The sequence below is a fragment of the Glutamicibacter sp. MOO4 genome (assembly GCF_056934395.1).
On the sequence record NZ_CM167800.1, the window covers coordinates 2,870,157 to 3,100,842 of the forward strand.

Annotated in this window: 216 protein-coding genes, 4 tRNA genes, 6 rRNA genes, 1 pseudogene and 3 riboswitches (2 of these 230 only partly in view); of the genes and pseudogenes, 124 read left to right on the plus strand and 103 right to left on the minus strand. The window is 55.8% G+C overall.

Features of this window, described 5'->3' with window-relative positions; genetic code table 11:
• Positions 1–312, minus strand: the start of a protein-coding gene (locus AC1Z3F_RS13390; RefSeq protein ID WP_483566023.1) for a sugar porter family MFS transporter. 1,164 nt of this gene lie to the left of the window's left edge; only the first 312 of its 1,476 coding nucleotides appear in the window; its start codon is at positions 310–312; the stop codon falls past the left edge of the window.
• 514 nt (positions 313–826) lie between these two features.
• Between AC1Z3F_RS13390 and AC1Z3F_RS13395 the strand changes: the two genes are divergently transcribed.
• Positions 827–1,711, plus strand: coding sequence for a sugar phosphate isomerase/epimerase family protein (locus AC1Z3F_RS13395; RefSeq protein ID WP_483566024.1), 885 nt, complete (start codon positions 827–829; stop codon positions 1,709–1,711).
• A 28-nt stretch (positions 1,712–1,739) separates the two neighbouring features.
• Positions 1,740–2,741, plus strand: coding sequence for a Gfo/Idh/MocA family protein (locus AC1Z3F_RS13400; RefSeq protein ID WP_483566025.1), 1,002 nt, complete (start codon positions 1,740–1,742; stop codon positions 2,739–2,741).
• A gap of 64 nt (positions 2,742–2,805) precedes the next feature.
• Here the strand turns inward: AC1Z3F_RS13400 and AC1Z3F_RS13405 are convergent, their stop codons facing one another.
• The 5 genes from AC1Z3F_RS13405 to AC1Z3F_RS13425 form a co-directional block, all read right to left on the minus strand.
• Positions 2,806–3,702: an ATP-binding cassette domain-containing protein gene (locus AC1Z3F_RS13405; RefSeq protein WP_483566026.1), complete on the minus strand. Its 897-nt coding sequence runs from the start codon at positions 3,700–3,702 to the stop codon at positions 2,806–2,808.
• A gap of 15 nt (positions 3,703–3,717) precedes the next feature.
• Complete coding sequence (locus tag AC1Z3F_RS13410) at positions 3,718–4,782, minus strand: ABC transporter permease (protein ID WP_483566027.1); 1,065 nt, start codon at positions 4,780–4,782, stop codon at positions 3,718–3,720.
• 75 nt (positions 4,783–4,857) lie between these two features.
• Entirely contained in the window at positions 4,858–5,853 is a 996-nt protein-coding gene (locus tag AC1Z3F_RS13415; protein WP_262199005.1) for a sugar ABC transporter substrate-binding protein, read from the minus strand.
• Between the two features lie 220 nt (positions 5,854–6,073).
• The gene (locus AC1Z3F_RS13420) at positions 6,074–7,078 is read right to left on the minus strand and encodes a LacI family DNA-binding transcriptional regulator (RefSeq protein WP_483566028.1); all 1,005 of its coding nucleotides are present in this window, start codon (positions 7,076–7,078) and stop codon (positions 6,074–6,076) included.
• A gap of 20 nt (positions 7,079–7,098) precedes the next feature.
• On the minus strand, positions 7,099–8,292 hold the full coding sequence (locus AC1Z3F_RS13425) for a Gfo/Idh/MocA family protein (RefSeq protein ID WP_483566029.1): 1,194 nt from the start codon (positions 8,290–8,292) through the stop codon (positions 7,099–7,101).
• A 374-nt stretch (positions 8,293–8,666) separates the two neighbouring features.
• Here AC1Z3F_RS13425 and AC1Z3F_RS13430 point away from each other — a divergent pair, with 374 nt between their 5' ends.
• Entirely contained in the window at positions 8,667–9,407 is a 741-nt protein-coding gene (locus AC1Z3F_RS13430; protein ID WP_483566030.1) for a GntR family transcriptional regulator, read from the plus strand.
• A gap of 31 nt (positions 9,408–9,438) precedes the next feature.
• Positions 9,439–10,341, plus strand: a complete 903-nt coding sequence (iolB, locus tag AC1Z3F_RS13435; protein WP_483566031.1) for a 5-deoxy-glucuronate isomerase — start codon at positions 9,439–9,441, stop codon at positions 10,339–10,341.
• A 67-nt stretch (positions 10,342–10,408) separates the two neighbouring features.
• On the opposite strand, the gene AC1Z3F_RS13440 is transcribed toward iolB, so the two are convergent.
• Both AC1Z3F_RS13440 and AC1Z3F_RS13445 read right to left on the minus strand, forming a co-directional pair.
• Complete coding sequence (locus AC1Z3F_RS13440; RefSeq protein ID WP_483566032.1) at positions 10,409–11,200, minus strand: TIM barrel protein; 792 nt, start codon at positions 11,198–11,200, stop codon at positions 10,409–10,411.
• Positions 11,197–12,288, minus strand: coding sequence for a Gfo/Idh/MocA family oxidoreductase (locus tag AC1Z3F_RS13445; RefSeq protein WP_483566033.1), 1,092 nt, complete (start codon positions 12,286–12,288; stop codon positions 11,197–11,199). Before AC1Z3F_RS13445 ends, AC1Z3F_RS13440 begins: the two co-directional genes overlap by 4 nt.
• A 96-nt stretch (positions 12,289–12,384) precedes the next feature.
• On the opposite strand from AC1Z3F_RS13445, the gene AC1Z3F_RS13450 reads away from it, so the two are divergent.
• Positions 12,385–13,386, plus strand: coding sequence for a LacI family DNA-binding transcriptional regulator (locus AC1Z3F_RS13450; RefSeq protein WP_483566034.1), 1,002 nt, complete (start codon positions 12,385–12,387; stop codon positions 13,384–13,386).
• A 78-nt stretch (positions 13,387–13,464) separates the two neighbouring features.
• Here the strand turns inward: AC1Z3F_RS13450 and AC1Z3F_RS13455 are convergent, their stop codons facing one another.
• The 8 genes from AC1Z3F_RS13455 to iolC form a co-directional block, all read right to left on the minus strand.
• Positions 13,465–14,997: a sugar porter family MFS transporter gene (locus AC1Z3F_RS13455; RefSeq protein ID WP_483566968.1), complete on the minus strand. Its 1,533-nt coding sequence runs from the start codon at positions 14,995–14,997 to the stop codon at positions 13,465–13,467.
• Between the two features lie 370 nt (positions 14,998–15,367).
• Entirely contained in the window at positions 15,368–16,252 is an 885-nt protein-coding gene (locus tag AC1Z3F_RS13460) for a sugar phosphate isomerase/epimerase family protein (RefSeq protein WP_483566035.1), read from the minus strand.
• A 7-nt stretch (positions 16,253–16,259) separates the two neighbouring features.
• Positions 16,260–17,273, minus strand: coding sequence for a Gfo/Idh/MocA family protein (locus AC1Z3F_RS13465; RefSeq protein ID WP_483566036.1), 1,014 nt, complete (start codon positions 17,271–17,273; stop codon positions 16,260–16,262).
• A 40-nt stretch (positions 17,274–17,313) separates the two neighbouring features.
• On the minus strand, positions 17,314–18,234 hold the full coding sequence (locus AC1Z3F_RS13470) for a sugar phosphate isomerase/epimerase family protein (RefSeq protein WP_483566037.1): 921 nt from the start codon (positions 18,232–18,234) through the stop codon (positions 17,314–17,316).
• A gap of 94 nt (positions 18,235–18,328) precedes the next feature.
• Positions 18,329–19,843: a CoA-acylating methylmalonate-semialdehyde dehydrogenase gene (locus AC1Z3F_RS13475; RefSeq protein WP_483566038.1), complete on the minus strand. Its 1,515-nt coding sequence runs from the start codon at positions 19,841–19,843 to the stop codon at positions 18,329–18,331.
• 41 nt (positions 19,844–19,884) lie between these two features.
• Positions 19,885–21,816 (minus strand): 3D-(3,5/4)-trihydroxycyclohexane-1,2-dione acylhydrolase (decyclizing), encoded by a 1,932-nt coding sequence (iolD, locus tag AC1Z3F_RS13480; protein WP_483566969.1) that lies wholly within the window; start codon positions 21,814–21,816, stop codon positions 19,885–19,887.
• Positions 21,817–21,830: 14 nt separating this feature from the next.
• Entirely contained in the window at positions 21,831–22,775 is a 945-nt protein-coding gene (locus AC1Z3F_RS13485; protein ID WP_483566039.1) for a Cgl0159 family (beta/alpha)8-fold protein, read from the minus strand.
• 2 nt (positions 22,776–22,777) lie between these two features.
• Positions 22,778–23,770 carry a 5-dehydro-2-deoxygluconokinase gene (iolC, locus tag AC1Z3F_RS13490; RefSeq protein ID WP_483566040.1) on the minus strand — a complete coding sequence of 331 codons (993 nt, stop codon included), beginning with the start codon at positions 23,768–23,770 and terminating at the stop codon, positions 22,778–22,780.
• 436 nt (positions 23,771–24,206) lie between these two features.
• Here iolC and AC1Z3F_RS13495 point away from each other — a divergent pair, with 436 nt between their 5' ends.
• The 3 genes from AC1Z3F_RS13495 (at position 24,207) to AC1Z3F_RS13505 (ending at position 27,503) form a co-directional block, all read left to right on the plus strand.
• Positions 24,207–25,214 (plus strand): LacI family DNA-binding transcriptional regulator, encoded by a 1,008-nt coding sequence (locus tag AC1Z3F_RS13495; protein ID WP_483566041.1) that lies wholly within the window; start codon positions 24,207–24,209, stop codon positions 25,212–25,214.
• Between the two features lie 103 nt (positions 25,215–25,317).
• Positions 25,318–26,490, plus strand: a complete 1,173-nt coding sequence (locus AC1Z3F_RS13500) for a Gfo/Idh/MocA family protein (protein WP_483566042.1) — start codon at positions 25,318–25,320, stop codon at positions 26,488–26,490.
• Positions 26,487–27,503: a sugar phosphate isomerase/epimerase family protein gene (locus AC1Z3F_RS13505; protein WP_483566043.1), complete on the plus strand. Its 1,017-nt coding sequence runs from the start codon at positions 26,487–26,489 to the stop codon at positions 27,501–27,503. The genes AC1Z3F_RS13500 and AC1Z3F_RS13505 overlap by 4 nt, the downstream gene beginning before the upstream one ends.
• Positions 27,504–27,570: 67 nt before the next feature.
• Here the strand turns inward: AC1Z3F_RS13505 and AC1Z3F_RS13510 are convergent, their stop codons facing one another.
• The 8 genes and pseudogenes from AC1Z3F_RS13510 to AC1Z3F_RS13545 all read right to left on the minus strand — a co-directional run bounded on the left by AC1Z3F_RS13510 (position 27,571) and on the right by AC1Z3F_RS13545 (position 35,066).
• The gene (locus AC1Z3F_RS13510; RefSeq protein ID WP_483566044.1) at positions 27,571–28,176 is read right to left on the minus strand and encodes a malonic semialdehyde reductase; all 606 of its coding nucleotides are present in this window, start codon (positions 28,174–28,176) and stop codon (positions 27,571–27,573) included.
• Positions 28,177–28,325: 149 nt separating this feature from the next.
• A complete protein-coding gene (locus AC1Z3F_RS13515; RefSeq protein ID WP_483566045.1) occupies positions 28,326–29,531 on the minus strand; it encodes an MFS transporter in 1,206 nt (401 codons plus the stop codon).
• Between the two features lie 72 nt (positions 29,532–29,603).
• The gene (locus AC1Z3F_RS13520) at positions 29,604–30,566 is read right to left on the minus strand and encodes an ROK family protein (protein ID WP_483566046.1); all 963 of its coding nucleotides are present in this window, start codon (positions 30,564–30,566) and stop codon (positions 29,604–29,606) included.
• 52 nt (positions 30,567–30,618) lie between these two features.
• Positions 30,619–30,777, minus strand: a pseudogene (locus AC1Z3F_RS13525) (substrate-binding domain-containing protein); the annotation flags it as partial.
• 224 nt (positions 30,778–31,001) lie between these two features.
• Positions 31,002–31,964, minus strand: a complete 963-nt coding sequence (gene galE, locus AC1Z3F_RS13530) for a UDP-glucose 4-epimerase GalE (protein ID WP_262198983.1) — start codon at positions 31,962–31,964, stop codon at positions 31,002–31,004.
• A complete protein-coding gene (gene galK, locus AC1Z3F_RS13535) occupies positions 31,961–33,157 on the minus strand; it encodes a galactokinase (RefSeq protein ID WP_483566047.1) in 1,197 nt (398 codons plus the stop codon). Before galK ends, galE begins: the two co-directional genes overlap by 4 nt.
• A complete protein-coding gene (galT, locus tag AC1Z3F_RS13540) occupies positions 33,154–34,284 on the minus strand; it encodes a galactose-1-phosphate uridylyltransferase (RefSeq protein WP_483566048.1) in 1,131 nt (376 codons plus the stop codon). Before galT ends, galK begins: the two co-directional genes overlap by 4 nt.
• Positions 34,284–35,066, minus strand: coding sequence for a DeoR/GlpR family DNA-binding transcription regulator (locus AC1Z3F_RS13545; RefSeq protein WP_483566049.1), 783 nt, complete (start codon positions 35,064–35,066; stop codon positions 34,284–34,286). The genes galT and AC1Z3F_RS13545 overlap by 1 nt, the downstream gene beginning before the upstream one ends.
• Before the next feature lie 171 nt (positions 35,067–35,237).
• Between AC1Z3F_RS13545 and AC1Z3F_RS13550 the strand changes: the two genes are divergently transcribed.
• The 4 genes from AC1Z3F_RS13550 to AC1Z3F_RS13565 are packed head-to-tail and all read left to right on the plus strand — an operon-like array spanning position 35,238 to position 40,750.
• Positions 35,238–37,505, plus strand: coding sequence for an alpha-galactosidase (locus AC1Z3F_RS13550; RefSeq protein ID WP_483566050.1), 2,268 nt, complete (start codon positions 35,238–35,240; stop codon positions 37,503–37,505).
• Positions 37,502–38,422: a carbohydrate ABC transporter permease gene (locus AC1Z3F_RS13555; protein WP_483566051.1), complete on the plus strand. Its 921-nt coding sequence runs from the start codon at positions 37,502–37,504 to the stop codon at positions 38,420–38,422. Before AC1Z3F_RS13550 ends, AC1Z3F_RS13555 begins: the two co-directional genes overlap by 4 nt.
• Positions 38,423–38,434: 12 nt before the next feature.
• The gene (locus AC1Z3F_RS13560; protein WP_131089579.1) at positions 38,435–39,373 is read left to right on the plus strand and encodes a carbohydrate ABC transporter permease; all 939 of its coding nucleotides are present in this window, start codon (positions 38,435–38,437) and stop codon (positions 39,371–39,373) included.
• A 9-nt stretch (positions 39,374–39,382) separates the two neighbouring features.
• Entirely contained in the window at positions 39,383–40,750 is a 1,368-nt protein-coding gene (locus AC1Z3F_RS13565) for an ABC transporter substrate-binding protein (protein WP_483566052.1), read from the plus strand.
• 85 nt (positions 40,751–40,835) lie between these two features.
• Here AC1Z3F_RS13565 and AC1Z3F_RS13570 read toward each other — a convergent pair whose 3' ends face one another.
• The 4 genes from AC1Z3F_RS13570 to uraD form a co-directional block, all read right to left on the minus strand.
• Positions 40,836–42,374 carry a nucleobase:cation symporter-2 family protein gene (locus tag AC1Z3F_RS13570; protein WP_483566053.1) on the minus strand — a complete coding sequence of 513 codons (1,539 nt, stop codon included), beginning with the start codon at positions 42,372–42,374 and terminating at the stop codon, positions 40,836–40,838.
• A gap of 75 nt (positions 42,375–42,449) precedes the next feature.
• Complete coding sequence (gene pucL / locus AC1Z3F_RS13575) at positions 42,450–43,373, minus strand: factor-independent urate hydroxylase (protein ID WP_483566054.1); 924 nt, start codon at positions 43,371–43,373, stop codon at positions 42,450–42,452.
• A gap of 4 nt (positions 43,374–43,377) precedes the next feature.
• Entirely contained in the window at positions 43,378–43,734 is a 357-nt protein-coding gene (gene uraH, locus AC1Z3F_RS13580; protein ID WP_483566055.1) for a hydroxyisourate hydrolase, read from the minus strand.
• Between the two features lie 26 nt (positions 43,735–43,760).
• A complete protein-coding gene (uraD, locus tag AC1Z3F_RS13585; RefSeq protein WP_483566056.1) occupies positions 43,761–44,255 on the minus strand; it encodes a 2-oxo-4-hydroxy-4-carboxy-5-ureidoimidazoline decarboxylase in 495 nt (164 codons plus the stop codon).
• Between the two features lie 320 nt (positions 44,256–44,575).
• Here uraD and AC1Z3F_RS13590 point away from each other — a divergent pair, with 320 nt between their 5' ends.
• A complete protein-coding gene (locus AC1Z3F_RS13590) occupies positions 44,576–44,770 on the plus strand; it encodes a hypothetical protein (protein WP_483566057.1) in 195 nt (64 codons plus the stop codon).
• Positions 44,771–44,835: 65 nt separating this feature from the next.
• Here AC1Z3F_RS13590 and AC1Z3F_RS13595 read toward each other — a convergent pair whose 3' ends face one another.
• Positions 44,836–45,489 carry a TetR/AcrR family transcriptional regulator gene (locus tag AC1Z3F_RS13595; protein WP_483566058.1) on the minus strand — a complete coding sequence of 218 codons (654 nt, stop codon included), beginning with the start codon at positions 45,487–45,489 and terminating at the stop codon, positions 44,836–44,838.
• Positions 45,490–45,657: 168 nt separating this feature from the next.
• On the opposite strand from AC1Z3F_RS13595, the gene AC1Z3F_RS13600 reads away from it, so the two are divergent.
• From AC1Z3F_RS13600 to AC1Z3F_RS13610, 3 genes are all read left to right on the plus strand, one after another.
• Positions 45,658–47,898 (plus strand): ABC transporter permease, encoded by a 2,241-nt coding sequence (locus AC1Z3F_RS13600; protein WP_483566059.1) that lies wholly within the window; start codon positions 45,658–45,660, stop codon positions 47,896–47,898.
• Between the two features lie 237 nt (positions 47,899–48,135).
• The gene (locus tag AC1Z3F_RS13605; protein WP_483566970.1) at positions 48,136–48,903 is read left to right on the plus strand and encodes an SDR family oxidoreductase; all 768 of its coding nucleotides are present in this window, start codon (positions 48,136–48,138) and stop codon (positions 48,901–48,903) included.
• A gap of 10 nt (positions 48,904–48,913) precedes the next feature.
• Complete coding sequence (locus AC1Z3F_RS13610; protein WP_483566060.1) at positions 48,914–49,306, plus strand: nuclear transport factor 2-like protein; 393 nt, start codon at positions 48,914–48,916, stop codon at positions 49,304–49,306.
• On the opposite strand, the gene AC1Z3F_RS13615 is transcribed toward AC1Z3F_RS13610, so the two are convergent.
• From AC1Z3F_RS13615 to AC1Z3F_RS13625, 3 genes are all read right to left on the minus strand, one after another.
• Complete coding sequence (locus AC1Z3F_RS13615; RefSeq protein WP_483566061.1) at positions 49,303–49,788, minus strand: SRPBCC family protein; 486 nt, start codon at positions 49,786–49,788, stop codon at positions 49,303–49,305. The genes AC1Z3F_RS13610 and AC1Z3F_RS13615 overlap by 4 nt on opposite strands.
• Positions 49,789–49,848: 60 nt before the next feature.
• Positions 49,849–50,109 carry a hypothetical protein gene (locus tag AC1Z3F_RS13620; RefSeq protein WP_483566062.1) on the minus strand — a complete coding sequence of 87 codons (261 nt, stop codon included), beginning with the start codon at positions 50,107–50,109 and terminating at the stop codon, positions 49,849–49,851.
• A gap of 86 nt (positions 50,110–50,195) precedes the next feature.
• Positions 50,196–50,765, minus strand: coding sequence for a MarR family winged helix-turn-helix transcriptional regulator (locus AC1Z3F_RS13625; protein WP_483566063.1), 570 nt, complete (start codon positions 50,763–50,765; stop codon positions 50,196–50,198).
• Here AC1Z3F_RS13625 and AC1Z3F_RS13630 point away from each other — a divergent pair.
• Both AC1Z3F_RS13630 and AC1Z3F_RS13635 read left to right on the plus strand, forming a co-directional pair.
• Positions 50,764–51,765, plus strand: coding sequence for a pirin family protein (locus tag AC1Z3F_RS13630; protein ID WP_483566064.1), 1,002 nt, complete (start codon positions 50,764–50,766; stop codon positions 51,763–51,765). The two genes, AC1Z3F_RS13625 and AC1Z3F_RS13630, sit on opposite strands and share 2 nt — an antisense overlap.
• 17 nt (positions 51,766–51,782) lie before the next feature.
• Positions 51,783–52,115: a GNAT family N-acetyltransferase gene (locus tag AC1Z3F_RS13635; RefSeq protein ID WP_483566065.1), complete on the plus strand. Its 333-nt coding sequence runs from the start codon at positions 51,783–51,785 to the stop codon at positions 52,113–52,115.
• On the opposite strand, the gene AC1Z3F_RS13640 is transcribed toward AC1Z3F_RS13635, so the two are convergent.
• A complete protein-coding gene (locus AC1Z3F_RS13640) occupies positions 52,112–53,497 on the minus strand; it encodes an MFS transporter (protein WP_483566066.1) in 1,386 nt (461 codons plus the stop codon). The genes AC1Z3F_RS13635 and AC1Z3F_RS13640 overlap by 4 nt on opposite strands.
• Before the next feature lie 218 nt (positions 53,498–53,715).
• Positions 53,716–54,003: a hypothetical protein gene (locus AC1Z3F_RS13645; RefSeq protein WP_483566067.1), complete on the minus strand. Its 288-nt coding sequence runs from the start codon at positions 54,001–54,003 to the stop codon at positions 53,716–53,718.
• Between AC1Z3F_RS13645 and AC1Z3F_RS13650 the strand changes: the two genes are divergently transcribed.
• Positions 54,002–54,223 (plus strand): hypothetical protein, encoded by a 222-nt coding sequence (locus AC1Z3F_RS13650; RefSeq protein ID WP_483566068.1) that lies wholly within the window; start codon positions 54,002–54,004, stop codon positions 54,221–54,223. The genes AC1Z3F_RS13645 and AC1Z3F_RS13650 overlap by 2 nt on opposite strands.
• Before the next feature lie 25 nt (positions 54,224–54,248).
• On the plus strand, positions 54,249–54,674 hold the full coding sequence (locus tag AC1Z3F_RS13655; protein WP_483566069.1) for a hypothetical protein: 426 nt from the start codon (positions 54,249–54,251) through the stop codon (positions 54,672–54,674).
• An 86-nt stretch (positions 54,675–54,760) separates the two neighbouring features.
• Here the strand turns inward: AC1Z3F_RS13655 and AC1Z3F_RS13660 are convergent, their stop codons facing one another.
• The 4 genes from AC1Z3F_RS13660 to AC1Z3F_RS13675 all read right to left on the minus strand — a co-directional run bounded on the left by AC1Z3F_RS13660 (position 54,761) and on the right by AC1Z3F_RS13675 (position 58,213).
• Positions 54,761–54,901, minus strand: coding sequence for a hypothetical protein (locus AC1Z3F_RS13660; protein WP_483566070.1), 141 nt, complete (start codon positions 54,899–54,901; stop codon positions 54,761–54,763).
• Positions 54,902–54,924: 23 nt separating this feature from the next.
• Positions 54,925–55,668 carry a ZIP family metal transporter gene (locus tag AC1Z3F_RS13665; RefSeq protein WP_483566071.1) on the minus strand — a complete coding sequence of 248 codons (744 nt, stop codon included), beginning with the start codon at positions 55,666–55,668 and terminating at the stop codon, positions 54,925–54,927.
• Positions 55,669–55,706: 38 nt separating this feature from the next.
• Positions 55,707–57,062, minus strand: a complete 1,356-nt coding sequence (gene dnaB / locus AC1Z3F_RS13670; protein ID WP_131089607.1) for a replicative DNA helicase — start codon at positions 57,060–57,062, stop codon at positions 55,707–55,709.
• Positions 57,063–57,712: 650 nt separating this feature from the next.
• Positions 57,713–58,213 carry a flavin reductase family protein gene (locus AC1Z3F_RS13675; protein WP_262198946.1) on the minus strand — a complete coding sequence of 167 codons (501 nt, stop codon included), beginning with the start codon at positions 58,211–58,213 and terminating at the stop codon, positions 57,713–57,715.
• A 96-nt stretch (positions 58,214–58,309) separates the two neighbouring features.
• Positions 58,310–58,427, minus strand: a riboswitch (SAM riboswitch).
• 342 nt (positions 58,428–58,769) lie between these two features.
• Here AC1Z3F_RS13675 and AC1Z3F_RS13680 point away from each other — a divergent pair.
• The 4 genes from AC1Z3F_RS13680 to AC1Z3F_RS13695 all read left to right on the plus strand — a co-directional run bounded on the left by AC1Z3F_RS13680 (position 58,770) and on the right by AC1Z3F_RS13695 (position 62,489).
• Complete coding sequence (locus tag AC1Z3F_RS13680; RefSeq protein ID WP_483566072.1) at positions 58,770–60,377, plus strand: AMP-binding protein; 1,608 nt, start codon at positions 58,770–58,772, stop codon at positions 60,375–60,377.
• Positions 60,378–60,394: 17 nt separating this feature from the next.
• On the plus strand, positions 60,395–60,811 hold the full coding sequence (locus AC1Z3F_RS13685) for a PaaI family thioesterase (RefSeq protein ID WP_483566073.1): 417 nt from the start codon (positions 60,395–60,397) through the stop codon (positions 60,809–60,811).
• 45 nt (positions 60,812–60,856) lie between these two features.
• Positions 60,857–61,441, plus strand: coding sequence for a dihydrofolate reductase family protein (locus tag AC1Z3F_RS13690; protein ID WP_483566074.1), 585 nt, complete (start codon positions 60,857–60,859; stop codon positions 61,439–61,441).
• 286 nt (positions 61,442–61,727) lie between these two features.
• Complete coding sequence (locus AC1Z3F_RS13695; RefSeq protein ID WP_483566075.1) at positions 61,728–62,489, plus strand: hypothetical protein; 762 nt, start codon at positions 61,728–61,730, stop codon at positions 62,487–62,489.
• Positions 62,490–62,492: 3 nt separating this feature from the next.
• On the opposite strand, the gene scpC is transcribed toward AC1Z3F_RS13695, so the two are convergent.
• Positions 62,493–64,010, minus strand: coding sequence for a succinyl-CoA:acetate CoA-transferase ScpC (gene scpC, locus AC1Z3F_RS13700; RefSeq protein WP_483566076.1), 1,518 nt, complete (start codon positions 64,008–64,010; stop codon positions 62,493–62,495).
• 327 nt (positions 64,011–64,337) lie between these two features.
• Here scpC and AC1Z3F_RS13705 point away from each other — a divergent pair, with 327 nt between their 5' ends.
• Positions 64,338–64,640 carry a PadR family transcriptional regulator gene (locus tag AC1Z3F_RS13705; RefSeq protein ID WP_131089613.1) on the plus strand — a complete coding sequence of 101 codons (303 nt, stop codon included), beginning with the start codon at positions 64,338–64,340 and terminating at the stop codon, positions 64,638–64,640.
• Between the two features lie 9 nt (positions 64,641–64,649).
• Positions 64,650–65,036 carry a hypothetical protein gene (locus tag AC1Z3F_RS13710; protein WP_483566077.1) on the plus strand — a complete coding sequence of 129 codons (387 nt, stop codon included), beginning with the start codon at positions 64,650–64,652 and terminating at the stop codon, positions 65,034–65,036.
• Positions 65,037–65,205: 169 nt separating this feature from the next.
• Here the strand turns inward: AC1Z3F_RS13710 and rplI are convergent, their stop codons facing one another.
• From rplI to AC1Z3F_RS13750, 8 genes are all read right to left on the minus strand, one after another.
• Positions 65,206–65,664: a 50S ribosomal protein L9 gene (gene rplI, locus AC1Z3F_RS13715; RefSeq protein ID WP_131089615.1), complete on the minus strand. Its 459-nt coding sequence runs from the start codon at positions 65,662–65,664 to the stop codon at positions 65,206–65,208.
• 20 nt (positions 65,665–65,684) lie between these two features.
• A complete protein-coding gene (gene rpsR, locus AC1Z3F_RS13720) occupies positions 65,685–65,924 on the minus strand; it encodes a 30S ribosomal protein S18 (protein ID WP_013350683.1) in 240 nt (79 codons plus the stop codon).
• A gap of 61 nt (positions 65,925–65,985) precedes the next feature.
• Positions 65,986–66,564: a single-stranded DNA-binding protein gene (locus AC1Z3F_RS13725; protein ID WP_483566078.1), complete on the minus strand. Its 579-nt coding sequence runs from the start codon at positions 66,562–66,564 to the stop codon at positions 65,986–65,988.
• 55 nt (positions 66,565–66,619) lie between these two features.
• Positions 66,620–66,916: a 30S ribosomal protein S6 gene (gene rpsF / locus AC1Z3F_RS13730; RefSeq protein WP_060703203.1), complete on the minus strand. Its 297-nt coding sequence runs from the start codon at positions 66,914–66,916 to the stop codon at positions 66,620–66,622.
• Positions 66,917–67,434: 518 nt separating this feature from the next.
• Positions 67,435–69,525 carry an acyltransferase family protein gene (locus tag AC1Z3F_RS13735; RefSeq protein WP_483566079.1) on the minus strand — a complete coding sequence of 697 codons (2,091 nt, stop codon included), beginning with the start codon at positions 69,523–69,525 and terminating at the stop codon, positions 67,435–67,437.
• Between the two features lie 77 nt (positions 69,526–69,602).
• A complete protein-coding gene (locus tag AC1Z3F_RS13740; RefSeq protein WP_444614573.1) occupies positions 69,603–70,094 on the minus strand; it encodes a helix-turn-helix domain-containing protein in 492 nt (163 codons plus the stop codon).
• A 192-nt stretch (positions 70,095–70,286) separates the two neighbouring features.
• Positions 70,287–70,835: an LURP-one-related/scramblase family protein gene (locus AC1Z3F_RS13745; RefSeq protein ID WP_483566080.1), complete on the minus strand. Its 549-nt coding sequence runs from the start codon at positions 70,833–70,835 to the stop codon at positions 70,287–70,289.
• 91 nt (positions 70,836–70,926) lie between these two features.
• Positions 70,927–72,207 (minus strand): M18 family aminopeptidase, encoded by a 1,281-nt coding sequence (locus AC1Z3F_RS13750; protein WP_131089626.1) that lies wholly within the window; start codon positions 72,205–72,207, stop codon positions 70,927–70,929.
• Positions 72,208–72,389: 182 nt separating this feature from the next.
• Between AC1Z3F_RS13750 and AC1Z3F_RS13755 the strand changes: the two genes are divergently transcribed.
• Positions 72,390–72,815 (plus strand): LapA family protein, encoded by a 426-nt coding sequence (locus AC1Z3F_RS13755; protein WP_444614575.1) that lies wholly within the window; start codon positions 72,390–72,392, stop codon positions 72,813–72,815.
• A gap of 60 nt (positions 72,816–72,875) precedes the next feature.
• Here the strand turns inward: AC1Z3F_RS13755 and AC1Z3F_RS13760 are convergent, their stop codons facing one another.
• From AC1Z3F_RS13760 to AC1Z3F_RS13785, 6 genes are all read right to left on the minus strand, one after another.
• Positions 72,876–73,619 (minus strand): response regulator, encoded by a 744-nt coding sequence (locus AC1Z3F_RS13760; protein ID WP_483566081.1) that lies wholly within the window; start codon positions 73,617–73,619, stop codon positions 72,876–72,878.
• Positions 73,577–74,872, minus strand: a complete 1,296-nt coding sequence (locus AC1Z3F_RS13765; protein WP_483566082.1) for a sensor histidine kinase — start codon at positions 74,870–74,872, stop codon at positions 73,577–73,579. The genes AC1Z3F_RS13760 and AC1Z3F_RS13765 overlap by 43 nt, the downstream gene beginning before the upstream one ends.
• 34 nt (positions 74,873–74,906) lie before the next feature.
• Positions 74,907–75,749, minus strand: coding sequence for an ABC transporter permease (locus AC1Z3F_RS13770; protein WP_483566083.1), 843 nt, complete (start codon positions 75,747–75,749; stop codon positions 74,907–74,909).
• 5 nt (positions 75,750–75,754) lie between these two features.
• A complete protein-coding gene (locus tag AC1Z3F_RS13775; protein ID WP_131089631.1) occupies positions 75,755–76,681 on the minus strand; it encodes an ABC transporter ATP-binding protein in 927 nt (308 codons plus the stop codon).
• Between the two features lie 133 nt (positions 76,682–76,814).
• Positions 76,815–78,248: a phytoene desaturase family protein gene (locus tag AC1Z3F_RS13780; protein WP_483566084.1), complete on the minus strand. Its 1,434-nt coding sequence runs from the start codon at positions 78,246–78,248 to the stop codon at positions 76,815–76,817.
• Positions 78,245–79,708 (minus strand): glycosyltransferase family 87 protein, encoded by a 1,464-nt coding sequence (locus AC1Z3F_RS13785; RefSeq protein WP_483566085.1) that lies wholly within the window; start codon positions 79,706–79,708, stop codon positions 78,245–78,247. The genes AC1Z3F_RS13780 and AC1Z3F_RS13785 overlap by 4 nt, the downstream gene beginning before the upstream one ends.
• A gap of 229 nt (positions 79,709–79,937) precedes the next feature.
• Here AC1Z3F_RS13785 and AC1Z3F_RS13790 point away from each other — a divergent pair, with 229 nt between their 5' ends.
• The 7 genes from AC1Z3F_RS13790 (at position 79,938) to AC1Z3F_RS13820 (ending at position 88,121) form a co-directional block, all read left to right on the plus strand.
• Positions 79,938–81,119, plus strand: a complete 1,182-nt coding sequence (locus tag AC1Z3F_RS13790) for a cytidylyltransferase domain-containing protein (protein ID WP_483566086.1) — start codon at positions 79,938–79,940, stop codon at positions 81,117–81,119.
• 11 nt (positions 81,120–81,130) lie between these two features.
• Positions 81,131–82,024 (plus strand): N-acetylneuraminate synthase family protein, encoded by an 894-nt coding sequence (locus tag AC1Z3F_RS13795; RefSeq protein ID WP_131089635.1) that lies wholly within the window; start codon positions 81,131–81,133, stop codon positions 82,022–82,024.
• Positions 82,025–82,135: 111 nt separating this feature from the next.
• Complete coding sequence (locus tag AC1Z3F_RS13800; RefSeq protein ID WP_483566087.1) at positions 82,136–83,134, plus strand: glycosyltransferase family 2 protein; 999 nt, start codon at positions 82,136–82,138, stop codon at positions 83,132–83,134.
• Complete coding sequence (locus tag AC1Z3F_RS13805; RefSeq protein WP_483566088.1) at positions 83,131–84,477, plus strand: polysialyltransferase family glycosyltransferase; 1,347 nt, start codon at positions 83,131–83,133, stop codon at positions 84,475–84,477. The genes AC1Z3F_RS13800 and AC1Z3F_RS13805 overlap by 4 nt, the downstream gene beginning before the upstream one ends.
• Positions 84,474–85,499 carry a hypothetical protein gene (locus AC1Z3F_RS13810; protein ID WP_131089638.1) on the plus strand — a complete coding sequence of 342 codons (1,026 nt, stop codon included), beginning with the start codon at positions 84,474–84,476 and terminating at the stop codon, positions 85,497–85,499. The genes AC1Z3F_RS13805 and AC1Z3F_RS13810 overlap by 4 nt, the downstream gene beginning before the upstream one ends.
• Positions 85,500–85,507: 8 nt before the next feature.
• Entirely contained in the window at positions 85,508–86,740 is a 1,233-nt protein-coding gene (locus tag AC1Z3F_RS13815; RefSeq protein ID WP_483566089.1) for a DUF6716 putative glycosyltransferase, read from the plus strand.
• A gap of 295 nt (positions 86,741–87,035) precedes the next feature.
• The gene (locus AC1Z3F_RS13820) at positions 87,036–88,121 is read left to right on the plus strand and encodes an inositol-3-phosphate synthase (RefSeq protein WP_483566090.1); all 1,086 of its coding nucleotides are present in this window, start codon (positions 87,036–87,038) and stop codon (positions 88,119–88,121) included.
• A gap of 139 nt (positions 88,122–88,260) precedes the next feature.
• Here the strand turns inward: AC1Z3F_RS13820 and AC1Z3F_RS13825 are convergent, their stop codons facing one another.
• Positions 88,261–88,383 (minus strand): hypothetical protein, encoded by a 123-nt coding sequence (locus tag AC1Z3F_RS13825; protein WP_262198890.1) that lies wholly within the window; start codon positions 88,381–88,383, stop codon positions 88,261–88,263.
• Between the two features lie 584 nt (positions 88,384–88,967).
• Positions 88,968–90,419, minus strand: coding sequence for a CCA tRNA nucleotidyltransferase (locus AC1Z3F_RS13830; protein WP_483566091.1), 1,452 nt, complete (start codon positions 90,417–90,419; stop codon positions 88,968–88,970).
• Between the two features lie 124 nt (positions 90,420–90,543).
• On the opposite strand from AC1Z3F_RS13830, the gene AC1Z3F_RS13835 reads away from it, so the two are divergent.
• The 5 genes from AC1Z3F_RS13835 (at position 90,544) to trxA (ending at position 96,118) form a co-directional block, all read left to right on the plus strand.
• Complete coding sequence (locus tag AC1Z3F_RS13835) at positions 90,544–91,083, plus strand: NUDIX domain-containing protein (protein WP_131089642.1); 540 nt, start codon at positions 90,544–90,546, stop codon at positions 91,081–91,083.
• Positions 91,067–92,827 (plus strand): murein biosynthesis integral membrane protein MurJ, encoded by a 1,761-nt coding sequence (murJ, locus tag AC1Z3F_RS13840; RefSeq protein ID WP_483566092.1) that lies wholly within the window; start codon positions 91,067–91,069, stop codon positions 92,825–92,827. Before AC1Z3F_RS13835 ends, murJ begins: the two co-directional genes overlap by 17 nt.
• A gap of 126 nt (positions 92,828–92,953) precedes the next feature.
• Positions 92,954–94,696: a hypothetical protein gene (locus tag AC1Z3F_RS13845; protein ID WP_483566093.1), complete on the plus strand. Its 1,743-nt coding sequence runs from the start codon at positions 92,954–92,956 to the stop codon at positions 94,694–94,696.
• A 100-nt stretch (positions 94,697–94,796) separates the two neighbouring features.
• Positions 94,797–95,765 (plus strand): thioredoxin-disulfide reductase, encoded by a 969-nt coding sequence (gene trxB, locus AC1Z3F_RS13850; protein ID WP_483566094.1) that lies wholly within the window; start codon positions 94,797–94,799, stop codon positions 95,763–95,765.
• 29 nt (positions 95,766–95,794) lie between these two features.
• Positions 95,795–96,118: a thioredoxin gene (gene trxA, locus AC1Z3F_RS13855; RefSeq protein WP_131089644.1), complete on the plus strand. Its 324-nt coding sequence runs from the start codon at positions 95,795–95,797 to the stop codon at positions 96,116–96,118.
• A gap of 3,495 nt (positions 96,119–99,613) precedes the next feature.
• Here the strand turns inward: trxA and AC1Z3F_RS13860 are convergent.
• The 8 genes from AC1Z3F_RS13860 to rpmH all read right to left on the minus strand — a co-directional run bounded on the left by AC1Z3F_RS13860 (position 99,614) and on the right by rpmH (position 105,232).
• Positions 99,614–100,813 carry a ParB/RepB/Spo0J family partition protein gene (locus AC1Z3F_RS13860; RefSeq protein ID WP_483566095.1) on the minus strand — a complete coding sequence of 400 codons (1,200 nt, stop codon included), beginning with the start codon at positions 100,811–100,813 and terminating at the stop codon, positions 99,614–99,616.
• Positions 100,814–101,007: 194 nt separating this feature from the next.
• A complete protein-coding gene (locus tag AC1Z3F_RS13865) occupies positions 101,008–101,931 on the minus strand; it encodes a ParA family protein (protein WP_278184788.1) in 924 nt (307 codons plus the stop codon).
• Positions 101,932–102,106: 175 nt separating this feature from the next.
• Positions 102,107–102,748 carry a 16S rRNA (guanine(527)-N(7))-methyltransferase RsmG gene (rsmG, locus tag AC1Z3F_RS13870; RefSeq protein ID WP_444614589.1) on the minus strand — a complete coding sequence of 214 codons (642 nt, stop codon included), beginning with the start codon at positions 102,746–102,748 and terminating at the stop codon, positions 102,107–102,109.
• Positions 102,749–102,794: 46 nt separating this feature from the next.
• Positions 102,795–103,322, minus strand: a complete 528-nt coding sequence (locus AC1Z3F_RS13875) for a Jag family protein (RefSeq protein WP_483566096.1) — start codon at positions 103,320–103,322, stop codon at positions 102,795–102,797.
• 2 nt (positions 103,323–103,324) lie between these two features.
• Positions 103,325–104,299: a membrane protein insertase YidC gene (gene yidC, locus AC1Z3F_RS13880; RefSeq protein ID WP_131089648.1), complete on the minus strand. Its 975-nt coding sequence runs from the start codon at positions 104,297–104,299 to the stop codon at positions 103,325–103,327.
• Positions 104,299–104,676 carry a membrane protein insertion efficiency factor YidD gene (gene yidD, locus AC1Z3F_RS13885; protein WP_131089649.1) on the minus strand — a complete coding sequence of 126 codons (378 nt, stop codon included), beginning with the start codon at positions 104,674–104,676 and terminating at the stop codon, positions 104,299–104,301. The genes yidC and yidD overlap by 1 nt, the downstream gene beginning before the upstream one ends.
• Positions 104,676–105,029 carry a ribonuclease P protein component gene (gene rnpA / locus AC1Z3F_RS13890; protein ID WP_483566097.1) on the minus strand — a complete coding sequence of 118 codons (354 nt, stop codon included), beginning with the start codon at positions 105,027–105,029 and terminating at the stop codon, positions 104,676–104,678. Before rnpA ends, yidD begins: the two co-directional genes overlap by 1 nt.
• Positions 105,030–105,094: 65 nt before the next feature.
• Entirely contained in the window at positions 105,095–105,232 is a 138-nt protein-coding gene (gene rpmH, locus AC1Z3F_RS13895; protein WP_075972541.1) for a 50S ribosomal protein L34, read from the minus strand.
• Positions 105,233–105,748: 516 nt separating this feature from the next.
• On the opposite strand from rpmH, the gene dnaA reads away from it, so the two are divergent.
• The 11 genes from dnaA (at position 105,749) to AC1Z3F_RS13950 (ending at position 116,758) form a co-directional block, all read left to right on the plus strand.
• Positions 105,749–107,185 carry a chromosomal replication initiator protein DnaA gene (dnaA, locus tag AC1Z3F_RS13900; protein WP_131089651.1) on the plus strand — a complete coding sequence of 479 codons (1,437 nt, stop codon included), beginning with the start codon at positions 105,749–105,751 and terminating at the stop codon, positions 107,183–107,185.
• Between the two features lie 468 nt (positions 107,186–107,653).
• On the plus strand, positions 107,654–108,781 hold the full coding sequence (gene dnaN / locus AC1Z3F_RS13905) for a DNA polymerase III subunit beta (RefSeq protein ID WP_131089652.1): 1,128 nt from the start codon (positions 107,654–107,656) through the stop codon (positions 108,779–108,781).
• A gap of 57 nt (positions 108,782–108,838) precedes the next feature.
• Complete coding sequence (recF, locus tag AC1Z3F_RS13910; protein ID WP_131089874.1) at positions 108,839–110,002, plus strand: DNA replication/repair protein RecF; 1,164 nt, start codon at positions 108,839–108,841, stop codon at positions 110,000–110,002.
• Positions 109,995–110,552 carry a DciA family protein gene (locus tag AC1Z3F_RS13915; RefSeq protein ID WP_131089653.1) on the plus strand — a complete coding sequence of 186 codons (558 nt, stop codon included), beginning with the start codon at positions 109,995–109,997 and terminating at the stop codon, positions 110,550–110,552. The genes recF and AC1Z3F_RS13915 overlap by 8 nt, the downstream gene beginning before the upstream one ends.
• 342 nt (positions 110,553–110,894) lie before the next feature.
• A complete protein-coding gene (gene gyrB / locus AC1Z3F_RS13920) occupies positions 110,895–112,898 on the plus strand; it encodes a DNA topoisomerase (ATP-hydrolyzing) subunit B (RefSeq protein WP_207306515.1) in 2,004 nt (667 codons plus the stop codon).
• Positions 112,899–112,954: 56 nt separating this feature from the next.
• Positions 112,955–115,582 carry a DNA gyrase subunit A gene (gyrA, locus tag AC1Z3F_RS13925; RefSeq protein WP_131089655.1) on the plus strand — a complete coding sequence of 876 codons (2,628 nt, stop codon included), beginning with the start codon at positions 112,955–112,957 and terminating at the stop codon, positions 115,580–115,582.
• Positions 115,579–116,166 carry a DUF3566 domain-containing protein gene (locus AC1Z3F_RS13930; RefSeq protein ID WP_483566098.1) on the plus strand — a complete coding sequence of 196 codons (588 nt, stop codon included), beginning with the start codon at positions 115,579–115,581 and terminating at the stop codon, positions 116,164–116,166. Before gyrA ends, AC1Z3F_RS13930 begins: the two co-directional genes overlap by 4 nt.
• Positions 116,167–116,286: 120 nt before the next feature.
• A tRNA-Ile gene (locus AC1Z3F_RS13935) sits at positions 116,287–116,360 on the plus strand.
• 31 nt (positions 116,361–116,391) lie between these two features.
• Complete coding sequence (locus AC1Z3F_RS13940) at positions 116,392–116,511, plus strand: DLW-39 family protein (RefSeq protein ID WP_396268250.1); 120 nt, start codon at positions 116,392–116,394, stop codon at positions 116,509–116,511.
• 7 nt (positions 116,512–116,518) lie between these two features.
• Positions 116,519–116,591, plus strand: a tRNA-Ala gene (locus tag AC1Z3F_RS13945).
• 94 nt (positions 116,592–116,685) lie between these two features.
• A tRNA-Ala gene (locus AC1Z3F_RS13950) sits at positions 116,686–116,758 on the plus strand.
• A gap of 70 nt (positions 116,759–116,828) precedes the next feature.
• Here AC1Z3F_RS13950 and AC1Z3F_RS13955 read toward each other — a convergent pair.
• On the minus strand, positions 116,829–118,028 hold the full coding sequence (locus tag AC1Z3F_RS13955; RefSeq protein WP_483566099.1) for a glycosyltransferase family 4 protein: 1,200 nt from the start codon (positions 118,026–118,028) through the stop codon (positions 116,829–116,831).
• Positions 118,029–118,081: 53 nt separating this feature from the next.
• On the opposite strand from AC1Z3F_RS13955, the gene AC1Z3F_RS13960 reads away from it, so the two are divergent.
• Positions 118,082–119,077 carry a bile acid:sodium symporter family protein gene (locus tag AC1Z3F_RS13960; RefSeq protein WP_483566100.1) on the plus strand — a complete coding sequence of 332 codons (996 nt, stop codon included), beginning with the start codon at positions 118,082–118,084 and terminating at the stop codon, positions 119,075–119,077.
• A gap of 107 nt (positions 119,078–119,184) precedes the next feature.
• Entirely contained in the window at positions 119,185–120,057 is an 873-nt protein-coding gene (locus tag AC1Z3F_RS13965) for a DMT family transporter (RefSeq protein WP_483566101.1), read from the plus strand.
• Between the two features lie 3 nt (positions 120,058–120,060).
• Here the strand turns inward: AC1Z3F_RS13965 and AC1Z3F_RS13970 are convergent, their stop codons facing one another.
• Positions 120,061–120,267 carry a hypothetical protein gene (locus AC1Z3F_RS13970; RefSeq protein WP_131089660.1) on the minus strand — a complete coding sequence of 69 codons (207 nt, stop codon included), beginning with the start codon at positions 120,265–120,267 and terminating at the stop codon, positions 120,061–120,063.
• Positions 120,268–120,438: 171 nt separating this feature from the next.
• On the opposite strand from AC1Z3F_RS13970, the gene AC1Z3F_RS13975 reads away from it, so the two are divergent.
• Both AC1Z3F_RS13975 and AC1Z3F_RS13980 read left to right on the plus strand, forming a co-directional pair.
• Complete coding sequence (locus AC1Z3F_RS13975) at positions 120,439–120,984, plus strand: peptidylprolyl isomerase (protein WP_131089661.1); 546 nt, start codon at positions 120,439–120,441, stop codon at positions 120,982–120,984.
• Positions 120,985–121,211: 227 nt separating this feature from the next.
• Positions 121,212–121,925: a rhomboid family intramembrane serine protease gene (locus tag AC1Z3F_RS13980; protein WP_483566102.1), complete on the plus strand. Its 714-nt coding sequence runs from the start codon at positions 121,212–121,214 to the stop codon at positions 121,923–121,925.
• A 492-nt stretch (positions 121,926–122,417) separates the two neighbouring features.
• Here AC1Z3F_RS13980 and AC1Z3F_RS13985 read toward each other — a convergent pair whose 3' ends face one another.
• Positions 122,418–123,035, minus strand: coding sequence for a LysE/ArgO family amino acid transporter (locus tag AC1Z3F_RS13985; protein WP_483566103.1), 618 nt, complete (start codon positions 123,033–123,035; stop codon positions 122,418–122,420).
• A gap of 70 nt (positions 123,036–123,105) precedes the next feature.
• On the opposite strand from AC1Z3F_RS13985, the gene AC1Z3F_RS13990 reads away from it, so the two are divergent.
• Both AC1Z3F_RS13990 and AC1Z3F_RS13995 read left to right on the plus strand, forming a co-directional pair.
• The gene (locus AC1Z3F_RS13990) at positions 123,106–123,990 is read left to right on the plus strand and encodes an ArgP/LysG family DNA-binding transcriptional regulator (protein WP_483566104.1); all 885 of its coding nucleotides are present in this window, start codon (positions 123,106–123,108) and stop codon (positions 123,988–123,990) included.
• 6 nt (positions 123,991–123,996) lie between these two features.
• Positions 123,997–124,061, plus strand: a riboswitch (guanidine-III (ykkC-III) riboswitch).
• 13 nt (positions 124,062–124,074) lie between these two features.
• Positions 124,075–124,392, plus strand: coding sequence for a DMT family transporter (locus AC1Z3F_RS13995; protein ID WP_483566105.1), 318 nt, complete (start codon positions 124,075–124,077; stop codon positions 124,390–124,392).
• Positions 124,393–124,446: 54 nt separating this feature from the next.
• Here the strand turns inward: AC1Z3F_RS13995 and AC1Z3F_RS14000 are convergent, their stop codons facing one another.
• The gene (locus AC1Z3F_RS14000) at positions 124,447–124,704 is read right to left on the minus strand and encodes a cell division protein CrgA (RefSeq protein ID WP_131089666.1); all 258 of its coding nucleotides are present in this window, start codon (positions 124,702–124,704) and stop codon (positions 124,447–124,449) included.
• Between the two features lie 220 nt (positions 124,705–124,924).
• Here AC1Z3F_RS14000 and AC1Z3F_RS14005 point away from each other — a divergent pair, with 220 nt between their 5' ends.
• Both AC1Z3F_RS14005 and AC1Z3F_RS14010 read left to right on the plus strand, forming a co-directional pair.
• On the plus strand, positions 124,925–125,740 hold the full coding sequence (locus AC1Z3F_RS14005) for a class E sortase (RefSeq protein ID WP_483566106.1): 816 nt from the start codon (positions 124,925–124,927) through the stop codon (positions 125,738–125,740).
• Between the two features lie 176 nt (positions 125,741–125,916).
• On the plus strand, positions 125,917–126,561 hold the full coding sequence (locus AC1Z3F_RS14010) for an anthranilate synthase component II (RefSeq protein ID WP_262198854.1): 645 nt from the start codon (positions 125,917–125,919) through the stop codon (positions 126,559–126,561).
• Between the two features lie 3 nt (positions 126,562–126,564).
• On the opposite strand, the gene pknB (AC1Z3F_RS14015) is transcribed toward AC1Z3F_RS14010, so the two are convergent.
• The 7 genes from pknB (AC1Z3F_RS14015) to AC1Z3F_RS14045 are packed head-to-tail and all read right to left on the minus strand — an operon-like array spanning position 126,565 to position 135,928.
• The gene (gene pknB, locus AC1Z3F_RS14015) at positions 126,565–128,535 is read right to left on the minus strand and encodes a Stk1 family PASTA domain-containing Ser/Thr kinase (RefSeq protein WP_483566107.1); all 1,971 of its coding nucleotides are present in this window, start codon (positions 128,533–128,535) and stop codon (positions 126,565–126,567) included.
• Positions 128,532–130,391, minus strand: coding sequence for a Stk1 family PASTA domain-containing Ser/Thr kinase (gene pknB, locus AC1Z3F_RS14020; protein ID WP_483566108.1), 1,860 nt, complete (start codon positions 130,389–130,391; stop codon positions 128,532–128,534). Before pknB (AC1Z3F_RS14020) ends, pknB (AC1Z3F_RS14015) begins: the two co-directional genes overlap by 4 nt.
• A complete protein-coding gene (locus tag AC1Z3F_RS14025) occupies positions 130,388–131,848 on the minus strand; it encodes a peptidoglycan D,D-transpeptidase FtsI family protein (protein ID WP_131089671.1) in 1,461 nt (486 codons plus the stop codon). The genes pknB (AC1Z3F_RS14020) and AC1Z3F_RS14025 overlap by 4 nt, the downstream gene beginning before the upstream one ends.
• Positions 131,845–133,242, minus strand: coding sequence for an FtsW/RodA/SpoVE family cell cycle protein (locus tag AC1Z3F_RS14030; RefSeq protein ID WP_131089672.1), 1,398 nt, complete (start codon positions 133,240–133,242; stop codon positions 131,845–131,847). The genes AC1Z3F_RS14025 and AC1Z3F_RS14030 overlap by 4 nt, the downstream gene beginning before the upstream one ends.
• Positions 133,239–134,636 carry a PP2C family protein-serine/threonine phosphatase gene (locus tag AC1Z3F_RS14035; RefSeq protein WP_483566109.1) on the minus strand — a complete coding sequence of 466 codons (1,398 nt, stop codon included), beginning with the start codon at positions 134,634–134,636 and terminating at the stop codon, positions 133,239–133,241. The genes AC1Z3F_RS14030 and AC1Z3F_RS14035 overlap by 4 nt, the downstream gene beginning before the upstream one ends.
• A gap of 3 nt (positions 134,637–134,639) precedes the next feature.
• Entirely contained in the window at positions 134,640–135,119 is a 480-nt protein-coding gene (locus tag AC1Z3F_RS14040; RefSeq protein WP_483566110.1) for an FHA domain-containing protein FhaB/FipA, read from the minus strand.
• The gene (locus AC1Z3F_RS14045) at positions 135,116–135,928 is read right to left on the minus strand and encodes an FHA domain-containing protein (RefSeq protein WP_131089675.1); all 813 of its coding nucleotides are present in this window, start codon (positions 135,926–135,928) and stop codon (positions 135,116–135,118) included. Before AC1Z3F_RS14045 ends, AC1Z3F_RS14040 begins: the two co-directional genes overlap by 4 nt.
• A 281-nt stretch (positions 135,929–136,209) precedes the next feature.
• Here AC1Z3F_RS14045 and AC1Z3F_RS14050 point away from each other — a divergent pair.
• Both AC1Z3F_RS14050 and AC1Z3F_RS14055 read left to right on the plus strand, forming a co-directional pair.
• Positions 136,210–136,293, plus strand: a tRNA-Leu gene (locus tag AC1Z3F_RS14050).
• A gap of 345 nt (positions 136,294–136,638) precedes the next feature.
• Positions 136,639–137,175 (plus strand): YdeI/OmpD-associated family protein, encoded by a 537-nt coding sequence (locus AC1Z3F_RS14055; protein ID WP_483566111.1) that lies wholly within the window; start codon positions 136,639–136,641, stop codon positions 137,173–137,175.
• Between the two features lie 11 nt (positions 137,176–137,186).
• Here AC1Z3F_RS14055 and AC1Z3F_RS14060 read toward each other — a convergent pair whose 3' ends face one another.
• Positions 137,187–138,236, minus strand: coding sequence for a LacI family DNA-binding transcriptional regulator (locus AC1Z3F_RS14060; protein WP_483566971.1), 1,050 nt, complete (start codon positions 138,234–138,236; stop codon positions 137,187–137,189).
• A 176-nt stretch (positions 138,237–138,412) separates the two neighbouring features.
• Here AC1Z3F_RS14060 and uriH point away from each other — a divergent pair, with 176 nt between their 5' ends.
• From uriH to AC1Z3F_RS14105, 9 genes are all read left to right on the plus strand, one after another.
• Positions 138,413–139,384, plus strand: a complete 972-nt coding sequence (gene uriH, locus AC1Z3F_RS14065; protein WP_483566112.1) for a uridine-preferring nucleoside hydrolase UriH — start codon at positions 138,413–138,415, stop codon at positions 139,382–139,384.
• An 87-nt stretch (positions 139,385–139,471) separates the two neighbouring features.
• A complete protein-coding gene (locus AC1Z3F_RS14070) occupies positions 139,472–140,170 on the plus strand; it encodes a dienelactone hydrolase family protein (protein WP_483566113.1) in 699 nt (232 codons plus the stop codon).
• Between the two features lie 57 nt (positions 140,171–140,227).
• A complete protein-coding gene (locus AC1Z3F_RS14075; protein ID WP_131089680.1) occupies positions 140,228–140,659 on the plus strand; it encodes a universal stress protein in 432 nt (143 codons plus the stop codon).
• 87 nt (positions 140,660–140,746) lie between these two features.
• Entirely contained in the window at positions 140,747–141,493 is a 747-nt protein-coding gene (locus AC1Z3F_RS14080) for a LysR family transcriptional regulator substrate-binding protein (RefSeq protein ID WP_483566114.1), read from the plus strand.
• Positions 141,494–141,525: 32 nt separating this feature from the next.
• On the plus strand, positions 141,526–142,314 hold the full coding sequence (locus tag AC1Z3F_RS14085; protein ID WP_444612421.1) for an enoyl-CoA hydratase/isomerase family protein: 789 nt from the start codon (positions 141,526–141,528) through the stop codon (positions 142,312–142,314).
• Between the two features lie 34 nt (positions 142,315–142,348).
• Entirely contained in the window at positions 142,349–142,984 is a 636-nt protein-coding gene (locus AC1Z3F_RS14090) for an alpha/beta hydrolase (protein WP_483566115.1), read from the plus strand.
• Positions 142,985–142,993: 9 nt separating this feature from the next.
• The gene (locus AC1Z3F_RS14095; RefSeq protein WP_483566116.1) at positions 142,994–143,893 is read left to right on the plus strand and encodes a carbohydrate kinase family protein; all 900 of its coding nucleotides are present in this window, start codon (positions 142,994–142,996) and stop codon (positions 143,891–143,893) included.
• 1 nt (position 143,894) lies between these two features.
• The gene (locus AC1Z3F_RS14100; RefSeq protein WP_483566117.1) at positions 143,895–144,689 is read left to right on the plus strand and encodes an HAD family hydrolase; all 795 of its coding nucleotides are present in this window, start codon (positions 143,895–143,897) and stop codon (positions 144,687–144,689) included.
• Positions 144,686–145,414, plus strand: a complete 729-nt coding sequence (locus AC1Z3F_RS14105; protein ID WP_483566118.1) for a glycerophosphodiester phosphodiesterase family protein — start codon at positions 144,686–144,688, stop codon at positions 145,412–145,414. Before AC1Z3F_RS14100 ends, AC1Z3F_RS14105 begins: the two co-directional genes overlap by 4 nt.
• A 10-nt stretch (positions 145,415–145,424) precedes the next feature.
• Here the strand turns inward: AC1Z3F_RS14105 and AC1Z3F_RS14110 are convergent, their stop codons facing one another.
• A complete protein-coding gene (locus AC1Z3F_RS14110; RefSeq protein WP_483566119.1) occupies positions 145,425–146,438 on the minus strand; it encodes a hypothetical protein in 1,014 nt (337 codons plus the stop codon).
• Between the two features lie 56 nt (positions 146,439–146,494).
• Here AC1Z3F_RS14110 and AC1Z3F_RS14115 point away from each other — a divergent pair, with 56 nt between their 5' ends.
• A complete protein-coding gene (locus tag AC1Z3F_RS14115; RefSeq protein ID WP_483566120.1) occupies positions 146,495–149,683 on the plus strand; it encodes an HAD-IA family hydrolase in 3,189 nt (1,062 codons plus the stop codon).
• 85 nt (positions 149,684–149,768) lie between these two features.
• Here AC1Z3F_RS14115 and AC1Z3F_RS14120 read toward each other — a convergent pair whose 3' ends face one another.
• From AC1Z3F_RS14120 to AC1Z3F_RS14150, 7 genes are all read right to left on the minus strand, one after another.
• Positions 149,769–151,175, minus strand: coding sequence for a sugar porter family MFS transporter (locus AC1Z3F_RS14120; RefSeq protein WP_483566121.1), 1,407 nt, complete (start codon positions 151,173–151,175; stop codon positions 149,769–149,771).
• Between the two features lie 221 nt (positions 151,176–151,396).
• A complete protein-coding gene (locus AC1Z3F_RS14125) occupies positions 151,397–152,674 on the minus strand; it encodes a uracil-xanthine permease family protein (protein WP_483566122.1) in 1,278 nt (425 codons plus the stop codon).
• 29 nt (positions 152,675–152,703) lie between these two features.
• A complete protein-coding gene (gene thiD / locus AC1Z3F_RS14130) occupies positions 152,704–154,131 on the minus strand; it encodes a bifunctional hydroxymethylpyrimidine kinase/phosphomethylpyrimidine kinase (RefSeq protein WP_483566123.1) in 1,428 nt (475 codons plus the stop codon).
• Positions 154,128–154,769: a thiamine phosphate synthase gene (gene thiE / locus AC1Z3F_RS14135; protein WP_483566124.1), complete on the minus strand. Its 642-nt coding sequence runs from the start codon at positions 154,767–154,769 to the stop codon at positions 154,128–154,130. The genes thiD and thiE overlap by 4 nt, the downstream gene beginning before the upstream one ends.
• Entirely contained in the window at positions 154,762–155,556 is a 795-nt protein-coding gene (gene thiM / locus AC1Z3F_RS14140; protein WP_483566125.1) for a hydroxyethylthiazole kinase, read from the minus strand. The genes thiE and thiM overlap by 8 nt, the downstream gene beginning before the upstream one ends.
• A riboswitch (TPP riboswitch) is annotated at positions 155,546–155,640 on the minus strand. (Overlaps the previous gene by 11 nt.)
• Before the next feature lie 37 nt (positions 155,641–155,677).
• A complete protein-coding gene (locus AC1Z3F_RS14145) occupies positions 155,678–156,043 on the minus strand; it encodes a GntR family transcriptional regulator (protein WP_131089701.1) in 366 nt (121 codons plus the stop codon).
• Positions 156,040–157,575, minus strand: a complete 1,536-nt coding sequence (locus AC1Z3F_RS14150) for a hypothetical protein (RefSeq protein WP_483566126.1) — start codon at positions 157,573–157,575, stop codon at positions 156,040–156,042. The genes AC1Z3F_RS14145 and AC1Z3F_RS14150 overlap by 4 nt, the downstream gene beginning before the upstream one ends.
• An 89-nt stretch (positions 157,576–157,664) precedes the next feature.
• Here AC1Z3F_RS14150 and AC1Z3F_RS14155 point away from each other — a divergent pair, with 89 nt between their 5' ends.
• The 5 genes from AC1Z3F_RS14155 (at position 157,665) to AC1Z3F_RS14175 (ending at position 162,272) form a co-directional block, all read left to right on the plus strand.
• Entirely contained in the window at positions 157,665–159,098 is a 1,434-nt protein-coding gene (locus tag AC1Z3F_RS14155) for an aldehyde dehydrogenase family protein (protein WP_483566127.1), read from the plus strand.
• Between the two features lie 80 nt (positions 159,099–159,178).
• Positions 159,179–160,627, plus strand: coding sequence for an amino acid permease (locus tag AC1Z3F_RS14160; RefSeq protein WP_131089704.1), 1,449 nt, complete (start codon positions 159,179–159,181; stop codon positions 160,625–160,627).
• Positions 160,628–160,793: 166 nt separating this feature from the next.
• Complete coding sequence (locus AC1Z3F_RS14165) at positions 160,794–161,468, plus strand: excisionase family DNA-binding protein (RefSeq protein WP_483566128.1); 675 nt, start codon at positions 160,794–160,796, stop codon at positions 161,466–161,468.
• Between the two features lie 343 nt (positions 161,469–161,811).
• Entirely contained in the window at positions 161,812–162,036 is a 225-nt protein-coding gene (locus tag AC1Z3F_RS14170) for a hypothetical protein (protein WP_483566129.1), read from the plus strand.
• A 47-nt stretch (positions 162,037–162,083) separates the two neighbouring features.
• Positions 162,084–162,272 (plus strand): hypothetical protein, encoded by a 189-nt coding sequence (locus AC1Z3F_RS14175; protein WP_483566130.1) that lies wholly within the window; start codon positions 162,084–162,086, stop codon positions 162,270–162,272.
• A gap of 139 nt (positions 162,273–162,411) precedes the next feature.
• Here AC1Z3F_RS14175 and pgm read toward each other — a convergent pair whose 3' ends face one another.
• Positions 162,412–164,007 (minus strand): phosphoglucomutase (alpha-D-glucose-1,6-bisphosphate-dependent), encoded by a 1,596-nt coding sequence (pgm, locus tag AC1Z3F_RS14180; RefSeq protein WP_483566131.1) that lies wholly within the window; start codon positions 164,005–164,007, stop codon positions 162,412–162,414.
• Positions 164,008–164,064: 57 nt separating this feature from the next.
• On the opposite strand from pgm, the gene AC1Z3F_RS14185 reads away from it, so the two are divergent.
• From AC1Z3F_RS14185 to AC1Z3F_RS14195, 3 genes are all read left to right on the plus strand, one after another.
• Entirely contained in the window at positions 164,065–164,400 is a 336-nt protein-coding gene (locus AC1Z3F_RS14185) for a DUF4190 domain-containing protein (protein ID WP_483566132.1), read from the plus strand.
• Positions 164,401–164,471: 71 nt separating this feature from the next.
• Positions 164,472–165,221 carry a hypothetical protein gene (locus AC1Z3F_RS14190; protein WP_483566133.1) on the plus strand — a complete coding sequence of 250 codons (750 nt, stop codon included), beginning with the start codon at positions 164,472–164,474 and terminating at the stop codon, positions 165,219–165,221.
• A gap of 4 nt (positions 165,222–165,225) precedes the next feature.
• Positions 165,226–165,435 carry a helix-turn-helix domain-containing protein gene (locus tag AC1Z3F_RS14195; protein WP_444612436.1) on the plus strand — a complete coding sequence of 70 codons (210 nt, stop codon included), beginning with the start codon at positions 165,226–165,228 and terminating at the stop codon, positions 165,433–165,435.
• 52 nt (positions 165,436–165,487) lie between these two features.
• On the opposite strand, the gene AC1Z3F_RS14200 is transcribed toward AC1Z3F_RS14195, so the two are convergent.
• Both AC1Z3F_RS14200 and AC1Z3F_RS14205 read right to left on the minus strand, forming a co-directional pair.
• Positions 165,488–166,945 (minus strand): peptide MFS transporter, encoded by a 1,458-nt coding sequence (locus AC1Z3F_RS14200; RefSeq protein WP_483566134.1) that lies wholly within the window; start codon positions 166,943–166,945, stop codon positions 165,488–165,490.
• Between the two features lie 52 nt (positions 166,946–166,997).
• Positions 166,998–168,344 carry an amidase gene (locus AC1Z3F_RS14205; protein WP_483566135.1) on the minus strand — a complete coding sequence of 449 codons (1,347 nt, stop codon included), beginning with the start codon at positions 168,342–168,344 and terminating at the stop codon, positions 166,998–167,000.
• Positions 168,345–168,411: 67 nt separating this feature from the next.
• On the opposite strand from AC1Z3F_RS14205, the gene AC1Z3F_RS14210 reads away from it, so the two are divergent.
• Both AC1Z3F_RS14210 and pheA read left to right on the plus strand, forming a co-directional pair.
• Positions 168,412–168,738 carry a rhodanese-like domain-containing protein gene (locus AC1Z3F_RS14210; RefSeq protein ID WP_131089711.1) on the plus strand — a complete coding sequence of 109 codons (327 nt, stop codon included), beginning with the start codon at positions 168,412–168,414 and terminating at the stop codon, positions 168,736–168,738.
• Positions 168,735–169,658, plus strand: coding sequence for a prephenate dehydratase (gene pheA / locus AC1Z3F_RS14215; protein WP_483566136.1), 924 nt, complete (start codon positions 168,735–168,737; stop codon positions 169,656–169,658). The genes AC1Z3F_RS14210 and pheA overlap by 4 nt, the downstream gene beginning before the upstream one ends.
• A gap of 70 nt (positions 169,659–169,728) precedes the next feature.
• Here pheA and AC1Z3F_RS14220 read toward each other — a convergent pair whose 3' ends face one another.
• Positions 169,729–170,775, minus strand: coding sequence for a diacylglycerol/lipid kinase family protein (locus tag AC1Z3F_RS14220; protein ID WP_483566137.1), 1,047 nt, complete (start codon positions 170,773–170,775; stop codon positions 169,729–169,731).
• Positions 170,776–170,813: 38 nt separating this feature from the next.
• Here AC1Z3F_RS14220 and serS point away from each other — a divergent pair, with 38 nt between their 5' ends.
• The 4 genes from serS (at position 170,814) to AC1Z3F_RS14240 (ending at position 173,556) form a co-directional block, all read left to right on the plus strand.
• Positions 170,814–172,091: a serine--tRNA ligase gene (gene serS / locus AC1Z3F_RS14225; RefSeq protein WP_131089714.1), complete on the plus strand. Its 1,278-nt coding sequence runs from the start codon at positions 170,814–170,816 to the stop codon at positions 172,089–172,091.
• 125 nt (positions 172,092–172,216) lie between these two features.
• The gene (locus AC1Z3F_RS14230) at positions 172,217–173,047 is read left to right on the plus strand and encodes an HAD family hydrolase (RefSeq protein ID WP_483566138.1); all 831 of its coding nucleotides are present in this window, start codon (positions 172,217–172,219) and stop codon (positions 173,045–173,047) included.
• Positions 173,048–173,055: 8 nt separating this feature from the next.
• Positions 173,056–173,259 (plus strand): hypothetical protein, encoded by a 204-nt coding sequence (locus AC1Z3F_RS14235; protein ID WP_483566139.1) that lies wholly within the window; start codon positions 173,056–173,058, stop codon positions 173,257–173,259.
• Between the two features lie 72 nt (positions 173,260–173,331).
• Positions 173,332–173,556 (plus strand): hypothetical protein, encoded by a 225-nt coding sequence (locus AC1Z3F_RS14240; protein WP_483566140.1) that lies wholly within the window; start codon positions 173,332–173,334, stop codon positions 173,554–173,556.
• On the opposite strand, the gene AC1Z3F_RS14245 is transcribed toward AC1Z3F_RS14240, so the two are convergent.
• Positions 173,540–174,142 (minus strand): hypothetical protein, encoded by a 603-nt coding sequence (locus tag AC1Z3F_RS14245; RefSeq protein ID WP_131089717.1) that lies wholly within the window; start codon positions 174,140–174,142, stop codon positions 173,540–173,542. The two genes, AC1Z3F_RS14240 and AC1Z3F_RS14245, sit on opposite strands and share 17 nt — an antisense overlap.
• Positions 174,143–174,610: 468 nt before the next feature.
• Here AC1Z3F_RS14245 and AC1Z3F_RS14250 point away from each other — a divergent pair, with 468 nt between their 5' ends.
• The gene (locus AC1Z3F_RS14250) at positions 174,611–175,177 is read left to right on the plus strand and encodes a hypothetical protein (protein WP_483566141.1); all 567 of its coding nucleotides are present in this window, start codon (positions 174,611–174,613) and stop codon (positions 175,175–175,177) included.
• 872 nt (positions 175,178–176,049) lie between these two features.
• On the opposite strand, the gene yczE is transcribed toward AC1Z3F_RS14250, so the two are convergent.
• A complete protein-coding gene (yczE, locus tag AC1Z3F_RS14255) occupies positions 176,050–176,703 on the minus strand; it encodes a membrane protein YczE (protein ID WP_483566142.1) in 654 nt (217 codons plus the stop codon).
• Between the two features lie 61 nt (positions 176,704–176,764).
• On the opposite strand from yczE, the gene yczR reads away from it, so the two are divergent.
• Positions 176,765–178,165 (plus strand): MocR-like transcription factor YczR, encoded by a 1,401-nt coding sequence (gene yczR, locus AC1Z3F_RS14260; RefSeq protein WP_483566143.1) that lies wholly within the window; start codon positions 176,765–176,767, stop codon positions 178,163–178,165.
• 78 nt (positions 178,166–178,243) lie between these two features.
• Here yczR and AC1Z3F_RS14265 read toward each other — a convergent pair whose 3' ends face one another.
• Both AC1Z3F_RS14265 and AC1Z3F_RS14270 read right to left on the minus strand, forming a co-directional pair.
• Complete coding sequence (locus AC1Z3F_RS14265; protein ID WP_131089720.1) at positions 178,244–178,453, minus strand: hypothetical protein; 210 nt, start codon at positions 178,451–178,453, stop codon at positions 178,244–178,246.
• 9 nt (positions 178,454–178,462) lie between these two features.
• Entirely contained in the window at positions 178,463–179,101 is a 639-nt protein-coding gene (locus tag AC1Z3F_RS14270; RefSeq protein ID WP_131089721.1) for a pyroglutamyl-peptidase I, read from the minus strand.
• 83 nt (positions 179,102–179,184) lie between these two features.
• Here AC1Z3F_RS14270 and AC1Z3F_RS14275 point away from each other — a divergent pair, with 83 nt between their 5' ends.
• Positions 179,185–180,393: a DNA recombination protein RmuC gene (locus AC1Z3F_RS14275; RefSeq protein ID WP_131089722.1), complete on the plus strand. Its 1,209-nt coding sequence runs from the start codon at positions 179,185–179,187 to the stop codon at positions 180,391–180,393.
• Between the two features lie 62 nt (positions 180,394–180,455).
• The gene (locus AC1Z3F_RS14280; protein WP_131089723.1) at positions 180,456–180,797 is read left to right on the plus strand and encodes a YciI family protein; all 342 of its coding nucleotides are present in this window, start codon (positions 180,456–180,458) and stop codon (positions 180,795–180,797) included.
• 51 nt (positions 180,798–180,848) lie between these two features.
• Here AC1Z3F_RS14280 and AC1Z3F_RS14285 read toward each other — a convergent pair whose 3' ends face one another.
• Positions 180,849–181,328: an inorganic diphosphatase gene (locus AC1Z3F_RS14285; RefSeq protein WP_131089724.1), complete on the minus strand. Its 480-nt coding sequence runs from the start codon at positions 181,326–181,328 to the stop codon at positions 180,849–180,851.
• 97 nt (positions 181,329–181,425) lie between these two features.
• On the opposite strand from AC1Z3F_RS14285, the gene dacB reads away from it, so the two are divergent.
• The 13 genes from dacB to panC all read left to right on the plus strand — a co-directional run bounded on the left by dacB (position 181,426) and on the right by panC (position 193,643).
• Positions 181,426–182,790 carry a D-alanyl-D-alanine carboxypeptidase/D-alanyl-D-alanine endopeptidase gene (gene dacB / locus AC1Z3F_RS14290; RefSeq protein WP_131089725.1) on the plus strand — a complete coding sequence of 455 codons (1,365 nt, stop codon included), beginning with the start codon at positions 181,426–181,428 and terminating at the stop codon, positions 182,788–182,790.
• A 17-nt stretch (positions 182,791–182,807) separates the two neighbouring features.
• Positions 182,808–183,728: a zinc-dependent metalloprotease gene (locus AC1Z3F_RS14295; protein ID WP_483566144.1), complete on the plus strand. Its 921-nt coding sequence runs from the start codon at positions 182,808–182,810 to the stop codon at positions 183,726–183,728.
• Positions 183,725–184,666 (plus strand): tRNA lysidine(34) synthetase TilS, encoded by a 942-nt coding sequence (gene tilS / locus AC1Z3F_RS14300; protein ID WP_242632529.1) that lies wholly within the window; start codon positions 183,725–183,727, stop codon positions 184,664–184,666. The genes AC1Z3F_RS14295 and tilS overlap by 4 nt, the downstream gene beginning before the upstream one ends.
• A gap of 49 nt (positions 184,667–184,715) precedes the next feature.
• Positions 184,716–185,267 (plus strand): hypoxanthine phosphoribosyltransferase, encoded by a 552-nt coding sequence (gene hpt / locus AC1Z3F_RS14305; protein ID WP_131089727.1) that lies wholly within the window; start codon positions 184,716–184,718, stop codon positions 185,265–185,267.
• A 107-nt stretch (positions 185,268–185,374) separates the two neighbouring features.
• Positions 185,375–187,300, plus strand: a complete 1,926-nt coding sequence (ftsH, locus tag AC1Z3F_RS14310; RefSeq protein WP_131089728.1) for an ATP-dependent zinc metalloprotease FtsH — start codon at positions 185,375–185,377, stop codon at positions 187,298–187,300.
• A gap of 9 nt (positions 187,301–187,309) precedes the next feature.
• Complete coding sequence (gene folE / locus AC1Z3F_RS14315) at positions 187,310–187,888, plus strand: GTP cyclohydrolase I FolE (RefSeq protein ID WP_131089729.1); 579 nt, start codon at positions 187,310–187,312, stop codon at positions 187,886–187,888.
• Between the two features lie 7 nt (positions 187,889–187,895).
• The gene (gene folP, locus AC1Z3F_RS14320) at positions 187,896–188,798 is read left to right on the plus strand and encodes a dihydropteroate synthase (RefSeq protein WP_483566145.1); all 903 of its coding nucleotides are present in this window, start codon (positions 187,896–187,898) and stop codon (positions 188,796–188,798) included.
• Positions 188,785–189,618, plus strand: coding sequence for a 2-amino-4-hydroxy-6-hydroxymethyldihydropteridine diphosphokinase (folK, locus tag AC1Z3F_RS14325; RefSeq protein ID WP_131089731.1), 834 nt, complete (start codon positions 188,785–188,787; stop codon positions 189,616–189,618). Before folP ends, folK begins: the two co-directional genes overlap by 14 nt.
• A complete protein-coding gene (locus AC1Z3F_RS14330; protein ID WP_131089732.1) occupies positions 189,615–190,076 on the plus strand; it encodes a DUF3180 domain-containing protein in 462 nt (153 codons plus the stop codon). The genes folK and AC1Z3F_RS14330 overlap by 4 nt, the downstream gene beginning before the upstream one ends.
• Positions 190,045–190,542 (plus strand): PH domain-containing protein, encoded by a 498-nt coding sequence (locus tag AC1Z3F_RS14335; RefSeq protein ID WP_131089733.1) that lies wholly within the window; start codon positions 190,045–190,047, stop codon positions 190,540–190,542. The genes AC1Z3F_RS14330 and AC1Z3F_RS14335 overlap by 32 nt, the downstream gene beginning before the upstream one ends.
• The gene (locus AC1Z3F_RS14340) at positions 190,539–191,897 is read left to right on the plus strand and encodes a PH domain-containing protein (RefSeq protein ID WP_131089734.1); all 1,359 of its coding nucleotides are present in this window, start codon (positions 190,539–190,541) and stop codon (positions 191,895–191,897) included. Before AC1Z3F_RS14335 ends, AC1Z3F_RS14340 begins: the two co-directional genes overlap by 4 nt.
• Before the next feature lie 2 nt (positions 191,898–191,899).
• On the plus strand, positions 191,900–192,766 hold the full coding sequence (locus tag AC1Z3F_RS14345; protein WP_131089735.1) for a Rossmann-like and DUF2520 domain-containing protein: 867 nt from the start codon (positions 191,900–191,902) through the stop codon (positions 192,764–192,766).
• 4 nt (positions 192,767–192,770) lie between these two features.
• Positions 192,771–193,643, plus strand: a complete 873-nt coding sequence (panC, locus tag AC1Z3F_RS14350; RefSeq protein ID WP_131089736.1) for a pantoate--beta-alanine ligase — start codon at positions 192,771–192,773, stop codon at positions 193,641–193,643.
• A gap of 18 nt (positions 193,644–193,661) precedes the next feature.
• Here the strand turns inward: panC and AC1Z3F_RS14355 are convergent, their stop codons facing one another.
• Together AC1Z3F_RS14355 and AC1Z3F_RS14360 are read right to left on the minus strand one after the other, a co-directional pair.
• Positions 193,662–194,408: an NAD(P)H-dependent flavin oxidoreductase gene (locus AC1Z3F_RS14355; protein ID WP_131089737.1), complete on the minus strand. Its 747-nt coding sequence runs from the start codon at positions 194,406–194,408 to the stop codon at positions 193,662–193,664.
• Positions 194,409–194,430: 22 nt separating this feature from the next.
• Entirely contained in the window at positions 194,431–194,562 is a 132-nt protein-coding gene (locus AC1Z3F_RS14360) for a hypothetical protein (protein WP_262198769.1), read from the minus strand.
• A gap of 469 nt (positions 194,563–195,031) precedes the next feature.
• Between AC1Z3F_RS14360 and AC1Z3F_RS14365 the strand changes: the two genes are divergently transcribed.
• From AC1Z3F_RS14365 to AC1Z3F_RS14390, 6 genes are all read left to right on the plus strand, one after another.
• Positions 195,032–196,557 (plus strand): 16S ribosomal RNA (locus tag AC1Z3F_RS14365).
• A 20-nt stretch (positions 196,558–196,577) separates the two neighbouring features.
• Positions 196,578–196,904, plus strand: coding sequence for a hypothetical protein (locus AC1Z3F_RS14370; RefSeq protein WP_262198064.1), 327 nt, complete (start codon positions 196,578–196,580; stop codon positions 196,902–196,904).
• Between the two features lie 329 nt (positions 196,905–197,233).
• A 23S ribosomal RNA gene (locus AC1Z3F_RS14375) occupies positions 197,234–200,369 on the plus strand.
• A gap of 165 nt (positions 200,370–200,534) precedes the next feature.
• Positions 200,535–200,651, plus strand: a 5S ribosomal RNA gene (rrf, locus tag AC1Z3F_RS14380).
• Together the 16S, 23S and 5S rRNA genes form the textbook arrangement of a ribosomal RNA operon.
• A 429-nt stretch (positions 200,652–201,080) precedes the next feature.
• Positions 201,081–201,281, plus strand: a complete 201-nt coding sequence (locus tag AC1Z3F_RS14385) for a helix-turn-helix transcriptional regulator (protein ID WP_131090756.1) — start codon at positions 201,081–201,083, stop codon at positions 201,279–201,281.
• Positions 201,278–202,474 carry a type II toxin-antitoxin system HipA family toxin gene (locus tag AC1Z3F_RS14390; RefSeq protein ID WP_131090755.1) on the plus strand — a complete coding sequence of 399 codons (1,197 nt, stop codon included), beginning with the start codon at positions 201,278–201,280 and terminating at the stop codon, positions 202,472–202,474. Before AC1Z3F_RS14385 ends, AC1Z3F_RS14390 begins: the two co-directional genes overlap by 4 nt.
• An 18-nt stretch (positions 202,475–202,492) precedes the next feature.
• Here AC1Z3F_RS14390 and AC1Z3F_RS14395 read toward each other — a convergent pair whose 3' ends face one another.
• Together AC1Z3F_RS14395 and AC1Z3F_RS14400 are read right to left on the minus strand one after the other, a co-directional pair.
• Positions 202,493–202,945: a MepB family protein gene (locus AC1Z3F_RS14395; protein WP_131090754.1), complete on the minus strand. Its 453-nt coding sequence runs from the start codon at positions 202,943–202,945 to the stop codon at positions 202,493–202,495.
• A gap of 444 nt (positions 202,946–203,389) precedes the next feature.
• Positions 203,390–203,815 (minus strand): hypothetical protein, encoded by a 426-nt coding sequence (locus tag AC1Z3F_RS14400; protein WP_483566146.1) that lies wholly within the window; start codon positions 203,813–203,815, stop codon positions 203,390–203,392.
• Positions 203,816–203,912: 97 nt separating this feature from the next.
• Between AC1Z3F_RS14400 and AC1Z3F_RS14405 the strand changes: the two genes are divergently transcribed.
• The 9 genes from AC1Z3F_RS14405 to AC1Z3F_RS14445 all read left to right on the plus strand — a co-directional run bounded on the left by AC1Z3F_RS14405 (position 203,913) and on the right by AC1Z3F_RS14445 (position 216,747).
• Positions 203,913–205,438: ribosomal RNA gene (locus tag AC1Z3F_RS14405) — 16S ribosomal RNA — on the plus strand.
• Positions 205,439–205,458: 20 nt separating this feature from the next.
• Positions 205,459–205,785, plus strand: coding sequence for a hypothetical protein (locus tag AC1Z3F_RS14410; RefSeq protein ID WP_262198064.1), 327 nt, complete (start codon positions 205,459–205,461; stop codon positions 205,783–205,785).
• 329 nt (positions 205,786–206,114) lie between these two features.
• Positions 206,115–209,250, plus strand: a 23S ribosomal RNA gene (locus AC1Z3F_RS14415).
• Positions 209,251–209,415: 165 nt separating this feature from the next.
• A 5S ribosomal RNA gene (gene rrf, locus AC1Z3F_RS14420) occupies positions 209,416–209,532 on the plus strand.
• Positions 209,533–209,710: 178 nt separating this feature from the next.
• The gene (locus tag AC1Z3F_RS14425; protein WP_131090748.1) at positions 209,711–211,684 is read left to right on the plus strand and encodes a M13 family metallopeptidase; all 1,974 of its coding nucleotides are present in this window, start codon (positions 209,711–209,713) and stop codon (positions 211,682–211,684) included.
• A 138-nt stretch (positions 211,685–211,822) separates the two neighbouring features.
• Positions 211,823–213,337 (plus strand): lysine--tRNA ligase, encoded by a 1,515-nt coding sequence (gene lysS, locus AC1Z3F_RS14430; protein ID WP_131090747.1) that lies wholly within the window; start codon positions 211,823–211,825, stop codon positions 213,335–213,337.
• A gap of 3 nt (positions 213,338–213,340) precedes the next feature.
• Positions 213,341–213,508, plus strand: coding sequence for a hypothetical protein (locus tag AC1Z3F_RS14435; RefSeq protein WP_165477405.1), 168 nt, complete (start codon positions 213,341–213,343; stop codon positions 213,506–213,508).
• 139 nt (positions 213,509–213,647) lie between these two features.
• A complete protein-coding gene (locus AC1Z3F_RS14440) occupies positions 213,648–213,968 on the plus strand; it encodes a histone-like nucleoid-structuring protein Lsr2 (RefSeq protein WP_131090746.1) in 321 nt (106 codons plus the stop codon).
• Positions 213,969–214,233: 265 nt separating this feature from the next.
• Positions 214,234–216,747: an ATP-dependent Clp protease ATP-binding subunit gene (locus AC1Z3F_RS14445; protein ID WP_131090745.1), complete on the plus strand. Its 2,514-nt coding sequence runs from the start codon at positions 214,234–214,236 to the stop codon at positions 216,745–216,747.
• A 76-nt stretch (positions 216,748–216,823) separates the two neighbouring features.
• Here the strand turns inward: AC1Z3F_RS14445 and AC1Z3F_RS14450 are convergent, their stop codons facing one another.
• Positions 216,824–218,050, minus strand: coding sequence for an MFS transporter (locus tag AC1Z3F_RS14450; protein ID WP_165477404.1), 1,227 nt, complete (start codon positions 218,048–218,050; stop codon positions 216,824–216,826).
• 128 nt (positions 218,051–218,178) lie between these two features.
• Between AC1Z3F_RS14450 and AC1Z3F_RS14455 the strand changes: the two genes are divergently transcribed.
• Positions 218,179–218,691 carry an amino-acid N-acetyltransferase gene (locus AC1Z3F_RS14455; RefSeq protein ID WP_131090744.1) on the plus strand — a complete coding sequence of 171 codons (513 nt, stop codon included), beginning with the start codon at positions 218,179–218,181 and terminating at the stop codon, positions 218,689–218,691.
• 3 nt (positions 218,692–218,694) lie between these two features.
• Here the strand turns inward: AC1Z3F_RS14455 and AC1Z3F_RS14460 are convergent, their stop codons facing one another.
• Together AC1Z3F_RS14460 and AC1Z3F_RS14465 are read right to left on the minus strand one after the other, a co-directional pair.
• The gene (locus tag AC1Z3F_RS14460; RefSeq protein ID WP_131090743.1) at positions 218,695–219,495 is read right to left on the minus strand and encodes a DUF1206 domain-containing protein; all 801 of its coding nucleotides are present in this window, start codon (positions 219,493–219,495) and stop codon (positions 218,695–218,697) included.
• Between the two features lie 13 nt (positions 219,496–219,508).
• Positions 219,509–220,444, minus strand: a complete 936-nt coding sequence (locus AC1Z3F_RS14465) for an HhH-GPD family protein (RefSeq protein ID WP_131090742.1) — start codon at positions 220,442–220,444, stop codon at positions 219,509–219,511.
• Positions 220,445–220,503: 59 nt separating this feature from the next.
• Between AC1Z3F_RS14465 and AC1Z3F_RS14470 the strand changes: the two genes are divergently transcribed.
• On the plus strand, positions 220,504–221,109 hold the full coding sequence (locus tag AC1Z3F_RS14470) for a hypothetical protein (protein ID WP_131090741.1): 606 nt from the start codon (positions 220,504–220,506) through the stop codon (positions 221,107–221,109).
• 4 nt (positions 221,110–221,113) lie between these two features.
• On the opposite strand, the gene disA is transcribed toward AC1Z3F_RS14470, so the two are convergent.
• From disA to AC1Z3F_RS14485, 3 genes are read right to left on the minus strand one after another with little or no spacing between them, the layout of a single operon-like run.
• On the minus strand, positions 221,114–222,187 hold the full coding sequence (disA, locus tag AC1Z3F_RS14475; RefSeq protein ID WP_483566147.1) for a DNA integrity scanning diadenylate cyclase DisA: 1,074 nt from the start codon (positions 222,185–222,187) through the stop codon (positions 221,114–221,116).
• Between the two features lie 34 nt (positions 222,188–222,221).
• On the minus strand, positions 222,222–223,616 hold the full coding sequence (gene radA / locus AC1Z3F_RS14480) for a DNA repair protein RadA (protein ID WP_483566148.1): 1,395 nt from the start codon (positions 223,614–223,616) through the stop codon (positions 222,222–222,224).
• A 35-nt stretch (positions 223,617–223,651) separates the two neighbouring features.
• The gene (locus tag AC1Z3F_RS14485) at positions 223,652–224,794 is read right to left on the minus strand and encodes an FUSC family protein (protein WP_131090738.1); all 1,143 of its coding nucleotides are present in this window, start codon (positions 224,792–224,794) and stop codon (positions 223,652–223,654) included.
• A 217-nt stretch (positions 224,795–225,011) separates the two neighbouring features.
• On the opposite strand from AC1Z3F_RS14485, the gene pstS reads away from it, so the two are divergent.
• The 6 genes from pstS (at position 225,012) to AC1Z3F_RS14515 (ending at position 230,014) form a co-directional block, all read left to right on the plus strand.
• Positions 225,012–226,127, plus strand: coding sequence for a phosphate ABC transporter substrate-binding protein PstS (gene pstS / locus AC1Z3F_RS14490; RefSeq protein WP_131090737.1), 1,116 nt, complete (start codon positions 225,012–225,014; stop codon positions 226,125–226,127).
• Positions 226,128–226,244: 117 nt separating this feature from the next.
• On the plus strand, positions 226,245–227,180 hold the full coding sequence (gene pstC, locus AC1Z3F_RS14495) for a phosphate ABC transporter permease subunit PstC (RefSeq protein ID WP_131090736.1): 936 nt from the start codon (positions 226,245–226,247) through the stop codon (positions 227,178–227,180).
• Positions 227,180–228,322 carry a phosphate ABC transporter permease PstA gene (pstA, locus tag AC1Z3F_RS14500; RefSeq protein WP_131090735.1) on the plus strand — a complete coding sequence of 381 codons (1,143 nt, stop codon included), beginning with the start codon at positions 227,180–227,182 and terminating at the stop codon, positions 228,320–228,322. Before pstC ends, pstA begins: the two co-directional genes overlap by 1 nt.
• 46 nt (positions 228,323–228,368) lie before the next feature.
• The gene (gene pstB / locus AC1Z3F_RS14505; protein ID WP_262198759.1) at positions 228,369–229,148 is read left to right on the plus strand and encodes a phosphate ABC transporter ATP-binding protein PstB; all 780 of its coding nucleotides are present in this window, start codon (positions 228,369–228,371) and stop codon (positions 229,146–229,148) included.
• A 204-nt stretch (positions 229,149–229,352) separates the two neighbouring features.
• Entirely contained in the window at positions 229,353–229,817 is a 465-nt protein-coding gene (locus tag AC1Z3F_RS14510) for a hypothetical protein (protein WP_131090733.1), read from the plus strand.
• Positions 229,817–230,014, plus strand: coding sequence for a helix-turn-helix transcriptional regulator (locus tag AC1Z3F_RS14515; RefSeq protein WP_131090732.1), 198 nt, complete (start codon positions 229,817–229,819; stop codon positions 230,012–230,014). Before AC1Z3F_RS14510 ends, AC1Z3F_RS14515 begins: the two co-directional genes overlap by 1 nt.
• Here the strand turns inward: AC1Z3F_RS14515 and AC1Z3F_RS14520 are convergent.
• A protein-coding gene (locus AC1Z3F_RS14520) for an inorganic phosphate transporter (RefSeq protein WP_444612472.1) crosses the window boundary here: on the minus strand, positions 230,011–230,686 show its 3' portion. Its footprint extends 353 nt past the window's final position; only the last 676 of its 1,029 coding nucleotides appear in the window; its start codon lies off the right edge, out of view; it ends in the stop codon at positions 230,011–230,013. The two genes, AC1Z3F_RS14515 and AC1Z3F_RS14520, sit on opposite strands and share 4 nt — an antisense overlap.

The window sequence follows — 230,686 nt, forward strand, 5'->3', positions numbered from 1 at the left end:
AATGAAGAACAAGATGGCCAGTGCGACGATGGTTTTGCGCCGGCCCCACGAATCAGCGATCTGACCCGAGATGAGCGCTCCGAGTGCGGCGGCGAAGACCAAAGAGCTAATCACAACGCCTACTTGCAGGAGGTTTAGGCCAAGCTCCGCGGCCATGGGACCTTCAGCACCGTTGGCAACGCCGGTGTCATAGCCAAAGAGCAGTCCACCAAAGCAAGCAACAATCGAGATGAGTCCCAAACGCTTGGAATGCGGGCCCTTAGTCAGCCGCGGCAGACTCGATTCGGCAGCAAGATTCTGCGCACTGGACATAAAACTCCTCCGGACGGCCCGGAGAAAAGCGTGGTCGGCCTGTGGCGTTCACTGGATCCTCTGCGATCCAGTCGTTTTCTCTCGGTGCAACAAGGGCGGGAAGGATTGACCTTTTTGTCTGAATACCCTGTTATGCAACATTCAGCATGTCCCTGATCTTCACCGACGGATGGTTTCCCCAGTCTCGCCCAACCCTAATAGTTTCATCGAACGCAGGCCCGTCCAAACTCACTGCCCCTGCCTTGATCACGCGGAGATCGAGATGACTAGATTTCACTGTGGCGAAACCGGAACAAAGATCTAACTGCTGCGCTCCTCGGGTGCGAATTCGTCCTTCAGATACCCGATCGCATGAATTATCTGTCACCGCGTGTATTCACTCAGTTCCAGCAAAAGATTGCTCATCAGTGTCTATCTTTCCAGTGGCATATGGACATAGAATTCTTTATGATCTTTGTACTGACAACTGTACATATGAACCTCAAGTAATCGCTGCCAAAGTCAAGGAGGACCCATGGCAAAACTGTCCATGAACGTCACCACAAGTTTTTATGGAAATGTGGCCACCGATATCGCCACAGCTAAGTCGGCAGGATTCGGTGGCATCGAATTACAGAGTCCAAAGCTCTACCGCTACCTCGACGCTGGCTACTCGGTACACACGCTTCCAGCCATGCTTGCCAGCCTTGAAGTAACCGGAATTGGCGCAGTCCTCGACCTCGAACGTCAGGGCACGGCACGGGAAGAAATGCTTCTGGAAGTCAGGCGCATGGCCGAAATCGCGACCGTGGTCGGAGCACCAATCCTTCAAATGTGTACCGGACCCGTGGACTGGAACGTGGTTAAGGATTTCAAGTCCGGAAGCCTCGCCGCCTCCGATGGGCGTTACCGCGGAACCCTTGGATTATCAGAATCGCAAGCACTTGATATCGCAGCCGATAACGTCTCGGCGGCAGCACTAATCGCCGCCGAGCACGGACTAGAGATCTACCTAGAACCTTTGGCATGGTCCAACATCAACCGATGCCGCCAAGCCCTAGAAATTATTGAACGGTCCGGTCAGGATAACGTCGGTATCGCCCTAGATACGTGGCACTTCTGGACCGTTGGTGACACCTTGGAAGAAGTCGCGGCCCTTCCCAAGGAAATCATCAAAGCTGTCCATATCTCCGACGGGTTAGACCTAGATCGCGAACGCGATGTCCCCACTCAAGATGTGCACCGCAATGTGGTGATCGGTGGCGGCGCCATTCCATTGCAGCAGTGGGTGGATGCGGTGAAGTCCACCGGCTACGACGGCTGGTGGGTCTCGGAAATGTTCTCGGATCGCGCCAATGAACACGACTTCCACAAGGTCGCCAGCACCATGCACAACCTGCTCGACATCATGATTTCCTAAGCACGAATATTCTAATAAGGAACCTGCAATGCAAAGATTTGCCCTTATCGGCGCCGGCTTCATCGGTTCGGTCCACGCGCAAAATCTGGCCTCAAACCCAGACGTTGACTTCAGATGGGTCTACGACCTTGATACCCAACGTGCCACGACACTGGCCAATCAACATGGGGCCGGTGTCGCCCAGTCTCTTGACCAGATTTTTGGCGATAACGAGCTTGATGCAGTATTCATTGCGTCGTCAACGGATTCCCATGCACAGAATCTTAAACTTGCCGCCGATGCCGGTTTGGCAGCGCTAGTAGAAAAGCCCATCGACCTGGATCTGGAGACAGCCAAATCCACGGTTGCTTACGTTGAACGTTCCGGCATCAAAGCCATGGTGAATTTCAATCGACGCTTTGACCGAGCCCACGCAGAACTCAAAGACTGTGTGAGCACGGGAAAGATTGGCGATATCTCGCTTCTTCAACTGACCTCCCGTGGACCGGCGTTGCCACCGGTGGACTACCTAAGAACCTCCGGTGGTCAGTTCCGTGATCAAGCGGTGCATTTTTACGATTTGGCTCGGTGGATCACCGGACAGGACCCCGTCCAGATTCACGCTTTTGGCTCCGCACTAACGGCCCCTGAAATTGCCGACTTCGGTGATGTTGATACTTCCATTAGTTCATTGCTCTTCGGTGACGGGGCACTGGCGCAAATCGATTGTGTGCGACATACCAACTACGGTTACGACGAACGAATCGAAGCACTAGGTTCAGAGGGAATGGTCGAATCTGAACGGCATCCTTCCGGCAATGTCACACTGTTTCAAGGCGAGAAAAGGCAAAGCCATGGCCTGCACAGCAACTGGTTCGACAGGGTTCAGCCAACCTATGCAGCGAGCTTGAGTGCCTTCGTTCAGGCACTCGAAGAAGACCTAGAAGTTCCCATCACCTTGCGTGAGGGGCTCAAATCTCAAGCCATCGCTCAGGCGGCAGTACGTTCTGTGGCCAGTGGGCGTAGCGAAGTGATTGACTACTCGCTCTAATCTCAACAACAGGTAAGGCCTGGGCTTCACGAGAGTGAAGCCCAGGCCTTACCTGTTGATTCTCTTAAGCTGTTGTCTGAGGTGTGGCGCCCGCCTCTGCCTCAGATAGCTCTTCATCGTGGCCACCAAGCTGTTCAAGCTCATGAGCCAGCTCGGCTAGTTCTGCGCCACCGGCCATCTGAGCGGTCAGCTCGCCGACGGTGATTTCCGACTTGGAGTAGTAACCGATAGAACGGCCACGCTTGAGCAGCAAGAACGAGTCGCCCACCGGGTAAGCGTGGTGCGGGTTGTGCGTAATGAAGATGACGCCCAATCCACGGTCGCGGGCCTGCAGGATGTAACGCAGCACCACGCCGGACTGCTTAACTCCAAGGGCTGCGGTTGGCTCATCAAGGATCAAGACCTTGGCACCGAAGTACACTGCACGGGCGATGGCTACACACTGTCGTTCACCACCGGAGAGTTGGCCGATAGGCTGCTCCACATCTCGCAGATCGATCCCCATGTCGGAGAGTTCTTGCTTGGTGATGTCCTTCATCTTCTGCACATCAAGCTTCTTGAAAGGGCCAACACCGGTGGTCAGTTCCGATCCGAGGAAGAAGTTACGCCAGATCGGCATGAGTGGAACCACGGCCAAATCTTGATACACGGCGGCGATACCGGCATCCAACGCAATGCGTGGACTCTTGAGCTTGATGGCCGAACCGTGCAGCATAAATTCACCTTCGTCGTGCTGGTGAAGCCCGGCGATGATTTTGATCAACGTGGACTTGCCGGCTCCGTTGTCGCCGAGCACGCAGGTGACCTTGCCTGGATCCACCACCATGTCCACATCACGCAGGGCGATGATGCTGCCATAGTGTTTACCGACGCCTTTGAAGGTCAGCAGGTTGTCACTTGTTTTGGGTTCGAGCTTTTCGAGGAGCTCTTCGGTCTTTTTGTTCTTTCGAGTCTTCATCATTTTGTCCTTGGCTTCCTACTTGCTGGATTCCGCGCGTTTTTTCACCACGATGTTTACAACCGTGGCCAGTAGCAGCATTAGACCCAGGAAGAACTTGAACCAGTCTGGGTTCCATTCGGCGTAGACGATGCCCTTGTTGGCCATGCCAAAGATGAAGGCACCAATGGCTCCACCGATGGCTGAACCGTAACCACCGGTCAGCAAGCAGCCGCCGATTACTGCGGCGATGATGTAAAGGAATTCGTTACCAATACCTTCACCGGACTGCACCGAGTCAAAGGCAAACAGGTTGTGCATGCCCAGCACCCAACCGCAGAATCCGACGGCCATGAACAGGCCAATCTTGGTGCGAACTACCGGAACACCGACAGCACAGGCCGCTTTTTCGTCGCCACCAATGGCGAAGATCCAGTTTCCAACCTTGGTGCGGAGCAAGATCCAGGAAGCGATAAGAACCATGGCCAACCAGATGAATACGGTGACCTTGACCTCGATGCCCCCGATATTCACGGATGAAGCAAACACTGCTTTAGCGCTTTGGAAGCCTTCCATATTCGCAATGGAAGGTGAGGAAACGGATCCTCCGACGGCGCGGGTAAGCCCGAGATTCAGTCCGGTGAGCATCAAGAAACTCGCCAGCGTCACAATGAACGAAGGCAACTTTGTCTTGATCAAGATAATTCCATTGATGAATCCGATGAGCATCGAAACCAGCAGCGCAACCACGATGCCAACCCAGACGTTGAGCCCGAAATACCAGGAGACCAACGAGGCGCTCAGTGCCGATGAAATCACGGCGACACCGGTAGACAGGTCAAATTCGCCACCGATCATCAGCAGTGACACACCAACGGCCATAATGCCGATGGTTGATGCACCGTAAAGGACCGTAGCTAGGGATGCCGGTGACAAGAACACCGGCGCGACGATAGCGAAGAAGATAAACAGTGCGACGGCTCCCACGAGGGCACCGATTTCTGGTCGGCCCAGAAGAATCGACAGGGTGCTCTTCTTGCCGACTCGCTCATCTGTCGTGGCAGATTTTTTCTTATGCGAAGGTGAAGCTGTTATTGATGACATGAGTTTTTCCTCCGTGTCCTAGCTACGCGTCGCGCTGCTAAAAGTTGCAGCGCGACGCGTAACGGCGGGACGTGGCTAGCGGACGCCTTCTTCGGCGAAACTGGTGATGTTTTCTGCCACGGCTTTATCGATGATGGCCGGACCGGTCAAAGTTGCTTTGCCGCCGCCGATGGTGAAACCGCCACGCTTGTTTTGCCAGAGGGAGTCAACTGCCATGTAGCCCTGCAACCATGGCTGCTGGTCTACCGTGAACAGCACGTTGCCCTTGGTGATTTCTCCTACCAACTGCGAATTCATGTCGAAGGAAGCTACTGCAACCTCAGAATTTGCCGTCGCCTTGGCCTTGAGCAGGGTCATCGTGATTGGAGCGCCCAATCCGATGATTGCATCAGCTTGCTTGTCAGCCTGCAGCTTGGCTGTGGTCGTGGACTCAACCTGAGTCATATCGGTGCCCTGTACGTAGAGCACTTCGGTGCCTGGAACGACTTTTTTCACACCGGCACAACGTGCCTCAAGACCAACGTGCCCTTGGTCCTGAATGACACAAATTGGCTTTTTGATGCCCTCCGCTTTGAGCTTTTCTCCGGCAGCTTCGCCGGCAAGCTTCTCATCCGAACCGAAGTGGGCAAATGCTCCCAACTCCTTGAATCGGTCTTCACCAGCGTTGAGGCTGACGATGGAGATTCCTGCGTCGGAGGCCCTTTTCAGCGCACCGGCCATGGCATCTGGTTTGGCTAGGGTGACGGCGATGCCGTCCACACCCTGATCGATTGCCTGCTCAATCAGCTGGGATTGACGTCCACCGTCAGGATCACCCAGGTACTGCAATTCAACATTGTCTTTGGCGGCAGCTTCTTCGGCGCCCTTGCGGATGATGTCCCAGAAGGTATCTCCTGGAGGTGCGTGGGTGATCACTGCGATTTTGATGCGATCGGTTGTTGCGACGGTCCCAGCGGCTGAATTGCTTTCAGGCTCTGGGGCTCGTCCACCCGAGGAAGAGCAGGCTGCAAGTCCAAGAACCGGAACGATAACTAGCGACACTGCGAGTTTGCGCCACATAGGCTTTCCCATATTCATTTTTCCCCTTCAGGAATCCACCGGCGCACCCCATACATCCCCGTGGGCGAGCCGTTTGTTCAAGAATTTCGTGATCCGAGTCACAAGATGTCTAAAGTCTGCGCGACGGAATCGAATCCGTCAAGACTTTGTAAAGACATAAGGATGTGATTACGAGATTGGACTCCACCAAACACCTCGGCTCAACACCGGAAAGGAAGCGATTTCGGCGTTGCTACTTCGAGGAAGATCGCACGATAAGTCGCGGAGAAATCATCAACTGACGTGAGAATTTTCCGTGTGGATTGCGCATTAACTGAAGCAAGAGACGGGCACTACTGCGGCCCATATCTTGAAAATCCGAGTCGACGCTAGTTAGTGAAATTCTTTTCAATGATGACAAAGAAATATTGTCATAGCCGGTCACCGCAGCAGCTACGCCGGCCTCATCCAAAGCCTGAATCGCACCAAAGGCACACAAATCATTGAAGCAAGCCAGCGCATCAGGCCGCGCACCAGAAGCCAGCATCTGCCGCACGGATTCGTATCCAGATTGAAGACTCGGGCCAGCTTCAACTACTTGCACGTGCTGACGCAGCCCATGCCGTTGCATGGCCCGATGATAGGCAGATTCGCGCAATGCCGCCACTGGACCAGCACCACCTGAAATATGGGTAATCTGCGCACAACCACGACTCACCAAGTGGTCTATCACCAAGCCAATCCCTTGCGCATCATCAACGGAGACCACTGCGGTATTCGCTTGCGGCTCGCGCCCACTACCAACAAATACCGCAGGTGTTTCACCGAGTACAGATTCAAAGCTCACCGCATCGTCAGCGGAACCCACAACGAGGATTCCGCTGACTCTCAAATCGCGTAGCGCTTGCAGTTCCGCCGGGCCAATGCCTTGTCCGTCATGAATGGCGGCGGCGCTGAACAACACATCAAACCCTGCGGCCTGCAACTGCTCGCGCACCACCTCAGCAACTTCGAGCACCCACGGGTTATGCAGTTCACCCAAGACCACACCAATGGCATGACGGTTTTCGGAGACCAAGGAACGGGCGGCCAAATTGGGTTGATAGCCGAGCTCACGAATTGAATCTTCAACCCTTGAGCGCCGTAGTGAACTGACCTTGCTCGGATCCGAGAGCACCAAGGATACGAGGGACTTAGAAACCCCTGCATGCTTGGCGACATCACGGATCGTTGGGCGAGAACTTGGCGTCTGCGACATGGCAGTTAGTATTACCCCTTCTAGCCCTGCACTGATTGGCCCATTTGTTGCCACTGGCCGGTGGACGCGGAAATTTCTGCAGCATCAACAAGGGCGGCCACGGCCACGGCATCAGCAATGGTGGAGTTAGTTTTCCCCCCTCCGCACACTGCTACAAGGAACTTCTTGGCTTCGATAATTTTCAGGTCATCAAAGCCCATGGCATTGCCCGGGCCAGGCTGGAACCGCGAATACTCTCCATGCTTTGGCGAACCAATCACCGTGGTGAACCCCTGCTCTTCATTGCCTCGACCAAGAACCACCTCAAGTTCATTCATGCGTTCAAAGTCCCATTTAACCGAGCCTTCAGTTCCATAGATTTCCAAACGATAACCGCACTGTGGGCCCACAGCTACACGGGAGGCTTCGATGGTTCCGATGGCGCGCTGCGCGAGGCCCCCTGGAGTAAACCGAACAAGTGCTGCAGCATAATCTTCGTTTTCCACCTCACCCATCTCACCGCCTTCAATCAGATCAAAGTGCGTTCCTTGACCCATCGACAGTTTTGGCCTGGAGGGAATCATGACATTGGTTGAGGCCGAAATGCTCTGGATGGAACCCACAACATGACTGCACAGGTCCGCCGCATGGCTAAATAGGTCGGCGAGCACGCCACTGCCGGCAAGCTCTCGGTTGAATCGCCAGGATAATGCCGCCCGCGGATCAGCTGCATAGCCAGCAAGGAAGCTTGCGCGAACGTTGGTGATTTCACCCAGCCGACCATCGCGCACCAATTCTCGAGCCCGTTCGATGGCAGGGGCATGACGGTAATTGAATCCAACGGAAGTTTCGACGCCGTTGCGGTCTACCGCTTCTTGAATAGACTGCGTTTCAGCCAGGCTTCGGCCGGCTGGTTTTTCGATCCAAAAATGCTTGCCTGCCTCGGCCGCGGCGATGGCCATCTGCGCATGCAGGAAGTTGGGTGCACAGATGGACACCACGTCTACCTCGGGATCGGCCAGTACCTCGTGATAATCCAACGTTCCTCGTTCAAAGCCAAGGGTGTCCACCGCGTAGTCCACCCGTGATTGCTCGGTATCCGCAGCAACGATCAACCGTGGTTTGATACCCAACTCCGGATATACATAGGGAACGGAACTGTACGCGCGAGCATGCAGCTTCCCCATCCATCCCACCGAAATCAGCCCAACTCCTATGGTGCGCTGTTCGTTCATGATCTTCTCCTCCATCTTTGGCGACGTGCTGTGACGACGTACGCCGAAATGTTCGTGGTGCCTCGACGGGCTTCCATTTTTGGACCGTTCCAAAAACCATATGTTCCCTTTTGATTCGCAGGCAACGATTTTTGAAAGATTTCTTGTCAGGACAATTGGACAAGCGAACGTTAATGTCCAAAATCCCTAGTCATAGACCACTTCTTGACCTAAGGATCTACGCTTGATTGGGAGGCAGGTGTTGGCACGGAAGCGGGCCAAAGCTTTAGATCACGCGGATTTTCACTCAAGGGATGCCCAAAGGCTCAACTTTCCTATATAGTTTGTCCTGTCAAAGCGACATATAACCACAAGGTCGCCGACAAGGAGCAATTGTGAGCACACCACTGAGCATCAAGATCGATCGATCTTCACCGATCCCCCTCTACCACCAGGTAGCGCAGGGCATCGAAGGCGCCATTCGCGATGGTTCTCTCGCCTCGGGCACTCGACTAGAAAACGAAATTGAGCTGGCCCAGCGATTGCGACTATCTCGCCCCACCATTCGCAAGGCCATGGATGACCTCGTCCAGTCCGGACTCTTGGTGCGCAAACGTGGCGTGGGAACACAGGTTGTCTCCAGCCAGATCCGTAGGCACCTTGAACTTTCGAGCTTGAATGATGACCTTCAGCGCGCCGGGAAGAAGCCTTCCACCACCCTGCTCAGCTTTGAACACATTCCGGCTCCGGAGCAGATCCAGGAATTGCTCTCCTTGCCCAAGGATGTTTCGGTCTATCACTTCACCCGTCTGCGTTCGGCCGGCGGGAGCCCACTGGCCTTGATGGAAAACTGGGTACGCGACGACATTGTTGAGCTTGACGAAAAGTCACTGCGCACCCACGGCCTCTACGAACTCTTGCGTGATGCGGGTGTTAATTTCCGACTCGCACAACAGCGCATCGGTGCAACTATTGCCGATGATATCCAAGCGAAAGCCTTGGATGCCGAGGCAGGATCAGCCCTAGTCACCATGCAGCGCACGGCTGTTGATGACACTGGTCGCAACGTTGAGACGGGGTCTCACGTCTACCGCGCTGACGCATACAGCTTTGAAATGACCTTGGTGCAACGCTAAGCACCTGACACCGCCGTCGAAAGGACTACGAATGACCGACTGGATCTACCCTGCAGGCTCTGCCACCGATGGAGAATGGAGCATCTCACTTGGTGCCCATGACTCCACCACGCGCGTTGACGGTTGGGCCCATACTGGGCTCAAGGTGACCGAGCTGGCTGTCGGTCAAACCATCCGGTTGGAGGCCGCGGGCGAAGAACGCATCGTGGTTCCACTCTCCGGTGAGTCATTCACGGTCAGCATTGACGGCGAGGATCATGTTCTTACCGGTCGCGCCTCGGTATTCGAGGGCCCCGCAGATGTGCTCTACACAGGCATTAATACGGCGTTGAGTATCAACGCACCGCAGGGTGGCCGCGTGGCCATCACCCTGGCCCCAGCCAAAGAGTCCTACCCAACACGTTTGATCAAGGCTGAGCAGACTCCGGTGGAACTGCGCGGAGCTGGCAATTGCTCCCGTCAGGTTCACAACTTCGGAACTCCAGCGGCCCTGGAAGCGGACCGATTCATTGTTTGTGAAGTTATCACCCCGGCCGGCAACTGGTCTTCCTACCCTCCACATAAGCATGATGAGGAAAAAGAGGGCGAGACTAGCCTCGAGGAGATCTACTACTTCGAGACTCAGCTAGCCCGAGATATGCCCGCCTCACAGGACACCGATCCCGTTGGATATGCCCGCGTTTACGCATCGGACGAACGTCCCATCGACGTTAATGCAGAGGTTCGCACCGGCGATGTGGTGTTGGTTCCCTATGGCTGGCACGGTCCGGCGATGGCGGCCCCTGGTTACGACCTCTACTACTTGAACGTTATGGCCGGGCCCGGACGAGTCCGAGACTGGCTCATCAGCGATGACCCACACCACGGCTGGATCCGTCAGACCTGGGACTCCCAGAGCATGGATCCACGCCTGCCCTTTGGCCCCACGGCGTAGTCCACAAAGACACACAGCAAAGCGGCGGTTACCGGTTGTCCCGGTAGCCGCCGCTTTGTTCTGACTATTAGCTGGTGTGCTGCACCAGTGGTTCAAAGGCTTGGGCGAAAGCCGCAAGAGCGCCTTGGGAATCCGCACTGGCATAGGCTTCCATGCCGATTGGGCCGGAATACCCTAGCTCGGCAAGGGCCTTGGCTACGGCTCGATAATTGATCTCCCCGGTGCCAGGCTCGCAGCGCCCTGGAACGTCGGCAACCTGGATCTCGCCAATATATGGGCTGGCCGCACGCACCAGTTCGATGAGGTTTCCCTCGCCAATTTGTGCATGGTAGAGATCAAGCATCATCTTGACGTTCGGGTGATCAACGGCCTTGACCAGTGCCAACGTGTCTTTAGCTCGCCCCAGCGGGATGCCGGGGTGATCAAGAATCGTATTTAGATTCTCCAGCATAAACGTCACGTTGTGCTCCGCACCCAGACATCCCAATTCTTCTAGGGTTTTCACTGCGGTCAACCACATGTCACCAGTAGTCCGGAACCGTGGGGTTGCTGCTTGGCCGTCAACGAGCTGGGCCGGGTGCACCACCAGACGATTGATGCCTAGTTGTTTGGCCGCGGGGATCAATTCTTTGGCGGTGCGTACTACTTCGTGCGCACTGCTTGCATCGCACAAGCTACCTTCGCTGTAGCCTGTCATGGAGCCGAAGCGAGCACCGGTGGCCGCTAGGGCTGAAAGGTCTTTATCTCGGATATCCCAGAGTTCAATTTCAAAGCCGGCTTCGTCTAGTTTTTTGACCCGCTCCAGCAGTGGTAGGTCCAGGAAGACCATTTCCGCGCAGACTGCTAGCTGTGCGCTCATGCGTTCACCGCAAGTCGAGTTGCTGACTCAAGCTTGACCGGTAGCCCGGTTTCGGAAGACTCCAGCGCGGCCAACGCTACACGCAGGGCCGCACGAGCATCGGTGCCCGTTGGCACAGCCAGGGCCGCATCGGCAGTGCCTTCGCGCAAGCCGCGGATCTTGCGGGTGAAGATCGACAGCTGATCACGGTAGGCCTGAGCGAAGAGTTCAATGTTCAGGCGCTCGGTCGGAGCGTGGGCACCTTGTGCGTCGAAGCTCGAAGCTGCCACCTGTACCGGATTGCCTGCCTGAACCATGCCCTTGGAGCCGAATACTTCTCCACGGACGTCATAGCCGTAGCTGGCCGAAAAGTTCGCTTCAGCCACAGCGATCGCACCGTTGGAGTAGCGCATGGTGACCACCGCGGTGTCCAACAATCCGGTGTCACGGTGCTCTGGTGCAACCAAGGCATCGGCCATGACATGGACTTCTACGACCTCGGCACCCGGGTTCAACCAGTTCAGGGTGTCAAAATCGTGGATCAACGTCTCGGTGAAAATCACGTGGGAGCGGATCTTTGCGGCATTAGGCAATCCCCCGGCCACTTCTGGGTCACGGGTCAGCGAACGCAAGAGCTGCGGGGTGCCAATAGCACCGGAATTAACCTGTTCTGCGGCGGCGGCAAAGTCCTGCGAGAAGCGTCGATTGAAGCCGATCTGCAGCAAGACGCCCGCGTCCTCGACGGCCTGCAGTGCGCTATCAAGGTCAGCCAATGCGTGGGCTGCTGGCTTCTCGCAGAAAATGTGTTTGCCAGCCGCAGCGGCCTGAGCGATCAGGGACGCATGGAAGCTTGAAGGTGCACCGATGACCACGGCATCCACGGTTTCGTCAGCAAAAACGTCGGCGATGTCTTCGGTGTAGTTGGTGCAGCCAAGTTCCGCGGCCAATTGTGCAGCGCGTCCTGGTGCAGGATCAGCAACAACATGCAGCTGTGCGTCGGGCAGGTACTGTGCCACGGTGCGGGCGTGGAATGCGCCGATCCAGCCGGTGCCAATGACGGCAATACGCAATGGCTGGGCAACGGTTTCTGGCAATGATTGGTAAGCCATGAAGATTCTCCTAGAACGTTCTAGATGTGGTGTTCAGAAAAATCATGGCACACTAGATAGCAGGTGTCTATAACGTTCTAGAAGAAAGTTTCACCAATGCCCTCAAACTCCGCATCACGGCCATCCAAACGCCCAACGCTTACGGATGTCGCCCGCGCTTCCGGCGTATCGGTTGCTTTGGCCTCGATTGTCATGCGGGACGCCGAAGGGGCTAGCGAAGAATCACGAGCCAAGGTCAAACAGGTAGCCGCAGACCTCGGGTACCGACCTGATTCACGCGCCCGATCGCTACGCAGCAGCCGGAGCAGAACGCTGGGATTGGCGCTCTCACTGGGCGAGCCCGTACACGCAGCACTAGCCGATGCCCTCTTTGCCTTGGCCGATCAAGCTGGCTTTGAAATTATCCTTGGAGCCACCGGTAAACATCGCGACGAGCGACGAGTTCTTAATACCCTGATCGACGCAGGTGTTGAGGCAGTGATTGGTATTTTCCCTGAATTACCTTCTGCTGAGTTGGCGCGCATATCCAAACAGCTTCCGGTGATCAGCCTGTTTCGCAAGGTCAGGGGAATCCCATCCATCAGCACGGACGAAGCTGCTGGTGTGAAGCAGTTAGTTGAGCACCTAGTGTCGCTGGGACATACTCACTTACTCCATTTAGACGGCGGACCCGCAGTTGCTGCCCAGCAGCGTCGCGAAGCTTTTGTAACCGCCGTGGCAAGTGCCAAGGTTCAAGGACAAGTTCTTTCAGCCGGCGCGGATGACGCCACAAGCTTTCAAGTGCTCCGCAAGTACTTAGAGACTACCGAGCCAAGTCAACGGGCCAGCGCGGTTCTGGCGTTTAATGACCGCGCCGCTCTTGGCGCGCGACAGGCTCTAGATAAATCGGGCATCAACGTTCCCCAGCAAATGAGTCTCGCCGGATATGACGATAGCGAGTTTGCCCGACTTGGCCATGCGGATCTAACAAGCGTCCGCCAAGACATCACGGCCTTGGCTGAAGCAGCCATTCAGGCAGCGCTCAACGCTCCGGGCAAATCCAGCACCCATGTTTCGCAACTGGTGGTTCGGGGTAGCACTGGAGCGAGTCAGTCTTAGCAGTACTCAAGCCCGCCACCTGTAACGAATTTTGGTGACGGGCTTGGTTTTAGTTATCTCGCAAAAGTCAGTTCAGGATTATCCGTCCGCCTGCGCTTTGACCAGATAAATAGCGCCTGTGGAGACATCCTCCTCCAGGTCTTCCAGCGAGCGTCCCCGGGTTTCGGGAACCTGAGTGGCTACGAAGATCAACGCTACGACGCCAATGCCAGCAAAGAGGAAGAATGAGCCGGTGATCCCGACCCCTGAAATCAAGGTAGGGAAGTAGAGGGCCAGGAAGCCGTTGGTAATCCAGACAAAGAACACCGAGATTCCAATACCCAGACCACGCATGTGTAGTGGGAAGACTTCAGCTAGCCAGACCCATACTGCGACGTTTAAGAAAGTCTGCATCGAGAGCACGAATGCCACTACAAGGATCATGATCACGATTGGCCTTGCGGGGTTTCCAACAGGAAGTAGCATTCCAGCAAACGCGACCAGCAGGTGACAGATGGTGGTGAGCGACAAACCGATCACAAAAGTCTTTCGGCGGTCGATCAGATCCATATTGCGTAGCGCAATCACGCCACCAATAACGGCTACCGCACCGAATGCGATGTTCGCCAAGACAGCCTGTTCTGCAGTCATGCCCGACTCTTCAAGCACGCGGGTGCCGTAGTACATGATCGAGTTGATACCAGTGAGCTGCTGGGCCATACCGACGCCGATGCCGATCAGCAGAATGCGTCGCAGCCATTTGTTTTCCATGATGGCTTTCCAGCCAACCTGCTTATTTTCCTTCTTTTCCCGCTCGGCGATAACTTCCACCTCGTGGACCTCGGCCAATGCACGTTCAGGTGAACGGACCGTTTTGAGAATGCGCAAGGCTTCAGCGTAACGACGCTTTTCAACCAACCAACGAGGTGATTCCGGCATGCGCAACATTCCGAAGAATAGTGCAACCGCTGGCACCGCGCACACCGCAAACATGATGCGCCAGATGCCATCCACATGCCCCAGGGTCACAGCGAGGATCGCGTTAACCACAAAGGCCGATAGCTGTCCGATGACGATGGCCAGCTCATTGCGGCCGGTGATCGAGCCACGGATTTCGTACGGGGCAAGTTCTGCTAAGTAAACCGGGACCACCGTTGAGGCACCGCCAACTGCCAGACCGAGCAAGATGCGGCCAGAAACCAACACCGCAAAGCCCAGTGGTGAGAACGTGCCATAGTCGGCGGACGCCGGCGATAAAACAACCAAGAGCGTTCCGCAGAGGAACATCCCTGCAAGCGCCATGATGACGCGGCGGCGTCCCACGGCATCGGCGATGCGACCGCAGGCCAGCGCACCAAGAGCGGCAGCGAAGACCAACGAGCTAATGACAATACCGACTTGGAAAAGGCTAAGCCCTAGCTCTGCTGCCATTGGGCCTTCGGCACCGTTGGCTACGCCGGTGTCGTAACCAAAAAGCAGTCCGCCGAAGCAGGCAACAATGGAAATCAAGCCGAGTCGTTTTGAATGTGGCCCCTTAGTCAGGGGCGGAAGACTCGGCGCGGTGGATGAAGCTTGCGCACTGGACATGAAAACTCCTTTGGTTTGCTCAAGCGAAGGATTAGCCGACCTAATCTCGGCCGTCGGATCATCGATGATCCAACCCCCTTCGCTCGCTCTGGCAAGGTGCTGCTTCGCATCATCTTGGTCCCTGCCATATAAACTGAAAGTGATGGGCTTCACAGCCCTTATGTAAGGACAATACGTCATCAGTGTTGGACGAGCAAGCTTTTACGCCTATTTGTCCTAACAAATACTCACTCGTAGCTGTTCCCATCTCCACCAGCGCTACTCATGCACTGAACAGACACTGGTCAACATTGAGTTGTGCAAGTGCCATTCACTCTTTGACACCGTTTCAGACGTCAGTTAAATGACATGAACCGAACCTGTTATAGGTTCGGTTCATGTCATGAGAGCACTTCTCTATACGTAAGACATCGCCTTATGAACGTGCCGACTGGGCGGCAGCGACTCGGGCACGCATCTGCTCCAGCTGGTACTTGGAGACTTCAATGGCGTTCTCGTTCTCAGCAAAAACGCTAGAGACCATGACGCTGTCCTCGCGGTCGGTAAACCCGTTGTCCACCAGGCCAGAGAAGAACTCATCCCAATTCACATCACCATCACCAATTTTCAGGTGCTGGTGCACACGCACCGCATTGCCCGGAGGATTGGTGATGTAGCGCAGACCGTGCGAGGCATGGTGATTCATCGTGTCAGCCACGTGAACCACACGAAGCCGGTCCCCCACCGTCTTCATGATCTCCAACGGCTCATCCTTCATATGGAAGGAATGCGAAGCCACATACACAAAGGACAGGTTCGGCGAATTGACCCCACGGATCACTCGCCAGGCAGCCAAGCCCTCTTCCACAAAGTCATCCGGATGCGGGTCAATGGCTACGTTGATACCTTCGCGCTCAAGGATCGGTACGATCTCCTCCATGGAACGATAGAACGCAGCCTCGGATTCTTCCGCACGTTCAGGACGTCCAGTGAACTCAGTGTTCATCTGATTCACACCCAAATCAACGGCAATCTGGATGGCACGCTTCCAATACCGCACCGCAGTTTGGCGCAGGTTCTCATCGGGCGAGGACCAGCGCAGCACCGGCAATACTGACGCAATCCCAACACCCGTGTTTTTGCATTCCACCGCTAACTTCGCCACTAAGTCATCATCCGCTTTTGGATGAGTGAAAAATGGAATGATATCCGCATGCGGGGTCAGCTGAATGTAGTCATAGCCTAGGTCCGCGGCCAGCTTCGGGAATTCCAGCACCGAGTGCGTGGAATGAAATGGAGTTGGGTCCAATGCATATTTCATGATGCCCCTAGTTGTAGAGATCCGGCTTGGAGTTCAGCTTAACTTCTACCTTCTGGCCTGAGCCTTGGGCTTCAACGCCTGCTTCGCAGCAGGCCGCAGTAGCGTAGCCATCCCATGCACTAGGACCGCCAAGCTCACCAACCAACGCAGCATCAACCCACGACTGAATCTCGGTGTCGTAGGCGGCACCAAAACGTTCTTCAAAGCCAGGGGTAATCTTTCCGCCCCACTGACCTGCGGTTCGGACATAAGGGCCAGCGTCATTGCCGATGGAGACAATGCCGTCTTCAAAGGACGCTTGTGTTGCTACCTCGTAGCCAAACTTTGCGTTGACGTAGATCTCCACGTCGGCCAATACCCCTGACGAGGTTTCGATCAACACATGCTGAGGATCATGCTGACCATTCGGGGCATTGCGGGTGGCCTTGCCCAAACGCACCTGCACCGAGGTGATTTCCTCGCCGGTGAAGAAGCGGATGGCGTCGAATTCGTGCACCACCGAGTCGTTGATCAGCATCTCGTTGGTGAAACCCTCAGGTGTGTTCGGGTTGCGGTGCTGGTGGTGCAGCACCAGCAGTTCGCCCAGGCCCTGGTTCTCGATCAGCTCGCGCAGCTGCTTGTACTCGGCGTCGAAGCGGCGCATGAAGCCCACCTGGATGCGCTGGCGGCCCAGCTTCGCCTCGGCCTCGACGATTTCCCACGAGGATGCAGCATCCGGGGTCAGCGGCTTTTCGCACAACACCGGGATATCCGCTTCCAGCACCTTCAGCAGTGCATCGTGGTGCAGGAAGCCCGGGGTGGCCAGCAGTACCGCGTTAACGTCGCCATCGGCGAGCGCAGCAGCCAAGTCGGTGTAGCCCTTGGCACCCGGGATGCCTTCAATGGCAGCATTCACACGGTCAGTGTCGATATCAACAACAGCGGCCACTTCAGCCCCTGAAATACGGTGGTGGATCCGCTGAATGTGGTCAGCGCCCATGCGTCCGGCTCCGACGACGGCAACGCGCAGGATTTCTGGCACGGTATGTCCTTTCAAAAGTTCTTTTTTAGGTGAAGATTGCTTAGACGTGACTACGGGAGCCGCAGCTCAGCAGGTAATCGCGGGTGCGCGTGGCAATAGGTAGTGGCACCGAGAAGTCAGCCACCGGGTACATGTCCTGCTCAACAATGCCGAAGATCGGACGGCCCAGCTTCTCAACTTCCTTCAAGACCTCGTTGAGATCAGGTAGTCCGGAAGGTGGCTCGCACATAACCCCGGCCAGGTTGGCAGCAGCCCAAGTCATGTCCTGCTCACGGACCGTAGCCAGAATGTCAGGGTTGATCTGCTTTAGGTGCAGGTAGCCGATGCGCTCCGGGAAGCGGCGGATCAGATCCACGCTGGAAGCTCCACCGTATTCGGCGTGACCGGTATCCAAGCACAGGTTGGTGAACTGCGGGTCGGTCAGTTCAAGGAACTTCTCGATATCCGGCTGACCACAAACGTGTGAGTCGGCGTGAGAGTGGAACTGCTGCTTCAGGCCGTACTCTTCAAACAGAATCTTGCCCAACCGGTCATGACCCTTAGCCAGAGCATCCCACGCGGCGGCGTCCAGAGTTCCAGACTCTAGTGCCTGCCCGGTGACGTCATCACGCCACATCGCCGGAATCACCACCATATGTTCACCGCCCACAGCGGCAGTCAGCTCTGCTACTTTACGGGCTGGCTCCCACGCTTCTTCCCAAGCCTTCGCGCTGCCGTCGATCCCGCGGTGAAAAGCGGTGAAAACGGTACCGGCGCAAACGTTGAGGTCGCGAGCGGCCAACTCGTCAGCGAGCTGAGAGGGGTCGGTGGGCAGGTACCCGTACGGGCCCAGTTCAATAGTTTTGTAACCAGCCTCGGCCACCTCATCAAGGAAGCGCTGCCAAGGGGTCTGCTTTGGATCATCGGCAAACCAGACTCCCCAGGAGTCCGGTGCAGTTCCGATGGTGATGTTTTGTGCCATGGGATAAACCAGAATCTTTCAATACTCAGTGCCGATGCCGACCGATTACTGGCCGGCATCGGCACGAAGGACAATTATTTTTGTGTGCGCAAACCTAGTTTGAAGGGAAGCTGTACGAGGCGGTGGACTGCTGTGTTGGTTCTGGCCAACGCTGCGTCACGGCCTTGCCTCGGGTGTAGAAACGCACACCATCTGGGCCGAAGATGTGGTGCTCACCGAACAGCGAATCCTTCCAGCCACCGAAGGAGTGCCAAGCCACTGGGACTGGCAATGGAATGTTCACGCCCACCATGCCCACCTGGATGCGTCGGGTGTAGGTGCGGGCGTGCGCTCCGGAGGAAGTGAAGATCGCGGTGCCGTTACCGTAAGGGTTGGCGTTGACTACTTCAATGGCTTCTTCCAAGCTATCCACGCGCAGAACTACCAGTACCGGGCCGAAGATTTCTTCGGTGTAGGCGCTCATTTCGCGGTTAACCTTGTCGATGATGGTTGGGCCAACAAAGAAGCCGTTTTCGTGGTCCTTGACCACCAGGTCGCGTCCGTCGATGACCAGTGCTGCACCGGCCTGCTCGGCCTCGCCGACGATCTTCTGCAGGCGTGACTTGGACGCCGGAGTGATGACCGGACCCATATCTGCCTTCTCATCAAGACCGTGGGAGACGTTAACTCCGCGGCCACGCTCAGCCAACTTATCGACCAAAGCATCTGCTCCCTCACCCACGGCGACAGCCACGGAGATGGCCATGCAGCGCTGACCGGCGGAACCGAATGCAGCGGCGTTGATGTGATCTGCTGCCAAATCCATGTCGGCATCTGGCATGACTACGGCGTGGTTCTTCGCGCCACCCAAAGCCTGTACTCGCTTGCCGTACTTGGTAGCGGTCTCGTGTACATACTTGGCGATCGGAGTGGACCCAACAAAGGAGATTCCATCGACCTCTGGGTGGGCTAGCAAACCATCTACGGTTTCCTTGCCGCCGTGCAGTACCTGGAAGACACCGTCGGGCAGGCCTGCCTGCTTGAACAGATCGGCAATCAGCATGGAAGCCGATGGGTCACGCTCGGATGGCTTCAGAATGAATGCGTTACCGGCGGCGATGGCTACCGGAGCCATCCACAATGGCACCATGACCGGGAAGTTGAATGGAGTAATACCGGCAACAACACCCAGTGGCTGGCGGAAGGAGAAGACATCAATTCCGCCGGCTACCTGATCCGAGTAGTCACCCTTCAGGGACTGGGAGATACCGCAGGCAAACTCCACTACTTCCAATCCGCGGCCGATCTCACCGGCGGCGTCGGAAAGAACCTTGCCGTGTTCGCTGGTGATGATGCGTGCCAGCTCATCGGTGTGCTCGCTGAGCAGCTGCTGGAAGCGGAACATGATCTTGGTGCGCTTGGCGATCGAAACTTCGCCCCAGCTATCTGCCGCAGTGCGAGCTGCCGCAACAACCTGCTCCAGGTCCTCGCTGCTAGCCAGGTGTAGCTGGCCGGTGATTTCACCGGTGGCTGGGTTGTAAACCGGCTGGGTCTGGGTGCCGGTTCCTGCCGATGGGACACCGTTGATGTAGTGCAAGATTTCTGCGACGTCAGTGGCGATAGTAGTCATTGCTTAGATCCTTTGGTCTTGAGGTTTAAGGTGTGTCTGCGCTAGCCCAGTAGGGGCTTTTGGCGAGATTTATTGTTGGTGTAGTTCTTGTAGGCCTCGGTGGTGCTTTCAAGTTCAGCAACTTCGCTGACCGGCACATCCCACCACGATTCACTCGATGGTGCATCGGCGTACAGGTCAGATTCGATGTGAATCAGGATCGGGCCCGAGCCTTCGGGTGCCGCCTTGGCCTTAGCGATGGCCGCAGACAGATCATCGATGGCATCCGGTCCAGGGGTAATCCTGATGACCTTGACGCCCAAAGATTCGGCGTTGGTCGCCAGATCGATAGGCAGGGTTTCGCCTTCATCAAAGCTGTGGCTGGCAGAATCCAAGGTGCGGTATTTGGTACCGAAACGCTGGGATCCCAAGGACTCAGAGAGTGCACCGATGGAGGCATAACCGTGGTTCTGAATGAGCACGGTGATGACCTTCAGGCCCTCGGCCACCGCGGTGACCAGCTCGGTGTGCATCATCAGGTAGGAACCGTCGCCCACCATGACCACCACGTCGCGGTTTTCTTGATCCCCGCGCTCGGTTTCGGCCTGCACTGCACGCTTAATTCCTAGCCCACCGGCAATTTCGTAGCCCATGCAGGAGAATCCGTACTCCACGTGGTAGCCGAACGGATCGCTCACTCGCCACATTTTGTGCAGGTCTCCGGGGAGGGAACCCGCAGCGCACACTACAACGTCGCGTGAATCCATGGCTTCGTTGACTGCACCAATGATCGCGTTCTGGCTGACCAAGGGGCTCAGTCGTTCGGCGAAGGCTTCATCAACGGTGGCATTCCAGCGCTGCTTTTCGCTGGCGGTCTGTACTTCCAAAGCACCCTCAACGCGGTATCCGCTCAGCGCTTCGCGCAGTGCGATCAGTGCCTTGCGAGCATCTGCCACGACTGGCAGAACGGTGCCGTGCTTGTAGGCATCAAGCGCGGCCACGTTGATGTTCACAAACTTCACGTCAGGGTTTTGGAAAGCGGTGCGGCTGGCGGTGGTGAAGTCTTCGTAGCGGGTGCCGATACCAATGATCAGATCCGCCTGTTCAGCCAATGCGTTAGCTGCGGTGGTTCCGGTGGAACCGATAGCACCCAGTGAGTACTTCGAATCCCATGGCAGCACACCGACTCCGGCCTGGGTATTGCCGACCGGGATACCGGTCGCTTCACAGAACGCGGCCAGTTCCTCGGTAGCAAAGGCATAGAGCACTCCGCCACCGGCAACAATCAGTGGGCGCTTGGCTGCACGGACCATCTTGGCTGCTTCGGCAATGTCCTGCGCCTCAGGCTCTGGGCGACGAATCTTCCACTCACGTTCAGCAAAAAATTCTTCCGGGAAGTCAAAAGCTTCGGCCTGCACATCTTGAGGCAACGAGATGGTCACCGCACCGGTTTCTGCCGGATCGGTGAGCACCCGCAGTCCGTGATGTAGGGCGCTGGCTAGCTGCTCGGGACGGGTGACACGGTCAAAGTACTTGGACAGCGGACGGAAAGCGTCATTAACGGTGATGTCATATCCGTGAGGCATTTCCAACTGCTGCAGAACCGGATCCGCGGCGCGGGTGGCAAAGGTATCGGAAGGAAGCAACAGCACCGGCAAACGGTTAGCCGTAGCTAGGGCGGCACCGGTGAGCAGGTTGGAGGAACCTGGGCCGATGGACGTGGATACCGCGTAGGTGGCACGGCGGCGGGTGTGCCGTGCGTAGGCAACAGCCTGGTGCGACTGTGCCTGCTCGTTACGGCCCTGGTAGTAAGGCATGAGGCTTGGATCCTTGGCCTGCCACTGCTTCAGTGCCTGGCCTACGCCGGCAACATTGCCGTGACCAAAAATGCCAAACATGCCAGGAATCAGCCGTTCGCGGTACTTAGTTCCGCCAATGGTATCCACCGTGTACTGGCGGCCGAGGAATTCCACCACTGCCTGTGCGACGGTCATTGTGCGTGTAGTCATCAAGCTTGCCCTTCTGCGTTTGCTGCAGTTGTGCTGTTGTTCAGTAGTGATGCGGCGGTGGCCACGGCGCCGGCTACGTCCCCGTCTTCGGGATAGAGCAGGGTTCGTCCCACGGTCAGTCCCTGCACCGAAGGTAGGGCTAGGGCCGTTTGCCACGAGGCGAAGATTTCGTCCGGTTGACCGGCTGGGTCCCCGCCAAGTAATACGGTAGGCAAGGTGGTAGCGGCCATAACGCGTTCCATTTCCTGGACCACCGGAATCTTCAGCCAGGTGTAGGCGCTGGATGCCCCGAGTCCGGAAGCAATGCCCATGGACTTGATCACGGCGTCTGGGCGAAGGTCGTTGACTACCTTGCCCTCCACCCGTTTGGAGATGAAAGGTTCCACCATGGCCACCAGCTGGTGCTCGGCCAAGTCGGAGATTGCGTCGGCCGTAGCTTGCAGCGTTTTTACGGTGTCCGGATCTTCGTAGCTGATCCGGGTGAGCATCTTGCCGCCATCAGCGCCCAGTGCGGCCAGCGCCGCAGCGCTGTGTCCGGTGAAGCGATCATCAATCTCGTTCACCAAGCCGGTCAGTCCGCCACGGTTCATTGATCCAAAGACCAATTTGCCCTCTAGTGCCCCAAGAAGCAGCAGGTCATCGAGGATATCTGGCGAAGCGAGCACACCGTCACAAGCCGGGTTCTGCAAGGCGATCTGCAGTCGGTCCAAGAGCTGGCGGCGGTCTGCCATGGCGGTGGCTCGTTTGCCCACCGAGAGGGCACCGCGGGCCGGGTGGTCGGCAGCGATAATAAAATTCTGTCGCCCCAGTACCGGGCCGGCGTGCTTCTGGCGTAGCTGTGCTGCCCGAAGAACTGATGCCGGATCTTCTAGTTGCTGGCGGGTGATGGATTCGTAGCGGCGTGGATCTTCAAGGTCCACGCTCAACTCGGGTGCCTGTTGCATGACTAGACCAGGTCTTTCTGGGAGGTGGGGACGGTGCGGCCACGCTCGGCCAGCAGTGCGTTAACTTCTTCTGGGTTAGGCATCGCATCGGAGCAGGCCACCTTGGAAGCCACAATGGCTCCGGCCGCGTTGGCGTAATCCAGTACCTGCTCTAGCGGCCATCCGGAGAGTAAACCGTGGCAGAAGGCTCCACCGAAGGAATCTCCCGCGCCCAGACCGTTGGCGGTCTGTACCGGAACCGGTGCGGAGACCACACGTTCGGTGCGGGTTTTAGCCATCACACCTTCTGGGCCGAGCTTGACGACGGCAATCTGCACACCGGCGTCCAGCAAGCGGTCCGCTTGTTCATCCGGGGTTCCTGCGCCAACGGCCACCGTGCATTCGGTGTCGTTGCCGATGGCTACGGTTGCTGAGGCCAAAGCCTGGGTGACCTGTTCACGGGCCTGTTCTACCGAATCCCAGAACATTGGGCGGTAGTCCAGATCCAAGATGGTGAACTGACCTTCGCCCAGGGATTCGACCGGCCGAGCTTCATAGGCTGCCAGCTGTGCGCTGCGTGATGGTTCACGGCTCAGACCGGTGACGGTGCTCCAGAAAATCTTGGAATTTTTGACCGATTCAAGGTCAATGTCGCTGGTATTGATGTTCCAGTCCGGAGCCATCGGGAAGCGACCGTAAAAGTACAGTGGGAAATCATCTGGTGGCAGGATTGCGCAGAAGGTCACCGGAGTCTGCAGGGTTTCATCGCGAGTTACCTGGGTGCGGTCCACGCCGTAGCGGTCCAGTTCACGTTCTAGAAAAGTACCAAAGTCGTCATCACCAATCTTGGTGACCACGCCGGCAGCACGTCCGTGCTGTGCAGCAGCTACCGCGACGTTAGTGGCGGAACCACCGAGGTACTTGCCGAAGGAGGTCACGTCGGCAAGACCGACACCGATGTCGTTCGGGTAAACATCAACACTGATGCGTCCGAGGGTCAGTACGTCGTAGTTCACGCGGATCGACGTCCTTTCGAGCTTGAAGTTCTATATGCCGGTGCTCCGTTTTTTCTCGATGTGAGGGGAAGCACAGTTATTACTTTGCATCAAAACCCTTTGGCCTGTCAAAGGTTTGTACTGACATATTTACAAGTTAACTTTGTCCCACTTTGACTTTCCCCGGATTTTCAAGGAAGTTAGCCGGTTTGGACGAAAAAAATTACGTGCAAGACAACCTAAGTCAGCATCGTCTTGTGTGCAGAAACCTCGATTCTCGACCCCGCCCAAGGCGTGCCGAAACCTCAAAACCAGCAATCTCACCCCTCAAGGTAGCGAGTCGCAATCAGCTACTTATGTGCCAAGATTTGCAAGAAGTAACTGTCAAGCGAAAACACACGCCCGGGCCTAACGCTAGGCTCTTAACGAGAAGACCAGTCAAAATCCAGGAGGCACCGTGGCAGCAGAACGCCAACGAGCGACCATCTATGACGTCGCCCAAGCCGCGGGCGTCTCCAAATCCTTAGTGTCTTTGGTACTTCGCAACTCGCCTAGCGTTTCGGCCCCGCGCCGTGAGGCGGTGCTTGCCGCGATCAAGGAATTAAATTACCGTCCCAGCCAAGCGGCTACCGCTCTGGCCGGTGGCACCAGCCAGACCGTTGGTGTGGTTATCGATGACTACACCAACCTGTGGTTTGTTGAATTGCTGCGCGGTTTGCAGGAGGGGCTAGGTAGCGCCGGCTTGCGTATTGCAGTCTCGGACCGCACGCTGAACGCGCACGTAGAATCCGATCCACTAGAAGGCTTCCTCAGCACACGGGTTGAGGCTTTGGTGCTCGCCACCGAACCCACGCCCGCCATGCGCTTCCCTTCGAACGTTCCGGTGGTGGTGGCCGGTAACCGCGAAACTCAGGTGCCCGGATCCGATGTCACCGCGAGCGATGACCAACTTGGTGCACGCCGCGCTATTGAGCACCTCATTTCGCTTGGGCACCAGCACATTGGTCACGTAGGTGGCGGTGGCGGCGCCTCAAGACTCAGGCGCGCTGGATACCTGGAGGCCATGCAAGCCGCCGGGCTCAACGCCCAGATGATCACCACGAGTCCACAAACCACCGAAGCCAGTGGTTATCAGGGCACTATTGAACTTCTAAACCAGGCTCCGGCCACAACCGCCATCTTGGCCGGCAACGATTCAATGGCCATGGGCGCCCTGGCTGCGGCTCGCGATCAGGGACTCTCGGTGCCCGAGGACTTGTCGGCGATTGGTTACGATAACTCGCCACTATCCGACACCCACCTTTTGCGATTGACCACGATGGATAGCCGCAACCGCGATCTTGGGCTTCGCGTAGCGCAGCAAGTGATCTCTCGACTGGCTGATCCGAAGCGCGAGGCGCAAAGGGTTTTACTGGAGCCCACGCTGATTGAGCGTGGCACCTGCGCCGCACCTCGAACCCACTAAATAATTCTTCTCAGCTAACCACTTGACCGCCGTCCGGATTCGCCTTTACACTTTTTTGGAGCGCTCCAAAATAATCCATGAACAACTTTCACAGGAGAATTCCGTGACTAAAACCATCGGCATTGCCGTCATTGGCGCCGGCATGGCCGGGCTGTCCCACATCGCTGGATACCGCACTGCACCAACCCTCTACAGCTCCGACTTACCACCACTTCGCTACGTTGCAGTAGCTGACGTGAACACCGAGCTCGCAGCCAAGGTCGCCAAGCGTTACGGCTACGAAAAGGCCCTCGGCTCCTGGCAAGAAGTAGCCGCAGATCCAGATATCGACGTGGTCTCAGTAGTTATTGCCAATCGTTTCCACCGTGAAGCAGTTGAGGGCCTACTGGCTGCCGGCAAGCACGTTTTGTGCGAAAAGCCGCTGGCTGACACCCTCGAAGAAGCCGAAGCAATGGCCCTCGCAGCCCGCAACGCTAACTCCGTGGCCCGCGTTGGCTTCACCTTCCGCCGCACCCCAGGCATCGCAACGATCCAAAACCTCATCGCCGATGGCACCCTGGGCAAGGTTCTACACTTCTCCGGCCGTTACTGGACCGACTACGGCCACAACCCACAGGCCCCCATGAGCTGGCGCTTTAAGGGCCAGCCAGGCTCGGGCGCACTGGCCGATGTGGGAAGCCACTTGGCCTACGTTGCCGAATTCTTGGCCGGAGAGATCCTCTCGGTCAGCGGCGGCCAGCTAAGCACCAGCATCACCGAACGCTTCCTGCCAGCCGGCGCCGTCACCGGCCACGATCTGGTGGAACTCAGCGAGACTTCCGAGCCAGTAGAAAACGACGACTACGCAGCATTCAACGTTCAGTTCGCCGGAGCCTCGGGCAGCTTGGAAGTTTCCCGCGTGGCAGCCGGTCACCCCAACACACTGAACTTCGAGGTCTTCTGCGAGAAGGGCGCCGCACGCTTCAGCCAGCTGCGTCCCGCAGAAATCGAAATCATGCTCACCGAGGGCCCATCGACAACCAACGGTTACCGCACGGTGAACCTCGGCTCGGAGCACGCCTACATCAGCGGCGGTCTACCAATGGACGCACCAGGTGTTGGCTTTGGTCAGAATGACGCCTTTGGCTACCAGGCTCGCGCCTTCCTCGACGAGGTCGCCGGACTAGAGAACGCACTTCCAACCAACGCATCATTCGACGAGGGTGTGCACAATATGCAGATCCTGCAGGCAGTTGTGCAGTCCGCTACTAACGACGGAAAGAAGGTTTCGCTGTGAAACTCGGTGTCTACAACGCAATCCTCCACAGCCGGCCGCTGACCGAAGCACTCAAGGTCATTGCCGACCAAGGGCTCACCGGAGTTGAGCTGAACACTGGCGGTTTCTTGCCACCAGTACACGTGCCAAATATCGATGAGATCTTAGAATCCGATGACGCTCGTGATGCTTTCCTCGCCCAATTTGAAGGCACCGGCGTGGAAATTTACGGACTGAATTGCAACGGCAACCCGCTGCATCCCAAGCGTGAAATTGGTGAAAAGCACGCCGAGGACATTCGCCGCTCCATCAAGTTGGCGGCTCGCTTAGGTCAGACTCGTGTGGTCACCATGTCCGGACTGCCCGCTGGAGAGCCCAATGGCACCAACCCAAACTGGGTAGTTAATGCCTGGAATTCGGCGGCCCTGGACCAGCTGGACTACCAATTCGGGATCGCTGCAGAATTTTGGAAAGAGATCGACGAGCTGGCTGTTGCCCACGGAGTGAAGGTCGCCCTGGAGCTCCACCCGCAGAACCTGGTCTTTAACCCTGCAAGCTTCCGCGAGCTACTTAAGCGCACTGGCACCAGCAACATCGGCATTGAACTAGATGCCTCACACCTGTTCTGGCAGCAGATGGATCCGGTGGCCGTTGTCCGTGACCTCGGCCAGTGGGTCTTCCACGCAGCGGCCAAGGATGTGCGCATCAACGCCAATGCCGCGGTTCAGGGCGTGCTGGATAACAGCTTCCGCAAGCTGGGCGAAGATGAGCCCCGCACCAACCTCGGTGGCGACGAGTGGGCTAACGAGTGGCCAAAGAACTCAGCCTGGGACTTTGTGGCCTTGGGCAAGGGACATGACACCGCGTTCTGGACCGAATTCCTGCGTGCTTTGCACGAGGTGGATCCTGAAATGATGGTGAACATCGAACACGAGGACACCGAACTCGGTGCCGTTGAGGGTCTAGAAGTAGCGGCCAAGGTACTGATCGAAGCTGACGCGGCCCTAGAAGCCTCGCTGACCAAAGCTTCTTAATAATCTTTTTTAGCGTGCAGAAGCCCGGAATTCACTTGGTGAATTCCGGGCTTCTTTGCGTCTGTACTTAGACGGTGCGAACTACGTTTTCGTAGCCAAAGCGAGCCTTTGGTGCACCGATTTCGTCTTCGGCTGGCTGACCAATGTTGACTACCAAGAAGCTCTTCTGGTCACCTTCTGGGAAGAAGGAAGCGTCGATAGCCGAGAAGTTAGCACCGGTCATTGGACCCACTGCGAAGCCAAGGCTACGTGCGGCCAGCAAGAAGTAGCCTGCCTGCAGGTGAGCGTTGTTGTTGCCGGTAGCGGCGGTGAAGTCAGCGTCTGCGTCGTACATGGCCTTAGGGGCGTTGTAGCCTGGCAGGAAGTTGTCCCACTGTTCGTGCCATGCGGTGTCGTAGCTGAGGATTGCTACCAGTGGAGCTGCCGCGGTCTTGGCCTGGTTACCGTGAGCCATAGCGTCAACCAAGGTGGCGCGTGCTTCAGCCGAACGTACGTAGGTCACGCGAAGTGGCTGGGAGTTGAAGGCGGTTGGGCCGAACTTTGCCAGTTCGTAGATCTCCTGCGCCTGAGCTTCGGTGACTTCACCGGTGAATGCGTTTGCGGTGCGGGCTTCGCCAAAGATGGCGTTGATGGTCGCTGAGTCGACCTGGTTTTCCTGGGATGCAACAGTCATGAGATGACCTTTCGGTTCGGCCCGCGCGCCGGGCATTGGGCCGGTACCGGACAGAGGATCTTGTCTACCGTGCACAACCAGCTGAGCTGATCACTCATTCCGCGAACTATTGTGTTTTGCAACACACCGCTAGGGCCTGGGTCCTACGATTAGGGTAAAACCGGCGTCCGTCCTGAACGAACTAAACGGCGGTGCACTAGCGCGCAGGCAATCGAGCACAGCGCGATAAACACACCGAAGTACGTCACCGCCATTGATTCGCCGCTGAGCTGACCAACCCAGCCAAGCACTAATGCGCCCAGCGCAGTCAGCGCATAACCGAGCACCCAGAAGGCTGAACTGGCGCTGGCTCGATGGCGCAATTCAATCCGCCGCAAAACAATCGATAACCCGACCGGGAACAATGCCCCGTGACTGAAGCCAGCAACCAAAAGGCCCAGCAGATAGATGCCAACACCAAGATGCCCATCGGCTCTCGGTGCCAGCGCGATGAGTACCGTGCCAACGGCCAGCCCAGCAAAACCGAGATGAACTTTCTGGGTCACCAGCTTCCCGCCAATTTTCTGGCCCGCCGTGGTGGCGACAAAAATCAACGAACCAATCAAACCCAATAACCGCAGGTCCGTAATGCCGAAGGCGCGGACCACCAGGATGGATGTCATTGCGGTGCAACCACCCATCACCGCGAAGCCCAGGGTCATCAATCCGCCCACACAGTAATCACGTAACGCGAAGCGAGGCACCAACGGAAGGGTGAGCTTCAGTCGGTTTGAGCGGTGCACCACGCTGTCGGGAATCACGCTTAAGGCAACGATGCATAACCCAGAAAGTACCGCATGAACGCTAAAGGCGATCATCGGAACTGCGGGGAAAAAGTAGGTCAAAAAGGCGGCCAGTGCCGGGCCACTGCCTAGCCCCACCATATTGGCGACGCTGGAAATACTGGCGCCTCGCGCCGAGCTAGAAACCAAGTCGGTCAGATACGCGGTAGCCGTCCCGGTCACCAATCCGGCACAGATTCCGGAGAGGATACGGGCAATAAAAAGCATGGGAACATCGGCGGCCGTGGCATAAAGAATCCCGCTGGCACCCGAGGCGAGCAGCCCAAAAATCATGACCGGTTTGCGGCCTATGGCATCGGATAATGAACCAAAGACACACAGTACGGCGAGCACGACAATGGCATAAATAGCAAAGAGTTGAGTTGAGGCAGCGGTGCTCAGACCGTATTCATCTTGAAGGGTTGGATACAGTGCGGTGGGCATGGTGGTGCCACACATGGCGACAGCATAGGTCACCAAGACCAAAGGTAGGGCCCAACCCCGAGCTCGGCTTGGCAAAACAGGCAAAATCACGCCAATACCTCGCTCTCAAGTTGCCTAACAACATGAGCCTAGATAAGACCTAATGTCCTGTCAATGTTTTCACTATTGTTGCTGATTAAACCGAGCTAGGTCAGCGGCGCCGATCAGGCCTGCTGCGGGGCCCAATTCGGCTTGTTTGATCTTTGCAAAGGGACGGTATCCCCTACCGGAAAGCGAACGGCGGTAGGTTTCTTCGGCCGTGGCGACCAGCTGCTTAGAGGCAGTGCCCAAGCCACCACCGATGACAATAGTTCCCGGATCCAACACGGAAGCTAGGTTGGAAATACCCAAACCAAGCCATTCACCCATATCCGTAATCAGGTCACTGCAGGCAGGATCACCTTCCGCCGCAAGACGCGTCACCGCGGCGCCGGTGACGGCCTCCGGGTTATCCCCCACCGCTTCGCGCAGGCGGAAAGCCACCGGCGACTTGCTGCGCACCAGCTCGGCCCCTTCGCGGCCCAGCGCGTTGCCTGAAGCGTACTGTTCCCAGCATCCTCGGTTACCGCAAGCGCAACGATGACCACCGGGAACTATCACCTGATGGCCAAATTCGCCGGCAATGCCAGACTTACCTCGGTGGATTTGACCGCCAAGGATCACCGCACCGCCGATGCCGGTTCCCAGCGTCAGGCAAACCATGTCGCTTTCGCCGCGGCCAGCACCAAAACGGTGCTCGGCCCAGCCAGCTGCATCGGCATCGTTAACGAGAGTGATCTCGTGGCCCACTAATTGCATCAGGCGGTCGCGCACTGGTTCGTTGCGCCACGACAGGTGCGGGCTAAAGAGTACGTTTTGTCCCTTGCGGTCCATCCATCCGGCAGCGCCGATGCCTACTGGCAACCCTTCGTTACCTTCGGAGAGCTCCCGAATGACCTCGGCCAGGGCACGCTCAATGCCGGCTACGTCATGGTTAGGGGTCTCACGATAGATCTGACCGGAGACAGTTCCTTCTTCATCCACGAGGGCTGCAAGAATTTTGGTGCCACCGATGTCTACGCCGATGGAAAGATTTGCTGGACTCACAATTTTCCAGCTTAGACCCTCTAGCGATATCCGGGGATCAAATGTGCTGTGCTCAACTGCTCACACGCACCGGCGCGGTGCTGGCGCGTTTGATGAATCGGGTTGGAACGATGGAGGTTCCCGGCTTCTGCTCGCCGGTGCGTAGCTGTTCCAAAATCGCTGCCACACTGCGCCGACCCACCTCGGCAAAGTCTTGATGAATGGTGGTGAGTGGAGGTGAGTAGGCGGGGGTATCTGCCTAGTCATCAAACCCGACCACACTCAGATCCTCGGTTCGGCAGAGGCTCCAGGCGCCAAGGGAATCTTGGACGGCCGGGAAGTTGCGGTATTTGAACTATCCCGCAATAACTAACTGCGGAACCACAAAGGTCATGCGAGGTGCCCCCTTTCGGGGGCACCTCGCATGACCACTTTAATCACCAGCTAGGTGATGATTTACGCTCGGGATTGTGAGGCCCGGTGGGCGCTCTGAACCATCTCTTCGAGGCTATGGCGCATCTGCCAGTCCAAGTCACGAGCGGCCAACTGTCCGTCAGCAACAATTCGCGCCGGATCGCCCGGGCGGCGTGCTTCTTCTATTGCGGTGAATTGAATACCGGTCACCTTGGCCACCGCGTTCATAATTTCTCGCACGGAAACACCGTCGCCAGAGCCCAGGTTGTAGACCGGCTCCAGTTTGGTGCCGGCTTCCAACTTCTTCGCAGCCTCAACGTGCGCCAACGCCAAATCGGCCACGTGCACGTAGTCGCGCACGCAGGTGCCGTCCGCGGTCTCGTAGTCGGTACCGAAGATCTTCGGTGTCTTGGATTCATTGAGAGCTTTGAATACCAGCGGGAACAAGTTGTGCGGGCTGGCGTCGTACAGCCCTTCGCTGCCCGAACCCACCACGTTGAAGTAACGCAGCGAGGTGTGCTTCAGCCCCGTCGCCACGGCCTGATCACGAATCAGCCATTCACCAATGAGCTTGCTTTGACCATAAGGAGATTCCGGGAAGGTTCCGGTGTCCTCGGTGACCAGCTCAACCGATGGGGTGCCATACACAGCCGCAGATGAAGAGAAAACGATATTCTGCACCCGCGCGTTTTCCATAGCCCGAAGTAGGTTGGCGGTGCCGGTGACGTTTTGTTCAAAAGTCAGCAACGGATTTTTTACCGATTCGCCCGCGTACTTGTAACCGGCCAAGTGGATCACGCCGGTGATGTCATGGCGCTTCATAATTTCGGTGAGCTTTTCGGTATCCAGCACATTGACCGAATAAAAAGGTAGCTCGTTGGCAACAAATCCGCGGACACCGCTGGACATGGAATCAACAATGACCGGGTTCATTGAAGCCTGCTCCAATGAACGCACTACATGCGATCCGATGTATCCAGCTCCGCCGGTAACTAACCAACTCATGCGCGGCCCGCTCCTTGATCTGCAACAACAGTGAAAATATTCGGGGCTTTAAAGCCGGCCTGGGCAAATACTTCCAGGACCGCTTGGCTAACCGCTTCGATCTGCTCCCGATGGATCAGTGCAATGGAACTTCCACCAAAACCGCCACCGGTCATCCGCGCACCAATTGCCCCGGCTGCTAGTGATGCTTCAACGGCAGTATCTAGCTCTTCGCAGGAAATCTCGTAGTCATCACGCATCGAAACGTGTGATTGGTACAAAAGCTTGCCAACGGCCTGCAGATCCCCGGCTTCCAGCGCCTGCACGGTGTCCAACACTCGCTGATTTTCGGTGACAATATGCTTTGCTCGTCGACGAACCAGCTCATCTTCAATGACCTGTAGCTCATCAACAGTTCCCACATCACGCAGTGAAGGGACCCGCAAGATCTCAGCTGCTTGTTCACAACTACGTCGACGTGCGGCATAACCACCATCTACATGTGAATGCTCCACACGGGTATCGATGACCAATACCACCGCGTCGTTCTGTGCCAGTGGCAACGGTACCGCGCGAGATTCCATGGATCGGCAATCGAGGAACAAGGCATTCTCAGCACGAGACATCAACGAAGCACTTTGGTCCATGATGCCGGTCGGAGCGCCAACAAATTCGTTTTCGGCCCGCTGCGTTAGTTGAGCCATCTGAGTGTGTGAAAGCCCCAGATCATACAGATCTTTCAGTGCCACGATGGTGCTGACTTCCAAAGCGTGTGAGGACGATAGCCCTGAACCCACTGGCACATCGGAATCCACCAGCAGTTCAAAGCCAGAGATCTCAACGTCGTCCAACTGGTTTAGTGCCCACACCACAGCGGTTGGATAGGCGGCCCAGCCAGAAACGGACTGAGGTGTCAGCCCATCAAGTGGCACGCTGGTGACCTTGGGATCTTCATCCGCACCGTAGGTTGACGCCAGGTTCAGTTCGTTCGCCGAGTGCTCAAACTGTGCCTTGCGGCGGATTGCTACCAACGCATTTTTATCAATGGCAAAAGGAAGCACGTAGCCCAGGTTGTAGTCGGTGTGCTCACCGATCAGATTTACCCGACCTGGCGCACGCCAGATACCTTCCGGGTGGCGTCCGTAAAGCTTCAAGAACTTCTGACGCAGGTTTTCGATTCGCCCTGCTGTTTCGTGGATTTCGCTGTTGCTCAAAGCGACACCTCTCGCAATCTTGCTGCCGTCTGTTCTGGCGTAATGTCATTGATAAATGCACCCATGGCGGCCTCAGAGCCGGCCAAGAACTTCAGCTTGTCCGCAGCACGTCGTGGGCTGGTCAGCTGTAGGTGCAATCGGGTGGCAGCCCGGTCTGCTTCGTTAATCGGTGCCTGGTGCCAGGCGGCAATGTACGGGGTAGGCGTGTCATAGAGACCATCAAAACGACGCAAGAGATCTCGATACATGATCGCTAGTTCGTCTTTTTCTTCCTTATTCAACGCCGCAAAGTCTGGAACATGGCGGTGCGGAACTAGATGCGCTTCCAACGGCCAGCGTGCTGCATAGGGAACAAACACAGTGAAGTGTTCCCCACGAGCAACAATTCGCGATCCATCCTCGATTTCAGATTCAAGGATCTGTCCCAGCAACGTCTTTTGCGTCTGTGCGTAGTATTCGCGTGCTTGTTCAGCGATCTTTTTTGCCGTCGGGGTCACGTAAGGATAAGCGTAAATCTGGCCATGTGGATGGTGCAGGGTTACGCCAATATCCTGGCCGCGATTTTCAAAGATGAAGACCTGTTCAATGCCTTCCATCGCTGAAAGCTCACGAGTTCGATGAGCCCAAGCATCCACCACGGTGCGTGCCCGATCATCGGTCAGCGAGCCAAAAGAACCGGCATGGTCGGAGGTGAATACAACCACTTCGCAACGCCCCACAGCGCTCAGTGGTTGTTCAGGCAACGATCCGTCAGCTGCAGGTGCTGGCACCTGGCCAAGAGCAGGGCCCAGGGATGGGAAGCGGTTTTCGAAGACCACTACATCAAATTCCTCGGCGGGAATCTCGCTGTGTCGCGCCCCGACGCTGGGGCACAGTGGGCACTGGTCCTTAGGAGGAAGGTAGGTGCGTGACTGGCGGTGAGCCGCCACGGCCACCCAGTCTCCGGTCAAACGGTCAAAACGTAGCCCTCCGGGCTCGCCGCGCGGATCTAGTTCACGGTTGTCGTTGATTTGTTGCGGGAGTGTGCTGCCGGGATCTGCAAAAAACACTGACTCGCGTCCGTCAGCTAAGCGATGACTTATCCAATGTTCAGCGAGCGTCTCGGACTCGATGTTTTTGACTACCATCAGGCTTTCTCCAGTCTCAGATCATGAATGTGCTCGGTAATGGCGTCCACATCCGCAGGGGATAAAGCGTCATCGGTGATGAGGGTGTCGATGGCAGCAAGTTCAGCAATACGGTAAAGACCTTTGGTCCCCCATTTGCTGTGATCAGCCAACAACACATTGCTGTTACTGCGTTCAAGGAAGAGTCGGTTGACTTCAACTTCCATCATGTTTGGTGTGCTCAGACCATCTTCAACACTGAAACCATGGACGCCCATGAAGCAGCGGTCCACGTGCAAGGAAGAAATTGCTGCGGTGGCAAGCGGGCCGACCAATGCATCCGAAACGGTTCTCATGCCGCCGGTGAGCAGTACGGTCTGACCTTCTACTGGAGCGTCTTGAAGAATGTCCGCGATCCTTGGCGAATTAGTCACCACGGTGATGCGCGGAATTTGGCGCAGCGCGCGGGCTAGGGCGAAGGTCGTGGTTCCGGAAGTCAGTGAGACTGACATTCCTGGTTCAACCAGTTTGGCCGCTGCCGAAGCGATGGCAGCTTTCTCCGGTAGTTGCAGCTGCGATTTGCTTTGGAACCCGGGTTCATCCGCTGATGAGTCCTGTTGTAATTCGGCGCCGCCGTGAACCTTATGAAGCTCTCCGTCCTTGACCAACTGGTTCAAGTCACGGCGAACTGTCATGTCGGATACGCCAAATTCAGCAGCGAGGTCCGCAACTTTTGCTGCGCCCGCGGCGCGCACGCGCTCAAGAATTTGTTGGCGACGACGGCCAGGCAGGCTCTCACTCACGGGGGCTCCATTCTTCCTCGCCGCACAGCGACGGTGTTGATTCTTCTTCATAATCTAAACACAAACATGTTTATTTCAACAGTCTTGTTGTTTGCTTATGTTCATTCTACTATGATCTAAAGCACACGACCTGACAACGTTGCCCGTATCGGCATTCAAAGAGGAACGCACATGATTCATCATGAAGAACAGCTAAACATTGACGCACAGTGCCTTGTTCACTTGAACAGCGGCGACGTGTCAGTGCTCATCGACCTTGGTGGGCAACAGCTACCTTCCATCGTCCACTGGGGCGCCACCTTAGGGAAGCTCACTTCCCAGCAGGCGATCACCCTGGCCACCGCCAACACCAACCACGTCACTTCCAACAACCAGGATCTGCCGGTACGCACCGACATCTTGGGATCCCCGCACGCTGGCTGGTCCGGACGCCCAGGACTAAGCGGAACCCGTGCAGGCAAAGACTGGTCACCGAAGTTCACGGTGACCTCCGCAGTTCTGCACAACACCGACGCCCAAGAGATCACCGTCAACGGTGAACTAACTAGCGCAGCGGCCGCCACACTTCAGATCCTCGCCGCCGACACCGAAAGCGACCTGGAGCTTGGTGTAGACCTCGAACTCACCGCACAGGGTGTGTTCCGAGCTCGCGGAACACTGCGTAATACCGCAGCCACCGCTTACCAGGTTCACGAGTTTGGCCTGCTACTGCCACTGCCAAGCAACGCCAGCCAGATCCTCGACTTTGCAGGACACTGGGGCAAAGAACGCGTCCCACAGCGCCGCGAACTGACCGTAGGTACTCACCTGCGCGAAAACCGTAAGGGCCGCACCGGTGCAGACGCTAGCTACGTGCTCAACGTTGGCGAACCCGGCTTCAACTTTGCCACCGGCGAACTCTGGGGCCTTCACCTCGGCTACTCGGGCAACCAGCGCGTCTGGGCCGAAAAACTCTACGACGGCAACCGTGCCTTGGGCGCCAGCGAACTGCTGATGCCCGGAGAAATTGAGCTGGGACAGGGCAAAACCGTAGACACCCCGTGGATCTACGGCGTCTACGGCAACGGTCTGGATGATCAGGCTCACCGTCTGCACAGCTGGTTGCGCGCCCGCCCCACTCACCCACAGCGCCCACGTCCGGTAACCCTGAATGTCTGGGAAGCGGTGTACTTCAACCACGACCTGGCCAAACTTAAATTGCTGGCTGATCGCGCCGCCGACCTTGGTGTTGAACGCTATGTGCTTGATGATGGCTGGTTCGGCTCGCGCCGCGATGACACGTCAGGTCTGGGCGACTGGACCGTATCACCAGAGGTTTGGCCACAGGGCCTGAATCCGTTGATTGATCACGTTACTTCCCTGGGCATGGAATTTGGTCTGTGGTTTGAACCTGAAATGGTCAACGTTGATTCCGAGGTTGCCCGCGCGCATCCGGAGTGGATCATGGCTCCAAGTCAGCGACTGCCTATTGAAAGCCGCCATCAGCAGGTGTTGAACCTGGCCATTGATGGGGCCTACGAACACGTCCGTGATCAGATGCTTGCGGTACTCGAAGCCCACAGCATCGCCTACATCAAGTGGGATCACAACCGTGACCTGCTTGAAGCCGGCAACCAGCTGACCGGTAAAGCATCGGTGCATGCGCAGACTCAGGCGGCCTACCGCCTGATGGCTGAGCTCAAGGAACGATTCCCAGAATTGGAAATCGAATCTTGCTCCTCCGGTGGAGCCCGTGTTGATCTGGGCGTACTGGAACACACCGACCGTGTTTGGGCTTCGGATGATATTGACCCATTTGAGCGCCAGCAGATGCACCGTTGGACCCAGCAGCTGATCCCAGCTGAACTCATGGGTTCACACGTTGCCTCCGGCGCTTCGCACACCACCCACCGCAATCACTCCTTGCACTACCGCGCAGGTACTGCGTTCTGGGGACATATGGGCATCGAGTGGGACCTGACCGAAGCCGATCCAGAGGACATGAAGGAACTTCGTGCCTGGATCGAATCCCACAAGGAACACCGCGAGCTACTACACACCGGTCGCATGGTGCGCGTGGACCAGTTCGATTCTTCTTTGGACATCCACGGAGTGGTAAGCCAAGACGGCACCGAGGCACTTTTCGCCGTGGTCAGTCTGGCACTAGCGGACACCGACCCTATCGGAAAGTTCAGATTTGCTGGACTAGATAACTCGCTGGATTACCAGATCCGCGATGTCACCCCTGGGTTCCCGGCGAGCGCCGAGTACCAGTCTCGCCATCCACAATCGACTCACCGTGAACTGAATATGCGTTTGCCCGCATGGTGGCCCGTTGCTGAGCCAGTCACCCTCAGTGGCGCTGGACTGCAAAAAGCAGGAGTCTTCAGTCCTTGGCTCAACCCCGAATCGCTGCGCATCTTGCACCTGCGCGCAACCAGCACTAAGGAAACCAAATGAGTTCCGCAGCCCCCTACCGCTCGCTGAGCCAGGCCAAACGAAGCCGTCGCTCACGCCAAGACCTTCGTCTGGCAATCATCTTCTTAACTCCGGCGGCCATTGGTTTTTTGGTTTTCCTCGTCTGGCCAACCCTGCGCGGTATCTGGTTGAGCTTCACCTCGTACAACTTGCTCACTCCGGCTGAGTTTGTCGGGTTCGCTAACTACGAGCGCATGTTTGGTGATCCGGTATTTTGGCAGTCCATGAAGGTCACCATTGAGTACGTGGTGATAAACATTGGACTGCAGACTGCGGTAGCGCTGATCATTGCGTTGCTGATGCACCGACTGACCCAGTCCACGCTATTGCGTGGAATCGTGCTGATGCCTTACCTGGTCTCCAACGTGGTTACGGCCATCGTATTCCTGTGGATCTTGGATGTTCAGTTTGGTGTGGCCAACCAAATCCTTGAGTGGATTGGTGTGGAGAAGATCGGTTTCCTTTCGAGTGAAACGTGGGCTATTCCCACCATCGCGCTGATCAACGTGTGGCGTCACGTCGGTTACACGGCACTACTGATTTTTGCTGGTTTGCAGATGCTGCCCAACGATGTTTTTGAAGCAGCCAAACTAGATGGCGCGGGCGAATTCCGTTCCTTCTTCTCCATCACCATGCCGCTACTGCGTCCGATTCTTGCCCTCGTGTTGATCATGACGGTCATCGGTTCCTTCCAGGTCTTTGACACGGTCGCGGTGACCACCGGCGGTGGACCAGCCAACGCCACCAACGTTCTGCAGCTCTACATCTACGACGTAGCTTTTGGCCGCTTCCAGTTCGGTTACGCCTCAGCAATGTCAGTAGCGCTGCTAGTGGTACTGGGCATCATCACCTTCATCCAATTCCGTTTGACCCGTGCCGGGTCTAGCGACATGAACTAACGGCGGTCCACCATGACAACTACAGCAGCTCATCGGGCAACAAAGACCACGGCACCGGAACCTATCAAGGTTGGCCGACGTGTATCCCCAGGACGCATCGTGGCCTGGGTGGTAATGATTCTGGTTATTATCGTTACCTTGTTCCCGTTCTACTGGATGCTCCGCACGGCACTGTCCACCAACCAGGGCCTGCAAGCCAACCCGGCTTCGTGGCTACCACCAGAATTCACTTTTGGTGCATTTGAACGTGTTTTGGGGCTGCAGAGCACCGAACAGGCCATCGCTGAAGGCGGTTCGGGTACGCAGCTAGACTTCTGGCGTTACCTGCTCAACTCGGTGTTTGTTTCTACCCTGATCACCGTTTGCCAGCTAACTTTCTCAGCCATGGCAGCCTTCGCGTTTTCGCGTTTGACCTGGCCGGGACGAGACAAGGTATTTGCAATCTTCATCGGTGGACTGATGGTCCCTTCGATTTTCACCCTGTTGCCAAACTTCGTCTTGATCAAGCAGCTCGGTTTGATCGATAACCTGGTGGGCATTGCCTTGCCTACGATGTTCATGACGCCCTTTGCGGTATTTTTCTTCCGCCAGTTCTTCTTGAACGTGCCTAAGGAAATCGAAGAAGCGGCATTGATTGATGGGGTGTCCAAGGTAGGAATCTTCTTCCGCATTGTGCTTCCAATGTCCAGCTCACCGTTGGCCACCTTGGGAATCCTGACCTACATCACCTCGTGGAACGACTACTTCTGGCCGTTGATGGTTTCCTACACTGACTCCTCGCGAGTGCTCACCGTGGCTTTGGGTGTCTTCCGTTCCCAGTCCCCTCAATCGGGAACTGACTGGGCTGGGCTCATGGCAGCAACACTCATTGCAGCGTTGCCCATGATTCTGCTCTTCGGTGTCTTCGCCAAGCGCATCGTAAACTCCATCGGCTTCAGCGGCATCAAATAGGAGAACCCAATGAAATCCACTGAACTTCGCTCCTCACAGCGCGCCCGGAGAATCACCGCCGTACTCGCTACCACTGCACTGGCTTTAACTGGTTGTGCAGGCAACGGTGAAAACGCTCAGTCCTCCAACACCATCGATTACTGGATGTGGGACACCAGCCAGCTTCCGGCATACCAGAAATGCGCCAGCGGCTTTGAAAAAGACAATCCAGAGCTGAAGGTGAACATCACCCAGTACGGTTGGGACGACTACTGGAGCAAGCTCACCGCAAGCTTCATTGCCGGCACCGGGCCAGATGTTTTCACCAACCACGTATCGCAATACCCACAGTTCGTTTCGCTAGATGTTCTGGCACCACTGGATGATTTCAAAGACATCCAGGGTGTAGATCAAGATGCGTTCCAAGACGGGCTCAAAGATTTGTGGACCGGTGAAGATGGCAAACAGTACGGAATGCCTAAGGACTGGGACACCATCGCGGTGTACTACAACCAGAAAATCTTCGAGGACGCAGGGGTTAAACCCGAAGAGGTTTCCAACTCGCAGTGGGCCCCAACCGACGGCGGTAGTTTCGAAAAGGTCGTCGCTCACCTGACGGTTGATGCCAACGGAATCCGTGGCGATGAACCTGGGTTCGACAAGAACAAGGTCAAAATTTATGGCCTAGGACTGTCCAACGCCGGTGGCGATAACGCGGGTCAAAGCCAGTGGGCAGGCTACGCTGCTTCCAACGGCTGGCAGGCCACCAACCAGCCGCTGTGGGGAACCCACTACAACTACGATGATCCCAAAGTTCATGAAACTTTGGACTGGTACTTTGGACTCACCGACAAGGGCTTCATGCCACATTACGGTCAGTTCAACTCCGCCGATGGTGTCATCGGTCAGGTCACTTCCGGTTCAGTCGCCATGGTGACAGATGGAGCCTGGATGAACGCGTCCTACGCAGCCAGCGAAAGCAAGATTGGTGCAACGCGTTTGCCAAAGGGTCCGGATGGAACCAGCAAGTCCGCCATTAACGGACTGGCCGACTCGGTAGTCAAGAGCAGTGACAACCCTGAAGCGTCCGCGCGTTGGGTTGCTTACCTGGCCAGCGAGAAGTGCCAAAGCGTGGTCGCCAAGGCGGGCGTGGTCTTCCCAGCACGTCGTGACGCCACGGATATCACTTCAAAGATCTACGCGGAAAAGGGTCTGGATCCGGAAGCTTTCACCGGTCCAGTGAAGGAAGGCAATACGTTCTACCTTCCGGTCACTGACCACGGAGCCGACGTCACCTCGTTGATCATTCCAGCATTGGAAGATCTATGGGCCAACCGCAAGCCGGCGTCCACCTTGGATAAAACCAATGACGCCATAAATAACGTGTTCACCAACTAGCCACGTTTACCTTGCACATAGATGTAGCCGACAGCCTTAGGCTGTCGGCTATATCTATTTTCAGCGGTGCACTGATTTCCCGTTTTTAGTGCCCTGAACCAGCTTGGTTCAGCTTGGGAAGTGGCATCTGGATTTCTCCGGTTTGAATCTTTTGATAATCGTCCGGAGTGACCACAGGAATTTCGTACCCTTCCTTATCAATCAGCTTTCCGTCTTCAAAATGGTCTCCGTCAATCAGACCGCAAACTTCGTCTTGTTTGACCATGCGAGGAGGGGCCGCCGAGAAGACCGAAGCGTTCTTGGTATTGCCGAAAGTGAATTCATTGAACAGCAGATTGAGCAACACGGCCATGATGGCCGCGGAGGAAATGCCGGAGTGGAAGATCGTCTCAAACCAGGTGGGGAAACCTGAGTAAAAATCGGTCTTGACGATCGGGATGCAGCCAAAGGCGATCGATGTGGCCACGATAACCAAGTTCATGCCGTCGTACTTGACCTTAGAGAGCGTACGAATTCCGGATGCCGCCACGGTGCCAAAGAGTACGATTCCCGCACCACCCAAGACCGGGGTTGGAATGGCTGCAACAACGCGTCCTAGGACAGGAAGCAGGCCAAGCACCATCAAGATGCCGCCGCCTGTAGCCACAACAAAGCGGCTGGTAATTCCCGTGATGGCCACCAGGCCAACGTTTTGCGCAAACGCCGACTGGGTGAAGGTATTAAATATCGGGGCAATCGCGGAGGAGGCCATATCGGCACGCAGTCCATTGGCGATTCGCTTTGAATCAACCTTTGTCCCAGCAATTTCACCTACAGCAAGAACGTCAGCCGTAGTCTCCGTGAGGATCACCAGCACCACGATGGTCATGGAGATAATGCCGCCAATTTCAAATACCGGCATTCCGAAAGCGAAGGGACGAGGGAAAGCAAAGAAAGCGCCCTGGCCTACCTTGGAAAAATCGGTCATGCCAAGCAAAGCGGCAACCACGGTTCCAATCACGATGGCCAGCAGAATCGACATGCGTGAGATCGCAGCGTTGCCCACCTTGGAGAGCAGCAGTACTACCAGAAGCGTGATGGCGGCCAAGCCAATATTGCCAAGCGATCCGTAGTTTTCGGCCTTTGCGTCTCCGCCCATGGCCCAGTTAGCGGCAACCGGGGTGAGCGAGATTCCGATCATCGTGATGACTACGCCGGTGACAACCGGCGGGAAGAAACGGATAATTCGCGCGAAAAATGGGGCAACCAACAACCCAATTAGTGCTGCGACAAGAACTGCGCCGAAGGCTGCTGGCAGTCCCCCGCCACCGTTCACAATGGCCACCAAGGTAGCCACCGAGGCGAACGAGGTGCCTTGCACCAAAGGTAACTGAGCTCCGAAGAATGGAATGCCGATGGTTTGCAGCAAGGTGGCGATGCCACCAACAAACAGACAGCAAGCGACGAGCAAGCCGATATCTTCTGGTGAGACTCCAGCTGCGTTGCCGATGATCAGTGGCGGAGCAATAATTCCTCCGTACATGGTCAAGACATGCTGTAAGCCGTAGGCCAGACTTTTCCCAACCGAAAGTTTTGTGTCCTCGGGTCTTATGGCTTTGATAGATTCATCAGGTGTAGCGCTCAAGGCTGACCTCCTACGTCAGTTGCTGCCAAGGGTGTGCCAGTGTGTCCGCACCGGCACACCCTCAACGCTGTTCGTTTAGATAAAAGCCGGGATATTGGCCCAGATTGGGTGATTAGCCTCGGTGTCTTCACGGGTAATGGTCGCTTCGATCAGACCGTAGGGACGATCCGCCGCGAAGAAGACCTCGTTGGGGTTGTCCTGTCCGAAGACGTCCAAGTCCACGAGGAAGTGGTGCTTGTTGGGCAAGGACATCTTGATTTCGGCAATTTCAGGATGCGCTTCAAGAACGGCCTGTCCCATCTGGAACATCGTTTGCTGCAATGCGTAGGAGTGAGTCTGCGCAAACTGGGTCAGCAACAGGTTACGCACCGAGGCATAAAGAGAATCAAAGTCGATTCCCTCAGCGATAGCCTGATCGGTGTAACGCCAGCGAGCGGTCACATCGGTAGCCAGGATGCGGTCGGTGGTTTCCTTCAGAGTTGTGTACTTGTCCCGTGGGAAACCGTGGAATTCGCTGCCGGTGGACTTGAGTACCGTGAGATCTTCAAGACCAGAGACGATGGACTTTTTGCCTTGAGCATCAATTTCCAGCACTGCGGTGCGGACCTCGGACTTGTTCTGCGAGAAGGCATGGTCGTGATCGTTGATGCGGTCCCAAGAGAACTGCTGTGCTGCCCAGCGACCGCCGGTGAGCCATTCAAATTCACCGGTGAAGTGTTCGCCCAACTTCACCAAGAATTCCTCTACGGCGCCCACGCCATTGCGGGCTAGTCCGTAGACAGTGTTTTTCTGCGTGTCGGTGGCGACAACTCGTGAATTGTCTCCGTCTTGGTGTGCTGCGCTGAAGTCGCCGTGTAGCTGGCTGGTGACGTTTAAATCCTGGATCTGGTGGCGTTCGGTGTCGCGGGTGATTTTGACCAGGCGTACTTCGGCCTTGCCGTACTGGTTGGATCCGAGCACGATCTTGGTCTGGGTTGGGGCGGTGGTTTCGGTAGTCATTTCTCTAACTCCCTCGGTATGTGGAATAGGCAAACGGGCTGATAAGAAGGGGTACGTGGTAGTGCTCATCGACGTTGTTTACGAAAAAATCGATGCTTACCGCGGGGAAGAAGCTTTCCGTTCCCTGCTTCCCGAAGTAGTCGCCGGTTTCAAAAGAAATCCGGTAGCGACCGGCTTCAACCTTTGTCGGTCCGAGATTCTTGATACGGCCATCCGCATCGGTCAATCCCGTTCCGATTTCTTGCCAGCCGGATGCCGTTTTGGCTTCCAGCGTGGCCTTAACACCGGAGGCAGGCCTCCCGGTCCCGGTGTTGAGTATGTGGGTGGTGATGTGGCTGCGTTCTGCACTGTCATCTGCCATGGTCATCTCCTAGTCGTTGGAGGGAATTAGTTGGTAATGAGGTCTTTGAGCCGAAGGACGGCTATTTCGCGCAATTGTCGGGCAAATTCGGCAGCTTCTGTTTTTTCATCGTTGCTCAGCCGGCGTTCGCACTCGGCCAGGATCTCTTCGGTGCTGCGTCCTGCTGCACGGATGAGGAAAACGCGGTCAAAACGCTGTTCATAGTTTTGGTTGGCCGCTTTCAGGCGCGAGGTGGCATCACCATCTAGGCTCAGTGAAGCCTGCTCGCCACGAGACATCTCGGCTTCCTTGCTTTGACCCTGCGCCCGTTCGCCGATGCGCGGGTGCTGCGCCAGGGCAGTATCAAGTTCTTGGGGATCAAAAGGAGCAATGCCATCTAGGGCATAGGAAGTCAGTTCGTCCCTGTTTGCAAAAGGACGGGCAGCAATCAGCTCATGGATCCAACGGTCCACATCAACGCAGGGCCGTAAAAGAGTTTCGGCTTGGGCTGCGGATAGTTCGTTGAACGCGTCGAGGTGCATTGGGTGATCAGCTCATTTCATCGGTCGACATTCCACGGACCTTGGCTGAACACCCTTACCACCGAAAAAACTGCTTTCGGCTTCGACTCGATGCTGGTTTCGTGGAACCTTGTGGCTCAACTGTAAGCCAACTCACGCAGTGCGCGTCAAGGGAATGCACCAGAAATTTACATGACTGTATTTGTTAAATACTTTTCACAGGACGGCCAAAACTACTGACTCGTAGCTCTTGCCAAGGACCCAGAGTGGCTCACATACTGGTTTCACTAGATAAAAGATAATTTTCACAATACGAAAATTTGAGAGCGAGGGAGAGTCTCATGACCACCATCGACCCGACAAAAAATAATTTTCAGACGCGGGAAAATGATTCATCTGGCAGCACGGATGCTATGCGGACCGGATTGTTTCAGCCGATCGAAGGTCTGGACCCAGACATCGCGCGACAGCCAAAGATCTCCCAAACCACACCCTCTGCATGGACCAAGCTCTTTGGTGCAAACACAGAGCACTAAGGGTCACGGCGAGCGCCAAAGCGCAGCCCACGGAACCCTGGTTCCGCCGAGGCCTCGTCAGGAAATTAGCGTCGCGTAAAGTCCATGAAGTCTGCCGGCGAGGTGCTTGGTGCCGCCATCATTCCCACCACGGAATCGACCAAGAAGTAGCCCACCGATTCCCAGGTGCCGATCGCTTCACCCTCGTTGACCGAGCCTTCATATTCGGCGCAGAGTCCCAACAGCATTGGGCCTAGGATCTTGGCGCGGGCGCTGATAACAATCTCAGGAATGCCCTCTAATTCTTCGGGCAGCTGCCTCTTCACGTCACTTCCCCGGAGGTCCTCATCAACCAAGCCGGCCAGCATTTCGCGCAGGTCCGGGCGAAACAACGCCTGAAATAGGAATTTTGCTCGCCATGAGGGTTTAGGCAGTGCATCAAAAGAAAAGACCAGCGGAAGCGTGTACAGCGTGACTAATTCACGCAGATTCATCGTTGACGCATCCGAGCTCAACGGCAATTCAGTGCGGATGGCCCGAACGTCATCCATCGCACGGCCAACCATCGCAGCTAAGAGATCGTCTCGACTCCCAAAGTGATACTTGATGGCCGAGTGGTTCGCCGTGCCGGCATGTTCGGTGATTTTGCGGTTAGAAACCGCATCGATTCCGTGCAACGCAAAAAGCTCTTCTGCCGCATCTAGCAGTACTTCTCGCGCCTTGTCGCTATGTCGACTCACGGAATATTTCCCTTCAAAGCTGGTACGTCCAGTGATCTTAATGGTGATCTATGGCGCTTCCAATGTCATTTTTACGCCACGTGGCGTAAAGTCGTTGATGTACTTCATCTAAAGCCAGTTGTTCCACCAAAGCAACTCGGACTGTCTAGACTTCAGGAGCCAGAGCAATTGAGCACTGCACCCACCGATCCACACAGCACGCCGCCTTCTCGGCGCAAAGCAAAACTGGAACCACACGAAACCTCTGAACAAGAGATCGCCGCCAAGCGGGCCAAGGCTGAAAAGATCGGGCGGACAGTTGCCGTCTTCATCATGCCATTGATGATCGTGGGCATGATGATTTGGGGCTACCTAGGTGCCATGCACCATCAAGAAGCCAAGAACATGCCTGTTGCAATCACCGCATCAAGTTCAACAGCCGCAGAGAAATTTGCTGAGTCACTTAAAGAGACTGACGGCGATGCGGTGGACATCAAGATTCTCGACACCGCATTAGAAGCGCGAACACAGGTCACAGACCGTGAGGTCACGGCAGCCGTGGTGCTCGATGATCAATCCGCTACGCTGTACACGGCCAGCAGTGCAGGTGTTTCCAGCTCCTCGGCAATCACCGCAATGCTCACCCCGGCTCTTGTCGAAGAGGGTTTCACGGTCAACAGCCAAGACCTTGCACCACTTCCTGAAAATGACTCCATGGGTATGGGCGCCATGCTCCTGTCCACAGCAATGATCACTGCCGGGTACATGCCATGGTCTTTGGCTTTCTCCAACTCTCCGGAATTGCTCAAACGCCGCCGCGCACTGCCACTGTTGGCCGGCTGGTCACTTCTGCTCTCAGGTTTGGGCATCTTGATTGGCGGACCAATTTTAGGCGTCGTTCCAGCAGCAAGCATCGTCCCGGTCTGGGGCACGCTGGCCTTGGGCGTCTTTGCCGTCGGTTCCTCGCAGGTTCTTCTGACCCGCATCTTTGGTGCTATGGCCGTAATCCCAGGCATGTTCCTGTTCATGGTGCTCGGTCAGCCGGCCTCCAATATGGGCATGTCCGTATATACGTTGCCCAAAATCTTCCCGTTCTTGCACCAGTTCCTACCGATGCCTGCTCTGGGTGAGGCCATGCGATCGGTACTGTACTTTGATGGCAACGGGGCCGCGAAATATCTGTTGATTCTCATCGCTGGCGCGGTGGCAGCTATCTCGCTGACCACACTGATCGACTTCCTGAGGACTCGCAAAGGCAAGAGCGCTACCCCTACCCAGATTAATGTCGCCTCCCTTCACGGGGGACCTCGCCCGCAGAACCGGGCATGGCGCTACATCGCTCTGGGCGCAGTACCTTTCACCATGATCGCCATCATGCTTTCGGCAATGCTGGGCGCCATGCAGGAACCAACTCCACGCCACATGCCAGTAGCCCTGGTCGGTTCCACAACACAACAGGCACAGCAGATGGCCGATTCCTTGAATGAATCCATGGAGGGAAAGTTCGACTTCACCATCGTGGATGATGCAGCTGAGGCCAAATCCATGGTTGAGTCTCAGGACCTCACCGGCGCCTTTATTCTGCCAAGTCAGGATGATCCGCAGGCAACCATCTATACCGCGCAGGCCTCAGGCAATGCCGCCTCGCAGGTAGTAGTCCAGGTCTTCACCCAGATCGGTCAGTCCCAAGATATGGCCGTGGATCATCAGGAGCTCGCTCCGCTTCCGGAGCACGACAACATGGGCACCGTGGCCATGTATCTGGGCATGGGATGGGTGATGGCAGGCTTCATGGTCATCATGGTTGGCTCCACCGCTGCACCGCATACACGTCCGCTACCAAAACTCATCCCACTGCTGGCCGTGTACTCAGCCTTCATGTCTGTCGTGGTGTATCTGATTGCCGGACCGTTCACCAACTCGGTTGATGGACACTTCTGGAAGTTGTTCAGCGTCGGCATGCTCGCCATCTTTGCCGTGGCGATGCTAACTACGGTATTCAACCGTCTGATCGGAATGCTCTGTCTGCTGCCAACAATGCTGATCGTGATGTTCCTCGGCGTGCCAGCGTCCAACGGCGCACTGTCGATCTATATGGAACCTCGCATGTTCAACATCCTGCATGACATCCTTCCGATGCCAGCGGCCGTTGAATCTATTCGATCAATTCTGTACTTCGATGCAGAAGGCCTCGGTGCACATTTGATCACCCTGGCCATCTGGGCCCTGGTGTGCCTGGCGCTGACCTTGGTGATCGACCAGCTTAAGGTCGTGCAAACAACCAGCCACCCCATCCCTGAAGAGGAACTAGCGGCCCTTCAGGGACGGGCGTTGGAAGCGAAGGCAACGCAGGCTGCGCAGAGCGCGGATCAAATTGATGCCGAAGCCCAGCACCTGATCGATGATCAGAAAGAGACGGTTACGGTGTAGCCGTACCAACGATTCAAAACACCGCGGGGCCGTTGACAATCGGCCCCGCGGTGTCCTTTTTTGAAATTAGCTGCGCCAGCACCGAGTGCTTGAGGTCCAGTATCTTCCTGCGTCTTCACCGCAAGGTCGCCAAAGTTTGAGCACACACGCCGGTTCCTCAACTGGGCATTACGGCTAGGTCTTCCTAGGATGGGAGCACGCACGCTCATCACCATTGATGGAACCAGGCAAGGAGAAATGATGGCGCAGTCACCTCACTCAAACGGGCAGGGTCGCACGATCGTGATCACTGGAGCAGGTTCAGGCATTGGCCGCGCCACCGCACGACTGCTCTTATCCCAAGGCTGGAATGTTGCCCTTGCCGGGCGCACCAAGGCCACCTTGGAAGAAACAGCACAGTCCCAGCCCTCGGCCTTGATCCATCCCACCGACGTCACCGATCCGAGTGCGGTGGACAAGCTTTTTGCCGCGACCCATCAACGCTTTGGATCAGTAGACGTGCTGTTTAATAACGCGGGGGTGTTTGGGCCAGCGGTATCCATTGACGAATTGACCCCAGAACAGTGGGATCAGGTATGCCAGATCAATCTCACCGGTGCCATCAACGCGGCCCGTAGCGCCTTCGCACATTTTAAAGCGCACGCCGGTGGCCGCATCATCAATAATGGGTCCATTTCCGCTCAGGTTCCACGCGTCAATTCGGTGGCCTATACGGTGACCAAACACGGGATCGCCGGGCTGACCAAGTCGCTAGAACTAGATGGACGCCCCTACCGGATCCGCGCCACACAAATCGATATTGGTAATACCGCCAGTGACTTACTTGATGATTTTGGTGCCAACGATGGTGCCCTGCAACCCAGTGGACAGCGAATTGTAGAGCCGTCCTTCCCTTTGGAAGAAGCCGCCGAGGCCATTGCCTACATTGCCGGAATTCCTTTGGGAACTTCTATCAATCAGTTCACGATTACCGCCGGTGGCATGCCGTATATCGGACGAGGCTAGGCGAACCCCCATGCGCGTAGAGATTCCAACAACCTGTGGCAATGTACCGCGCCACCAGATCACCACCGAAGTGCTCAGCGCGGTTTACCGCAAGGATTTGTCTGTCCTTGAGCAATGGTGTTCGAAGGACATCCAGTGGGATATCGCGGGCAGACCCTCCATGCACGGTCTGGAAGCAGTCCGGCAGTGGATTCTCGCAGGCCCAACGACCGACACTCTGCAATTTTTCAGTGTGTTGACCCACGGTTCAGAGGCAAGCGCAGATGGACAGAGCTGTAGCAACCAGCAGTCAGTGACCCATTTCAGCCACGTCATCAAGTTCGCTTCTGCTGGTAAGGCCGCAAAAATCACCGCGGTCCGCAGCTATTTTGTTGAACAGCCAGGAGGTGAACGCGAGGTTTAGAAGTACTCTGCCAGTAGCGCTTCAAGCTTACCGAGGGCCGAATTCCAAGCCTTGGTGCTTGTTTCCACGACTTCATAGGGTATCGGCCCCTGGGTCAGGGAAAGCATGGTCTGGCCGGCGAACTCTTTGAACTCAATGCGTGTTTCGATGATCAGGTCCAAGGTCATTTCATGTGGACCATCGGCACTGACCAGACATTCATATTCATCAAAGGTCGTCAGTACTGCCTTGAGTGGAACCTTTGAGTCCGGGTTGTCGACCTGCACCATTTCCAGTTCATGACGACCGCCAACTTTGGCTTCAAAAATGACAGAATCTTCATTGACTGCCCAGCCGTAAGGACCCCACCATTGAGCGATGATTTCGGGTTCTACAAAAGCTGCCCAGACGGCAGTTTTCGGTGCAGAAAACTGTCGGGCGATAACCAGTTCAGTCAACGATTCCATGTACTCAATGGTATCGCTAGTGTTGCGCTCGTTCATGCCCACGGGGGCTCAAATCCTACCTACAGCACGTGGCATTGATCATGAGCTCTGAACCAACTACTGCTGGGGCCGACGGCGTGATTCCAGACGGCTGACCGTGTACAGCGTCTGCTCATCGGGCTGGGTTCCGGCAGCGTCATGCGCAGCCTTAACTCTCATGGCTCGATCCCACTTGATGCGCTCGCGAGGGCTGGCTTCTATGCGGCGTTCCGCCGGGCCAAAGATGCTCAAACCCAAGTACTTCAAGCGCCAGAGAACGCGGTAACCGATACTCAAGCCAGTGGTATCGGCGATGATAGGCAACGGAGATTCATCCATGCTCTTAGTCCTCTGCAGTATCCGTGGGATTTAGTTCTTCTTTTCCAAGCATACTGCATTAGTTGGTGCACCAACTAAATTCGTGGCTACGCTTTTGGAGCGCTACCGCCAGCAACTATCAGGCGGTCCAGGATGCCCCTCAACTCAAGAACATCTTTCTCGGACAACTGGAGTCGAGACATCATTTCTAGCGGAACTTTCAGTGCCTCTTTACGCAAATCAGCGCCTTTTTTGGTGGGCTGGATGATGACCGACCGTTCATCCTGCGGATTTTTAGTCTTGTCTACCAACCCGGCAGCTTCCAAGCGCTTGACCAGAGGGGAAAGAGTACCCGGATCTAGGTGCAACTGATCGCTCAGTTCGCGGGCGCTGAGTGCTCCAGAATCCCACAGTGCCAGCATCACCAGGTACTGAGGGTGGGTCAGGCCCAACGGATCCAACACTGGCTTATAGGCAGAGATCACCGAGCGAGAAGCGACCGCCAAACCGAAGCACACCTGCTTTTCCAGCTTGAGAAGATCATCTTCCGGAAGAATAGCGCTGTCCACGTTGTTGCAAACTCCTTGAATGGGGGCAATACCGGTGATTCGATCGTACCGCCCGGAGCGCGGGTTGCTTGTGGCCAAAGCCCCTCGCAGTGAATAACCTTGGCTCATGAGCAACCTCGATCAAAGCCCAGAAGAAATCGACTGCAGCAACGCCCTATCCCCTGCTGAAGTTGAAATCTTGACACCTCGCGAAGTCCCTCTGGGTGGGCCTCGGGCAATGACCGTCTTCCGCACCCTGCCGCAAAAACAGCGTAGCCTCATCGGAGCCTGGTGCTTTCTGGACCACTACGGTCCAGATGATGTCCAAGTTACCGGTGGAATGAACGTACCTCGCCATCCGCACACCGGACTTCAAACAGTCTCGTGGTTGTTCACCGGTGAAATCAACCATCTAGATTCAGCTGGTTTTAAGGCAACGGTACGTCCCGGAGAACTCAACCTGATGACCGCCGGGCGCGGCATCAGCCACTCCGAAATTCTCACCGAGGACACCGCCACCCTGCACGGTACTCAGTTATGGGTTGCCTTGCCGGAACAGGCCAGGAACATGGACCCTACTTTTGAGAACTACCGGCCTGAGCCATTGCTCGGTCAAGGCTGGAGCCTGTCAGTCTTCCTGGGCAGCTACGAAATTTCCGGACAGCACTCGGCCTCCCCGGTAACAACTCACACCGAGCTGGGCGGCGCCGAACTACGTTTGGAGCCGAACGCCGAAATCGAGGTTCTGGTCCCGGAGCATTTTGAGCACGGAATTCTTTTAGACTCGGGTTCCTTGCAGGTCAACGGGCACCCATTGGCCCCGCGTGACCTCGGCTTTGTCCGGGCCGGTTGTAAAACCTTGCGCCTGGTTTCAGGCGATGAACCGGTATTAGCCTTGCTCATCGGCGGGGAGCCGTTGAATGAAGACATCTTGATGTGGTGGAACTTCGTGGGACGCACCCACGAGGAAGTCCTCGCATTCCGTGCTCAGTGGCAAGCAGAAATTGGCGCAGAACCAGCAGACACCTCAGAGGACCGCTTTGGCCCCTTCCCGCCGAATACTCCAGCAGCACTACCGGCCCCAGCCCTACCTACCGTTCGCCTGCGCCCGCGGGTAAACCCTGCCTAAATCAAAGGACACCACCCATGAGTGAGATCAAACCAGTATTCCTGCCCGAGCGTCGCCGCTTCGCCCTGGATGATGACGGCAAGCTGATCGGCGAGGCGCACTACCGCGACTTTGAAGGATCCGACGGCGTTGAGCGAATCTTCTTCCACACCACCGTGGATGAAGAATACGGTGGACAGGGACTAGCTAGCGTGATGGTGAAATACGCCTTGGAGAACACCATTGCCAGTGGCGCTAAGATCGTAGCGGTCTGCCCCTACGTCAAGGCTTATGTGGCCAAGCACAGCGACTACGACGCGCATCTGGTTGAGCCTACAAAAGCCCACCTGGAAATTTTGCCGCGCGATTAGTAGTCAACCGCGGTGGCGGTCCCCTTGGTGCGCCCAGAAATAATGATCAAGATCAGGATCAGCAGCAAACTAAAGCTGAAGACCGAGATGAATCCCGTGCCGATAGCTGCCATCGCAAAGATCACGCCGCCAATCGCCGTGGCACCGGCATTGCCAAGGGAGTCTGCCACGGACATCGCCGAGGAGTTAAACCCTTGCTCGTCCTTGGCTGACAGTGCCAACATATTGACGTTTTGCCGCGGAAAAATCATCCCCATACCAAAACCTCCCACGGCCCAACCGCACACCAACACGATTACCGGCGGGTGGAAGATTGCGGTGGCCAGGGCGGTGGCTATGGCCACAGCGCCCGCCACTGCCCCGAGGGTAATGCAGGTTGAGGCTTGGATCCTCTCCCCCAGCTTGCCTTGCAACCACGAACCTACCGACCAGAACAAAGCCGAAGCCGTCAAAATCAGCCCCGCTTTATCCGGGGCAAGCTGGTAGTCCTGACGCAACAGGTAGGGAAGATAGACCTCCACACCAAAGAAGGCACCGGTGACAAAGATCCGGGTCATGATGGTGGCTGGCAAACCGCGCCGCAAGGTGAAGGTACCGACGGGCAACAACGGGCGAATCGCCACAAGTGCCACCACCAGAGCCAACGCCAATCCGGCCAGTGACCAGCTACTGCGCGAATTTCCTAACAGGTTCATGGAGATCACCGCCAGACCGGTGAGACCTGCCAAACCAAGGCGCTTCATCGAGATCGGGCCAAGCTCTTCGTTACGTACGGATCCCAGGGTTCTGAGCACGGGAATGATCCCGCAGAAAGCTACAACCACCAAAACGGCGACACCAGAAAAGACCCAGCGCCAGCCCAGATGCACCGCCATCAGACCGGCCAGCCACGGACCAATCATCGCCGGCAGCACCCAAGCGGTAGCAAACAACGCAAAGATCTTAGAGTGCAAGTGTCCGGGATAGGCGCGTGCAATCAGCACGTAAATGGCGACGGTAATGGCGCCACCACCAATGCCCTGCAGGATGCGACCTGCAATAAGCACCTGCATGTTCGCCGCCGAACCGCAGACTACCAAGCCCACACAGAAGATCGCGACACTGAACAGCAGGGGAAACTTTGGTCCCCAGCGGTCGGTAATCTCGCCAGCTGCGACCATGCCCAGCATGCCACTGGCAATCGGAGCGGCAAAAGCCAACGCAAAATAGCGTTGCCCGTGCAGTAGTTCGCTGACCAACGGCATGACGGTGGTAACCGCCATAGATTCAAAGGCAACAAGGAACACCAAAATAAACATGCCAACGGTGGTGGCAAGATACTGCGGTGCGTAGATCGATTCTGTAGTGGGCCCAGACAGGCGGGGACTACGGTTTGAAGGCATAGTCCAATCTTGCCAGCTTGTGGTTAGCCACCTAGCACGTGCAAGGCGAAGGCGGAGAGGAAACCGCCAGTAACCAACAACCCGGTGTAGTCATGCTCAACGGAATAGGCTTCAGGGATCATCGTGTCGGCAGGCATCCTACAAAAGTAGTATTTACAGTGGGTAGAGATAGATAATAAAGTCATTTGTGCCCGCACTTTCATTACTCAAGGATGGATTTATATGTTCAATTCAAAAGTTCTTCGCATCTCCGCAGCCGTATCAGTCTCTTCAGCGTTGGTACTGACTCCATTAGCAGCAAATGCATCCCCCTCGGCTCCGTCCACCAAGGCAGTGGGAGTAATCCAGAACGTTTCAAGCACTTCAATATCACTGACAGCAAGTGACTGGAAAGAAATTGCAAAGCGCGCTTCCGTTGCCTCCGATGCGACTTCGGCACGAATCGCAAACTCTATGGCAGCACAACAATCAGGGCCAATCAGTGTCGCCAAGCCAGCAAACATCATGACTTCGCTCGCCAAAAAAGCATTACTCGTTACACTTCGATACAGCGCCGATAAGCTGCCCAAAGCTATGCGCCCTTACGCGAAAAAAATTGCCAACTTTCTCGAAGATCTCGAAAACTGGCAAGAAGGACCCATCATCACCGGCCTTATGGCACTCGGCATCCCTTACGACGTAGCAGCAGCGACCGCGACTTGGGTTGTCATCTTTGCAGGGGTATAAGCAGGCCCAATAACGTTAGGTACCAATGAACACACTGAAGACGTCAGAAAAATTGGGATTCGGGCTTTATTTATCGCTCGTAACCCTTATAGCTGGCCTGCCCGTACTAGTTGGGTTTTTCATACCGCTGTGGTTCCCTCAACTAGGTGCGCCTAAACATGGCATACTTCTCTGGTCGCCACTGCTGACCATAGTTTTTGTCTTGGTCATTCTGGTTCTAGGCGAAATATCCGATCGAATCGTACTCAAAGTATTTAGTAGCGCAAGCAAAGTCGCGACCCAAGCGTTACAAACGCTTCTGTCGTTTGTCGTCCTGCTCGGCTGCTACCGGATGGTAATGACCGAATATCAGGCGGCGATGATAGCCTCCGTCACCGCAACCCTGGGATACCTACTCCTGTCACCGCTGATCAACAAAATGGCAGACAAAGCCCCTAGGACTGATTCTTGAAACAGCTCCAGCTGTATTTCTATAAATCCGAACATGCGCCCAAACTTGGGACTGATGCAGGTTTCGAAGAGTCACAGCGTAACAGGTTAGCCAACGCTAACCGCCATAGATTCAAAGGCAACAAGGAACACCAGAATAAACATGCCGATGGTGGTGGCAAGATACTGCGGTGCGTAGATCGATTCTGTAGTGGGCCCAGGCAGGCGGGGACTACGGTTTGAAGGCATAGTCCAATCTTGCCAGCTTGTTGTTAGCCACCTAGCACGTGCAAGGCAAAAGCCGAGAGGAAACCGGCGGTAACCAACAACCCGGTGTAGTCATGCTCAACGGAATAGGCTTCAGGGATCATCGAGTCGGCAATCATGGTCAGGATGCCACCTGCGGCCACTGCTGTAGCGAAAGCCAGAGCCTGCCCAGGCATGGATTGCATAACAAGTGCGCCAAAGAAGGCAGCCAGCCCACAAGAAATTGCGATGGATCCCCATAGCGCGGCAATCGTTTTGCCTTGGCGGCCGGCGTCCTTCATTTGAGCTGTGCTGGCCAGACCTTCGGGAACATTCGAGATGAAGATGGCGATAAGCATGGCTGGGTTGATGCTCGCACTGGTAACCACAGTCAGGCCCAAGGCCACCGACTCCGGGATACCGTCAATCAGTGCACCAACCGCCAGGGCGGTGCCTGAAGATTCACCTTGGCTGCCATTGCCTGACTTCGCTTGACGCTTTTTCGTTCGCCAATCCAGTAGTCGATTGGCTAAGAAATATAGTCCGGCACCTACCAGCACGCCAGCGATGGTAGCTAGCAGGCCACCGGTTTCGAAGGCTTCTAACACCAACTCAAAACTCAGCGCACTGACCAATACTCCGGCGCCGAAAGCCATGATCGCGCAGACCCAAACTTTTGGGATCTTGAACCACCAGGCCGCACCGGAACCCAGCAAGAGTGCCGAGCCGGCCACCGTACCCCACAGCAGAGCCTGCAAAGAAGCAATCATGGAACTCACTATAGCCAGCAAATCGAATCTGGCTGGGACTAGCCCTCTGAGGACATGTTATTAAAGCGCGAGTAGTGACCCTGGAAGGCTACGGTGATGGTCTTAGTTGGACCCGCACGGTGCTTAGCGATGATCACGTCAGCTTCACCCGGACGGTTTTCCTTGTCGTAAACATCATCACGATGCAGCAAGATAACCATGTCGGCGTCCTGCTCAATCGAGCCCGATTCACGAAGATCGGAAATCATTGGCTTCTTGTCGGTTCGTTGCTCGGAACCACGGTTCAGCTGAGACAGTGCAATCAGCGGAACGTCGAGTTCTTTGGCCAGCAACTTCAGGTTACGCGAGAACTCCGAGACTTCCTGCTGACGGGATTCAACGCGCTTGCCCGAGCTCATCAGCTGCAGGTAGTCAAGAACAATCATGCGCAGCTCGTTGCGCTGCTTGAGTCGACGGCACTTGGCGCGGATTTCCATCATGGACATATTCGGCGAATCATCGATGAATAGTGGAGCTTCGTTCAAGCGACCCATGGTGGTTGCAATCTTGGTCCACTGCGAGTCTTCCACCGAACCCTTACGCAGGTCCTGAAGCTGGATGGAGGCTTCTGCCGAAAGCAGGCGCATCGCGATCTCGTTGCGACCCATTTCCAAGGAGAAGAAGACGGTAGCCATATTGTTCTTGATCGCTGCAGAGCGTGCGAAGTCCAGTGCGAAGGTCGACTTACCGACGGCGGGACGAGCAGCGATAATGATCATCTGACCACCCTTGAGACCCTGGGTCAGCTCATCAAATTCGTAGAAACCGGTAGGTACGCCGGTGATGCCGTCGCCCGCGTTGGCTGCGTTTTCGATTTCGTCAACGGTGCCTTCGATGATGTCCGAAAGCCGTACGTAGTCTTCACTGCTGCGGTTTTCGGCAACCTTGTAGACCTCGGCCTGAGCTTCGTTGACGATGGCATCAACTTCACCGTCTGGCGAGTAACCCATCTGAACAATGCGGGTACCTGCGTCCACCAAACGACGAAGTACCGCGCGCTCTCGTACGATTTCTGCGTAGTATCCAGCATTCGCAGCCGTTGGGACTTGCTGGATGAGGTTGTGCAGATATGCGGCGCCACCAATACGTGAGATCTCTCCACGTTTGGTCAGTAAGTCAGCAACGGTCACCGCATCGGCTGGTTCTCCTCGACCATAAAGATCGATGATTGCTTCGTAAATGGATTCGTGAGCGGGACGATAGAAATCGGTGCCACGCAGCGCTTCAACTACGTCTGCAATGGCGTCCTTGGAGAGCATCATGCCACCGAGCACGGACATTTCCGCCTCGATGTCCTGTGGCGGCTTGCGCCCCGCGTCGGATTCCCGTGCCTCGTAAACCGGCTCAGCACTCATTACAGCCACTTCCATCCCTATTGAACCGCTGGGAAAAACTTCCTTGCCAGATGGCAACGCTCCATCATGTCAGTCGATACCGACAACTGAAAAGCGTCTGTGGATATTTCTGTCCCAAAGTCAACACTAAGACCGTTATTTGCTCACGTAAACCTCGTTATCCACAGCGCCTGTGCATAACATGGCCTGACTTGTGGACTGCCCTGTTCACTAACTGGGGAGAACCCTGTGGATTAATAACTATTACCATTCGGTAATATGTTTTGACTTGGGTGTTTGCGTTTACACAGCTGTGGACAGAAAGATATTTTGTTGAAGGTTGCGGCACCCTTCGCAGAGTTATCAACAGCCAAAAGCACCCGGAATTCGGGGTTATTAGCGATATGCACAGAGTTCTACACACATCACCCACAGGCGTGTGGATAACCCTGTGGATAGTGAGATTCTCCTAAAACCCTTAGTCACCGTAGGTTAAGCGGTTAACTTGACCCTCAAAAACGACGTCGTCCACATTTCTTTGCCCCCAAGACATCTTTTGTCCCCGTGGATAACTCACCACATCATCAAAATGCTGCCGTCACGCAAAAACGCTCCGGGTGGAACACCATGTGTTCCTTCCGGAGCGTTTGAGCAACTAGCTAGCTGAAGTATTAGACGAGTTCAGGAACTGGGATTGAATGAAATCGTGAATCATGGAAGATCTGTGGCGAATGTTCGGAGGCGTGGTGCCCATGCACCTCCAAGAAGACGACCCAGTGATCACCAGCTTCAACTTCGTTGTAGATGGAAGTCTCCAGCCACAATGTGGATTCTTCGATAAACAGCGCACCCTGATCAGTGACGGCAGTGTCTACACCGCGGAAGCGGTCGCCGGTCTTTGAGGCGAGCTGCGCACATACTCCCCCATTGCGGTCGCTAAGCACTGAGACGCCAATATGGCCAGCTTCGCGTAATTTGGGCCAGGTGTTAGAAGTTTTCTGTACTGCAAACATCACCAGCGCAGGTTCCAACGAAACACCAACGGTGAACGACGAAGCGATAATTCCGGTTTTTACACCGTCAATCTCGGCGCAAAGAGCTGCGATGCCTGAGGGGTGCTGAGCGAAAACCTTGCGGAGCGTCAGCGGGTCAAGTTCACGATTCAATGACATGGCTCGATTCCTTCTGGTCTTGCCCACGGCGCTGAAGAGACCCGAGCAAACGGTTCGGCGTCCCCGAATCCACTACTCACTGATCATTCACGCAGTGCGCGGTACTTGTTTCAACACCATTTAGCGCGAAACCGAATCCTCACCTGGAGCACCCCACTACCGTAGAGAGGGTTGCCGATCAGCAAGCCAGGGCTTATAGCTGATGCTCTTGATTCTGTTTAAAACGATATGGGTCATGACGAAGTATCGTCAAACAAATCACTTCGTAAATCGCAATATTCAATGATTCATTCGACGCATAGGCCTATATCGAGGTGTCTGGCAGTCAATTATTCAGAAGATGTGTGATCTATAACGCAATCCGCTTATCGGTGACATCCTGCCCAGCTCGGTCACCAAGGCCGCTTCAACGCTTTTCTGGGGCCGCCCACCGTAATGAAACCGGGTTTCTTTCTCTGGTGTTCAGGTTCATGCCACGATAAAAGATGCAGTGTTATGGGTCACACCATTCATTGCCTGCCGCCGTTGCCAGAGATGATGATTGAAGGATACCTCCATGGTAGAAATTCAGGCCAACCATTCAGAACTAACTCCGTTGCGTTTCCTTGAACGCTCGGCTGAGGCCTACCCCAGCAAAACCGCCATCATTCATGGGACTCGTAGTTATACCTACAAAGAATTTGAAACTCGGGTGCACCGTTTTGCTCAAGTACTAGCCGAGCGCATCGAACCCGGTGACCGAGTAGCGGTCTTGGCACCAAACACTCCTGAGATGCTGATGGCTCACTACGCCGTGCCACTAGCCGGAGGTGTACTCATCGCTTTGAACACGCGACTCTCGGCCCACGAGCTGCAGTACATCATCGATCATTCGGGAGCGAAGCTCCTCCTGGCCGATACCGAATTACTGGAGAACACCAAAACCCTGCGACGCGAAAACCCCAGCCTGCAGGCACTGATTGAGATCACCGACGATCAGTTCACCTCCCCACGCCCGAACGTGGAAGTTGATGGCACGTTGGAGCAATTGCTGACTACCGCCAGCGATGAGAAACTGCCCTATGCGATCGCGGACGAGCGCTCTGCCATCGCCTTGAACTACACCTCGGGGACCACGGGAAAGCCCAAGGGTGTGCTCTACTCGCACCGCGGCAGCTACCTGAACTCTCTGGGTGAAGCGCATCATCAAGGCCTTAGCTCAGCGACCCGATACCTCTGGACGCTACCGATGTTTCACTGTAACGGCTGGTGTACACCCTGGGCAGTGACTGCAGTTGGCGGCACCCATCTATGCCTGCGTGGAGTGCGTGAAGATGCAGTGTGGGATGCCATCGAAAACCTGGGAACTACCCACCTGTGCGGCGCGCCGACTGTTTGCTCGATCATCGCCGACTCGACTCGGGCGCACCAACTTCAGGCTCCGCTGCGCATCACCACCGCTGGAGCTCCACCGTCCCCGGCCATCATTTCCAAGTTGCAGAAACTGGGCATCGAAGTCGTTCACGTCTATGGGCTGACCGAAGTGTATGGCCCCTACACAGTCTGCGAATACCAAGAAGAATGGGATCAGCTGGAACCGACCGACTGCGCGGCCAAGCTAGCCCGCCAAGGCGTCGGGATGATCACCGCGGAGTCGGCACGCATTGTGGATGAGAACATGTTCGACGTTCCTGCCGATGCCCAGACCATGGGCGAAATCGTCTTGCGCGGCAATAACGTCATGATCGGCTATTACCGGGACGAAGAAGCTACCGCACAGGCCTTTGCCGGCGGATGGTTCCACACCGGCGACTTAGGCGTCATGCATCCCGACGGCTACATTCAGGTGCGCGACAGGGCCAAAGACATCATCATTTCCGGTGGCGAAAACATCTCAACCATTGAAGTGGAACAAGCTTTGGCTTCCCACCCCGAGGTACTGGATCTGGCCGTCGTTGGCATCGCCGATGAGAAGTGGGGCGAACGTCCCGTGGCCTACGTGATCCGGGCCAGCGACTCCACCTTGAGCGCGCAAGATCTGATCAGTTTCGCCAAGCAGAAACTTGCTGGCTACAAAGTTCCGCGCACCATCATTTTCCCGCAGGATTTGCCGCGTACTTCAACGGGTAAAGTGCAAAAGAACGTACTACGAGCCCAAGCGCTTGAACAGCTTAATAAGAACTAAATGTTTTGGAGTCAGCTATGAGTTCCACCAACCAACCAATCCCCGATAAGACCAGCCGGTTCACCGAAAGTGTCGGTCTCGTCTTTGATGAAATTTCAGCCACACTTGTCCGTGGGCACGCGGAGCTGAACGAAGACCACCACACACCTTGGGGAGTGGTCCACGGAGGCATTTACGCCACCATGGTTGAAAGCGCTGGCAGCGTGGGAGCCAGCTACGCGGTGGCCGAACGCCAGCAGTTTGCCGTAGGTGTTCATAACGCCACCGACTTCCTCCGCCCCTCCACCGGAGCACATGTGCAGGTCGAGGCCAAGGCCCTGTTCCAAAGCAAAACTCAGCAGCTCTGGGACGTTGTTATTACCGATACGGCTACGGGCAAAGTACTTTCGCGCGGACAATTGCGCACCCAGAACGTAGATTTGCCCAAATCTTGAGCGTAATCTGATGGCATCTAGCGGATCAGCCTCGGGAGGCTCATTATGAGTGCCACCTATACCTTTGATGTGTTCAGTAGTCTTGATGGTTTCGGCAGTGCCGGTGGCGACTGGGGAGGATACTGGGGCAAACAAGGACCGGAGTTACTTGCTCGACGCCTTGAGCTCTACGGCCAGGAGTGCCACATGGTTTTTGGGGCGAATACTTTTCGTTTGTTCTCCCAGTTTTGGCAGGAGATTGAACAGAATCCTGAAGTTGAAGATCCTTGGGGCGTTGCCATGTATGAGCAACCCGCCACGGTCATCTCCACAACGCTTAGCGACCCACTGAAGTGGCCACAGGCCACCTTGGAGCGGGCCGATGCCGTGGAGGTGGTCAGGCAATTAAAGGCCACCTCAGCGTTGCCCCTGCGATCTCACGGTAGCTTGGCGATGAACCGGTCCCTGCTCGCCGCCGGTCTGGTGGACTTTATTCAAATAACCATTTTCCCGGTACTCACCGGAGCCCACGGAGACTCCCCTGTGCTGGATGTCGGCGAAGACTACGATCTAGAACTCATTGATTCGCGACTTTTAGATGGCAGTATCCAAGAATTGACCTATCGGCCAACTCAACACGTAACTCTCTGAGCTTTTCAGAGCTCTAGGTAATAACCATTCATTCTGCATGTTTGAATATTTGAAGGTGAGACTGACATTGAGAGTGCATCAAAGATTCCCAACAGTTATCGCGGTCATTGCAGCCTTGTCGCTGACGGGCTGCTCGGCTTCTGAATCAACGGCCCAGAGTTCCACATCATCCCTGACGACTTCTTCGTCCGCCTCAGCCTCTGCCTCTTCACCCCGTTCATCCCCCTCACCCACAGCGCTCAAAGACCTCACACCAAATATGGTTCTGGGCGCCAGCATTCCGTCAATGTGTGAGTTTCCTGCCGGCAAATTGGTCGGCGGTGTCCTGAAGGAAGAGCACTCCGAATATCCCAACGCCACCCCACCATCGCTCGTTTCTGAAAAGTTAGTGGTGGCAGGTGACCTGACCGGTGATGGTGTTAAAGAACTGGCAGCGACCTTTTACTGCGACAAGGGTGGTGTTGCTTGGCCTACCCATATCCAGCTGTTCCAAAACACGGCCAAGGGCATCGTCCCGCTGGGCCAACCCTTCCAAATGGGTGACGTTAATGGTGGCGCTCGCACTCTACCGAGCTCACTAAAATACGCCAACGGTCAGCTGGTGGTGATCGATCAAGCTCTGCTACCGATGGAAGCCGCAGCAGCTGCCTCAGGGAAAATCAAAGCAACACTGAAATGGAACGGTATGAAGTTAGCGGCCAGTTCAATTCAGGATCTAGCTGTTCCGCAAAATGGCACGTTGAAGACTGCAACGGTCAACGGGACGTGGTGTCTGCTGGACGGCAAGGGAAAGTCCACAACAAAAGACTGTCTGACTATCGACTATCCAAATGTCACCAGTAAAGGCGAAGACCCGCAGACCCTATCCTTCTCAACAAATAATGGCTTCACGGTGCTGAGCTACTTTGATGCACCGCTAGGCATGATCTATTCATCAGGAGTCAAGATCCAGGATCCGGCCAATCCTTCGGTGACTACGTCGCAGCTACAGAAGGATCGACTGTACAACAATCAAACCCAAGAGGTCTTTGTCCGTCAGGGAAAGTAAGACCTAGCTGGCCGGGCGCATGTCACCGGTTTCTTGGAACCGTTGGTGCCAGCTCAAAGCCTCCCCCAACAGGTGCGGGGTGTGCTTGCCGTAGCTGTCCTTGCGGGCACGATCGAAGTAGTCCTGCAGCATTGGGCGGTAGTCCGGGTGGGCGCAGTTATCGATGACTACCTGAGCGCGCTGTTTCGGAGACAGTCCACGAAGGTCAGCCAAGCCCTGTTCGGTAATCAGGATCGTGGTGTCGTGCTCGGTGTGGTCCACGTGCGAGGCAAAAGGAACGATGCCCGAGATCTTGCCACCCTTGGCTGTAGATGGTGACATGAACACCGACAGGTAACCGTTACGGGCAAAGTCGCCCGAGCCGCCGATACCGTTCATCACGTGCGAACCGAGCACGTTGGTGGAGTTCACGTTGCCGTAGATATCGGCTTCGATCATGCCATTAAGCGCAATGCAGCCCAGTCGGCGGATGATTTCCGGGTGGTTTGAAATCTCCTGGGCGCGCAGCAAGATGCGCTCGCGGTAGTGCTCAACATTCTTGTTGAACTCCTCTATGCCGTCAGCCGAGAGCGAGAAACTGGTAGCGGAGGCAAACTCAATGGTGCCATCCTTGATCAGCTGGAGCATTCCGTCCTGAATCACCTCGGTGTAGGCGGTCAGACCCCTGTAGCCACCACGGGCCAGGCCGGCGAGCACCGCGTTGGCGATGTTTCCGACGCCGGACTGCAAAGGCAGCAGCTTCTCGGACAGGCGCCCTTTGCGGATTTCCGAATCAAGGAAAGTCAGTAAGTGATCGGCGATCTTCTCGCTGGTTTCATCTACCGGAGCAAAAGGGCTCAAGCGGTCCGGGGCGTCGGTGTGGACGACGGCCATAATCTTATTTACATCCACGTTCATGTACTTCTGGCCGATGCGGTCGCGCACGGTGCTCAGGTTAATGGGTTTGCGGTGCGGTGGCAGCGCAGTTCCGTAGTAGATGTCGTGCATGCCGTCCATGGCTGCGGACTGCTGGGAGTTGACCTCGATGATGACTTTGTCAGCCATCTCTAGCCAGGTCTTGTTGTTACCCACCGAGCTGGAAGGGATCAGATCACCGTCGGCGGTGATGCCAACTACTTCCACGATGGCCACGTCGATTTTTCCGTAAAAACCGAACCAGGTGTGCTGGGCGACGTGGGACAAGTGGATGTCCATGTACTCCATATTGCCGTCGTTGATACGGCGGCGCAGCTCTGGGTCAGACATATAAGGAAGGCGCAGATTCATGCCTTCGGCCTTGGCAAGCACACCGTCCAACTCTGGTGCGGTTGAGGCACCGGTGAGTACGTTGATTTTGAAGTCTTTGCCTTCAGCGTGCTGGCGTTCCATCTGCGCTGCCAGTGCACCTGGCACGGCCTTCGGGTATCCCGCACCGGTGAAGCCACTCATGGCGACGGTCATGCCTGGCATGATGAATGTTGCCGCTTGCTCGGCGCTCATCAAAAGATCAGCAAAGGCCCGGTGTTGAATACGTTCGTGCAAAATTACCCCTTCGAAACATCTTTGTGACGTAGGTCTATAACCCGCATCTCACCGGATTACCTTAGCTGTTCTCGCCTGTCACTGAGACCACGTCCGGGCGTTCAGAGCGGTAGATGGCGCTTTTCTCGATGAGTTGCGCGCTATTTGCGGTGGCCGGTCAACGTCTTGCGCACTGTGGTCGACTAGCTCAACTGGTAGTCGGTCTGGCCGCAGAGCTCTTCGGTCCACGCAGTTGAACCAAGGAATGGCACTGCAATCAGTGCTGATCAGCGAAGATCATCCTGAAGGAGTATAGAAATGAACCTATGTAGAATTCATACTTAGCTCATGGAACAAAACAAACTACTTCAACAGATAAAGCGTTCCATGCTTCCGGCTGTTCTTCTGAGCCAGCTGGCCGAGGAACCCGTTCACGGATATTCCATGCTGAACAAACTCGAAGAACTCGGGGTATCAGGCGTCAAGAGTGGAACTCTTTACCCACTACTTCGATCGATGGAAGAGTCCGGGGACATCATCTCCGACTGGCAAATTGCTGACCGCGGGCCAGCACGCAAGATCTTCAAAATCACCGACCAGGGCCACCAGACTCTGACTTCCCTCAATAGCTGGTTGCGACAGTTCACCTAGGAGACCTTCATGGAAAGCACCCTCAAGACCTACATCGATGAGCTGCGCTACAGCCTTTCACTACGCAACGTGGACGCCACCACCATCCGCGACATAGCCAGAGAAGTAGAATCCGAAGCCACTAGCTACGAAGATGCAGTCGCCAGCTTCGGAGCGCCCGATCACTATGCAACGTCGTTTCCCTCCACCGCATCCCCAAAAAGCCATTACGCATTCATCGTGGTCGGCCTGCTCTTGGCCGTCCTTTGGGCTGTACTGGCGATCGTTTTCCGGAACCGTGAGGCGAATGTCTTTTCCGGTTGGGCCATCACTTGGCTACCAGCCGTCGGATTGATCGCGGCCGGAATTATTATCGACTTCTCCCGATCATTACTCCGCTCGCGGGCCAGCCGGTAAGTCCAGCAACTGCGTGGAGAGCTCGGAGCTCGCGCATGGGCGACATTTGCCTAGACTGAACTACTTCGCAGAGCAAACACGCCAGAACACTGTATTAAACGCCAACAGGTGGCGTACATTCCCTAAGGAATGCACGCCACCTGTTGATCAGAAGGTGAGTCTAAAAGACTTACTTCTTTGCGGCAGCAACAACCTGCAGACGCAGGTTTGCAACAACGTCAGCGTGAACGCGAACGGTTGCGGTGTAGTTGCCAGTCGACTTGATGTGGTCGTTGACCTCGATGTTGCGCTTGTCGATCTTACCCAGACCGGCAGCCTCAACGGCGTCAGCGATATCGGTGGTCTTGACGGTGCCGAATAGGCGTCCGTTAGAACCAGCCTTGATGGTGATCTTAACCGGCTGGGACTTCAGCTTAGCTGCAATTGCCTGAGCATCCTCAAGGTTTGCAACGGCGCGAGCAGCACGTGCAGCCTTGATCGACTCCACCTGCTTTTCACCGCCCTGGGTCCAGACGATTGCGAAACCGCGTGGCAGAAGGTAGTTACGGGCGTAGCCGTTCTTTACCTCAACAATATCGCCAGCAGCACCGAGACCGGATACTTCGTGAGTCAAAATGATCTTTGCCATGATGTTATATCCCCTCTTCCTTAGCCGCGGCCTGCGCCGGAGTAAGGTAGCAAGGCTACTTCACGTGCGTTCTTGATTGCCTGTGCGATCTTGCGCTGTTCCTGAACGGAAACGCCGGTCACTCGACGAGCGCGGATCTTTCCACGGTCAGAGATGAACTTGCGCAGCAATGCGGTGTCCTTGTAGTCGATGACGGTGATGTCAGCGGCCTTCAATGGATTGGACTTTGGTTTGGGCTTACGGATTTCAGCCTTAGCCATCGTGGAGCTCCTTAGGTTTGGAGCCCGCAGAGTGATCTGCGGGATGGTGAATAAATAATTTTTAGAAAGGTGGTTCGTCTGCGCCTGGGTTGCCCCAGCCGCCACCATTGTTTCCGCCGGTGCTCCATGGGTCAGCGGCTGGAGCGTTCCAGCCACCACCCTGTTGCGGCTGCTGCTGACGCGGCTGCTGCGCTGGGGCACCTTGCTGTGGTGCGTTGGAGAATCCTCCACCGCCACCATTGGCATTGCCGAAGCCACCGTTGCCACCGCCGGAGCGCTGGGTACGGGTAACCTTGGCGGACGCAAAACGGAGCGATGGGCCGATTTCATCGACTTCAAGCTCCATTACGGTGCGACGTTCGCCTTCCTTGGTGTCGTAAGAACGTGAACGCAAACGACCCTGAGCCACGACTCGCATGCCCTTGGTCAGCGTTTCAGCAACGTTCTCTGCAGCCTCACGCCAAACCGATGCACGCAAGAACAGGGCTTCCCCGTCCTTCCATTCATTGGACTGGCGGTCAAAGGTGCGAGGAGTCGAAGCGATCGTAAAGTTCGCTACGGCTGAGCCGGACGGCGTGAAACGCAGCTCCGGATCGGCGGTCAGGTTTCCGATAACGGTAATAACAGTCTCGCCTGCCATTGACTCTCCTTAAAAAGATTGAACGTTATTTCTTACGACTGAAGGTTTGGCGTAATTAAACGCGAGCCTCTTCCGGGCGGGTGACCTTGTGGCGCAGGATCAGTTCGTTGATCTTAAGCTGACGCTCAAGCTCAGCCGAAGCTGCTGGTTCTGCGGTGTAGTTCACCACTACGTAGGTGGCTTCTGCCTTCTTCTTGATCTCGTAAGACATCTTGCGACGTCCCCAGACATCAACCTTTTCGATAGTGCCACCGTTGGAGCGGACAACCTCGAGGTACTTCTCGATGGTTGGCTCTACGGTGCGGTCATCGACCTCTGGATCAATGAGGACCATAAGTTCATAAGCACGCATGTGAACCCACCTCCTTTGGGCTAAACGGTCGCGGTATTTCCGCAACAGGAGGTTCTTGCGTTATCTGAGCACCAGACACCCAACATTCGGGCATGCGGTTGCACAGACTTATCTAGTTTAGCCCAGAGTTGCTCTGAGCTGTAGTCATGGTGGTGCACATCATGACAAGGCTGGCTTTCTCCGGGTTTTAGCTTTGCTCCTTGAACGCCAAACCAATTTTGAAAGTAGCTGCGCATGGACTGTATGCGGGTTCCGTCAAAATTCAGAATGCAGATAGTTCTCGTCGGAGGATCGAGCATGAGACTGCGTCTCACGGTCAACTGCGCGACTCAATGTCTCGATTAGCACTACTCAGATACCCATTATTCAATTCAAGAGCCGGGTGCGATGCTAGTTTTCATTCATCCGGCTCCGAGATTCGACTATTGCTTCACCTGCACCTCTCCAAATTGCCCAGCAGAGATCCGTCATTTCCTTGCCCTAGATTCTGCCGGGAACCAGAATCAACACATTCGGGACTAGTGCGAGTCGATGGCTTGTTGCAGTCGTTGCCCAAACACCGGCACCAGTGTGCTCATGTAGGTGTCGCTGATGTGGTGCTTATCCCGATAGATCAGGACGTTGCCAACCACCGCTGGGCAGGTGCCGTTCACGCAGAACTGGTCGCTGAAGTCCAAGACTTTCACTCGCGGTTCCAGTTTGGCAGCGGCCTTGGTGGCATCGCCCTTTTCGTAGGCGCCCGTTTGCGGGAACGAGCAGGCTTGCGGGTTGTTAACGTTTTGCTCCACGCAGTCTCTGGCGTAGGAATCTTTCGGAGGCCGCGGAGTATCAACGATTGCGTAAACCGGCTTTCCGGCGTCTTCGAGTTCACCCCAGGCGGCAGCTAAACCCTTTGCTGGATCAGAAACAAAGGTGGACCCACCCCAGCTTGAGGTCACTACCGCGTCGATGTCGTTCCGCTTGGTCAGCGCATCCATACTCTGCTCAAAGGTCTCTTGGCAGTTAATGCTTCCGTCTTGATCGGCTTTGCGTTGAGCAGCGTTAAAGGGACAAGAGTTCTTCAGGTAAGTGACTACTTTCCACCCCTTACTCAGTGCGTAGTCGTTCAGCGCTTCGAACCAGTGAGCCGCGTGCGAGTCTCCCACCAACGCCACGGTGAAGGTCCCGTCCTTGCTCCCGAACTCGCATTCTTTGATCTGCGTCGACTGTGGATTCTGCACACAACTACCGATGTCAGGCAGGTCATTGGCGGCTTCCGCGGGAACCGGGACTACTTGGTGCTCATCGGTGATAAAGGCAGGAGCACCGTGCGACAGGGATGCTGCGCCAAAACCCTCGGGAGGTTTCTCGGCCAGTGCTGCCGCCACGCGCGACTCCTGTTGAACCATGCGTTCTTGAGCCAGGCCAGGAAGTAGTGCCACCGAAGCGGCCACAGCAACCATGGCCACCCCAGCGACCAATGACCGTCTCGGAGAAACTGCCAAGAAGCGAAGTCGGCGCATCGGAGTTTCCACGATTTTTAGGCTCCCCCATGCCAAGATCAGGGACCCAGCCAACAGCGCAAGGGATTGCAAGGGTTTTGGTTTGCCACCGGAGAGTTCGGTGTAAAAAACGATCAGTGGCCAGTGCCAGAGATAAAGCGAATACGAGGCGAGACCAACCCACTGCACCGGCGCCCAATTCACGAGCTGGTGCAAAGAACCTGGGCCACGGGTACTGCCGGCGGCAATGATTACCGCACAGCCCAGCACTGGCACGGCTGCTGCAATGCCGGGGAAGACCGTTGCGCCGTCATAACTAAAGGCGGCGATACCGATGGCCATCAGCGATAGTAGTACCGCCAGATTCCGTGTGGACCAAGCGGTGACCCATCGTGGCAGACGAAGGGCATCTTTGGCATGTGCTTGCGCACCCAACGCCAGCAACCCGCCAATGGCCAACTCCCAGATTCGGGTGGTGGTCACGAAGTACCCGGCGGCGTCCCCCGAGTATCCGGCGTACACAGAATACCCCAGAGATAAGAGTGCCACTGCGCCAAAGACCATCCACAGCCATCTGCGGCGAGTGGCAAAATGATCCGAATGTGATCCGGGAACGTTGGGCTTAACCAGCCAGCACACCGCCAAGATTAACAATGGCCAGAACAGATAGAACTGTTCTTCAACTCCAAGGGACCAGAAGTGTTGCAGCGGTCCTGCCGCTTGCTCGGCGGCCAGATAATCAACGGAATCAGCGGCCAGCACCCAGTTCTGCACGGAGAAGGCAGAGGCCAACGCCTGGGTACCCAGCGTGCCCCACTGAGTCTTCGGCAGGATCATGATCCCGGCCGCCACGACGACGAGAATCACCAGCATGGCTGCGGGCAGGATGCGTCGAGCTCTACCGGCAAAAAACGCGGACAGTTTCACTCGTCCGCTACGTTCGGCTTCGCGCAGCAGGTGGGAGGTAATCAGAAAACCAGAAATGACAAAGAAGATGTCTACGCCGATATAGCCGCCCGGGACCACATTGGGCTCCAGATGGTAGGCAACCACTAGCAGGACTGCCAGCGCACGGAGTGCTTGGATTTCTGGTCTGAAATTTTTGACCTGCACGGAATTCGAACTCATATTGTTCGATCTGACCAGTTCGGGATGAACAGCAGGTAATCAAACGGTATCCGCGGAGAAAACTGCTGATGGGAAGCTTAGCTATCTTCGTCCCTGCTGGGCACGGACAGTGGATATTTGGCATCCAATTTGGGGTCAAGGCTCAACCGCATCAAAGCGTCAAGAAGTACCTTGCCAGCGCCCCAGTAGATAGGAATGATCAGCCAGACGTACCAGCCGACTCCTCCCGCTGTGCCGAGGATGACGGTTCCAAAGGTAACCAAAAGACCTACGCCACGGAAGATCATCATGATCCCCTGTGTGATTGAGTCTCGCCGTTCCTGTTCGATACGAGTTCTGGATTCAAGCCCTTCAACAGCTTGGGAGAAATTGGGGGTTTGAACGCTTTGGAATAGTTCACCAACTTGGACGTCCAAGGCCCTAGCTACGAGCGAGATGGACTCCAAGCTGGCATCATTGCCGGCTTCAAGTCGTTGAATAGTTCTGACAGTAATTCCGCTCTCTTTGGCCAGTCGTTCTTGAGTCCAGCCCTTGGTGCGGCGTAGTTCTGCAATCCGTGATTCATTCATGGCATAAAGCTATCGATGATGAGCGCGAAAGCACCACGACATTGTCACGACAGTCGCCCGACTGTTTCCCGACAGAGCACGACAGGTCAATAAACAGGCTACTGACCTGTTCTGATGGAATATTCCAAAAAGGGAATACTTTTGTTTTTACCTGTCGCAGGTTATCTCGGCGGAACGACTTCACCGTGGAGATCAATTGCGCTGTTGCTTTTCTCGAATAAGGTCCAAGGCCAGGACAGAACCGATAATTGCTTGGCGATGTTGTGAGCTTAACTCGCTGGCCAAGTGCAAGGCATACGTCGATTTACCCATCAGCGCGTTGCCCATACCCGACCATTGACGAGTAACAGTGCCAAGTACGCCCTGGGAGTTGGTGATCTGGAAATCAAAATCCCAAATGCTGCCCAATAGATCCAGTTCTTCGCCAAGCATTGAAATGGTGACGCGCGTTTTGAAGAACGTAATCCGCTTGACCAAGCTCGCCAGCGGAGCGTCATTTCCATCAAAGATTTCAAAACGGTCGCGACCCATGGTCATCGTGTCCTTGACCTTAATAACCGGTCGCTGTGGTCCGTCAAAGACCGTCAGCTCACGCGCACCAGCAAACATCCGCCCCAGCGTACTTCCGCCGGTCTCGACATGAGCCACCTGCATGCCAGCGGCGTCAAGGATCGCAAAATCATTTTTCGAGAAGTTTCGGGTCTGTTGAAAAATGAGCATATCTTGGGCAAATATCGTCATGCTGATGATTATGCCATTGTGAATCTTCGGCCGATACCCTGCCGGGAAAGCTCAAGGCCAGCATTGCTGCTGGCCTTGAGCTTGATCGGGATTATGCTCCGAAGAACTGACGAGTCACCTTGGATAGGTACCAAGGATCATCCACGCCACACATTTCGCGGGCCGAATGCATGGACAGCAGGGCGACACCTACATCGAGGGTGCGGATACCCAGACGTGTGGCAGTCAGCGGACCGATGGTCGAGCCACAAGGAACGCGGTTGTTGGACACAAACTCTTGGTAAGGAACTCCGGCCGCCTCACACCAGTTAGCGAAGGCCGCAGCGCCTACCGCATCGGTGGCGTAACGCTGGTTAGCGTTGATCTTCAACAACGGCCCGGCATTAACCTGCGGGCGGTTAACCGGGTCGTGGCGCTCCGAATAGTTCGGGTGCACCGCGTGGCCTGCATCAGCAGAGAGGCACACCGAATTGGCTAGCGCACGCGCTTGGTCTTCCACCCCTGCACCCAGCGAAGCCTGGATTCGGTTGATCAGTTCTTCAAGGAAAGGACCGCACGCACCGGAGCGTGAGCTGGAGCCCAACTCTTCGTGGTCAAAGGCGGCCATCATGGCAATGTGCTTACCCGACGGCTTCCTCGAATGATCGGTCAGCGCGATGATTCCGGCATGCACCGAAGTGAGGTTATCCAATCGGCCACTGGCGAAGAAGTTCTTGCCTTGGCCAAATACCTCACCACGTTGCGCTGGTGCGGTAAGGATGTCATAGCCAGCTACCTGAGCTGGATCCACGCCAGCCGATTCGGCCAGGACGGCAAGAATATCTGCATCAGCCAGATCCCCGGCTCCGAAGATGGGGTTGGTGTGGGTCTGCTTATCTAGGGTCAAGCCCTCGTTGACCTGGCGATCAAGGTGGATCGCCAGCTGTGGGATGCGCAGGATCGGTTCAGTCTGAGCCAAGTGTTCCGTGCCGTCCTTAAGCACCAGACGGCCGGCAAGGATGAGTTCACGGTCCAGCCAAGAGTTCAGTAGCGGTCCTCCGTAGACCTCTACGCCTGCCTGCCACCAGCCGTTAGATCCGGTGGTCGGCTTGGGCTTGAGTTTAAAGCCTGGTGAGTCGGTGTGTGCACCGAGGATATGGAATCCGCTGGTAGCCGTGGCCGATTCAGGTTGCACCCACGCGATGATCGCACCATCACGAACCACATAGTAAGAACCTGGTCCTAGATTCCACGCATCAGCTTCGTTCAGGCCGGTGAACCCGACAGCGTCTAGCCGCTTCGCGGCCGTTGCTGCCGCGTGGTAGCTGGAGGGTGAAGTTGCGACGTATTCGGCTAGGTCTGCAATGTGGGCCATTGCTGCGGCTTGTGCCATAGCTGGTTACTCACTTCTTTCTGTCATCGTCTTACTGAAATCCAGGATGCGGTTCCCGTCTGAATTCTCGGGTTGCTCTCCAGCTTAGTAGCCCACTGCGTAATTACTAATGGCTCAGCTCCGGCCAGCCCGGTGACGAACCAGCCGGACACCTTGATCTGATGCTTGACTTGGAGCCTTGCGTGGGCAAAGCTGAAGGCAGACTTGAAGACTACGAAAGCGAGATCATCATGGCTACATCTGATCAAACTCCGGACCCGGAGCGTTTCCCTGTGGAGCCCGTGGCCGAACCGGGCACGGCGAGGCCAAGCAACTCCCAGCGGGAAGTGCCACCGGCTAAGGAAAAGCTTCCGGCAACCAAGCTGGGTCGTATTTGGACCGCCACGGTCTTAGGCATCATTGTGCTGATCTTGCTGATTATTTTTATCGCGCAAAATCAAGATCAGGTCACCCTGCGGTACTTCGCCTACGAGGGACAAGTAAACCTCGGTCTGGCGCTGTTCATCGCGTCGATCGGCGGAGCCCTAGTCGTGGCTATCGCCGGGGTTGCCCGCGTTATTCAATTACGCGCCACCGCACGCAAGCAACGCAAAACTAGCAAACGCTAAAAACGCGGATGGCCGCCAAACGTAGGTTCTACGTTTGGCGGCCTTTTTTTGCGTTCAGAATCAGTAGTCCAGTCCCTGAGAAGGAATCACTAGACCCGTTTCGTAGGCATACACCACAGCCTGAACACGGTCTCGCAAATGCAGTTTGGTCAAAATTCGGCGGACGTGAGTTTTTACCGTAGCTTCTGAAAGGAAGAAGCGGTGAGCGATTTCCGCATTTGATAGTCCTTCGGCTAGCGCTCGGAGCACTTCTTGTTCGCGCGGAGTCAGATCATCAAGCAACGGATCTCGAGGTATTTCTTGCTTCTGACCAGCAGCAGACTTACCGCCGTTGCGCACATAGGTTTCTAGCAGTCGAGCGGTCACCCGCGGGGCAACCACCGCGTCGCCCGAGGCTACCAAACGCACAGCTTGCACTAGTTCTTCAGGGGCTACATCTTTGAGCAGGAATGCACTGGCGCCGGCCTGCAGTCCGGCGAATGCGTATTCGTCCAGGTCAAAGGTTGTAAGAATAATGATCTTGGTTTCCGGATGCGCCTTGGCAATGCGTTCGGTCGCTTCGAGACCGTCCATCTTTGGCATGCGTACGTCCATGAGCACCACGTCAGGTTTCAGCACGGCCGTCTGCGTCAGGGCATCTAACCCATCTGCGGCTTCGCCAACAATGACAATGTCATCCTCGCCTTCGAGAATCAGTCGGAATCCCATACGTAACAGCGGCTGGTCATCGACCAGCAAGACTTTAATTTTTTCGTCCACGTCTAATCCTTCGCCGTCTTCTGCTTCTCGTTGTTCACGCTGCATTCGGGCAGCTTCAGTACCGCTTTAACTATCCAGCCGCCACTGGCTACCGGCCCAGCTTCTACGGTGCCGTCAAAGAGCGCTGCGCGCTCACGCATGCCGCGCAACCCTCGGCCACTACCAACGCTAGGAACTCTGGTGGCGTCTCCGTTGTCCATGACTTCCAGTCTTAGTTCATCACGCCGTCGTTCCAAACGTACTTGCACATCACTGACATTACGGGCATAGCGCAATGAGTTTGTCAGAGACTCTTGGATCATCCGGAAGACCGTGAGCTGGAAAGTGGTGTCTTCTGGCAGTGCTCCCCCGGTTTGGGTAAACGTAATGGGAAGCCCCGCTGTTCTAAAGCCCTCCAAGAGCTGCTCGACATTTCCGCCGGTAGGTTGTGGCTCCAGCTCACCGGTTTCGTTTTGACGTAGTACCCCAAGCATGCGACGCATATCTGCCAGTGCGGCTCGTCCGGTGCCCGAGAGCTCATTGAGCACTTCGTCGGCGCGGGTTTGATCCCGTTTAGCCACGACGCGGGCACCTTCGGATAGGGCAATCATCACCGAGAGTGAGTGGGCCACTACATCGTGCATTTCTCGGGCAATGCGGTTTCGTTCTTGAACCTGGGCCAAGGTGGAAACCTGCCGTGCCCAGTGATTTAGTTCTGCTTCATGGATTCGTGCATTGCGCACAATCAAGCCAAGTACGGCTGCGGAGATATAGAAGCCGATGATGAAACTTCCGGCAACGCCAATGAGAATCCGGCTGAACGTGGTCTCATCAATTCCATCGCTTTGATCCAAATCCATGTCGGTCATTTCCGGGAAGCCCATCAATACCATCAGGACCGTTTGAAAACTGGCGGCAAGAATAGCCAACGGAATGGTGCGTTTGGCCGAGTAGCTCGTGGCGACCGTGTACAGGGCAATCATCATGCCCACGCCGCCCAGTCCGCCTTGCGGACCGGCGATAACCAGGGCAACACATTCAAAGACGAAGACCAAGATAATCACGGTCATCGGCGCTTTTCGCCGATAGAGCAGTGCGGCGCCTACGGCCAGAGTGACCACCAAAAAACCGGTCGCGTTGGTGTCCGGCATTGCTGCCATAATCAGGACGCTAGGCAGCGTGATCAACAAATAGATGACGACGACGCCAACAACCACCAAGCGGGGATGGGTGCGCAGGTAGAGGCGCAACCGTCCCATTCGCTTGGCGGTCAGTGCATCAAAGGAAGCGACAGTTTCCTGCAGCGTCTGTTGGGTCATGATTCCAGTGTAGTTTTCTCTCAGTAACCGCTGATTACTTGATATCTCGCTTGGCAAGCAAGACCGCGCCTAGAGCCAACGGAACAATGATCCATCCGGCAACGCCTAAGAGTTGTTGCCACAGTTCTAGATCGCTTGGCGCGCTCAGCGGTGTAGCCAGAGACAAGCCCAGCTGATCTGGCAGGAATGCCGATACGTTTGGTAGCCAGTCCACATATGAGCCAAAGATGGCGGTGATGATCGGCAGGACAAAGAACACTGCGGCCAGAACCGTGATGCCGCCGGCGGAGCTACGGAGCAAAACGCCAAGCGCCAAACCGATCAGGGCGGCCATGATCACGGCCAAGGTGCCGTACCAGAGCACCGATTGGAAGGAAGAGCTGCCAAATTCCAAGGTCAGGTTGTAGTTTTCAGCGACCGGTTTGGCGATGATGAACGCCAACAGGGTGGAGACTAGCTGCGTGAGACCGGTGAGCACAACGGTGAAGATGATCTTTGCTGTCATCACCCGGAGTCGTTGCGGGCTGGCCAAGAAGGTGCTGACAGCGGACCCCGTGGTGAATTCTCCGCTGAAGAGCAGTACGCCGAGCACTCCGAGAATCAACTGGTTGAAGACCAGTCCGGAGCCCAGCGTTTCGCTGGCAAAGCCCGGCTGGGACATAGTTCCCATGCCTTCCATCTGGCTTGGATCGCTCATGTCTTGAAGCAAAGATCCGATAGCCCAGGTGGCGATGACGGCAATGCCTACATAGAGCACAATGGAAAGGGCAATCAAGATCCCGGTGGATTTCAGCGAGAACATGCGGATAGCTTCGCTGCGCAGGACTCCAGCCAGAGTTACTTTGCCGCGTAGCGGGGTTTGAATCTGAGTTGTCATGGCTATTACTTCCCGCCGCTGTTCTCGGCAACAATGTTCGAGTGGTATTCCACGGCGTCTCGGGTCAATTCCATGTAGGCATCTTCCAAAGTGCGCTGCAGCGGGCGTAGCTCGCTAAGGGCCACACCAGTTTCTAAAGCGCGGCGTCCGATAACTTCAGAATCTGGTCCGGTGACTTCCAGAGTCTGTGCGTCAATCCGGCGAAGTTGCACACCTTGGCTGCTCAGGGCGTTCATCAGCACTTCGATATCGCTCGATTTCACGATGGTCTGAGCAAGGCCGTTATCAATGAATTCACTAATCGGCGCATCAGCCATGATGCGTCCTCGACCAATAACGATCAAATGATCAGCTGTTTGCGCCATTTCGCTCATCAGGTGAGAGGAGATGAAGACGGTTTTGCCGGCGGCGGCCTGCTGTCGGGCTAGGTTTCGCACCCAGGCAACACCTTCGGGGTCCAGTCCGTTCACTGGTTCATCCAGGATCAAGACCTGCGGGTCACCTAGCAGTGCGGTTGCAATGCCAAGACGTTGCCCCATGCCCAAAGAGAAGCCGCCGATCTTCTTGCGGCGAACCCCAGTTAGTCCGGTCAATTCCAAGACTTCGCTGACACGGGAGCTGGGTAGTCCGGCCGTGGCGGCGATCGAACGCAAGTGCGAGGAAGGAGTCAGCGATTTATGTACGGACTTTGCCTCTAGCAGCGTGCCAACCTCGGTGATTGGATGTTTTGATTTTTTGAAGTCCCGGTTATTAACCAGCACCTGGCCTTGGGTAGGCGCGGCCAGTCCCACGATCATTCGCATGGTGGTGGACTTGCCGGCTCCGTTGGGGCCGAGGAAACCGGTGACTTGTCCGGGTTGGACGGTGAATGACACCTGATCTACTACGGTCTTGGAACCGTAGGTCTTCGTCAACTGCTGTGCCTGGATCATTTAACCAGCCTACGAAAAATACAGTTGCATTGAACCGCTCAGAGTGCTGATCTTTGTCTCCCTCCAAAGGGTTAGACCGCAGCCTGATAGCCAACAGGGCATGCACCAGATGGTGCATGCTCTTCTCTAGGTTTTACTTTGCTGACTTCCAGTTTTTGATACCAAACTCGCGCTTGAGCATGGCTTTGGCCCCAAGGAATCCGCCCATGCCGTGGACCGATGGTCCTGGAGGGGCTGCGGAGGAGATCAGATACAGTCCATTGGATTGTAGGTACCACGGGTCCAGCGAAATTCGTGGGCGTTTAATACTGCCCAGGAGATCCATGATGCCGCCAGAGAGATCTCCACCGATCAGTGCTGGATTCTGCTTTTCAAGCTCTTGCGCGTTGACCACGTGTTTTTCGAGGATGGTGTCAGAGAACCCGGGGGCCGCCCGCTGGATCATCGTTTCAATCGCTTTACTCATATCGGCGCGTGAGTTCAGCGGAACGTGGCAATAAGCCCAGATAACGTGCTGGCCGGCAGGGGCACGCGAGTCATCAAAGAGTGATGGTTGGGCCACGATGGTAAACGGCTTTTGCGAGCCAGCGCGTGCCGCGGCACGCTCTGCTCTGCCGACCTGAGCTGCGTTTCCCCCGAGATGCACGGTGCCTGCCGTTGCCAGTGTCGGGTCGCTCCACGGCACGGGCTCGGAGAGCACAAAGTGCACCAAGCAACTACCCGGCGAGCGCCGGGTGGCGATCATAGCGCTAGAGAGTTGATCCGAAAGATGACCTGCGCTGAGCTTGGCTGCTTCTTCGGCCGAGGTATCAAAAAGAATATTCTGCGCTGCCAGATCATCAATATGGTTCACACGCACACCGGTGTGAATTTGCGCGCCATGAGCCGTGGCTTCGGCAGCTAACGCATCACTGATGGCTTGGGAGCCGCCTCGTGGAATGGGCCAACCCTTGGCGTGCGCGGTAGCAGCTAGGAACAATCCAGCTCCGGCATTAGCTGGACCTCGTGATCCACCGGCAACGTGGGCAGCGCATCCGGCATACAAGGCGGCAGCCCGTTCGTACTTGCTGGACAGCAAGTTCTTAAACGCCATCCCGCCCAGCGAGCTAAGCGCAAAGGTCGCCAGTACCGATGGGTGAGAAGGGACTTTGAGCAGCGGGTTCAGCAGGGTATCGCTGAGCGAGTCGATCTGCTCAACTAACGGGGCAATTAGCTTTTGATAGTACTTCCCGTCCTCGCCGCCCAGTTCTTGCACCGTGCGGTCCAAGTCCTTGTAGGCATAGGCTGTGCCCTGATCAAGCACATGGGCGAAGGAGAGCTCCGGGACAATGAAGTCCACCTTGCCGTGGACACCCAATTCACGCATGGCCTGAGATTGAAGCGCCATCGGATGCACGGCGCTACCCAAATCAAACTTTGCTTCAGAGCCATCCAGACTCTGGGTTCTGGCAGCACCACCAATAGTTTCATTAGCTTCGTACACCTGAACGTTCAGTCCAGCCCGAGCCGCCACAGCGGCGGCCGCCAGCCCGTTAGGACCAGCACCGATTACGGCAACGTCAATCACTGTTGGCTCCCTGCAAATTTTTTAGCTTTCTTTTCCCCTGGCAACAATCCGCGCAGGGTAAATCGGTCTCGTGCACCAGCGAACTCTCCGGCCAACGGATCCAATTGGCCGACGGCCCGGATTGGATCTCGTCGTGGGTCCAGAATTGAGCGGGCCACCAAATACATCAGGTATGCGAGCATGAGCATATGCGCGGCCACAAGGAAGACGTACCCGGTTTCCGGGAAGGTCTTGATGGGATCTTCCGCGGAGAACGAGTCCAGATAGTTCCAAAGCCCGTAGAAGTGCGCTATTTCCACCAGCATCCAGATCACAAATTCTCTCCAGCGTGGCAAGGCCAGAACGAACAACGGGATCAGCCACACGATGAACTGCGGTGAGTAAACCTTGTTGACCATAACAAAAGAAGCAATGATCAAAAACGCCATGGAACCTAGCCGTGGAGTCTGTTTAGCCAACAGCCCCAGCAGCGCCACCCCTACGCAGCACAGGAAGAAGAGGATCAGCCCGTAGCGCGAAATCTGGTCCGCTTCAAAGATTGGAAGACCAGGGTTTTTGCCTGCCACTACATTCCAGGCGTGCCAGAAGCTAGAGAAACCCGCACCTCGTTCTGAGGAGAAGTTGAAGAAGTGCATAAACGAGTCGGGGAAGGCCAACGCATAGGGAAGGTTCACCAGTACCCACGTGGCAGCTGCAGTACCGGCGGTGATCCAGAATGTTTTGAATTTTCCGGTGCGGATGGCTAGAACCAGTAGTGCTCCGAGGATAAAGAATGGGTAGATCTTCATCGCCGCGCCCAGCCCGATTAGGACGCCGGCAAGTACCGTGTGCTTACGCGCAAAGGCGAGCATTCCTCCGGCTAGCAGGGCTACAGCCCACATATCCCAGTTGATGCTTCCGGCCAGGATGATACCCGGGGCAATGGCGATCATGGCCGCATCCCATGGTCGGCGTCCGGTCATGCGAACCGTGCAAATCACGGTGACCATCCACAAGATCGCGACCAGCAAGAGATTGATGTCGAAGTACATCAATGAGCGGTTAGCCACCGAGTGGGGAACAATCGAAGCCACGGCGGAAGCCACCGCGCTCATTAGAACCGGGTATTCAAATTCGGCACCGGAACTAAAAGGTGCCCAAGGATTATCGGCAAAGCCGCGAGCACCAAATAGTGGCACCCAGTCGCTGTAGCAGGCATAAACGTAGGGATTATTGCCACCCCAACCGCTGACTCGGCAGGGGTTCTTGGCCAGCAGCATCAGCAATGCTCCCACGGTGGTCATCAAAATGATGACTCTTTCCACGCTGAAGAACCCTGGATCTACTCGTCCGGGATCACTGCGCCGTCCTAAGGGACCACCGATGAGTGCGGTGAATTGGCGAAGGAAACCGTCGGCCCGTGATGGCACGGTGATACGCAGAGGTCCACGCTTGGGTGGTGACTGGTTAGGCTCGTGCATACTCTCCAGCCTAAATGCTTTGTCCTTGCTCACAGCTTTGAACACCAAAGTTTCATCCCAATACCTAGTGACGACGATGTTCGAAGCGGCAAAAACTCAGTCATAAGATTCACGTAAACCGCTTGCTGACCTCACATTCAGCAAATTTGCAGGTGATTACACCGTGACTTCACCCCTCGTTTACCTAAATACTCCCGGCTAGTTAACTAAGGCCCATAGCGTCGTATTTGTGAACGAAACCAATCAGCCAAGTGCCATGGCGATCATCCCCGCACGGGGAGGGTCCAAGGGCATCCGGCTCAAAAACCTGCGTGAGATCGGCGGCAAGTCGCTGCTCGGTCGAGCCATTGAATCAGCAAAGGCTGCGGCGACTGTCAGCGACGTCGTGGTCAGCACGGATCATGAACAGATCAAAGCCGAAGCACTTCGTTACGGGGCGCGAGTTGTTGACCGACCGGCAGATATCGCCGGGGATACGGCCAGCAGTGAGTCAGTCCTGGAACATGTCTTGGCAAACACCAACACGTTGCCAGCGGTGACCCTGTTCATTCAGTGCACCAGCCCGTTTATCGACCCAGCAGATCTCGACGCGGCCATCACCACGGTGACCTCCGGGCGCGCTGAGGTCAGCTTCGCAGCAGTGTCCGACCACGGATTCCACTGGGGACTTGATGAGCAGGGCGAGGCGGTGGCTATCGGGCACGAAAAGCTGCACCGCCCACGCCGCCAGGACCGCGAACCGCGCTTCCATGAAACCGGAGCGTTCTACGCCATGGAAACCGCAGGTTTCTTAGCTGCCGGACACCGGTTCTTCGGCCGGGTTCGAGTCCATGAGGTTCCCGCCGAACACGGTATCGACATTGATACCGAGGCAGACCTCAAGCTCGCCGAACTCACCGTCACCGATGCGCCAGCACCGATCGAAGTTGACGCTGTCATCACCGATTTTGATGGTGTGCACACCGCGGATACCGCTTATGTGGATGAACACGGCACCGAATCCGTTCGTGTTTCACGCTCCGATGGAATGGGAGTGGCTCGGCTTCGGGCCGCAGGAGTGAAGTTCCTGATCCTCTCCAAGGAGGCCAACCCGGTGGTTGCCGCCCGTGCAGCCAAACTAAAAGTTGAAGTGGCCCACGGTATCGAGAACAAAGCCGAATACCTGGCCCAGTGGTTGGCCGATGAATCGATCAACCCGGCACGAGTGGCCTATGTCGGCAACGACATCAACGACCTCGGCGCCATGAAACTTGTTGGCTGGCCCATTTCCGTGGCTGACGCCAACAACCAAGTGCACCAAGCTGCACGCCACCGCCTGACCCGCAAGGGCGGCTATGGGGCGGTGCGAGAACTAGCAGAGCTAGTGATCGCGGCACGCTCCACCACAAATTTCCCAAGTTTCACCCAATGAAAGGCAAGTCAATGACCTCCGTGACCACCGATATCAAGCCAGTAGCCATCGGCGAATCCCAGCTCGGCGCAGGCCAGCAGGTCTACGTCATCGGCGAAATCGGCATCAACCACAATGGTGACATCGAGATCGCCAAGCAGCTGATTGATGTTTCGGCTGAGGCCGGCGCCAACGCAGTGAAGTTCCAAAAGCGCACCCCGGAAATCTCCACCCCCACCGATATGCGTGACAAGATCCGCTCCACCCCATGGGGCGATATGACCTACCTGGACTACCGCTACCGCGTTGAGTTTGATGCAGCTCAGTACAAGGAGCTCATCTCCTACGCAGCTTCCAAGGGTCTACACGCTTTTGCTTCCCCATGGGACGTTCCTTCGGTTGAATTCATGGAAGAGCAGGGTGCAGTCACCCACAAGGTAGCTTCGGCATCGGTCACCGACATCGAGCTGCTCAAGGCACTGGCAGAAACCGGCAAGCCAATCATTCTCTCCACTGGCATGTCCACCATCGAGCAGATCGACAAGGCCGTTGAGACCTTGGGTACTTCCAACCTGGTCATGATGCACGCCACCAGCACCTACCCACTGCCTCCAGAAGAGGCTAACCTGCGCATGATCGAAACCCTGCGCGATCGCTACCAGGTTCCAGTGGGCTACTCGGGCCATGAGCGCGGCCTGCAGATCTCGCTGGCAGCTGTGGCACTGGGCGCTGTGACCGTGGAGCGTCACATCACACTGGACCGCACCATGTGGGGTTCGGATCAGGCTTCCTCGCTGGAGCCAAAGGGCTTCGAGTCGCTGATCCGCGACATCCGCATCCTCGAGCAGGCCATGGGTGACGGCGTGAAGAAGGTCTTCCCAGGCGAGTTGGCTCCACTGAGCCGCCTGCGCCGCGTCGACGCATAATCTCAGTTCTCCCCGTGACTTCTCGGCGGCCGAACCTTCCCGGTCCGGCCGCCGAGTGTCATTAGTTTTCACTTCATCACTTAGCACCAACCAAAGGAAGCCAGTCCCGCCATGACGAGCCCGATCCCTGGCCGCATATCCGTGGTCATCCCGGCCTACAACCAGGAGGCGTACATCTGCGACGCGCTGGCTTCCCTTTCACGCCAACAGCTGGGCCGTTGGGAGATGGAAGTGCTCGTGGTTGACGATGCTTCCACCGACGCCACCGCCGCCTTAGTCCAGTCGTACCTGGACTCAGTCCCCGGGCTTAAGCTGATCACGTTGGAAGAAAACGTCGGAGTTTCAGCTGCCAGAAATATCGCGTTGGAACAGGTCACTGGCGAGTTTTACACTTTCTTGGATCCAGATGATTGGTATGGCCCGCAGCATCTGGCTACCCTTGCGGACACCTTGAGCAACTTGCACGTTGATTTTGTACGCTGCGACCACGTCCGCGTCAGTGGCACCACCCGCGTGATTTTCCGTGCTCCTCAAGCCTTGCGTGGCATCGTGCTAAATCCTGCTGATGACATTGAGCCAATCGATTCACCGTCCATGGTGGACTACCCCTACTCATGGGCCGGGATGTACCGCACCGAGCTCATGCGCAGCATCGGCTGCTTCTACTTTGATGAGCAGCTGCAATCTGCCGAGGATCGTCCATGGATCTGGAAGCTGCACCTAGATACCTCACGCTATGCAGTTATCTCCTCCCCCAGCGTCTTCTACCGACGCGGACTACCTAGTTCCCTCAGCCAGGTTTTTGACGAGCGCCAGTTAGGTTTCCTCGAGGCCTATAAACAAGTGCTCGCTGCCGTACGAGAACACCCAGATTCCGCCCGCCATCTTCCCAAGGCTTTGCGGCAGTTCTTCGCCATCGTGTGCCACCACGAGAAGCGTTCCAAGAACTATCCACCGCAGGTACGACTGACCATCAAGCAGCAGCTGCGAGAAATCTTCAGCGACATCGACGTCACCGTTGCCCACCAAGTAGTACTCGAAATGGATGTTGCCCGGCGCCGGCATATCCTTTCCTACCTCCAGCCAGGGAAGATCGGGGTCAGCAAGTGATCGCACTGATTGAAGCCAGCAGCTACTTCCAGCTCGCTTCTTTGGCCGCGATGGCCGATGCAGGACTGCTTCCAGAAGCAGATGAGTACGTTTTAGTTTTGGTTAATGGCTCACAGGTTCCAGAACTAACCACCGCGTTAGATCAGGTTCCAGGCTTTGAAAAACTTGCCTCGCGTTTTGATCGGGTGGTGGACTTCGCTGCACTGCTGGCCCCGCGCCGCCCTTTTCAGTTCAACCCGCGTGAAGACGAATTACACATTTTTGAGCGCCTGCTGCGCCAAGCGTGGAACCTCGGTGACGGACCACTGACCTTGGTTTTGGAATCGATTCAGGTCAACCCTGCCCGCGCCCTGGCTCGCATCTTCTTTGATGCACAATTATGGGTTCACTCGGACGGGCTCATGTCCTATGGTCCAACCCGTTCCAGGTTGGCTATGCCGTTGCGTCAACGTTTGATGGGAACAATCCATGTGGATCTAGTTCCCGGTTTGGAACCGCACCTGCTCGCCGAGCTCGAGCCGGCACGCAAAGAACTTCATACCGAGCAGTTGGCTCAAGTTTTCACCGAACTCGCTACCGATGCTCATTTTGATTTGCCTGCATCCTCGGCGCTGATCCTCGGACAGTACCTCGGATCCCTTGGATTGATGGATTCCGAAGAAGAGTTTGATCTTCACGTCCAGATGCTCCAAGTTGCCATAGACCGTGGGCTGAGTACCGTCTTGTTTAAGGCGCACCCTTCAGCCAGTGCCACCTCGGCTGCGCGGTTGGCTACTGTCGGCGCTGAATTGGGATTAGATTTCCGAGTGTTGAACACAGATCATCTGGCAGAAACGGTGATCACTGCGGTGCGACCGAAGGTTGTTATCTCTTGCTTCTCCACCGGCCTGGCCACGGCCAGATACATTCTTGATACCGAGGTCCATGCCGTGGGCACCGGCATGATGCTCCAGGCGCTGGCTCCCTATGAGAATTCGAACCGTATTCCACTCTCGATCATTCATGCCCTGTTTGTTCAGGGCCTGCCAGCTCCTACACACAGCGAAACTGATGACCAACTTTCGGCATTGCTGACAGCCGTGGCGTACTGCATGCAGCCTAATCAGTTACCTGAATTGCGTGAGGCCGCTGAAGAGTTCCTGGCCGCCAACTACCTTGATTTCTCTGAACACTTCAAGCGCCGTCGCATCACCAAGTTGGATCTGCCACCACGCTTCGTTCATCTGGCCCCTGCGCGACGTACCTTGCCGTCTAAGGTTCGTTCAGCCTCGCGTCGAGTCTTGCGTAAAGGGTCAAAGAGACTTGATAAATTGTCCAGATCCCTGGGCCGACTGGCAAAATGACCCTCACCATGATGAAACTGACCCAGCATGATACTCACGAAGTTCCACGGCCTCGCTTTGGCACGGCACACGTGTGGGTTGAATCCCCCTTGCAGTTACTCTCTGCCGTAGAAACTCACGCGGCAGGGCTCCTTGGTACGAACATTAGGGTCGTCCCACGTTTGGGCATGCCTCTGGAGGCAACCACCGAAGCGTTGCTGGCTCGTGCACCGGATGGTGTTCACTTTGAACCGGCCGCACGCAAACCACCTCATCCTAAAAGCTCTTCGGACCGTTATGTGACCGGAGATGCCTATTCGGGAAAGGTGCAGCGCAGTTTGCTGGCCGGAGTTAAAGCCAAAGAAATCATCATCATCGATGACGGGCTAGCAACCTTGGCACTGATCAAGCAGCTCATTAGCGATACTCCGGTGCCCTTGGTCCGCGCTCGAGCCAAGAATTCGGCAGCACGAGTTGCCATGGGTCTTGCTACCTGGCATCGGTTGCGCCAGCTGGCACGTGAAGAGCGACTGTTGATCGTCTCGGCGCTTTTTGTTGATCCTCCGACTCGTCAGAAGATGACCGCGTTGGGAATCAAGTTCGCTCAACACAAGTTTGAGTGGCTCGCTACTCAGCCGGTGGCCGAAAGTTTCACCGAACCAACCCTTTTGATCGGTTCAGCCATGGTTGCCGATCAGTTGATTCACGAACAGCCCTACCTGCAGTGGGTTGAACAGATCGCTTCGGAAGGTCCGGTGGCCTATTTCCCGCACCGACGTGAGACCCCACAGTTGCTGGAAAAGATTGCCAAGATTGATCAAGTAGTACTCAAGGAACATACGGTGCCCATTGAAATGCGCCTTCGTGTGCTGCGTCCCGGCCAGGAAATCCGGGCGCTTCCTTCCACGGTCATCCCTTCACTGCGATTGCTGCTGGGATCTGATGCGCGATTCCTTTACCCGCAGGCGGTTCCTGAACATTGGTGGACCGACGATACAGAACTTGAACTTCGTGAACACCTATCCAGTTCGTTGAAGGTGTGAAGACACTAATGAAACCCTCTATTCTTGCTATTGCCGACTCAGATTCATATCTGAAAATGGCAACAAGTTTTTTGCACCGTCTAGGCCCTGAATGGGACCGGAAAATCTATTTGGCACGCACCCCGGTCATGCCAACTGCGCAGCAAATCGCGGCAGCCTTCGAAGGAACCGATTTAGATCCAGCTGCGCTCGAGGTCATTCAGCTTTCTCAGCTCAACGCCGATACGGTGGCGCAAAACCTTGTTTTTGCCTCGGCAACTGGCCCTGTTGTCGCTGAAATTTACTCACGGATACTACGTACCGAACCAATTGACGGACGTTGCACCGCACTAATTTCTGCTCTGCCTGGTGTCGCCTACCCTGCGACTCGTAAGGGCTGGAATTACCGTCGCGCCGGCGATGCGTTTATTTGTCATTCTCATGCCGAAGCTCGCGATTTTTCCTATATGACCGAGCTAAGCGAGGGGCATCAGCCAACCATCATGGTCAGCAAGCTGCCGTTCTTGCACTCCATTGGTTTCCCTCCGGTCCAGGAGCACCAGTTCAGTCGTCTGGTGTTTGCACCTCAGGCCAAGGTTCCAGAGACTGAACAGCAGCGTGAATCCATCTTGTTAGCGTTGGAAAAGGCTAGCCAGATGAATCCGGGCCTCGAGGTTTTAATCAAGCTTCGTGCCAAGGCGGGTGAACCGCAGACGCATATGGAGGCCTATCCCTATGACAGTCTGTTCGATAACCTCAAAGCTCAAAAGCTGATCAGTTCAGAATCACGGATTCGCTTTGATGCGGGATCAATGAGCGAAGCCCTGGTTCCGGGCAGTGCATTGGTCACCGTGTCATCTACTGCCGCTTTAGAGTCCATTGATCGAGGTTTACCCACGATGGTGCTCTCTGATTTTGGCGTCAGTACTCAGATGATCAATACCGTATTTACTGCCTCGGGAATCATCGGGAATTTGAATGACGTTGTTTCCTTGAATTTCGGTGAACCCAGCAAAGCTTGGTTGAGGGAAAACTACTTCCACCGCATGGATCGCAGCTTCATTCAGTCCCTCGAGGTGTTGGCTCAGCGGGCGAACGAGGGCAAGCTACGCACTGACCATGAGATGTTGGCCTTTATTCGCCGACAGCCTCTGCGTCATCGCCTGCGCACGTCTTTGCCATCTCCGGTGGTCAAGGTGTTACTGAAGGTTCGTCGTAGCTACCAACGCTCACGTGGTAGCAACACTAGAACTATGTCATGAGTGTATGCTAAATTGGTACTGACATACATTTTGGCCTGACTTCCAGCTAGGAGACACGAGTAAAAGTCTTTTTACTTCTGTACAAAATGGCCGTCCTTGTTAACTCAGCTTCGACCATCAACCGTTGACCGTAGTCGCCAGGGTCCGCCCTCCTCAGCATTAGATTTGTAATGTCTTGGCTGGTTGGGAATGTTCTGGTCTTCATAAGGCTTAATAGCTTCAAGGGCAATCTCCAGCATGTGCTTTTGATGCGCCCTAAAGTCCGAAGGTCTTACACATTTTCAAAGGAGCCCATGTGTCAGCAAACTCGATCCGTGTTGCCATCATTGGAGTAGGCAACTGCGCCACTTCACTTATCCAAGGTGTTGAGTACTACCGAAATGCGGACCCAGCGGTCAGCGTTCCAGGTCTTATGCATGTGCAGTTCGGCCAGTACCACGTTGGTGACGTTCAGTTCGTTGCTGCCTTTGACGTTGATGCCAAGAAGGTCGGCCTCGATCTCGCAGAAGCAATTCTGGCCAGCGAAAACAACACCATCAAAATCGCTGATGTTCCTACGACCGGGGTTACGGTGCAGCGCGGTCACACCCTTGATGGGCTAGGCAAGTACTACCGCGAGACCATCGAAGAGTCTGCTGCGCAGCCGGTAGATATCGTTGCGCAGCTAAAGGAAAACAAGGTGGACGTCCTAGTCTGCTACCTTCCCGTTGGATCTGAGCAGGCCGCCAAGTACTACGCTCAGTGCGCGATTGATGCCGGCGTTGCTTTTGTTAATGCCTTGCCAGTGTTCATCGCTGGCACTCCCGAGTGGGCTGCGAAATTCACCGAAGCGGGCGTCCCAATTGTTGGCGACGATATCAAGAGCCAGATCGGTGCGACTATCACCCACCGTGTGATGGCCAAGTTGTTTGAAGACCGAGGCGTAGTGCTCGACCGCACCTACCAACTGAACGTTGGCGGCAACATGGATTTCAAGAACATGCTCGAGCGCGACCGTTTGGAATCAAAGAAGATCTCCAAAACTCAGGCAGTCACCTCAAATACTTCGGCTCAACTGGCCACTGACGATGTTCACATCGGCCCGAGCGACTACGTTGCTTGGTTAGATGACCGGAAGTGGGCTTTTGTTCGCCTCGAGGGACGCAATTTCGGAGATGCTCCAGTGAATTTGGAGTACAAGCTAGAAGTTTGGGACTCACCAAACTCTGCAGGTGTCATCATCGATGCGGTACGCGCAGCCAAGATCGCCCTCGATCGCGGCATCGGTGGCCCAATTTTGTCTGCATCGAGCTACTTCATGAAGTCGCCACCCGAGCAGTACGACGATGAAACAGCACGCAACAAAGTCGAGGCCTTCATCCGCGGCGACGTGGAACGCTAGTTCTCACTACCAAAACACCCTTAGATGCGGAGAAGCCCGCCGGCTTGCAGGCCGGCGGGCCTCTGAGCATTAATATGCGAGTTCATTATGGGGTACCTCTGATTCGACGGACGGACAACGGTAATGGCGTTGTCGCGGATCAACGAATACGTAGGTACATCTCTACGGGCACATGGTTTTTCAGTTCACGCTCACGCATGCGACGGTTAAATTCTGTGCTGTCGAGGTTTTTCAACTTGCGACTGGCTTGTCGATTTTTCATTTGTTTTCCCTCCCTTCGTTAACTTTCGAAGGGTTGGGAAGATCTTGTCGCGTCGTGGAGATTGCGCGAGCCTTGAGGCTTTCGGGTCCTGCGAAGATAAGTTCCGAGGTGCGAACAGCCTGTTGAGCGGATGAGGAAAACAGGAGGCTAGACATGAAAAAAGTTCCTAAGGTGGGAGTCGATTACTGACTTTCAACCTCAGGAACTTGGGTGGGGATCACCGTGTTCTAGGAATCCACTGTTCCGGAGGTTGGAGAGAAAAGGCCGTGATTGCCGGTAGACATAAAGTCACCGTCAATTCGCCATGTGCGATGAGTTGAAATATCCAGATTGATATTCATCTTTTCTCCACCTCCTAAGATCTATTTGTTGGCCAGCCGCGAATCACCACGGGGCCTGCTAATAAGTTTCATCGATCCGCAAGTCTCATTGAGACTTCCCAATCACAGTATTCAGCATACATTGATTGCACAGGCTCCGCCACTAATTAGGTCAAAAAGTTTAAGAACTTTTTTCGAGCATGAAAAAGCACCCGGCCCCTTGAGGGTGCCGGATGCTCATTCTGTCTCTGTGCTTGTCAGCAGTTACTCTTCGGTAATTGCTTCCTGCGCTTCAGGCTGCTCGCTCCACCAAGCTCGTAGCTGCTCAATGGCAGCATCTTCACCCAGCGGACCTTCATCCAAACGAAGCTCGAGCAAGAACTTGTAGGCACGACCAACTACCGGCCCAGGCTTGATGCCCAAGATGCCCATAATCTGCTGCCCGTCCAAGTCTGGACGGATCGACTGCAGCTCTTCCTGCTCAGCAATCTGCGCAATGCGTGCCTCGAGATCATCGTAGGCAAAGGCCAGTCGATCCGACTTCTTGCGATTGCGCGTGGTGACATCCGAACGGGTCAGGCGGTGCAGGTACTCAAGCAAGTCACCGGCATCGGTAACGTAGCGGCGCACCGCAGAGTCAGACCAGCCTGCTTCGCCGTAACCATAAAACCGCATGTGCAGCTCAACGAGCCGAGCCACAGCTTTGGTGGTTTCCTTATCAAAACGCAGGGCCCGCATGCGCGCCTTGACCATCTTGGAGCCAACCATGTCGTGATGGCGGAAAGACACCGCGCCGTTAGGTTCAAACTTGCGTGTGGCCGGCTTGCCAATGTCATGCATCAACGCTGCAAAGCGCAGAACAAAGTTGGGTCCAGGCACTGGGCCATCTTGATCCGTTTCCATCGAGACGGCCTGCTCGAGCACAGTCAATGAGTGCTGGTAGACATCCTTGTGCCGATGGTGCTCATCAATTTCTAGGCGCAGTGCTGAAACTTCAGGCAGTACTCTGTCAGCCAACCCGGTCTCAACCAGCAGGTTGATGCCCGCCCGAGGATCTGTTCCCTTGATCAGCTTCACCAATTCGTCACGCACACGCTCCGCGGAAATGATCTCAATACGTTCGGTCATCTCGCTCATGGCCTGACGAACCTCGGCGCTGACTTCAATCTGCAGCTGCGAAGCAAAACGCGCTGCACGCATCATGCGCAATGGATCATCCGAGAAGGAAATATCCGGAGCACCTGGAGTCCTGATCGACTGATCTCTCAACGAGGACACCCCATCAAAGGGGTCCACCAGTTCAAGATCTGGCAATCGAAGTGCCATCGAGTTCATGGTGAAGTCACGGCGGAACAGGTCATCGTGCAGGTTATCGCCAAAGGCAACAATTGGCTTACGCGATTGGCTGTCGTACGCATCTGCCCTATAGGTGGTGACTTCCAAAGTATGCTCGCCCTTTTTGAAGGCGATAGTGCCGAACTCTCGACCCACATCCCAGATATTGTCGGCCCAACCGGAGATCACCTTAATGGTTTCTTCCGGGCGCGCGCTGGTGGTGAAGTCTAGGTCCGGGGATACTCGACCCAAGTAGAGATCTCGGACCGGTCCACCCACCAGAGACAACTCATGGCCCGCCGCCACAAAACGGTCGGCCAAGTCGAAAATAACCGAGGGCAGGATTTGACGTAATACGTCAGGTGAGGGAAGTGCATGCATAGTTACTTAAGCGTGCCAGAAATCTGGGCAAAATGCTTGAAAATGCGCTGAAATTGCTTGCGATATAACTTACTTGTCCACGTCGATAAAGCGAACGAGGCCACTTTCTCGATAGAGTGGATCCATGAACCGACCGATCCCGTCTGCCCCAAAGCGCACCCCATTGACTGCGTCAATGGCTCGTGCGCAGGCAACTGGCGGTCATACAAGCTTGCCAACGGTGGAAGAAGTCTCTTCCGGCGGCATTGTGATCGACTTCAACGCACCCAAACTCCCCGTCGCAATTATCGCCCGGTATAACCGTGGCGGACGGCTGGAATGGTGCCTGCCCAAGGGTCACCCCGAGGGAATAGAAAACAATGAGGAAGCGGCTATCCGCGAAATCGAGGAAGAGACCGGCATCGCCGGAAAGATCCTTGCCCCGTTGGGTTCGGTCGATTACTGGTTCACCGTGACCAATTACCGGGTGCACAAAACTGTGCACCATTTCCTGCTGGAAGCTACTGGCGGACAACTAACGATCGAGAACGACCCCGATCACGAAGCCGTCGATGTTGCCTGGGTACCTCTTGATGCCCTAGGCAAACGCCTGTCCTTCCCTAATGAACGCCGGATCGCTGATCTGGCACGCGAGGTTCTTACAAAGCATGTCTCAGGTTCCTAATTCTTCTGCGGGCTCCGATCAGCAGCCAATGACCGGGGCCATGGACTTAGTCGCCGAACCTCCCCAGCAGCTGCATACCCAGCAGGGACGCTCACGCTCTAAGATCTACGCCCTGATGGCCTCGGGAACCATGGTTTCGCGTCTGTTGGGCTTTGCTCGCACCGCGTTGCTGGCGATGGCTATTGGTTCGGTCACCTCGGTGGCCGATATTTTCGAAAAAGCCAACGTCATCCCGACGATCATCTACATGTTGCTCGCCGGTGGCGTCTTCAACGTGGTGCTGATCCCGCAGCTGATCAAGGCGTCCAAAGCTAAAGACCGAGGTGCTGCGTACACCTCAAAGCTTTTGACCTTGGTTGTGGTGGTGATGGGGCTGCTCACCCTGGTCCTGACCATCTGCGCTAAACCGTTGATCATCGCGCTGACCAACAACTGGACCGACCCGATGATCATGCTGGGCACCGCGTTTGCCTATTGGTCTCTTCCACAGATCTTCTTCTACGGGCTCTACGCGGTACTAGGCCAGGTACTCAACGCCAACGGGCGATTTGCCGCCTTTATGTGGGCCCCGGCGGTCAACAACATCATTCAGCTACTAGTCATTGGCGCCTTCATCCTGACCTTCGGCGCCTACTCTTCGGGCGATCCGATGCAGGACTGGAGCGCGGTCAAAACCATGTGGCTTGCCGGTGGCTCCACCCTAGGCATTGTGTTGCAGTCCTTGGTGCTCTTCTGGCCACTGAAGAAGGTCGGCATTAAGCTGAGCTTTGACTTTGGCTGGCGCGGCATGGGCCTGCGCCACGTGGGCAAGCTGGCCATCTGGACCTTGGGCGCCATGGTCATCGGCAACCTCTCCTCGTTGCTGTACTCCAAGATCGTCTCTGGTGCCACCGCAGCTCGTGCCTCCATGGCTCCCGAACAGGCCGCCTCGGTGGCCGGTGAGTACGCGCTGAATACCTCGCAGCTGATCACCGTTTTGCCACACTCGCTGTTCGCGCTGACCGTGGCCACCGTGCTGTTTAACGACTTCGCAAGAGCCTTCACCGAAAAGCGCTACGCCGATGTTGGCCAGCTACTGAACCGCGGCATGCGCTCTACCGCCATCCCAATCGTCTTCTGCACCATCGTGTTTATCGTGCTTGCCGGTCCGCTGGGTCGACTGTTTGCTGGCTCCTCGGAGAACGCCGCGCAAGCCGCCGGAGCACTGGGCCAGTTGTTGGTTCTCACAGCCTTGGGCCTGCCATTTAAGTCCCTGCAGTTCTTCATGCTGCGCGTGTTCTACGCCGAAGAAGATACCCGCACCCCGATGCTGATCCAGTCCGCCACCGCGGCGGTTGGCCTAATCTTGGCCTTCACCGCAGCAGCCGTGATTGACCCAATGCACATCGCTGCGGCCATTGCCTTCATCTACGGCCTGACCAACGTGCTCTCCTGCATCGGCACCCACTTCCTGGTTAAGCGCCGCTACGGAAACTACGGTGTGCAGTCGGTGATCGATACCTATGTTCGCATCGGTTGGATGGCTACGCTCTCCGGCGCAGTGGGCTGCTTGGTGCTGTGGCTACTGGGTGGATTCAGCTTCGGATTTGCCTACTCCTCGCTGATCAACGCCATAATTTCGATCATTGCGGTGGCCGGAACCATGGGTGTTGTCTACATCGGATTACTCCACAAAACCAAGGTGCCGGAGCTTGATGGCTTCCTCGGTCCAATCCTTCGAAGAATCCCAGGATTCAAGCGCTAAAAAACCTTGGAAACTTGCCAGTGATTCTGCGCAAGATTGGCACCAAATCGGCCCCGCTGACAGGTAACATGACAGGTGGTGGTCTGAGTACTGCTACCGAAGAACAATCAACCCTTGGAGATGCACGTGGCGCAGCCAATCGATGTCGGCTCTGTCCTCAGCGGCCGTTACCAGGTCACTGAGACCGTCCTTTCATCAGCTGAAGGTGACTTGGTACTTGCAGGCATTGACCAAGTACTTAATCGCTCCGTCAGCATCATGGTGGCTTCGGCCGAGAACTCCTCTCAGCTGGCCGCTAGTGCCCGCGAAATTGCGATGGGTGAACGCGCCTCCAACGTCCAGGTACTGGACCTTGGCATCACCGACACCAACCAGAGCTACCTCGTGGCCAATGTGGCACGCTCTTCGGACCTGTTGGACCTAGTTCTCGAGTCCGACGACGCACCCTACGTTGAACCGTTCTTCACCGACACCTTGGGCACTGAGATCTTCGGCGTGACCCGTCAGTCCGCCCCAGAGTCTTACGAGGACGACAACCAGTACGAGGTCGAGCCTGCTGAACAAAACAAGTTCGGCACCGCCTTCTCCAGCGGTTTTGCCGGTCTGAAGAACCGCTTCGGCAAGAAAAACCAAGACCAGGCCAATGGCCAGCAGTCGGACCAGACCGCTCCTAACGAGCAGGTTCCGGCTACCACTGCCCACCCTGTGGCTTCCACCGAGCCACCGACCACCGAGGGTCAGCCAGCGGTTACCCGTCTTGATGATCAGGACGACGAGCCAAACGTCACCGCCACCGCAGCCTTAGCTGCCGCCGCCCAGTCAAAGGGTGATACCCCAGCGGCTGCAAAGCCAGCTGACGCAAAGTCGGATTCGACTCAGTCTGATTCGCCCAAGTCCGAGTCCGCCAAATCAGATTCCACCAAGCCTAAGGCCGCTGCTGGCGCCGCCGCCGGAACCGCAGCAGGTGCCGCTGCAGCAAAGCCAGCTCAGCAGCCAGTTCAGAAGCCAGCTGCGGATAACAAGCCTGTTGAGGACGAGCAGAAGCCCGCCAAGAAGAAGGGTGCCGGTGTAGCCGGAGCCGCAGCAGGTGCCGCGGGCGCTGTTGCTGCTGGTGCAGCCGCTGTTGCAGCCAAGGCATCAACTTTCCCAGCCGCCGCCAAAAACGTTGTCATCCCAAACCAGGCTGCGGCCACCGGGCAAGAAGATGATGAGTCGACGTCCAAGGGCACTCGCATTGTGGTTGGCGCGGTTCTGCTGATCATCTTGATCCTTGCCGTGGTCTTCGCCTTCAACTTCCTTGGTGGCGATAAGGAAACTACTGCCGATACCACCAACGAGCCTCAGCAGTCCGCTGCTCCTTCCGAGTCGGCCAAGCCGAAGGAATCCTCCGAGCCGGCCTTGCCAAAGCCTGTAATTTCGGATATTTCACGACTGGTTCCTGGTAACCAGCAGTTGAATGCTGAAACCGATGGCAAGCTGGCCAACATGGTCGACGGCAACGCCTCGAGCACCTATGACACCTTTACCTACACCACCAGCAACTTCGGTGGCTTCGCCTCGAATATGGTCTTCATCCTCGAGCTCAAGGACAAGGCGGCCATCTCCGAGGTGAACTTGGAAGGTTTGAATGGCACCGGCGGTGACTACGAGATCCTCGTTGGTGATTCCGATGATCTGGGCAATGCTAAGTCTGTAGCCAAGGGCTCATTCTCCGGCCCATCGGTCTCCGTGGCCGTGAAGGACGGGGATAAGGATTCCATGAAAGGCTCCTACGTCTTCCTCGATGTCACCGACCTGCCTCGTAAGGCATCGGGCAGCAACTCATCGCGACCATACGGTCTGCAAATCGGTGAATTCTCCGCCAAGTAACAGTAGCGGAATTTTTTAGCAAAGCCATACGTTGAGGTGGATAGTGAGGTAAAGCCTCGCTATCCACCTCGCAATTTTAGGACGAAAGGGTTCTATCCCCGTGACTTCAGCACAGAACGACGAAATCCGCGACGTAATCATCGTCGGCTCCGGCCCGTCGGGTTATACAGCTGCGATTTACACCGCCCGTGCGAACCTTAAACCTCTGGTTATCGCAGGTTCGGTTACAGCTGGTGGCGAACTGATGAACACCACCGAGGTGGAGAACTTCCCAGGTTTCCCAGAGGGCATCATGGGCCCGGACTTGATGGACAACCTGCAGAAGCAGGCTGAGCGCTTTGGCGCTGAGATCTTGTTCGACGACGTTACCGAAATGGACCTGAAAGGCGACATCAAGACCTTGTCGCTGGCTGATGGCACCACCTACCGTGCACATGCCGTCATCGTCTCCACCGGCTCCGCATACCGCGAGCTGGGCCTAGAAGACGAGAAGCGCCTCTCCGGCCACGGCGTCTCCTGGTGCGCTACCTGCGACGGTTTCTTCTTCCGCGAGCAGAATATCGCCGTCATCGGCGGTGGCGACTCAGCCATGGAAGAGGCACTGTTCCTGACCAAGTTTGCTGCCAAGGTCACCGTTGTACACCGCCGCAGCGAGCTGCGCGCATCCAAGATCATGGCAGATCGCGCCCTGGCCCACGAGAAGATTGACTTCGTTTGGGACTCAGCGGTTGTCGGCATCAACGGCGAGGATAAGGTTCAGAGCATCGCACTGAAGAACCTCGTCAACGGCGCCGAGAGCACCCTGGACGTCACCGGTATCTTTGTTGCCATTGGCAATGACCCACGCGTTGATCTCGTCAAGGATCAGCTCGAGCTGACTTCCGAGGGCACCATCGCCGTCGAAGGACGTACTTCGAAGACTTCACTGCCAGGCGTATTTGCTGCAGGCGACGTCATCGATTCCACTTACCGCCAGGCAATCACCGCAGCCGGTTCCGGCTGCGCCGCTGCACAGGACGTGGAGCACTACCTGGCCAACATCACCACCGAAACCGTAGCTACCGTCTAAGTAGATTTCTCAGAAAGGGGTTGTCTCTCATGAGCAACGCAAAAGCAGTAACTGAAGCAACCTTCCAGAGCGAAGTTCTGGATTCCGAAAAGCCAGTCATCGTCGATTTCTGGGCAGAGTGGTGCGGTCCTTGCCGCCAGCTTGGTCCAGTACTGGATCAGATTGCTGAAGAGCACGCTGAAAAGGTAGACGTTGTAAAGATCAACGTTGACGAGAACCAGGGCATCGCCGCTAAGTACGGCATCACCAGCATCCCTGCTGTTTACGTTTTCAAGGGTGGCGAGCACGTAGCTACCTCGATCGGTGCTAAGCCAAAGGCTGTCATCGAAAAGGACTTTGCAGAGTACCTGTAAGTCACTAGCTTTACCAGAAGGGGGATCGGCCATCGGCCGGTCCCCCTTTTCTCGTCTCAGCATGTTTTCAGACCTTAGCTGGGGTTAGGATGAACTAGGTGCCTCTCCTGAGAGCTATTTGGAGCACGAGATGCAGTATGAAAGTTATTTGCTTTGTTTTTCTAGTTACTCTAACTTGAAACTACAATTCTGACCTCGCCGGGCTCAGGAAAGTGGTTCGTTCAAAGCGTCTGCCGGTGGTTGCCAAAAAATGCATCCTCTACGATCGAAAATGGTATTTGCATTTCTCTCAAGTCAGCCAGAGCGACCCTTCTAACTGCAGTAGATTCCCTCGGGAGGAAAACTAGCTCCTCGTTCCACGGTGTAAGTCTGCTTTGTAGATCCCATCAATTTTCATTTTCACGACTCTGTCAGATCAACGCGTTAGACCTATGTGTAGTTGTCGATTAAAACGTCGGTATTTTTGCTCTCCGAGTTCCGCACAGAAATGTTTTGAACCGAGATGGAATCTTGAGCTTCGAGCCACCGATGCTGACAACGACAACTCCTCCCCTGAACGCACAAGCTGGCAAAGACACATCCTCGATACGATCTTCGTGCCCTCGACGTCTAGCTTCACCCCGCTGTCCCGGTTGCTGTCCGAGACCCTCACGGAACATACGAACAGACTCAACTGAACAAATCTTTTCAAATTTCCCATAGGCACTATCTAGTCCAAGTTTCAGTTCAACCAACCTGGTGGCGAGGAGATCATCGCGCTCATAGGAGCTCTTCCTCAAAGCTGGACGTAGTCTCTACACCCCACATGAAACTCAGCTGGTCTTCACTAGATCTTGGAGAGCCATACGTCAGCCAGCTGCTCGCTCTCCCCCAGAGTTCGTGAGCTTTCCTTCGACGCTCGGTGTACGTCGTCTAGCGCCGCGAGTTCAGCTTCCTGATGCGTTCTGCCGACAAGACTTGCACTAATCGCGGTTCCAATTGCCTAGAGCATGCGCTCGATAGGTCCATAACTTGTTCCTGTAGCCAACCCCTAACCTTCTTGGATCGCTGGACAGCCTAGAATCGGCTTCTGGAGGCCGTATGGGCCTCAAACGTGGAACCGCGGAGCCTCTCACGAGAGAGGAGGGTCTGGAGGCTCCTGAGGGGGCCGTAGAGCGCCTAAGGGGTGCTCAGTTGTCCTAGAGAGTTCTGCTAAGCATTCAGGCGCTTGAAACACGCGTGTTCGACGCTTTTGTTCGCATGAAACTAGACCAATGGTATCCAGTCCTTACGAGCTGGAACTCTTGTCCCAGTCATGCTGTACAGCAGAAGTTATCGGCCCATGAACCACGCAAGTCCCTCTGGGCCCGCCCGATCATGGTCGCCCGATCCAGGGTTACTCCGGCATAAGATGCTGCCACTCCTGATGGCTCAATGCATGAAGTCAGGACCAACGCTTAGGTCACAACGTTGAGCACACGGCATGCGTCGATTTCGATCTGCCAGACCGTCACTCAGCGTGGGCTCGGAATAGCGTGCATCCGCCAAATACTCGCATATCCCTATGTGCTATGCCGTCTCTTTTGGACACGCTTCCCGCTCTCATTCTTCGACACCATATAGCCCCTCGGCCTCATTTGAATGGCCAACTAAACTTCACTCGGCTTCCCCAGAACAATGTGAGCACTATGTTGTCTTGGATGGATACCAATCTCGGGGCGACCTAAACTGCATTCTAGGATTTCTGAAGATCTTTGCCACCAGTCCGCTTGGATGTTTCACGTGAAACGTACGGCAATCCGTCGCTGGAAGTGCCTGCACAGTTACGCATTATTCATCACTGTTTCACGTGAAACATCGATGCAGTTCGTCGTGCCCATCCATTACCTGAACTGCTCAGCTTGGATGGAATCTACTCGGTGCGCTCCCCTCTGTCCACAGTCCTGCCGTTCATTGCTATGCAAACGAACTGGCGGCAAAGGATGGATCGTGTTTCAACAACGAACCCGCAGCGCCCATGATGCTCAGCTTTACAGTACGAGACACAGATACTGATCGGCACTAATACATAATCATCGAACAGGAAACCTCGGAGCCCCCAATAATGATTGAAGGAAAGACCTGAACTACCCCATCGCCCCCGCAGGTCTCAGAAAGACCTAGGAAAGCCATCCGAACACGGATGTTTCACGTGAAACGTCAGAACCTGGACCGAACTACGTGTCCGCAGTCGGGGGCACGCCCACGGAGAGATCATTCAAGCCTGAACCCTGACACAGGCACGAAGTCACTGCGTAGATCAAGGACCACTCCCCTTCGGTGTACTGATTCAGTTTCGTAAACCTATCGTGCTTCCAGCTGAAGCTCATCAGCTGCTTGAAAAACCCGTCAGTATTCGTCGCGGAGGTCGAGAGCTCACACTTTTGGTGCGTCTTGGTGAATCTACAGACCAGCAACTCAGCGCAGGCGATCCTGATCAGAAACCCGTGGCTAGTCGAAACTGATTGCTTCAATTCCGACTCGCCGCAACTGTCGATCCGCGAATCATGTCAGATACACCTATCCCCTATCCGTCTCAGTGATCGCATTTCATGTTTGAAGCATCACCGCTCCCATATCTGATGACGCGCTAGACACTGAGAACCTCCGTGCAGAAGCCAAAACGATCTCTAACCTAATGAATCCTGATCATCGTGTATTGCAATCTCAGAGAGGTGGAACAGTTATGTAGTTCCTTGGAGACTTGTGACAGCGAATCAGGAACCACGTTTTTAGAAGATAGCCACGCTACTTCAGTTGAAGCCCGTGGTTCTATTCCTCGCGACAGACAATCTTTCCTACCCCAGGGGCACTCCCCCTACGGTGTTGTTGCAGTCCGAGCGAAAGAATATCTCCACGCATGCATGGGCCAGATAGCTACACAGAGTCGGCCAGCAAGATCATTAGTGGTTTGCGTTGCAGCATGCGACGTTGTAGCTACACCCTCGCAGTTCAACGCCGACTCATCTGAATCTGACATCTCCACCGTGATTCCTTCAGGGACCTCTTCATCTCAATAGTGGCGCTACATCTTGGAGACAAATTTGCGGCTGACGGACTGGATCCTTCTGTCGTTCCTAGACTCGCTCTAAGCCCGGATCCCCTGCAACCGAACTTTCGCCGATTGCGGTCGCATAAATCTGTAGTCCTGCGTCGTCAAACGTTGAAATCGTAATGTTTCACGTGAAACTTCACGGCTAATCACCCTATCAATCGTCTGTCCCCTCGATCGCAGGACTGGAGAGGCCTGTACCCCAGGTCTGTGCATTCGTCAGCCCCGTCAGGTACCACTGGTAGGACTGAATAGGATTTCCTTCGGCTCGGTCGATTCCACCAGTTATCGATGCCCTTGGAGTCTGTGGATTACTGAGGACAAGAACATCCGTCCGTCGTTCTCTCCATGATGTATCACGTGAAACGCGTCGTTAAATGCAAAAGGCGCATGTTTCACGTGAAACATGCGCCTTTTCTGCTAAATTATTGCTTCATCTCAGGGTCAATGACCTGCATGATGCGGTTGAGGTCATCGACGGAGGCGAATTCAATACTGACCTTACCCTTGCGCGAGCCAAGTTGGATCTTCACATTCGTGTCCAGGCGGTCCGCAAGCGACGTAGCGAGGAAGTCTAGGCGTTCGTTACGCTGAGTCTCCTTGGTCTTCTTTGCAGCCTTCTTAGGCTTGTCGTCACTGAGCGCTACCGCTTCTTCCGTAGCTCGTACGGAAAGGCCTTCGTTGATGATTCGCTGGGCTAGTTGCTCAATAGCTTCGTTGTTCGAAAGCCCAAGTAATGCCCTCGCGTGTCCAGCGGAGAGTACTCCCGCTGCCACCCGGCGCTGAACCAGTGGAGGCAGCTTCATGAGACGAATAGTATTGGAGATCTGCGAACGCGAACGTCCAATACGATCTGAAAGTACTTCTTGAGTACAGTCGAATTCTTCTAATAGTTGCTGATATGCAGCCGCTTCTTCAAGAGGATTCAGCTGCGAACGATGCAGGTTTTCAAGCAATGCGTCGCGAAGAAGATCATTATCTTGTGTGTCGCGGATGATTGCTGGGATGGTTTCCAGGCCGGCCGCCTGCGTCGCGCGCCAACGGCGTTCACCCATGACAAGCTCATACGGTGCGTCATCAGCTTCGCGTGAGGGACGAACAACGATGGGCTGAAGAAGTCCAATTTCGCGGATGGAATGGATGAGTTCATCCATGTGTTCCTGGTCGAAATTGGTTCTTGGCTGCTTACGGTTAGGATGAATCTGCGTTACATCAAGTTCCGCAAATTTAGCGCCCGGCACCTCAACAAGATCGGACGTCTCATCGGTTGTCACCGAAGGTGCTTCGATCTTTGGTGCAGTCTTTTTAGCTGGCTTTTCAGCTTCGGTGGGTTCAACCACTGGCTTGGCGGACAACGAGGTATTCAACCCTGGCATCGTCGCGCGTGGTCGCTTCGTAGTCTTGCTTGCAGCTGGCGCAGCAGACTTTGGTGCCGAGGACTTGCGACCCGGTTCAAAGAACATGTCTACAGGACGTGCTGCCTTACTTTTTGCGGAATCAGCTTTAGTCTCAGTCGAAGATGTTTCACGTGAAACATCGACTTTCTCCTCGGCAATCTCCGTGACAGGCGAGCTCGAGATAAGAGCACCTAGTCCCCTACCCAATCCACGCTTCTTCTCTGCCATGTTAATTGCACGCCCTTTCGTCCGAACATTCAGCCCGAGACTAGTTTACTGTTTTTAAACTTTCATACGGGGATGCGCGCGCAAAAGCCTAGCTCCAGTGTTGACTTCGCTTCAAACCGCTTAAAGTGAACACGAAAAACAAACAAAAAAATACGTAAATATCGATCTATTTACGTGGAACGGCTTGAGGCAGACTAAGCGCCGCGCTCGGCCATCTCTTGGGCTGCTTCCTTGTACGAAAGTGCGCCAGTTGAGTTGGGATCGTACGTAATGACGGTCTGCTGGTAACTAGGTGCCTCGGAGATACGAACGGACCGAGGAATTACTGCTTCAAGAACCTGCTCAGGGAAATGCTCGCGAACTTCATTAGCAACCTGCGCGGCCAACTTGGTACGACCGTCATACATGGTCAAAAGAATCGTGGAGACGGTCAGCTTGGAGTTCAAGTGCTTCTGAATCATCTCAATGTTCTTCAGCAACTGGCTCAGTCCTTCCAATGCGTAGTACTCACACTGGATAGGAATCAAAACTTCGCGTGCAGCAACAAAAGCGTTGACGGTCAGAAGGCCCAGGCTAGGTGGGCAGTCAATGAACACGTAGTCGAGTCGTGGGAGACCCTCTCGCTGACGCGTACGTGCGTAGTCATCTAAGGCTCGCTGTAGGCGCTGCTCGCGCGCCACGAGGGATACAAGCTCGATTTCAGCACCAGCGAGGTGGATCGTCGCAGGAGCTACCTGCAAGCTAGGAAGCTCTGGGCAGGTTGCAACAACGTCAGCCAACGGAAGATCATTGATAAGCACATCGTAGATGCTGTCGACCTCGGCATGGTGCTCAATTCCGAGAGCGGTTGAGGCGTTGCCCTGCGGATCAATGTCGATCACCAAAACGTTCATTCCGCCCTGCGCTAGAGCAGCAGCAAGGTTAACAGTGGTCGTCGTTTTACCGACCCCACCCTTTTGGTTTGAGATCGTGAAATAGCGGGTCTTATCAGGCGCTGGCACCGTGGTGGCCTCCAAAGCTTCGCGACGACGAAGTTCGCTAGCTATCTGTGTAGCCAGTGGCGAGGACGAGTCACTGAAGTCAAAAGCGCTGCTCGATGAGCTCTTAGTCTTGGACACAGGTAAAACTCCTCCTCGTGAATTGATGCAACCCATATTCAAGGCAACACCGACAATGTTTCACGTGAAACATTCAAAACAAGTTATTGGAATTGCTAAACAACTTCAGGCCTACAGCTCGCGCGAAATTTGCCGTTAGCGTCCCAAGAACTATTAAACAGACTATCGCGTTGGGCTAGCCAACCTTAATGCGAACCACCGTAGTTGGCTCTGCGAGGAATTCTCCACCGATGGTGAGGACTTCTGTTTCCTTGCCTCCGAGCTTGCGGATGGCCTTGGAAGCCTTGTCGATTTCTTCGGCGGCTGAGCGACCCTTGATAGCAATAAGTTGACCCTTGCCGTGGAGCAGGGGGATCGTCAGGCCAGCGAGGTTGGTCAGTGCGGAGACGGCACGTGCAGTGACATAGCTAGCGTTAACGGCATCAACCATCTGCTCAGCACGTCCACGCATAACCGTCACGTTATCCAAGCCAAGGTCATCGATGACTTCCGAAAGCCAGATGCAACGACGCTCTAGTGGCTCAATGAGAGTCAGCTTGAGGTCTGGGCGGGCAATGGCCAAGCAGAGGCCTGGAAGGCCCGCTCCGGAACCTACGTCAGCAACTTCGACGTCGCGCTCGATGACCGATTCAATCACGGCACAGTTGAGTACGTGACGGGACCACAGGCGCGGTACCTCACGAGGGCCAAGCAGTCCACGCTCAATGCCTGAGGTAGCCAGGTGCTGGACATAGCGCTTAGCTAAATCCAGGCGGTCGCCGAAGATCTTTTCAGCGGCCAGGGTCTCTTCTGCAGTAAGGCTGAGATCCTCAGTCATGGTCTTGGTCCTTTAGGTCGATCAGCACGCTTGCGCGCGATGTTGCTTAGTTGTCCAGTACCGAGATAACGATATGGCGTCGAGTTGATTCACCCTCGGATTCCGAGTGCAATCCTGCATCGGCAATCACGTCGTGCACGAGCTTACGCTCGTAGGCGCTCATTGGATCCAGGTGGACCTTTTCGCCGGTTGAACGAGCCGACTCGATGGCTTCTTCAGCCAACTTCTTCAGCTGCCCAGCACGGTCCGTACGGTACCCTGCAATGTCCAGGATCAAACGGGAACGCTCACCGGTAGCGGTAAGAACTGCCAGTCGGGTCAGTTCCTGCAGAGAGTCTAGGACCTCGCCCTTATCGCCAATAAGGCTATTGAGCGAGTCATCGTCCTCATCGGTGAGGATCGAAATGTAGGTACGTCCGCCACGGATTTCGATGTCGATGTTGCCATCAAGATCAGCAATATCCAGAAGTTCTTCAAGGTAGTCTGCAGCAACCTCACCCTCGTCGAGTGCGTCTTGTGGTGCCACGATTTGAGGTTCCACGGTTGGAGCGTCAATATTCTCAGTTGCAGTCATCGCTACTTCTTCTTCCGGCGGTTATTTCGCTTTGGCTGGTCACGCTGGCCCTTAGCCTGCTGGAGTGCTGCCTCTTCGGCGGCTGCAGCTGCGTCTTCCTTCTTAACACCTACTGGAGGCAAACCCTTAGTTGCGCGGCGAGCGTTAAGTTCACGCTCTGCCTGGGAGCCTGGAGTTGGGTTGTTACGGATAACCCAGTACTGCTGACCCAGGGTCCAAAGGTTGGTAGCGGTCCAGTAAATCAGAACACCAATTGGGAAGTTGATACCACCGATACCGAAGACCAACGGCAGGATGTACATCATCATCTTCTGCTGCTGCATGAACGGGCCTTCGAGGGCCTCCTTGCTCATGTTCTTGGTCATCAGCTGGCGCTGGGTGAAGAACTGCGATGCGATCATCGCAAGGATCATGATGACGGCGACAACAACAACGGCCCAGTTGGTATGACCCGAGTTGAAGGTTCCCAAGAAAGTTTCCGACAGCGGAGCACCAAAGATCTCGGCGCTATCAAAGCTACGGATGTTCTCAACAGAGAGGGCACCAACGGACTGGTGGTTCTCGCTGGCGTGCGAGGCATTGTTCAGTACGCGGAACAGTGCGAAGAAGAACGGCATCTGAATCAACAGAGGCAAGCAGGAAGACAGCGGGTTAGTCTTGTGCTTCTTGAACAGCTCTTGCTGCTCCTGAACCATAGCCTGACGCGACATCTGGTCGGTCTTGCCCTTGTATTTCGCCTGTAGCTTGCGAAGGTCAGGCTGCAAGGCCTGCATAGCGCGCTGCGATTTGATCTGCTTGACGAATACTGGAATCAGCAACGTACGGATCAGCAGCACAAGGAAGATGATCGAGAGGGTCCAGGTAACGCCTGAACCTTCGTTCATGCCAATCCGAGTGAACAGTTCGTGGAATGCCCACAAAACCCACGACACCGCATAAGTAAACGGAGTCAATATGGTGTCTAGAAAGTTGTTCATCAGTGGTCGAGCTCCTTGCGGCCGCTATCCGCGGCGTCTTCATCGTCGGGAATCACAGGATGATTCAGAACTATGATCCTCGGCAGTTTGCCTTCTGGCCAAATCCTTGGTCCCTCAGGAACATGATCGACGCCCCCGTGAGACCAGGGATTGCACCGAAGGATTCGCCAAGTGGTCAGTCCGGCACCTTTAACAACGCCGTGCTGAGTCACCGCTTCGAGCCCATAGGCAGAACAGCTAGGAAAGTATCGGCATACATCGCCATATAGTGGCGAGATGATTTTTCGGTAAATCTTTAGCAACCCGATGACGGTGTTGCGTGGAATATCAATGATGATCCACAGCAACCCAGTGCGGGGGGCAGAATCCTTACGCATCAGCGATCCTCGAGCTTCCCTAACGCAGCGGAAAATGATGCGTTGATCTGGGAACGAAGTTCATCCCAAGAAAGTTCCGAGGCGCCAGGAAGCGCACGTACGACAAAGTCAACATCGCCCTCTACGCGCCGAAGCTCGTGGGCGATTTCTCGCATTCGTCGTTTAGCGAGGTTCCTTTTAACGGCAATACCAACAGCCTTGGAAACTATGAATCCAAACCGGTCCCCCGCAAACTCTTCAGTTTCGCGGCGGCGTGCATATAGCACGACGTTCCGGCGTCCGCTTCGGACGCCGGAACGTACTGTGACTGTTAGGTCCTGCGCTAAGCGCAGTCGCTGATTCTTTGGCAACATGATGGTTCAACCAGCTCTTTAGTTGAGCTCGTTGAAATCATGAAGCCAACAGCTGAGTCGCAAATTTATGCTGAGAGTTCGGTGCGGCCCTTGCCACGACGTGCCGAAAGGATGGCACGACCTGCACGGGTACGCATACGAAGACGGAAACCGTGCTTCTTCGAACGACGACGGTTGTTTGGCTGAAAAGTCCGCTTGCTCACGGTGACACTCCAAGACGATCTAGATGATGCGTTCTTCCCGTTGACTATTTAGCAGTGAACAACAGGATGACGCTCGTAACTTATAAAAAGTGTGCGTATTTCGCGGGCTCTTCTAAAAAATGAGCAAGTCGCAAATGAAGCACACAGGACTGAATAACAATAGAAAAATGTTCGCCATAGGTCAAATTGGCGCGACAGTTCCACCAACTTCGCCCGGCAGGCGGTTAGCCTGTGAATAATCTACCCCAAACTTGTGGATTACTACTGTGCATAACGAAAGAAAGTTCACATTTAGCCACGAAACCGCAGGTCATCTCCAAGCTTAAAACGCTTATTCTCAAGGGAAAACCTCTTTTCCACAGTTTAGTGGCCAACTTTTTCCACCTAGCTGTGCATAACTGTGTGGATGGTGGATAGAATCAATGGAGACGTCGTCCAAAAAACGGCGTTTTCGAGCCTTGGAAACAAGATTCGTGTGACCAAGATTGCATTTTTATCGAGAGTGGGGCGCCCTTAGTGAGCAGCGACGAAACCAATAGCATTGGTAGCTCCTGGCGCCAGGTCATTCGCAAGATCGAGGACGACGATCGCGTCAAAGCCCGCTACCGTGCCTTCGTATCGTTGGCTAAGCCGCAAGGATTGATCGGAACTACGTTGCTAGTGGCAGTTCCCAATGACCTGACGCGAGACATCCTGCAGACTCAACTTCGTGAACCTCTAGATGAGGCCCTACGCGAAGTATTCCAAGACGATATCCGCTGTGCCGTCAGCGTTGATCTGTCTCTTTCGGACGAGTTGGAAGAAGAAATTCCAGAAACAACTGCTCCAGCTCCCGCGGCACCAGCCGTTACTGAGACCCCAGGTCCGCGGCCGCAGCCAGCACCACAGCCAACGCCCCCATCGAACTCGCAAGAATTCGGCCGGCTGAACCCCAAGTACATTTTTGACACCTTTGTCATTGGTTCCTCGAACCGCTTCGCCCACGCTGCAGCAGTGGCAGTAGCCGAAGCACCAGCCAAGGCTTATAACCCGCTATTCATCTATGGCGATTCCGGGCTAGGAAAAACTCACCTTCTGCACGCCATTGGCCACTACGCTCGTCACCTGTACAAAGGTATTCGCGTTCGCTACGTGAATTCAGAAGAGTTCACCAATGACTTCATCAACTCCATCCGTGATGACGAAGGCGCCAGCTTCAAGCAGACCTACCGCAACGTAGACATCCTGCTCATTGACGATATTCAGTTCTTGGCCAATAAGGACGCAACGCAGGAAGAGTTCTTCCATACGTTTAATGCGCTGCACAACCACAACAAGCAAGTTGTGATCACTTCTGATCTACCTCCCAAGCAGCTGCAAGGGTTCGAAGATCGTATGCGTTCACGCTTCGAGTGGGGCCTACTTACCGATATCCAGCCACCTGAGTTGGAAACTCGTATCGCGATTCTGCGTAAGAAGGCCGATGCTGAGAACCTTTCGGCTCCAGGAGACGTCATGGAGTACATCGCTTCACGCATCTCCACCAACATCCGTGAACTTGAGGGTGCGTTGATTCGAGTCACCGCTTTCGCTTCGCTCAATAACCAGTCCGTTGATCTGGCCTTGGCAGAAACCGTACTCAAGGACCTGATCAGCGAAGACGGTGCCCAAGAAATCACGCCGTCAACGATTATCAAGCAGACCGCCGAATACTTCGGGCTGTCTATTGATGAGCTCAACAGCAAGTCCCGAACCCGTACTTTGGTCACCGCCCGTCAGATCGCTATGTACCTTTTGCGTGAGCTTACTGACATGTCGCTGCCAAAAATTGGTGCCGAACTTGGTGGACGCGACCACACCACCGTGATTCACGCGGATCGTAAGATTCGTGAGCTCATGGCGGAACGTCGAGCCATCTTTAACCAAGTCACAGAGCTAACTAACCGCATTAAGCAGAGCCAGCGGGAGCATTAATCCCAAGAAATCACAGGTGTGGATAAAACTGTGGATGATCTGGTGACTACCTGCGGATAAACATAGGTACCCATGTGGACGTTAAAAATCGTGGAACTGAGTTTCAACAGGGTGCTGGAACTGAGTGTCAGTTTCAACCACAGATTGTTCACATGCACAATCGCCGTCATTTCACGGTGGATGGGGGTTGTCCACAGTATCCACAGGGGTTATTAACACTTCTCCTTTAAACACTTATTCATCCAAATAACGAGTCCACTCCTGAACCTCGAGCCAAACCTGTTCAAATCTTTTTCTCGCAGCTCTCATCAACAACCGAGACCGAGCGATGACTTTGCATCAACAAGACGTGGCAAGATTAAGATGGAGAGAACGTGCAACTACCTGCTCTATGCTTAAGAACTTGGCGAGGGAAAAACCTTCTTGGCCTGACTTAAGTTTCAAAGGGTTCCGAAAGGCGGATTTTTCGTGAAGTTCAGCGTTGAAAAGGATGTATTGGCAGACGCCGTATCCTGGACCGCTCGGTCCTTGGCACAACGCCCACCCTCACCAGTACTGGCTGGCATCTTGATCACTACCCATGACGGCTTAGTTCGCCTCGAGGGATTTGATTATGAGATTTCCTCACACATTGAGATCCCTGCGGACATCTCAGAGCAAGGCTCGATCCTGGTATCAGGCAAGCTCTTGGCTGAGATCACTCGTTCATTGCCAAACTCAACGGTGACTCTTGAAACCGATGGCACCAAGATCTCTTTGACTTGTGGTCGCTCACGCTTCCACCTGGCCACCATGCCAGTTGATGAATACCCAACGCTTCCAGAACTTCCAGCAATTGCCGGCACCATCGATGGTCAGGCTTTCTCTGCTGCTGTTTCTCAGGTCATCGTTGCTGCTTCGAAGGATGACACTCTCCCAGTGCTCACCGGCATCAAGGTTGAAATTGAAAACGACCTGATCACCTTCCTGGCAACTGACCGTTACCGTTTGGCACTGCGCGAACTGAATTGGACTCCAAACACTTCGGAGATTTCCACTTCGTTCTTGATCAAGGCCAAGACCTTGAGCGAAGTTGCTAAGACTCTTTCGGGTGCAGGCGAACTGAAGCTTGCAATCAGCGAAAACGGTGACATGGTTGGCTTCGAAAGCTCCAACCGTCGCACCACCTCGTTGTTGATTAATGGCGAGTACCCAAAGATTCGATCGCTGTTCCCAAGCGACACCCCGATCCATGCAACGGTTCGCACGAGCGAACTGATGGAAGCGGTACGTCGTGTATCGGTCGTTGCAGAACGAAATACCCCAGTTCGCATGGCCTTCACCGATGGACAGCTGACCTTGGATGCTGGTACCGGCGAAGACGCACAGGCTGAAGAAGCAATCGTTGCTTCCTTACGCGGCGAAGATATTGTTGTGGCGTTCAACCCAACCTTCCTGTCTGAAGGTTTGAACTCGTTCACCACTGACTTTGTTCGTTTCTCGTTCACCAGTGCTCCAAAGCCGGCGATGCTGACCGGTCAGAAGAAGCTGGACGAAGCTGATCAGGATCAGTACCGCTACCTTGTGATGCCAGTACGTTTGCCAAACTCGAACTAAACCCGCAAAGTGGCGGATGAACATTTCATCCGCCACCACGACGTTGTCAGGACTTCGGTGTATATTTCGCAGCTTTCCCTCACGAGCTTCCGCTCGTATGCGCAGGCTGACGTGCACCTAGCTCCTGGCATCAACGTTTTAATCGGCCCCAATGGGGTGGGCAAGACCAACATCGTTGAGTCCATTGGTTACCTAGCTAATTTGGCGTCTCATCGCGTCAGCAACGATGCTCCGTTGCTGAATTTTGGTGCAGAACGAGCTTTGATTCGCGGTACTTTGCACCGCGGAAGCCAAAAGACCACGCTCGAGGTGGAGATCACTAGCGGGAAACTGAACCGAGCAAGGATCAATCGAGCTAACCCGATACGTGCTCGAGAAATCTTGGGCATGGTGCGAACGGTGTTGTTCGCCCCTGAAGATTTGGCTTTGGTTAAGGGCGATCCATCAAATCGCCGCAAGTTCCTTGACGAACTACTCATTGCCTTGCGGCCGATAGAAGCCGGCACCAAAAATGACTACGAACGAATCGTCAAGCAGCGCAATGCATTGCTGAAATCCATTCGTGGAAAATCCAAACTCACCGCTTCGCAAGAGAACACCTTGCAAGCATGGGATCTGCAACTGGCCACCTGCGGGGCTCGACTCATCCGAGGCCGCCTTGATGTTCTTATGCTCATCAGGCCATATATGCAGGCTGCCTACGCGGATCTTGCTGATGGCGGCAAAGCGGCACAGGCGATCTACCGTTCCTCGTTGGAAGGCGAAACCGACGAGAACAGCCTTCCGGTGACGTCGTTGGAGGAGCTGAACCAAGAAGAGATCCAAGATCTTCTTCTTGGTGCCATCGAATCGAACCGCAGCCGTGAACTAGACCGCGGCATCTCGCTATTCGGCCCCCACCGTGATGACCTTGCGCTGATCCTAGGCCCAACTCCCGCCAAGGGCTACGCCTCCCACGGTGAAACCTGGTCCTTTGCCTTGGCTCTGCGTCTGGCAGCCTACAGAGTTTTTGGTGATGATGATCCTCGAGCGGGTTCGGGACCAATTTTGATTTTGGATGATGTCTTTGCCGAACTAGACACCACTCGTCGAGATCGGCTGGCTCATATTGTTGCCGGCGCAGAGCAAGTTTTGGTCACGGCGGCCGTAGTGGAAGATGTTCCCGAAGCACTGAAGGGACATTTCTTCCAGGTATCCCCTGGCCAGGTTGTCGATGCGTGAGCCTGAAGAGCGGGACGAACACCGCTTTGATCCAGAAATCGACTCAGCGAAGGCCTTGCTGAACCGAATGCGTAGGCTCGCGGAAGAGCGCGGCGAACGCCGCGTAGATGCAGCGCGAATGGAAAAAGTTCGCAAACGTCAGTCCGCCCGTCGCGGCTTCATGGACCAAAAGGGAACCTCCGAACCTGGAGTGGTGCGCGACCCTCGAGCTATTGGTGAAGTTGTCTCGCGGCTATCCAAGGCTCGCGGCTGGAACACCCAAGTTGCCGTGGGCTCGGTGCTGGGGCGCTGGGCTGACATCATTGGTGCGGAAAATGCAGAGCACTGTAAACCCGAATCTTTTGAAGATACGGTGGTGGTGATGCGTTGTGATACGACCGCACGTGCGGCACAGATGCGCCTAATGAGCCACGATATTCTGAAAAAATTTGATGCAGAGTTGGGCCCCGGAATTGTTACCGTGCTCAAGGTCTTAGGACCCAATGCTCCGTCGTGGCGTCACGGCATGCGTTCGGTCGCTGGACGCGGTCCAAGAGACACCTACGGATAAAAATAGCTGGCACGGCATATGGCGCGCTAACGCACCCGGAGGGTGGATCCCCCCTCACTTATGCTCCGCAACTGCCTCAGAAGGTCAATTGCTAGCTTTATGTGGCCGATTTAGGCCACAGAAGCACCGATTATTTTGCTCAGCGCGGTAGAATTAGAAGCAGTGAAATGATTTTGCTGTGGGTCAACCCCGCGGCGATGTCCCTCCAGACCATGATCACCCGAGACGCACTTTGCGGCGCAACGGTGATCGCGCGCTTAATTCGAGGAGTTCGTAGCACCCGTGTCTACTGAAAATGCTTCACCGCAGGATCCGGCAGAAAGCCAGGTTCCCGCGGAATCGATGACTTCCAAAGTCGAACATACCTATGGCGCCCAGGATATTACCGTCCTCGAAGGACTCGAAGCGGTACGTAAACGCCCGGGCATGTACATCGGTTCCACCGGCCCTCGCGGCCTACACCACTTGGTTTACGAAGTCGTGGACAACTCCGTCGATGAAGCCTTGGCTGGATACTGCGACACCATCAACGTCACCTTGCAAGCCGATGGTGGCGTGCGTTGTGTCGACAATGGTCGAGGCATCCCCGTGGATGTCCACCCCACCGAGGGCAAGCCTACCGTTGAGGTAGTTATGACCATCCTGCACGCCGGCGGCAAGTTCGGTGGCGGCGGTTACGCTGTTTCCGGTGGCCTGCACGGTGTGGGTATTTCCGTGGTTAACGCGCTATCGCGCAAGGTGGATACCGTCGTTCGCCGCCAGGGCAACGCATGGCGTATCGGCTTCAGCAATGGTGGTGTGACCACCAGCCCGCTGGAAAAGGGTGAAGAGACCGATAAGACCGGCACCACCCAGACTTTCTACCCGGATCCGGAAATCTTCGAGACCACCGAATTCGATTTTGAGACGCTGCGTGCTCGCTTCCAGCAGATGGCCTTCTTGAACAAGGGCCTGCGCATCACCTTGACCGATGAGCGCACCCCAGTCAACGCTGAACCAGAAGCCGAAGTCGCCGAAGAGATCGAAAACCAGGTAGTTAAGCCAAAAACTGTGGACTACCTCTACAAGGACGGCCTGCTGGACTACGTCAAGCACCTGAACGCCGCCAAAAAGGTAGAACTGGTTCACGACGAGGTCATCGCCTTCGAATCTGAAGACGCTGCTCGAGGCATCAGCCTGGAAATCGCGATGCAGTGGACCAACGCCTACGCCGAGTCCGTGCACACCTACGCGAACACCATCAACACCCATGAGGGTGGTACCCACGAAGAGGGCTTCCGCGCGGCGCTGACCGGTCTGCTGAATCGTTACGCCCGGGATAACAAGATCCTGCGCGAAAAGGATGACAACCTCACCGGTGAAGATGCCCGTGAAGGTTTGACCGCGGTGATTTCGGTGAAGCTTTCCGAACCACAGTTCGAAGGCCAGACCAAAACCAAGCTGGGCAACTCGATGGCCCGTGGCTTTGTCCAGGGTGTAGTCAACGAGGAACTTAGCGACTGGTTCGAGCGCAACCCCAACGTTGCCCGCGACATTATCCGCAAGGCACAGCTCGCTTCCCAGGCTCGCATGGCAGCCCGCAAAGCGCGCGATAATGCCCGACGTAAATCGCCGATGGAATCCTTCGGTATGCCGGGTAAGCTCTCGGACTGCTCCTCGAAGAATCCTTCCGAGTGCGAAGTGTTCATCGTGGAGGGTGACTCCGCAGGCGGCTCGGCCAAGCGCGGACGTGACCCACACACCCAGGCCATCCTGCCGTTGCGTGGCAAGATCCTGAACGTGGAGCGTGCTCGTCTGGACCGTGCGTTGGGCAATGCCGAAGTTCAGGCCATGATCACCGCTTTTGGTACCGGTATCGGCGAAGAGTTCGACATGGCCAAGCTGCGTTATCACAAGATTGTGCTGATGGCCGATGCTGACGTCGACGGCCAGCACATCACCACCTTGCTGCTGACCTTGATCTTCCGCTTTATGCGTCCGCTGATCGAGCACGGCTACGTTTACCTCGCTGCTCCCCCGCTGTACCGCATCAAGTGGTCCAATGCGCCGCACGACTACGTGTTCTCCGATAAGGAACGCGATGACGCACTGCTAGCTGGACAGACTTCCAACAAGCGCCTGCCAAAGGACAACGGAATCCAGCGCTACAAGGGTCTGGGCGAGATGGACTACTCGGAATTGTGGGACACCACCATGGATCCGGAATTCCGTACGCTGCGCCAGGTCACCATGGATGACGCCGCAGCCGCGGACGAGGTTTTCTCCGTGCTGATGGGCGAGGACGTTGAGTCCCGCCGTAACTTCATCCAGCAGAACGCCAAGGACGTGCGCTTCCTGGATATCTGATCGGCCTAGGCCAAGACGAAATCCACTGAAGACTTTTTGACTTATAAGGGAACACATTGAGCGACGAGCAAACCCCTGAGAATGAACCCATGGACGGCGAAGTCATCGAGCCAATCCATGAAGGCGGCCGGGTTGACCAGATCGACCTGCAGACCGAAATGCAGCGGTCCTACCTGGACTACGCCATGGCCGTTATTGTTGGCCGTGCCCTACCGGATGTGCGCGATGGCCTGAAGCCTGTGCACCGCCGTGTGCTGTACGCGATGTACGACGGTGGTTACCGTCCGGAGCGCGCCTACAACAAGTGCGCCCGCGTTGTCGGCGAAGTGATGGGTCAGTACCACCCGCACGGTGATACCGCGATTTACGATGCCCTGGTTCGCCTGATCCAGGACTGGGTTATGCGTTACCCACTGGCCCTGGGTCAGGGTAACTTCGGCTCCCCGGGTAACGATGGTGCTGCTGCCCAGCGTTACACGGAAACCAAAATGGCCCCACTGGCCATGGAAATGGTCCGCGACATCAACGAGAACACCGTTGATTTCCAGGACAACTACGACGGTAAGAACCAGGAACCTACGGTTCTTCCGGCCCGCTTCCCTAACCTGTTGGTGAACGGTTCCTCGGGCATCGCCGTGGGTATGGCGACCAACATTCCGCCACATAACCTGCGCGAAGTTGCCGAGGGTGTGCAGTGGTACCTGAAGAACCCGGAAGCTACTCGTGAAGAGCTGCTCGCCGAGCTGATGCTGCGCGTCAAGGGCCCGGACTTCCCATCCGGCGCGATGATCCTTGGCACCAAGGGCATCGCCGATGCTTACCGCACCGGCCGTGGTTCCATCACTATGCGCGCGGTAGTCAACGTGGAAGAAATCCAGGGTCGCACCTGCTTGGTAGTTACCGAACTGCCATATATGGCCAACCCGGATAACCTCGCGGTGAAGATCGCCGAGCTGGTGCGTGACGGCAAGATCGCCGGCATCGCCGACATGCGCGATGAAACCTCGGGCCGTACCGGCCAGCGCCTGGTCATCGTGCTCAAGCGCGACGCCGTGGCCAAGGTTGTGCTTAACAACCTGTACAAGCACACCGAGCTACAGACCAACTTCTCGGCCAATATGCTGGCCATCGTTGACGGGGTGCCACGCACCCTGCCACTGGATGGGTTCATCCGTCACTGGGTCACCCACCAGATCGAAGTCATCGTACGCCGCACCCAGTTCCGCCTGAAGAAGGCCGAAGAAGAGGCACACATTTTGCGTGGCCTGCTCAAGGCACTGGATGCTTTGGACGAGGTCATCGCGCTGATTCGCCGTTCGGCAACCACCGAGGCAGCGCGCGACGGACTGATGGAACTGCTGAGCATCGATGAGGATCAGGCTCGCGCCATCCTTGATATGCAGCTGCGCCGTCTGGCCGCCCTGGAACGCCAGAAGATTCAGGATCGTCACGCTGAACTCGAGCGCATGATCGCAGAATTCCAGGCCATCATCGCTTCGCCTGAACGTCAGCGAGAAATCGTCGCCGAAGAACTTGGCGAGATCGTGAACAAACACGGCGATGATCGTCGCACCAAGATCCTTATGGGCTACGACGGCGACATGAGCGTTGAAGACCTGATCCCTGAAGAGGAAATGGTCGTTACCATCACCCGCGGTGGGTACGTTAAGCGCACCCGCATTGACAACTACCGCTCGCAGGCTCGCGGCGGCAAGGGTATCAAGGGAGCTAACCTGCGTGGGGACGACGTGGTGGAGCACTTCTTCGTCACCTCAACCCACAACTGGTTGCTGTTCTTCACCAACCACGGCCGTGTCTACCGCACTAAGTGCTACGAACTGGCCGAGGCCGGTCGTGACGCCAAGGGTCAGCACGTGGCAAATGTCATGGCATTCCAGCCCGACGAGCACATCGCCCAGGTCTTGGATCTACGCACCTACCAGGATGCTGCCTACCTAATGTTGGCTACCCGCAATGGTTTGGTGAAGAAGACCCGTCTGGAAGACTACGACACCAACCGCACCGCCGGCGTGATCGCTATCAACCTGCGCGACGATGATGAGCTTGTCTCCGCACAGCTGGTCAGCGAATCCGATGATGTGATGCTGGTCTCGCGCAAGGGCCAGTCGGTCCGCTTCACCGCCACCGATACCGCACTGCGTCCAATGGGTCGTGCAACTTCTGGTGTGACCGGCATGAAGTTCCGTGAAGGTGATGAGTTGTTGGCCGCCGATGTGGTCCGCGAAGATTCCTTCGTCTTCACGGTGACCAACGAAGGCTACGCCAAGCGCACCGATGTTGCTGAATACCGCGTTCAATCCCGTGGTGGCTTGGGCATTAAGGTTGCCAAGCTGAACGAGGAACGCGGCGAATTGGTTGGTGCGTTGATCGTTGATGAAACCGACGAAGTTTTGGTTGTCATGAGCGGTGGCAAGGTAGTGCGCTCAGCCGCATCGCAGGTTCCTGCCAAGGGTCGAGACACCATGGGTGTGATCTTCGCAAAGCCGGACAAGAAGGACAGCATTATTGCGGTGGCCAAGAACTCCGAGACTCAGCTCGAAGAGAACTTGGAGGAAGATGCCGTAACGTTGGACGCAGAAAACACGATCGATCAGTCATCACCTGCGCCAGAAACCGAAACTGACGTACAGGACGATGACACCACTAACGGAGGTAACGCATGAGCACGCCCTCGACGCCACGCCGCAACGGCAGTGCCCCGAAGAGCGAAGCGCCGCGACCTGCCCAGGTAAAGCGTCCGGCCACTAGCAACACCGGTAGCCGCCCAGCGGCCAGCGGTTCCCGACCAGCAGGCGGCCAGAGCCGCCCAACAGGTCAACGGCCTACCGGTGGCCAGCAGCGCCCGGCTACCACCCAGGAGCGTCTGGTTCGCCCGGCGCCTCAGGCCAAGGTGCGTAAGGCACGCTTGCTGGTCTCCAAGGTTGAACCGTTCTCGGTTCTGAAGCTCGCGTTCTTGCTCGCGGTAGCTTTCGGTGTGATCACCGTAGTTGCTTCCGTAGGTATTTGGGCCCTGCTTGACCTGATGGGAACCTTCGATGCGTTCAACCAGCTGATCCGTGATGCGATTGCTCAGGGCAGCTTCGACCTACGACAGACCATGTCGCTGGGTCAGGTTGCTTCCTACGCAACGATTATCGCCGTGGTGAATGTTGTAGTTATTTCGGTGGTTTCCACCCTTGGAGCGGTGCTGTACAACATCGCTGCTTCATTGGTTGGCGGCATCGGAGTAACCCTCACCGACGACTAGAAACACCCCTAGTCGAGCCCGGGATTCATGCTGTGATGCATGACACCCGGGCTCGATTTGTAAGTTCTGGAAATCCCCGGTAGAGTTTTATTTCGTTCCAAAGGGAACAAACAAAAGCAAGGGCGTATAGCTCAGGCGGTTAGAGCGCTTCGCTGATAACGAAGAGGTCCCAAGTTCAAGTCTTGGTACGCCCACGGAAACCTTGCTAGAGAGAAAGAGGAAGTAATGAAAAAGTTCCTGGTTCTCGCAACGATTGCGACTGCTACGGTAGTCTTGGTCAAGAAAGTAAAGGCTTCTTCGGAAACAAAGGAAACCTGGCATCAGGTAGCCGATAAAGTTTCCTAAAGCTTTTGGGGCCTTAGCTCAGTTGGTAGAGCGTCTGCTTTGCAAGCAGAATGTCAGGAGTTCGATTCTCCTAGGCTCCACAAAAAAGACTGGCGGAAAGCATCAGCTTTCCGCTAATTCTTTTTGATTGATCCGCTTCGGATTGATCGGTGTGGAACACCAAAAACTGTATAAGGGGCCTTAGCTCAGTTGGTAGAGCGTCTGCTTTGCAAGCAGAATGTCAGGAGTTCGATTCTCCTAGGCTCCACAGTATTGAAGGACGGAAAGCATTCGCTTTCCGTCCTTCGCCATTTCCAAGGCAACCAAGCCGCAGAACATCAGCGGCTGATTCGGGCCATTCGGACAAATTGATAATGGTCGATCAGCTGTTCGCCAATGTTGAACCAGGAACGACCCTGAACGCTGGCTAACGCCGCACTGGCAAATGCCAAGCGTTTGGCATCATCGTAAACAAGGTCACTGACCCGGCTTCGCAACTCAGTAAGATTCCCCGGTTGATACAACCAGCCCGTGTGCGAGGAATCCACGAGGTCTAGCGGACCTCCACGGCCCACGGCCACCACCGGGACGCCACAGGCCATAGCTTCCTGAATGGTCTGGCAGAAGGTTTCAGAGGACCCGGGATGAACAAATACATCCATAGACGCCATGACCTCTGCCAATCGTTCACCCGAGAGGAAGCCGGTGAAGTGTGCGGTAGGCAGTAACGCCCGTAATTCGGCCTCTAACGGGCCAGAACCTACGATGACGAGCCTGGTGTTCTTCAGGTCAGCTAGGGCCTTTAGATCAGCTACCTGCTTCTCTGCGGCCAGACGCCCAACATATCCGATAATGACTTCCCCATTCGGCGCTACAGCTTGCCTGAAGTGCTCGCTGCGTCGTTGCGGGGTGAATTGGACGGTGTCGACTCCCCTGCCCGAAATCTTGAGCCTGTCGATCCCCAAGTTCTTGAGCTGTTGGAAAGAAAAGGTGCTGGGAACTAGCGATAGATCAGCAGCCGTGTGGATGGCTTGGACATGCTCCCACAGACGCTGGGTTAACCACGGCATCTTATAGCGGCTTGCATAGTTGGGAACCTCGGTTTGGTAGAGGGCCACCGTAGGTAGATTCAGTTCTTGAGCTGCACGTAGTGCTTGCCATCCCAAGATGAATGGGCTAGCCAGATGGACTACGTCCACGCGCTCACGAGCCAGGATCTTACGAAGCCGACCCACACTGGTAGTAGCCACCCTGACCTCAGGGTAGCTAGCCAGCGGCATTGAGGGCACGGTGTGGATACGGAAACCGCGGTAGTGCTTCGGCACCCCATGGCCCGTCAGTTCGCCGGTCAATGAGCCAGCTGGCGTGATGACCACTGCATCATGTCCGGTCAGAGCCAGATGATCCAGGGTCTTCAGAATAGAGTTGGTAACCCCGTTGAAGTGGGGCAGGAACGATTCAGCGACGATTGCGACCTTCACACTTTCAGGATGGCGATCCACGGTGACATCAAAGTAAATACGACTGGGGCAGTTCATTAACTTCTGTTGTTTATTGTTGGTTTTAGGCCATTGGTGGCAAGATACCGTAAGTGGTAAACGAAAATTCCGGCGACGTCGACGGCGCAGTTCAGAGCGAAAAGATCGACAAAGATTCGCGCATAGCGGTCCTTCTCTTTCCTGTATTGATTCTGCTGGGTGGACTGTGTGGCATGTTGCTCCCCCAAGCTTTTGTTGGCTTGGCTGGGTGGATCAATCCTTTATTGATGATCATCATGTTCTGCATGGGTTTGACGTTGACCTTGCCTGACTTCGCCTTGGTGGTGAAAAACCCGCTGCCAGTCCTTGGCGGTGTGGTTGCCCAGTTTGTCGTGATGCCGAGCGCAGGCTGGTTGGTGGCCACCGTTCTTCACCTAGATCCAGCACTGGCGGCGGGTCTCATCTTGGTTGGCTGCGCTCCGGGTGGAACAGCGTCAAACGTCGTTTCCTACCTGGCTCGAGGCAACGTTGCCTTGTCGGTAGCCATGACCTCTGTATCGACCTTGATTGCCCCTGCGCTAACTCCCCTGTTGGCTCTGTGGCTAGCTGGCCAGTACATGCCTGTGGACGCAGGATCGATGGCGCTCAGTGTTGTTCAGATTGTTCTGATTCCAGTGGTGCTCGGAATTGCGATCCGGATGGTCCTTAACCGATCGGTCACTAAGGTCACCGGAGTTCTGCCATGGATCTCAGTTCTCGCCATCACCGTTGTGGTGACAATTATTGTGGCCGGCAGCTCGCAAGCCATCATGAACGCGGGGCTGCTGGTACTAGTTGCCGTCATCTTGCACAACGGGTTGGGGCTCCTGTTGGGCTACGGAGCCGGCGTGCTGATGCGCGTTCCTGCCGATGCACGCCGAACGATGGCTATCGAAGTAGGAATGCAGAATTCAGGGCTGGCAGGTGGACTGGCGAAGCAATATTTCACCCCAGAAGCAGCCCTTCCGGCCGCTGTATTCTCCGTATGGCATAACTTGTCCGGAGCGATGATCGCTGCTTACTGGCGCCGCAAAAAGACCGTAAATACGGGGAATTTGGCCGACAAATAGGATATATTCCCATTGGGGAATATAGACTATCGATACGTAACCACGGGCAAAACACGTGATTTGTCCCAGCTGAAAACAGCTACAAGAAACGAAGGTGTTTTTAGCTCGTGACAATCCTGCTCGCCTTGGTCGGCATCCTCGGAGTTTCTGCCTCCGGACCCATAATTGCCGCATTTCCGGGTGTCCCGGTGCTGTCCATGGCCTTCTGGCGCAATGGTGCAGCAGCGGCAATTTTGAGTGTCCCTGCGTTGCGAAAAAACCCTCGGGTGTATCTGAGCATGACAGCTCGTGAATGGACGTTCACCGGTCTTGCGGGAACAGCACTGGCTCTTCACTTCGTCTGCTTTATGTACTCGATGCGACTAACTAGCGTGGCTGCCGGTACTGCCTTGGTCTGCATCCAAGGTGTGTGGATTGCTGTCTTCCAAGTAATGCGCAAGGTTCAGTATCGAACACAGGTTTTTGTCGGAATGGCGGTTGCCCTAGGTGGCGCGATTGTGATCACCGGGTTCGACATGAGCTTGGGTTCGCAGGTTCTGCTCGGTGACTTTTTGGCCTTAGCAGGTGGCGTCTCGGCGGCTGTTTACACCCTTGCAGGATCCGTCGCTCGACAAACAATGAGCACCGTGAGCTACACCTCGAGCTGTTACGCAATTACCGCACTGGCTCTATTGGTGCTCTGCTTTGCCACCGGCATGCCTGTGTGGGGTTTTGATGCTCATGGTTGGTGGGGCATTGTTCTGCTGACGGTTTGCGCGCAGATTCTTGGCCACACCGCAATGAACCATCTACTCAATGTATTGGGAGCCCTGACGGTTTCAATGCTGATCTTGCTCGAGATTCCAGGTGCTGCATTACTGGCAGCAATTTTCTTGGGGCAGGTTGTATCGCCGGCAACCTATGCCGGCCTAGTGGTGATACTCGTTGGGCTTGCCCTCGTCATACGAGGGCAAGCCCAACCAAAAGTGAAGCGTAGTTAGTTTTTATTTGTCATCTTCGATGATTTCGCGGATTTCTTCCACACTGGCTTCTCGTGAATCAATGGGCTGTTGTGGAAGGGCCGTTGTAGGTTCGTTTTCCCATGGATCTTCGATTGGTTTCGAGGCTTTCCATACGGCAACCAAAATGGCGACGACTCCGGCAATCAAGCCAACGGCTAGTACTTTTCCTACTTTGCTCTTCTTGCTCATGCATTGCTCCAGACTCAAAGTCGATCTCGGTCTCCGACAGTTCAAGACTATGCAGATACGGTCTTGCAAGCCAGTGTTAGCTGTGATGCCATCAGAGATTGTTCTAAATTTTCACTCAACGCGTACGTCAGTTTTTAGTGGGTCACGCCCTGATCATGGAACAATGTAGGCATGACCGCAAACGCAACTCATAAAGCCACGATTCACACTACCTTGGGCGATATCGTTGTCGATCTCTTCGGCAACCACGCACCTAAGACCGTAAAGAACTTCGTTGGCCTGTCGACCGGTGAGCAGGAGTGGGTACACCCAGAGTCCGGTGACACGAAGACCAACACCCCGCTGTACAGCGGAACCATCTTCCACCGCATCATTTCTGACTTCATGATTCAGGGTGGCGACCCACTGGGTCAGGGCTTCGGTGGCCCAGGCTACCAGTTTGATGATGAGATCCACCCAGAACTGAACTTCAACGAGCCTTACAAGCTGGCCATGGCTAATGCGGGTATCCGTATGGGCCGCGGAACCAACGGTTCGCAGTTCTTCATCACCACCGTGCCAACTACTTGGTTGCAGGGCAAGCACACCATCTTCGGTGAAGTTAATGACGCAGATTCACGCAAGATCGTTGACGCGCTGAACGCTGTTGCAACCGACGGCCGCGACAAGCCACTGGAAGACGTTGTTATCAACTCGGTCGATATCGAGACCCTGTAACAACCGACTCCAAAACCGCAGGCCCCGACGATCCACCATGTGGTGTTGTCGGGGCCTGAAGTTTAAGCACCCAACCCTATACAAGGCAGGTACCGATGTCCTACGGGCAAATTAACCCTCAGGGCCAAGCAGCTCCGACATGCTATCGACACCCGGACACGGTAGCTTACGTTTCTTGCAATCGGTGCGAACGCCCGATCTGTCCTCAATGCCAGGTCTCTGCCCCAGTGGGCGTGCAGTGTGTGGAATGTGTCGCGGAGGCCAGCAGGCGCCTGCCGCAACAGCAAACACAGTTTGGTGGGCGCTTACGCTCCGGTGCTCCGGTGATTACCTACGCCGTGATCGCACTGAACGTCCTTGTATACCTATTCCAGTGGATCATCCCGGGGCTGACCAATTCATTGGTCCTAGCGCCCGTGATCGCCGCTTATGAACCATGGCGTTTGATCACCAGCGCCTTCGCTCACTCCACCGGGTCAATCCTGCACCTGGCCATGAACATGTACGGCATCTACATCTTCGGCACATTGCTCGAGCCCCGACTAGGCAGGCTGCGTTTCGCTTGGCTTTATCTGCTCAGCGCCATCGGCGGATCCTTGGGCATCTTATTGCTCAGCGCTCCGATGAGCGCCACACTCGGTGCCTCGGGCGCATTGGCAGGCCTCTTCCTAGCAACCTTTGTTGTCTTCCGCTCTAACAAGCAAGCCTTGCGCCAGATGGGCATCATTCTGGTGCTCAACATCGTGCTTGGCTTCGTTGTTTCCGGAATTTCTTGGCAAGGACACTTGGGTGGCGCCGTAACCGGCATTATTGCTTCAGCATGTATCGTGCTGATTCCTAGAAGTAATCCACAGCGTTCGCGAATCCAGCTAGTACTGCTCAGCGCATTATCGATACTTCTGCTTGTCTCTGTGTACCTTGCAGCCCAGGGTGCAAAGTGACCGGAGCATAGTTCGAAAACCCCAGTATTCGTTATCCACACAGATTATCCACACTGTTAATAACTTACATCCGTGTAACTTCCGGAGCTTCGGAGATATTAACAGGCGTGGATACCTTTGTATTCAAGGATATTTCGAGGAAGCTAAGCAATACTCACAACCTTGTCCCCAGTTGTGGATAACTTTTTAACAACCCCTGTAGATAGCGCATATACGAACCAGTGAACTGTCAATAACTTGAGGTTCGAAAGTTTAACCGATTAGCGCGATCGGCTGTGAATAAGCTAAAATCGAGCGCTATCCACAGTCGAAATCCACAGTGTTAATAACTTACAAGCATGTCATTTGTTTAACGAAAAGTACACTTGACTAGTTAAAATGTGCATATCCACTTAAGAATCGACACGTTGTCCCCAGCTGTGGATAAGTTTGTGAACAGCTGTTGGTAAAAGTTGTGCACATTGCATGTGGATAACGTTGATAACTTGTGGATTAGTTGGCGAAAAGGGGCCAGATCAAGAAGGTTGCGAACAAAAGCATAAGGATGCCGATGATGAAGTCGAGGATCTGCCAGGCCTTGGGTTTTGCAAACAGTGGGGCGAGCAGTCGCGCTGCGTAGGCAAGAACAAAAAACCAGATGAAGCTCGCAGTGATGGCTCCGAACGCAAACCATGGAGCACCGTCGCCTTGGGCTACGGCAACCGATCCGAGTAGTAGAACCGTGTCGATATATACGTGGGGATTGAGCCAAGTTAGCGCCAGCGTAGTTCCGATTATTGACAGGGTCGTCACCGAACGAGTTGAATCGCTAATTTTCAGCGACTCGGGTTTGAACGACCGGCGGAAGGCGAACGCCGCATACGTTGCAAGGAATAGGAAGCCACCCAAGCGAGCGATGACCAGTAGCCAGGGGAGTCGCTCAACTAAGACGCCCATGCCGCTGACTCCAGCACAAATGAGGACGGCATCAGACAGGGCGCAGACTAGCGCGGTGGTGAAGACGTGCTCTTTTCTGATTCCTTGACGGAGCACGAAGGCGTTCTGGGCGCCGATTGCCACGATCAGCGATAGTCCAGTGGTCATGCCGAAGAAAAATGGTGCAGGAGTCATGAGAAAACCGTAAGAAAATCTACAGGCTAAGTCGAACTTAACTTTCTGCATCTAGATTAGAGTTCCTAATGTGAATATCGACGTTGAGCACCTCGAGACCCTGCTGGCTGTGGTGGATGCCGGAAGCTTTGATGATGCATCCATCGACTTAGGCGTTACGGCCTCTGCCGTCAGCCAGCGAATCAAGGCTTTGGAGAATCGAATCGGAGCGATCCTTGTAATCAGGAGCCGTCCGGTCATTCCTACCGAACAGGGATATAGGGTGCTCAGGTATGCGCGACAGATGGCTTTGCTCAGCGCGGAATTCACCCGGGAAATTTCTGCCGACGCACCCTTGAACGTAGCCATCGGAGTTAACGCTGATTCCTTGTCTACGTGGTTCTCGCCGGTATTTGAACAGTTGGCAGGCATCGAGAATCTGTCTGTTGAGATTCTGCGTACCGATGAAAACAGGGGATTGGAGCTACTTCGTAGCGGACGAGTCAGTGCCGTAGTCACTACGACTTCCCAAGCGCTTCAAGGATGCGTCAGTAAAAAGCTTGGAGCCATGAGATATCGCGCAGCTGCAGCACCACGCATCGTTGAACGGTATCTGTCCCGGGTGGATCCAGAATCCCTAGTGAAAACACCGATGGTAGTTTTTGATCGCGAAGATCCGTTGCAATACAGCATGGTCGCACGGCTTGCTGGCCAGGGCCGACGGCCCGAAGCCCAAGTGCACCACGTCCCTGACTCGCTGCGATACCTCAGTGCGGTTGAAGCAGGGATGGGCTGGGGGATGATCCCCGAACTACAACTCGCTGAAGCCAAGGGGCTGAAGGTACTTCACGAGGATTGGTTCGCCGATGTTCCGCTCTACCTGCAGCGATGGGCAGTGGATTCAGAACTGCTTAGCAAGCTCGATGGCATATTAGTCGCAGCCGCCCGCCAATTTGGACTGCATTTGATAGCCTGAGCTCGTTGCAGGCAATCAATGGCTGTACCCGGACGAGGGAGCCGTACCCGGAAATCGACAAGACGGCCAGAAAAGGATTCCGGCATGTATTGGGCCGTTCTTATTATTTCTGGTGTTTTCGAAGCTGTCTGGGCCATTGCTTTAGGCATGAGTGAAGGCTTGTCGAAACTTCTTCCAAGCATCGTCTTTTTTGCTGGCTTACTAGTTTCCATGGCTGGCCTTGCCTATGCCATGAAAGAGATTCCTGTCGGCACCGCCTACGCAATCTGGGTAGGTGTCGGAGCATCACTCGCGGTGATCTACTCAATGGCCACCGGACAAGAAGCGTTTTCGGTGCTCAAGATGGTATTCATCATTGGCCTGGTCGGATGCGTTATCGGACTCAAGGCCGTAAGCCACTAAAGAACTGATCGATTTAACGAACTACGCCGATCCCCATAGGGATCGGCGTAAGTGCTATTTCCAGCCTGTTGTCATAAAGAATCCGACCATCGCAATGCCGAATCCAACAACAATGTTCCATCCACCAATGTTGGGGATTGGGAACAGGGTCTGAGAAATGTAGTAGACGATGATCCACACCAGGCCAAGGAGCATCAAACCAAACATGACAGGTTTGTACCAACCTGGCATTGGCGCATCAATGGAGTGGGTGCGCTGGCGCTCGGTTTCGGCCTGTGTTTTGTTCTTGCGTCGTGGTTTTGACTCCGGCACTCGAATGCTCCCTCGGCTTCATCTGCTTAATGTAGTAAATGTGGGAGACGTTAGGTCTTCCCGGTAGGCTTGGGCACAAGGATGCTGAGAACTGCTTGTTGCATTCCTACGTAGCTTCCATACTAGCCGTAACCCATGAGAACTACCGGGTTTTGGCCTGTGAGGCCCCATGTAGATTGACATATCCTGATAAAGGAATTCCCAGAGGAGTCGCAGAGCAGTGAATCGAGTTGCCACAGCACAAGGCCGCCGCGCAGAGCGCCGCCCTCGGTCTGCGGGAAATGTCATCGTAGGATTCCTCGGTGAACTCTTCATTACTATAGGAATTTTGCTCATGCTCTATGTTGCGTGGGAACTGTGGTGGACAAATATTGATTCCGCGCAGGCTCAGAAAGAAGTAACTCAGGGACTCATCCAAGAATTTGGCGACGTGGTCATTCCGGATGAACCAGAGGATTCCTCAGAGAATTCGTCTGAACACTCTTCCGAGAAGGAAAAGGAAGAGACCAAGGACTACGGGCCGGCGCCGGTGACCGAAATAGCGCCAGGTAGCACTTTTGGAATCATGTATTTCCCACGTTTTGGTAGCCATGGATCTCATCACCCGGTGACCTCCGGAGTCGAAGACTACGTCATCGATAATCTGGGTATCGGCCATTACCCGTCGACCCAACAACCGGGGGAGAAAGGCAACTTTGCCGTTGCCGCGCACCGTCAAACTCACGGTCAGGTTTTCTGGGACATAGACGAGCTGCAAGAGGGCGACAAGATCTACCTGCAGACAGCAGAAGGCTATTACACCTATACCTGGTACGCCACGGAAGTGGTTGCTCCATCCAACGGCGACGTACTTCTGCCTACCCCGCACAAATGGGGAGTGGAGCCAACCAAGTCGATCTTGACGATGACTACCTGCCATCCGAAATATACGACGCAACAGCGAATGATTGCGTATTCGGAATTGACCGATTGGCAGCCCCTTGACGCTGGTCCACCCAAGGAAATCCGCGACATGGTTATCGAAGCAACGAGCTAGGAGGAACAAATGTACGCCTGGATTTTTCGGAACCTACCCGGTCCACTATGGCTTCGCATTTTTGAAGCATTGATTGTCATTGTCGCCATCGTGCTATTACTGATGGTGTACGTTTTTCCGTGGCTGAATCAATACATCAGCCCCTTTACCGATTCAACGATTGGCCAGAGTACCCCGTGAGCAGCACCAAGATCCTAGTGATCGATAATTACGACAGTTTTGTCTACACCCTCGTGGGCTATTTGCAGGAGCTTGGCGCGCAGACCACGGTGCATCGCAATGACGATCTCAGTGTGCAAGAAGCAATCGAATTAGCTTCTGAATACGACGGTGTACTGATCTCTCCAGGTCCCGGTGATCCAGCTGGTGCCGGGGTGAGCATCGATTTGATCAAGTGGTGCGGGCAGCAGAATAAGCCGATGTTGGGCGTCTGCCTTGGTCATCAGGCACTGGCCGAAGCCTACGGTGGAACGGTAACCCATGCCGAAGAACTGATGCATGGCAAGACCTCGCTCGTCCACCATGAGAACCACCCGGTCTTCAAGAATGTGGCCAACCCATTCACCGCTACCCGTTACCACTCGCTGGCTGCAGTACGCGAGAGCATCCCAGAAGAGCTGGAAATCATTGCACAGACCGCTGGGGGAGTCATCATGGCTCTGGCGCACCGCGAGGCGCCCTTATGGGGCCTGCAATACCACCCTGAGTCTGTTCTGACTGAGCAGGGCTACCAGATGCTTGGTAACTGGCTGGAATTCTTAGGACTGCAGGGAGCGGCCGAGAAGGCCTCCACCCTGAGCCCATTGTTCAGTGGCGAATAACCACTAGAACCTGTTGCCCTCACCGGGCTTCCCTGGTGAGGGTAACGGCTTGCCCTGCTTCGGACCTTTGGTCGACTTAGGTGACTCGCTAGGGGATTCACTTGCAGACTCGGACGGCGTTGCAGAAGGCGATTCAGTCGGATCCTCAGAAGGATCCGCACTGTCCGATTCAGAAGGTTCTTCGCTTTCGTCCGGGCTCGGAGTCTCGGATTCCGATGGGGTCGGCTCAGCTTCCGTCTCGGCCAGCTTTAGCTTGATCTCATCGCCTGGCGCAGCTTCCGATGAAGACGACGGATCTTGATCGAAAACTGTTCCTGCCTTGTAGTCGTTGTTTTCTACGTGATCAAATCGGGGTTTTAAGCCCACATCTTCGGCTGTAAGAGCTTCTGTGGCCTCGTCTTCTGTCATTCCAGTTACGTCAGGGACGTCGACTTTTCCGGTCGACAGAATCAGATCGACCTTTGAACCGGCCTTAACCTTAGAACCTAGCTCTGGATTGGTTTCAATAATCCGGTCAGTGTCCACGGTCGCTGAGTTCTCTCGGGTAATCTTTCCAACTTCCAGACCAGCCTCGCTCAGAGCGTCTCGAGCGGTGGCCTCAGACTGGTTGACCAGATTGTCGGGGATTTCGCGCTGTTCTGAACCCTTGGAAAGGTAAAGAGTAATCGTAGATTCCTTGGCTACCTCGGTACCCGACGTGGGGTCGGTACGAGTGGCCTTATTAGTATCTACATCTTCATCGAATTCGTGTTCAACTTTGACGTTGAAGGTGGCGTCACGCAACAAGCTGCTGGCATCATCTTCTGACATATTTTTTACGTCAGGGACTGCTACCGGAGCGTTTTTCTCTTGATCCGCCTGAATCGAACGGACAACCAAGAAACTGGCAACGGCTACCGCCAACAAAGCGATGAGCGAAAGCAAGATGATCAAAGCGCGGTTCGACTTGTGCCGTGTAGTTTGTACCGGCTCATGTTCGCTCGTGAATACCGGGTGCTCATTGGTCATCGGAGCCGACGCAGCAGCAAAACCAGCTTCGGTATTGTCGTGGATGCCATAAATAGGCAAAGTATATGGGGTTGCTTGAGCCTGATCTTCGTGGAATTCGATCCCGTGCAAGGCGTTTTCCAAGGCCGTTGCGAACGCATCAGCAGACTGGAAACGGTCAGCCCGATCTTTGGCAAGAACTTTGGCGACAATCGGATCATAGATGGGATCTAGATCCTGATTGACGTCGCTGGGTGCCGTAGCGATCTCACCAACGTGCTGGTACGCCACCGAAACCGGGGAGTCTCCGGTGAAGGGTGGGCGTCCGGTCATCAGTTCATAAAATAGGCAACCGGTCGAATAGATATCGGAGCGGAAATCTACCTGCTCGCCTCGAGCCTGTTCAGGGGAGAAGTACTGGGCGGTGCCCACTACTGCAGCAGTCTGGGTCATGGTGGCCGAATTATCGGTCGCACGTGCGATGCCGAAGTCCATGAGTTTGACGTGCCCGGCATCGCTGACCATGACGTTGGCCGGCTTAACATCGCGGTGCACCACATTGTTGGCGTGCGAATGGCCTAGGGCTTCAGCAACACCACGGGTGATGCGGACAGCAAACTCTGGCTGGATGCCACCTTGGGCAATAACCTGCTTGAGTGTTTTGCCGGTGACATATTCCATGACCATGAACGGCAAGCGTTCACGCTGCTGGTCTGTGGCAGGTAATTCGCCGGTGTCATATACGGCGACAATGTTTGGATGACCGAGCGCCGCGACTGCCTTGGCTTCACGACGGAAACGGTTGACCACCATAGGATTGCTGGCGGTATCAGGGCGCAAGACCTTAACGGCAACCTTGCGGGAGAGTACATGGTCCGTGGCGAGGTAGACATCCGCCATGCCACCACGACCAATGAGCGATTCGATCTCGTATCGTTCATTGATTAGTCGCGGCAGACCTGGCGGCAGTGCGTCAACTTCGCTCATGGCGCTTCGCTTTGAGCCGATTCACTCGGAGTTGCCGAAGCGGACGGGGTTGCAGATGGGGTCTCCGACGGGGTCGGAGTAGCCGAAGCAGTTTCCTTTGGACCACTGGATACATCCAAGGTCACGGTGGTTCCAGGCTCAGCTTGGCTGCCTGCGGCCTCACTCTGGCTCAGCACGGTGCCAGCCACTGAGGAATCGCTGCGTTCTTCACCCTTGGATACTGCCAATCCAGCGTTCTGAATCTGCGTCTGGGCAGCGGAGTAGCTCATGCCAACAACCGATGGCACTTCAACGGTTTCTGGAGCCTTGGCGTAGGTGACAGTAATAGTCTCGCCAACTGCTACGTTTCCGGTGGGGGTCAGCGAAATAACCTTGCGGGGATCAGTATCGGAAGATTCCTTGGCAACTGCGTTTACCTTCAGGCCTTGGCCTTCGAGCTGCGCGGTGACCTCGTCAATGTCCTTGCCAACCAGCGAGGAGGAAACCTGAACAGTTTCAGGGTCTTCAGATTCGCTTTCGCTTTCGCTAGGGCTTTCGCTTTCGCTTGGAGACTCAGAAGTTTCCGAAGCCTCGGTGCTCTCTTCGGAAGGCTCGGTAGTTTCTTCTGACGGTGAGGAAGACTCATCGGCCGACTCTGAAATTGATTCGGAGCTTTCCGTCGAGGAAGACGCGGCAGGGTCATTGTTGCTGCTCATGGCAGGGATTAGCCACGCCAAAAGACCGATGACTACAGCCAGAACAATAACTACGATCAGTGGGATCAACCAAGGACTGCGCTTTGATTCCTGCGGTGCAGGATCTTGAGCGTCAGCATCTTCGTCATCAAAACCGCTGGCACCCAGAGGTGCGGCCGCAGTGAGGCCACTGGCGGTACGCACAGGTTCAGCCACGGTAGGCATGGAGTTAGTCATCGTTGGTGCAGGGTCCGCGCGATTCATTGCGCGGGTAGCGTCAGCGTCCAGGTTCAAAGCCTGGGTGGCGTCCTCAGAAATGCCGGTGGCCAGCATGCCAGGAACCGCCATGGTGGCGGTGTTGGTATCGCCAGCGCGCAATGCGTCGGCAGCCTTGGCCAGCGAGGTGGCGCTCTTTGGACGATCCGATGGGTTCTTGGCCAACATCGACATGATCAGCTGACGAACCGGAGCAGGGATGGTTTCCGGCAATGCCGGGGGAGCATCATTGACCTGAGCCAGTGCGATGGCGATCTGCGATTCGCCGGTGAACGGACGACGCCCAGCCAGCAATTCGTAACCGATGACACCCAAGGCATAGATATCGGAGCTGCCGGTAGCGTTCTGTCCGGTGGCCTGCTCTGGAGCGAGGTACTGGGCGGTGCCCATCACCTGACCAGTGGCGGTCAACGGCACCTGGTCGGCCAGGCGTGCGATACCAAAGTCGGTAATCTTCACAACGCCAGAAGGCATGACCAAGATGTTGCCCGGCTTCACGTCGCGGTGTACTAGACCGTGCTCGTGAGCGGCAGCCAACGCGCGAGCGGTCTGCGCAATCAGTGAGAGGGTGCGATCTACCTCGAGCTTGCGTTCGCGCTCGATGATGGTGGACAGCGGCGGGCCAGGAACGAGTTCCATGACTAGGTATGCCGAGCCCTGCTCCTCGCCGTAGTCAAAGACGCCGGCGATGCCAGGGTGGTTCAGCAGTGCGGTGTGTCGGGCTTCAACACGGAAACGCGTCAGGAAGCTTTCGTTGTCGGTGTATTCCTCTTTGAGGATCTTGATCGCCACGAGGCGTCCAAGTACCTGGTCACGAGCTTTCCAAACTTCGCCCATGCCACCGATTGCAATGCGATCGGTGAGCTTGTAACGACCGCCCAAGGTGGTGCCGGTTATTGGCCTCACTTGTTGAACACCGCCTTTAACATCTTCTTCATGATTGCACCGGTCGTGTTGTGACCAGTGTCGTAATCTACGTCTTGCAAGGTGACCGTGATGGCGACCTGAGGATCATCTGCTGGAGCGAAACCGGTCATCCACGAGTTCACGTAGGCGACGCCATTTTCGGTTCGCAACTGAGCGGTACCGGTCTTGGCACGGAAGTCCACACCTTCAACAGCCGCATTCATGGCGGTACCGCGCGTGACGGGCCCTGCCATAAGCTCCTTGAGCTGCGAGGCAACTTCCTTGGAGGTGGCCGTGGAGAACTTCTCAGGCTTTGGTTCTTCGACGACTCGAAGATCCGGGGCAATGACCTTATCGATCATGTTTGGCTTCATGATCACACCATTATTGGCGATGGCCATGGCGGCCATGTTCATCTGCAGGGCGGTGACCTTGTTGCTGCCCTGACCGATGGCCATACGGGCCAATTCGGATTCGTCAGCATCTTGAGCAGGGAACTGGCTTGGCGTCACGCGCTGCGGAATGTTCAGTTGCTGGCCGAAGCCAAAGCGCTCTGCAACATCACCAAAGGCTTTATTACCTACGGTCTTACTGATCTCGTAGAACGGAGTGTTGCAACTCTGGGCAAAGATGAATGCCAACTTTGCGCGAGGCTCACGGGCACAAACACCTTCACCGAAGTTGTTCATCGACCTCGTTGAATTCTTGTATCGCACCGAAGTTGGGTTGTTGATCGAGGTGTCCAGATCGTACTTTCCGGACTCTAACGCAGCAACAGTACTCAAGATCTTGAAGGAGGAACCTGGATATTCCAAGTTGCTAATCGCAGGATTCAGGTAAGGGCTCAGGCCATCAATCTTGCTGACTTTCTTCAAGTTCTCGGCAGCTTTGCTAGTGGAGTGCACCGCAAGATCGTTGGTGTCATAGGTCGGCTTGGAAGCCATGGCCAGAATGTCGCCGGTTTTTGGATCGGTGACAATGACAGTTCCCCTCACGCCGTCAGGGATGGCGTTGAAAGCTGTCTTCTGCAGATCGCCGTCCAGAGTGAGCTCGACGGAAGCACCTTCGGTCTTCTTGCCGGTGAACATTGCCAGCAAACGATCGTAAAGCAGATCCGAGCTGCTGCCGGTGAGCCAATCGTTGAGCGAGGACTCCAGCTGGGTGGTGCCGTTAGCCAGCGAGTAGTAACCGGTGAGGTGTGCATACATCTCAGCATTGGTGTACTCACGCTGGTACTCAAACTGTCCGTCGTCGGTTGGGACCGACTCGGCAATTGGCTTGCCATCAACCAAAATGGCGCCACGGGGAAGATCAAATTCACGGAACAGCTGGCGCTTATTCAGCGCGTTGTCGGTGAGTTTGTCAGCATCGAAGAACTGGATGTAGCTCAGCCCGCCAAGGCAAACGATAAAGAGCATGGTCAGTGCGATCCATACTCGCTTAATAGCCTGATTCACTTGCTCTTCACCGCCTTAGTGATTGAAGTTTTAGGTTTTGTGGGCGTTGCAATTTCATCGGTGGGTCCTGAGACGCCTGAGGTTGGGCGTCGTGAATTGTGGGAAATCAAGAGCAGCAGCGCGATGATGATCCAGTTCGCCAGCAATGACGAACCACCTGCAGCCATAAATGGTGTGGCCAAACCGGTCAGTGGAATCAATCGGGTGACACCACCGATGATGACCACGGCCTGCAGTCCCAAGGTGAATGACAGGCCGGCCGCCAGTAGCTTGCCGAAGGTGTCACGCGAGCCCAAGGCTGCGCGCAAACCGCGGGAAACCAGCAGCATGTACAGCAGAACGATGGCAGTGACGCCGACCAGACCGATTTCTTCACCGAAGGAAGCGATGATCATGTCCGAGTTTGCTAGTGGAACCCGGTAAGGGGAACCAGCGCCAAGGCCGGTGCCAAAGAGTCCACCGTCGGCCATGCCGAACAGGCCTTCAACGATCTGCATGCTGCCACCAGTGGCTTGATAGATCGCTGGGTCAAAAGCATTAAGCCAAACATCAAGACGACGGGTTACGTGGCTCATGGTTAGCCCGGCGACTATACCGCCAACAGCGACCATCAGCAGGCCAATCAGTACCCAAGAAATACGTGCGGTAGCAACGTAGACCATGACGATAAACAGGCCGAAGAACAAGATGGCCGAACCCAGGTCACGCTGGACCACCAGCACGCCGATGGACAGCAACCAAGCGATCAACATTGGCGCCATATCGCGCAAACGTGGAAGCTGCAGTGGGCCAAATTTGTGGCCGGCCATCAGGATCAAGTCGCGGTTTGAGGACAAATATCCTGCGAAGAAGATCGACAGGGTAATTTTGGCCAATTCGCCAGGCTGCAGAGAGAAGCTGCCCATGCGGATCCAGATTCGCGCACCGTTGATGGTGACACCCAATCCAGGAATCAAAGGCAACAACAGCAACAGAATGGATACCAGCAACGCGATATAGGTAAAGCGGCGCAGAAGTCGGTGATCCTTCACGGCCCACAGAACGGCGGCCGCAATGACGATTGCAATAGCGGTCCAGAGCAGCTGTCGGGCCGACTGAGAAGTGCCTTTAGCCAAGTCAATGCGGTGAATCATGGCTAGGCCAAGAGAGTTCAAAGCAATGGTAATTGGAAGTATTACCGGATCAGCATATTTAGCAAAGATGCGTAGCAATACGTGAACAACCAAGGCCAGTGCAGCCATGATGCTCATCTGTACGTAGAAGTCGGAGTTGTCGACACCTTCGGTGGTACTACCGACCAAGTAGAAGGCCGCGGCGCCGACGCCGAGAGCCAGGATGAGCAGGACTAGCTCAAGATTGCGCCGTGGTACCGGGGCGGTCTGCACTTCGTTCACTGCATGATCTCCAGACAGTAGGCGGGCAACTTGGCTTGGTTGCTTGATGTTTCTGAACTTCCGGGGGCTTGCACCGGACAGTTTTGTTTGGCGGTGACCAACAGTTCTTGAATGATCATCTGCGCGTGCTCACGGTTATCAGCCGAAATATTGGCTTCAACTCGCTGGCGCGAATACTCAGGCAGAGATTCAACAGGAACCTGGGAGACGGTGTCGACTTCCGAAAGCGAAATCGGTCCGAGCTCTTGCGGAACACCCTTATAAATGGCGACCTTGTTATCCACGGTGCCAACAAAGTATTGGGTCTGCGTCCACATGTAACCCCAGACGACCAGGGCCACCGCGAGGAAAGCAGCCAGGGTCAGCAGGATCGGCATCATCCAACGGCGGTGAGCGGTTGGGCTCTCCAGCGGATCGAGCACCTGGCCTGCGGCTGGTGAACGGTGGGTGAGCAGCGCCGCGGCACGACGTTCACCGGTGTACTGGGTGACCACCGGAATCTGCCCGGTCTGCGTGGCCAACTGAGCCGCTCCCACCAGCAAGTGTGGGCGCTGTGAAATCTCGTGGCGAAGCAGTGATGCGCTAGCCTCAACATCGCCCTCAGCAGCAATAGCTAGCTGGGCGGTATCTGGCGCAGGCTCAAAGACGGCTGGTTCGCTGTGGTCCGTGGCGGTGTCTTCAATGACCTCAAACATCACAACGGTGACGTTGTCCGGTGCGCCATTCTTCAGGGTGATGGCGACCAGATCATTGACGGCTTCATCCATATTCGCGGTATTGCGAATGATCTGTTCAATCACCGGCAGTGACACCGCGTCGGTCAGACCGTCGGAGCAGAGCATCCAGCGTTCGCCGGGCTCAGCTTCGATTTGCTGAACATCAAGTTCTGGTGAGGCATCCGAGTCACCCAGAACGCGCAAAAGAACGTTCTTGTGGGGGTGGACCTCGGCCTCGGCCGGCTTGATCCGACCTTCGTCAACAAGTCGCTGCACAAAGGTGTGGTCGCGACTGATCTGCTCAAAAGTGCCGTGCTTCAGCCGGTAGGCTCGCGAGTCACCAATGTGGGCCATCTGCAAGGTGGTACCAGAAAGCAGCAATGAAGTGACCGTGGTTCCCATGCCCGAGAGTTTCGGATTGGAACCGACAAGTTCGTTCAAGACCAGATTGGCGGCCTGAATTTCATCAGGCAAGGCGTTTTGGGGATCTTCAATGTCTGAATGATCTAGGTGTACTAAATCTAGGACGGTAGATGCCGAGGCGACGTCGCCACCGACATGGCCGCCCATGCCATCAGCGAGTACCGCAAGGTATTCACCGACATAGGCGGAGTCATCGTTTTTCTTACGAATCCGCCCAACATCAGACTTTGCGGCAAATTTGAGTTTGAGGGCCATAGGCTAGGCCTTCAATTCCAAGACAGTCTTTCCAATGCGGATCCGCTGTCCTAGTTCTACTGCTTGGGCGCGTGAAAGCTGGGTTTCACCGACAAAAGTTCCGTTGGTGGAGCCCAGATCTTCAATAAACCAACGAGATCCCTGAGGGAAAAGTCGTGCGTGGCGACCAGAAGCGTAATCGTCATCCAAGACAACGGTGGCATCCTGAGCACGGCCGAACATGATCGGCTGACCATTTAGTGGGATGCTGTTGCCAGCCAGCGGACCTTCAACGATGGCCAAGGTGGTAGCCGGCTTACGTGCTGGCGCTTCCGTTTCAGCCAGCTCGGGGTGCTTCTTGAGCTGACGGGCGCTTGGCTTGCCGGTGCGATCTCGTTTTCCGACGGCCAAATCACGGCGCATCGATCCGACAACGCTCAAAACGAGCAGCCAGATGAGCACCAGAAAGCCTAGTCGGAACAGGCTTAGAACCAGATCGTTCACGCGCGACCTCCATTATTCGAGGTAATTAGTCGGAAGACGATTTTTGTCTGACCGATAGTAATGATCGAGCCATCAAAAATACGAGTTTCGGCTGAAATCTTCTTGCCGTCGACGTAGGTTCCGTTGGTGGAACCCAAATCAGTGACGACAAAGCTAGTCTTGCCCCGGGTTTCCACGCGGATGTGCTGGCGTGAAACTCCGGTGTCATCAACTGGGATGTCGGTGCTAGCCGAACGTCCCAGCACGATGGAGTGATGGTGTAGTGCATAACGCTGGCCGGCAACCTCGAGGATTGCCTGCTTCTGCGTAGGAACTTTGGGGATTTCTTCAATTGGGCGCACGGTTGGACGCGACTGCCCATTGGCGCTTGAAGAAGCTGAGGAAGACGGCTTGCCAATTGGCATCTTTACCGGAGCGGAAGCCGCTACATTGGAGCTGGATTCCTTGACGGATCCGCTGATTTCCATCTCACCAGGCTTAAAATCATCTTTGGAGACAAAGTGGATCATGATGTCACCGTGAACGGTGTAGTCCTGGACGGTTGCGTGTTCCGCGGTGACCTTAGCCATCTCGTTGACTACGGCACGTCCCCAGGTTTTTGCGGTCGAGAAGTCTTTGCTGCTCAACGAAATGACGAAGTCGTTCGGAGCAAGGCTGCGTCCTTCACTGATTGGAAGGATTCCGCGGTCCATTTCGTTACGCAGGGCGCTGGTCAGTTCAACTGGCTTCAGGTCTGCGGTGCTGGTTCCACGAAAGAAGCTTGTGACGACCTTCTCTAAGCCGCGTTCGACATTGTCGAGAAAGCCCATTATTCGTGCCCCTTCCTTGATGGTCCATTGCTTATCTAAGTGTCTCGCATTCAAGCTCAAAAGCAGTGAACACAGAACTTCATTATTGATCTTACTGTTTTCAGCTGTGGAAATGCCGAAAAATACATGAGTGATAGAAGTATGGACCGCTTAATGACGTAGTAGTCAGAGGCTAGACCGTGTGTCTCTGACCACAGCCAAAGGTTTCGATTAGGCGAACACAAAATCTGTGTGTAAGCTATTTCTTGTTGCAAAAGCACGTGGCAACAAAAATTACATATGCGCGAGTGGCGGAATTGGTAGACGCGCTGGCTTCAGGTGCCAGTGATCGCAAGGTCGTGGGGGTTCAAGTCCCCCCTCGCGCACATATGAAAATAACCTCTGACAATGAATGAAAGTTCATGTCAGGGGTTATTTTGTTTTCTACGGCGGCCGCCATTGGGCAGCCCGCACTTGCACACGGTCTCGGTGCAACACCAGATGATGAAGCCGTAACTCGTGACTAAACGCTGGCAGCGTTGAGCAAATGGGCAGCAACGTCTTTGTCCTTTACTACGCGCCCGGTCTGCGTGCTGTCCTAAATCACACTGCGCATGCACGAGAATGCCGTGACTATACGTAGTTACCGCGTGTTGAATTCGCACCTCGTTCGGCAGCGTGGATCCATTACTGCATTAGACTTCCTTTGAGAATTCGAAAGGCAGAACATTATGGCGGCGTCTAAAGAACCATTTGAAGTGCACGGAACGATTGACTCCATTAATGAACATCGGATCCTGCGCTTGGACCAAGAATCCAGCGACCTGCTCTCAAGCCGCGGCCAGGTGGCGGTTGATCTGCTCGGAGAGTTTGCGGGCCGCACGATCGTTATCGACCCCGATGGGCGACGTGGCCATTGGATTGATCTGGCGAACGAACACGCGCCGGACATTGATGCTGCGCTAGGGGAGCACGTTCACCTGGAGATGCAGCCAAGTTCGGTATGGCCTGAGACCGCAATTCCTGATGACTTGGCGCAGGCCTTGGATGAGGCTACCGATCTGGAATCGACCTGGACTAGTTTGACTCCGATGGCCCGCTGGGAGTGGGTCCGATGGGTTGGATCTACCAAGGCTCCAACAACTCGTCAACGCCGGGTAGAAGTGAGCATTTCCAAGCTGCGCGATGGAAAGCGTCGGCCTTGTTGCTTTGACCTGTCCTCGTGCACCAATCCGGAACTGGCAAAGAGCGGCAAGCTCATCGAATAGTGAGCCTTGAGCTAGCTTTGCTCTTCTGGTTGGGTTGAGCCGCGGACAATCAGGGAACTGGGGAGCATGCTTTGCAATGGCTCGGGGCTCTGGCCGTTGATCATACCCAGCAATTTGAGCGCGGCTTGTCGCCCACCCTCCTGCGCGTTGAGCTGCACCGAGGTAATGGCCGGATTAGATGTAGCGGAATACGGAAGGTCATCAAAACCTGCCACCGCCAGCTGCTGAGGAATATGGATGTTTAACGCACGGGTTGCATGAAGCACGCCAAAGGCGTGATTATCGGTGGCGCAGCCCAGTGCGGTGACGCCAGCTTTTTCCCATGCTTCCCAGTTCTCACTGAAGACCTGCGAGGCTGCGGTGACATCGATCTTCGAGCTGGCTACCGAGCCGGGTAAGACTTCAATGCCGTATTCAGCTGCGGCTGCCAAAAATGCTTCGCGACGTACGGAGAGGGTTTCGGTTCCGGTGCTTGCGTCCAAATAGGCGGCCTTGCGATGTCCCAGCGCGGCAAAATGAGCAACAACATCGCGGGCGCCTTGGGCCACGTCCATGTTCACCGCGGGGAATTGCTCGCTAATGCCCGGGGCGTCGAGGGCCACCATCGGTAGATTGCCGGAGATCTCATCAAGAAATTCTTGGCTAGGCGCGTGAACGAGCAAACCGGCAGGGCGCAGGCCCATGATCTTTCGGGTTTCACTGGCGCTGGGGGAGACGCCGGCATCGGTGACCGAGAGCATGAGTTGGTAGTCGTTGGCCAGTACCGAGCGAACGCCGGCAATCACCTTGGCGAAAAAGGGGTTGGAAATATCTGGGGCCACCATGATGACCAGAGAACTGACACCCTTGGCTAGTGAGCTGCCGATGCTATCAACAAAGTAGCCCAACTCGTGGATGGCTTCGCGCACACGCTGTTCATTAACTGCCGAGACCCGCCCGGCAGACTTTCCATTGGCAACCAGCGAGACCGTTGCAGTAGAAACGCCGGCATGCGATGCAACCATAGCCGCGGTGATGCGTCGCGGTTCGCGGGAATTGCCGGTCTTTTCGCCATAGGTCATGGCACCATCGTAGTCGCTTAGTTCCCCGAGCACTCCCATAGTTAAGCGCTTGACGTAAACGGGCTAACAGGAAAGAATTAGCTCGAGCGAACTTGTCTGCAACAAGTCTTCGTTCACAATCATCTCCCACCGCACACTGTAACCGGCCCCCTGCTGGTAGATATGAGGATGGCACCATGGCTCAGGACAGCATTACGCCCCGAAAGATCATTCTGGATTGCGATCCAGGCCATGATGACGCGGTAGCCATGATCCTTGCCCACGGCAGCCCAGCCATTGACCTATTGGCAGTAACCACCGTGGCTGGAAACCAGACCCTAGATAAGGTCACCGCCAACGCGCTGGCCGTGGGAACTATCGCAGGTATCACCGGGATTCCATTTGCCGCCGGTTGCTCCCGGCCGTTGGTGCGCGAAGTTGAAACCGCAGCCGACGTTCACGGTGACTCGGGCATGGACGGACCAGAACAGCCCGAATCCACCATCGAGTTGGACTCGCGCCATGCGGTAGATGTCATTATCGATCTGGTGATGAGTCACGAACCTGGAGAAATCACCCTAGTGCCCACCGGCGCACTGACCAATATCGCCTTAGCTGTACGCAAAGAACCACGCATCGTTTCTCGTGTTCGCGAAGTGGTGCTGATGGGCGGCGGCTACCACACCGGTAACTGGAGTGCGGTTGCAGAATTTAACATCAAGGTTGATCCGGAAGCGGCCCACATCGTCTTTAACGAGAAATGGCCGGTAGTGATGGTGGGCTTGGACCTGACCCATCAGGCGCTGGCCACTGCCGAGGTCGTGGCGAGCATTGAAAACATCGGCACCGCCCCGGCAAAGTTTGTCCGCGAACTGATGGACTTCTTCGCTCAGGCCTACCGTGATCACCAGGGCTTCGACGCTCCGCCGGTCCACGACCCCTGCGCCGTCGCCTATGTCATTGACCCGCGGATCGTGCGGACCGTCAAGGCACCGGTGAACGTGGAACTGCGCGGAGATCTGACCTTAGGTATGACCGTTACCGACTTCCGCGCCCCAGCCGATGAGAACTGCAATACTTCGGTTGCGGTAGATCTGGACCATGACGGATTCTGGAACCTGGTCACCGACGCATTGGTGCGCATCGGTGAGGCCACACCCGGAAAGTAGAACAACTTGGCTCTAATGTGGGGCAAGTCAATGCTATTTGGGGCAAGACCTGCATAAACTGGTGTCACACGAAGATCAGGAGGCGTAATGGCAGGAAAAACACCACACCAGAACGTGACGTTCCCATCCTCGGGTGCGCAAGCACACGGCTACCTCGCAGTACCTGTTTCAGGCAAGGGCCCAGGGGTCATTGTCATTCAGGAATGGTGGGGAATAACGGACCACATTCGCGACGTGGCAGACCGTCTGGCAGCGCTCGGCTTTGTTGCGCTGGCACCAGATCTTTACGGCGGATCAATCACCCATGACGGGGAAGAAGCCGGGCAAATGATGTCCGAACTTCCCGAAGACAAGGGTGCAAAGCTACTGGCCGGAGCGGTGGATTACCTGCTGGCCAGCGAACATGTCACCAGCAAGAAGCTTGGCGCTATCGGTTTCTGCATGGGTGGCGGCTTTGTTCTGCAGCTCGCCGCGCAGCAGGGAGAAAAAATTGCGGCCGCCGTCCCGTTCTACGGGGTAGGTCAAGGTGTGCCCAACGATTTCTCCGGCGTACGCGCCGCGATCCAGGGGCACTACGCCAACTTTGACGAAATGTACCCGCCAGAACAGGCGCGAGTTCAAGAAGAACAGATCCGTGAGCAGTCGGGCGCTCAGGTGAAGTACTTCTATTACGACGCCAAGCATGCTTTCCACAATGACGAAAACACCGCGGGAAACTACGACCCTGAGCAGGCAGTTATAGCTTGGGAACGCGCCGTCGGCTTTTTACAGGATAAAGTGGCCTAAAGGCCATAAAGTGTTATCCATCACTTAACAGCATCACTCACAATAAAGGAGCACAATATGTCAGAAACCATCATCGTAGGTGTCGACGGTTCGGAAACCGCTCAGCGCGCAGCACGTCGTGCTGCTGAATTGGCATTGAAGCTCGACGCCGAATTGGTGGTCATCACCGCCCACGCATCGGATAATACCGAAGTTGTTTCCATCGGCTCCGATACCTGGATCCTGGATGACGCAGAGCAGGCTCGCAAGCTCGCACAGCGTGTAGCTAACGACGTGAAGAACGCCGTTCCAGGCGTGAAGATCACCGCTGCTGCCGGTCACGGCAAGCCAGGCGACGTTCTGATCTCCGACGCTGAAGACCGCAAGGCTTCGATGATCGTTGTCGGTAACGTTGGCATGAAGGGTCTGGGCCGAGTGCTTGGTTCCGTTGCTTCCTCGGTTGCTCACTCCGCACCGTGCGACGTTTTGGTTGTAAAGACCGACAAGTAAGTCCACTTCTGGCCTACTTATCAGGCGGGTACCGATTCTTCGGTGCCCGCCTGCGGTATTTAACCCGCTACAGCGTAGGCTTAAGGGGTGCAAAAACTTCGAATCGCCTACGCCACCGGCGTCACCCCCGGCAAATGGATGGATCGCTTCCAGGAGCGCTACCCGGACATGGAACTTAAAGCCTGGCGCCAGGACGAAGGATCGATTCTTGACCTTTTGGCCAACGACGAGGCCGACGCGGTCTTCGTGCGCTACCGCGGCGAGTCACCTAAAGACGAAACCCGCCATGTGATCCCGCTGTATGAAGAACTCGAAGTGGTCTGTGCAGCTAAAGACCACGAGGTTGAATACTACGAGGAATCCATCCCTGCCAGTGTGGTGGAAGGCTTTGCACAGTTAGACCTCGCAGACTACCCAGAAGCCGTGGGTGGCATCCCCACCGCCATGGAAGTAGTGGCCTCCGGCGCCCAAGTTTTGCGCGTTCCGCAGAGCATCGCGCGACTCTTCGCCCGCAAGGACGTAGTCAGCTGCTTCATCGAAGACGGTTCCCCGACCCAGGTAGGCATCGCCTGGCCATCATCGGTGGAAGACACCGTACTCTTAGAAGAATTTATTGGGATTGTCCGCGGACGCCGCGCTAACTCCTCCCGCCAAGCCTCGGTGCGCAACGAAGAACAAAAAGCCAAGCGCATTAACGACAAGGCGAAGCTGGACGCCAAGGTCAAATCCCTGGCCGCTGCCAAACGGCAAAAGGAACTGGCCAAGAAGCAGGCGCGAAGCAATGGTGGCAAGCCGGGGCGCTCAGGCGGATCCAAGGGTTGCAAAAAACGCTAGGAACCTCTCGGGTGCATGGGTAGAGTGAAGTCATGAAGCAATTTGATACGCTCGCGCTGTCTGCGCGTGGCCCAGCACTGATCCTGACCATCGACCAGCCCAAATCGTTGAACGCACTGGCCCAAGAGGTGGTTAATGACCTCGAAGCCTTTGTTGACTGGTTTGAAACCACCGGTTTTGAATACCGTGGTGTGATCATCACCGGAGCTGGCGAGAAGTCCTTTGTTGCCGGCGCCAATATCGTGCAGATGAATGCGATGGACGCCCAGGGCGCCTTGGCGTACGGACGCCAAATGCACGCTGTCACCGAACGGCTAGAAGCCTTGCAGGTCCCGGTGATTGCAGCGGTCAACGGCTTTGCCTTAGGCGGCGGCTGCGAGTTAGCACTGGCCTGTGACTTCATTTACGCCTCCGAGAAGGCAAGCTTTGGCCAGCCAGAAGTCACCCTAGGTTTGGTGCCCGGCTTTGGTGGATCGGTACGCCTGCCACGTCGAGTTGGCAACGCGCTGGCCCGCGAACTAATCTTCACCGGCCGACGGATCAAGGCCGAGGAAGCGTTGCGCATCGGACTAGCTAACCGTGTTGTCCCGGCCGAGGAACTGATCGATCAGGCGGTGGCTACCATCGAGGAAATTGCCGCTGTCGCCCCCACCGCCGTAGCCAATGCCAAGTCCGCGTTGGTAACCATGGATGCACTGAACACTCATGACGCACTCGTGGTGGAAGGCGAATCCTTCCAGCGTGCCTTTGCTACCAATGACTCGGTTGAAGGCCGCTCAGCATTTGTGGAAAAGCGCTCGCCGAAATTCCCGGGCAACTAGTGTGATGCACTACGGGCCGCACCCGGATCAATACTTGCAGTTTTGCCAACCAGAGCACACCACGGCCCAGGGGGCGGTGATGATCATCCATGGTGGCTATTGGCGTGAAAAGTACCGTGCAGATCTAGGACTGCCACTGGCTCAAGACTTAGCGCAGCGCGGGATCCCCGCCTATAACTTGGAGTACCGGCGTGGTCCGGGCAGTGCGGCAAAGATGCTGGCCGATGCCAAGTTGGCACTGGGGCTGATTAAAGAGGAAGGGCCGATCACCGTGATCGGCCACTCCGCTGGAGCCCAGCTGGCTTGCGTATTGGCTGCGAGTGATCCTCGGGTGTCGCAGGTGATCAGTCAGGCAGGAGTGCTGGACCTAGAGTGGGCCCGCCGGCTAGAGCTCAGCGACGGGGCAGTGGATGAACTGTTGGCCGATGCACCTATGGCTATGTACAGTCCGGTGGAATTATGGCCAAGTACCGCCCGTGTCGTAATCTTTCATGGGCGAGACGATCAAGATGTTCCAGTGAAAATTGCTCGACGGGCTGCCGACAAAGCAGCGGCAGTGGGGCAGGAGTATCGCTTCGCACTGTTTGCCTCAGATCATTACACTTGGATTGATCCGCACAGTAGCCAATGGGCTGCCTGCGTGGCCGCCTTGTCACCCCTGCACTATTGAAGGAGCAGCATGAACCCGACCGTGATCGGTGAAGCACTGGTCGACGTCTTGGCCTCCGGCATTACCCCCGCCCAAGAATTTGTGGGCGGAAGCCCACTGAACGTCGCGGTATCACTGGCTCGTTTGGGTTATCCCGGAACGCTGATCTCCCGTTGGGGTGCTGACGATAAGGGCCGCAAGATCGAGGTCTATCTCGAAGAAAACAACGTGAAGTACATCGGTGGCGCCGATGACGAGGCCACCGTCATTGCCCACGGTATCTTGGACCCGGCCGGCGGTGCGGCGTTCGCGTTTAACGCTTACTGGCAGATGCCAACCATCGGCCCTGAGTTGCCTCAAGATGTTGAGCTGGTGCACACCGGTTCCATCGCCACCCTCTTTAGCCCAGAAGAGCTGTTGCCGTTGCTCTCGGCGGCCCGCACTCACGCGACCATCAGCTATGACCCGAACCTGCGCCCCTCGTTGGTGACCAACCATGCCCAGACCGTGGCCGAGGTGGAACGCTTTGTCGCGCAAGCAGACGTGGTGCGTGTTTCAGGCATCGATCTAAAGTGGATGTACCCGATGCGTTCGGTTAAGGAATCTGCGCGAGCCTGGCTAGACATGGGCCCGGCCATCGTTGTGTCCACCGCAGGATCACGTGGGTCTTGGGGCATCGTCCGGGCCGGAGATGCTGAATTTACCGCGGAACCTGTGGAAGTCACCGACACCGTGGGCGCTGGCGATACCTTCACCGCGACGTTGCTGTGCTGGCTTGCCGAGCACGGCATGATCGGTGCATCCAACCGCGAAAAACTGGCCAAACTGCAGATCAACGAACTCTCGCAGGCCCTAGAATTTGCGGCCAAAGCATCGGCGGTCACGGTGCAACGAGCTGGCGCTAACCCGCCACGACGCGAGGAGCTCTAGGGTGATCAAGCTGATCGCCTCGGACCTGGACGGGACTATCGTTTCCCCGGACGGGACCATTTCCGAGCGTACTCGACGCGCATTCTTAGACGCTCGAGAAGCCGGAATCCAGATCGTTTTTGTCACCGGCAGACCCTTTCGCTGGCTAAGTCCGATCATCCAAGCCTTTGGTGGCTTAGGCACGGTGATCTGTTCCAACGGCGCGGTGCTCTACGACTTAGAACAAGACGAAGTGATCTGGTCACGCACGCTCAGCGCTGCTTTGGCACGTAAAGCTGCAGAAATCATTTTGCAGGTGGACCCGGAAGCTAGCTTTGCCGCCGAAACCACCAAGGGCTTGCACCTCTCGGACGGTTTTGCCGAACCCCATCACCGACTTGATGACTGTGCGGAATTGGATCTAGCCTCGGATGAAATTGATCAAGAAGGCATCGTTAAGTTCCTAGCTCGCTCAAGAAAACTGACGATGGATGATTTTTATGCTGCGGTGCAGCCTGAATTACATCAACTAGTATCAATCACTCATTCGGCTTTTGACGTTTCCCTTTTAGAGATGGCCCACGTGGATATCAACAAAGCCAAGACGTTGAACGAGTATTGCCAACGCTTGGGTATCACCCCTGATGAGGTTATGGCGTTTGGGGATATGCCCAACGATATTCAGATGCTCGAATTTGCCCAACATGGCTACGCCATGGCTTCGGGGCACCCGACCACGTTGGCTTGTGCCCGCTACCAAGCACCATCCTTTGCCGAGGATGGCGTCGCCCAAATCATTGAGGGACTACTGAAATGACTTTCGCTTTTGCACATCGTGGTGTCCGCACCGGGGATGAAGAAAATACGCTCATCGCTTTCCAGCGTGCAGCTGCCTTGGGCGTGACCCATTTGGAATCAGACCTGCATGCCTCAGCCGATGGCACCGTGTTCCTGTTCCACGATGAGACCTTGGATCGGGTCACCAATGCCAGTGGAAAATTTGTTGAGCGCACCGACGCGGAATTGGCTGACGTCCTTGCTGGCGGTCAGCCGTTATGCACCTTGGACGAGGTGCTGGATGCTTTCCCCGAAGCTATCTTCAACCTTGATGTCAAAGATGATCGGGTCATTGGACCCCTGGCGGAACTGATTGAACGCCGTGGGGCGCACGAACAAATCGCGATTGCCGCATTCCAAAGTGCACGCACCCACGCGGTGCAACACCTGCTCTCAGCACCCATCAAGCGCTCGCCGGGACGCCGGGAAATCACAGTGATGTGGATCAGCGCCCATCTTTTGGGTTGGGTATCCAAAAAGCTGGTCAAGGGGTACTGGGCCGTTCAGATTCCATTTAAGCTACACGGACTGCCGGTGGCTACCAACCGCTTCATTAAGGCCATACAGCGCGCCGGATCTCAGGTGCACGTGTGGACCGTCAACGACGAGCCAACCATGAGGCTATTGGTTGAACGCGAAGTTGACGCGATCATTTCCGATGAAGCTGAGCTGCTGATGAAGGTTCTGGCGTCACAGAAGTCCTGAGGCCTCTGAACTAGGCAAGATCCAGCGTTGCCAAAACGGCTGGAGCGTTTTCGCGCAACTTTTCATCGTTGGCATCCAGCAGTAGGCGTAGCCAGGTCTCGTGCTGAGACAGCGGAGCAACGAGGCGCGCTGGATCGATCAGATCGTAAAGCTCATCGGCAGTGCCATAGGCGGCAAACTGATCCAGGTAGGCGAACAAGGCCTGCATGACCCGCTCATCACCCGTGTCACAATTCCACGCCTCCGTCATTGCTTCAAGCGCAGTCTTCAACGAGGAGAATGGGTGGGCCCAGTGCGCTGATGACAAATTCAAGATGCGACCGTGTTCCCCAGCTTCACCGGGAACTACTACCTGGGTCAGATCAAAGTTTCCGTGCTCAAGGCTCAGCGGTACCGGTCCCTCGTGGAGTGTGGCGCAGGCGCTGGTGAGCTGATCAATGTGTCCAGCCAAGCGATCCGCGTGGGCCCCATCAATGTGCAGTGGGTGCTCTACTGGCAACGAAACATGCATCATGAGCGCTTGTTCAAACTGCTCTGGCAAGAACTGCGGATCCACTACGGTCACACCGGAGTCAAAAAAATCGTCTTCGCGGCCCATGAGGGCTACTTGGAAGGAACCCAAGGAGGACAACGCCATCTCCCAGTGCTCCACCGAGTCACCCAGATCAGCCAGGCAGTGGCCAAAGTCGGGGCAGAGCATGTAGCCGGCGCTCCGGTCAACAGCTAGTGGCATCACCACACGGTCGGGCAAAAACTGGCCGGCCGATACGGTGATCGCTGGCTCAGCGGCCAGCCCGGGCGCGTTGGCGCTGAAAATCAGATCAGCGGCGTCGGTCTTCACCGAGGCCTGAATCTGGTGCAATTGGGCAGGCCAGAATTCCGGGGGAGCGGTGCGCTTAATCCCGTAGGACTCGCAGGCCGAATCGATCCATGCGGCGGTCGACTCACGCCAGGTATCGCTGTTGAACAAATCTATCCACTGTGCCACGTTCTTATCGTAGTATGTCGATGCAAACGCGTTCACTTGCTACCGTATGGACTACGGCTAGTAATTTGCTCCTCTTTCGAAGGATTTCGATCGTGAACGCTTATCGACCTGAGTACCGACACCGTGATTACAAAGCCGTCCTCTTTGATCTGGATGGTGTAATCACCCCGACGGCCTTGCTTCACCGCAAGGCGTGGCATGAACTTTTCACTGCCTTTTTTGACAAATTTCCGGGCGTGGCCAGCTACACCGACAAAGACTATTTCAGCTTGCTCGACGGACGCCCGCGCTATGACGCGGTCCAAGCCACCCTTGCTTCTCGCGGAATAGAACTGCCCTGGGGCACCGTGGATGATCCTGCGGGAGAAGATACCGTCTGCGCCTTGGGCAACATGAAAAACAACAAGTTCACCGAAGTGCTGGTGCGCGACGGTATCGAACCCTATGCAGGTTCCGTGGCCTTCTTACGCCAGGTGCTTGACGCCGGGCTAGATGTGGCCGTCGTGTCCTCTTCACGAAATGCCCGGATGGTGCTTACCGCCGCGGGCCTTGATGAGCACTTCCCGCTGGTGATGGGCGGACAAGAAGCCGCTGCCCGCTCGCTGGCCGGCAAACCAGCTCCGGATACTTTCTTGGCTGCCGCCGCTGATTTAGGCTGGCGTCCCGAAGAGTGCGTGGTCATTGAAGATGCCACCAGTGGTGTGGCCGCGGCACGCGCCGGAGGCTTTGGGGTCATCGGCGTAGCCCGTGAAGATAACGAAGAAGAGCTGCTCGCTGCCGGCGCGCACTTTGTGATTGAAGACCTCGCCGAGCTGGCTACCGAAGATTCGGCACAAGCCTGGGATACCGATTCCTGGTCGCTGCTACGCGATGAGCAGCGCGACTCCGATGGGGCTCAGGACACCGTTTTCTCCCTAGGCAACGGCTTCCTCGGTGCGCGCGCAGCCCAGCTGGGGCTGGGGGACCAATCCGGGGGCACGTTCATCAATGGACTGCATGAGGCATGGGAGATCCGGCACGCAGAAAGTGCCTTCGGCCTAGCCGAAACCGGGCAGACCATGATCAGCGCCCCGGACTTCAGGACTCTTCGCGTTTTTATTAACGATGAGGCCCTTGAAGTAGGGCGTACCGAAATGCTGAACGATGAGCTGCGCCTGGACTTCCGCGACGGCACCCTGTGCGCACGCACACTGTGGCGCACTGCAGAAGGTCACCGGGTGGCTGTGATGTCTCGCAGCATGATTTCCTTTACTGACAGGCACCTAGCCCTTCAGGATGTCCACGTACGCCTGCTTGATGCTCCAGCACGAGTACTGGTGCAGTCTTCGGTGATTGGTTATAGCTCCCAGCGGACCGTAGCCTCCCCTGAAGAGACCGATGCCTCCAAGGCTGGCGTGCCCGATCCGCGCAAGAGCGAGGAGGCTAGCGTCAACGCGCTACACCCGGCCGGACACTCGGTGCATGGCTCCAGGCTTGGAGTCTCATACCAGGTTCCTGGTTCCGGGATGTCGGTGGCGGCGGTCGTCGAGCACCAGGTGAGCACCACAGGCGGCGCAGAGCAAGAACTGCTCATCACCCGCAGCAGCGCCGACGAGCGTGCTGATGAGGTCATCAGCGCCCGTCTGGAAGCAGGACAAGGAATCCGCGTCTCGAAGTTTGCGGTGTACAACTGTTCGCGCCGCCACCCGGCACAAGAAATGTTGCTACGTTCGGATCGAGCCTTGGACCACCTGGTAGCCCAGGGCATGGACGAGCACCTACGCACCCAGCGTGCGTTTATGGCGGACTACTGGGAACGCAGTGATGTGCTGGTGGATTGTGATGACACCAGCATGCAGCGCAAGATCCGCTGGAACTTATTCCAGCTGGCGCAAGCTGCCGGGCGTGCTGACGGTTTGGGCATCAGCGCCAAGGGCGTGAGCGGTAACGGTTACTCCGGGCACTATTTCTGGGATACCGAAATCTATGTAATGCCGTTCTTGACCTACACCAACCAACAGTGGGCCCGTAATACACTGCGTGCCAGAGTTGCGATGATTCCGACCGCCACACGCAGAGCCAGCATCATGAACGAAGCCGGCCTGCTCTTCCCATGGCGCACCATCAATGGTGAAGAGGCCAGTGCCTACTATCCTGCGGGCACCGCGCAGTATCACATCAATGCGGACGTCGTATATTCACTGAATCGCTATTTGAGCGTGATGGAGGACGACGAGTTCCTGCTTGCCGGCGGCGCCGAGATTCTGGTCGGTACCGCTCGCATGTGGGCGTCCCTTGGTTTCTGGCGTGGCCAGGAAGGCAACGAACGATTCCACATCCACGGTGTGACCGGCCCGGATGAGTACACCGCGGTAGTTAATGACAACCTGTACACCAATGTCATGGCCCGCTTTAACCTTCGCCGCAGCGCCCAGCTGCTGACCGAGCTCTCCCAGCGACGTCCGGCACACTACGCCAAGCTCGCTGAACAATTGGGTCTAGAAGCGGACGAGATTAGCCTGTGGCTCAAGGCCGCGGATTGCATGCATATTCCATATTCGGAATCGGTAGGCATTCACCCGCAGGACGAGCACTTCCTAAACCGTGAAGTATGGGATCTGGAAAACACCGGCCCGGATAAGCGTCCACTACTGCTGCACTATCACCCGCTGGTGATCTATCGCTTCCAGGTGATCAAGCAGGCCGATGCGGTGCTGGCACTGTGGTTGCGTTCTAGTGATTTCACCGCCGAGCAGAAGCTTGCCGACTTTAATTACTATGATCCACTGACTACGGGTGACTCCACGCTCTCGGCCACGGTGCAGTCGATTCTGGCTGCCGAGGTGGGTTACCGAGAACTGTCGTGGGAGTACTTTGAGCATGCGCTGAATGTGGATCTGGAGAATCTGCACGGCAATACCGGAGACGGGGTGCACGTGGCCTCCACCGGTGGTGTGTGGTCCGCGCTGATTTATGGTTTTGCTGGACTTCGTGATGATGATGACCGGCTCTGCTTTGACCCGCGTCTGCCAGAAAGCTGGCGTTCAATCAGTTTCTCGCTGGCTTGGCACGGCATGCGCATTGCAGTGCGCTTGGAAAGCGAATCCATCGAGTTCACGCTAGATGGGGCCCATTCGCGTCCCATCTGGGTCCGCGGTCAGCAGATAGACCTGATTCCTGGCGAGTCGATCACCATTGCGCTCGCCGACCAAGGCCCGGTACGCCAGGGACGTCCGACCTTGGAAAAGGTACTGGAAGTCCAAAGCGAGGCCGGAGTCGACCTGCCGCGCAAGGCTTGGTAGCACCTGTCGTTAGGCAAAAAAATGTGGCTAGAACCCGGGCGGGTTCTAGCCACATTTTTTGTACTCAGCTTTGAGCGTTGTTGTTTTACAGCTTCATGTCTTCCAGGGTGCGTCCCTTGGTTTCCTTGACCATGAAGATCACGAAGATCAAGGAGAGCAAGGCAAAGACCGCGTAGATGCCGTAGGCCAGAGCCAGACCAGCATCGGCAAGTGCCGGGAAGGTGGTGGAAACGATGAAGTTGGCGATCCACTGTGCGGCAGCAGCCACACCCAGAGCCATTGCACGGATGGAGTTCGGGAAGATTTCCCCGAGCAATACCCATACGGCTGGACCCCAAGTGGCACCAAAGCCGACCACAAACAGGTTTGCCGAAACCAAGGCGATGATGCCCCAGCTACCTGGCAGGGACACTGCGCCGTCGATGGTGACCGACTGAGCGAAGGCAATAGCCATCATGCCCAATGACAGGGTCATGATTGCCGAACCAATAGTCAGCAACAGCTTGCGTCCTAGAACGTCGATCAGCAGCACTGCCACGACGGTGGCCACCACGTTGGTGATCGAGGTGATCAGCGAAATCGTGAATGAATCCGATTCGGCGAAGCCTACCGACTTCCACAGCGTAGTGGAGTAGTAGAAGATCACGTTGATACCAACAAACTGCTGGAAGACCGAGAGCAAGATGCCAACCCAAACCAGTGGGTGGAAGCCAAAGCGGCCCAGCAGGTCGCTGAACTTCTGGCGACGCTCCACGTGCACGGTGGAACGGATCTCTTCGATCTTCTTTTCGGTTTCTACCCCTGGGTTCATGCCCATGTCGCGGGTTAGAACCGCAGCGGCCTCAACCAAGCGTCCACGCTCAACAAGGTAGCGAGGGGATTCTGGAAGTCGCAGAGCCAGCGCACCGTAGATCACGGCTGGGACTACCAGCGAGAGGTACATCCAGCGCCAAGCAGCCAGACCGAACCAACCGGTAGCGTCTGCGGAGCCCATAACGAAGACCAGCAGGGCGCTGATCAGGAAGGCTACGAAGATGCCAAGCACGATGGCCATCTGCTGCATGGTGCCCAAGCGGCCACGGTGGGCTGCTGGGGAGATTTCGGCGATGTAGGCCGGAGCGATCACCGAAGCGAAGCCCACGCCGATACCGCCGACGATGCGCCATACGATGAGGTCAGCTGCGCTGAAGCAGAGGCCACAGCCGATGGCTGAAATGATTAAAAGGATGGAAGCAAAGACCATGGTGCGAACGCGGCCTACACGTTCGGAGACCACACCTGCAATCCATGCGCCTAGAGCTGCGCCGAGTAGGGCGCAGGAAACAGTGAAACCGATGGTTACCGCGTTGAGCCCGAATTCGTGCTCGACAGCGTCCACGGTGCCGTTAACGATTGATGAGTCATATCCAAAAACGAACCCACCTAGTGCCGCCCCAAGGGCGATGAAGATGAGTCGCGCGGAGAGTTTTCCGTCTGATGTTGTCGCAGTCACAATGAGCCATGCTATCTGATTTAGGCGGGGTCAAAATCCGTAATTTTCAGTTTTTGATGGGATAACCATCACATTTTGGAAGGAGTCCTTACATGTGCCACTCAGAATTGACCTCCCCTGCTCACCTCTCGTGCCTAACCAGTAGGGAGATTGCAAAGAAAAGCCGGCCGGTGTCACGAGCAAACTCGCAACACCGGCCGGCCGAAAAATATTTTAAACTCTCAGGATTCCTTCGAAGTGTCAGCGAGGTCATTGCCACGCAGCTTCGCCACCGTGCGCATCAAGTGGAAGACCACCAAGGTAGCGATGGAACCCAAGGCGATACCACCAAGCTGGAACTGTCCAAAGGCAATATCACTGGTTACGGCAATAGCGATGATCAGTCCGGCGCCGGCAGTCATCAGGTTGATCGGATTACCAAAGTCAACCTTCGCCTCGATCCAAAGGCGCGCGCCAACAATACCGATCATGCCGTACAACACGATGCCCAAGCCGCCGATAACTCCGACCGGAATGGTGCCCACTAGTGCGCCAAACTTCGGCAGGAAGGCCAACGCCATGGCCACAATGGCCGCTACCCAGTAGGCGGCGGTGGAGTATACGCGGGACGCTGCCATCACGCCGATGTTCTCGGCGTAGGTGGTGGTGGCAGAACCGCCACCGAGTCCGGCAACAACGCTGGCCGCACCATCAGCCATCAGCGCGCGACCATTGAACTTCGAGAGGTCTCGTCCGGTCATCACACCCACGGTGCGTACGTGCCCGATGTTCTCGGCAATCAGCACAAAAACAGCCGGCAGGAACATCAATGCGGTATCAAGATGGAAAGTTGGGGTCGTGAACTGAGGCAGACCAACCCAACTGGCTTCACCCACGGCACTGAAATCAACCTGGCCCTGGACCAATGCCAACAGGTAACCAAGAACCAAACCAACCAGAATCGACAGGCGTCCAAGTAGACCCTTGAAAGCCACGGTAGCCAGTACCGTGAAAATCACCGTCAAGAATGTAGTCAGCGGGAAATCGGTCATCGGTGCCAGCGTTGCACTGGCGAGGTTCAAGCCAATCAGCGCAACGATGGTGCCCATAACTACCGGTGGCATCAAAGCGTGGATCCATCCGGTACCGGTAGCCTGCACAATCAGGCCCACCACAAAGAGCAGCGCGCCAGTCATGACGATGCCGCCAAGGGCACCAGCCATGCTATGCGACTGGGTGGTGGAAATGACCGGAGCGATCATCGCGAAGGATGAACCAAGGTAGCTAGGTACCTTGTTCTTGGTCATCAGCAAGAAAATGATGGTGGCCAAGCCGGTAAACAGCAAGGTAGTGGTGACCGGGAAGCCGGTGAGAGTTGGCACCAGAATGCTGGAGCCAAACATCGCCAGGATGTGCTGGGCACCAATGGAAATGGTTTGTGGCCAGTGCAACCGTTCTTCCGGGGCGACAACTTCGCCCGGGTTGATGGTCTTTCCGTTGCCGTGAATGCTCCAGCTCATACAATCCTCCAGATCGTGGCCCGCGCGTTTCAGACCGTAGAAAATTCTACTCGGTTCTGTCGTGCCTGATCGAAGAAGGCCAACTCATGTTCTGAAGATCGCACAAATGCCACCCTCATCCGCTCACGCAGAGCACCATCAGCCTGCTTCCACGCCAAACGCACCATGTTGATGGCCTGCTCGGTAGCTAGATCGAATTCTTCCGATGCGTAGGTGCTCAACCACTTTTCATAAGGGTGTTGATCGTGATTGGCCGCGGCTAGGCGCCTACCAATGTCTTGATATAGCCAGTAGCAGGGCAGGATTGCGGCAATTAGTTCCCCGTAGCTTTGTTTGGACGCCGCCAGGTGGTTCACATAGTTCAGTGTGATCGCACTGGGGTTTGGGGTACCTTCAGCAAGGTAACTGCGATGCAGCTGCAATTCGCCTTCCAAGATTGCACTGGACGAGCTAGCCCAGAAGCGTTGTGCTTCGAGATCTGGCGCCAAGGCACTGGCCTCGGCCAATACCTGAGCGTAACGCTTAAGATACAGGGCATCTTGGGACAGGTAGTACTCAAAGTCTGCTGAGGCCAGTGTCCCATCAGATAACTGAGTAATGAATTCCAACCCATCAATGGATCCGCGCAGTCCATCAATTTGTTGCCACCACTCTTGCATGGGATCTGCGTCGCTGAAGAAGTCTACAAAGTGGTTCACCGGGCCATGCCCGCTACCCACAGTGAGTTGATCGGCTGCGCCGATAGCGCGCACCAGATAGGCCTTGGACTTCTCAAGAGCCTGGACCCAGTCACCGTCGGTGGCGTAGATAGTAGCCAAGGCGCTGGAGAGGGTGCAGCCGGTGCCGTGGGTGTTTTTGGTTTGGTGTCGGGGGCTGCTGAACTCGGCCAGCACTCCAGTGGACCCAACTAGCGCATCGGGGCAGAAGTCTCCAGCCAGGTGTCCGCCCTTGGCCAAAACCAGAACGTCGTGCTTGGCGGCCAGTCGCTGTGCCTGCTCTAGGACTTGTGGCCATTGTGTGGCCGCTGGCTCGCGTAGCAAGCTTGCTAGCTCAAGTAGGTTAGGGGTGATGACGCAGGCGCGGTCCAGCAGTGAATCGAGTGCCGACTCATCTTCTAGTAATCGGTCTCCGCTCGTGGCTACCATCACCGGGTCTAGAACTACCGGCGCATCTACGGTATCCAGCCAGCTACTGACCGCGCGGATTACTTCAGCATTGGCCAGCATGCCAATCTTGATGGCGTCAATCTGTATATCAGCGCTAATGGATTCCAACTGGGCTAAGACAAAGCCGGGATCAATGGCTTGTACTGCGCTGACCCCTTGGGTGTTCTGCGCGGTTAATGCCGTAATCACGCACATGCCATAACCACCGTTAGCGGCAATGGCTTTTAGATCCGCCTGAATGCCGGCGCCACCGGAAGGATCAGAGCCGGCAATTGAGAGAATATTATTCACTGTGCCACCGTCCACGCTGAAACTAGCTGCTCGCTGGCCGTTTGTGGATCCTCGGCATTACAGATGGCACGAACTACCGCTAGGCCCGACCCTCCGCCAGCGCGAATCGCAGCTGCGTCCTGAGCGGTAATGGCGCCGATGGCTACACACGGTAGTTCGGTCAAGGATGCTGCACGGATAAAACCGTCAAGACCCAACGGGGTTGGGTGATCCTTTTTGGTAGGAGTGGCACGCACTGCACCAACACCCAAGTAGTCGATGACCTCTGCTTCGAGATTTGCCTGTGCCAGTTGTTCATCGGTGGAAGCGCTCAAACCGATGATGCCTTCGCCGATAATCTCTCGTGCAAGTCGCACCGGAATGTCTTTTTGCCCGATATGGATACCGTTGACCGCAGCTCCGGCAGCGCGGGCAGCTAAGAAGACGTCAATCCGGTCATTGATCAATAGTTTGGCTTTGCCCTTGGTTAGTTGGGCTGCAGCGCAGGACAGTTCAAAGAATTCGCGGGCAGTCTCATCCTTGGCCCGCAGCTGAATCCATTCGATGCCGCCGGCCACTGCTCCTTGGATAACTTCCAGGGTGGTGCGTGGAGTGCAGCTGGCGGTGTTGGCTACTAGGTAGGCGCCGATATTATCCATGGTTCAGTTCCTCGTACTTCAAAGTCTGTAATTCTTCGGGTTCCGTGGCGGCCAGCGCATCAATGAATGCCACGGCAAAGCTTCCCGGGCCGGTGCTTGCGGCCAGTGCCTTTTCGGCGGCCAGGCCATAAAAACCGTGGGCGGCAATGGAGGCTTCAAAGGGGTCCTCGTGCACCGCGAGCATGCCAGCGTTAAAGGCACCTAGTGCGCATCCGCCACCGGTAATTCTGGTCAGTCCGATGCCGTTGGTGTGTACCAGTACGGTACGGGTAGCGTCGATGATCGCGTCGGCTTCGCCGGAGATAGCAACAACGCAGCCGTGTTCTTGTGCCAGTTCACGTCCTGCGTCGAGGGCCGCCTGCACGGTATCTGCTGCGTCAACACCTCGGCCGCTTGAATCCTTGCCCGCCAAGGCGAGGATTTCCGAAGCGTTTCCACGGATCAAGGTGGGGTGTTCTTGAACTATGCGCCGGGCGAAGTCGGTGCGTACCGACAGGGCGCCGACGGCCACAGGATCCAATACCCACGGGGTGCCTGCTGCGCTCGCCGAGAGTACCGATTCTTCCATGGCAACCATTTGCTCGGTGCTTGGAGTCCCTAGATTCACCAGCACTGCAGAAGCAAAAGCAGCAAACCCGCCAGCTTCGCCAGGCAGATTAGTCATAGCTGGTGAAGCGCCGGAAGCCAGTAGGACATTGGCGGTGAAATTGGTGACGACGGTATTCGTCAGGCAAAAAACTAAAGGGGAGTGTTGCCGGTATTTTTGGGCAACGGTAGGCAGAGTCATGCGACATCCCTCCGCTAGCGTGAACTAGATCAGGTTCGACGGGTTTCATCTCAGTCGGCTTCTCCGACACCCCGTGTCACTGATTTAGAGCGTACGCAGTAGCAATGCCTAGAACAAATTCTTAACGTTCACGTCGCGCCACTAACGCTTTAAGTGTCGCCGCATCGACATGTTGCGCTGCCGCTAGCTTCCAAAGGTGGTCTACCGCCGCCACCAGATCTTCATGCTCTTCGATGGGTGTAGCGCGTTCATTAACTATCGTTCCGGCCCTGCGTCTTGAAGAAATGAGCCCTTCGGCTTCCAGCTCCTTATAGGCACGAGCGACTGTTCCGGCCGCTACCCCAAGATCTGTGGCCAACGCCCTGACCGTGGGTAGCTTGCTACCCGCCACTAATTCGCCGAGGTTAATCAGCGACGCGATCTGCGAACGGATCTGCTCATAAGGAGCGGTAGCCGCCTCAAGATCTACCGTGATCTGGGTGCTCATGCGCGCACGCTCGTGGTCAGGCGCGCCTTCGGGCGATTGACCACTAGTAAGGCGGGGATGCAGAAGAGCCCAACGCCTATGGCTAGCACCGCTGGCTCATCGGAAGAGACCAAGCCCGGCAAGAGGAAAAACGCACTGCAGAGCACTCGTAAGGCTCGGAACTCCAAGATTTGCCGATACCAGATTTCCTGTTCGTCCGTGAGGTCCCAAGGGACTGCGCAACGTCGGATCCACCAGAAGTAACCGGCCGCGGCTACCAACATTCCCAGGATTATTGCCGAAGTGACCCATGGCGAGAGTAGCTGTTGTGCCCCTGAGCTCAGTGTTTGTGGGGTGTAAAGCAAGATGCTCCCGCTGACGATGAACAGCGCTGCAATCGTGTACACCCAAACCGGAAGATTTTGGCTCTTCGGTTCAGAAAGTGCCCCCAGCTTTGCTCGTGAATGTGCATAGAGCGCGAAGCCGGCAGAGATTACTAGGTACAGGACTACCGCCGCCGCTGACCATGGCAGCGCAAAGGAAGCGCCAACAGCACGGGCTCCGGCTTCACCGAATGGCTCTGGCGTTTGACCAACGAGTTCACTGGCCGCAAGCCAGATAATCAACGCGGCGATAATCAAGAACGTATTCGCAAAATAGGATACGGATAGCGTGTGGCTGCGCATCCGGGCGAAGGCGGTGCTACGCAGGCTATTGGCCTCCGGTGCGGCATGCTTTGGAGCCCAGACGAATAGCACGAAGCCCAAAGCCAAGACGGCAAACATGGACACGTTGTTCCACCCGGAACTCAGAACCGGATCGGCGTAGGTGATTGCGGCACCGATGATGTTGGTCATCAGCCAACCACAATTTCGTAGCAACCGGTTGAGCCAAATTGAGCGTAGTTCTTGGTTTTGGGTTGCGGAGATCCCGGCTAAGGGCCTGCGTTTGAGGATGATTGCACTGATCACGGCAGTGGCCAGTAAAACCGCGAAAATACACAGCGCAAACAGTGGAGCTACTTCAGCGCCTGAAATCCACCCGGATGTGCTGTCCCATGTTGGCGCAACTGCGTCTTCGAAGTCAGCCGCTGAGGATTCAGTACTTTTGCCTTCAGGGATGTGGCCGGCGACCCGGGATATCGGCCACAACATGCAACATGCAAAGATTGCCAGTGAGCCAACTAGGGCACCTAGCTTACGTGGAAAGGGTGTGGTCAACGTGCGTGGTTCCAAAGATGCGACGCGAACTGAGCGCAGTTCTCCAGGCCAAGTAAACAACCCGATGACGTAGACCAAAGTCAGCCAACCGGCGGCACTCAGTGCAATGATGACGCGCGTTGTCGGTGACTCTGATGGTGCTTGAATGGACCAAACCCGAGATAGGTCGCCAGAAGTCGAGGCAAAAAACGCAATCAGGGCACACCAGAATGAATGTGATTGAGCCCTGAGTAACGCTGAGGATCCGCGGCGTGCAGCTACTGAGCGTAACCATAGGTAGATTACTGATGACGCAATAGCTATCGATAAGGCGCTCGCCGAGATCTGATCCATAGGTTTTAATGTATCAAACACTTGATACATAATGAATCTCCCTGAGAATTAATCGGTAGAAAATCTGCCAAGTAACGTACGCTCAGATCATGGGTCTGTTTACTTCCACTCCGTTGCCAGAACCGGTCGGCGATTCCGCTCCTCCGGTGGACGAGCATCCTTCACGTATCGCTTCGGTACTAAGTCATCTGCGCCGTTCAGCTGATACTCGAATCACCCACCCGCGTCGCTTCCGAATCCAACAGCTACGCGCACTGGAGAAGATGCTTGAAGAGCATCTTGATGACTTCCTGCAGGCATTAAACGATGACTTGGGTAAGAGTGCCACCGAAGCCAAATTCGCTGAAGTTGATGTGGTGCGCGCAGAGATTGATTTTGCGCTGAGGCATCTGGCCGAATGGATGGACAGCACCACAGTCAAGGTGCCACTGGCGCTTCAGCCGGCCATGGCCAAGATCGAGCCACGCCCCCTGGGTGTTGTCTTGATCGTTGGTGCCTGGAACTACCCATTGCAACTTGTACTCGCACCCCTAGTGGCCGCCATTGCAGCAGGAAATGCGGCAGTTGTTAAACCCTCAGAGCTTGCTCCGGCCACTTCAGGTGCCCTAGCCAAATTCCTTCCGCTCTACCTCGACGAGCGAGTATTTGCTGTCATTGAGGGTGGAGTAGATACGGCTACGGAATTGCTGGCGGCACGCTGGGATCATATCTTCTACACCGGCGGTGAACGGGTTGCGAAGATCATCGCTATGGCAGCGGCGCAACATCTGACCCCAACCACTTTGGAACTGGGCGGCAAGTCCCCAGCAGTGGTGGATAATCACTCTCCGGCTACCGCCAAACGTTTGGCCTACGCCAAGTTCATGAACGCGGGGCAGACCTGCGTTGCTCCGGACTACATCCTCTGCATCGGTGATGCTTCCGCCCTGGTCGGTCGCCTTGGCCAAGCCATTAACAGTTTCTACGGCAAAGAGCCGTTAACTCATCCTGACTTCGGACGCATCGCTAGCTGTCAGCATTTTGACCGCTTGTTAGCGATGCTGGAGCAAGGTGAGGTGGTGTTCGGCGGCGAGTACGACGAAGAGACTCTACGCATCGCGCCGACCATAATGCGCAATGTGGATCTTGAAGCCACCGTGATGACCGAAGAAATCTTCGGTCCGATTCTTCCGGTGATTGAGGTGCAGAGCTTCGAGGAAGCGTTGGAGTTCATTGCCCGACGTCCTTCACCGCTGGCCGCCTATCTGATGAGCGAGAGCCCACGACTGCAGTCGATCTTCTCGGATCGAGTGCGTGCTGGCTCCATTGTGCACAACGCTCCACTGACCCAAATGGTCATTCCAACTTTGCCATTTGGCGGGGTGGGAGCCAGTGGCATGGGCTCCTATCACGGCAAGCACGGCTTTGACCGACTTTCGCAAATACGCCCGGAACTCAACAAAACCACGGTGGTGGATACACTGAGCGCAATTTATCCTCCGTATTCGTGGGCTAAGCGAAAGATTATTGATCGCTTACTGTAGCGCGGTTCATAGCTTTGAGACTGGTCAGAGTGCTTGGATGGAAAGGTTGGATTTTTTCTAAGCATCAGGAGATGTAACGCATGACTGAGCCCGCACCGTCCCAGGACGGCCTGAAGCGTGGCCTCAAAGCTCGCCACATGCAGATGATTGCTATCGGCGGCTCAATTGGTACCGGACTATTCGTCGCGTCCGGCGGCACCATCTCTGAGGCTGGTCCCGGCGGTGCGCTGGTAGCCTACGCACTGATTGGCATCATGGTGCTGCTGCTGATGCAGTCGCTTGGTGAGATGAGCGCGCGACTTCCGGTTGCAGGTTCATTCCAGACCTACGCCACGGTCTTCGTCAACCGACACTTCGGCTTCGCGATTGGCTGGAACTATTGGTTCAACTGGGCCATCACCGTCGCTGCTGAGCTAGTCGCCGCGGGCATCGTGATGTCCTACTGGTTCCCGGATGCCCCAGGGTGGATCTGGGCTGCTATCTTCCTGGTGTTGCTTACTGGACTCAACTCACTGTCGGCCAAGGCTTTCGGTGAAGGCGAGTACTGGCTTTCGGCCATCAAGGTCATCACCGTTATCGTCTTCCTGATTTGTGGCTTCGCCATGATCTTCGGCATCATCGGCGGAACCTCTCCTGGCTTCAGTAACTGGACCGACGGTGACGCCCCATTTGTTGGCGGTTGGCTCTCCATCGTCTCGGTATTCATGATCGCTGGATTCTCGTTCCAGGGTACTGAGCTAGTCGGTGTTGCTGCCGGTGAAGCAGAAAACCCTCAGCGCGATGTTCCTAAGGCCATCAAAACAATCTTCTGGCGCATCATGCTTTTCTACATCGGCGCCATCTTTGTTATCGGCATGCTGATCCCATACTTGGATCCGTCCCTGCTTTCTGCTGAAGCTTCGGATATCGCCACCTCGCCATTCACCTTGGTCTTTCAGCGAGCAGGCATCGCCTTTGCTGCAGCCTTGATGAACGCAGTGATCCTCTCGGCTATTCTTTCGGCCGGTAACTCGGGCCTATATGCTTCAGCGCGCATGCTTTACTCCATGGCCAAAGATGGCAAAGCGCCAAAGATCTTTGCTCGTCTGAACAAGCGTGGCGTTCCTGTACCGGCCATGCTTTTGACCGCCTCGGTAGGACTTTTCGGATTCCTGACGGCTATTATTGGTCAGGGCGAGGCGTACACCTGGCTACTAAACGTTTCGGGACTTTCCGGGTTTATCGCTTGGGTTGGTATTGCGGTGAGCCACTATCAATTCCGCAAGGCGTACCTGGCCAGCGGGCAGAGCTTGGCGGATCTTCCCTACAAGGCGCCACTGTTCCCCTTGGGTCCAATCCTCGCCTTTGTCATCCTGCTGGTTGTCATTGCCGGACAGAATTATCAGGCTGTTGTGGATGGCAACCTCTTGCAGATGGCATCAAGCTACGTCGGTCTGCCGATCTTCCTCCTGCTGTGGCTGGGCCACTGGCTAATTACCCGGAAGCAGCCAGCTGAGGTCATAGACCCTTGGACCGCAAAGCTGAACTAGCGTTTCCTTGAACCAGCCAAGCCGGCAGGACCCACGTTGACCGTGGGTCCTGCCGGCTTTGTTGTGTCCGGCCTCGCCGATCATGCGTGAGGAATCAACCGAAGAACTGCGCAATATACTGTTGTCACAATGGTTGGCTTGTCGGTACCATTGTGTCATGAACACCATGACTACTAGCGAAGCAGCGAAGCTTCTCGGGGTAAGTGCCGAGGCGGTTCGTAAGATGTTGAAAGTCGGTCGCCTGGAGCAAGTTGGTCTTGCGGGCCGCAATATTCTGATTGGTGCAGATTCGGTTAATCGGGTGCGTCGGGAAAGTAAGCGCGCAGGACGCCTCTGGACACAGCGAACGGCGTGGGCTGCACTAAGTTTGCTCTCCGGCGCCGAGGCTTCATGGATGTCAGCGAGCGAACTGTGGAGGTTGCGCAAGAAACTCGCAACTCTTTCGTCCGACGAAATCCAGCTGCTGGCAAGGAATCGAGCGGCCTCACGACGTTTTCGAGGCAGCGAGTCCGCCAAAGAAAAACTCTCGTATGCTTTGGCAGCCACCGGTGCCCGCTCGTTGAAAGATTCTGAATTGTCCAATGAATTCGGGTTAGCCTCGGGAGCAGATGCTTTGGAGGGCTACGCGAAGACGGGATTCATTGAAAAACATGCTCGCAAACTCGGATTGAGAGAAGACCCTTCTGGCGACATACTCATCCGAGAAGTAGATTTTGTTCAATCGTTGGCGAGTGGACGTGTGCCGATAGCGGCAATCGCTGTTGATCTAATGGATTCCTTGTCCACCCGCGAGCGGTCGGCAGGCCGAGCCAAACTGGATGAATTGCGCGATGCCGTTTAAGGATTCAGGGCGCCCGACAGTGAGCGTTACGATCCCACCTGAGGGATGGGGTGAGCCGTGGCCGCAATGCCTAGAATTGTCTCGAGCGCTGAATTCTTCGAAATGGACCTTAGTCGGAGGGCTAATGGTGCAACTTCACGCAGTGCTAGCAAACCTTCCCTTATTTCGTCCCACGACGGACATAGACGTAATCCTGCACGTGGAAACAGGCTCCGTATCAGGACCGGAAGTGACGCGAACATTAGATCAGTTGGGATACTCACTTCAGACCCCGCTGAATAATTCCTCTCCCGTTCACCGATTCATTCGACAACGTGAGGGGATGAATGAGTCGATAGATGTAATGATCGCAGACCACGGTGTTTCGAAGCCACCGTTGAAACTTGCGGGTCGTGATCCGTTTCAGATTCCGGCAGGTACGCAAGCGTTGAAACGTACCGTAAATTGCAACGTCGTAGATGCAACGGGTGAGGTCGTCACGACGTTGAGTATTCCGAGCGTTTTAGCTGCAGTTGTTCTCAAGGCAGCCGCCTATCGGAAGATTCTCGTGACCGGGAACGACACCTAGAGGACGCGGCACTGCTATCCACGTTACTAGGGGATCCGCTAACGCTAGTGAAACAACTTCAGGGATCGGACCGAGCTCGAATTATCTCGCTGCATAAACGGCTCTCGGACGGGCATCACCCAGCCTGGGCGCGGATTGCTGAGAAAGACCGTCTAGATGGCCAGTACGCTTTGGAGATCTTGGCTAGCAATCCCCAAGATTTCGATTTGGATGACAATTTGGGTCCAGCATTTTAGAGTTCACTGCTCAGATGGTGAAGCCGTACTACTGGCGTTGTCTCACCGTTCTTATGATCAAGCACCCCAAACTAGCAGTGGCCCAGTCGCATCGGAATTCTCCGCGACCGGGCCACCACTAGGGTAACTACTCTTTGGTTTACGCTAGAGCAGCGTCAACAATCACGCGAGCTTCTGCAAGCACTTGCTGCAGGTGATCTGCTGACTTAGTTGATTCTGCATAAATCTTGTAGATGTCTTCGGTGCCCGAGGGGCGTGCCGCGAACCATGCGTGCTCGCTGGAAACCTTCAGACCACCAATGGCAAAACCGGCAGCTTCGGTCACCTTGGCGGTGATCGCGTCGCCAGCCAATTCGGTGGCAGAGACCATCGACGGATCCAGCTTGGACAGCACGGCTTTCTGCGCGCGGGTAGCCGGGGCGTCAAAGCGGTCGTAGAAGCTTCCGCCGTGGCGTTCCACCAGCTGCGCGTGCAACTGGCTAGGGCTCTTGCCGGTGACGGCGCGCATCTCGCTAGCCAGCAAGGCGAGCATCAGCCCATCCTTGTCGGTGCTAAATGCCTTGCCCGAGAGATCCAAGAAGCTCGCGCCAGCGGACTCCTCACCACAGAAGGCCACCTTGCCTGAGGCTAGTGGTTCAACAAAGTACTTAAATCCAACCGGTACTTCGCGCAGGGTTCGACCATGGGAGGCCACTACCTTGTCGATGAGTACCGAGGAAACCAAGGTCTTGCCGATCTCGGCATCTGCTGGCCAGTTTTTGCGGTGGGTCAGTAGGTAGTCGATGGCTACGGCCAAGAAGTGGTTCGGGTTCATCAACCCTGCGTCCGGGGTGACGATGCCGTGACGGTCTGCGTCTGCGTCGTTGCCGGTGGCGATGTCGTACTTCTCGCGGTTGGCTACCAAGGAGGCCATGGCATGTGGCGACGAGCAGTCCATGCGGATCTTGCCATCTTTATCCAGGGTCATGAAGCTAAAGCGTGGGTCAACGCCTTCGTTGACTACTTCTAAGTTCAGGCCGTAACGGCGTCCAATTTCGCCCCAGTAGTGCACCGAAGCGCCACCGAGTGGGTCGGCACCGATGGAGATTCCTGAGTCTGCGATGACCTTAAAGTCGATGACCTCAGCCAGATCCGTGATGTACATTTCACGGAAGTCAAAAGGCTTCGCTGCCGCTTCGCCTCGCTTGATCTCGCCGCTGGCCAACAGCTCATTGGCGCGTGCAGCGATGGGTCCGGTGATTTCGGATTCTGCAGGACCGCCGTGAGGTGGGTTGTACTTGATGCCGCCGTCGTTGGGTGGGTTGTGCGATGGTGTGATGATCAGGCCATCGGACTGATCCTTACCCTTGGCGTTGTGTACGAGGATTGCGTGGCTGACAGCCGGGGTCGGGGTCAGACCAGCTTCGGCCAAAACCTCAACGTTGTTCCCAGCCAAGACCTCCAAGACGGTCTGGTAGGCAGGCTCAGAGAGCGCGTGGCTGTCCTTGCCCACGTACATTGGCCCGGTGATCCCTGCGCCCACACGGTAGTCCACAACAGCCTGCGTAATGGCTGCGATGTGTGCTTCGTTGAAGGTACCGTTCAGCGAGGTGCCGCGGTGACCTGAGGTACCGAAGATGACTGCCTGGTCAGGGTTATCGCTGGAAGGAACGATCGCGCTGTACGCGTCGAGTACGGCCGTCAGATCAATTAGGTCTGCTTCGATGGCCGGCTGTCCGGCGCGTTCGTGAGCCATGGGAGTCCCCTCATTCATTTGTGCAATTCGTATGGGTTCGTAGAACAATGGAAAACGATGAGCTATTACCCGTATCCACAGAATCCATACCAGGCCCCGCGTGAGTCCAGCGGTTTGTCCGTGGCCTCTTTGGTGCTGGGCATCCTTTCGATGCTTGGCTTCTGTACTCTCATCCTAGTTCCACTTGCCGGTGTCATCACCGGTCATCTGGGTTATCGTCGTGAACCCGCAAGTCGCGCACTGGCCCTTGCAGGGCTGATTTTGTCATGGATTGGGCTTGTTCTCGCGGTTTTGCTCTACGCATTGATCATCTGGGTCATCTGGTTTTCGGTGGATAGTTACAACACTATTAACCAGAACGCGGACTTTTCCCAACTGCTCGACTACGCGTAAGCCATTGCCTTAGCTGATTTCTTGCTCTACCCTATCGATATTCGTTGTTAACGACTATCGATAGGTTTCCGATGTTCCAGGTTGCTTCTCTTGTGGTCTTAATGTTGATTCTGCTGCTCGCAGCCCTGATCGTTTTGCTTGTTGTGCGTCGCGGCCCAACCCAGTCCGGCGCTACTCGAGTCACGCGCATCGTGGCCCTGTTGATGGCGATAATCCTCAGTGGTGTGGGCCTCTGGTCGATGATCCAGATTCTTGGCGGGGCAAACGTTCCGGTCAGTGTGCCGGTGCAACCTTACTGGCCCGAACATCCAAATATCACCGATGTAGAGCCGAAAGATTTTGCCACGGTTAATGCGCAGATCACCGAGGTCCAGATCTTCAGCGACGCGCTCTCGTGGCCAACTAAGATCCTGCTCGCCGCCGGCGTGCTGTTCCAAACCAGCGCCAGTGTCGCGGTGCTGTTAGGCGTTGCGGCATTATGCCGACGGGTCGCCTCGAATGAACCGTTCACGAAATCACTGCGCCGGTTGGGTTATCGAGTGGCGTTTGTTCTTGGTATTGCTAGCTTCCTAGGTCAGGTGCTCAACGGCATCGGCGCAAGCCGAGCCGGCGAGGAAACACTGCGGGTGGATGGCTTCTCCACCGACGGTATCTCCTCGGCATCGGCTCCTTGGCCGGAACCAACCTTTGCGTTGAACATCGAATTTTCCGAGATCTTTATGGCCCTAGTGATCTTGGTGGTTGTTGAACTGGTCGCCGTGGGTATCCGGCTGACCAACGAAAATAGGCAGCTTCAGCAAGATCACGAAGGACTGGTTTAGATCTATGCAGCTTAAGCACGTTCATTGTCGACTCGGTGAGATTTTGGCCGAGCAACAACTGACCCTTGTGCAGCTCAGCGAACTTGTTGACGTGTCGGCGGTTAACCTATCCATCCTTAAAAACGATCGTGCCAAGGCCATCAGGTTTTCCACCCTGATATCGATCTGTCAGGCACTGAACTGCGAAATTGGCGACCTGCTGGTTTTGCGTTAAACACTGCAGGCCTCCACCAAGGTGGAGGCCTGCAGTCAAAGGGAACGATGGGTTAGTGAATTGAACCCATCAGCTTCTTTAGCCCTGGGGTCGCAGCCATCATGGCTACACCCAAGACGACGGCCGTGCCGCCCATGGCGATAAAGTAAGGGATCTCGTTGCCCGGAGTGTAGTAACCGGCAAGCACACCCGAAAGGGTGGTGCCCAGCGAAACCGACAGGAAGAACAACGCGATCATCTGCGTGCCAAACGCGGCCGGAGCCAGCTTGGTAGCAATTGCCTGACCCACTGGCGAGAGCAAGAGCTCAGCAAAGGTGCACAGCAGCAAGATGCCAACCATGGCCAACAGTGGAGTTCTAGCGAAGGATTCCAGTGGGATGAAGCATAGGAAAGCAGCACCCACAATCACCAAAGCCAAGCCGAACTTGATGGCAGTGTGTGGCTGACGCTTACCCAGCTTGGTCCACAGCGCTGCAAAGATGCCAGCAAAAACGATGATGAAGACCGGGTTGATGGAAGTAACCCAGCTTGGTGGCATTTCCCAGCTACCCAAGTGACGGTCAAGCCGCTGATCCGAGTACGCAGCGATAAAGGTGAACTGCTGCTGGAACAGTGCCCAGAAGGCAGCCGAACCAATGTAGAACGGAATGAACGCCCAGACCTGCTTGCGTTCGGTCGGATTGACCTTGTTGCTACGCAGGATCAGTGCAAAGTAGACGGCCGAAGCCATGATAACCACGTAGGCGATGGTGCTCGCCAGGTTTTCTGGGGTGACAATCTTGGTCACGAATGCGGCAATGATCAGAACCAGTACGGCCGCAAAGATGACCACGTAGCGCTTGCGCTCGGAGGCAGGCAACGGGTTATTTGGGATGTTCCCGCCAGCAGGAAGCTTGTTGCGTCCGGCAGCGTAGATACCCAAGCCGATGGCCATGCCGATGGCGGCTGCGCCGAAACCGATGTGGAAACCGTAGGTCACCTGGAGCCAACCGGTCAGTAGTGGGCCAATCAGGCCACCGATGTTCACACCCATGTAGAACAGGGAGAAGCCAGCATCAATGCGTGGATCATCCTTGGCATAGAGTGAGCCAACCAGGGCCACGGCGTTGGCCTTTAGGCCGCCGGAACCGATAGCAACCAGAATCAGACCAATGATCAGGCCCACGTAACCGGGCAGCAGTGCCAAGGCAATGTGGCCGATCATGATGCCGATGGCCGAGAAGAACAACACACGCTCGGAACCGAAAAGACGGTCAGAGAGCCATGCGCCCAAGATGGTGGATAGGTAAACAGCGCCACCGTAGGCGCCGACCAGGGACAGGGCTAGGCCCTGATCCATTCCCAAGCCACCGTCGGTGACCTTGTAGTACATGTAGTAAGCCAGCAAGCCCTGCATGCCGTAGAAAGAGAATCGCTCCCACATTTCCACGCTGAATAGGCTTGCGAGCGCACCGGGGTGACCAAAGAAGGTCCTTCCGGTGTTAGAAGTGCTCGTTGTTGCAGTAGACATACGTAATATTTTTCGCTTTTGCCCACTCGAGTACCTACTTATATGTCAAAGCTCACAGCTGCATCTGGGCGGCCAGTGCCAGCAAAAGTCCTTCGTCAGAACGTGGAGAAATCAGCTGAATACTCATAGGTAACCCATCGGCGGTGGTGGTGACCGGAATGGTGATGGCAGCAACTGAGGCGACGTTCACCATGGAGGTGTACGGGGTGTACTGGCACTGCAACATATAATCGTGATCCGCATCGGCCTGTGTATAGCGCCCGATCAGCGGCGGAATGGTGGCCATGGCCGGGGTAGCAATCACGTCATAGGCTGACCACTGGCGCACAAAGTCTGCCGCGATCGCCTTGAGCCGGGAGCTGCCTTGTAAGTTCTGTTCCAGTGAGCGTGCTGCGGCCCGGCGACGGAAGTCCCGAGCCAATTCGCCCAGCATGGACTCGTTGTTGACCGGAACGTTTTTCAGCCCATTGGTCCACACCGTGGCAAAGGTTTCTGGGTAGTCCGAGGCGTAGTCCAACTGGGCTGGCTGGACTCGATGGCGTTCTCCAAGCAGTTTGAGCCCTTGCTCAAAGGCGGTGCGCGCTTCGGGCGACAGCGAGATGTTGTACACCGATTCAAAGGGCGAGTGGGTGCTGAAGCCGATGTTCAGCCCGTTCAGTCTCTGTGGGTAGCTACCTTGCAACAGCGGCAGATAGTGGTCCTTGCCGCGCATCGCGTCAAGCAATAGCGCAGCATCTAGTGCATCGTTGGCCAACGGCCCGGAGACTGCGAGCTTTGGAGCACCCAGCGGATCAACATAACCGTCCAACACATCCGAGGGAACTCGACCCAGCGACGGCTTGAGACCAATCAGTCCGCAGGCTGCGGCGGGAATACGTACCGAACCTCCACCATCGGAGCCTGCACCTACCGGAATCATCCCCGCAGCCACCGCAGCAGCTTGTCCGCCCGATGAACCGCCCGAGGAGCGTTGTGGATCAAATGGATTGCGCGAGGGGGCACCCACCAAATTTTCTGAATGGCTGCTCAACCCAAATTCGGGCACCTGCGTTTTGCCCAGAATGACTACACCTTCAGCACGCAGACGCTCAACTAGCGAATGATCTCTGCTGGCTACCGGGTGATCGATGGCCGCTGATCCATAAGTGGTGGGCATTCCCGCCACATCATTAAGATCCTTAAACGCGGTCGGCAAGCCGTGCAGGTGTCCCAACTCACCGCGCACCTGCGCCTCGTCGGCTGCCTTGGCCTGAGCCATGGCATCTTGTGCAACGTGTACAAAAGCGCCCAAGTCTTGTTGCTGTTCAATGCGATTGAGGTAGTGCTCGGTGAGCTCACGGCTTGAAAGCTCACCGCGGGCCAAGTCGTCACGCAATTTCAGGGCGCTGGAGGGAAACATGTCAGCTTTCGACGCAGGAAATGACTAGTCTTATAAGCAAACACCCTATGAGTGAGGAATGCTAGCCATGAGCGATTTTGAGACTGTTACCGTCAATGATGTCCCTAAGGATGCCTTCATCCTCGACGTTCGCGAAGACTTTGAGTGGGAAGCTGGCCACGCTACCGGCGCCACCCACGTTGTGCTGGGCACCCTGCCGGAGCGCGTTGGCGAATTGGACCCAGACGTAGACACCTACGTGATCTGCCGTACCGGTGGACGTTCCGCCCAGGCCGCAGCATGGCTGACCGGTATGGGGTACACCGCGTTTAATATCGCCGGTGGATCCGATGCATGGATCGAAGCTGGACTGCCAATGGAAGCGGAGAACGGTCAGGAGCCTACCGTCCGATGAAATACGCGTATCTGGGACCTGCCGGCACCTTCACCGAGTCGGCGCTGCTGCAGGTTCCCGGGGCACTTGATTCACAGCGACTCCCCGCTGCGAATGTCAATGTTGCCCTAGCCATGGTGCGAGATGGCAGTGCTGATGCTGCGATGGTGCCAATCGAAAATTCGGTTGAAGGTGGCGTCTCAGCCACACTGGACGCCATTGCTCAGGGCGAGGCATTGCAGATCATTGCCGAAGTCCTGGTGCCAATCAGCTTTGTGCTGGCCGTGCGCCCAGGCATCACGCAGCTGGATCAAATCCGCCTCATCTCCACCCATGGACATGCGTGGGCACAGTGCCGGTTATGGGCAGAAGCCAATATCCCCGGCGCGGCCTTCACCCCGGCCTCGTCTACCGCTGCGGCGGCCTTGGCCCTAGCAGACGACGAACCGCAGCACGATGCAGCGATCTGCAACCCGCTGGTGGCCCAAGAGCGGGGGCTGAATGTATTGGTGCGCGGGGTGGAAGATAATATTGGAGCGGTCACCCGCTTTATTTTGGTCACCCGCCCGGGAAAGATCCCCGCAGCGACCGGCGTGGATAAGTCCACGCTGATCTTGCCACTGACCGAAGACCGTCCCGGTGCGCTGATGGAAATCTTAGAACAGTTCACCGCACGCGGAGTGAACCTTTCCCGCATTGAATCGCGCCCCACCGGCAAGGGCATGGGGCAGTACTTCTTTTCCGTGGATATCCAGGGGCACGTTGGGGATGAACGAGTCGCCGCGGCCTTCTCTGGGCTTCACCGGTTATGTCCGGATATGCGCTTCCTCGGTTCCTACCCGGCGGCCTTAGGCACGCAACCCTTTGTGGACACGCACAATTCTGATGAGGCCTTTAGTCAGGCTCGCGCTTGGGTTCAGTCGCTGCGCGACCGGCTGTAAGCATCACGTCTTGCAAAAAATAAAGCGAAGGACCAATCAGTTCAGAACTGATTGGTCCTTTGCTTAACCCTTATGGGGTGCGCAGGCGCAGTGAACTAGGCGAAATGCTTACTTCCAGCTCGTTGACCTGGCCAGTAGGATCCCCATCGATCTGAGTATTCATTGGCTCAGCACAACGCAAGGCGATACCTGGCGTCTGGTAGAAGCTCATAACCGGGATCTTGTTCTTGGCGCGGAATGCGGTTTTGAGCAGGATCCACATCCAGCCGGCGGCCGAGCGCGGTGACAGAATCACGGCGTCCAAGACACCGTCATCAATCTTGGCGTCCGGTACAAAATCCAGCCCCTGCAGCTTGCCGCAGTTGGCAAAGAGCACCGAGCGAACCTTACGGTTCTGCCAGTTCTCATCACCATCAAGTTTGAAGTTGATCTTCTTGCGCTTCCCGGGCAGCTGGCGCAGGCCGGCTTCTGAGTAAGCTAGCCAACCAACTTTGGATTTCAGTTCTTCATTGGTGTCATCAAAAAGATCTGCGTCGGTGCCGACTCCGGCAATGACCAAGAATGCGTGGTCAGCTTGAGTGCCATCAAGCAGTTTCAGCTTCATGTGACCCACATCGATTCGGCGGGCCATCCCGCGCACTGCGGCCAAGGCTGCGGTGTGCAGGTCATCCAGTGGGATATCCACGTTGCGGGCCAATAGGTTACCGGTGCCTAGCGGAAGCACACCAAGCGTGGCTTCGGTGCCTTCAAGCACTTCTGCGACGGCTCGAATCGTTCCGTCACCGCCTGCGGCAATAATTGTGTCGCATTGCGCATCCAAGGCTTCGCGGGCCGCATCTTGGCCGGCGTTCTCCTTGGTAGTGTGCAGAACTAGGGGTGCTTCCACGCCGGCTTCGGCACAAACACGCTCCACAGTCTTCAGCGCTTCTTCAGCGCCTGACTTGGATGGATTGATGACAAGTGCCACCTTGCCGGGGCTGACTTGTTCGGCCGCAACGGGGTGATTAGTTGATGGCTTTCGGTAGTGCGAAAGCTTACGCACCGAGTACCAACTGGTTGCCGCGGCGGCAGCTGCAGCGGCCACGGCAGAGAAAACGATCACACGATTTGTCTGCATAGTCCTTTCATCGTACTCATGATTGCTACGCTTAACGTGTGATCGACCTGAAAATGCTCACCGAAAATCCGGATTTGTACCGTGCCTCGCAACGCGCGCGCGGTGCCGACGAGTCGTTAATTGACCAGCTTTTGTCAGCTGACACGGCACGTCGTGAAACCATTGCCACCTACGAACGCCTGCGTGCCGAGCAGAATGCGTTCTCTAAGAAGGTCGGCCAGGCCAAAGGCGAGGAGCGCTCTGCGCTGCTGGCCGAGGTCAAAGAGCTGGCCGCTTCGGTCAAGTCTGCTCAGGCTCAGTCTGATGAGGCATCTGCCAAGTGCACCGAACTGCAGCGACTGATCCCTAACCTGATCATCGACGGCATCCCTGCCGGCGGCGAAGACGACTTCACCGTCGTAAAGCATGTGGGTACCATCCGCGACTTCAAGGCTGAGGGCTTTGAACCGCTGGACCACCTGCAGATCGGCGAGAAGCTTGGCGCCATCGACATGGAACGTGGTGCCAAGGTATCTGGCTCGCGTTTCTACTTCCTCAAGGGCATCGGCGCCCGCCTGGAAATCGCGATGATGAACATGGCCCTTGACGTGGCGTTGGAGCGCGGCTTCACCCCGATGATCACCCCGACCTTGGTTCGTCCAGAAACCATGCAGGGCACCGGCTTCGACGTGGCCCACGACGACGAGATCTACAAGCTCGAGCGTGACAACATGTACCTGGTTGGCACCTCTGAGGTGGCCCTGGCCGGCTACCACTCGGACGAGATCCTAGATCTGTCCGAAGGCCCAATCCGCTACGCTGGCTGGTCCTCGTGCTACCGCCGTGAAGCTGGTTCGGCTGGCAAGGACACTCGCGGCATCATCCGAGTGCACCAGTTCAACAAGTTGGAGATGTTCACGTACACCAGCGTTGAGAACGCTGAAGCTGAGCACAAGAACCTGTTGGCTATGGAAGAAGAAATGCTTGGCCGCATGGAACTTCCTTACCGCGTGATCGATACCGCCGCCGGCGACCTCGGCATGAGCGCTGCCCGCAAGTTCGACTGTGAAGCTTGGGTTCCAACCCAGGACGCTTACCGCGAGCTGACCTCCACCTCAAATTGCACCACTTTCCAGGCCCGCCGCCTGAACATTCGCGAACGCGAAATCATTGACGGCAAGCCAGGCAAGACCCGTGCAGTAGCTACCCTGAACGGCACCTTGGCTACCACCCGCTGGATCGTAGCGATTCTGGAAAACCACCAGAACGCAGACGGTTCGGTCAACGTACCAAAGGCCCTGCAGCCTTACCTTGGTGGACTCGAAGTCCTCAAGTAAATCAAGGCTCAACTAGTTGCCGGTCATCCGCTCAGGGTGACCGGCAACTGCATTTAACCAGCTATTCAGGTTCCCCTGTGCCTTGGGTCATCGCGAAAATATGGTGGTGATGGTTAACTTGAGCTATGACAGTTATGACAAAGATCGGCAACGACGACCGACTAGATAAGCAGAAAATGATGATTTGCCTTGATGTGGACGGAACAATCGTCAACCATCAGGGACAGATGAGCCAGCGGGTACGCGAAGCAGCCCGAGCGGTAGTGGAGCAAGGCCATGAGGTGGTTATTTCCACCGGACGTTCCCTCGGGGCCGCGCTTCCAGTGATGGAAGAGCTCGGCATTGATCACGGCTACGTAGTGGTCAGCAATGGCGGAGTGCTGGCCAAGGTCAGCAACGGTGAGGTCGAAGTGATTCACCGTGAAGTCTTTGATCCTTCGGTGGCGCTCAAGGCCCTGTGGAAGCAGTTGCCCAAGGCCAAGTACGCGCTAGAAAATGAGCGCGGCGAATTTCTTTCCAACCAAACTTTTGGTGACGCCAGCTTTGGCGCCGAAACCAAGGTTGTAGATTTTGAAGAACTGCTGAGCCAAAAGGCAGTGCGCGTTGTTGTTTTCTCCACGGACAATACCGCCGAGGACTTTGGCAAGGCCGTTCAAGGGCTCGGACTTTCCGGGGTGACCTACTCGGTAGGTTGGACCGCTTGGCTTGATATCGCGGCCGACGGAACTACCAAGGCCAGTGGTTTGGAACGCCTGCGCGCGATCCTCAAGTTTGATTCGGCTGATTCCCTGGCCGTCGGTGATGGACGCAATGATATCGAGATGCTTCAGTGGGCTGGCCACGGTGTGGCCATGGGCCAAGCCCCGGATGAGGTCAAGGACGCAGCAGACGCGGTGACCGAAGGTGTGGATGAGGACGGTTTGGCGATCGTTCTCGAAAGATTGCTTCAGGACTAGCTCACCACGTGAAAAGCAATTTTGGCTTTGTCGCTTACGTGTTTTGGATGTGCATTGTCGGCCTGATATTTCTGGCCATGGGTTTTGGTGCACTCGGATACACAATTATTGGGGATCCAGATTCAGGGCAATATCAGCGCCCTGAGCGCGGATACGTTGTTTCGCATCCTTCGACCTGCCATGTAGGGCTGTCCGAGTATCTCGGCGGTTAGCCCAAATATACACGGGCGACGTCATGGGACCGCGAAGAGTCGGATTGCCCGGCTTATGAGATCAATGCTCAGGTGTACTTTGATCCAGCTATTAAAAACATGCCGGTGGCTACAACACCGGATGAGGAGCACGGTCGCGACGGATGCCTCAAGGTGATGACTGCCCTGATGGGCACTTTCTTCATTTTCGGAGCGTTTTATATCCCGATAAAACAAATCAAGTCTGAAGTGCGTCGGCTGCGCAAAAGGAAAGAGCGCGAACTAAAGCACGCGCAGGGTTCTACAGCTGGTCAGTGAATTCCAGCAGTCGGGCGATGGCTGCTCGGGCGCCGAGCTCGTCGTTATAGCCCGAACGCACAATCGCGGCGGACACCGCCTGCGGGGTAATACCAAGGATTTCCGCCACGGCTTTTTGTTGGCCACGAACTCCCGGGGTGAGTAGGTCCACCACCGACCATTCTGCTTCGGTACGGGTGCGGATCCATTGACCGAGCATGCGCAGCAGCCCTTCCAACTCGGCATCCATCTGCTCGCTGCCTGAGGAGACACAAATGGGTACCCGCTCGCCACGGTGACTGGCCGCTTCCAAAGCGCCCAGAGCACGACGTGCAGCCTTACCTTCAACCAAGTCCGCGTCGGTAGGCACTGGTTCATACAAGCTGCCGATGCCTAGCCCGATATTGCAGAAGTTCAGCCTCGTGACGCGCATTAGTGCATCCACTGCTGCTTCAGGATCTTTGGGCACACCGAACAAGAGTTGACCGCTCAGCGCGGTGAAGGATGCGTGGGTATCAACCTGCGCCAGCTGATGCCACAACTGCTCACTGGCATCGAGAACATCGGTGACCGAGCGGGGTCGGGGGCTGAGCGCAACGACAAACATATTTCCAGTATTGCCTGTGCCGGCGGGTTTGTCGCGAGTACTGCCCGATGTGTTGCACTGGATTGCGCTCCACAGGTGCTTAACTGCTCTTCAGCCTTGGATGTGCTGACAAAACTTGCGATTGCCGTTAGCAAGCGGAACAAGGAATTGATCCGTACGAATTGCGGTGTGACCGCAGCGAATGATAACGGCTCCTAATCTAGGCAGTCCAAAGAATGCGGAGTTGTAGGCAAAGCTTTAGTTGCAGCGGCTCAAGTCTTCCTGTCTGATCTGTTGCTGAACGCGAAGTATTGGGATGCCATTGATTACAGGGTTTTCTGGTTAGAATTTTTCCCCTGTTAGCATGCGAGTAAAGCTACTTCCTATATATTCTTGATTATTAAGCAGGTTAGAGCAGTGTTTATTGACCTGACTTCGGATCATCTAATCTGATCATACATTTTTGTAAATCTGAGTTAGAGGCGAGTCGTGAAAAGAAGTCATTCTCTGCGTGCTTGCTCGAAGCCAGTGCTGGTTGCCATGGTATTTGTCTCGACACTAATATTCGCGGCGTGCACACAAGCTTCAGATGAGCCACCGAATAGCGATCTGAAATCGCCTGCTGCGCATGAAAGTTCTGAGGGGTCGGCTGAGATTGACGAGGTTAAATCTGTCTACGAGAACTTTGACCCTGCGCAGCTTACTGAGCTAACCGAAAAACGCAATAAAGAATCATCCGATTCAAAGCTTACCCTTGTCACTGAAGGGTTGATTGAGCCCGATGGCGAATTAATCATTCCAGAGATTGCGGGTGAGAGCAAAAAGTCTCTGTTGGTTTCATACATGTGTCGTTCATCTGTCGAAGAAGGAACTCTCTGGCGGGTTGATTTCACTGTTGATTCCGAGCCTTTGAAATCTGGCATCGAGTCTGAGGCTTGTACAGAAAATTCCGTTGAAATGTTCACCACGAGAATGCTAAGCCCTGCAGAATTGCCAGATGCCTTGGAGGTAGTTGGGCAAGTTGAGCTAGCTGCGTCGGTTTTTGAGATTGAGTAAATCAAATGAAGTCATTGCCCAAGGGTCTCACCATGGGAGCTTCCGTCCTGCTGTTGCTAGGAATGGGTCTTCCCGCAGCGAACGCAGCTAACGGGGATCTGCCTAGCATAGGAACGCCGGCGGCCTGCAGTGATGTTGGAAACCATGCGAGCATTTGGAAGAGTACCCCAGTGTTCATGTCAGGGAGTTATTCAAAGAAGTGGCTCGACCCGGGGGTCAGCTACACCATCACTAAAGGGTCAAGTACTACCGTGACCCGTTCGGTGACAGCTGGAATATCAACTGAGGTATTCAAGGTCGCTAACGCCAAGCTCGATACCAGCTGGAGCAAGAGTACGACAATTACTGCCACGGATTCTTACACTTGGAAAAACGGCTCCAGGTCGACTAAGTGGTTGCAGCTGGGTGCGCGAGGATACAAATTTAGCTGGTCTAGTTACTCCGTTGTCGCCCCTTGTAAGATCACTAATTCCAAGTCCGGAAGTGCCACTATCCCAACTGACGAAGAATGGTTTAGGCACAACTAGACGGGTTGACAAGGTAGCTCTGAGGTCGGGGAGGCCGGGTTTCTGGCCCCCCGTCATTTGATTCAGAGCGCGCGCAACTCTGCAATGGTGCAACGTAGATACCAAGTAAATTCTTCAACGAATCTGCGCCCAGCTCACACCTATGAGGGCTGGGCGCAGGTGCCCTTCGGTTCGGTGGCACGGAAAAAGCTTGTCTACAGTCAGGATGCTCACGGGTGCAATGTGCTGAATGGTATGGAACTTGGTCGGTGAAAGACCTGAGTTGTTTCGAAGTTCCCAAGCGCTCAGCCGTGACGTCTTCTCCAATGTAAAACCGGGTAATGTCGCCTGCCCGAGTGTCCCAAACTAAGAGCGAATCTCACTTGCCTGCTGTTGCGGCAAGCGCACGCTAGTACGTGAAACAAAGAGTTGTGTCGCCGGTCCGATAAGGACCGCGTAGGCCACTGTGCCCAAGCCCACCGGGCCACCGAGCAGCCAGCCGATGCCCAATACCGACAGTTCTAGCGCGGTGCGGATCAGCCGAAGCGACAGTCCGGTGCGCAGGTGCAGTCCGGTCATCAGCCCATCGCGCGGGCCGGGGCCGAAGTGACTTCCGATGTAGAGGGCTCCGCCGAGACCATTGACGAGGATCGCGACCACCAGGGTGAGGATCTGCCAGCCAAGGCCGTTGATTTCAGGCAGGAAGCGCAAGAAGAAGTCCAGTGCTATTCCGAGATACAGCGTGTTGGCGATGGTTCCCAGTCCTGGCCATTGGCGTAAGGGGATCCAGGCCAGCAAGACCAGCGCGCCCACTAGGATAATGATGGTGCCCAGCGACAATGGCACATGATTCGCGATGCCCAGATGCAGCACATCCCATGGATCCACACCCAGCTGCGCTCGGATGATCATGGCCATCGCTAATGCGTAGAGGGACAGACCTACAAAGAGGTTAAAGAATCGCAGTGGCAAACGTCCGCTGGCGAGCTGTTGGCGCGGAGTCAGGTTAGTGATGGTCATGAATAAAATACTCCGGTAAATTGGACATAGAAAAAAGAGCCAATTTTGAAGAGGTGGTCTTATGGGACGCGTCACAGGTGCTGCGCTCGCTAGCATGCTCGGAGCAGCAGACTCTTCCCAGCCAGCTTACCGGTGGCTTTTTGAAACCCTGCGTTCGCTGATTGCCAACGGGCGCATCCTGCACGGCACCGTGTTGCCCAGTGAACGAGAAGCGGTGAGCCGGCTTGGGCTCAGCCGCACCACGGTCTCACGCGCCTACTCTGAACTACGCGAATGTGGTTACGCTAGCTCCCGCCAAGGCTCGGGAACTGTTGCACAAATCCCTGGAGGACCAGTGGCAGGTGGAGCCGAACCATTGCCGCTAGGCGGTTTTGGGCCGATGCCGGGCAGTACCGCAATTGATCTCACCTGCGCGGCGCCGAACGCTCCGACGGGAATGCTCGAAGAGTTCCAAAAAGCCCTTGAGCAGTTGCCAAGATATGCCGCCACCATGGGTTACTACCCACTGGGTATTGAGCCGTTAAGACTGGCTTTGGCCGATTACTACACGCGCAAAGGTCTACCCACCGGGCCGGATCAGATCATTGTCACCTCTGGTGCGCTCTCCTCAGTAGCCGCCGCCGGGCGTGCGGTGATGTCCCGCGGACAAAGTGTGCTGGCTGAATCGCCGACCTACCCTAATTCGTTACTTGCGCTCAAAGCCCACGGTGCCCGGACTGCCGCGGTGTCCATTGGGCCCGATGGCTCCGATATAGAACAGATCGCCGCGGCGCTGAAGGCGGTGTCCCCGTCTGTGATGCTATGCCTTCCGGACTTCCATAACCCCGTCGGAACCTTGTTGGATGATGTCCGTCGTGAGCGCTGGGCTGCAGAACTAGACCGCGCGGGAACCACTGGCATCATCGATGAAACCTGCGCCGAACTATGGCTTGATTCTGAGCCAGAGGTACTGCCCATGGCCGCTTTCTCCAAGAACCTGATCACCGTCGGCAGCGCCAGCAAGTCGCACTGGGGCGGGCTTCGCTTGGGCTGGTTGCGCACGCCTAGGCATCTATCTGGTGCAATAGCCCGCTCGCGCATGAGCATGGATTTGGGAGCGCCAGTACTGGAGCAATTAGTGCTGGCTAATTTGCTAAATTCCGGCGCAACCCTTGCGCAAAGCACCCGAGATTCTTTGCGGGAAAACCGGGACTGGATGGTTGATGAACTGGACCGATTGCTACCTTCGTGGAGACCAAACAAGCCAGCCGGTGGTCTGAGCCTCTGGTGCCAATTACCTCAGCCGCGATCTAGTGCTTTGGCGCGCCAGCTCAAATCGGTGTTGCTCGCCCCGGGCTCTACGTTCGCTGTGGAAGGCCACGGTTTGGAGCACTATCTGCGCTTGCCCTTCGCCCAGGAAAGAGTCGAACTGGAGCAAGCGCTTCCGGCCATCGCGGAAGCATGGCACAAGGTGGCTGTTTAGCGAACGAGCTAACCCTTGATCGTGAAACGGGCAAGCCCCGGATCAGTCCAGCCAGCGAAGCGTCGGTGAGTTCATGATCTAGCCCAAGTTCTTCTTGAGGGTGAGTTTTTGAACTGCCTGAACGGCAGCGTAGCAAATACCAAATCCGGGAATGCATAGGGACACCAACAGCATTATTAGGCGGTTCGCTGAGCGATGCAAGAAGTAGCCCCAGCCCACGAAGATGACTCCTGCAATCCACAGCAAAAGAACTGTTGCCTCAAATAGGTCCAGGGTGAAGAGAATCATGTCAGTAGTCTATTTGTTCTGGCTGATCAGGGCCGACAGCGCATCGGTCAGTGCGGCGCTTAGTCCAGTGAGGGTATAGCCGGGACCTAACTTATCGTTTGTAGCAGTTTCTCCTGCGTCAGTTTCGGCACCCACGGTGGCTTTCTGCCCTTCGGGGCGAAGTGCCGGTACATGGATAAAAAGTGCAGGAACTTCCTGCCCATAGGCAAGGTAAGCGACGTGGTTGCAAACGAATCTTCCGGCATCCTCGGAAAGGTAGGCGCCGTGGTCAGATTTTTGCAACGCATCCAGGATTAGCTGGGGATCTAGGGTTGCACTTCGAACTTGCTCTCCACCACGGATGATGGGCGCCATGGAAGGGTGGGCGCCATCATTGTCCGGAATGCGCGCATCATCCTCATTAAATCCCAGAACTTCAATACTGATTTCAGCTCGGCCGCCAGCCTCACCCACACAGATCAGAACGTCCGGCTGACGTTCAGCCAGGAGCGCTTTGAGACACTCTCCTGAACGTTTGAATGAAACCGGCAGGATGGCAGTGCTGATTTGGTGACCAGCAACTTGTTCGGGAAGCAGCTGCACGGCTTCGCCGCTGGCGTTGAACTGGTCGTTGCCAAAGGGCTCAAAGCCGGTCACCAAAAAATGCATGAACCCATTATGACCCCAAACTGTCGGTGCATGCTGGTAGAGCTTGGGTGTACGTCAGATCAATAGCTTCTGGATAGGTGCTCATGATTATCGCGGTTTTAGTCCTCGTCATCCTCAATATTCTCGCAACGGCATGTGTCGCATTGCTGCTGATTCGCCGCACGGCAGGCAACGATGAAGTCCAGATCCGGGACTCGGTGCGGGCCGGAAACTCTGAGCTACGCCAAGAGCTAGGGACCCAGCGAAATGAACTGCGCCAGGGCATGGGTGAAGTGCGCACGGAGATTGACGTGAAGCTGAGCTCCATGAGCGAATCCAACGCCAACCGGCATATTCAGATCCAGCATCTACTCCAGCAAGAGATGGAGAAGTTGCGCGCGGGTAACGAGGCCAAGCTGGAGAAGATGCGCGAGACCGTGGATGAAAAGCTGCAGGGAACCTTGGAGAAGCGTCTGGGCGAATCCTTCGAGCTGGTCAGCAAGCGACTGGAAATGGTCCAGCAGGGTTTGGGCGAAATGCAGTCTCTGGCCCAAGATGTCGGTGGACTAAAGCGTGTACTGACCAATGTGAAGAGCCGTGGTTCATGGGGTGAAGTTCAGCTCTCACGTCAGCTTGAAGACATTCTGACCGCAGACCAATATGAGCAGAACGTTGTGGTTGTTCCGGGTAGCCGTGAAGTGGTGGAGTTTGCCGTGATTTTGCCTGGACGTGAGGCAGGAACCATCTATCTACCTATCGATTCCAAGCTGCCCCAAGAAGATTATGAGCGGTTGCTTGATGCCCAAGAATCGGGAGATAAGGCGGCAACTGACGTTGCGGCCAAGGCGCTTGACCGGGCAATTATCGAGCAGGCGAAACTGATCTCCAGCAAGTACATCGCCCCGCCCTACAGCACCGACTTTGCCATCATGTACCTGCCCACCGAAGGGCTCTTCGCTGAAGTTGTTCGCAGTCCGGGCTTAGCTAGCAAGCTACAAACCGAGCACCGAGTTTTGGTCACCGGCCCGACCACCCTGATGAGTCTGCTCAACTCGCTACAAATGGGCTTCCGGACCCTAGCCATTGAAAAACGCAGCAGCGAAGTGTGGCAGGTACTCTCGGCAGCCAAGGAAGAATTCCGTAAGTACGGAGATGTCTGGGACAAATTGGGCAAGCAACTCTCCGCGGCACAGAACACCGTCAGCGCAGCAGGTACGCGAAGCCGGGTTCTGGAAAAGACGCTGCGCGATGTGCAAACCATGGAAGTCTCCGCTCAAGAAGACGTTCTCACCGGATTGCTTCCCGAAGCCTAGTATCAGCCGTGTTCTCAGGACTACGCTAGGCGCAAATAGCGGCGTTATCCCAAGGAGAAAACATGTCCAAGTACCTCATCTCATTTCCCAGCCCGGACATGAAATTTCCTGAGGAGGACTTGGAGGCGGTGGCGCAGGCAGCCCATGAAGTCTTACGCGAAGCGAAGGCCGCAGGGGTTTGGGTGTTTGGCGGAGGGATTGATGAGAGCATCGCGCCAGTCATGGTTGATGCGCAGAGGGTCATCCATCCCGGCACCTATCCGCAGACTGCGCAGATTGAGGGAGGGTACGCGGTGTTAGAGCTCCCATCCTATGAGCAGGCGGTTTTCTGGGCGGCAAAGTTTGCTGCCGCTTGCCGCTGCGCGCAAGAACTTCGTGTCTTCCAAGATGACCCCGAAAGTTAAAAATGGCGGTGACCCCAAGAGGTCACCGCCATTACGGCTCAAGTCTAGTGACTAGGCCTTAAAACGCTCGATGGAGCGAGCCAACTCAGCTTCAGCAGCTTCGCGACCTTCCCAACCTTCAGCCTTAACCCACTTGCCTGGTTCCAGGTCCTTGTAACGGGTGAAGAAGTGCTCGATCTCCTTGATCAGCCATTCGTCAATGTCCTCAAGTTCCTTGATGTGGTCAAAGCGCTTGTCGGCTGGAACGCACAACAGCTTGGCATCTCCACCACCGTCGTCGGTCATGTTGAATACGCCGATTGGGCGGGATTCAACAATGACACCGGGGATCAGATCAACACCAGGGATGAAGACTAGGGCATCCAATGGATCGCCGTCTTCGCCCAAGGTGTCATCAAAGTAACCGTAGTGCGTTGGGTACTGCATGGAAGTGAAGAGCACTCGATCCAGGCGCAAGCGGTGGGTCTCGTGGTCAATTTCGTACTTGACGCGTGATCCGGAAGGGATCTCGATGGTCACGTCGTGGCTCATGAAAAGCACACTCCTAAACTAGTCTTAGGGATATCCGATAATAAGCGTATCGCCCCTTGGGGCCCCTTCGATAAAACTTCGAGAGGAATGTAACCATATGAACACTGCCGCCCGACGCGCGATTACGCTGGGGGTGGTCGTTCTGGCCGTGATTGGCATGGTTTTGGCCATGATGTTGGCCCCTCGATTTTTCACCGGAGAACCTGAAGCGTTTTACACTCCCGCTAGTGCTCAAGCGGCAAAAGAAGACCCCGCAGCGGTGGCAGATCTTGATCCGAATGCCCCGGTACCGGACTCGGCGGCACTAGGCGCGCAACTGGATGCCATCTTGGCCGATAATCCAGACGGCACCACTTTTAATGCTCAAGTTGTCGACGTTGCCAGCCAAAATGTTCTTTATGACAGAAACGCTGACACAAAAGGTACGCCAGCTTCGAGCCTGAAAGTAGTCACTGCCCTCGCCGCCCTCGATACCTTGGGTGGCGATAGCCAACTATCAACCTCCGTGTTGTTGGACGGAAACACTCTGGTCTTACGTGGTGGGGGAGATGTACTGCTCGGGGATGGAAAGTCTGATCCTAGCCAGGCCAAGGGTTACGCCGGATTAGCGACCTTAGCCGAACAGACCGCCAAAGAACTTAAATCTCGCGGGGTCAGCGAAGTCTCTTTGTGGGTTGACGACTCCTTGTTTGGTGACGCCCACAATAATTCCGCGTGGGACAAGTCCTTGTTCACCTCAAACAACATTGCCGAGGTCTACCCGATAGCGCACTATGCAGGACGCGCCGGATTTAGCACCGACACTGCCTACCAATCTGATGCTGCCGAACAAGTACGCAAGGTGTTCAGCAAAGAACTAGGCGCCTCGGTTAAGGTCAACGAAGGTGGCCGCGGAGCCTATGACGGCGGTGAGCAGATTGCGGAAGTGAAATCCGCGCCACTGCGTCAGATCATTAAACATATGCTGTTGGTTTCCGATAACTATATTGCCGAAACCATGGGGCGTTTGGTCGCCATCAAGGGTGGTTTGGAACCAGCACAAAGTGGTCAAGCAGTGGCAGATGTCGCTGCGGAGCACGGAGCGCAAGGCGCAGAATTAAGAGATACCAGCGGTCTGGCGGCCGATAATAAAATTTCGCCGGCAGCCCTGACCGCAGTGCTGCGCGCAGCAGCCACCAGTCCCAAAGCAGAACTACGTGAGTTGGTTTATTCGCTGCCGGTTGCCGGATATAGCGGAACTCTGATGCAGCGTTTAGGTCAGGAATCTACGCTTGGATTAGTACACGCCAAAACCGGATCGCTGACCGGGGTGGCCACACTAACTGGAATGACCGTGACCCAAGATGGGCGATTGCTGGTCTTCTCAATTTTTGCCCACCAACCCAACGGAACACTCGCACCTCATAAGCCGACCATCGACTCAGCCGTAACCGCCATCCGCGGTTGTGGCTGCCAGAGCTGAAGGAGCAGGAATAGCACATGAAACAACTTGTTGATTGGAAACTGGCGGCCAGCGCCGCCAAAACGCTGATGCCTGCAGGGCCAAAAATCGTTAAACAAGATGCCGCCCGCATTGTTGAAGAACTGCGCATCGCAGCCGGCGAAGGACTAGTTGAAGCGGAGAAAATCTCCAAGCTGGTCTCCACCGCGCCGTCCCAGACCCTCGTGGTTGATCGAGCCGGTTGGGCCAAAGCCGTCAGCCAGAACTTTGCTGCGATGCTGCCGGCTGAGCTTGATGTACCAGCCATGGTGCCAGCCGTAGCCGGAGCCGAACTGGGTGCAGTGCTCTCGGTACTAGGTACCCGAGTACTGGGCCAGTTTGACCCGTTTGTTGGACCACGACTATTGCTCAACGCGCCAACTATCACCCAGATTCGCGGCGACTTGAATGTGAATGCCAGAGACTTCTATCTGTGGATTGCTACCCATGAGCAGACCCACCGCCTGCAGTTTGAGCAAGCACCATGGATTCCTGAAGTGATGAAATCTATCCTTGCTCAGGCCTTTGAGCCAATGGCCGGACAGAACTCAATGAGTCAGCTCGGTGAGCGACTGAAGTCTATGAAGTCTGAGGTCAGTGAACTGACCAGCATCATGTCCGTGCTTGAAGGTCACGCCATGGTGGTGATGAATGATGTCACCTCGATCCGCAGCATCAAGACCATCCGCCGACGCTTTGAAGCCCGCGGAGAAAACCGTTCGGCTTGGGCCACACTATTGGGCAAGCTCTTGGGCATGGATGAAAAGGCTTTGCAATATAAGCGCGGAGCAAAGTTTGTCAGGCACATAGTTGATGAAATCGGCTACGAGGGATTCAACGAGATCTTTGCTGCCCGTGAACTCTTCCCCAACGCTGACGAATTAGATCATCCAGAACGCTGGTTGGCCCGCACCCGATGAATCAAGCCTTTCACGATGCCCGTCGCGCTGTCGCCCAGGTCAGTGGTCCGGGGCTGAGCCTGATTGGAGTCTCCGGCGGAGCTGACTCATTGGCATTAGCCATTGTGGCTGCATCGCTACCTACCGCCTTTGGGGCGGTCATCGTGGACCACGGCTTGCAAGCTGACAGTGCCCAGGTTGCGCAGCAAACTGCGCAAACCTGCCGAGAGTTGGGCTTGGCTCCGGTGCTGGTGTTTAGGGTGTCGACCTCCAGTGATGAGGCGTCGGCCCGTGCAGCGCGGTATGAACAGTTTGAGCAGGCGCTGGCCCAGACTGGCGCCCAACAATTGTTGTTAGCCCACACTCGTGATGATCAGGCCGAGCAGGTATTACTCGGTCTGCTGCGCGGTTCGGGCACCAGGTCCTTGGCCGGGATGCCAGCGGAACGTGGACCATACCGCCGGCCCCTACTGGAGCTGACCCGGGAACAGACCGAGGCGATCTGCCAGGATGCCGCAGTGGAGTACTGGGAAGACCCGAGCAATGCTGATACCAGTTACCGGCGGAATCTGATCAGGCATGACGTCCTGCCATTTCTGCGCGAACAGCTTGGCGAACATGTGTCTGAAGCATTGGCTCGAACCGCCTCGCTGGCAGCCGCTGATGCTGCGGCTCTGGATCTCTGGGCGCAGGAAGCTAAGACAGCTCACGGAACCAAACTTGAGGAACTAGCTCGGTTGCCGGTGGCGGTGGCTTCCCGAGTGTTACGCCTAGCCGCCATCGAATCTGGCGCAAAAAATGTGGGCCATGAGCGAACACAGGCGCTGTGCGCGCTGGGCGGAATCGGCGTTCCTAAGTCCAAATCTGCTGGTCCGGTGCAACTGGATGGCAAAATCAGCGCCTTTAGGCGAAGCTCGGTGATAGTTTTCACGAGTACCGGCTCAACAACACATCATTAAATGTGGCACTCTAGGTAAGTACCACACCTCTAGAATCAGGAGAACCCTCGTGGATTCCACTGCAGTCGAAGCCGATCTGGCGCATGTTCTGTACACCAAAGAAGAAATTCAGGCACGCGTGGCAGAGCTCGCCGCGCAGATCGACAAGGACTACAAGGGCCGCGACATTCTCGTAGTGGGTGTGCTCAAGGGTGCTGTGATGATCATGGCTGACCTGGTCCGTGCGCTCGAGTCGCACCTGACCATGGATTGGATGGCAGTATCCTCCTACGGTTCGGGCACCCAGTCCTCCGGCGTTGTACGTATCCTCAAGGACCTTGACTCGGACTTGATGGGCAAGCACGTTTTGATCGTTGAAGACATTATCGATTCAGGCTTGACCTTGTCATGGCTGAAGTCGAACCTTGAATCCCGTGGCCCAGCCTCGGTAGAAATCTGTGCACTATTGCGCAAGCCAGAGGCAGCCAAGGTTGAAATCGACGTTAAGTACGTCGGCATGGACATTCCTAATGAATTTGTCGTGGGTTACGGCCTGGACTACGCGGAAAAGTACCGCAACCTAGATTGCGTGGGCACCCTGGCTCCGCATATCTACCAGTAGGGAACTTTTTTCGCCATTAGGGCGTTGAGAAGTATCGAAGGTGGCGTGACCCGGACGCCTTAGTAGTGCGTGAGGGGGATGCGTGAGGCGCGGGGCCTTGCGGATCAATGAAAACGAAGAAGCTTTTTAACAGCTGGATCATTTGGGTTTTACTTGGCGTTATCGCTGTTGCGCTGTTCTTGCCGATGGTCTTTGGCAATAACTCTGCCAAGGTAGACACCTCGGTGGGTATGTCGCAGCTAACCAGCGGCAACGTCACCGACGCCAAAATGTATGACAAAGACCAGCGAGTCGACCTGAAACTACGCGATCCCCTCAAGGTGGATGGCGTAGACAAGGGCAAGTCGGTGAGCTTCTACTACTCCACCGCACGTGCTGGTCAGGTTGTTAACGCGATCAATAAGGCCGAGCCAGATAAGTTCACCGATCAGCCGGTGGAAAGCAACTGGTTGCTTTCCATGCTCGGCTTGATTGTTCCGTTCTTGCTGATTGCCGGTATTTTCTGGTTCATCCTCGCCCGCTCCCAGGGCGGCGGCTCCAAGGTCATGCAGTTTGGTAAGTCCAAGGCGAAGCTGATCACCAAGGACATGCCACAGGTGACCTTCAAGGACGTTGCCGGTGCCGATGAGGCCGTGGAAGAACTCCACGAAATCAAGGAATTCCTGCAAGAACCAGCTAAGTTCCAAGCCGTGGGCGCCAAGATCCCTAAGGGTGTGCTGCTCTACGGCCCTCCAGGTACCGGTAAAACCCTGCTAGCTAAAGCCGTCGCCGGTGAAGCTCAGGTACCGTTCTACTCGATCTCCGGTTCTGACTTTGTTGAAATGTTTGTTGGTGTGGGTGCTAGTCGCGTCCGCGACCTGTTTGAACAGGCCAAGAACAATTCCCCAGCGATCATCTTTGTTGATGAGATCGACGCCGTAGGTCGCCACCGCGGCGCCGGTATCGGTGGCGGTAACGATGAGCGCGAGCAGACCCTGAACCAGCTGCTGGTGGAGATGGACGGCTTTGACGCCACCACCAACGTCATCCTGATCGCTGCCACCAACCGTCCTGACGTTCTGGACCCAGCCCTGCTGCGCCCAGGCCGCTTTGACCGTCAGATCCCAGTGGAAGCACCGGATCTGAAGGGCCGCGAGCAGATCCTGGCAGTACACGTTAAGGGCAAGCCAATGGATGCCACCGTGGACTTGAACGCTGTAGCCAAGAAGACCCCGGGTTACACCGGTGCCGATTTGGCCAACGTGCTCAACGAAGCTGCCCTGCTCACCGCACGCTCGAACGCCAACCTGATTGACGACCGCGCACTGGATGAGGCCATTGACCGCGTCATGGCCGGCCCGCAGAAGCGTACCCGACTGATGGACGAGCACGAGCGTAAGGTCACCGCGTACCACGAGGGCGGACACGCTCTGGTGGCTGCGGCGATGAACCAGACCGCACCGGTCACCAAGATCACCATCCTGCCTCGTGGCCGCGCCCTGGGTTACACCATGGTGGTTCCGGAGTCCGATAAGTATTCGGTGACGCGCAACGAATTGCTGGACCAGATGGCCTACGCCATGGGTGGTCGTGTGGCTGAAGAGATCGTCTTCCACGATCCTTCCACCGGTGCCTCAAACGACATCGAGAAGGCAACCGACACCGCACGCAAGATGGTCACCGAATACGGCATGAGCGGCAAGGTGGGCGCAGTACGCTTGGCCGGCACGGCCGCGGACCAGCAGATGGGAACTTCCTCGCGGGAGTACTCGGATGAAATGGCCCACCTGGTGGATCAGGAAGTGCGCGAGCTGATCGAGCAGGCCCACAACGACGCCTACCAAGCACTGATGATCAACCGCCACGTGCTTGACCGCCTGGCCCTGGCCCTGCTGGAACACGAGACGCTGAACCAGAAGGAAATCGCGGAGATCTTCACCGATCTGCAAAAGCGCGAAATTCGTGATGTGTGGCTGAGTAATCAGGAACGCCCAGTGCACGCACAAGGCCCGGTGTTAAGCCCCAAGGAGCGCGCAGCTTCCTCGACCGACTAGGATCGAAGCGTGAGTGAACAACAACAGATCGATCAGCCGCGAATCGCGGCAGCCGTCCGCGAGATTCTCGAAGCCATTGGTGAAGATCCTAATCGCGACGGCCTGGTAGACACCCCAAACCGGGTTGCTAAGGCCTACGCGGAATTCTTCGCCGGCTTGCACCAGAACGCGGCAGAGCACCTGTCGACCACTTTCGACATCGAGCACGACGAGATGGTCCTGGTCAAGGACATCCCGTTCTACTCGACCTGCGAGCACCACCTGGTGCCCTTCTACGGATCAGCCCATATTGGTTACATCCCGGGCAAGGGCGGCAAGGTCACCGGCCTGTCCAAACTGGCTCGCTTGGTTGAGGTTTACGCCCGTCGCCCGCAGGTTCAAGAACGCTTAACCACGCAGATCGTTGATTCGCTGGTGGAGCACTTGAACCCGGCCGGGGCGATCGTAGTCATCGAATGTGAGCACATGTGCATGTCGATGCGCGGGGTGCAAAAGCCCGGAGCAAAAACCGTGACCAGTGCGGTGCGTGGACAGCTGCGGGAAACCGCCACACGCGCCGAAGCCATGAGCCTGATCCTCGGAAGGTAGGAACCTCTTGTCCCTTGGAGCTATCCCGGGCACCGGCCCGAACACCAGCCCATTGCCAGTGATCCGCAAGTCCAAGAAGAAGACTATGGCTGATCTTCGCACCGACCGCACCCTGGTCATGGGCATCCTGAACGTCACCGAAGATTCCTTCTCCGACGGCGGGAAGTACCTTTCGATCGATGCCGCCATCGATCAAGGGCTGAAGTTGCTGTACTCGGGTGCTGACATCATCGATGTCGGCGGAGAGTCCACGCGCCCCGGCGCCAAGGATGTTGACCCTGCCCTGGAGCAGTCGCGGATCATCCCGGTCATCGAAGCCCTGGTGAAAGCCGGAGCGGTGGTATCGGTAGATACCATGCACGTGAGCACGGCGCGGGTTGCCATCAACGCCGGTGCCCACATCATCAACGACGTGTCCGGGCTGACCTATGAGCCGGGCATGCCGGAATTGATCGCTGAAACCGGTGTACCTTATGTGCTGATGCACCGCCGCGGCACTGCACAGAATATGGTGGCCGAAGCAAATTATCAGCACGTTGTCACCGAAGTTATCGATGAACTACGTAGCCTACGTGACGAATTTGTGGCCAAGGGTGTGGCGCCTGAGCAGATCATCATCGATCCAGGACTGGGCTTCGCCAAGGATGCGGAACACAACTGGGCCCTGTTATCCAACGTTGCGGCCATCGAAGAGCTGGGTCACCGAGTACTGATCGGCACCAGCCGCAAACGATTCTTGGGTTCGCTGCTCGCCGAGGCCGGTACTAGCCGCAAGCCACTTGAACGCGATATCGCCACCGCGGCAACCACCGTGCTGGCCGCCAAAGACCAGGTCTGGGCCGTACGGGTTCACGACGTAATTGGCAGCCGCGACGCCATTGAAGTCGTGCAGGCTTATGGATCGCATTAGCATCTACGGCATTTCTGCCACCGGCTATCACGGGGTCTTTGACCACGAAAAGCGCGACGGGCAGAAGTTCATCATCGACGTGGTGCTCCACGTTGATATCACCCGAGCCGCCGCCAGCGACAACGTCTTAGACACCGTGCACTACGGCGAAGTCAGCGAGCTGGTGGTTGAACAGATTCAGGCCGGGCCGTGGGATTTGATCGAGAAGCTGGGCAGTGAAATTGCCGAGGCGATTCTCGCCGCCTACCTGAGCGTGCTGGAAATTGACGTGGTGGTTCATAAGCCGCAGGCGCCGATTCCGGTGCCTTTTACCGACGTCACCATCTCGCTGACCCGCACGCAGAAGCGGCACACCGCCATCATTGCCCTCGGTGCCAACCTGGGTGACCCGCAGGCCACCTTGGCGGCTGCGGTGAAAGACTTGGCGCAAGAGCTAGAAATTCTGCGCTGCTCGCCATTGGCCATCACCAAACCGGTCGGTGGCCCACCAGATCAGCCCGATTACACCAATCAGGTGATCCAGGTTCGCACCACTTTGTCGGCGCATCAGCTCTTGGATTTATGCCAGAGCATTGAGGCCAAGCACCATCGCACCCGCGAGGTTCGCTGGGAAGCACGCACCTTGGATCTGGACCTGATCACCTACGATCACCTGCGGTTGAGCGATGAACGGCTGACCTTGCCACATCCACGGGCCGCGATACGCGGTTTTGTGCTGGCCCCATGGAGCTGGATGGACCCCGACGCGGTACTTGAGGGCCAACTGGTTTCCCGGTTGGCCGCCAACGCCGCCGATACCAAGGACATCATCCGGTTATGAGCAAGCTGAAGCTGCGTTGGGTTCTGTTGTGCGCCGCGTTTGGCGCGGTGGCTGGGTGGATCGCACTGAGCGCACTGACCGCCGCCGGGCGCTACGCCCCGGTACTGGATTACTCGGCGCTGTTCTCCCTGGCTGCGGTCTGCGCGGTGATCCTCTTTTTGGGGATCCGGGTTAAACGATCCTCGATGGGAAAATCCCACTTTGAGCCGATCGCCGCGGCCCGCACCCTGGTGCTGGCCCAAGCCTCGGCCTACGCCGGAGCGGTGATTACCGGCTGGCACCTGCCATCGATCCTGACCCTCTGGCTGGCCAGCGGTCAAAGCCCCACCCTGAGCCGCGGATTGGTCCTGGCCGGGGCCGGTGTGCTTATGGTGGTTATTGGCTACATTGTCCAACACCTGTGCAAGCTACCCCCAGAGGATACCGATGACAGCAACGACTCCGTGGTCACCGAATAGCTTCACCCCGGCACACCCGAGCTACTTCAAAGTGAAGCTCACCACCTGGGCGATCACCTGGGGAGTAATCCTGCTGGTGACGCTGATTCCGGGGGTGCTCCTACTGGCCGGGGTTTCCACGCCCCTATGGTTGGCGATCGCCGCTCCGGTGTTGGCACTGGTGATTGCCCTACTGATCTTGCGGATTCTGCGCCGCCAAGTGTTAGCCCTTGGCTACCTAGAGCGCGAAGAAGACTTTATTGTCCGATCCGGGGTGATGTGGCGCAAGCAGGTGGTCATTCCCTACGGGCGGATGCAATACGTTGAGGTCAACAGCGGTCCCTTGGAACGACGTTTCGGACTGTGCCAGCTGACCTTAAACACCGCAGGCGCCGGAGCCACCGCCCACGTGTACGGCTTGCCCGCGGAGCAAGGCCAAGCCCTGCGTGAACGGCTGGTCTCGGCCGGCGAAGAGAAAATGCTGTGAGCAACAACGACACATGGCAACGGGTGCACCCGGCCAGCCCCTTTGTTCATGGCTGGCTGGCCATCGTTGGTTTGCTCTACATCTACTGGCAGAACACCGATGAGCTGTCCTTCGCCGAACGCTTCGCCGGAGACCGGCTGCTATGGACCCTCGGCTTAGCTGGCGCGGCCCTACTGGTGGTGCTCGCCTTCTATTTCCTGTCCTGGTATTTCACCCGCTACAAGCTCACCGAAAGCCACGTTTACGTTAATTCCGGCACGCTGTTTCGCAGCCAAAAACAGGCGCGCATCGATAAGGTGCAGGGCATCGATATTGCCCAACCGTTGGTTGCCCGCCTACTGGGTCTAGCCGAGCTCCGCTTTGACGTGGCCGATTCCTCCGAATCGGTACTGCGCCTAGCCTTCCTCTCCAAGGCCGACGCTCACGCCCTGCGCCAGCTCATCCTCGAACGCGCGAACTCAGGAACGCCGAGCGAAGCCAGGGTCCTGACCGATCCGGCAGACCCAAACCAAGCGGACCCAAACCCAGCAACCCTGCCACTGATGGCCAAGGTCCCGATCGGCCGGCTCTTAGCTTCCTTGTTCCTCCAGCTTCCGATAGTCATCGGCACGCTGGCCTGCCTGACCATGGTCATCTTGTGGCTCACCGGCGTCCAAGGGATCATCGCCGGTGTTTTGCCGGTGCTGCTCAGTTTTGGCAGCTGGTTCTACAAACAACTGAACCAAGGCTGGAACTACACCGCCAGCGCCATGGACACCGGGATGCGCATCAGTTACGGGCTGGCCGACACCCGGCAACACTCCATCCCCGCCGGTCGAGTCCAAGCCATTTGCGTCACCGCCCCGCTGCTCTGGCGCTTGGTCGGCTGGTACAAGGTGGAAGTCAACGTGCTGGGCACCAAAAACGATGACGCAGATAATTTTCAGGTCCTGCCCGTGGGCGACTTTGAATCGGTCACCCGCATCATGGGTATTTTGTTGCCCGATCTTGGCGTCATTAACCAGCGCGAGGTGCTGGCCACCGCGGTGAGCACAGGTTATGAGCACGGCTTCATCGGCTCCCCCTCCCGGGCCAAGTCACTCTCCCCGGGAGCGTGGAAGCACCAAGGATTTTTAGTCACCGACACCACCGTGATCTCCCGCTACGGTTGGCTGGCCCGCACTGCCACCTTTGTCCCGCACTCTCGGGTGCAGGGAATGGAATTTAGCCAGGGCCCATGGGAGCAAAAGCGTAAACTAGCCGGGGTCCGCCTATTTTGTGCGGGCGGCAATATCATCGGCCACCTGCATCAGGTTGATGCGCAGATCGCAGCAGAATTTACCCTGGCCCAAGCCACACGCCAGGTCGAAAGGTAGAAGTGGACGCACCACGATTGGGAATCGGCATCATCTCGGCCGGCAAAGTTGGCACCGTACTAGGTGCCGCCTTAGCCGCCAGCGGACACCGAATCACCGGGATCCACGCGGTCTCCGAAGCATCGCAGGACCGCGCCGACGCACTACTGCCCGGGGTTGAAATCTTGGACCCGCCCGAAATTCTGCGACGCAGCGAACTGGTACTTTTTGCGGTACCCGATGACGTGCTTGGCGAATTAGTGGCCGGCCTAGCCACCGCCGGGCATATCCAACCCGGCCAGCTGATCGCACACACCGCCGGACGATTTGGCACCAGCATCTTACAACCGGCGCTAGATGTTGGCGCTTTTGGTCTAGCCATCCACCCGGCGATGACCTTCACCGGAATGAGCATGGATCTGGCCCGGCTCACCGACTGCGTTTTTGCGGTCACCGCCGATGAGGTGATGCTGCCGGTAGCCCAAGCGCTGGTAGTGGAAATGCGCGCCGAACCGGTGGTCATTGCAGAAGCCGATCGCGCCAGCTACCACGCGGCCCTGGCCCACGCCGCCAACCACCTGAACACCATCACCGCGCAGTCCGCCGATATTCTGCGCCGCATCGGGGTGGAAGATCCGGCCAATACCTTGCGCGCACTGATGAGCGCCAGCCTAGATAACGCCCTGCGCTCGGGAGCCGGCGCACTGACCGGGCCGGTGGCTCGCGGGGATATCGGCACCGTCACCGCACACCTCGACGCGCTATCCAGCGACCCGGCGGAAACCAACAATTCCTACCGCAGCCTCTCGAGGGCTACCGCCTTGCGGGCGGCCGATCGAGGGCTTATCTCACAAGGCACACTCGAAGAACTGTTGCGAGTTCTAGAATAGAGGGGTGAAAACCCCCAAAATTTGTAAAACCCGCCAGGAACTGAAGGCGGCCATCGCCGAGGCTAATCCCCGATCGTTGGGCTTTGTTCCCACCATGGGCGCCTTGCACCAGGGCCATGGTTCCCTGTTCCGTATCGCGCGTGAAGAAAATGAACTGGTTGTCATCTCGATTTTTGTCAACGAGCTGCAGTTCAACGACGCCGGCGACTACGCCCGCTACCCACGCCAGCTCCAAGCCGATGTGCAACTGGCTGCCGAGGCCGGGGTGGACATCATCTTCGCCCCCGAGGCGCAGGAGATTTACCACGCAGGTCTGCCATTGATAAAGCTGGCCTCGGGACGCATGGGTGAGCTGTATGAAGGCGCGTCACGTCCGGGCCACTTTGATGGCATGCTTGCCGTGGTCTCCAAGCTTTTGCACCTAGCTGACCCACGCCAGGGTGCGTACCGCGCCTACTTTGGGCAGAAGGACGCCCAGCAGGTGGTGTTGATCCGTCGTATGGTTGCCGACCTGGACTACCCGGTTGAACTTCGTTCGGTGCCGATCGTACGCAGTGAAAAGGGCCTGGCCCTCTCCAGCCGCAATGCCTTGCTCAGCGAGGCAGAGAAGGAAGCGGCCATGGTGTTGCACCGCTCCATCCAGCTCATCGCCGATCGTGCGGCCAACCATGAGCCACTAAACATCGAGGACGCCATTGGCCTGTTCCAAATGGAACCATTGGTTCAGCTTGACTACTTCACGGTGGTTGATCCCAACACCTTAGAAGAGCTGGCGTTTAACTGCCAGGACACTCCCTTCACCGGTGAAGGCCTGATCCTTGTGGCAGCCACCGTTGGCAAGGTGCGTTTGATCGACAACCAGCCGATCTCTGCCTAGCTTTTAGCCGAAGCGTTCTTAGCGGAAACGCCGCGAAGCAGCGGCAAGCACCTGGCGGAAACCCGCCAGCTCGGCGATGATCTCTTGGGCGGACTGCGGCGCGGTAACAAACTCAACCGCCTGCCCGGCATACACCGGGTCAATATCGACGGCAGCCTCTGCGCGAGCGGTCACCATCTTCTCGCGTAGTTCTTCGGTCGCATCCCAAGAGGACAAATCCTCGTGGGATGCGCTGAACTCATTGCGCAGGGCTCGACCGCGAAACTGCGCGGGCCAAGCAAGTTGCTGGGCAATATCAAACGCCCGGGTGTAGGTGGTGTCATCCATCCCGGATGCTCGCACTACCTGCTTGACGTTTTCATGTCCCAACGATTGTGTTGCAGATAAGAAACGGGTGCCGACCCACGCCGCCTGGGCACCCGCGGCCAGCACTGCCGCAACCCCACTGGCCGTGCCAACACCACCGGCAGCAACTACTGGCTTCAACTGTTGCTGTGTGGCCAGCTGTAGTAGTGGCAAGGTTCCGGCTTCATTGCGCCCATGCCCGCCGCCTTCACTACCACGGGTGATGATGATGTCGATGTCATCGTCCATGGCCCGTTCAAGCTCCGCTGCGTTGCCTACCTGCATTGCGGTCAGCACTCCGGCTTCGTGAGCTAGGGGCGCCCCACGGCTGACGTCGCCAAAACTTAGAGACACCAGCGTCGGACCGTATTCGAGGAAGATTTCCAGCGGGGATAGATTCGTTTTCAGAGACCACGCCATAAAGCCAACACCCCAGGGTGTATCAAGGGGAGGCAACGTGCCCAACTTGTTCCTGGATCCACTCTTCCTTTGAGGAACCGGATACTCCGATCATGCCGACTCCGCCAGCTAAGGAAACCGCCGCTGCCAAAGCGCCACCGGCAGCTCCTGCCATAGGTGCGTTGAAGTTCGTTCATGTGCCTCAGTAGGACAGCAAGGTTAATGTGACCTAGAACGCGGCCCCTCGATTTGTAACATCTTGGAAACCTCTGTATAGTTTTTATCTGTTGCCGGAACGGAAACAACACGAAATATACGAGTTGTTTACCCGGTGGCAAATCACTTTTCACTGAAGCGTTTCGACCGGTTTTGACCGGGTCACGGAACATGGTAGGCTAGAAAAGTTGCTCCGGAGCGAAGCAGTCACTGAGAAATGGTGGTTGTGGTGTCGAGAGTGTTTGTTGTTTGAGAACTCAATAGTGTGCCAAGTTTGTTGATACCGAATATTTATTTTATTTGGTGAATACATAACATTTGCTTGAGGCATTGCACCCCCGTGTGATGTTCTTGAGTGTTTTTTATTCGCCAGGACTTCATTGGTTTCGCCCTTATTTTCCGAGGGGTTGCTGATGGCTTTTTATTTTTTTATGGAGAGTTTGATCCTGGCTCAGGATGAACGCTGGCGGCGTGCTTAACACATGCAAGTCGAACGATGACCCCGTGCTTGCACGGGTGATTAGTGGCGAACGGGTGAGTAACACGTGAGTAACCTGCCCCCGACTTTGGGATAAGCCCGGGAAACTGGGTCTAATACCGGATATGACTTCTTACCGCATGGTGGGTTGTTGAAAGATTTATCGGTGGGGGATGGACTCGCGGCCTATCAGCTTGTTGGTGAGGTAATGGCTCACCAAGGCGACGACGGGTAGCCGGCCTGAGAGGGTGACCGGCCACACTGGGACTGAGACACGGCCCAGACTCCTACGGGAGGCAGCAGTGGGGAATATTGCACAATGGGCGAAAGCCTGATGCAGCGACGCCGCGTGAGGGATGACGGCCTTCGGGTTGTAAACCTCTTTCAGTAGGGAAGAAGCGAAAGTGACGGTACCTGCAGAAGAAGCGCCGGCTAACTACGTGCCAGCAGCCGCGGTAATACGTAGGGCGCAAGCGTTATCCGGATTTATTGGGCGTAAAGAGCTCGTAGGCGGTTTGTCGCGTCTGCCGTGAAAGTCCGAGGCTCAACCTCGGATCTGCGGTGGGTACGGGCAGACTAGAGTGATGTAGGGGAGACTGGAATTCCTGGTGTAGCGGTGAAATGCGCAGATATCAGGAGGAACACCGATGGCGAAGGCAGGTCTCTGGGCATTTACTGACGCTGAGGAGCGAAAGCATGGGGAGCGAACAGGATTAGATACCCTGGTAGTCCATGCCGTAAACGTTGGGCACTAGGTGTGGGGGACATTCCACGTTTTCCGCGCCGTAGCTAACGCATTAAGTGCCCCGCCTGGGGAGTACGGCCGCAAGGCTAAAACTCAAAGGAATTGACGGGGGCCCGCACAAGCGGCGGAGCATGCGGATTAATTCGATGCAACGCGAAGAACCTTACCAAGGCTTGACATGTGCCAGACCGCCTCAGAGATGGGGTTTCCCTTCGGGGCTGGTTCACAGGTGGTGCATGGTTGTCGTCAGCTCGTGTCGTGAGATGTTGGGTTAAGTCCCGCAACGAGCGCAACCCTCGTTCCATGTTGCCAGCACGTAGTGGTGGGGACTCATGGGAGACTGCCGGGGTCAACTCGGAGGAAGGTGGGGATGACGTCAAATCATCATGCCCCTTATGTCTTGGGCTTCACGCATGCTACAATGGCCGGTACAATGGGTTGCGATACTGTGAGGTGGAGCTAATCCCTAAAAGCCGGTCTCAGTTCGGATTGGGGTCTGCAACTCGACCCCATGAAGTCGGAGTCGCTAGTAATCGCAGATCAGCAACGCTGCGGTGAATACGTTCCCGGGCCTTGTACACACCGCCCGTCAAGTCACGAAAGTTGGTAACACCCGAAGCCGATGGCCTAACCACCTTGTGTGGGGGGAGTCGTCGAAGGTGGGACTGGCGATTGGGACTAAGTCGTAACAAGGTAGCCGTACCGGAAGGTGCGGCTGGATCACCTCCTTTCTAAGGAGCTAACCATTATTATGGTTGCCCATGTCTGTGCACGAGTGTTGTACGGGTGGGTTGCTCATGGGTGGAATATCAATGAACTCAATACTGGAAAACGTGTGCACGCTGGTCCTCATTATGAGTGGTTGGGGTGTGTGTCGGGGTATTGGCTGTGGCTGTATGGTGTTGGTGCTTGCGAGTACGCATTGTTACTTCACATGAATGAATCCGTCCTTTTGGGTGGGTTTGTTGGTGTGTGGTGGTGGTGTTGGAATGTGGGTGTTGATGGTGTGTGGTTTGTATGGTTTGGCATGCTGTTGGGTTTTGAGGCAACAAGCCTCCGTCCCTGGTGGATGATTTGATCAAGTGTTGCGGTGCTGGCCTTTTGGGGTTGGTGTTGTGATGGTTGGTTGATTGTCTTCTTGGGTGGCGGGGTTCTTGGTGTTTCGGTGTTTGTCCTGTGTTTGCTGCAGGCATGCTCGGTACGAGCAATGGTCCTTTTGGGTTGTTGTTGGTGGGTGTGTTTGTGGGGGTGTGGGGTTGTTGTTTGGGAACTGTATAGTGAACGCGAGCATCTTGCAGATGAGATGAGTCTTATGACCCTTTTTCCTTGGGTTGTGGGGTGTTTGAGTCTTGTCTGTGTGATTTTGTTAGATTGTTTTATTGCTCAATTCTGAGAACTTTGTTTTGTGTTGAAGTTTTTAAGGGCGCACGGTGGATGCCTTGGCATCAAGAGCCGATGAAGGACGTGGGAATCTGCGATAAGCCTGGTGGAGTCGATAACCGGACGTTGAGACCAGGATTTCCGAATGGGGGAACCCCGCACCATGTTATGTGGTGTGACCTGCAGCTGAATGTATAGGCTGTGTGGAGGGAACGCGGGGAAGTGAAACATCTCAGTACCCGCAGGAAGAGAAAACAATAGTGATTCCGTTAGTAGTGGCGAGCGAACGCGGATGGGGCTAAACCGGTTGGTGTGTGATAGCGGATAGGCGTTGCATCATCGGGGTTGTGGGGTTGACATGTACCAGCGCTATCTTGCTGGTGGGATGAGGTGCAGGCGTATAGGTGAATCGGTTGGAATGCCGGACCATAGAGGGTGATAGTCCCGTAGGTGTAATGCGTGTCTGCCGTTCTAGTGTTGATACCCGAGTAGCACGGGGCCCGTGAAACCTTGTGTGAATCTGCCAGGACCACCTGGTAAGCCTGAATACTACTTGATGACCGATAGTGAATCAGTACCGTGAGGGAATGGTGAAAAGTACCCCGGGAGGGGAGTGAAATAGTACCTGAAACCGTGCGCTTACAATCCGTTAGAGCCTGGGACTTGTTCCTGGGTGATGGCGTGCCTTTTGAAGAATGAGCCTGCGAGTTAGTGTTACGTCGCGAGGTTAACCCGTGTGGGGAAGCCGTAGCGAAAGCGAGTCTGAATAGGGCGTTTGAGTGGCGTGATCTAGACCCGAAGCGAAGTGATCTACCCATGGCCAGGTTGAAGCGCGTGTAAGAGCGTGTGGAGGACCGAACCCACTTCAGTTGAAAATGGAGGGGATGAGCTGTGGGTAGGGGTGAAAGGCCAATCAAACTTCGTGATAGCTGGTTCTCCCCGAAATGCATTTAGGTGCAGCGTTACGTGTTTCTTACCGGAGGTAGAGCTACTGGATAGCTAATGGGCCCTACAAGGTTACTGACGTTAGCCAAACTCCGAATGCCGGTAAGTGAGAGCGTAGCAGTGAGACTGTGGGGGATAAGCTTCATAGTCGAGAGGGAAACAGCCCAGAACGCCAACTAAGGCCCCTAAGCGTGTGCTAAGTGGGAAAGGATGTGGAGTTGCTTTGACAACCAGGAGGTTGGCTTAGAAGCAGCCACCCTTGAAAGAGTGCGTAATAGCTCACTGGTCAAGTGATTCCGCGCCGATAATGTAGCGGGGCTCAAGCACACCGCCGAAGTTGCGTCATTCAAATATTTGCTTGGTCTTCGGATTGGGCGTTTGGATGGGTAGGGGAGCGTCGTATAGCGGGTGAAGTCGCGGTGTAAACCAGCGGTGGACGCTATACGAGTGAGAATGCAGGCATGAGTAGCGAATGACGGGTGAGAAACCCGTCCGCCGAATGATCAAGGGTTCCAGGGTTAAGCTAATCTGCCCTGGGTTAGTCGGGGCCTAAGGCGAGGCCGACAGGCGTAGTCGATGGATAACGGGTTGATATTCCCGTACCGGCGAAGGACCGCCCATACTGAGCTGTTGATGCTAACCATGATGGATTCCAATTGTTGATGCCTTCGGGTGTTTTTGTTGGTTGATGTGGTGGGAACCGATGCAGTGAGGTCAGCGTATTAACAGGTGTGACGCAGGAAGGTAGCCGAGCCAGGCAATGGAATTGACCTGGTCCAAGGGTGTAGGACGAGTCGTAGGTAAATCCGCGGTTCATGATGTCTGAGACCTGATAGGCGCCCACTTTGGTGGGTGATTCGGTGATCCTATGCTGCCTAGAAAAGCATCGGCGCGAGGTCCCAGCCGCCCGTACCCCAAACCGACACAGGTGATCAGGTAGAGAATACTAAGGCGATCGAGAGAATCATGGTTAAGGAACTCGGCAAAATGCCCCCGTAACTTCGGAAGAAGGGGGGCCTGCCCCGTGATCAGCTCTTGCAGTTGTGAGCGGGTGTGGGCCGCAGAGACCAGGGGGAAGCGACTGTTTACTAAAAACACAGGTCCGTGCGAAGTCGCAAGACGATGTATACGGACTGACTCCTGCCCGGTGCTGGAAGGTTAAGAGGACCGGTTAGCAACTTGTTGCGAAGCTGAGAATTTAAGCCCCAGTAAACGGCGGTGGTAACTATAACCATCCTAAGGTAGCGAAATTCCTTGTCGGGTAAGTTCCGACCTGCACGAATGGAGTAACGACTTCCCCGCTGTCTCAACCATGAACTCGGCGAAATTGCAGTACGAGTAAAGATGCTCGTTACGCGCAGCAGGACGGAAAGACCCCGAGACCTTTACTATAGTTTGGTATTGGTGTTCGGTGCAGCTTGTGTAGGATAGGTGGGAGACTGTGAAGCTTGGACGCTAGTTCAGGTGGAGTCATCGTTGAAATACCACTCTGGCTGTACCGGTCACCTAACTTCGGACCATGATCTGGTTCAGGGACAGTGCCTGATGGGTAGTTTAACTGGGGCGGTTGCCTCCTAAAATGTAACGGAGGCGCCCAAAGGTTCCCTCAGCCTGGTTGGCAATCAGGTGTCGAGTGTAAGTGCACAAGGGAGCTTGACTGTGAGAGTGACAGCTCGAGCAGGGACGAAAGTCGGGACTAGTGATCCGGCGGCACCTCGTGGAAGGGCCGTCGCTCAACGGATAAAAGGTACCTCGGGGATAACAGGCTGATCTTGCCCAAGAGTCCATATCGACGGCATGGTTTGGCACCTCGATGTCGGCTCGTCGCATCCTGGGGCTGGAGTAGGTCCCAAGGGTTGGGCTGTTCGCCCATTAAAGCGGTACGCGAGCTGGGTTTAGAACGTCGTGAGACAGTTCGGTCCCTATCCGCTGCGCGCGTTGGAAATTTGAGAAGGGCTGTCCTTAGTACGAGAGGACCGGGACGGACTAACCTCTGGTGTGTCAGTTGTACTGCCAAGTGCATCGCTGATTAGCTACGTTGGGAAGGGATAACCGCTGAAAGCATCTAAGCGGGAAGCCTGCTTCGAGATGAGATTTCCATGCACCTTGAGTGTGTGAGGCCCCCAGCTAGACCACTGGGTTGATAGGCAGGATGTGGAAGCAAGGACTAAAGACTTGTGTAGCTGACCTGTACTAATAGGCCGATGACTTTCAACACACAATATATACAATAATGACTAATAAGATCATTGCTGTTCGCGTTCACTATGCGGTTACGAGACAACAACTCGACAACCGAAACTAAACATGAGACTTGACAAGTAGTTTTTGTCGCATCGTTTCATACAACACCAGAAAATTGGTTTGTGTGCTTCGTGATTGTTACGGCGGTCATAGCGTGGGGGAAACGCCCGGTCCCATACCGAACCCGGAAGCTAAGGCCCACTGCGCCGATGGTACTGCACTCGTGAGGGTGTGGGAGAGTAGGTCACCGCCGGACTTAACTTAATAAAGATGAATGTTGGTTTGAGGCCCTAACCTTTTGGTTGGGGCCTCACCTGTTTAACCACCAACGGTGGGTTGGTTGCTGGTTGGTAGGGGGTTGAGCTGAAGCTCGACCCCCTTTTTTCTGTTTAACGAACTGGTGACAGCTGCCGGCTACAGCCGCCGACGAGGATGACGGGCCGGCAGGTTCCAGGTAGCACACGGAACAGGCACCAGGTGGTGCCGCAATTACTACTCTGCAGATATCCGTATCCAGTGCTCGGCAGTCTCATATCGGCATAATCCTGCCTATCGGATCTTTTGATGGGCACTAACCGTCGCTCTATTGGAATTTCGGTAATTTCTTGCCGAATTGGGCGACGTGATGAATGATAGAGAGCAGAATGTCGCCAATCGGCGAGATACTGCCGAAAGAAGATCATTCATGAACTCAGTGACGGAACTCGGTGCCGAACTGCAACGCGCACGAAAACAGAATGGTCTGACTCAGGAGCAGTTGGCCGAGCTAGCCGGCATCTCTGAACGTACGCTGCGCTCCTTAGAACGCGGAGCAGGAAACCCATCCATAGAAGCAGTGCTTTCTGTAGCGAATGTGCTCGGCCTGCGGATCGCCGTGGCCAAATGACCCCGCAACTCCAGGAACTCAAGCTTGTCACCCAAGCCGATGTCTACTGCAACGAAAGTCTGGCTGGCTATCTGGTCCGGCAAACCGACGGAAGTGTCGCCTTCAGCTATGGCGAAACCTATCTGGCAGGTGGCGGTTCGGCGATTGCTACATCTTTGCCGGTTTCTTCGGATTCGTACGTTGGACCCGGCGGTGCGCTGCCGGCGTTCTTCTCTGGTCTATTGCCAGAAGGCCACCGGCTCACTGTCCTCAAAGACGCGACTAAGACCAGCCTGTCTGACGAGCTGACGCTGTTGATGGCCGTTGGTTCTGACACCCCAGGCAATGTTCGTATAGTCCCAACAGGCTCTGCCTTAGAACAGACTCCTGTGGTTGCTGAATTCAGTAACGCAGCCAACCTCGACTTCTCTGTTCTCGCACATACTCTTGATCGACACTCCATACCTGGCGTGCAGGATAAGATCAGCGCAACGATGCTGACAACGCCAGTGAACTTCAAGAGCAACGCCTATCTGCTCAAGCTTGATCCTCGAGACCACCCGTATCTGGTGGTGAATGAGGCACAACATCTAGATGCTGCACGGGCGCTCAAACTTCCGGTGGCAAATCACCGGATCGTTCGGGACTCAGTGGGCAACTCAGGACTGTTGGTTGAGCGGTTCGACCGCAAAGCCAGTGGGGGACCGGATAATCCGCTTCGCTTAGCGCTCGAGGATGCCATCCAGGTACTAAACCTTCCGCCTGCGAGCAAGTATGCCGTGAGTACGGAACAAGTTATCGAGGCACTAGCGCGTCAGTGCCAGGCCCCGGTGCTCGCCAGACGCAATCTTTACATCCAGTTCCTCTTTGCTTGGCTGACTGGCAACGGCGACTTGCATGGAAAGAATGCTTCGATCCTGGCCGATGAGCATGGACGGTTTAGCGTTGCGCCCATCTATGACATCCCCTGCACCTTGGTCTACGGCGATGACACTATGGCGCTGACGGTTGCGGGTAAAGCAAAAAACCTCAAGAAGAAGCACTGGACGGAACTTGCAGCCGAGCTTGGACTAACTGAGCGTGCAACTCAATCGGCTAACCAGCTTGCCATGAAAGCGGCCATGGCGGTGGATCTCGAAGAACTCCCGTTTGATGGGTCGCCTCTTCGGGGTGCTCAACGAGAGCTGAGGTTCCGGCGCATGGAGCTGGAGTAGGTCTCTAGGCACTAATAGTTAGTCTGCTAGTACCGAGAATGCGGGTAGCTGCTCGTCTTGGCTTTTCTTCGCTTGGCCCTTTAGCCCAGTGGTCCAGGATGGATAGACACGGAAGCCGCGTTTACCTGGAGCGTTTGCTGAGGCGAAGACGCCCAGAGCCTCCAGGTGCTGTTGAGTGAACCGGAAGACTCCGAAGTGTTCGGCTTCTTCGATGAAAACCATGACTCCATGGAGTCCGACTTCAGACTCGAAGGGCACGGTAGCCCCGGTTGCGTCTCGTTGCCATATGGCTACGAACCCACCTGACTTCGTTGGCGTGATCCTTGCGGTCCGAATTCTCCACCGTTGTCCGTCGATCTCGGTGACCCCGGCTTGGTAATCGCTGTGCTGCTCTTCGGCAGTCAGCTCACTGTGCTCTTGCCCGGTGAGGAGGCAGTATCGTTCTAACACGGTGTACTTCAAAGACTTCATCCCGCTTTCCGTTGACCACCAAGGCAGCTGCAGTGCTCTGGCCGGTTACTACTAGCGGCTTCCGTGGATTCGGAGTGCACTGCTCCTACACCGTATCGGACGGGTGGGTACCTGCGTAGAACCGCATGACTTGTCATGGGCTAGGTCATCAGGGACAGCCGGACCGTGTTGGTAGTCTGCTGAGACCTAGGTGGTTGTAGGGCGAGCACCGTCTTCGAGCTCGCTACTTTCTTGGGTGACAGTCTTGCCCGGTCACGCTCCTGCGTGTGCAGTTATAGCTACGGCGGGTGTGCTGCCACTGATACAGCGCTCCTAGTATGCCGGTCCGTCTTATGGGACAGCGATTACGACCTTTTCAGAAATCTGATGCGCCACGCCTCGATGAACCAGCAACTAACTGCTGAGCGCGACCACGCCAATTATGGGCAGTGACTGAGCCTAAATTCAGGGCCGAAGCAACACCGCCGAAATTAAGTGTGCACGGTCACCGCCACAAACCACCTCACCGATTTGCACGACCCCCCAAACCTGTGTATAGTTTTTCCTTGTCGCCGAGAGCAAAACGGAAGAAATAACCGGATGTAAATCGGAGGCAAAACCCCAGAATATCAACGGTTTTGCACAGGTCACTGTGGAAAAGATGTTGAAGAATGGGAACCATGAATACTGACTCAAATCACAAACAATTGATTTGACTTTCAGAAATTCACGGTGATAAGATTTGAATATAACGCTGGACGAAATTACCGCCTGAAATGGTGGGTAAAGAACCGGTAAGTGTTTGTTGTTTGAGAACTCAATAGTGTGCCAAGTTTGTTGATACCGAATATTTATTTTATTTGGTGAATACATAACATTTGCTTGAGGCATTGCACCCCCGTGTGATGTTCTTGAGTGTTTTTTATTCGCCAGGACTTCATTGGTTTCGCCCTTATTTTCCGAGGGGTTGCTGATGGCTTTTTATTTTTTTATGGAGAGTTTGATCCTGGCTCAGGATGAACGCTGGCGGCGTGCTTAACACATGCAAGTCGAACGATGACCCCGTGCTTGCACGGGTGATTAGTGGCGAACGGGTGAGTAACACGTGAGTAACCTGCCCCCGACTTTGGGATAAGCCCGGGAAACTGGGTCTAATACCGGATATGACTTCTTACCGCATGGTGGGTTGTTGAAAGATTTATCGGTGGGGGATGGACTCGCGGCCTATCAGCTTGTTGGTGAGGTAATGGCTCACCAAGGCGACGACGGGTAGCCGGCCTGAGAGGGTGACCGGCCACACTGGGACTGAGACACGGCCCAGACTCCTACGGGAGGCAGCAGTGGGGAATATTGCACAATGGGCGAAAGCCTGATGCAGCGACGCCGCGTGAGGGATGACGGCCTTCGGGTTGTAAACCTCTTTCAGTAGGGAAGAAGCGAAAGTGACGGTACCTGCAGAAGAAGCGCCGGCTAACTACGTGCCAGCAGCCGCGGTAATACGTAGGGCGCAAGCGTTATCCGGATTTATTGGGCGTAAAGAGCTCGTAGGCGGTTTGTCGCGTCTGCCGTGAAAGTCCGAGGCTCAACCTCGGATCTGCGGTGGGTACGGGCAGACTAGAGTGATGTAGGGGAGACTGGAATTCCTGGTGTAGCGGTGAAATGCGCAGATATCAGGAGGAACACCGATGGCGAAGGCAGGTCTCTGGGCATTTACTGACGCTGAGGAGCGAAAGCATGGGGAGCGAACAGGATTAGATACCCTGGTAGTCCATGCCGTAAACGTTGGGCACTAGGTGTGGGGGACATTCCACGTTTTCCGCGCCGTAGCTAACGCATTAAGTGCCCCGCCTGGGGAGTACGGCCGCAAGGCTAAAACTCAAAGGAATTGACGGGGGCCCGCACAAGCGGCGGAGCATGCGGATTAATTCGATGCAACGCGAAGAACCTTACCAAGGCTTGACATGTGCCAGACCGCCTCAGAGATGGGGTTTCCCTTCGGGGCTGGTTCACAGGTGGTGCATGGTTGTCGTCAGCTCGTGTCGTGAGATGTTGGGTTAAGTCCCGCAACGAGCGCAACCCTCGTTCCATGTTGCCAGCACGTAGTGGTGGGGACTCATGGGAGACTGCCGGGGTCAACTCGGAGGAAGGTGGGGATGACGTCAAATCATCATGCCCCTTATGTCTTGGGCTTCACGCATGCTACAATGGCCGGTACAATGGGTTGCGATACTGTGAGGTGGAGCTAATCCCTAAAAGCCGGTCTCAGTTCGGATTGGGGTCTGCAACTCGACCCCATGAAGTCGGAGTCGCTAGTAATCGCAGATCAGCAACGCTGCGGTGAATACGTTCCCGGGCCTTGTACACACCGCCCGTCAAGTCACGAAAGTTGGTAACACCCGAAGCCGATGGCCTAACCACCTTGTGTGGGGGGAGTCGTCGAAGGTGGGACTGGCGATTGGGACTAAGTCGTAACAAGGTAGCCGTACCGGAAGGTGCGGCTGGATCACCTCCTTTCTAAGGAGCTAACCATTATTATGGTTGCCCATGTCTGTGCACGAGTGTTGTACGGGTGGGTTGCTCATGGGTGGAATATCAATGAACTCAATACTGGAAAACGTGTGCACGCTGGTCCTCATTATGAGTGGTTGGGGTGTGTGTCGGGGTATTGGCTGTGGCTGTATGGTGTTGGTGCTTGCGAGTACGCATTGTTACTTCACATGAATGAATCCGTCCTTTTGGGTGGGTTTGTTGGTGTGTGGTGGTGGTGTTGGAATGTGGGTGTTGATGGTGTGTGGTTTGTATGGTTTGGCATGCTGTTGGGTTTTGAGGCAACAAGCCTCCGTCCCTGGTGGATGATTTGATCAAGTGTTGCGGTGCTGGCCTTTTGGGGTTGGTGTTGTGATGGTTGGTTGATTGTCTTCTTGGGTGGCGGGGTTCTTGGTGTTTCGGTGTTTGTCCTCTGTTTGCTGCAGGCATGCTCGGTACGAGCAATGGTCCTTTTGGGTTGTTGTTGGTGGGTGTGTTTGTGGGGGTGTGGGGTTGTTGTTTGGGAACTGTATAGTGAACGCGAGCATCTTGCAGATGAGATGAGTCTTATGACCCTTTTTCCTTGGGTTGTGGGGTGTTTGAGTCTTGTCTGTGTGATTTTGTTAGATTGTTTTATTGCTCAATTCTGAGAACTTTGTTTTGTGTTGAAGTTTTTAAGGGCGCACGGTGGATGCCTTGGCATCAAGAGCCGATGAAGGACGTGGGAATCTGCGATAAGCCTGGTGGAGTCGATAACCGGACGTTGAGACCAGGATTTCCGAATGGGGGAACCCCGCACCATGTTATGTGGTGTGACCTGCAGCTGAATGTATAGGCTGTGTGGAGGGAACGCGGGGAAGTGAAACATCTCAGTACCCGCAGGAAGAGAAAACAATAGTGATTCCGTTAGTAGTGGCGAGCGAACGCGGATGGGGCTAAACCGGTTGGTGTGTGATAGCGGATAGGCGTTGCATCATCGGGGTTGTGGGGTTGACATGTACCAGCGCTATCTTGCTGGTGGGATGAGGTGCAGGCGTATAGGTGAATCGGTTGGAATGCCGGACCATAGAGGGTGATAGTCCCGTAGGTGTAATGCGTGTCTGCCGTTCTAGTGTTGATACCCGAGTAGCACGGGGCCCGTGAAACCTTGTGTGAATCTGCCAGGACCACCTGGTAAGCCTGAATACTACTTGATGACCGATAGTGAATCAGTACCGTGAGGGAATGGTGAAAAGTACCCCGGGAGGGGAGTGAAATAGTACCTGAAACCGTGCGCTTACAATCCGTTAGAGCCTGGGACTTGTTCCTGGGTGATGGCGTGCCTTTTGAAGAATGAGCCTGCGAGTTAGTGTTACGTCGCGAGGTTAACCCGTGTGGGGAAGCCGTAGCGAAAGCGAGTCTGAATAGGGCGTTTGAGTGGCGTGATCTAGACCCGAAGCGAAGTGATCTACCCATGGCCAGGTTGAAGCGCGTGTAAGAGCGTGTGGAGGACCGAACCCACTTCAGTTGAAAATGGAGGGGATGAGCTGTGGGTAGGGGTGAAAGGCCAATCAAACTTCGTGATAGCTGGTTCTCCCCGAAATGCATTTAGGTGCAGCGTTACGTGTTTCTTACCGGAGGTAGAGCTACTGGATAGCTAATGGGCCCTACAAGGTTACTGACGTTAGCCAAACTCCGAATGCCGGTAAGTGAGAGCGTAGCAGTGAGACTGTGGGGGATAAGCTTCATAGTCGAGAGGGAAACAGCCCAGAACGCCAACTAAGGCCCCTAAGCGTGTGCTAAGTGGGAAAGGATGTGGAGTTGCTTTGACAACCAGGAGGTTGGCTTAGAAGCAGCCACCCTTGAAAGAGTGCGTAATAGCTCACTGGTCAAGTGATTCCGCGCCGATAATGTAGCGGGGCTCAAGCACACCGCCGAAGTTGCGTCATTCAAATATTTGCTTGGTCTTCGGATTGGGCGTTTGGATGGGTAGGGGAGCGTCGTATAGCGGGTGAAGTCGCGGTGTAAACCAGCGGTGGACGCTATACGAGTGAGAATGCAGGCATGAGTAGCGAATGACGGGTGAGAAACCCGTCCGCCGAATGATCAAGGGTTCCAGGGTTAAGCTAATCTGCCCTGGGTTAGTCGGGGCCTAAGGCGAGGCCGACAGGCGTAGTCGATGGATAACGGGTTGATATTCCCGTACCGGCGAAGGACCGCCCATACTGAGCTGTTGATGCTAACCATGATGGATTCCAATTGTTGATGCCTTCGGGTGTTTTTGTTGGTTGATGTGGTGGGAACCGATGCAGTGAGGTCAGCGTATTAACAGGTGTGACGCAGGAAGGTAGCCGAGCCAGGCAATGGAATTGACCTGGTCCAAGGGTGTAGGACGAGTCGTAGGTAAATCCGCGGTTCATGATGTCTGAGACCTGATAGGCGCCCACTTTGGTGGGTGATTCGGTGATCCTATGCTGCCTAGAAAAGCATCGGCGCGAGGTCCCAGCCGCCCGTACCCCAAACCGACACAGGTGATCAGGTAGAGAATACTAAGGCGATCGAGAGAATCATGGTTAAGGAACTCGGCAAAATGCCCCCGTAACTTCGGAAGAAGGGGGGCCTGCCCCGTGATCAGCTCTTGCAGTTGTGAGCGGGTGTGGGCCGCAGAGACCAGGGGGAAGCGACTGTTTACTAAAAACACAGGTCCGTGCGAAGTCGCAAGACGATGTATACGGACTGACTCCTGCCCGGTGCTGGAAGGTTAAGAGGACCGGTTAGCAACTTGTTGCGAAGCTGAGAATTTAAGCCCCAGTAAACGGCGGTGGTAACTATAACCATCCTAAGGTAGCGAAATTCCTTGTCGGGTAAGTTCCGACCTGCACGAATGGAGTAACGACTTCCCCGCTGTCTCAACCATGAACTCGGCGAAATTGCAGTACGAGTAAAGATGCTCGTTACGCGCAGCAGGACGGAAAGACCCCGAGACCTTTACTATAGTTTGGTATTGGTGTTCGGTGCAGCTTGTGTAGGATAGGTGGGAGACTGTGAAGCTTGGACGCTAGTTCAGGTGGAGTCATCGTTGAAATACCACTCTGGCTGTACCGGTCACCTAACTTCGGACCATGATCTGGTTCAGGGACAGTGCCTGATGGGTAGTTTAACTGGGGCGGTTGCCTCCTAAAATGTAACGGAGGCGCCCAAAGGTTCCCTCAGCCTGGTTGGCAATCAGGTGTCGAGTGTAAGTGCACAAGGGAGCTTGACTGTGAGAGTGACAGCTCGAGCAGGGACGAAAGTCGGGACTAGTGATCCGGCGGCACCTCGTGGAAGGGCCGTCGCTCAACGGATAAAAGGTACCTCGGGGATAACAGGCTGATCTTGCCCAAGAGTCCATATCGACGGCATGGTTTGGCACCTCGATGTCGGCTCGTCGCATCCTGGGGCTGGAGTAGGTCCCAAGGGTTGGGCTGTTCGCCCATTAAAGCGGTACGCGAGCTGGGTTTAGAACGTCGTGAGACAGTTCGGTCCCTATCCGCTGCGCGCGTTGGAAATTTGAGAAGGGCTGTCCTTAGTACGAGAGGACCGGGACGGACTAACCTCTGGTGTGTCAGTTGTACTGCCAAGTGCATCGCTGATTAGCTACGTTGGGAAGGGATAACCGCTGAAAGCATCTAAGCGGGAAGCCTGCTTCGAGATGAGATTTCCATGCACCTTGAGTGTGTGAGGCCCCCAGCTAGACCACTGGGTTGATAGGCAGGATGTGGAAGCAAGGACTAAAGACTTGTGTAGCTGACCTGTACTAATAGGCCGATGACTTTCAACACACAATATATACAATAATGACTAATAAGATCATTGCTGTTCGCGTTCACTATGCGGTTACGAGACAACAACTCGACAACCGAAACTAAACATGAGACTTGACAAGTAGTTTTTGTCGCATCGTTTCATACAACACCAGAAAATTGGTTTGTGTGCTTCGTGATTGTTACGGCGGTCATAGCGTGGGGGAAACGCCCGGTCCCATACCGAACCCGGAAGCTAAGGCCCACTGCGCCGATGGTACTGCACTCGTGAGGGTGTGGGAGAGTAGGTCACCGCCGGACTTAACTTAATAAAGATGAATGTTGGTTTGAGGCCCTAACCTTTTGGTTGGGGCCTCACCTGTTTAACCACCATGGTTAAGCCGTCCGCGCACCTAAGGCGCTCGAGCTCTTTATTCTCGGAGAACTGGCTACAGTGTGTAGTAGAAATAACTTGTTCTGCTACCGAGGGAGTCATGCCTTGACCACTGAGACAACGAGCCCGCTGCGTTACCGCGACGATTCGGTTCGTCCCCAGGATGATCTTTACCGTCATAGCAACGGTAAGTGGTTCGAAACGGCCACCATCCCAGGTGATCAAGGGATCTACGGTTCGTTCATGGAACTGCGTGACCAGGCCGAAGATGCCGTTCACGCCATCATCAAAGAAGCCGTCAAGGCCTACGAATCGGGCTCAGCTACCGATGAGGCAACCAAGCGCATCGCTCACCTCTATGGTTCCTTCATGAATGAAGCGGCGATTCAAGAGCGTGGCGCAGAGCCGATCGCTGGCTACCTCAACGCCATTAATGAAGTTACTTCCGTGCAGTCACTGCTGAAGCTCTCGGGATCTTTCTACCGCAAGGGTATTAGCGGATTCCTCGAAATTGGCGCGATGAACGACGCAGGGGACCCAGAGCGAAACCTTTTGACCTTTCTGCAAGGTGGATTGGGCCTGCCCGACGAGTCCTACTATCACGATGAGCAATTGGCCGAGACCCTCGCTGATTACCGGGACCACCTGCAGCGACTGCTAAGCCTTGGCGGGATTAGTGATGCGGGCTCGGCAGCCGATAGCGTCGTTGCGCTGGAGAAGGCTATCGCCGAATTCCACTGGGATCGGGTGAAGGTACGCGATGCTCAGGCACGCTACAACCTTATGACCGGCGAATCGCTCTTTGAACTCTTTGACGGTCTGAAGTCCTGGCTGGCCGGGGCAGAAATTGAAGCAAAGTACTACGGCGAAGTTGTTGTTTGGCAGCCCAGCTACCTTGAAGGTCTGGCGGGCCTCATCGAATCCCAGCCGCTAGACGCATGGAAGAATTGGCTTAACGTGCAGGTGCTGCGTTCCTTCGCGCCGTACCTCTCCAGTGACTTCGTCAACGAAAACTTCTCCTTCTACTCCGCCAAGCTCGGCGGTGTGGAGCAGATCCGCGATCGCTGGAAGCGCGGCGTATCCTTCACCGAAGGCGCCGTAGGTGAAGACATCGGCCAAGTTTACGTTGCCAAGAATTTCCCGCCGGAGGCCAAAGATGCCATGGATCAGCTGGTGCAGCGACTGACCGAGGCCTACCGGATCTCTATCGGCCAACTGTCCTGGATGGGCGAGGCAACGATCGAAAAGGCGCTGGATAAGCTTTCGAAGTTCCGGCCAAAGATTGGCTACCCGGATCAGTGGATCGATTACTCGTCGATCACCACCAATGAGCTTGATGTGATTGCCAATTTGGCCGCGGCCAATGAGTTTGAGTATAAGCGCGAGCTGAAGAAGATCGATGACGGGGTGGACCGCGAACTGTGGTTCATGTACCCACAGACCGTCAACGCCTACTACCACCCGCTGCTGAACGAAATCGCATTCCCGGCAGCCATCCTGCGCCTGCCATTCTTTGATGTAGATCGCGATATCGCCTCGAACTTTGGTGCGATCGGAGCGGTGATCGGCCATGAGATCGGCCACGGTTTTGATGACCAAGGCTCGCAGTACGATGGCACCGGCCAGCTGACCAACTGGTGGACCGATGAGGACCGCGAAGCATTTGAGAAGCTGACCGGCAAGCTGGTGGAGCAGTACAACGCACTGGCTCCCACCGAAGCACCCGAGCACCAGGTCAACGGTGCGCTGACCCTAGGTGAAAACATCGGCGACCTTGGCGGACTGGGCATCGCCTACAAGGCGTACAAGCTCGAGCTTGCCGGTCGTGGCATCACCGAGGATGAAGTGATCGACGGAGTCAGCGGTGACCAGCGCTTCTTCTACTCGTGGGCTGAATGCTGGCGTACGCTGATCCGTCCGGAAACCGCAGTGGTCCGCGTTCGCACCGACCCACACGCACCGGGCGAATTCCGTTGCAACCAGGTTCCCAAGAACCTGAGCGCCTTCCACGAAGCCTTTGGCACCAAGCCAGGCGATGGCATGTGGCTGGACCCAGAAGACCGCGTCGAAATCTGGTAAATCACCACCGATCACGCACCAGAGCACCGGCAAACTTCGCTTTGCCGGTGCTCTGGTGTACCCGGTGGGAAATTAGCGGGTGTAAGTCTGATCATGAACGGCATTGCGGGCACGCAATGACACGTAGAATGGGTAATTGTGACTTCCGAAAATAATTCCGCACAGCCCATTGATACCAACGACCAGCGACAGGTTCGCACTGATAAGCGAAACCAGTTCCTGGCCAAGGGTGAGGAAGCCTACCCTGTAGGTGTGGCTCGCACCCACTCGCTGCTGGAAATCCGCGATAAGTACGAGCACCTTGAAGCCGGCGAAGAAACCGAAGACGTAGTAGGCGTCGCTGGCCGGATCGTCTTTATGCGCAATACCGGCAAGCTGTGCTTCGCCACCTTGCAGGAGGGTGGCCCCAATGGTGAGGGTGTGCGCCTGCAGCTGATGCTTTCCTTGGCTAACGTCGGCGAAGAACGCCTTGCCCAGTGGAAGTCCCTCGTTGACCTCGGCGACCACGTTTTTGTTAGCGGCAAGGTGATTTCTTCACGCCGCGGCGAGCTGTCGATCATGGCCGACACCTACGAAATGGCCTCCAAGGCACTGCGCCCGCTGCCAGTGCTGCACGCGGATTTGAATGAAGCTACCCGTGTGCGTCAGCGCTACGCGGACCTGATCGTGCGCAATGAAGCTCGCGAAATGGTTTACAAGCGTGCCGGCATTGTTCGCGCCGTACGTAACACCCTAGAAAACCATGGCTACGTTGAGGTTGAGACCCCAATGCTGCAGCTGGTTCACGGTGGCGCATCGGCCCGTCCATTCAAGACTCACCTGAACGCTTTTGATCAGGAAATGACCCTGCGCATCGCCACTGAGCTGTACCTCAAGCGTTGTGTTGTTGGTGGCGTGGACCGTGTATTCGAAGTCGGACGCATCTTCCGCAACGAAGGCGTGGACTCAACTCACTCGCCTGAATTCACCACCCTAGAATGCTACGAAGCCTACGCAGATCAGTACGTGATGGCCGATCGCATGAAGGAAATTATCCTTAACGCCGCCGACGCCATTGGCGCTGGCCGAACCGTCGAAACCCCTAAGGGCACCGCAAACCTGGACGGCGAATGGCGCTGGTTGAGCGTGTACCCTGGCCTGTCTGAGGCTGTGGGTGTGGAGATCACTCCAGATACCGACGCTTCGGTGTTGCGCGAAGTTGCGGCCAAGCACGAAGTAAAGATCGATCCTGCTTGGGGAGCTCAGAAGCTAGTTATCGAGCTCTTTGGCGAAATTGTCGAGCCAACTTTGATCGACCCAACCTTCGTTTGTGATTACCCGCCACTGGCTCAGCCGCTGGCTCGTCCACACCGCTCGAAGCCAGGCGTTATCGAAGCATGGGACCTCATCATCGGTGGCATGGAACGCGGTACCGCGTTCTCGGAGCTGATCGACCCAGTCATTCAGCGTGAACGCCTCACCGAGCAGTCGCTGATGGCCGCTGGCGGCGACCCTGAAGCAATGCAGCTTGACGAGGACTTCCTGCGTGCCCTGGAATACGGTGCACCACCGATGGGTGGTATCGGACTGGGTATCGATCGATTGGTAATGCTCTTCACCAACGTCGGTATTCGCGAAACGATTCTCTTCCCACTGCTAAAGCCGGAGGCATAAATAATGTTGTACGTCGAGGCTATTGTTCCAACAATCGCCCTGGCTCTGCTTTTTTGGTACGTGATGAAAGCGATTACTAACGCGGACCGAAAAGAGCGTCAGGCCGAAGCTGAAGCAGATGCGCTTATTCAAAATCGTGCGGATTCCAATAATCCAACGAACGAGAATTAGAGTATTCCTGATAGAACCTTGTGAATATTGATCAGAATTAGAATTTTCTGACGCTATTTGTATAGGCTTGAACATTGAAAAGGACTGGTGTCTCATTTGACGCCTAGTTCAGTACATTCAAGCTCGGAGGAATCCCCAGATGGCACGTCAGGTTCAAATCGCCCTGATTGACGATATTGATGGCAGCGAAGCAACTGAATCAATTGCATTCAGCATTGCTGGTCAGCACTTCGAAATCGACCTGAACGACGAACATGCTGCAGAATTCCACGCGGCCATTGATCCGTATGTAGAAGCTGCGCGTTCGTCGAAGCAGACGGCGACTAGCGAAGCCCCAGCAATTCGTGCTTGGGCAAAAGAAAACAATATCAAGGTCAACGCTCGTGGGCGCCTTAATGCAGAGGTTGTAGAATCCTACAACGCTGCAATGCGTAAGGGCGGACGCAACCGCACGAAGTAATTCGCTCGGGTAGTCAAAGACTTCAAATGAGTCGGCACATTCAATGTGCCGACTCATTTGCTTATAACGATGACCGTGATCTATCAATTTAATTGACCTACTCTTTTTCCCTCACATGAGAATTCAATGGCGTTTGTCCCGGTAAGCGACGTCCACCAAGCAGTATTGAAGTAACGCTTCGGGTTATCCCCGTGGCGAACAAGGGCGAATTGCGGTCGCTTGGTGCGTAGCATCGAATTATTGGTAAGCAAGGAGTGTGCCGAAGATGTTTGAGAGATTTACCGACCGTGCCCGTCGAGTTGTCGTGCTCGCCCAAGAAGAGGCGCGCATGCTCAACCACAATTACATCGGCACCGAGCACCTGCTGCTCGGCCTAATCCACGAAGGTGATGGCGTAGCCGCTAAAGCGCTCGAGTCGCTGAATATTTCGTTGGGTGCCGTACGTGAGCAGGTTCAGGAGATTATCGGTAAGGGCCAGCAGGCTCCTTCCGGTCATATCCCGTTCACTCCTCGCGCCAAGAAGGTCTTGGAATTGTCGCTGCGCGAAGCGTTGCAGCTGGGTCATAACTACATTGGCACCGAGCACATTCTGCTCGGTTTGATCCGCGAGGGCGAAGGTGTTGCTGCTCAGGTTCTAGTGAAGCTGGGTGCTGACCTTGGCCGCGTGCGCCAGCAGGTCATTCAGCTGCTCTCGGGCTACCAGGGTGGCAAGGAAACTGCCGCCGCTGGTGTTAGCTCGGGCGGACAGCAGGAAGGTACCCCGGCCGGTTCGGCGGTACTGGACCAGTTTGGTCGCAACCTCACCGCAGCTGCCCGCGAAGGCAAGCTGGATCCGGTGATCGGTCGCGAGCACGAGATGGAACGCGTCATGCAGGTCCTCTCGCGCCGTACCAAGAACAACCCAGTTCTTATTGGTGAACCTGGCGTTGGTAAGACTGCCGTAGTTGAAGGCCTGGCCCAGTCGATCGTTCGCGGCGACGTACCAGAAACCATCAAGGACAAGCAGCTATACACCTTGGACCTCGGTTCATTGGTCGCCGGTTCCCGTTACCGTGGTGACTTCGAAGAGCGCCTGAAGAAGGTCCTCAAGGAGATCCGCACCCGTGGCGATATCATCTTGTTCATCGATGAGATCCACACCCTGGTGGGTGCTGGTGCGGCCGAAGGTGCTATTGACGCTGCTTCCATCCTCAAGCCTATGTTGGCTCGTGGCGAGTTGCAGACCATTGGTGCCACCACCCTTGATGAGTACCGCAAGAACATCGAGAAGGATGCAGCGCTTGAGCGTCGCTTCCAGCCGATTCAGGTCAAGGAACCAACTGTTGAGCTGACCACGCAGATCCTTCGTGGCCTGCGTGACCGCTACGAGGCACACCACCGCGTGACCATCACCGATGGCGCATTACAGGCTGCCGCAACGTTGGCTCACCGCTACATTTCGGATCGTTTCCTGCCAGATAAGGCAGTGGATTTGATCGATGAAGCCGGTGCCCGCCTGCGCATCCAGCGGATGACCGCACCTCCTGCCCTGAAGGAAATGGACGAGGAGATCGCGACCGTACGCCTGGAGAAGGAAGCGGCGATCGACGCCCAGGACTTCGAAGGTGCAGCCTCGCTGCGCGACAAGGAGTCCAAGCTCATCGAGGCGCGCAACGAAAAGGAAAAGTCGTGGCGCAACGGTGACATGGATGAAGTATCCGAGGTCACCGAAGAGCTCATTGCTGAAGTTCTGGCTAACTCCACCGGCATCCCGGTTGTGAAGCTGACCGAGGAAGAGTCCTCACGTCTGCTGAACATGGAAGCAGAACTGCACAAGCGTGTTATCGGCCAGGATTCGGCTATCAAGGCCATCTCCCAGGCGATCCGCCGCACCCGTGCAGGCCTGAAGGATCCAAACCGCCCAGGTGGCTCGTTCATCTTCGCCGGTCCAACCGGTGTGGGTAAGACCGAGCTGGCTAAGGCGTTGGCGGAATTCCTCTTCGGTGAAGAAGACGCACTGATCACCTTGGACATGTCCGAATACTCGGAGAAGCACACCGTTTCCCGACTCTTCGGTGCCCCTCCAGGCTACGTCGGTTACGAAGAAGGTGGACAGCTGACCGAAAAGGTCCGTCGTCGTCCATTCTCCGTAGTGCTCTTCGACGAGGTTGAAAAGGCTCACGCTGACCTGTTCAACTCGCTGCTGCAGATTCTGGAAGACGGTCGATTGACTGACTCCCAGGGCCGCGTAGTGGACTTCAAGAACACCATCATCATCATGACCACCAACCTCGGTACCCGTGACATCTCTAAGGGTGTAATGACCGGCTTCCAGTCGGTCGCGGATACCAAGACCGGTTATGAGCGCATGCAGGCCAAGGTGCAAGAAGAGCTACGTCAGCACTTCCGCCCTGAGTTCTTGAACCGTGTTGATGACACCGTGGTCTTCCCTCAGCTCAACCAGGACGAGATCGAAGAGATCGTCGACCTGTTTGTTGGCCGCCTGGCCAAGCGTCTGAAGGAACGCGAGATGACCATCGAGCTGACCCAGGGTGCTCGCAGCCTGTTGGCACAGCGTGGCTACGACCCAGCAATGGGCGCTCGTCCACTGCGTCGTACCATTCAGCGCGACATCGAAGATCAGCTCTCCGAGCGGATCCTATTCGGTCAGATTGTTGCTGGACAGCATGTCACCGTGGACGTTGAGGGCGAGGGTGAACTGCAGAAGTTCGTCTTCCGCGCCGAAGGCGGCCCAGGCCAGCTAGAAGGCGAGCCGGCACCAGCAGCGCTGGAAAGCTAAGCTCAAACCGTTTGTAACAACTAGCCGTGGAACAAGAGAAATCTGGTTCCACGGCTAGTTGCTTTAACGCCTTGCTTTAACGCCGGGAAGCCGAGCGCAAGACCAAGACCAGTCCCAGAGCTGTGCAGCAAAGATAAACACCGATCACGCAGATCCAACCAACGGTGAAGCCGCCTGCGGATCCGACCAGCAGGCCCATGGCCAGCGGGCCAACGGTGAATCCACCAAATTGCCCAGCAGAGACGATGCCACTGGCGCTGCCCAATCGGTTAGCAGGAACCGCGCGGAGCAAGGCAGCCATGAGAACCACCGAGACGCCTAAGGCCGAGGCGCCGTGCAAGATCACCGCAACCCAGAGCAGCGTCGCGCAGTGCCATTGTTCGGAGAGCAGGAAGCTCACGGCCCCGCAGGTGGCAAGCGAGGCCAGTAGTAGAAGCAGTTTTGGTGCAGCGATGCCGCGGGACATCATCCTGCCCCAACCCACTCGTGCGCTGACTCCGACCACACCGGCCACTGCAGCGGTCAGGCCGCCGGCGATGAGCGAGAAGTGCAGTTCGCGCACCGCAAACAGCGCCAAATACACATTGGTGGCCTGAACCCCAACACCGTTGATAAACCCAAAGAGGGTTAATGCATAAATGACGTACCGGGTAGAAGGTGCCGCCTGTGCAATCGGGGTTTCAGACTTCGGCCCGGATTGCTTACTGGGGCTCGACTCTGGAGCTTGAAGCAGAGGTGTGCTGTTCAGAATGCGTACTGCAAGAATGGCCAGCACCGCAGCCAGTACGGCTCCGGTCAGCGATGCTCCCCGCCAGCCAATGACGGCGGCCAGAAGCGGGAACCCCACGCTGCCTATCAACTGGGAGACCTGAACACCAGACTGTTTAATCCCGGTCCAGTTGATCCGTTGTTCGCTAGGCACTCGCTGGACCAAAATACGATTGGTGACACCGTTGGGAAATGACTGGGCGAGCCCAGAAACACCGGCAGCCACCAACAAAAGAATGTAGCCGGCATTTACGGCGGCAAGCCCCAGAGCTAGCGTGGCGGCACCAAAAATGATCAGCATCAACCGGGTATCTGGTTGCCGATCCGAGAATTTACCAAACGCAGCATTACCTATCGCGGCGCACCCAAAACAAACGGTAGCCAGCAGACCAAATTGGGACTCGGTGATGCCCAGATCTCGAATCACCAGATCACTTGTCGCGCTAAGCCCGTAGTTAAGCAGTGGGGCAATGCCGACAGCGGATAAGAGGATGGCCAGCAGCCCAAACCCTGGGCGTACTTCCTTGACTGACATCCTCATCCTTAAACTGGTCGAACTGCGGTTCTAGCTCAGTTTGGCATAGTCGCAACCAGGCGCATCGTTCTATGACATTTCTGGCATCGACTTAAACTCTGCGAACTATCGGGCATAGGATTTATCAGGTGAATACTTTTACCGTCCGTTCAGCAAAAACCAGTGATGTCGCAGCGATCCGCGAGCTTGTGCGACCGCTAGCTGAAAAGCGGATCCTGCTGGACAAGGAAGCAGTCACCTATTACGAATCCATTCAGGAATTTGTGATGGCTCAGGACTCGGACGGAAATGTCATTGGCTGCGGCGGCTTGCACGTGATCTGGGAAGACATTGCCGAGATTCGCACGCTGGCCACCTCTGAACAGGTGCGCGGCCAAGGCATCGGACACCTATTGCTCGAAGAGCTAATCCGCCGGGCCAAGGCTGTGGGTGTAACACGGGTGTTCTGTCTGACCTTTGAAGTGGCATTCTTTGAACGCCACGGATTTAGCGTTATGGCGGATCAGAGCGCAGTTGATCCCATTGTCTACCAAGAAATCCTGCACTCGCGAGACGAAGGCGTGGCCGAGTTCCTCGACCTTGCGCGGGTAAAACCCAATACCTTGGGCAATACCCGCATGATCATCTCATTGGAGCAGTAGCCTCTAGTCCATCTGGTCGTAGCGCGCACGCAAGATCAGGTACAGCGCGTAGATAACCAGACCCACTCCAATGACGCCCAAAACAATGGGGCCGAAACTTTGATCACGGATAGCCTTCAGCGCACCGTCAATGCCACTGGCTTCTTTGGGATCGCCCTGTACGGTGGCCACGATGAACAGCACTCCCAGCGCGCCGAGGACTAGACCCTTAGCTGGGTAGCCAAGCATGCCGGTGTAGGTGATCGCCTTGGAGATATCCCGGCGGCTCGAATTTTCCAGATCCTTCAGAAACTTCTTACTGACACCCTTATAGATGTAGTAACAAGCCATACCCAACAGGATCAGCCCGATGATAACTATCACGGCCCGTCCGGCAAAGGACTTCATCAATTCGCCACTGAAGCTAGAGGTAGTCTTTCCCGAATCGCTCGGGCTGCCCACGGCAAATCGACCAAAGGTGAAACCAACGGCCAAGAACACCACGGCCGTTCCCGCAAATTTCAGTCGCTCCCGTAGCTCTTTCTCGGGAAGGAAGAGCTGAGCCAGCGACCACAGACCCAGTAAGAGTGCCCCGGCCGCGCAGATCCAGAGCAGAACTATGCCAAAGGGTTGTGCTGCCAAAGCACGCATGGCACCGCTTTGATCTGCCTTTGCGTGCCCGCCGGAGGCCACAAATGCAGCAAGTATGCCCATGGTGGCATGTAGTACACCATTGGCGACATAACCTAGGCGGGCCAAGCGTTCGAACCAAGGATGCCGGGCTACCTGGTGGGCAGCGTTGGTCGGGTCTACAGAAGCGTTCATGGCCTAATCATAACTAGGACGGCAGGCAAATGTGTCCGTCTTCAAGCACGGCTAGCCCGTCTTTGAGCAAACCGGACAGGGCTCGTTCACGCTGCGCTAATTCAGCTTGCAATCCTTCTAGCGCCACATAGCTGGTGTGCTCCTGTAGGGACAGGTCAGCAAGGAAAGATGTTTGTGTCACCGGATGCTCATGTTCTCGCAATATGGCCATGATGGCTCCACGAACCTGACGGTCCGTGCCTTGCCAGGCTTGGCCTTTGGGGGTGTAGTGCGGTGCCGGGCGTCCGGCAGCAATCCATGCGCACTGGTCAAAGACCGGGCAGGCATCACATTTGGGGCTGCGCGCGGTGCAAACCAAGGCACCTAGTTCCATCACCGAGACGTTCCACAAATTTGCGTCGTCTTTAGCTTCGGGCTGCACTTGCCGAGCACGGGCGAATTCACTAGCCCGCGGGGTGGGTTCGGGCAGCGCCATGCCGCCAAAGAGTCTGGCGTGTACCCGTCGGATATTGGTATCAACCACCACGGTGGGCTGACCAAAGGCAAAACAAGCAATGGCCGCGGCGGTATAGTCTCCGACCCCGGGCAGCGCACGTAGCGCTTCTTCGGTGCGCGGTACCTCACCGTTGTATTCGGTGGTGATTTCAATCGCCGCCGCATGTAGGCGCTGCGCGCGGCGTGGATAACCTAACCGTCCCCAGGCCTTGAGCGCTTCAGATAAAGGTTCGGCGGCCAGATCTTGTGGCCGCGGCCAACGACTCATCCACTGTTCCCAGACAGGTAGTACGCGCACCACGGGAGTCTGCTGCAGCATAAATTCGCTGACCATAACCTCCCAGCCGCTTGCGCCTTCACGACGCCATGGCAGGTCCCTTGAGTTTGCCAAGTACCACTGGTTGATTTTGTGATGGATTTGCTGCACCTCACCACTGTATCCAACCTTGTGCATTTGGCTCGATTCCCCTGCCATTACCGGGATCGGGTGTGCCGATGAATTAGCCTTAAGCTATGAGCAATGCACCCGGATCCAAGCCATCAGCCAGCGTCTATCGGCGTCGGCGTATTACCGTGGCGGTAATCGCCGTGGTACTGATTGGGTTGATCATTTGGGGCGTTGTCTCAGTGGCAGGTTTGCTCACTTCCGACCCGCAGAGCGCGCCGGCGCCTTCGCCGACCGCGCAGAGCTCTTCGGCAGCGCCAAGCACAGAATCTTCGGAGGATGCGGCCAAGAAGTGCAAGTCGGACGAGATCAAAATTACCGCGACCACCGACGCTAAAAGCTACCCGGCTGGCAAAAAACCGGTGCTGATCCTTGGTATCGAAAACATCTCAAAGCGCGAGTGCGACTTAAACGTGGGAACCAGCCAGCAAGAATTTTTGATCTCCAGTGGAGCCGACCGCGTCTTCTCCACCGTGGACTGCCTGCAAAACCGTGAAGATGTTCCGCTGACCTTTGCCGCGGGACAAAAAGAGGACGCGCGTTTCACCTGGAACCGTGACCGCTCGGCACCGGGCTGCAAGGCCGTGAGTGTGCAGCCAAGCCCCGGTACCTACAAGTTCACGGCGGCCATCGGAGAATTTGAATCCGAACCAGTGAGCTTCAAACTGGAGTAACCCGCTAGATGTAGCGATCCAGCAGGGAAGACTCAGCCATTCGAGCTAGCCCTTCACGGATGGACCGCGCACGCTGTTCGCCCACACCTTCAATTTCCATCAATGCCGTGGTCGAGGCGGCCATCAGCAGCTGCAAATTATCAAAGGACGCCACCAACCGGTCACCGATGGCCTTAGGTACGGTGCGGATCTGCGATAGCAGACGGTAACCCTTAGGGGAGAGCTGATCATCCTGACCAATAGTTCCCTGTGGGAACAGGATCTTGGCCAGCCCTTCAATATCGATTAGCTGGGCGTCACTGACCTCATGAAGTCGCCCAAGCGCCAGATCGATATCCAGTTCGGATCCTTCAGCCTGAGCATAATCACGCAAGAGCAACTGATTATCAACCTGGATCCCGGAAAGCAATTCTGCGTGCTGTGCCGCTAGCAGTCGACCATCAATACCCAGCTCCAGAACGTAGCGGGAGATTTCTTCGCTGGTTCGTCGCAACATTTCGGTGCGCTGCAGAACCGCCAATACTTCACGTGCGGTGGCGGCGTCTTCAATTTCCGCCGCCGATAAAGCGCTGGTGACCTGGTCCAGACGATGCCGGTAGCGCTCTAGGGTAGCAACAGCCTGGTTACCTCGGGCCAACAGTCGTTCGGCCGGTTCAAGCACGTGGCGCTCGCCGTCCGCATACAGGGAGATGGTTTGCATGGACTGGGAGACCGAGATGGTCGGGAAGCCAGTCTGTACTGCAACACGTTCGGCCGTGCGGTGACGGGTACCCGATTCTTGGGTATCAATCTGCGCATCGGGCATTAGCTGTACGCCGGCCTGCAGGATCTGCCGTGCCGTGCCGTCAAGGATGATCGCGCCGTCCATTTTGGCCAGCTCGCGGATCCGGGTTGGGCTGTAGTCCGCGTTGATTCTGAATCCGCCGGAGCTCAGCGATTCCACGACCTTGTCGTGGCCCAAGACAATCAGGGCGCCGGTGCGGCCACGCTGAATGCGCTCAAGACCCGCAGCGAGTTCGGTTCCCGGAGCAATCTGGGCCAAGATGGCAAGAAATTCGGGGGATGGGTGCGCTTTCAATTTGCGTCCTTTCAGCGGGCGACAACACTCAAGTTTATCGTGCTGGTTTCTGTCGCTGGTTGAAGGCAACATCCAGTGCCTGAGCTATGTTCTCCACTTGGAATACGTGGATACCCTCGGGAATGTTTTTCAGTGGTTCCGGGGTCGCCGGAGCCATAGCAAAGGAGAACCCAAGCCGTTGGGCTTCGGTGATTCGCCGCGAGATCTCGGGAACTTGGCGTACTTCACCGGCCAGCCCCACCTCACCAAAGGCCACAAAGTCCTGGGGCAGCGGGAACTCATTCATCGAGGAAGCCAAAGCCAACGCGCAGGCAAGATCCGAAGCGGGTTCGGCAATTTTTACTCCGCCCACCGTGGCGATATAGGAGTCCATCGAAGAAAGATCCATATGGGCCCGAGCTTGTAGAACGGCCACGACCATTTGGGCGCGTGCAGCATCCAGGCCACTGGTGGCACGACGGGCAGCTGGGGCATTACTGCGTGATAACAAGGTCTGCACCTCGGCTACCAGCGGGCGTCGGCCCTCCAGCGTCACGGTGATGCAGGTGCCCGGTACCGGATTGCGGGTACGGGTGACAAAAAGCTTGGACGGATCGGTGAGCGATTCAATGCCGTCCTCATTCAGATCAAAGCAGCCCACCTCATCGGTAGCACCGTAACGGTTTTTCAGCGCTCGCAGAATGCGCAAGCGCGAATGCTTCTCACCATCAAACTGGCAGACCACATCAACTAGGTGCTCGAGTAGGCGCGGACCGGCCACGGAGCCTTCCTTGGTCACGTGTCCGACCATGATGGTGGACATGGCCCGGGTCTTGGCAGCGTTGATGATAGAGGCCGCCACCTCGCGTACCTGGGAGACGCCGCCGGCAGCCCCATCAATCTCCGCTGAGGAGAAGGTCTGGACCGAGTCCAAAATCAGCAGTTGTGGGTCGATCTCTTGGATCTGTCCCAGCGCGAGGGCAAGGTCAGTTTCTGCAGCGAGGTAAAGGTTATCGGCCACGGCGTTGATACGTTCGGCCCGGGATTTCACCTGAGCCGCCGATTCTTCACCGGTCAGATACAGCACTCGAAGACCGGTATTTGCTGCCTTTGCCGCTACATCCAGTAACAGTGTGGACTTACCCACGCCCGGTTCTCCGGCGAGCAGGATTGCTGCAGCTGGAACCAATCCGCCACCTAAAACACGGTCCAGTTCGGAAACACCGCTGGGCCTGAAGGCTGCCTCGGAGCCGTCAATCTGAGCGATTGGCTTAGCCGGATGCGCCACCTTGGCCGCCGCGACGGTGCGCGCCGAAACGGTGCCTACTTCTTCAACGGTGCCCCACGCTTGGCATTCGCCGCAACGTCCCACCCATTTGATAGTGGTCCATCCGCATTCCGAGCATTTGAAGGTTGCTGAAGATTTGGTGCGCGTGGAGGTTTTGGCCATAGCCTAATGCTATCGACCCCGGCCGACATTTTTGTTCAGGAGAGCTTGGGCAACGCTGCGATGGCTTCATCGTGATTGCGTCCTGCAGATTCTAGAAGGTCAACGATCATCGGGCGCAACAACAGGACTAATCCTTCACCTTGCAAACCTTGGACGCCTAAGCTCTGCGGGTCTAGCTGTGCTGCCGCATTTTCCAGCTGGCGGATAGCTGCCCGTTCGTACTTTCGTTGACCGGCCAGATTCTGTTCGCGAACCGAGTGCGCCAGCGCGTTCACCGCTTCGGATACTTCACGCAAAAGTGGCGCGAGCGATTCGGCACCTTCTGGGGTCAGCGCCCCATTGGTGATGACCGAAGATAACCGGCGGGCAAAAACGCGAAGGTTACGCGCCGTCCAGTCATAGTGGTTAAAGCGTTCGGAAAGCCGATTGAGCTCATGGCGATGCCGGCGTCCGGACGGCGAAATCATCGCCAGTTCCTTCGAAGCACTAAAAGCGCCGGGTAACTTATCCAGGTGACTCTGGGTGGCGCGCGCCTTAATCAGCGCGTGGAATGCCGCACGACGATCATCGTCACGAATGGCCCAGGAACATTCCAAAATTGCCTCAGAAAGTTCCTTAAACAAGTCGCTGAGCGCTGAGACCGGGGTGCGCCGCGGGTCCGAAGGCCAAAGAACAATCACCAGCAACGCCAATAATGATCCGGTTAAAGCGTCAATGGATCTGGCAAAAGGCCCATCAACGCTGATCGGCAATAACACCACAAGGGCTGACTGCATCCCGAGCTGAGTGGAGAAGATGGCCCCGGAATCTAGATAACGAGCCACCACCAAACTCAGCGACATCACCACCGCGGCCTGCCAGATACCTTGGCCAAACCAATGCATCAGCGTATCGCCCAGTGCCACACCCAAGGTGCAGCCCAAAGCGACTTCAGCGGTTTTGCGTATCGTGGTTGAGGCTCCAAAGCCCAAGGAGATCAGTGCGCTGGTGGCGGCAAAAATCGGTTGTGTATGTCCCCAGATGCTCTCCGCGATCCAGAAGGCGCCGATGGCGCCCATGGTCATGCGCAAAATCCTTGGAAGGGAGCTGCGCGCGCGTAACAGCCCAGAGCGGTTGCGCGCAGCGAGGAAGCCAGTTACCCGGGTTGGTAGCGACTTCGCTTTGCTCTGAATTGCCATAGGGTCAGTCTCCCACGCTCAGGGCTTTAACCCGATGAAGTTGCCTGCATATTGCTCTAGTGAGCAGGATCACGACAATACGTAGAAGCTGTTAACCCTTTGTTCACCTTTGCCGGGGGATCTGGTTACCTTGGCTCTTTAACGTCATAGATGAAGCGGGGGAAGATCCGCTGGAAGTTTTCATATTCATCGTATTCAACATGGGGAGTACCAACTCGTGAAGCTTAATCGCCTTGGCAGTGCAGCTGCCGTCCTTTCTGTAGCGGCAATCGCACTGACTGCTTGTGGCTCGGATAATCCGACCGCCACCTCAAGCTCGGGCAGCTCCGCAAGCTCGTCGGGCTCAGGTGCCAGTGGCACCCTGACCGGCATTGGCGCTTCCAGCCAGACCTCGGCTATGGAAGCCTGGAGCGCAGGCTTCAAGGCTGCCAACGCAGGCGCTAACGTACAGTACTCGCCAGATGGCTCGGGCGCTGGCCGTAAGGCATTCTTGGCTGGTGGCGCTCAGTTCGCTGGCTCGGATGCTTACCTGAAGGAAGACGAAGCCGAATCGTCCAAGAAGATTTGTGGCCCAGAAGGCGCTTTCAACATTCCTGCGTACGTCTCGCCAATCGCTGTAGCTTACAACCTTGAGGGTGTTGACGAGCTGAACATGGATGCGCAGACCATCGCCAAGGTGTTCAAGAAGGAAATCACCAAGTGGAATGACCCAGTGATTGCCAAGCAGAACCCAGATGCAACCCTGCCGGACAAGCAAATCACCGTTGTTCACCGCAACGATGAGTCGGGGACCACCGAGAACTTTGTTGAGTACCTCAAGGCTGCCGCTGGCAAGGTCTGGAACTACGAAGTTTCCGGAGAATGGCCAAGCGACATCCAGTCGGAAAACGCTAAGGGCACCTCCGGCGTGGTTTCCACCACCACCTCCACCGACGGCGCAATCACCTACGCTGACTTCTCGGCTGTAGGCAAGCTGTCCACCGTCAACGTCAAGGTGGGCGACGAATACACCAAGATCTCAGCAGACGCTGCCGCTAAGGCGCTGGAGACCGCAACCCCAGTGAAGGGTGCCTCCAAGAACGACTTGGCACTGGATCTGAAGCGCGACACCACCGAAGCCGGTACCTACCCAATCGTCTTGGTTTCGTACCACATCTTCTGCAGCACCTACAAGGATCAGGCAACTGTTGACCTGGTCAAGTCCTTCGGTAAGTACGTAGTTTCCGCTGAGGGCCAGAAGGCTGCTGCGGATTCAGCCGGCAACGCTCCACTGTCGAGCAGCATCGAAGAAAAGGCTGCCAAGGCTATCGACGCAATCACCGTCGCCAAGTAGTAACTCGCCGGAATCCGGCACTCGGTGCGGGTGGTGAACTCGACCACCCGCACCAGCAACACCCCTCCACCCCTGCAGCATTGGCTGCATCACCCCCGTTTTGTAAAGGCTCTAGCCATGACTACCAATGCTTTGACAAGCAAGTCATCGACTTCAGGCCGCCTAGGCGACAAGATCTTCTCCGGTGCAGCCCTGGCCGCCGGTGTACTGATCCTAATCACGCTCTTTGCGGTCGCAGTCTTCTTGCTGATCCAAGCCCTGCCGACGTTCTTTGCCGATCCGGCAGAGGTTTCCGGCGGTCAAGGATTCTTCGCTTATATCTGGCCGATTGTTATCGGTACGGTCATCGCCGCGGCTATCGCCCTGGCGATAGCTACCCCAGTCGGTCTGGGTGTGGCACTGTTTATCTCGCACTTCGCTCCACGCAAGGTTGCTGGCCCGCTGGGCTACCTCATTGACCTGCTGGCAGCAATCCCCTCGGTGATCTACGGTGCTTGGGGCTACATGATCCTGGCACCAGCCTTGGTTCCCGGATTTGAATGGCTGGCCAAGAACCTCGGATTCATCCCGATCTTCGCCGGTCCTGCCTCGCAGACCGGTAAGACCATGCTCACCGCCGGCATTGTGCTGGCCGTGATGGTTCTGCCGATTATCACCTCGCTGACCCGAGAAATCTTCTTGCAGACTCCAAAGTTGCACGAAGAAGCCGCCCTGGCTTTGGGTGCCACCCGCTGGGAAATGATCACCACCGCCGTTCTTCCTTTCGCCCGCCCGGGCATTATCTCGGCGGTCATGCTGGGACTGGGACGAGCCTTGGGCGAGACCATGGCAGTGGCCCTGGTGCTTTCCACAGGCAACCTGATCCCTTCGCTGATCAAGACTGGAAACCAGACCATCGCCGCGGAAATCGCGTTGAACTTCCCTGAGGCCTTCGGCCTGCGACTCTCGGAGCTGATCGCTGCCGGCCTAGTACTGTTCCTGATCACCCTGGTTGTGAACATCTTCGCCCGTGGCATCATCGCCCGCCACAAGGAATTCTCGGGGGCTAACTAATGAGCGCTACAACCACTAACGCACGACATAGCACCGGCAACAGCCCGGTTCCACCGGTACGCAAGCGCAATTCGCTGGCCAAGGGCAAGCTGCCTAAGTGGGCCATCTGGGCCATCGCAGCCGGTTCGATCATCATCGGCGCTGCAGCTTCAACCCTGACCGGTTTTAGCATTGCCGCCTTTGCGATCTACTCCGCCATCATCTTCTTAGTTGCCGCCTCGGTAATCACCACCGTGGTGGAAGGCAAGCGTCGCGGCACCAACGCGATGTGGACCTACCTGATCTACGCCGCATTTATCGTGGCACTGATCCCGCTGGCCTCGGTGCTCTACACGGTGCTGGAAAAGGGTCTGCCGGGCCTGAACGGTCACTTCCTGTTCACCTCGATGAATGGTGTTACCGGTGCAGTAGATAATCAGGGCGTGGAAAACGGCACACCAGTTGTCGGTGGCGCGTACCACGCAGTGATGGGCACCTTGCTGATCACCCTCTGGGCTACCTTGATTTCCGTACCAGTGGGCATGCTCACCGCGGTTTACCTGGTTGAATACGGTCAGGGCAAGACGCTATCCAAGGCGATCACCTTCTTCGTGGACGTAATGACCGGTATCCCTTCGATCGTCGCCGGCTTGTTCGCAGCAGCGTTCTTCGGCATGATCCTTGGCCCAAGCGCCCGAATGGGCATTGTTGCCGCGGTGGCTTTGAGCGTACTGATGATTCCAACAGTGGTTCGCTCCACCGAGGAAATGCTCAAGATTGTCCCGAACGAATTGCGCGAAGCTTCCTTCGCACTGGGTGTGCGCCGCTGGCGCACCATCTTGAAGGTAGTTGTCCCAACCGCGATCTCCGGTATCGCCTCCGGTGTCACCCTGGCAATCGCCCGCGTCATCGGCGAAACCGCACCAATCTTGGTCACCGCCGGCATCGCAAGCAACATCAACATGAACGTGTTTGCTAACTGGATGTCCACGTTGCCGACCTTCATTTACTACCAGATCATGAACCCGACCAGCCCAACCAACGTTGACCCATCGGTCCAGCGTGCCTGGGCAGCAGCCCTGCTGCTGATTCTGATGGTGATGGCACTGAACCTGATCGCCCGCCTGGTCGCTTCGATCTTCGCTCCCAAGAAGGGCCGTTGAGCTTAAGGCTCCGTCTCTGACCCACCCAAAGTTTTAAGGAAATATTATGGCAAAACGCATCGACGTCAACGATCTGAACGTCTACTACTCCAAGTTCCTGGCCGTTGAGGGCGTCTCGATCAACATCGAGCCAAAGTCCGTTACCGCCTTCATCGGCCCATCGGGTTGTGGCAAGTCCACCTTCCTGCGCACGCTGAACCGTATGCACGAAGTCATCCCCGGTGGCCGCGTTGAGGGTCAGGTACTGCTTGACGGAGACGACCTCTACGCACCCGGCGTTGATCCGGTCACCGTGCGCAGCCAGATCGGCATGGTCTTCCAGCGTCCGAACCCATTCCCAACTATGTCCATCAAGGACAATGTGCTCGCCGGCGTAAAGCTGAACGGCAACAAGATCTCCCGCTCGGATGCCGAGGACCTGGTTGAGAAGTCGCTACGTGGCGCCAACCTCTGGAACGAGGTTAAGGACCGTCTGGATAAGCCAGGTTCCGGTCTTTCCGGTGGTCAGCAGCAGCGTCTATGCATCGCCCGCACCATCGCGGTGAAGCCAGATGTGATCTTGATGGATGAGCCATGTTCGGCACTGGACCCGATCTCTACCTTGGCCATTGAGGATTTGATCAACGAGCTCAAGAACGACTTCACCGTAGTGATCGTGACTCACAATATGCAGCAGGCAGCCCGCGTGAGCGACAAGACCGCGTTCTTCAACATCGCAGGCACCGGCAAGCCGGGCAAGCTCATCGAGTTCAACGACACCACCGCCATCTTCTCTAACCCAGAGCAGAAGGCCACCGAAGATTACGTCTCCGGACGCTTCGGATAAAGATTTCGGATGCCGCCACTTTTTAGTAGGCGGTAGACGAACCGGAAGGGGGGTCTTCCGGGGATCCTGGAGGGGATCACCGCCAGCGGCGCACCATCAAGGGTGCGCCGCTGGTTTTTAAAATCTGAGGTAAAGCACCCTTGACTGTAAAGCGTCCTTGTCTGTAAAGTAACGTTTACACAGCGATGAAGGAGAGCGATAAAAATGAACGCAGAACTATCGTCCAAAACCAGATGGGGTCGTTCGCGATTTGGTGGAGGCACAGCCCTGTTGATCGGCATCAGCCTTATCGCAGGTGCGGCCCTAGCTCTTGGAGCTGGTTTGCTCTTTGCCAAGCTGAACGCCCCACAGAACCCAGTTTTTGCCACACTGATTATGGCCGCGGCCTTGTGGCCGATACTGTCCGTCATTTTCTGGGTCTTGTTGGTTGACCGAAATACGGTTCGCGGATCCCTAAGAAATCCCGAGATCTCAATTGAAGGTCAATGGCATGACGAGGCTGTTGTCAAAGTGTTCCAAGACCTGATGATTATTTGCGGTCTCGGCGCAGCGGTATTTTCGTTTATCAACGTGCAGGCATCTGTAAGCCTGGTGCTCACCGGTGTTTTGCTACTCACCGGGGCAGATTTCATCCTGCGCTACTTCTTGATCAAGCGGGCGCAGAGCTAGTGCAGAGCAATCTCAGTGAATACCGCAAGGACCGCGGGATCTCCCAACAGGCGCTAGCCGACCTGCTGGGGGTCTCCAGGCAGACGATCATTTCCCTAGAAAAAGGGCGCTACGACCCGTCCTTGCCGCTGGCGTTTAAACTCGCCGCACAGTTCAACTGCCGTATCGAAGACCTATTTATCCCCGAGGATCTTTAGTGACCGGCAAATAGCGGGCGCACCGCCAGTGTGAAAATCGCGCCACCGAGGACACAAACCACCGGGGTTAATAGCCAGTGCCAGACCACGCGGTACACATTGCGCCAAGCCACCGATTCAAAAGACTGATTCCGGCCAGCGCCGATAATACCGCTGGTCACCGCCTGCGTTGTGGACAGCGGTAGGTGGACCAACAGGGAGCCAACAAAGAGCATGCCAGCAGCCACGCCCTGGGCAATCATGCCGCGCAACGGATCAAAGTGCACCAAGCGCCGGCCCAGGGTATAGGTAATCCTCCAGCCGCCCAGCAGCACGCCGAAGCTCAAGGCGGAAGCCGCCGTGAGCTGAATGGCCACGGTCAGTGGCCCAGGATTCATCATCTGGCCGGTGATGAGCACCAGACTCAACAGGGCGCCGGTGCGCTGGCCGTCCTGCAGTCCAAGACCCAGAGCCACCGCCCCCGCCGCAACCGCCTGTCCCGCTTTGGACCCTTCGTTGACGGAGCGCGATGTGTTGTGGCGCAAGAACCAGGTTGCCGGGAAAACTAAGAGGTAGGACAGGACATAGGCGATGATTGAGGCCAGCACCATCGGGATGATCACCGAGGACAGCAACAAGCCCCACACATTGCGAGTGGACTCATCGCCCATGATCGCCGAGGCACCACTGCCA

Bases quoted from the DNA above. Each gene is read 5' to 3' on its own strand.
- AC1Z3F_RS13395 (WP_483566024.1), top strand. From the start codon at position 827: ATGGCAAAACTGTCCATGAACGTCACCACAAGTTTTTATGGAAATGTG.
- AC1Z3F_RS13400 (WP_483566025.1), top strand. From the start codon at position 1,740: ATGCAAAGATTTGCCCTTATCGGCGCCGGCTTCATCGGTTCGGTCCAC.
- AC1Z3F_RS13405 (WP_483566026.1), bottom strand. From the start codon at position 3,702: ATGATGAAGACTCGAAAGAACAAAAAGACCGAAGAGCTCCTCGAAAAG.
- AC1Z3F_RS13410 (WP_483566027.1), bottom strand. From the start codon at position 4,782: ATGTCATCAATAACAGCTTCACCTTCGCATAAGAAAAAATCTGCCACG.
- AC1Z3F_RS13415 (WP_262199005.1), bottom strand. From the start codon at position 5,853: ATGGGAAAGCCTATGTGGCGCAAACTCGCAGTGTCGCTAGTTATCGTT.
- AC1Z3F_RS13420 (WP_483566028.1), bottom strand. From the start codon at position 7,078: ATGTCGCAGACGCCAAGTTCTCGCCCAACGATCCGTGATGTCGCCAAG.
- AC1Z3F_RS13425 (WP_483566029.1), bottom strand. From the start codon at position 8,292: ATGAACGAACAGCGCACCATAGGAGTTGGGCTGATTTCGGTGGGATGG.
- iolB (WP_483566031.1), top strand. From the start codon at position 9,439: ATGACCGACTGGATCTACCCTGCAGGCTCTGCCACCGATGGAGAATGG.
- AC1Z3F_RS13440 (WP_483566032.1), bottom strand. From the start codon at position 11,200: ATGAGCGCACAGCTAGCAGTCTGCGCGGAAATGGTCTTCCTGGACCTA.
- AC1Z3F_RS13445 (WP_483566033.1), bottom strand. From the start codon at position 12,288: ATGGCTTACCAATCATTGCCAGAAACCGTTGCCCAGCCATTGCGTATT.
- AC1Z3F_RS13450 (WP_483566034.1), top strand. From the start codon at position 12,385: ATGCCCTCAAACTCCGCATCACGGCCATCCAAACGCCCAACGCTTACG.
- AC1Z3F_RS13460 (WP_483566035.1), bottom strand. From the start codon at position 16,252: ATGAAATATGCATTGGACCCAACTCCATTTCATTCCACGCACTCGGTG.
- AC1Z3F_RS13470 (WP_483566037.1), bottom strand. From the start codon at position 18,234: ATGGCACAAAACATCACCATCGGAACTGCACCGGACTCCTGGGGAGTC.
- AC1Z3F_RS13475 (WP_483566038.1), bottom strand. From the start codon at position 19,843: ATGACTACTATCGCCACTGACGTCGCAGAAATCTTGCACTACATCAAC.
- iolD (WP_483566969.1), bottom strand. From the start codon at position 21,816: ATGACCGTCGCACAGGCAGTGGTGGAATTCCTCGGCCGCCAGTACACG.
- AC1Z3F_RS13485 (WP_483566039.1), bottom strand. From the start codon at position 22,775: ATGCAACAGGCACCCGAGTTGAGCGTGGACCTTGAAGATCCACGCCGC.
- AC1Z3F_RS13510 (WP_483566044.1), bottom strand. From the start codon at position 28,176: ATGACTGTTGCATCCCAGGAAAACCAGGTCGACTCAGCGACCATCAAC.
- galE (WP_262198983.1), bottom strand. From the start codon at position 31,964: ATGAGTTGGTTAGTTACCGGCGGAGCTGGATACATCGGATCGCATGTA.
- galT (WP_483566048.1), bottom strand. From the start codon at position 34,284: ATGGTAGTCAAAAACATCGAGTCCGAGACGCTCGCTGAACATTGGATA.
- AC1Z3F_RS13550 (WP_483566050.1), top strand. From the start codon at position 35,238: ATGATTCATCATGAAGAACAGCTAAACATTGACGCACAGTGCCTTGTT.
- AC1Z3F_RS13555 (WP_483566051.1), top strand. From the start codon at position 37,502: ATGAGTTCCGCAGCCCCCTACCGCTCGCTGAGCCAGGCCAAACGAAGC.
- AC1Z3F_RS13560 (WP_131089579.1), top strand. From the start codon at position 38,435: ATGACAACTACAGCAGCTCATCGGGCAACAAAGACCACGGCACCGGAA.
- AC1Z3F_RS13565 (WP_483566052.1), top strand. From the start codon at position 39,383: ATGAAATCCACTGAACTTCGCTCCTCACAGCGCGCCCGGAGAATCACC.
- pucL (WP_483566054.1), bottom strand. From the start codon at position 43,373: ATGACTACCGAAACCACCGCCCCAACCCAGACCAAGATCGTGCTCGGA.
- uraH (WP_483566055.1), bottom strand. From the start codon at position 43,734: ATGGCAGATGACAGTGCAGAACGCAGCCACATCACCACCCACATACTC.
- uraD (WP_483566056.1), bottom strand. From the start codon at position 44,255: ATGCACCTCGACGCGTTCAACGAACTATCCGCAGCCCAAGCCGAAACT.
- AC1Z3F_RS13590 (WP_483566057.1), top strand. From the start codon at position 44,576: ATGACCACCATCGACCCGACAAAAAATAATTTTCAGACGCGGGAAAAT.
- AC1Z3F_RS13605 (WP_483566970.1), top strand. From the start codon at position 48,136: ATGATGGCGCAGTCACCTCACTCAAACGGGCAGGGTCGCACGATCGTG.
- AC1Z3F_RS13610 (WP_483566060.1), top strand. From the start codon at position 48,914: ATGCGCGTAGAGATTCCAACAACCTGTGGCAATGTACCGCGCCACCAG.
- AC1Z3F_RS13615 (WP_483566061.1), bottom strand. From the start codon at position 49,788: ATGAACGAGCGCAACACTAGCGATACCATTGAGTACATGGAATCGTTG.
- AC1Z3F_RS13620 (WP_483566062.1), bottom strand. From the start codon at position 50,109: ATGGATGAATCTCCGTTGCCTATCATCGCCGATACCACTGGCTTGAGT.
- AC1Z3F_RS13630 (WP_483566064.1), top strand. From the start codon at position 50,764: ATGAGCAACCTCGATCAAAGCCCAGAAGAAATCGACTGCAGCAACGCC.
- AC1Z3F_RS13625 (WP_483566063.1), bottom strand. From the start codon at position 50,765: ATGAGCCAAGGTTATTCACTGCGAGGGGCTTTGGCCACAAGCAACCCG.
- AC1Z3F_RS13635 (WP_483566065.1), top strand. From the start codon at position 51,783: ATGAGTGAGATCAAACCAGTATTCCTGCCCGAGCGTCGCCGCTTCGCC.
- AC1Z3F_RS13640 (WP_483566066.1), bottom strand. From the start codon at position 53,497: ATGCCTTCAAACCGTAGTCCCCGCCTGTCTGGGCCCACTACAGAATCG.
- AC1Z3F_RS13650 (WP_483566068.1), top strand. From the start codon at position 54,002: ATGACTTCGCTCGCCAAAAAAGCATTACTCGTTACACTTCGATACAGC.
- AC1Z3F_RS13645 (WP_483566067.1), bottom strand. From the start codon at position 54,003: ATGATGTTTGCTGGCTTGGCGACACTGATTGGCCCTGATTGTTGTGCT.
- AC1Z3F_RS13655 (WP_483566069.1), top strand. From the start codon at position 54,249: ATGAACACACTGAAGACGTCAGAAAAATTGGGATTCGGGCTTTATTTA.
- AC1Z3F_RS13660 (WP_483566070.1), bottom strand. From the start codon at position 54,901: ATGCCTTCAAACCGTAGTCCCCGCCTGCCTGGGCCCACTACAGAATCG.
- AC1Z3F_RS13665 (WP_483566071.1), bottom strand. From the start codon at position 55,668: ATGATTGCTTCTTTGCAGGCTCTGCTGTGGGGTACGGTGGCCGGCTCG.
- dnaB (WP_131089607.1), bottom strand. From the start codon at position 57,062: ATGAGTGCTGAGCCGGTTTACGAGGCACGGGAATCCGACGCGGGGCGC.
- AC1Z3F_RS13675 (WP_262198946.1), bottom strand. From the start codon at position 58,213: ATGTCATTGAATCGTGAACTTGACCCGCTGACGCTCCGCAAGGTTTTC.
- AC1Z3F_RS13680 (WP_483566072.1), top strand. From the start codon at position 58,770: ATGGTAGAAATTCAGGCCAACCATTCAGAACTAACTCCGTTGCGTTTC.
- AC1Z3F_RS13685 (WP_483566073.1), top strand. From the start codon at position 60,395: ATGAGTTCCACCAACCAACCAATCCCCGATAAGACCAGCCGGTTCACC.
- AC1Z3F_RS13690 (WP_483566074.1), top strand. From the start codon at position 60,857: ATGAGTGCCACCTATACCTTTGATGTGTTCAGTAGTCTTGATGGTTTC.
- AC1Z3F_RS13695 (WP_483566075.1), top strand. From the start codon at position 61,728: ATGTGTGAGTTTCCTGCCGGCAAATTGGTCGGCGGTGTCCTGAAGGAA.
- AC1Z3F_RS13705 (WP_131089613.1), top strand. From the start codon at position 64,338: ATGGAACAAAACAAACTACTTCAACAGATAAAGCGTTCCATGCTTCCG.
- AC1Z3F_RS13710 (WP_483566077.1), top strand. From the start codon at position 64,650: ATGGAAAGCACCCTCAAGACCTACATCGATGAGCTGCGCTACAGCCTT.
- rplI (WP_131089615.1), bottom strand. From the start codon at position 65,664: ATGGCAAAGATCATTTTGACTCACGAAGTATCCGGTCTCGGTGCTGCT.
- rpsR (WP_013350683.1), bottom strand. From the start codon at position 65,924: ATGGCTAAGGCTGAAATCCGTAAGCCCAAACCAAAGTCCAATCCATTG.
- AC1Z3F_RS13725 (WP_483566078.1), bottom strand. From the start codon at position 66,564: ATGGCAGGCGAGACTGTTATTACCGTTATCGGAAACCTGACCGCCGAT.
- rpsF (WP_060703203.1), bottom strand. From the start codon at position 66,916: ATGCGTGCTTATGAACTTATGGTCCTCATTGATCCAGAGGTCGATGAC.
- AC1Z3F_RS13735 (WP_483566079.1), bottom strand. From the start codon at position 69,525: ATGAGTTCGAATTCCGTGCAGGTCAAAAATTTCAGACCAGAAATCCAA.
- AC1Z3F_RS13740 (WP_444614573.1), bottom strand. From the start codon at position 70,094: ATGAATGAATCACGGATTGCAGAACTACGCCGCACCAAGGGCTGGACT.
- AC1Z3F_RS13745 (WP_483566080.1), bottom strand. From the start codon at position 70,835: ATGACGATATTTGCCCAAGATATGCTCATTTTTCAACAGACCCGAAAC.
- AC1Z3F_RS13750 (WP_131089626.1), bottom strand. From the start codon at position 72,207: ATGGCACAAGCCGCAGCAATGGCCCACATTGCAGACCTAGCCGAATAC.
- AC1Z3F_RS13760 (WP_483566081.1), bottom strand. From the start codon at position 73,619: ATGCAGCGTGAACAACGAGAAGCAGAAGACGGCGAAGGATTAGACGTG.
- AC1Z3F_RS13765 (WP_483566082.1), bottom strand. From the start codon at position 74,872: ATGACCCAACAGACGCTGCAGGAAACTGTCGCTTCCTTTGATGCACTG.
- AC1Z3F_RS13770 (WP_483566083.1), bottom strand. From the start codon at position 75,749: ATGACAACTCAGATTCAAACCCCGCTACGCGGCAAAGTAACTCTGGCT.
- AC1Z3F_RS13775 (WP_131089631.1), bottom strand. From the start codon at position 76,681: ATGATCCAGGCACAGCAGTTGACGAAGACCTACGGTTCCAAGACCGTA.
- AC1Z3F_RS13785 (WP_483566085.1), bottom strand. From the start codon at position 79,708: ATGCACGAGCCTAACCAGTCACCACCCAAGCGTGGACCTCTGCGTATC.
- AC1Z3F_RS13795 (WP_131089635.1), top strand. From the start codon at position 81,131: ATGACCTCCGTGACCACCGATATCAAGCCAGTAGCCATCGGCGAATCC.
- AC1Z3F_RS13800 (WP_483566087.1), top strand. From the start codon at position 82,136: ATGACGAGCCCGATCCCTGGCCGCATATCCGTGGTCATCCCGGCCTAC.
- AC1Z3F_RS13810 (WP_131089638.1), top strand. From the start codon at position 84,474: ATGACCCTCACCATGATGAAACTGACCCAGCATGATACTCACGAAGTT.
- AC1Z3F_RS13815 (WP_483566089.1), top strand. From the start codon at position 85,508: ATGAAACCCTCTATTCTTGCTATTGCCGACTCAGATTCATATCTGAAA.
- AC1Z3F_RS13825 (WP_262198890.1), bottom strand. From the start codon at position 88,383: ATGAAAAATCGACAAGCCAGTCGCAAGTTGAAAAACCTCGACAGCACA.
- AC1Z3F_RS13830 (WP_483566091.1), bottom strand. From the start codon at position 90,419: ATGCATGCACTTCCCTCACCTGACGTATTACGTCAAATCCTGCCCTCG.
- AC1Z3F_RS13835 (WP_131089642.1), top strand. From the start codon at position 90,544: ATGAACCGACCGATCCCGTCTGCCCCAAAGCGCACCCCATTGACTGCG.
- murJ (WP_483566092.1), top strand. From the start codon at position 91,067: ATGTCTCAGGTTCCTAATTCTTCTGCGGGCTCCGATCAGCAGCCAATG.
- trxA (WP_131089644.1), top strand. From the start codon at position 95,795: ATGAGCAACGCAAAAGCAGTAACTGAAGCAACCTTCCAGAGCGAAGTT.
- AC1Z3F_RS13860 (WP_483566095.1), bottom strand. From the start codon at position 100,813: ATGGCAGAGAAGAAGCGTGGATTGGGTAGGGGACTAGGTGCTCTTATC.
- rsmG (WP_444614589.1), bottom strand. From the start codon at position 102,748: ATGACTGAGGATCTCAGCCTTACTGCAGAAGAGACCCTGGCCGCTGAA.
- AC1Z3F_RS13875 (WP_483566096.1), bottom strand. From the start codon at position 103,322: ATGACTGCAACTGAGAATATTGACGCTCCAACCGTGGAACCTCAAATC.
- yidC (WP_131089648.1), bottom strand. From the start codon at position 104,299: ATGAACAACTTTCTAGACACCATATTGACTCCGTTTACTTATGCGGTG.
- yidD (WP_131089649.1), bottom strand. From the start codon at position 104,676: ATGCGTAAGGATTCTGCCCCCCGCACTGGGTTGCTGTGGATCATCATT.
- rnpA (WP_483566097.1), bottom strand. From the start codon at position 105,029: ATGTTGCCAAAGAATCAGCGACTGCGCTTAGCGCAGGACCTAACAGTC.
- AC1Z3F_RS13915 (WP_131089653.1), top strand. From the start codon at position 109,995: ATGCGTGAGCCTGAAGAGCGGGACGAACACCGCTTTGATCCAGAAATC.
- gyrB (WP_207306515.1), top strand. From the start codon at position 110,895: ATGACTTCCAAAGTCGAACATACCTATGGCGCCCAGGATATTACCGTC.
- AC1Z3F_RS13930 (WP_483566098.1), top strand. From the start codon at position 115,579: ATGAGCACGCCCTCGACGCCACGCCGCAACGGCAGTGCCCCGAAGAGC.
- AC1Z3F_RS13940 (WP_396268250.1), top strand. From the start codon at position 116,392: ATGAAAAAGTTCCTGGTTCTCGCAACGATTGCGACTGCTACGGTAGTC.
- AC1Z3F_RS13955 (WP_483566099.1), bottom strand. From the start codon at position 118,028: ATGAACTGCCCCAGTCGTATTTACTTTGATGTCACCGTGGATCGCCAT.
- AC1Z3F_RS13970 (WP_131089660.1), bottom strand. From the start codon at position 120,267: ATGAGCAAGAAGAGCAAAGTAGGAAAAGTACTAGCCGTTGGCTTGATT.
- AC1Z3F_RS13975 (WP_131089661.1), top strand. From the start codon at position 120,439: ATGACCGCAAACGCAACTCATAAAGCCACGATTCACACTACCTTGGGC.
- AC1Z3F_RS13985 (WP_483566103.1), bottom strand. From the start codon at position 123,035: ATGACTCCTGCACCATTTTTCTTCGGCATGACCACTGGACTATCGCTG.
- AC1Z3F_RS13995 (WP_483566105.1), top strand. From the start codon at position 124,075: ATGTATTGGGCCGTTCTTATTATTTCTGGTGTTTTCGAAGCTGTCTGG.
- pknB (WP_483566107.1), bottom strand. From the start codon at position 128,535: ATGAGCGAAGTTGACGCACTGCCGCCAGGTCTGCCGCGACTAATCAAT.
- AC1Z3F_RS14035 (WP_483566109.1), bottom strand. From the start codon at position 134,636: ATGGCCCTCAAACTCAAATTTGCCGCAAAGTCTGATGTTGGGCGGATT.
- AC1Z3F_RS14045 (WP_131089675.1), bottom strand. From the start codon at position 135,928: ATGGGCTTTCTCGACAATGTCGAACGCGGCTTAGAGAAGGTCGTCACA.
- AC1Z3F_RS14055 (WP_483566111.1), top strand. From the start codon at position 136,639: ATGGCGGCGTCTAAAGAACCATTTGAAGTGCACGGAACGATTGACTCC.
- AC1Z3F_RS14060 (WP_483566971.1), bottom strand. From the start codon at position 138,236: ATGACCTATGGCGAAAAGACCGGCAATTCCCGCGAACCGCGACGCATC.
- uriH (WP_483566112.1), top strand. From the start codon at position 138,413: ATGGCTCAGGACAGCATTACGCCCCGAAAGATCATTCTGGATTGCGAT.
- AC1Z3F_RS14070 (WP_483566113.1), top strand. From the start codon at position 139,472: ATGGCAGGAAAAACACCACACCAGAACGTGACGTTCCCATCCTCGGGT.
- AC1Z3F_RS14075 (WP_131089680.1), top strand. From the start codon at position 140,228: ATGTCAGAAACCATCATCGTAGGTGTCGACGGTTCGGAAACCGCTCAG.
- AC1Z3F_RS14085 (WP_444612421.1), top strand. From the start codon at position 141,526: ATGAAGCAATTTGATACGCTCGCGCTGTCTGCGCGTGGCCCAGCACTG.
- AC1Z3F_RS14095 (WP_483566116.1), top strand. From the start codon at position 142,994: ATGAACCCGACCGTGATCGGTGAAGCACTGGTCGACGTCTTGGCCTCC.
- AC1Z3F_RS14105 (WP_483566118.1), top strand. From the start codon at position 144,686: ATGACTTTCGCTTTTGCACATCGTGGTGTCCGCACCGGGGATGAAGAA.
- AC1Z3F_RS14125 (WP_483566122.1), bottom strand. From the start codon at position 152,674: ATGAGCTGGAGCATTCACGGCAACGGAAAGACCATCAACCCGGGCGAA.
- thiE (WP_483566124.1), bottom strand. From the start codon at position 154,769: ATGGATAATATCGGCGCCTACCTAGTAGCCAACACCGCCAGCTGCACT.
- thiM (WP_483566125.1), bottom strand. From the start codon at position 155,556: ATGACTCTGCCTACCGTTGCCCAAAAATACCGGCAACACTCCCCTTTA.
- AC1Z3F_RS14145 (WP_131089701.1), bottom strand. From the start codon at position 156,043: ATGAGCACCCAGATCACGGTAGATCTTGAGGCGGCTACCGCTCCTTAT.
- AC1Z3F_RS14150 (WP_483566126.1), bottom strand. From the start codon at position 157,575: ATGGATCAGATCTCGGCGAGCGCCTTATCGATAGCTATTGCGTCATCA.
- AC1Z3F_RS14155 (WP_483566127.1), top strand. From the start codon at position 157,665: ATGGGTCTGTTTACTTCCACTCCGTTGCCAGAACCGGTCGGCGATTCC.
- AC1Z3F_RS14160 (WP_131089704.1), top strand. From the start codon at position 159,179: ATGACTGAGCCCGCACCGTCCCAGGACGGCCTGAAGCGTGGCCTCAAA.
- AC1Z3F_RS14165 (WP_483566128.1), top strand. From the start codon at position 160,794: ATGACTACTAGCGAAGCAGCGAAGCTTCTCGGGGTAAGTGCCGAGGCG.
- AC1Z3F_RS14170 (WP_483566129.1), top strand. From the start codon at position 161,812: ATGATCGCAGACCACGGTGTTTCGAAGCCACCGTTGAAACTTGCGGGT.
- pgm (WP_483566131.1), bottom strand. From the start codon at position 164,007: ATGGCTCACGAACGCGCCGGACAGCCGGCCATCGAAGCAGACCTAATT.
- AC1Z3F_RS14185 (WP_483566132.1), top strand. From the start codon at position 164,065: ATGAGCTATTACCCGTATCCACAGAATCCATACCAGGCCCCGCGTGAG.
- AC1Z3F_RS14190 (WP_483566133.1), top strand. From the start codon at position 164,472: ATGTTCCAGGTTGCTTCTCTTGTGGTCTTAATGTTGATTCTGCTGCTC.
- AC1Z3F_RS14195 (WP_444612436.1), top strand. From the start codon at position 165,226: ATGCAGCTTAAGCACGTTCATTGTCGACTCGGTGAGATTTTGGCCGAG.
- AC1Z3F_RS14200 (WP_483566134.1), bottom strand. From the start codon at position 166,945: ATGTCTACTGCAACAACGAGCACTTCTAACACCGGAAGGACCTTCTTT.
- AC1Z3F_RS14205 (WP_483566135.1), bottom strand. From the start codon at position 168,344: ATGTTTCCCTCCAGCGCCCTGAAATTGCGTGACGACTTGGCCCGCGGT.
- AC1Z3F_RS14210 (WP_131089711.1), top strand. From the start codon at position 168,412: ATGAGCGATTTTGAGACTGTTACCGTCAATGATGTCCCTAAGGATGCC.
- pheA (WP_483566136.1), top strand. From the start codon at position 168,735: ATGAAATACGCGTATCTGGGACCTGCCGGCACCTTCACCGAGTCGGCG.
- AC1Z3F_RS14220 (WP_483566137.1), bottom strand. From the start codon at position 170,775: ATGCAGACAAATCGTGTGATCGTTTTCTCTGCCGTGGCCGCTGCAGCT.
- AC1Z3F_RS14230 (WP_483566138.1), top strand. From the start codon at position 172,217: ATGACAGTTATGACAAAGATCGGCAACGACGACCGACTAGATAAGCAG.
- AC1Z3F_RS14245 (WP_131089717.1), bottom strand. From the start codon at position 174,142: ATGTTTGTCGTTGCGCTCAGCCCCCGACCCCGCTCGGTCACCGATGTT.
- yczE (WP_483566142.1), bottom strand. From the start codon at position 176,703: ATGACCATCACTAACCTGACTCCGCGCCAACAGCTCGCCAGCGGACGT.
- yczR (WP_483566143.1), top strand. From the start codon at position 176,765: ATGGGACGCGTCACAGGTGCTGCGCTCGCTAGCATGCTCGGAGCAGCA.
- AC1Z3F_RS14265 (WP_131089720.1), bottom strand. From the start codon at position 178,453: ATGATTCTCTTCACCCTGGACCTATTTGAGGCAACAGTTCTTTTGCTG.
- AC1Z3F_RS14270 (WP_131089721.1), bottom strand. From the start codon at position 179,101: ATGCATTTTTTGGTGACCGGCTTTGAGCCCTTTGGCAACGACCAGTTC.
- AC1Z3F_RS14275 (WP_131089722.1), top strand. From the start codon at position 179,185: ATGATTATCGCGGTTTTAGTCCTCGTCATCCTCAATATTCTCGCAACG.
- AC1Z3F_RS14280 (WP_131089723.1), top strand. From the start codon at position 180,456: ATGTCCAAGTACCTCATCTCATTTCCCAGCCCGGACATGAAATTTCCT.
- AC1Z3F_RS14285 (WP_131089724.1), bottom strand. From the start codon at position 181,328: ATGAGCCACGACGTGACCATCGAGATCCCTTCCGGATCACGCGTCAAG.
- dacB (WP_131089725.1), top strand. From the start codon at position 181,426: ATGAACACTGCCGCCCGACGCGCGATTACGCTGGGGGTGGTCGTTCTG.
- AC1Z3F_RS14295 (WP_483566144.1), top strand. From the start codon at position 182,808: ATGAAACAACTTGTTGATTGGAAACTGGCGGCCAGCGCCGCCAAAACG.
- tilS (WP_242632529.1), top strand. From the start codon at position 183,725: ATGAATCAAGCCTTTCACGATGCCCGTCGCGCTGTCGCCCAGGTCAGT.
- ftsH (WP_131089728.1), top strand. From the start codon at position 185,375: ATGAAAACGAAGAAGCTTTTTAACAGCTGGATCATTTGGGTTTTACTT.
- folK (WP_131089731.1), top strand. From the start codon at position 188,785: ATGGATCGCATTAGCATCTACGGCATTTCTGCCACCGGCTATCACGGG.
- AC1Z3F_RS14330 (WP_131089732.1), top strand. From the start codon at position 189,615: ATGAGCAAGCTGAAGCTGCGTTGGGTTCTGTTGTGCGCCGCGTTTGGC.
- AC1Z3F_RS14335 (WP_131089733.1), top strand. From the start codon at position 190,045: ATGACAGCAACGACTCCGTGGTCACCGAATAGCTTCACCCCGGCACAC.
- AC1Z3F_RS14355 (WP_131089737.1), bottom strand. From the start codon at position 194,408: ATGGCGTGGTCTCTGAAAACGAATCTATCCCCGCTGGAAATCTTCCTC.
- AC1Z3F_RS14360 (WP_262198769.1), bottom strand. From the start codon at position 194,562: ATGGCAGGAGCTGCCGGTGGCGCTTTGGCAGCGGCGGTTTCCTTAGCT.
- AC1Z3F_RS14370 (WP_262198064.1), top strand. From the start codon at position 196,578: ATGGTTGCCCATGTCTGTGCACGAGTGTTGTACGGGTGGGTTGCTCAT.
- AC1Z3F_RS14385 (WP_131090756.1), top strand. From the start codon at position 201,081: ATGAACTCAGTGACGGAACTCGGTGCCGAACTGCAACGCGCACGAAAA.
- AC1Z3F_RS14390 (WP_131090755.1), top strand. From the start codon at position 201,278: ATGACCCCGCAACTCCAGGAACTCAAGCTTGTCACCCAAGCCGATGTC.
- AC1Z3F_RS14395 (WP_131090754.1), bottom strand. From the start codon at position 202,945: ATGAAGTCTTTGAAGTACACCGTGTTAGAACGATACTGCCTCCTCACC.
- AC1Z3F_RS14400 (WP_483566146.1), bottom strand. From the start codon at position 203,815: ATGCCTCAAGCAAATGTTATGTATTCACCAAATAAAATAAATATTCGG.
- AC1Z3F_RS14410 (WP_262198064.1), top strand. From the start codon at position 205,459: ATGGTTGCCCATGTCTGTGCACGAGTGTTGTACGGGTGGGTTGCTCAT.
- AC1Z3F_RS14435 (WP_165477405.1), top strand. From the start codon at position 213,341: ATGTTGTACGTCGAGGCTATTGTTCCAACAATCGCCCTGGCTCTGCTT.
- AC1Z3F_RS14440 (WP_131090746.1), top strand. From the start codon at position 213,648: ATGGCACGTCAGGTTCAAATCGCCCTGATTGACGATATTGATGGCAGC.
- AC1Z3F_RS14445 (WP_131090745.1), top strand. From the start codon at position 214,234: ATGTTTGAGAGATTTACCGACCGTGCCCGTCGAGTTGTCGTGCTCGCC.
- AC1Z3F_RS14450 (WP_165477404.1), bottom strand. From the start codon at position 218,050: ATGTCAGTCAAGGAAGTACGCCCAGGGTTTGGGCTGCTGGCCATCCTC.
- AC1Z3F_RS14460 (WP_131090743.1), bottom strand. From the start codon at position 219,495: ATGAACGCTTCTGTAGACCCGACCAACGCTGCCCACCAGGTAGCCCGG.
- AC1Z3F_RS14465 (WP_131090742.1), bottom strand. From the start codon at position 220,444: ATGCACAAGGTTGGATACAGTGGTGAGGTGCAGCAAATCCATCACAAA.
- AC1Z3F_RS14470 (WP_131090741.1), top strand. From the start codon at position 220,504: ATGAGCAATGCACCCGGATCCAAGCCATCAGCCAGCGTCTATCGGCGT.
- radA (WP_483566148.1), bottom strand. From the start codon at position 223,616: ATGGCCAAAACCTCCACGCGCACCAAATCTTCAGCAACCTTCAAATGC.
- AC1Z3F_RS14485 (WP_131090738.1), bottom strand. From the start codon at position 224,794: ATGGCAATTCAGAGCAAAGCGAAGTCGCTACCAACCCGGGTAACTGGC.
- pstC (WP_131090736.1), top strand. From the start codon at position 226,245: ATGACTACCAATGCTTTGACAAGCAAGTCATCGACTTCAGGCCGCCTA.
- pstA (WP_131090735.1), top strand. From the start codon at position 227,180: ATGAGCGCTACAACCACTAACGCACGACATAGCACCGGCAACAGCCCG.
- pstB (WP_262198759.1), top strand. From the start codon at position 228,369: ATGGCAAAACGCATCGACGTCAACGATCTGAACGTCTACTACTCCAAG.
- AC1Z3F_RS14510 (WP_131090733.1), top strand. From the start codon at position 229,353: ATGAACGCAGAACTATCGTCCAAAACCAGATGGGGTCGTTCGCGATTT.